Source organism: Diplocloster agilis, assembly GCF_019042275.1.
Taxonomy (GTDB): Bacteria; Bacillota; Clostridia; order Lachnospirales; family Lachnospiraceae; genus Diplocloster; species Diplocloster agilis.
Genome location: NZ_JAHQCW010000001.1, coordinates 1 through 230,686 on the forward strand (window position 1 = coordinate 1; position 230,686 = coordinate 230,686).

General features: G+C 49.7%; 183 protein-coding genes, 1 pseudogene and 1 other annotated feature (1 of these 185 cut by a window edge). Of the genes and pseudogenes, 43 read left to right on the forward strand and 141 right to left on the reverse strand.

Going from position 1 to position 230,686, the window contains the following annotated elements; all coding sequences use genetic code 11:
- Window positions 1–239 precede the first annotated feature (239 nt).
- The 12 genes from KTH89_RS00005 to KTH89_RS00060 form a co-directional block, all read right to left on the reverse strand.
- On the reverse strand, window positions 240–2,324 hold the full coding sequence (locus KTH89_RS00005) for an FtsX-like permease family protein (protein ID WP_238720160.1): 2,085 nt from the start codon (window positions 2,322–2,324) through the stop codon (window positions 240–242).
- A 4-nt stretch (window positions 2,325–2,328) separates the two neighbouring features.
- Window positions 2,329–3,072, reverse strand: coding sequence for an ABC transporter ATP-binding protein (locus tag KTH89_RS00010; protein WP_238720161.1), 744 nt, complete (start codon window positions 3,070–3,072; stop codon window positions 2,329–2,331).
- A 107-nt stretch (window positions 3,073–3,179) separates the two neighbouring features.
- The gene (locus KTH89_RS00015) at window positions 3,180–4,280 is read right to left on the reverse strand and encodes a sensor histidine kinase (RefSeq protein WP_238720162.1); all 1,101 of its coding nucleotides are present in this window, start codon (window positions 4,278–4,280) and stop codon (window positions 3,180–3,182) included.
- Window positions 4,265–4,942, reverse strand: coding sequence for a response regulator transcription factor (locus tag KTH89_RS00020; protein ID WP_238720163.1), 678 nt, complete (start codon window positions 4,940–4,942; stop codon window positions 4,265–4,267). Before KTH89_RS00020 ends, KTH89_RS00015 begins: the two co-directional genes overlap by 16 nt.
- A gap of 58 nt (window positions 4,943–5,000) precedes the next feature.
- Window positions 5,001–5,213: a hypothetical protein gene (locus KTH89_RS00025; protein WP_158344014.1), complete on the reverse strand. Its 213-nt coding sequence runs from the start codon at window positions 5,211–5,213 to the stop codon at window positions 5,001–5,003.
- 35 nt (window positions 5,214–5,248) lie between these two features.
- Window positions 5,249–5,479, reverse strand: coding sequence for a PF20097 family protein (locus tag KTH89_RS00030; protein ID WP_238720164.1), 231 nt, complete (start codon window positions 5,477–5,479; stop codon window positions 5,249–5,251).
- 27 nt (window positions 5,480–5,506) lie between these two features.
- Window positions 5,507–6,355 carry a KilA-N domain-containing protein gene (locus KTH89_RS00035; RefSeq protein ID WP_238720165.1) on the reverse strand — a complete coding sequence of 283 codons (849 nt, stop codon included), beginning with the start codon at window positions 6,353–6,355 and terminating at the stop codon, window positions 5,507–5,509.
- A 138-nt stretch (window positions 6,356–6,493) separates the two neighbouring features.
- A complete protein-coding gene (locus KTH89_RS00040) occupies window positions 6,494–8,080 on the reverse strand; it encodes an FGGY-family carbohydrate kinase (protein ID WP_238720166.1) in 1,587 nt (528 codons plus the stop codon).
- 79 nt (window positions 8,081–8,159) lie between these two features.
- Window positions 8,160–9,899 carry an FAD-binding oxidoreductase gene (locus KTH89_RS00045; RefSeq protein WP_238720167.1) on the reverse strand — a complete coding sequence of 580 codons (1,740 nt, stop codon included), beginning with the start codon at window positions 9,897–9,899 and terminating at the stop codon, window positions 8,160–8,162.
- Window positions 9,896–10,279, reverse strand: a complete 384-nt coding sequence (locus KTH89_RS00050) for a DUF1667 domain-containing protein (protein ID WP_238720168.1) — start codon at window positions 10,277–10,279, stop codon at window positions 9,896–9,898. Before KTH89_RS00050 ends, KTH89_RS00045 begins: the two co-directional genes overlap by 4 nt.
- Window positions 10,276–11,541, reverse strand: a complete 1,266-nt coding sequence (locus tag KTH89_RS00055; RefSeq protein WP_238720169.1) for an NAD(P)/FAD-dependent oxidoreductase — start codon at window positions 11,539–11,541, stop codon at window positions 10,276–10,278. Before KTH89_RS00055 ends, KTH89_RS00050 begins: the two co-directional genes overlap by 4 nt.
- Window positions 11,542–11,554: 13 nt before the next feature.
- Entirely contained in the window at window positions 11,555–13,258 is a 1,704-nt protein-coding gene (locus KTH89_RS00060; protein ID WP_238720170.1) for an NAD(P)/FAD-dependent oxidoreductase, read from the reverse strand.
- A 212-nt stretch (window positions 13,259–13,470) separates the two neighbouring features.
- Here KTH89_RS00060 and KTH89_RS00065 point away from each other — a divergent pair, with 212 nt between their 5' ends.
- Together KTH89_RS00065 and KTH89_RS00070 are read left to right on the forward strand one after the other, a co-directional pair.
- Window positions 13,471–13,950, forward strand: a complete 480-nt coding sequence (locus KTH89_RS00065) for an MGMT family protein (protein WP_238720171.1) — start codon at window positions 13,471–13,473, stop codon at window positions 13,948–13,950.
- Window positions 13,951–14,098: 148 nt separating this feature from the next.
- Complete coding sequence (locus tag KTH89_RS00070; protein ID WP_158344000.1) at window positions 14,099–14,701, forward strand: TetR/AcrR family transcriptional regulator; 603 nt, start codon at window positions 14,099–14,101, stop codon at window positions 14,699–14,701.
- A 440-nt stretch (window positions 14,702–15,141) separates the two neighbouring features.
- On the opposite strand, the gene KTH89_RS00075 is transcribed toward KTH89_RS00070, so the two are convergent.
- The 3 genes from KTH89_RS00075 to KTH89_RS00085 form a co-directional block, all read right to left on the reverse strand.
- Entirely contained in the window at window positions 15,142–18,891 is a 3,750-nt protein-coding gene (locus tag KTH89_RS00075) for a phosphoribosylformylglycinamidine synthase (protein ID WP_238720172.1), read from the reverse strand.
- Between the two features lie 368 nt (window positions 18,892–19,259).
- Window positions 19,260–20,357, reverse strand: coding sequence for a DNA alkylation repair protein (locus tag KTH89_RS00080; protein ID WP_238720173.1), 1,098 nt, complete (start codon window positions 20,355–20,357; stop codon window positions 19,260–19,262).
- A gap of 67 nt (window positions 20,358–20,424) precedes the next feature.
- Window positions 20,425–21,729 carry a cation:proton antiporter gene (locus KTH89_RS00085; protein ID WP_238720174.1) on the reverse strand — a complete coding sequence of 435 codons (1,305 nt, stop codon included), beginning with the start codon at window positions 21,727–21,729 and terminating at the stop codon, window positions 20,425–20,427.
- A 157-nt stretch (window positions 21,730–21,886) separates the two neighbouring features.
- Between KTH89_RS00085 and KTH89_RS00090 the strand changes: the two genes are divergently transcribed.
- Window positions 21,887–22,765 (forward strand): LysR family transcriptional regulator, encoded by an 879-nt coding sequence (locus KTH89_RS00090; protein ID WP_158343991.1) that lies wholly within the window; start codon window positions 21,887–21,889, stop codon window positions 22,763–22,765.
- On the opposite strand, the gene KTH89_RS00095 is transcribed toward KTH89_RS00090, so the two are convergent.
- The 6 genes from KTH89_RS00095 to KTH89_RS00120 form a co-directional block, all read right to left on the reverse strand.
- Window positions 22,750–25,116: an ATP-dependent DNA helicase gene (locus tag KTH89_RS00095; RefSeq protein ID WP_238720175.1), complete on the reverse strand. Its 2,367-nt coding sequence runs from the start codon at window positions 25,114–25,116 to the stop codon at window positions 22,750–22,752. The genes KTH89_RS00090 and KTH89_RS00095 overlap by 16 nt on opposite strands.
- A gap of 201 nt (window positions 25,117–25,317) precedes the next feature.
- On the reverse strand, window positions 25,318–25,545 hold the full coding sequence (locus KTH89_RS00100) for an HPr family phosphocarrier protein (RefSeq protein WP_158343987.1): 228 nt from the start codon (window positions 25,543–25,545) through the stop codon (window positions 25,318–25,320).
- A 323-nt stretch (window positions 25,546–25,868) separates the two neighbouring features.
- Window positions 25,869–26,645 (reverse strand): TIGR03915 family putative DNA repair protein, encoded by a 777-nt coding sequence (locus KTH89_RS00105; protein WP_238720176.1) that lies wholly within the window; start codon window positions 26,643–26,645, stop codon window positions 25,869–25,871.
- A gap of 113 nt (window positions 26,646–26,758) precedes the next feature.
- Window positions 26,759–28,102 carry a putative DNA modification/repair radical SAM protein gene (locus KTH89_RS00110; RefSeq protein WP_158343985.1) on the reverse strand — a complete coding sequence of 448 codons (1,344 nt, stop codon included), beginning with the start codon at window positions 28,100–28,102 and terminating at the stop codon, window positions 26,759–26,761.
- Window positions 28,103–28,935: 833 nt separating this feature from the next.
- Window positions 28,936–30,216 (reverse strand): uracil-xanthine permease family protein, encoded by a 1,281-nt coding sequence (locus KTH89_RS00115; RefSeq protein ID WP_158343983.1) that lies wholly within the window; start codon window positions 30,214–30,216, stop codon window positions 28,936–28,938.
- A gap of 106 nt (window positions 30,217–30,322) precedes the next feature.
- On the reverse strand, window positions 30,323–31,696 hold the full coding sequence (locus tag KTH89_RS00120) for an MATE family efflux transporter (protein ID WP_238720177.1): 1,374 nt from the start codon (window positions 31,694–31,696) through the stop codon (window positions 30,323–30,325).
- A 224-nt stretch (window positions 31,697–31,920) separates the two neighbouring features.
- On the opposite strand from KTH89_RS00120, the gene KTH89_RS00125 reads away from it, so the two are divergent.
- Both KTH89_RS00125 and KTH89_RS00130 read left to right on the forward strand, forming a co-directional pair.
- On the forward strand, window positions 31,921–33,657 hold the full coding sequence (locus tag KTH89_RS00125) for an Rqc2 family fibronectin-binding protein (protein WP_238720178.1): 1,737 nt from the start codon (window positions 31,921–31,923) through the stop codon (window positions 33,655–33,657).
- A 14-nt stretch (window positions 33,658–33,671) separates the two neighbouring features.
- Entirely contained in the window at window positions 33,672–34,280 is a 609-nt protein-coding gene (locus tag KTH89_RS00130) for a histidine phosphatase family protein (protein ID WP_238720179.1), read from the forward strand.
- Between the two features lie 104 nt (window positions 34,281–34,384).
- Here KTH89_RS00130 and KTH89_RS00135 read toward each other — a convergent pair whose 3' ends face one another.
- The 7 genes from KTH89_RS00135 to glyA form a co-directional block, all read right to left on the reverse strand.
- On the reverse strand, window positions 34,385–35,779 hold the full coding sequence (locus KTH89_RS00135) for an ABC transporter permease (RefSeq protein ID WP_238720180.1): 1,395 nt from the start codon (window positions 35,777–35,779) through the stop codon (window positions 34,385–34,387).
- Window positions 35,742–37,298 carry a COG1361 S-layer family protein gene (locus KTH89_RS24825; protein WP_275061729.1) on the reverse strand — a complete coding sequence of 519 codons (1,557 nt, stop codon included), beginning with the start codon at window positions 37,296–37,298 and terminating at the stop codon, window positions 35,742–35,744. The genes KTH89_RS00135 and KTH89_RS24825 overlap by 38 nt, the downstream gene beginning before the upstream one ends.
- Window positions 37,285–38,019: an ABC transporter ATP-binding protein gene (locus KTH89_RS00145; RefSeq protein WP_238720181.1), complete on the reverse strand. Its 735-nt coding sequence runs from the start codon at window positions 38,017–38,019 to the stop codon at window positions 37,285–37,287. The genes KTH89_RS24825 and KTH89_RS00145 overlap by 14 nt, the downstream gene beginning before the upstream one ends.
- Before the next feature lie 333 nt (window positions 38,020–38,352).
- Window positions 38,353–39,078, reverse strand: coding sequence for an SGNH/GDSL hydrolase family protein (locus KTH89_RS00150; RefSeq protein ID WP_238720182.1), 726 nt, complete (start codon window positions 39,076–39,078; stop codon window positions 38,353–38,355).
- Window positions 39,079–39,271: 193 nt separating this feature from the next.
- The gene (locus KTH89_RS00155; RefSeq protein ID WP_158343967.1) at window positions 39,272–39,562 is read right to left on the reverse strand and encodes a helix-turn-helix domain-containing protein; all 291 of its coding nucleotides are present in this window, start codon (window positions 39,560–39,562) and stop codon (window positions 39,272–39,274) included.
- On the reverse strand, window positions 39,549–39,917 hold the full coding sequence (locus KTH89_RS00160; RefSeq protein WP_238720183.1) for a type II toxin-antitoxin system RelE/ParE family toxin: 369 nt from the start codon (window positions 39,915–39,917) through the stop codon (window positions 39,549–39,551). The genes KTH89_RS00155 and KTH89_RS00160 overlap by 14 nt, the downstream gene beginning before the upstream one ends.
- Before the next feature lie 384 nt (window positions 39,918–40,301).
- Window positions 40,302–41,543: a serine hydroxymethyltransferase gene (glyA, locus tag KTH89_RS00165; RefSeq protein ID WP_158343963.1), complete on the reverse strand. Its 1,242-nt coding sequence runs from the start codon at window positions 41,541–41,543 to the stop codon at window positions 40,302–40,304.
- 167 nt (window positions 41,544–41,710) lie between these two features.
- Here glyA and KTH89_RS00170 point away from each other — a divergent pair, with 167 nt between their 5' ends.
- Window positions 41,711–42,013 carry a DUF1294 domain-containing protein gene (locus KTH89_RS00170; protein ID WP_238720184.1) on the forward strand — a complete coding sequence of 101 codons (303 nt, stop codon included), beginning with the start codon at window positions 41,711–41,713 and terminating at the stop codon, window positions 42,011–42,013.
- A 45-nt stretch (window positions 42,014–42,058) separates the two neighbouring features.
- On the opposite strand, the gene aspS is transcribed toward KTH89_RS00170, so the two are convergent.
- The 16 genes from aspS to KTH89_RS00250 form a co-directional block, all read right to left on the reverse strand.
- On the reverse strand, window positions 42,059–43,846 hold the full coding sequence (aspS, locus tag KTH89_RS00175; RefSeq protein ID WP_238720185.1) for an aspartate--tRNA ligase: 1,788 nt from the start codon (window positions 43,844–43,846) through the stop codon (window positions 42,059–42,061).
- Window positions 43,847–43,966: 120 nt separating this feature from the next.
- Window positions 43,967–45,211, reverse strand: coding sequence for a histidine--tRNA ligase (hisS, locus tag KTH89_RS00180; protein WP_158343956.1), 1,245 nt, complete (start codon window positions 45,209–45,211; stop codon window positions 43,967–43,969).
- Entirely contained in the window at window positions 45,208–45,825 is a 618-nt protein-coding gene (locus tag KTH89_RS00185; protein ID WP_238720186.1) for an HD-GYP domain-containing protein, read from the reverse strand. The genes hisS and KTH89_RS00185 overlap by 4 nt, the downstream gene beginning before the upstream one ends.
- A 2-nt stretch (window positions 45,826–45,827) precedes the next feature.
- Entirely contained in the window at window positions 45,828–47,276 is a 1,449-nt protein-coding gene (gene hemZ, locus KTH89_RS00190) for a coproporphyrinogen dehydrogenase HemZ (RefSeq protein WP_238720187.1), read from the reverse strand.
- Between the two features lie 619 nt (window positions 47,277–47,895).
- Entirely contained in the window at window positions 47,896–48,528 is a 633-nt protein-coding gene (locus tag KTH89_RS00195; RefSeq protein WP_158343952.1) for an MBL fold metallo-hydrolase, read from the reverse strand.
- A 35-nt stretch (window positions 48,529–48,563) separates the two neighbouring features.
- Window positions 48,564–50,867, reverse strand: a complete 2,304-nt coding sequence (locus tag KTH89_RS00200) for a RelA/SpoT family protein (RefSeq protein WP_158343950.1) — start codon at window positions 50,865–50,867, stop codon at window positions 48,564–48,566.
- A 71-nt stretch (window positions 50,868–50,938) separates the two neighbouring features.
- Complete coding sequence (locus tag KTH89_RS00205) at window positions 50,939–51,829, reverse strand: LiaF transmembrane domain-containing protein (RefSeq protein WP_238720188.1); 891 nt, start codon at window positions 51,827–51,829, stop codon at window positions 50,939–50,941.
- A gap of 14 nt (window positions 51,830–51,843) precedes the next feature.
- Complete coding sequence (locus KTH89_RS00210) at window positions 51,844–52,362, reverse strand: GNAT family N-acetyltransferase (protein ID WP_238720189.1); 519 nt, start codon at window positions 52,360–52,362, stop codon at window positions 51,844–51,846.
- A gap of 9 nt (window positions 52,363–52,371) precedes the next feature.
- Window positions 52,372–53,052, reverse strand: a complete 681-nt coding sequence (locus KTH89_RS00215) for an HAD family hydrolase (RefSeq protein WP_158343943.1) — start codon at window positions 53,050–53,052, stop codon at window positions 52,372–52,374.
- 507 nt (window positions 53,053–53,559) lie between these two features.
- On the reverse strand, window positions 53,560–55,218 hold the full coding sequence (gene ilvD / locus KTH89_RS00220) for a dihydroxy-acid dehydratase (protein WP_238720190.1): 1,659 nt from the start codon (window positions 55,216–55,218) through the stop codon (window positions 53,560–53,562).
- 656 nt (window positions 55,219–55,874) lie between these two features.
- Window positions 55,875–56,375 (reverse strand): acetolactate synthase small subunit, encoded by a 501-nt coding sequence (ilvN, locus tag KTH89_RS00225; RefSeq protein ID WP_158343939.1) that lies wholly within the window; start codon window positions 56,373–56,375, stop codon window positions 55,875–55,877.
- 12 nt (window positions 56,376–56,387) lie between these two features.
- Window positions 56,388–58,181 (reverse strand): biosynthetic-type acetolactate synthase large subunit, encoded by a 1,794-nt coding sequence (gene ilvB, locus KTH89_RS00230; RefSeq protein ID WP_238720349.1) that lies wholly within the window; start codon window positions 58,179–58,181, stop codon window positions 56,388–56,390.
- A 204-nt stretch (window positions 58,182–58,385) separates the two neighbouring features.
- Window positions 58,386–58,680 (reverse strand) — a binding site (T-box leader).
- Between the two features lie 106 nt (window positions 58,681–58,786).
- Window positions 58,787–59,251, reverse strand: a complete 465-nt coding sequence (locus KTH89_RS00235; protein WP_238720191.1) for a hypothetical protein — start codon at window positions 59,249–59,251, stop codon at window positions 58,787–58,789.
- Window positions 59,252–59,363: 112 nt separating this feature from the next.
- Window positions 59,364–59,717, reverse strand: coding sequence for a helix-turn-helix domain-containing protein (locus KTH89_RS00240; RefSeq protein ID WP_158343935.1), 354 nt, complete (start codon window positions 59,715–59,717; stop codon window positions 59,364–59,366).
- A gap of 208 nt (window positions 59,718–59,925) precedes the next feature.
- Window positions 59,926–60,612 (reverse strand): FadR/GntR family transcriptional regulator, encoded by a 687-nt coding sequence (locus tag KTH89_RS00245; RefSeq protein ID WP_158343933.1) that lies wholly within the window; start codon window positions 60,610–60,612, stop codon window positions 59,926–59,928.
- Window positions 60,613–60,662: 50 nt separating this feature from the next.
- On the reverse strand, window positions 60,663–61,640 hold the full coding sequence (locus tag KTH89_RS00250; RefSeq protein ID WP_238720192.1) for a LacI family DNA-binding transcriptional regulator: 978 nt from the start codon (window positions 61,638–61,640) through the stop codon (window positions 60,663–60,665).
- Window positions 61,641–61,770: 130 nt separating this feature from the next.
- Between KTH89_RS00250 and KTH89_RS00255 the strand changes: the two genes are divergently transcribed.
- Entirely contained in the window at window positions 61,771–62,292 is a 522-nt protein-coding gene (locus KTH89_RS00255) for a peptidylprolyl isomerase (RefSeq protein WP_158343929.1), read from the forward strand.
- Between the two features lie 87 nt (window positions 62,293–62,379).
- Here KTH89_RS00255 and KTH89_RS00260 read toward each other — a convergent pair whose 3' ends face one another.
- The 5 genes from KTH89_RS00260 to KTH89_RS00280 are packed head-to-tail and all read right to left on the reverse strand — an operon-like array spanning window position 62,380 to window position 69,053.
- Window positions 62,380–63,447: an ABC transporter permease gene (locus tag KTH89_RS00260; protein WP_238720193.1), complete on the reverse strand. Its 1,068-nt coding sequence runs from the start codon at window positions 63,445–63,447 to the stop codon at window positions 62,380–62,382.
- Complete coding sequence (locus KTH89_RS00265; protein WP_238720194.1) at window positions 63,444–65,066, reverse strand: HlyD family efflux transporter periplasmic adaptor subunit; 1,623 nt, start codon at window positions 65,064–65,066, stop codon at window positions 63,444–63,446. The genes KTH89_RS00260 and KTH89_RS00265 overlap by 4 nt, the downstream gene beginning before the upstream one ends.
- 15 nt (window positions 65,067–65,081) lie before the next feature.
- Window positions 65,082–65,921 (reverse strand): carbohydrate ABC transporter permease, encoded by an 840-nt coding sequence (locus tag KTH89_RS00270; RefSeq protein ID WP_238720195.1) that lies wholly within the window; start codon window positions 65,919–65,921, stop codon window positions 65,082–65,084.
- A complete protein-coding gene (locus KTH89_RS00275; RefSeq protein ID WP_238720196.1) occupies window positions 65,918–66,790 on the reverse strand; it encodes a carbohydrate ABC transporter permease in 873 nt (290 codons plus the stop codon). Before KTH89_RS00275 ends, KTH89_RS00270 begins: the two co-directional genes overlap by 4 nt.
- Complete coding sequence (locus tag KTH89_RS00280) at window positions 66,780–69,053, reverse strand: ABC transporter substrate-binding protein (protein ID WP_238720197.1); 2,274 nt, start codon at window positions 69,051–69,053, stop codon at window positions 66,780–66,782. Before KTH89_RS00280 ends, KTH89_RS00275 begins: the two co-directional genes overlap by 11 nt.
- Before the next feature lie 185 nt (window positions 69,054–69,238).
- Between KTH89_RS00280 and KTH89_RS00285 the strand changes: the two genes are divergently transcribed.
- Window positions 69,239–69,922 carry a response regulator transcription factor gene (locus KTH89_RS00285; RefSeq protein WP_158343916.1) on the forward strand — a complete coding sequence of 228 codons (684 nt, stop codon included), beginning with the start codon at window positions 69,239–69,241 and terminating at the stop codon, window positions 69,920–69,922.
- Entirely contained in the window at window positions 69,912–71,210 is a 1,299-nt protein-coding gene (locus KTH89_RS00290) for a sensor histidine kinase (protein WP_238720198.1), read from the forward strand. The genes KTH89_RS00285 and KTH89_RS00290 overlap by 11 nt, the downstream gene beginning before the upstream one ends.
- A 72-nt stretch (window positions 71,211–71,282) precedes the next feature.
- Here KTH89_RS00290 and KTH89_RS00295 read toward each other — a convergent pair whose 3' ends face one another.
- Both KTH89_RS00295 and KTH89_RS00300 read right to left on the reverse strand, forming a co-directional pair.
- Window positions 71,283–71,729 carry a hypothetical protein gene (locus KTH89_RS00295; protein WP_158343911.1) on the reverse strand — a complete coding sequence of 149 codons (447 nt, stop codon included), beginning with the start codon at window positions 71,727–71,729 and terminating at the stop codon, window positions 71,283–71,285.
- Window positions 71,726–71,938 carry a helix-turn-helix transcriptional regulator gene (locus KTH89_RS00300; protein ID WP_158343909.1) on the reverse strand — a complete coding sequence of 71 codons (213 nt, stop codon included), beginning with the start codon at window positions 71,936–71,938 and terminating at the stop codon, window positions 71,726–71,728. The genes KTH89_RS00295 and KTH89_RS00300 overlap by 4 nt, the downstream gene beginning before the upstream one ends.
- A 225-nt stretch (window positions 71,939–72,163) precedes the next feature.
- Between KTH89_RS00300 and KTH89_RS00305 the strand changes: the two genes are divergently transcribed.
- The 4 genes from KTH89_RS00305 to KTH89_RS00320 all read left to right on the forward strand — a co-directional run bounded on the left by KTH89_RS00305 (window position 72,164) and on the right by KTH89_RS00320 (window position 78,108).
- Window positions 72,164–72,835 carry a response regulator transcription factor gene (locus KTH89_RS00305; RefSeq protein ID WP_238720199.1) on the forward strand — a complete coding sequence of 224 codons (672 nt, stop codon included), beginning with the start codon at window positions 72,164–72,166 and terminating at the stop codon, window positions 72,833–72,835.
- Window positions 72,823–73,989, forward strand: coding sequence for a HAMP domain-containing sensor histidine kinase (locus tag KTH89_RS00310; RefSeq protein ID WP_238720200.1), 1,167 nt, complete (start codon window positions 72,823–72,825; stop codon window positions 73,987–73,989). The genes KTH89_RS00305 and KTH89_RS00310 overlap by 13 nt, the downstream gene beginning before the upstream one ends.
- 967 nt (window positions 73,990–74,956) lie before the next feature.
- A complete protein-coding gene (locus KTH89_RS00315; protein WP_238720201.1) occupies window positions 74,957–75,631 on the forward strand; it encodes an ABC transporter ATP-binding protein in 675 nt (224 codons plus the stop codon).
- A complete protein-coding gene (locus KTH89_RS00320; protein WP_238720202.1) occupies window positions 75,628–78,108 on the forward strand; it encodes an ABC transporter permease in 2,481 nt (826 codons plus the stop codon). The genes KTH89_RS00315 and KTH89_RS00320 overlap by 4 nt, the downstream gene beginning before the upstream one ends.
- A gap of 295 nt (window positions 78,109–78,403) precedes the next feature.
- Here the strand turns inward: KTH89_RS00320 and KTH89_RS00325 are convergent, their stop codons facing one another.
- Complete coding sequence (locus tag KTH89_RS00325) at window positions 78,404–79,549, reverse strand: Fic family protein (RefSeq protein WP_238720203.1); 1,146 nt, start codon at window positions 79,547–79,549, stop codon at window positions 78,404–78,406.
- A gap of 232 nt (window positions 79,550–79,781) precedes the next feature.
- Window positions 79,782–81,017: a hypothetical protein gene (locus KTH89_RS00330; protein ID WP_238720204.1), complete on the reverse strand. Its 1,236-nt coding sequence runs from the start codon at window positions 81,015–81,017 to the stop codon at window positions 79,782–79,784.
- Window positions 81,018–81,234: 217 nt separating this feature from the next.
- Between KTH89_RS00330 and KTH89_RS00335 the strand changes: the two genes are divergently transcribed.
- On the forward strand, window positions 81,235–81,609 hold the full coding sequence (locus KTH89_RS00335) for a DUF1622 domain-containing protein (RefSeq protein WP_158343899.1): 375 nt from the start codon (window positions 81,235–81,237) through the stop codon (window positions 81,607–81,609).
- 92 nt (window positions 81,610–81,701) lie between these two features.
- Here the strand turns inward: KTH89_RS00335 and KTH89_RS00340 are convergent, their stop codons facing one another.
- From KTH89_RS00340 to KTH89_RS00420, 17 genes are all read right to left on the reverse strand, one after another.
- Window positions 81,702–82,895 carry a Gfo/Idh/MocA family protein gene (locus KTH89_RS00340; RefSeq protein WP_238720205.1) on the reverse strand — a complete coding sequence of 398 codons (1,194 nt, stop codon included), beginning with the start codon at window positions 82,893–82,895 and terminating at the stop codon, window positions 81,702–81,704.
- Window positions 82,896–82,993: 98 nt separating this feature from the next.
- On the reverse strand, window positions 82,994–84,412 hold the full coding sequence (locus KTH89_RS00345) for an FAD-binding oxidoreductase (RefSeq protein WP_238720206.1): 1,419 nt from the start codon (window positions 84,410–84,412) through the stop codon (window positions 82,994–82,996).
- Window positions 84,409–85,605 (reverse strand): FAD-binding protein, encoded by a 1,197-nt coding sequence (locus KTH89_RS00350; protein WP_238720207.1) that lies wholly within the window; start codon window positions 85,603–85,605, stop codon window positions 84,409–84,411. The genes KTH89_RS00345 and KTH89_RS00350 overlap by 4 nt, the downstream gene beginning before the upstream one ends.
- A gap of 15 nt (window positions 85,606–85,620) precedes the next feature.
- The gene (locus tag KTH89_RS00355) at window positions 85,621–86,409 is read right to left on the reverse strand and encodes an electron transfer flavoprotein subunit beta/FixA family protein (protein ID WP_158344033.1); all 789 of its coding nucleotides are present in this window, start codon (window positions 86,407–86,409) and stop codon (window positions 85,621–85,623) included.
- A gap of 182 nt (window positions 86,410–86,591) precedes the next feature.
- A complete protein-coding gene (locus KTH89_RS00360; RefSeq protein ID WP_158343890.1) occupies window positions 86,592–87,446 on the reverse strand; it encodes a MurR/RpiR family transcriptional regulator in 855 nt (284 codons plus the stop codon).
- A gap of 41 nt (window positions 87,447–87,487) precedes the next feature.
- Window positions 87,488–88,372: an ROK family protein gene (locus KTH89_RS00365; protein ID WP_158343888.1), complete on the reverse strand. Its 885-nt coding sequence runs from the start codon at window positions 88,370–88,372 to the stop codon at window positions 87,488–87,490.
- Window positions 88,373–88,447: 75 nt separating this feature from the next.
- Window positions 88,448–89,134, reverse strand: coding sequence for an N-acetylmannosamine-6-phosphate 2-epimerase (locus KTH89_RS00370; RefSeq protein ID WP_158343886.1), 687 nt, complete (start codon window positions 89,132–89,134; stop codon window positions 88,448–88,450).
- Between the two features lie 55 nt (window positions 89,135–89,189).
- On the reverse strand, window positions 89,190–90,266 hold the full coding sequence (locus KTH89_RS00375; RefSeq protein ID WP_238720208.1) for an iron-containing alcohol dehydrogenase: 1,077 nt from the start codon (window positions 90,264–90,266) through the stop codon (window positions 89,190–89,192).
- Window positions 90,267–90,283: 17 nt separating this feature from the next.
- Window positions 90,284–91,123, reverse strand: a complete 840-nt coding sequence (locus tag KTH89_RS00380; protein ID WP_158343882.1) for a carbohydrate ABC transporter permease — start codon at window positions 91,121–91,123, stop codon at window positions 90,284–90,286.
- Window positions 91,120–91,995, reverse strand: coding sequence for a carbohydrate ABC transporter permease (locus KTH89_RS00385; protein WP_158343880.1), 876 nt, complete (start codon window positions 91,993–91,995; stop codon window positions 91,120–91,122). Before KTH89_RS00385 ends, KTH89_RS00380 begins: the two co-directional genes overlap by 4 nt.
- A gap of 104 nt (window positions 91,996–92,099) precedes the next feature.
- Window positions 92,100–93,473, reverse strand: a complete 1,374-nt coding sequence (locus KTH89_RS00390; protein WP_158343878.1) for an ABC transporter substrate-binding protein — start codon at window positions 93,471–93,473, stop codon at window positions 92,100–92,102.
- 125 nt (window positions 93,474–93,598) lie between these two features.
- Entirely contained in the window at window positions 93,599–94,537 is a 939-nt protein-coding gene (locus tag KTH89_RS00395; RefSeq protein WP_238720209.1) for a dihydrodipicolinate synthase family protein, read from the reverse strand.
- Window positions 94,538–94,986: 449 nt separating this feature from the next.
- Complete coding sequence (locus KTH89_RS00400; RefSeq protein WP_158343874.1) at window positions 94,987–95,679, reverse strand: N-acetylmannosamine-6-phosphate 2-epimerase; 693 nt, start codon at window positions 95,677–95,679, stop codon at window positions 94,987–94,989.
- Window positions 95,680–95,707: 28 nt separating this feature from the next.
- Window positions 95,708–96,667: an alpha/beta fold hydrolase gene (locus KTH89_RS00405; protein ID WP_238720210.1), complete on the reverse strand. Its 960-nt coding sequence runs from the start codon at window positions 96,665–96,667 to the stop codon at window positions 95,708–95,710.
- A gap of 10 nt (window positions 96,668–96,677) precedes the next feature.
- Window positions 96,678–97,508, reverse strand: a complete 831-nt coding sequence (locus KTH89_RS00410) for a carbohydrate ABC transporter permease (RefSeq protein ID WP_158343870.1) — start codon at window positions 97,506–97,508, stop codon at window positions 96,678–96,680.
- Between the two features lie 12 nt (window positions 97,509–97,520).
- Window positions 97,521–98,387, reverse strand: a complete 867-nt coding sequence (locus tag KTH89_RS00415) for a carbohydrate ABC transporter permease (RefSeq protein WP_238720211.1) — start codon at window positions 98,385–98,387, stop codon at window positions 97,521–97,523.
- Between the two features lie 92 nt (window positions 98,388–98,479).
- On the reverse strand, window positions 98,480–99,787 hold the full coding sequence (locus KTH89_RS00420) for an ABC transporter substrate-binding protein (RefSeq protein ID WP_238720212.1): 1,308 nt from the start codon (window positions 99,785–99,787) through the stop codon (window positions 98,480–98,482).
- Between the two features lie 857 nt (window positions 99,788–100,644).
- Here KTH89_RS00420 and adhE point away from each other — a divergent pair.
- Window positions 100,645–103,260: a bifunctional acetaldehyde-CoA/alcohol dehydrogenase gene (gene adhE / locus KTH89_RS00425; protein WP_238720213.1), complete on the forward strand. Its 2,616-nt coding sequence runs from the start codon at window positions 100,645–100,647 to the stop codon at window positions 103,258–103,260.
- A 117-nt stretch (window positions 103,261–103,377) separates the two neighbouring features.
- Window positions 103,378–104,130: a phosphotransferase family protein gene (locus KTH89_RS00430; RefSeq protein WP_158343863.1), complete on the forward strand. Its 753-nt coding sequence runs from the start codon at window positions 103,378–103,380 to the stop codon at window positions 104,128–104,130.
- A 196-nt stretch (window positions 104,131–104,326) separates the two neighbouring features.
- Here KTH89_RS00430 and KTH89_RS00435 read toward each other — a convergent pair whose 3' ends face one another.
- The 23 genes and pseudogenes from KTH89_RS00435 to KTH89_RS00550 form a co-directional block, all read right to left on the reverse strand.
- Window positions 104,327–105,838, reverse strand: coding sequence for a CoA-acylating methylmalonate-semialdehyde dehydrogenase (locus KTH89_RS00435; protein WP_238720214.1), 1,512 nt, complete (start codon window positions 105,836–105,838; stop codon window positions 104,327–104,329).
- A gap of 74 nt (window positions 105,839–105,912) precedes the next feature.
- Window positions 105,913–106,881 (reverse strand): transketolase family protein, encoded by a 969-nt coding sequence (locus KTH89_RS00440; RefSeq protein ID WP_238720215.1) that lies wholly within the window; start codon window positions 106,879–106,881, stop codon window positions 105,913–105,915.
- Window positions 106,874–107,734, reverse strand: coding sequence for a transketolase (locus KTH89_RS00445; RefSeq protein ID WP_238720216.1), 861 nt, complete (start codon window positions 107,732–107,734; stop codon window positions 106,874–106,876). The genes KTH89_RS00440 and KTH89_RS00445 overlap by 8 nt, the downstream gene beginning before the upstream one ends.
- Before the next feature lie 80 nt (window positions 107,735–107,814).
- A complete protein-coding gene (locus KTH89_RS00450; protein ID WP_238720217.1) occupies window positions 107,815–109,260 on the reverse strand; it encodes an aldehyde dehydrogenase family protein in 1,446 nt (481 codons plus the stop codon).
- 12 nt (window positions 109,261–109,272) lie between these two features.
- Window positions 109,273–111,570: a pyruvate formate lyase family protein gene (locus KTH89_RS00455; RefSeq protein ID WP_238720218.1), complete on the reverse strand. Its 2,298-nt coding sequence runs from the start codon at window positions 111,568–111,570 to the stop codon at window positions 109,273–109,275.
- Window positions 111,571–111,631: 61 nt separating this feature from the next.
- A complete protein-coding gene (locus KTH89_RS00460; protein WP_158343854.1) occupies window positions 111,632–112,603 on the reverse strand; it encodes a glycyl-radical enzyme activating protein in 972 nt (323 codons plus the stop codon).
- 1 nt (window position 112,604) lies between these two features.
- Window positions 112,605–113,791 (reverse strand): annotated as a pseudogene (locus KTH89_RS00470) (sugar ABC transporter permease).
- Window positions 113,772–115,289 carry a xylose ABC transporter ATP-binding protein gene (locus KTH89_RS00475; protein WP_238720221.1) on the reverse strand — a complete coding sequence of 506 codons (1,518 nt, stop codon included), beginning with the start codon at window positions 115,287–115,289 and terminating at the stop codon, window positions 113,772–113,774. Before KTH89_RS00475 ends, KTH89_RS00470 begins: the two are co-directional and overlap by 20 nt.
- 28 nt (window positions 115,290–115,317) lie before the next feature.
- Window positions 115,318–116,442 carry a sugar ABC transporter substrate-binding protein gene (locus tag KTH89_RS00480; protein WP_238720222.1) on the reverse strand — a complete coding sequence of 375 codons (1,125 nt, stop codon included), beginning with the start codon at window positions 116,440–116,442 and terminating at the stop codon, window positions 115,318–115,320.
- A gap of 67 nt (window positions 116,443–116,509) precedes the next feature.
- Complete coding sequence (locus KTH89_RS00485; RefSeq protein WP_238720223.1) at window positions 116,510–117,391, reverse strand: class II fructose-bisphosphate aldolase; 882 nt, start codon at window positions 117,389–117,391, stop codon at window positions 116,510–116,512.
- Window positions 117,391–118,353 carry a carbohydrate kinase family protein gene (locus KTH89_RS00490; protein WP_238720224.1) on the reverse strand — a complete coding sequence of 321 codons (963 nt, stop codon included), beginning with the start codon at window positions 118,351–118,353 and terminating at the stop codon, window positions 117,391–117,393. The genes KTH89_RS00485 and KTH89_RS00490 overlap by 1 nt, the downstream gene beginning before the upstream one ends.
- A gap of 299 nt (window positions 118,354–118,652) precedes the next feature.
- Window positions 118,653–119,408: a DeoR/GlpR family DNA-binding transcription regulator gene (locus KTH89_RS00495; RefSeq protein WP_238720225.1), complete on the reverse strand. Its 756-nt coding sequence runs from the start codon at window positions 119,406–119,408 to the stop codon at window positions 118,653–118,655.
- A 198-nt stretch (window positions 119,409–119,606) separates the two neighbouring features.
- Window positions 119,607–121,274: an ABC transporter substrate-binding protein gene (locus KTH89_RS00500; protein ID WP_238720226.1), complete on the reverse strand. Its 1,668-nt coding sequence runs from the start codon at window positions 121,272–121,274 to the stop codon at window positions 119,607–119,609.
- Window positions 121,271–122,866 carry a response regulator gene (locus tag KTH89_RS00505; RefSeq protein ID WP_238720227.1) on the reverse strand — a complete coding sequence of 532 codons (1,596 nt, stop codon included), beginning with the start codon at window positions 122,864–122,866 and terminating at the stop codon, window positions 121,271–121,273. Before KTH89_RS00505 ends, KTH89_RS00500 begins: the two co-directional genes overlap by 4 nt.
- Before the next feature lie 2 nt (window positions 122,867–122,868).
- A complete protein-coding gene (locus KTH89_RS00510; RefSeq protein WP_238720228.1) occupies window positions 122,869–124,740 on the reverse strand; it encodes a cache domain-containing sensor histidine kinase in 1,872 nt (623 codons plus the stop codon).
- Between the two features lie 28 nt (window positions 124,741–124,768).
- The gene (locus KTH89_RS00515) at window positions 124,769–125,680 is read right to left on the reverse strand and encodes a glycyl-radical enzyme activating protein (protein WP_238720229.1); all 912 of its coding nucleotides are present in this window, start codon (window positions 125,678–125,680) and stop codon (window positions 124,769–124,771) included.
- A gap of 757 nt (window positions 125,681–126,437) precedes the next feature.
- The gene (locus KTH89_RS00520) at window positions 126,438–128,873 is read right to left on the reverse strand and encodes a glycyl radical protein (RefSeq protein WP_158350109.1); all 2,436 of its coding nucleotides are present in this window, start codon (window positions 128,871–128,873) and stop codon (window positions 126,438–126,440) included.
- 32 nt (window positions 128,874–128,905) lie between these two features.
- Complete coding sequence (locus tag KTH89_RS00525; RefSeq protein ID WP_158343830.1) at window positions 128,906–129,133, reverse strand: hypothetical protein; 228 nt, start codon at window positions 129,131–129,133, stop codon at window positions 128,906–128,908.
- A 53-nt stretch (window positions 129,134–129,186) separates the two neighbouring features.
- Complete coding sequence (locus KTH89_RS00530) at window positions 129,187–129,339, reverse strand: hypothetical protein (RefSeq protein ID WP_238720230.1); 153 nt, start codon at window positions 129,337–129,339, stop codon at window positions 129,187–129,189.
- Window positions 129,340–129,359: 20 nt separating this feature from the next.
- Window positions 129,360–130,313: an ABC transporter permease gene (locus KTH89_RS00535; protein WP_238720231.1), complete on the reverse strand. Its 954-nt coding sequence runs from the start codon at window positions 130,311–130,313 to the stop codon at window positions 129,360–129,362.
- 25 nt (window positions 130,314–130,338) lie between these two features.
- The gene (locus KTH89_RS00540) at window positions 130,339–131,307 is read right to left on the reverse strand and encodes an ABC transporter permease (protein WP_238720232.1); all 969 of its coding nucleotides are present in this window, start codon (window positions 131,305–131,307) and stop codon (window positions 130,339–130,341) included.
- 78 nt (window positions 131,308–131,385) lie between these two features.
- A complete protein-coding gene (locus KTH89_RS00545; protein WP_238720233.1) occupies window positions 131,386–132,963 on the reverse strand; it encodes a sugar ABC transporter ATP-binding protein in 1,578 nt (525 codons plus the stop codon).
- 79 nt (window positions 132,964–133,042) lie between these two features.
- Window positions 133,043–134,395 (reverse strand): substrate-binding domain-containing protein, encoded by a 1,353-nt coding sequence (locus tag KTH89_RS00550; RefSeq protein WP_238720234.1) that lies wholly within the window; start codon window positions 134,393–134,395, stop codon window positions 133,043–133,045.
- Between the two features lie 679 nt (window positions 134,396–135,074).
- Here KTH89_RS00550 and KTH89_RS00555 point away from each other — a divergent pair.
- Entirely contained in the window at window positions 135,075–135,167 is a 93-nt protein-coding gene (locus KTH89_RS00555; protein ID WP_238720235.1) for a putative holin-like toxin, read from the forward strand.
- A gap of 135 nt (window positions 135,168–135,302) precedes the next feature.
- On the opposite strand, the gene KTH89_RS00560 is transcribed toward KTH89_RS00555, so the two are convergent.
- From KTH89_RS00560 to KTH89_RS00605, 10 genes are all read right to left on the reverse strand, one after another.
- A complete protein-coding gene (locus KTH89_RS00560; RefSeq protein ID WP_158343322.1) occupies window positions 135,303–136,499 on the reverse strand; it encodes an MFS transporter in 1,197 nt (398 codons plus the stop codon).
- Window positions 136,490–137,140 carry a beta-phosphoglucomutase gene (gene pgmB, locus KTH89_RS00565; RefSeq protein ID WP_238720236.1) on the reverse strand — a complete coding sequence of 217 codons (651 nt, stop codon included), beginning with the start codon at window positions 137,138–137,140 and terminating at the stop codon, window positions 136,490–136,492. The genes KTH89_RS00560 and pgmB overlap by 10 nt, the downstream gene beginning before the upstream one ends.
- 9 nt (window positions 137,141–137,149) lie before the next feature.
- Window positions 137,150–138,220 (reverse strand): glycoside hydrolase family 172 protein, encoded by a 1,071-nt coding sequence (locus KTH89_RS00570; RefSeq protein ID WP_238720237.1) that lies wholly within the window; start codon window positions 138,218–138,220, stop codon window positions 137,150–137,152.
- On the reverse strand, window positions 138,221–140,431 hold the full coding sequence (locus KTH89_RS00575; protein ID WP_238720238.1) for a glycosyl hydrolase family 65 protein: 2,211 nt from the start codon (window positions 140,429–140,431) through the stop codon (window positions 138,221–138,223).
- Window positions 140,428–143,106, reverse strand: a complete 2,679-nt coding sequence (locus KTH89_RS00580; RefSeq protein WP_238720239.1) for a glycosyl hydrolase 2 galactose-binding domain-containing protein — start codon at window positions 143,104–143,106, stop codon at window positions 140,428–140,430. Before KTH89_RS00580 ends, KTH89_RS00575 begins: the two co-directional genes overlap by 4 nt.
- 49 nt (window positions 143,107–143,155) lie before the next feature.
- Entirely contained in the window at window positions 143,156–143,980 is an 825-nt protein-coding gene (locus tag KTH89_RS00585; protein WP_158343332.1) for a carbohydrate ABC transporter permease, read from the reverse strand.
- Between the two features lie 11 nt (window positions 143,981–143,991).
- Entirely contained in the window at window positions 143,992–144,864 is an 873-nt protein-coding gene (locus KTH89_RS00590) for a carbohydrate ABC transporter permease (protein ID WP_158343334.1), read from the reverse strand.
- 71 nt (window positions 144,865–144,935) lie between these two features.
- Window positions 144,936–146,273: an ABC transporter substrate-binding protein gene (locus KTH89_RS00595; RefSeq protein WP_238720240.1), complete on the reverse strand. Its 1,338-nt coding sequence runs from the start codon at window positions 146,271–146,273 to the stop codon at window positions 144,936–144,938.
- Window positions 146,274–146,362: 89 nt separating this feature from the next.
- Complete coding sequence (locus tag KTH89_RS00600) at window positions 146,363–148,000, reverse strand: response regulator transcription factor (protein ID WP_238720241.1); 1,638 nt, start codon at window positions 147,998–148,000, stop codon at window positions 146,363–146,365.
- Window positions 147,997–149,712 carry a sensor histidine kinase gene (locus KTH89_RS00605; RefSeq protein WP_238720242.1) on the reverse strand — a complete coding sequence of 572 codons (1,716 nt, stop codon included), beginning with the start codon at window positions 149,710–149,712 and terminating at the stop codon, window positions 147,997–147,999. Before KTH89_RS00605 ends, KTH89_RS00600 begins: the two co-directional genes overlap by 4 nt.
- A gap of 215 nt (window positions 149,713–149,927) precedes the next feature.
- Between KTH89_RS00605 and KTH89_RS00610 the strand changes: the two genes are divergently transcribed.
- The gene (locus tag KTH89_RS00610; RefSeq protein WP_158343344.1) at window positions 149,928–151,295 is read left to right on the forward strand and encodes a DUF4474 domain-containing protein; all 1,368 of its coding nucleotides are present in this window, start codon (window positions 149,928–149,930) and stop codon (window positions 151,293–151,295) included.
- A gap of 153 nt (window positions 151,296–151,448) precedes the next feature.
- Here the strand turns inward: KTH89_RS00610 and KTH89_RS00615 are convergent, their stop codons facing one another.
- The 3 genes from KTH89_RS00615 to KTH89_RS00625 all read right to left on the reverse strand — a co-directional run bounded on the left by KTH89_RS00615 (window position 151,449) and on the right by KTH89_RS00625 (window position 156,692).
- Window positions 151,449–154,424 carry an alpha/beta hydrolase-fold protein gene (locus KTH89_RS00615; protein ID WP_238720243.1) on the reverse strand — a complete coding sequence of 992 codons (2,976 nt, stop codon included), beginning with the start codon at window positions 154,422–154,424 and terminating at the stop codon, window positions 151,449–151,451.
- Between the two features lie 539 nt (window positions 154,425–154,963).
- On the reverse strand, window positions 154,964–155,842 hold the full coding sequence (locus KTH89_RS00620; RefSeq protein ID WP_238720244.1) for a 3-isopropylmalate dehydrogenase: 879 nt from the start codon (window positions 155,840–155,842) through the stop codon (window positions 154,964–154,966).
- Window positions 155,843–156,263: 421 nt separating this feature from the next.
- Window positions 156,264–156,692: a hypothetical protein gene (locus tag KTH89_RS00625; protein WP_158343354.1), complete on the reverse strand. Its 429-nt coding sequence runs from the start codon at window positions 156,690–156,692 to the stop codon at window positions 156,264–156,266.
- A gap of 203 nt (window positions 156,693–156,895) precedes the next feature.
- Here KTH89_RS00625 and KTH89_RS00630 point away from each other — a divergent pair, with 203 nt between their 5' ends.
- Complete coding sequence (locus KTH89_RS00630) at window positions 156,896–157,714, forward strand: M15 family metallopeptidase (protein ID WP_158343356.1); 819 nt, start codon at window positions 156,896–156,898, stop codon at window positions 157,712–157,714.
- 24 nt (window positions 157,715–157,738) lie between these two features.
- Here KTH89_RS00630 and KTH89_RS00635 read toward each other — a convergent pair whose 3' ends face one another.
- The 28 genes from KTH89_RS00635 to KTH89_RS00770 all read right to left on the reverse strand — a co-directional run bounded on the left by KTH89_RS00635 (window position 157,739) and on the right by KTH89_RS00770 (window position 187,067).
- A complete protein-coding gene (locus KTH89_RS00635) occupies window positions 157,739–159,241 on the reverse strand; it encodes an FGGY-family carbohydrate kinase (protein WP_238720245.1) in 1,503 nt (500 codons plus the stop codon).
- Window positions 159,242–159,261: 20 nt separating this feature from the next.
- A complete protein-coding gene (locus tag KTH89_RS00640; RefSeq protein WP_238720246.1) occupies window positions 159,262–159,711 on the reverse strand; it encodes a PH domain-containing protein in 450 nt (149 codons plus the stop codon).
- A gap of 69 nt (window positions 159,712–159,780) precedes the next feature.
- Entirely contained in the window at window positions 159,781–161,634 is a 1,854-nt protein-coding gene (locus tag KTH89_RS00645) for an ABC transporter ATP-binding protein (RefSeq protein ID WP_158343365.1), read from the reverse strand.
- Between the two features lie 2 nt (window positions 161,635–161,636).
- Window positions 161,637–163,235, reverse strand: a complete 1,599-nt coding sequence (locus KTH89_RS00650) for an ABC transporter ATP-binding protein (protein WP_238720247.1) — start codon at window positions 163,233–163,235, stop codon at window positions 161,637–161,639.
- Window positions 163,236–163,249: 14 nt separating this feature from the next.
- A complete protein-coding gene (locus tag KTH89_RS00655; protein WP_238720248.1) occupies window positions 163,250–163,483 on the reverse strand; it encodes a hypothetical protein in 234 nt (77 codons plus the stop codon).
- A gap of 3 nt (window positions 163,484–163,486) precedes the next feature.
- Complete coding sequence (locus tag KTH89_RS00660) at window positions 163,487–164,401, reverse strand: MBL fold metallo-hydrolase (protein WP_158343367.1); 915 nt, start codon at window positions 164,399–164,401, stop codon at window positions 163,487–163,489.
- A gap of 73 nt (window positions 164,402–164,474) precedes the next feature.
- Window positions 164,475–165,665: an MFS transporter gene (locus KTH89_RS00665; protein WP_238720249.1), complete on the reverse strand. Its 1,191-nt coding sequence runs from the start codon at window positions 165,663–165,665 to the stop codon at window positions 164,475–164,477.
- Window positions 165,662–166,774, reverse strand: coding sequence for a hypothetical protein (locus tag KTH89_RS00670; protein WP_238720250.1), 1,113 nt, complete (start codon window positions 166,772–166,774; stop codon window positions 165,662–165,664). The genes KTH89_RS00665 and KTH89_RS00670 overlap by 4 nt, the downstream gene beginning before the upstream one ends.
- A gap of 66 nt (window positions 166,775–166,840) precedes the next feature.
- On the reverse strand, window positions 166,841–167,155 hold the full coding sequence (locus tag KTH89_RS00675) for a hypothetical protein (RefSeq protein WP_238720251.1): 315 nt from the start codon (window positions 167,153–167,155) through the stop codon (window positions 166,841–166,843).
- A 13-nt stretch (window positions 167,156–167,168) separates the two neighbouring features.
- Window positions 167,169–168,203 carry a PhzA/PhzB family protein gene (locus tag KTH89_RS00680; RefSeq protein ID WP_238720252.1) on the reverse strand — a complete coding sequence of 345 codons (1,035 nt, stop codon included), beginning with the start codon at window positions 168,201–168,203 and terminating at the stop codon, window positions 167,169–167,171.
- 143 nt (window positions 168,204–168,346) lie between these two features.
- A complete protein-coding gene (locus KTH89_RS00685; protein ID WP_238720253.1) occupies window positions 168,347–168,991 on the reverse strand; it encodes a hypothetical protein in 645 nt (214 codons plus the stop codon).
- Window positions 168,988–169,794, reverse strand: a complete 807-nt coding sequence (locus tag KTH89_RS00690; RefSeq protein ID WP_158343379.1) for a phosphoenolpyruvate-utilizing N-terminal domain-containing protein — start codon at window positions 169,792–169,794, stop codon at window positions 168,988–168,990. Before KTH89_RS00690 ends, KTH89_RS00685 begins: the two co-directional genes overlap by 4 nt.
- A gap of 24 nt (window positions 169,795–169,818) precedes the next feature.
- Window positions 169,819–170,787, reverse strand: a complete 969-nt coding sequence (locus KTH89_RS00695) for an ABC transporter ATP-binding protein (protein ID WP_238720254.1) — start codon at window positions 170,785–170,787, stop codon at window positions 169,819–169,821.
- A complete protein-coding gene (locus KTH89_RS00700) occupies window positions 170,774–171,769 on the reverse strand; it encodes an ABC transporter ATP-binding protein (protein WP_158343383.1) in 996 nt (331 codons plus the stop codon). Before KTH89_RS00700 ends, KTH89_RS00695 begins: the two co-directional genes overlap by 14 nt.
- Window positions 171,770–171,787: 18 nt before the next feature.
- Window positions 171,788–172,645, reverse strand: coding sequence for an ABC transporter permease (locus KTH89_RS00705; protein ID WP_238720255.1), 858 nt, complete (start codon window positions 172,643–172,645; stop codon window positions 171,788–171,790).
- Between the two features lie 5 nt (window positions 172,646–172,650).
- Complete coding sequence (locus KTH89_RS00710; RefSeq protein ID WP_238720256.1) at window positions 172,651–173,589, reverse strand: ABC transporter permease; 939 nt, start codon at window positions 173,587–173,589, stop codon at window positions 172,651–172,653.
- A gap of 12 nt (window positions 173,590–173,601) precedes the next feature.
- Window positions 173,602–175,272 carry an ABC transporter substrate-binding protein gene (locus KTH89_RS00715; protein ID WP_158343391.1) on the reverse strand — a complete coding sequence of 557 codons (1,671 nt, stop codon included), beginning with the start codon at window positions 175,270–175,272 and terminating at the stop codon, window positions 173,602–173,604.
- Between the two features lie 336 nt (window positions 175,273–175,608).
- Window positions 175,609–176,469 carry a LysR family transcriptional regulator gene (locus KTH89_RS00720; RefSeq protein ID WP_158343395.1) on the reverse strand — a complete coding sequence of 287 codons (861 nt, stop codon included), beginning with the start codon at window positions 176,467–176,469 and terminating at the stop codon, window positions 175,609–175,611.
- Window positions 176,470–176,597: 128 nt separating this feature from the next.
- Entirely contained in the window at window positions 176,598–177,188 is a 591-nt protein-coding gene (locus KTH89_RS00725; protein ID WP_238720257.1) for a cytidylate kinase-like family protein, read from the reverse strand.
- The gene (locus KTH89_RS00730; protein WP_158343399.1) at window positions 177,185–178,624 is read right to left on the reverse strand and encodes an MATE family efflux transporter; all 1,440 of its coding nucleotides are present in this window, start codon (window positions 178,622–178,624) and stop codon (window positions 177,185–177,187) included. Before KTH89_RS00730 ends, KTH89_RS00725 begins: the two co-directional genes overlap by 4 nt.
- Before the next feature lie 382 nt (window positions 178,625–179,006).
- Window positions 179,007–180,092, reverse strand: coding sequence for an iron-containing alcohol dehydrogenase (locus KTH89_RS00735; protein WP_238720258.1), 1,086 nt, complete (start codon window positions 180,090–180,092; stop codon window positions 179,007–179,009).
- Window positions 180,093–180,098: 6 nt separating this feature from the next.
- A complete protein-coding gene (locus KTH89_RS00740) occupies window positions 180,099–180,749 on the reverse strand; it encodes a bifunctional 4-hydroxy-2-oxoglutarate aldolase/2-dehydro-3-deoxy-phosphogluconate aldolase (protein ID WP_238720259.1) in 651 nt (216 codons plus the stop codon).
- On the reverse strand, window positions 180,746–181,720 hold the full coding sequence (locus KTH89_RS00745; protein ID WP_238720260.1) for a 2-dehydro-3-deoxygalactonokinase: 975 nt from the start codon (window positions 181,718–181,720) through the stop codon (window positions 180,746–180,748). The genes KTH89_RS00740 and KTH89_RS00745 overlap by 4 nt, the downstream gene beginning before the upstream one ends.
- A gap of 18 nt (window positions 181,721–181,738) precedes the next feature.
- Complete coding sequence (locus KTH89_RS00750; RefSeq protein ID WP_238720261.1) at window positions 181,739–182,674, reverse strand: dihydrodipicolinate synthase family protein; 936 nt, start codon at window positions 182,672–182,674, stop codon at window positions 181,739–181,741.
- A complete protein-coding gene (locus KTH89_RS00755) occupies window positions 182,674–183,837 on the reverse strand; it encodes a mandelate racemase/muconate lactonizing enzyme family protein (RefSeq protein WP_238720262.1) in 1,164 nt (387 codons plus the stop codon). Before KTH89_RS00755 ends, KTH89_RS00750 begins: the two co-directional genes overlap by 1 nt.
- A gap of 9 nt (window positions 183,838–183,846) precedes the next feature.
- Entirely contained in the window at window positions 183,847–184,689 is an 843-nt protein-coding gene (locus KTH89_RS00760; protein ID WP_238720263.1) for a carbohydrate ABC transporter permease, read from the reverse strand.
- Between the two features lies 1 nt (window position 184,690).
- Window positions 184,691–185,605: a carbohydrate ABC transporter permease gene (locus KTH89_RS00765; RefSeq protein ID WP_238720264.1), complete on the reverse strand. Its 915-nt coding sequence runs from the start codon at window positions 185,603–185,605 to the stop codon at window positions 184,691–184,693.
- A gap of 55 nt (window positions 185,606–185,660) precedes the next feature.
- Window positions 185,661–187,067 (reverse strand): ABC transporter substrate-binding protein, encoded by a 1,407-nt coding sequence (locus KTH89_RS00770; RefSeq protein WP_238720265.1) that lies wholly within the window; start codon window positions 187,065–187,067, stop codon window positions 185,661–185,663.
- 224 nt (window positions 187,068–187,291) lie between these two features.
- Between KTH89_RS00770 and KTH89_RS00775 the strand changes: the two genes are divergently transcribed.
- Window positions 187,292–188,119, forward strand: a complete 828-nt coding sequence (locus KTH89_RS00775; RefSeq protein WP_238720266.1) for an IclR family transcriptional regulator — start codon at window positions 187,292–187,294, stop codon at window positions 188,117–188,119.
- A gap of 252 nt (window positions 188,120–188,371) precedes the next feature.
- On the opposite strand, the gene KTH89_RS00780 is transcribed toward KTH89_RS00775, so the two are convergent.
- Window positions 188,372–189,088: an SWIM zinc finger family protein gene (locus KTH89_RS00780; RefSeq protein ID WP_238720267.1), complete on the reverse strand. Its 717-nt coding sequence runs from the start codon at window positions 189,086–189,088 to the stop codon at window positions 188,372–188,374.
- Window positions 189,085–191,802 carry a DEAD/DEAH box helicase gene (locus KTH89_RS00785; protein ID WP_238720268.1) on the reverse strand — a complete coding sequence of 906 codons (2,718 nt, stop codon included), beginning with the start codon at window positions 191,800–191,802 and terminating at the stop codon, window positions 189,085–189,087. Before KTH89_RS00785 ends, KTH89_RS00780 begins: the two co-directional genes overlap by 4 nt.
- Window positions 191,803–192,392: 590 nt before the next feature.
- Between KTH89_RS00785 and KTH89_RS00790 the strand changes: the two genes are divergently transcribed.
- The 10 genes from KTH89_RS00790 (at window position 192,393) to KTH89_RS00830 (ending at window position 200,172) form a co-directional block, all read left to right on the forward strand.
- Window positions 192,393–192,770 (forward strand): hypothetical protein, encoded by a 378-nt coding sequence (locus tag KTH89_RS00790; protein WP_238720269.1) that lies wholly within the window; start codon window positions 192,393–192,395, stop codon window positions 192,768–192,770.
- Window positions 192,771–192,839: 69 nt separating this feature from the next.
- Window positions 192,840–195,482, forward strand: coding sequence for an RNA dependent RNA polymerase (locus KTH89_RS00795; protein WP_238720270.1), 2,643 nt, complete (start codon window positions 192,840–192,842; stop codon window positions 195,480–195,482).
- Window positions 195,472–196,086 (forward strand): hypothetical protein, encoded by a 615-nt coding sequence (locus KTH89_RS00800; RefSeq protein WP_158343416.1) that lies wholly within the window; start codon window positions 195,472–195,474, stop codon window positions 196,084–196,086. Before KTH89_RS00795 ends, KTH89_RS00800 begins: the two co-directional genes overlap by 11 nt.
- A gap of 631 nt (window positions 196,087–196,717) precedes the next feature.
- Window positions 196,718–196,840: a hypothetical protein gene (locus KTH89_RS24835; RefSeq protein WP_267287695.1), complete on the forward strand. Its 123-nt coding sequence runs from the start codon at window positions 196,718–196,720 to the stop codon at window positions 196,838–196,840.
- 37 nt (window positions 196,841–196,877) lie between these two features.
- On the forward strand, window positions 196,878–197,126 hold the full coding sequence (locus KTH89_RS00805; RefSeq protein ID WP_238720271.1) for a phage holin: 249 nt from the start codon (window positions 196,878–196,880) through the stop codon (window positions 197,124–197,126).
- A 14-nt stretch (window positions 197,127–197,140) separates the two neighbouring features.
- On the forward strand, window positions 197,141–197,629 hold the full coding sequence (locus tag KTH89_RS00810; protein WP_238720272.1) for a hypothetical protein: 489 nt from the start codon (window positions 197,141–197,143) through the stop codon (window positions 197,627–197,629).
- A gap of 5 nt (window positions 197,630–197,634) precedes the next feature.
- Complete coding sequence (locus tag KTH89_RS00815) at window positions 197,635–198,405, forward strand: hypothetical protein (protein WP_238720273.1); 771 nt, start codon at window positions 197,635–197,637, stop codon at window positions 198,403–198,405.
- Between the two features lie 106 nt (window positions 198,406–198,511).
- Window positions 198,512–199,315 carry a hypothetical protein gene (locus KTH89_RS00820; protein WP_158343423.1) on the forward strand — a complete coding sequence of 268 codons (804 nt, stop codon included), beginning with the start codon at window positions 198,512–198,514 and terminating at the stop codon, window positions 199,313–199,315.
- 164 nt (window positions 199,316–199,479) lie between these two features.
- Window positions 199,480–199,746 carry a hypothetical protein gene (locus KTH89_RS00825; protein ID WP_238720274.1) on the forward strand — a complete coding sequence of 89 codons (267 nt, stop codon included), beginning with the start codon at window positions 199,480–199,482 and terminating at the stop codon, window positions 199,744–199,746.
- Window positions 199,747–199,983: 237 nt separating this feature from the next.
- Window positions 199,984–200,172, forward strand: a complete 189-nt coding sequence (locus KTH89_RS00830; RefSeq protein ID WP_238720275.1) for a hypothetical protein — start codon at window positions 199,984–199,986, stop codon at window positions 200,170–200,172.
- A gap of 701 nt (window positions 200,173–200,873) precedes the next feature.
- On the opposite strand, the gene KTH89_RS00835 is transcribed toward KTH89_RS00830, so the two are convergent.
- A complete protein-coding gene (locus tag KTH89_RS00835) occupies window positions 200,874–201,269 on the reverse strand; it encodes a hypothetical protein (protein WP_238720276.1) in 396 nt (131 codons plus the stop codon).
- Between the two features lie 318 nt (window positions 201,270–201,587).
- Window positions 201,588–202,019 carry a hypothetical protein gene (locus KTH89_RS00840; protein ID WP_238720277.1) on the reverse strand — a complete coding sequence of 144 codons (432 nt, stop codon included), beginning with the start codon at window positions 202,017–202,019 and terminating at the stop codon, window positions 201,588–201,590.
- 316 nt (window positions 202,020–202,335) lie between these two features.
- Between KTH89_RS00840 and KTH89_RS00845 the strand changes: the two genes are divergently transcribed.
- The 3 genes from KTH89_RS00845 to KTH89_RS00855 all read left to right on the forward strand — a co-directional run bounded on the left by KTH89_RS00845 (window position 202,336) and on the right by KTH89_RS00855 (window position 203,482).
- Window positions 202,336–202,479, forward strand: a complete 144-nt coding sequence (locus KTH89_RS00845; RefSeq protein ID WP_238720278.1) for a hypothetical protein — start codon at window positions 202,336–202,338, stop codon at window positions 202,477–202,479.
- Window positions 202,442–203,008: a hypothetical protein gene (locus KTH89_RS00850; protein ID WP_238720279.1), complete on the forward strand. Its 567-nt coding sequence runs from the start codon at window positions 202,442–202,444 to the stop codon at window positions 203,006–203,008. Before KTH89_RS00845 ends, KTH89_RS00850 begins: the two co-directional genes overlap by 38 nt.
- 99 nt (window positions 203,009–203,107) lie before the next feature.
- On the forward strand, window positions 203,108–203,482 hold the full coding sequence (locus tag KTH89_RS00855; protein ID WP_238720280.1) for a hypothetical protein: 375 nt from the start codon (window positions 203,108–203,110) through the stop codon (window positions 203,480–203,482).
- A gap of 447 nt (window positions 203,483–203,929) precedes the next feature.
- On the opposite strand, the gene KTH89_RS00860 is transcribed toward KTH89_RS00855, so the two are convergent.
- The gene (locus KTH89_RS00860) at window positions 203,930–204,358 is read right to left on the reverse strand and encodes a hypothetical protein (protein WP_158343450.1); all 429 of its coding nucleotides are present in this window, start codon (window positions 204,356–204,358) and stop codon (window positions 203,930–203,932) included.
- Window positions 204,359–204,415: 57 nt separating this feature from the next.
- Here KTH89_RS00860 and KTH89_RS00865 point away from each other — a divergent pair, with 57 nt between their 5' ends.
- The 10 genes from KTH89_RS00865 (at window position 204,416) to KTH89_RS00910 (ending at window position 217,703) form a co-directional block, all read left to right on the forward strand.
- Window positions 204,416–208,807 (forward strand): hypothetical protein, encoded by a 4,392-nt coding sequence (locus tag KTH89_RS00865; protein WP_238720281.1) that lies wholly within the window; start codon window positions 204,416–204,418, stop codon window positions 208,805–208,807.
- Between the two features lie 137 nt (window positions 208,808–208,944).
- Complete coding sequence (locus tag KTH89_RS00870; protein WP_238720282.1) at window positions 208,945–209,736, forward strand: phage tail domain-containing protein; 792 nt, start codon at window positions 208,945–208,947, stop codon at window positions 209,734–209,736.
- Window positions 209,736–212,837: a phage tail protein gene (locus KTH89_RS00875; protein WP_238720283.1), complete on the forward strand. Its 3,102-nt coding sequence runs from the start codon at window positions 209,736–209,738 to the stop codon at window positions 212,835–212,837. The genes KTH89_RS00870 and KTH89_RS00875 overlap by 1 nt, the downstream gene beginning before the upstream one ends.
- 1 nt (window position 212,838) lies before the next feature.
- Complete coding sequence (locus tag KTH89_RS00880) at window positions 212,839–214,638, forward strand: hypothetical protein (RefSeq protein WP_238720284.1); 1,800 nt, start codon at window positions 212,839–212,841, stop codon at window positions 214,636–214,638.
- Window positions 214,638–215,438 (forward strand): hypothetical protein, encoded by an 801-nt coding sequence (locus KTH89_RS00885; protein ID WP_238720285.1) that lies wholly within the window; start codon window positions 214,638–214,640, stop codon window positions 215,436–215,438. The genes KTH89_RS00880 and KTH89_RS00885 overlap by 1 nt, the downstream gene beginning before the upstream one ends.
- Window positions 215,439–215,497: 59 nt before the next feature.
- Entirely contained in the window at window positions 215,498–215,866 is a 369-nt protein-coding gene (locus KTH89_RS00890; RefSeq protein ID WP_158343471.1) for a hypothetical protein, read from the forward strand.
- Complete coding sequence (locus KTH89_RS00895) at window positions 215,863–216,117, forward strand: hypothetical protein (protein WP_238720286.1); 255 nt, start codon at window positions 215,863–215,865, stop codon at window positions 216,115–216,117. Before KTH89_RS00890 ends, KTH89_RS00895 begins: the two co-directional genes overlap by 4 nt.
- A 3-nt stretch (window positions 216,118–216,120) precedes the next feature.
- Window positions 216,121–216,261: a hypothetical protein gene (locus tag KTH89_RS00900; RefSeq protein WP_238720287.1), complete on the forward strand. Its 141-nt coding sequence runs from the start codon at window positions 216,121–216,123 to the stop codon at window positions 216,259–216,261.
- A gap of 40 nt (window positions 216,262–216,301) precedes the next feature.
- On the forward strand, window positions 216,302–216,676 hold the full coding sequence (locus tag KTH89_RS00905; RefSeq protein WP_238720288.1) for a hypothetical protein: 375 nt from the start codon (window positions 216,302–216,304) through the stop codon (window positions 216,674–216,676).
- Between the two features lie 25 nt (window positions 216,677–216,701).
- Complete coding sequence (locus KTH89_RS00910) at window positions 216,702–217,703, forward strand: glycoside hydrolase family 25 protein (protein ID WP_238720289.1); 1,002 nt, start codon at window positions 216,702–216,704, stop codon at window positions 217,701–217,703.
- Between the two features lie 147 nt (window positions 217,704–217,850).
- On the opposite strand, the gene KTH89_RS00915 is transcribed toward KTH89_RS00910, so the two are convergent.
- Both KTH89_RS00915 and KTH89_RS00920 read right to left on the reverse strand, forming a co-directional pair.
- On the reverse strand, window positions 217,851–228,416 hold the full coding sequence (locus KTH89_RS00915; protein WP_238720290.1) for a hypothetical protein: 10,566 nt from the start codon (window positions 228,414–228,416) through the stop codon (window positions 217,851–217,853).
- Window positions 228,413–230,686: the 3' portion of a hypothetical protein gene (locus tag KTH89_RS00920; protein ID WP_238720291.1), read on the reverse strand. The gene runs 1,104 nt beyond the window's last position; only the last 2,274 of its 3,378 coding nucleotides appear in the window; the start codon falls outside the window, past its right edge; its stop codon occupies window positions 228,413–228,415. The genes KTH89_RS00915 and KTH89_RS00920 overlap by 4 nt, the downstream gene beginning before the upstream one ends.

Sequence of the window (230,686 nt, forward strand, 5' to 3'; positions counted from 1 at the left end):
ACGGGCAAGAGCCTCTGAACCGGGAACACATCACGTGTTCCTGGTGAATAGGCTCGGTTCCTGAACCCGGCTTTTCGATTTCACTTAGCGGGTGCCAGCACAAGCCCTCCGCGCTCCCGAGGAGACACAAAAGAATCCGGCTGCCCGGAGCATTCCGGGACACCGACACACACCGGCCCTTAAGCAGCGGGCATACCCAAACCCGAGGAAGAACCCAGGCGCTCTCCCTGTTCGGTTTTTTATGTTACCATTTCTATCGTCCTTCGCACGGTCCGATATCTCAGCAGAAAGAATAAAACGATCTGCAAGAAACATACCCCCATCGAAAGCAAAACCGCAACCCACGTGACAGACCTGACCTGGCTGACCGCCGTTGCCCCCACGATCTGATGAACCAATAAGATCGCCGAGACGCAGCCGCAGACCGTTGGAAAGAAATAGACCAATGCAATCTGCCCGGTGATCAGCGCCGCCAGGTCCGGCCGTGAAAGTCCCAGGCGGACGGCCTTTTGGTAACTGGGCTGGTCCTGCCATATCGTATTAGACAGTTTGATACTGATAATCAGTGTGGCGGCCAGAAAAGTGACCAAGCTGGCAAATGAGACAAGCAGGATATAGACCGCCCCGGTTTCCAGTTTATTCGCGGATGCGTCCGCCTTGGAAAACGGATAGAGCGTATCCCATCGCGCGGCATACAGCTCATTCCCCTCATAGGGCAGAAAAATATCCTTCGGTGAAGGTCCGATTCCCAGCATATGCTTTTTGACCGCCACCGCGCTGTCCAGAATATTATCCCAGATCATTCCCCCCGAGGCATCTATGGTCAGCTCCCGCAGGTCCTGATAAAAGGCCTTCTCCTGCCCGCCGTTCTTCGCGTCGGTATCAAAAAAATATCCCTGTAACTTATATCTCCCGGTAATCTGCCGGCTAAGCTTCTGGTAAGTCCGGTCATGCAGGACAACCAGATCTGATACCGCCACCGTCTTATTGATATCATTTTCTCCTATGATTCCATCCATGGTCTTCAGGATCAGATCTCCAGGAAGATCCGGGTGATACAAAAAGGTATCTCCGGTAAATGTGCGAAACGCAGACTCCCTGCCGGCAAATCCTATATTTTCCTGAAAGGGCAGGCAGCCGTCTTCCGGTATCTGTGTTTTGATACCCGTCAAGGCCAGAAATGTGCTCTGGCTGGTAATCAGTTCAGGCGCCCACTCGTTCATGGACGGGTCCTCATACCGGTGTTCCCTGGCCATAATCAGGAACTCGCCGTCTACAAAGCGCAGAGCCTCAAGACCGTGTTCCTCCAGCAGCCCGTGGATCGCCTCCCCCGTAACCTGCTCCCTCTCCCGTTCATCCGCCAGCACCGCATATTCATAGGGCGACTTTTCAATAAAATAATCCATCTCGATAAATGCGGAGCTGTTAAACCCGATGCCGAAGATCGTCACCGCAATCAATACAGAGGAAACAAACAGGGCCAATGTGTATTGTTTCCCTTTTTGCCGGATCAGGTTATAGAACAAAAGCCGGCGGAAATAGGCTTTCTGTGAAACATGTCTTACCACATTTCCCACCGAAGTCATCTGAAAAGCGATCAGATAGATCCCCAGGATACTGACCAGCAGAAATAGAAATGGCAGCCGCCCCAGCAATCCGTCCTTGCCGCTGCTCCATCCAAACAGGAGCAGGCCGGCCGGTATCAGAAGAAGACCCAGTAGCCCCGGCCATACCGTATCGTTTTCCTTGAATTCCTGCTCCTCCTTTGTATGCATAATGCGGATAATCTCGGCCCGCATCAGTTTTCTCCGGCTGATCATCCACAGAACAGGACCTGCCGCGGCCGCAAAGACCGCCGCAAAAAGCACTCCCTTCCAACCGATCCGAAAGGAGGTTTCCGCCGTGTGCAAAAACAAGGTGCAGACACTCCAACAGATCCACGCCGCCGGGACGCTTAACAGAATCCCGCCCAGTGAGCTGCATCCATACAGCAGGACAAATTCTCTGCGGGCCATATCGCATACATTCCGGGGACTCAGCCCCAGCGCCAGCAGGATTCCCGTCTCACTCATCTTATTTTTCAGATATACCGTGTTGACATAGATAAGAAATACGGATATTCCAAGGACGGAAACTGCGTACATGGAAACCGCGATCAGATAGGTAGAGCCATCCGCGATCAGCACCTGGGTTACCGTTGGACTGAACAGAAGTATCCCATTCGCTCCTGACAAAGCGATGCTGACAATTACGGCGAAGCAAAAAACCAGATTCTGTCTCAGATTCTTCCGTGTCATTTTCCGGACAATCTCCTGTATCGTCATCTGATCACGCCTCCCCTAAGTAGTGCAGGATTTCCTCCATAAAGCTCCTGTCACTGCCGTTTTTCATCAATTCGCTTCGGATCTCCCCGTCTTTTAAAGTAATCACCCGCCCGGTTCTGGACGCCGCTTTGGCGTCATGGGTTACCATAAGGATCGTGGCGCCAAATTCTTCCTTTGCTTTTATAAAAGCGTCCATGACAGCTTCCCCGGATCTGGAATCCAGATTCCCTGTCGGCTCGTCCGCCAGAACTAACAGCGGATGATTGGACAATGCCCTGGCTACGGCCACCCGCTGCTTTTGTCCGCCTGATATCTGGCCCGGATACTTTAACGCAATATCGCGGATTCCGAATTGCCGGAACAAAAGCTCCGTATCGGTCATCATCTCCTTTTGATCCTTTCCCGCGATCACCTGCGGGAGATATACATTTTCCTGTGTGGTCAGACTGTCCAGCAGCATAAAATCCTGGAACACATAACCTAACTTTTTCTGTCTGATCTGCGTCAGTTCCTCCTGCTGCGCATGCAGGATATCCTGGCCGTCCAGCAGCACCTTTCCCCCATCCGCATTCAAAAAACCGGATAAAATGTTCAATAGCGTGGTCTTCCCGCTGCCGGAAGGCCCCATCACCGCCGCAAATTCTCCCTGTTTCACATCCAGATTCAAACCTTTGAGCACCGGACTGTCCAGTTGATTGGAATGATACGTTTTCTCCAGATTTTGAACGGATAATATGGTCTGTTCCATGCGATGTCCTCCTTATTGTTATAATCCCTCGGGATGTAAGGAGAGTTTACCGCATATTTTTCAATACTTTCTCTATTTTAGATACTTGATGATTTCAGTACCCGGTCTTATGAAATATACAAATCCGATTTTACAGAAAAAGTTAGCGCAACACCCGCTCCTCCCTGCTTCCGGTTATACATTTCCAGGTCTCCGCCATGATTCCGGCATAAAGTCCGGCAGATGGCTAACCCCATTCCGCATCCGGTGGAAGATTTTCCTTTTGCAAAGGGAACCGGCCCTTCTGCCAGCTGCTTTGGCATAAAACCGGGACCGTCGTCCTCGACAGTAAATCTCAGATATTCCCTGCTGCTTTCCGCCCTGAGGGTTACCTGGTGATATCCACAGCAAAAAGCATTCCGGAGTACATTTTCCACAGCCCGCAGTATAACTTCGTAATCATATACCGCCGCCGCTTTTTCAAAGCCGCCCTGGATGGAAAACTCCATGGGGTATTCAAGCGCCAGCTCTTTCATATATTCTTCCATATCCTTAAGCAGCGGCTTTAAAGGATTCTGCACCGGCTGTACCGGTGTATTTTCCAGGCGCTGTATCTCATTCATCATCGTTACATACTGATGCATATGCTCCACATGGACGGACATCTTCCGCACAGCATCCAGCACCTTCTCCGGATCATAGTCCCCCGTCGGCAGCAGGACCTCCAACAGATCCAGCTGTCCTTTCAGCACCGTCAGCGGCGTGCGCAGGTCATGCGCGAAGGCGGCGTTCACCTGCCTTCTCTCCTCCGCCATCTTCCAGGCGCTTATGCTGCTGTGTTCCAGAGCTTTCCGCATTTTTTCAAAACCGGCGATCAGGCTGCCGAATTCATCCCCCGCCGGGTACTCCAGGTGAAAATCCAGGTCATCCTCTTCGATCTTTTGCGTACCCAGTTGAAGCAGACGCAAAGGTTTGTTCATCTTAATCCGGAAGAATAAGGTAACGGCCGCAATAATCCCGCCCAGCATAAGGAGAAACAATACAATATACATGACATTGTCATAATAAAATTTCTGTTCCGCCGTCATCTTATAATCCCGATAGGGACGTATCGTAAGATGAACCGTAAAAAAGAAAAAGACGGAAACCAGCAGTCCCGCCACGATCGTAAGAATCATTAGCCGTTTTAACGGCTGGTCCAAAAGAAATCTTTTTATTTTACACACCATTGGTAACCCACCCCCCATACTGTGCGGATATATTCTTCCCCTGACACGGTCTTAAGTTTTCCGCGGATCCGGCGGATGTGCTCCGCGATTACGCTGCTGTCCCCGTCCGCATCAAAACCTCTGATTTTTTCATAAATCCTCTCCCGGTCATAGATCTGCCCGCTTTGCTCCGAAAGCAGTTCCACGATATCAAATTCCGTCTTCGTCAGGGAAACCGGCGTCTCTTCATACCGCACCGTCCTCCGGCTGTAGTCAACGGCAAGCTTCCCGAAAAATCTGACCGCGGAATCCGCCGTATTCCGCGCTTCCCTTCTAAGGTGCGCGGCTACCCTGGCTCCCAGCTCCCTGATTTGGAACGGCTTTAAGATATAGTCGTCACCGCCGGAGGCGAACCCCCGGATTCTGTCCTCCTCCTGGACACGGGCACTCAAAAACAGAATCGGGCAGCTGACATAGTCCCGGATCTGCCGGCATATCTGCATACCGTCCACATCAGGCAAATTGATATCCAGCAGGATCAGATCGGGATGATACTTCAACTTCTCAAGCGCTAAAGCTCCGCTCCCGGCGGTATACACCGTATATCCCAGATATTGGAAATATTCCTTCAATACCGACAGAATATCTTCCTCATCATCCACAATCAACAGTCTGCCGTCCATTTCGAACCACCTCCTGTTTTATGATATCAGATACTTCTCTATACTTTTCCTATTTTTTTCACCAAGCCTCTTTTTCTCTGCCAAGCTTATCCACCCGGAGCACCTGAGTCCTTACGATACTTCCACAGCCCGTGCACACCGTATGCTCCAGGGGGCTGCCGTTGCCAACCATCCTGCCAACGGGGAAAATACCGTTTCCCGCAGTGGTCGCTCCCTTTACAAATTCATTTCCCCCGCAGTAAGGGCAGGCGTCAATTTTTATTTCTTTCATATCCATTTCTCCTCTGCTTCTATAGTATGAATACGTTATTCCGACAATCGTAAATCATCCTGATCTATCAGGAATTTTCTGCATTGCTCACAATAGTACACCTTTACCCTCAAATCGTCCATCATAGAGGTCAGTTTAATCCCTTTCACCAAAGGCGTAAAATTTAATATCCCCTTATCCTTATCAGCCGGGACCCATTTGAGAGCATATCTGTCCTGGGAAATACTCCCGACAATCATTTCTTTATCACAATATGGACATTTCATAAGGATTCCCTCCCTTCGAATATCTGTTTACCGATCTGTTTTATCATCTATTTTTATATGTTCTGCTGCATTTAATATTCCAAGTTGATATTCAGCTATGTCTTTTAATATTTGAAATCTTTCTTTTTTCTTCTTGCCCTTACGTATCATATGGGCATTATGGGTTTCTAAATTCGATAACACCGTTAATTCATTTACGGTGGCATAATCCCTGACATTATTCTTACCTGCTAACTCAGGATTTGCTTCTCTCCATGCTTTTGCTGTAAAACCAAAGAGAGCCACATTTAAAACATCCGCCTCCTCTGCATAAGCCAGCCATTCCAGATTATCACTGTAAGTCTTTTGTGGAATCAAATAATTTTTCACAGCATCTGTCTGAATCAGATAATTGTTTTTAGATAAAAATCTTTTTGCATCCCATTCTATCTGCTTCTTATTATTTTCTTCCTCTTTTAATCTTTGAAACTCTTTCATTAGATATAATTTAAATGTGGGACTTATTGCGGAGGCAAATTCAAATGCAATATCCTTGTGAGCATAAGTTCCCCCATATTTGCCTCTTTTTACATATAATCCAATCGCCCCAGTCTGTTCTACCCATTCAGATATGCTGGGCGTGAAGGTAAGTAATCCAGCTTGCTTTTTAAAGTGTTCAGATTCGAACACTTTAAAATTAGGATTATATAATTGTTCCCATACTGAGAGATATTCTAACGTCGACCGGTTCCTTAACCAGTTTCTAATAATATCTGCCGCTCTGGATTGGTCTGATTTAGCTCCTGCAATATTAGTAATACATATATAATCATCCAATTCTTCCGCGGAAACAGCAATCGATACATTCTGAACTGTAATTACTCTGTTCTTTGCCATTGTATATATCCCCTTTTTCTCTTGTAATCTCCCCTTTTCTTCATTTGAGAGTTCATCTGTCCTGCGAAATACTCCTATGCTGTATTGTAACACATCCAAGGAAGCCGGTACAAGAAATGAAATACGCCATCCCGCCCCTCACCGCTTCCCATAGATTTCATGAAGCCTGGCATACAGCGGGGATAATCTGCCGTATATCTTTTTAAAAATTTCCTCATAAAGGATCCGGTAGATTTCGTGCTGTTCCATATCCGGGCAGAAGGTATCCCGGACGGAAACCATCTGTTCCACCGCCTCCTCATAATTCTTAAATTCTCCCATACCGACGAAGCATGCGATAGCGCTGCCGATTCCCGACACCTCATGGGACTGCACCCTCTTCACCGGCAGTCCGAACATATCAGCCGTAATCTGGCAGATCTCATCGCTCTGGGCGCCGCCGCCTCCCACGAAGATCTCCTGAAACGTATGGCCCGACTGTTTTTCCAGAAGACGCATCCCATCCAGCAGGGCGAAGTTGATCCCCTCAATAATGGCCCGGTAAATATGGATTCTGGTGTGCACGTCGGAAAAACCGATGATCGCCCCTTTCGCGGAAGGCATGGTGGTATTCGGCGTAAAATAGGGCTGTAAAATCAAGCCCTCGCATCCGGCCGGGATCTCTTTTAACCGGCGGTTCAGCAGTTCCTCCGCGGGGATTCCAAGCTCCTCGGCCGCCGCCATCTCCTTCTGGGCAAACTCTTTTTTAAACCAGGACACCAGCCAGTAGCCCCGGTAGATTTCTATCTCCGGATTATAATGCTGATTCAGAATCGCGGCATAGGGCGGGATAAACCGCTCCGGCTCCACGTACCGGTCGGTGGTAAAGGATACCGTGGCTGTTGTTCCAAAGCTTATGGCCGCCTTCTCCCGGGAAATACATCCAAGGCCGAGAATCTCGCACGCTTTATCCGACCCGGAGGCGATAACCGGAAGCCCTTCCCGCAGCCCGGTATCCGCCGCCGCGTCCGGCTGAACGCATCCCAGGCCGCTGCCCGGCTCCCGGATCTCGCACAGCTTCTCCGGAGGGATATCGAACACCGGCCGCGTCAGCGCCCCTTTTTTCTGCCAGTTCCTCTCCCTGTGGTCGAACGGCACATGACCGACCATGCTGGCCGCAGAGTCCGTCATATTCCCGGTCAGCCGAAAGATCAGGTATCCGCTGATCAGCAGGAACTTATATGTTTTCTCCCATATTTCCGGCTCATTCTCCATCACCCAGTTGCATCTGGATTTCCGGTACTGCATATCGGCCGTCTTATCCATTCCGATGCTTTTTAACATCACCCGGGCCATTTTGGAAAAGCGGGGCCGCCCCTTCGCGCTCCGGTTATCCAGCCATACAAAAGCATTTCTCAGCGGTTTTCCTTCCCGATCCACGCAAAGGGCCGTGTCCCGGATCGTGGTGACCGAGACTGCCTCGATCCTCTCCCATTCCTCCGGGCATACGCTTTTTAATGTTTGTGCCGCAAGACAGATTTTTTCATAGTAAAATTCCGCCTTTTGCTCCGCCCAGTCCGTTTCCGGCGATATATAGGGAGGATCATGTTTTTCCGTGGCCTTCGCCTTTATTTCCCCCCGGTTGTTCACCAGCAGTGCCCGGGAACTCTGCGTCCCCACGTCAAACACCAGTACGATCCGTTCCGTAAATTTTTCCCCCGAAACCTTGCTTTTACTCTCCTCCATACCCCTGCCTCCCATTCTTTTTCCTACTGCTGCCCGCTCGTTCTCCTTTCAAATACCCGCCCGATCAATCTCACGCTATCTATTGTATATCTTCCCGCAGGAACCGTTTATCCTTCTCCTCCAGATCAAGCCCCAGGGTTCCTCCTGGATTCATCATATAATCCGGATCAAAATAGTCTTTGAGCGCTTTGAACACGCCGTACTCCCTGCGGCCAAGCTGCCCTTCCAGCCAGGGAGCGAACATTTTCCCGATCCCATGGTGGTGGCTCATGGCCGCTCCGGAGCGCTGGATCGCGTCCAGAATCGTGGCGTGATAAGCCTTGAACTTCTCCGCGTCGCTCATCCTGGTAATAAATATAAAATACAGATTCGCGCCCTGCGGGTAGCAATGGGACATATGGGTGGTCACGATCGTGTTCGGCAGCCGGTGGCATACCTCTCTGACCTCCCTGTGCACCCGGGCCATATTCGACCAGTTCACCGTACATTCCAGCGTATCCGTCATGATGCCGAAATCCAGCATGGTATCCCGCAGGTACGGATCGTTGAACCGCCCCTTTTCCCAGCTTTTGGTCACGAAGGAGGTCAGGCTCATGCCGCCGTACTGGCGGGCAATCCGCTTTATATTTTTCGCCACATTTTTCGCGAAGCCTTTTTCCCCGTCACTGAATCCCAGGAACAGGCAGCGTTCCATATCTTTATAGCCTCTTATATCCAGAAGCTTTTGCAACGGAGTCTCATCCACGTTGTAAAGGCGCAGCATCAGATTCGTCTCCTCCGGGTCGGACAGACGGAAGACGGAAGAATATCCGGCTTCGCACTGCATCATCTCTCTGGCCGCCTCCATGGCCGTATTCCAGTCTTTAAATATATAGGAAAACCGTTTTCTGTTTTCCGGCATATAGCGGAATATCCGAAGCGTAACCTCCGTCAGCACGCCAAAAGTCCCCTCGCCGCCCATCATGATCTGGTTTAAATTAGGCCCGGTGGCCTCTCTGGGATAATGACTGGTCTTCACGACGCCGATGGGAGTGGCGTATTTCTGCCCTGCCACAATATCCGTAATGCAGCCATAATAGGTACTGTTCTGGCCCGCTCCCCGGGTAACCACCCAGCCGCCCACACTGCTGTATTCGAAGGATTGGGGGAAATGCCCGCAGGTATACCGTCTCTTCGCCCCGAACAGCTCCGGGGCCCGGTTCAGAGTATCCTCAAGCTGCGGTCCCGACATCCCGGCCTGCACCGTGATCGTCTGATCCTGCTCCTGAAAGGACAAGACCTTGTTAAACCGCAGCCTCATATCCAAAGAGACACCGCCCTTGACCGGCTCCACCCCTCTTGTCACACTGCTGCCGCCTCCGTAGACATACAGAGGGATCTTATGCGCGGTGCAATACGTCACAATCTGTTCCACCTGCTCCGAAGTATCCGGGTACACCACCACATCCGGCACACAGTCCACCCGTTTCTGACGCAGGCGCAGAGCGTCATAGCCGGTCTTGCCATAAGCCACCGAAAGCCGCTCATAATCCCCGGTCGATACAAAATCTTTTCCCGCGATCTCCTCTAACGCTCTTATATGTTCCTTTGCCAGACCGCAGGGAACCGACAGCTTCACCTCGTCCATGCCGATATCACCGTCGTAATGTTCGAAATCCTCATCGGTCATCTCAAATTTTTCCTTGATCATTTTATAGAGGCTTTCCTTCGGATATTTTACAAAATCCGGATCACCCCAGCGGAAAATGGAACGGTAGCTCTTCTTCGGCGCCGCCTCCCTGACCCAGGCCGGTTCAAATCCTTTATACGGTTTATTCATATTTTCTCCTCCTCTTTAAGATACCTTAAAAGGCTGCTGGTTGCAATGACATCCACTCCAAGCCCCAAAACATCCGCTATGACCACATCGCCTCTGCCCACCGGCTCCTTAATCACAACCCGGTTGATTTCTTCCATAACATCTTTGATTCTGTCTTTTGGTATTTCCGCCGAAACCCGCACCGGCAGCACCGGCGCAGCCGCAAATTCCGTGCGGACCGTAGTGCAGATGGTCCTCATCGGGTGGAATAGCTCCTCTTTCGCGAACTGCTCTCCTCTCTTACACTGGTTTCCGGTAACCCGGACGCTGTCCCCGTCGGCCAGAACCGTCAGGGAGCAGCCGTTTGGGCATACGATACAGGTAAGTTTTTTCATACTCATCCCATCACCTCTTTGATCTCAAACCGAAGCTCATCGCCCTTTTGAATCGGATATTTTCCAAAATCTATCTCCAGCCGTTCCATCTCCGGCGGCTTTAGCTGGCCGTATTTTCTGGTATAAGCCGTTTTCCCATTTATAGACATGGTAAATACCGCGTTTCTGCGTGCGTTCCTGCTTCGGAAATAAAGCACTCCCTTTTTGTCCCGGTCCTCCAAGCGAAGCTGCTGCGGCACCAGGTATAAGAAAGAATCATCCGTCTTAAAGGCAATGTGTTCTCCTGAATCCGTTCCATCCGCCGCATAGGCAGCGGCATATCTTCCCGCCATCTCTCCGCTCTCCGACACATAGTCCACCAGATCATTGACATGAAGCGCGTTGCCGCAGGAAAAGACACCGGGCACCTGGGTCATAAACCGGTTGTCGCAGACCGGCCCTTTGGCGGCGGCGTCCATGGGTACCCCCAGCTGCCCGGCCACCTCATTTTCAGGGATCAGCCCCACCGACAGGATCAGTCCGTCGCATTCGATGATATGTTCCGTTCCCGGAACCGGCTTTATCCGTTCATCCACCTGAGCCACTTCCACCGCCGTAAGCCGTTCCTCCCCAAACACCCGGGTGACGGTATGGGAAAGATACAACGGTATGTCAAAGTCCTCCAGGCACTGGACCAGATTCCTGGTAAGTCCGGAAGGCTCCGGTTTCGCCTCATATACTCCCAGCACGCTGGCCCCCTCCAGGGTCAGCCGTCTGGCCATAATCAGTCCGATATCGCCGCTGCCAAGAATCACGCACCGCCTGGTGGGGAGCTGCCCCAGCAGGTTCGTAAAATGCTGCGCCGTCCCCGCCGTAAAAATCCCCGCCGGTCTAGTTCCGTGAATCAGCACCTGCCTGGCAGTCCTCTCCCTGCATCCCGTAGCCAGGACTAACGCTCCCGCCTGATAATCCGTAACCCCATGGCGGTTCACCACACTGACCAGGAACCCGGCTCCGGTTTTTTTCAGTTCCGTGACAAAAGATGAGGTCAGAACATCGATTCCCAGTTCCAGAACTTCATCGATAAACCGCTCCGCATACTCCGGCCCGGACAGCTTCTCCCCGAAACGGACGAGTCCGAAACCGTCGTGGATACACTGCTTCAGGATACCGCCCAGGCGTTCCTCCCGCTCAATGACCAGCACCCGGCTGCCGGCCTTATGTGCGGCCAAGGCGGCGGCCAGACCCGCGGGCCCTCCGCCGATTACGATCACCTCATATGCTTCCATCCAATCCCTCCCCCTACTTTGTCCTGCCATAGGTGATGACCGATCCTTTTTGGGCCTTTCTCACCTCAGACAGGGATATATGCTCTTCCTCACTGATAATCTTCGCAACAAGCGGCATGCAGAATCCTCCCTGACACCGCCCCATTCCCGGCCGCAGCCTCTTTTTAATCCCATCCACCGTAGCTACCGGCACCAGGGAGTGCAGCGCGTCCAGAATTTCGCCTTTGCTGATTTCCTCACAGCGGCACACGATCACCCCGTAATCCGGGTTCTCCCGGATCAGCCGGTCTCTCACCTCCTTCGGCAGCTCCCGAAGCCTGGGGATTCCTTTACGAATGGGATTAAACCGGGGATTCTTCTCCACTTCCCTCTCCTGTCCCAGCTCTTCCACCACCAGCTGTTCCACATAAAGAGCCACCGCAGGGGCGGTGGTAAGCCCCGGAGACTGAATCCCGGCACAGTGTATCAGGTTCTTCGTACGTCTCCCTTTCTCAATAATAAAATCCTCCTCAAAGGTGGCCGCCCGGACCCCGGTAAAATAAGTAATAATATCTCTTTGCGACAGTTTCCCCACCGTCTGTATCTGCTTTTGAAAAACAGCGTCGATGGAAGCCTGCTCCGTGGAGAAATCCTCCTTCTCATAAGTTTCCACCGCGTTGGGACCCACCAGCAGGTTATCGTCCACCGTATGCAGAATTCCTCCCCCCTTGGTATGCCCTTGTTCTTTTTTCACCGTCTTAAAAGACACGATCGCCCCGGTCAGGTAAGCCGCCTGTTTATCCAGAATTGAATTCGTCCCCCTTCTGGGATGAATCGAGTAAAAACGGTCCTGCGCCATAGCGGCGATATCCTCTGCAAATGTTCCTGCGGCGTTCACCACGATTCTTGGCCATACCCTGCCCCGGTTCGTCAATACGCTCCGAATCCTTCCATCCTGAACCTCCATGGAAAGCACCGCCGTATTCAAAGAAATCTTTGCCCCGTTGGCTGCCGCGTTCTCCCCATAAGCGATCGTCAGGCCATAGGGGCAGACGCATCCTGCGCTCTCATTATAAAGGGCGAACTGAAAATCAGGATTCATCTGCGGTTCCTTCTCCCGCAGCCTTTTTCTCCCAATCACCTGTGTATCCTTCACACCGCAGACATATTTTTTATTCCAGGCATACAGCCGGACCAGCGGATAATTCCACCAGCCGCGAAAACCCACATACTGTCCGCACCGCTTAAACGGCACGTCCAGCTCCCGGCACACCCTGTCATACATCCGATTCCCCAGCAGCACATAGTGCTGTTTCAGACTCCCCTTCTTCAGATCCACCCCCGGGTGAACTTCCCCGTCATTCCGGCCCGAAGCCTGGACCGCCAGATCCGCTTCCTTCTCCACAAGCAGCACGGACAGCTTCCACTTCGTCAGTTCCCTGGCGATACTAGCGCCGGAAATCCCGCCTCCGATGATCAGCACATCCGGCCGCTCCCCCTCCAAAGCAGAGTCGCGTTCTGCCGGCAGACGCATCGGCTTCGGATCCCTTCCCTCAAGGACAATATCATTAACCACATGCTTATTCCCCTTTTTGCATACGCACATGCTGCATGCTTCCACGATATCCTCCCAGGAATCCAGCCGGCCGGACACCACGATCCGGTCCTCCTCTTCCCGGACCCTCACCCGGTCCCCGAACCGCTTTCTAAGCCTTTGATTCCCCTTTTTTACATTCATTTTACCACGTGCCTTTCCAAGTCGCCCGCTCGACCGACTTTCTTTAATTTCATCCTATCAAACTGAGGTGGAAATGTCAATTTGTTTTGGGGCTTAGGGTCTGGGTTTTCCGTAGCATGAATCGGACGGCGGCGGAACTGTCCGTTTTTTTCAAACAGCCTCATTGCAAAGAATAGATAAACCAATTATCATGAAAGCAGGAGGTGGAAAATTTGGCTAATGAAAACAAAAAAGATTTTAACGCCATGTTGCATGACAATAAGGACATGCCAAAGTTTCAGACGATAACAGACCAGAAAAGCATTGAAAAATACGGTGGAAATAACATGTACTTTGCCCCGCCAATCGATTACGACCAAATAATGAAAAAAATTCCTTTTGGCAAAGTGACGACCGTTGGAAAAATCCGGGAACATTTCGCAAAATTGAGTGGCGCTGATTTTACAGAACCTATTACAGCGGGCATATTTGTTTCTATTGCCGCCTGGGCAAGCGTTCAGCGTTCTACCGATGAAACGCCTTACTGGAGGACTTTAAAAGCAAACGGAGAGTTAAATGCAAAATATCCCGGCGGCATTGAGGCCCAGAAAGAAAAGCTTGAGGCAGAGGGGCACACCATCATTCAAAAGGGGCGTAAAAATGTAAGGTACTATGTAAAAGACTATGAGCATTTCCTTTTTGATTTGCAGTAAGCAAAAAATTAGTATAGGACTACTCGGCGCAAACCATAGAAGGACACCGATAGACTTTTTATATTCGAACGTCTATAATAAAGATATTAAATCTATGCGAATTATTTAATACGGAATATAAATCGGAAATATAGGCAGGAGGATATTCATGGCAGCGCCGAGAAAAGAAAATGTGAAAGAACTGATACTGGATTCTGCGGAATCATTGTTGGAGAATAAGAAAACAACGGATATATCGCTTGCGGAAATCGCGCGGACTGCGGGAGTCTCCAAGGGAACTCTATATTATCACTATAAGAACAAAAACGAAGTATTCCTGGATCTGACGAACCGGTATCTGGAGGAGCAGTGGAATAATCTGATCGCCTGGACGACGGATGAATCCAAAGACACCTCATTACACCGTCTGGTAAAATACGTTCTCGAGCGGGATATCTCTACGGTGAGAATGCGTCTGCACTTCTTTTACGACGCGATGATGGGAAACGAAGAAATACGCCAGAAACTTCTCTCCTGGTATTCCAGATTCGCCGGCCTGATCGGAGAAAAGATCGGCGAGCGGACCCAGATCATAGATCCCGAATACTTATCCTGGCTGATCCTGCTTCTCTCAGACGGCCTGTTCATTCATCAGACCCTGCAGAACTCCAACCTAGACACCGAAACCTTCATAACCCAGACATCAGAATATATGAAATTACTCAACAAACACCCAGCGCCTTCCCCCAAAGCCCCGCCGGAACCAAAGTAGGGCGTCCGGGCTGGATGGCGGTGGCCTGCGGGCTTCCTCTCCGGGCAGGACGTCCGGTTTCCAGGGGCCGGCAATGAGGGAGCGGGAGCACGGGAATCCATCCGTTCCGGCACCTAAGGCGCCCGGATGAAATCTTAATGAAATCCGCCCCGGCTGTTATGGGCGAAAGGCTGTTTTCCAAACAGACTTTCGGTGGCTTCTGAGCCGCGAATGCATCAAGCATTCGGGGCGAATAAGCCACGCACCCATAACAGCCGGGGCGGATTTCATTTAGATTTCACCCGGGGGTAGCCTTAAGTACCGGAACGGATGGATTCCCGCGCTCCCGCTCCCTCATTGCCGGCCCCTGGCAACCGGACCGTCCCGCCCGGAGAGGAAGCCCGCAGGCCACCGCCATCCGGCCCGGACGCCCGGCCCTTTCTCAGCCTCCCGGCACAGCCCTATTTAAAGTACGCCACGCCCGACTCAAAAATCTTTAAATCCTGTTCTCCGTAGATATTAACGGCGACGGATTCTCCACGCCGTTCCACGTGGGCCATCTTTCCAAGGCATCTTCCGTCGGGGCTTGTGATACCCTCGATCGACGCGTAGGAACCGTTTACGTTCCACTCTTCGTCCATCGTGGGGATTCCCTCCGGTGTAACATATTGAGTGGCTACCTGGCCGTTCTCAAAGAGTTTTTTGATCCACTCCTGGCTGGCTACGAACCTTCCCTCTCCGTGAGACGCCGGGCTTACATAAGTTTTGTTCAGCCCAGCCTGGGAGAGCCAGGGGGATTTGTTGGATACCACTTTGGTGTAGACCATCTTGGAAATATGACGTCCGATGGTGTTGTAGGTCAGGGTAGGAGAATCTGCGGTCTGGCCTGTGATATCGCCGTAGGGCACTAAGCCTAGCTTGATCAGGGCCTGGAAGCCGTTACAGATTCCAAGCGCCAGTCCGTCCCGCTCGTTCAAAAGCTTCATGACGGCTTCCTGGATCTTCGCGTTTCGGAAGGCGGTGGCGAAGAATTTGGCGGAACCGTCCGGCTCGTCTCCTGCGGAGAATCCGCCGGGGAACATGATCATCTGTGCCTGCCCGATTCCTCTCTCAAATTCTTCTACGGAGTCCCTGATCCCCTGGGCATCCAGGTTGCGGAACACCTTGGTGATTACTTTGGCGCCTGCCCGCTCGAAGGCTTTGGCGCTGTCGTACTCACAGTTGGTTCCGGGGAATACCGGTATGAATACGGTGGGTACGGCCAGCTTATGGCCGCACACATGGATCTCTTTTGCATCGTATACCGGTGTATCGAGTACCGCAGCGTCTTTCTTTGCTTTGGTCGGGAATACTTTTTCCAAGGTTTTCGTCCAGCTGTTCAGCGCTTCCTCGATCGGTATGTTCACGTCCTGATATTCCAGGCTGTCGCTGCCGGTTACCTGACCGATAACTGTATACGTTACGGACAGTTCGCCCAGCTTTCCATCGGGCACTTCCGCCACCAGGCTGCCGAATCCGGGCGCGAACAGATCCTCTGCGGATACGTTGTGCTCCAGGCGAACGCCGATTTTATTGCCGAATGCCATCTTGCTGACGGCGGTGATGATCCCATTTCCATCCACCGCGTAGGCGGAGATGATCCGGCCATTTTGGATATCTTCGTGGAATTTCTGGTACTGGTCCATGGCCTGCCCGTAGTCCGGCAAATCGTAGTCGTCACGGTTGATTTTCACCAGAATCAGCTTGCTGCCGGCTTTTTTAAGCTCCGGCGTGATGATGTCCCGCTCTTTTGCCACGTCTACCGCGAAGGAGACCAGGGTCGGAGGCACGTCAATATCGTTGAAGGTTCCCGACATGCTGTCCTTCCCGCCGATGGAGGGCAGTTCCAGTCTCAGCTGGGCCTCGTAGGCTCCTAACAGGGCGGCGAAGGGCTGGCTCCAGCGTTTAGGCTCATTCCACATCCTGCGGAAATATTCCTGGAACGTAAAGCGGATGTTCCGATAATCGCCGCCGGCAGCCACGATCTTGGCCACGGATTCCAGCACCGCGTAGGAGGAACCGTGGTAAGGGCTCCAGCTGGACAGGTACGGATCGAAACCGTAGCTCATCAGGGTAACCGTATCGCATTTTCCTTTCAATACCGGCAGCTTGGCGGCCATGGCCTGAACCTCGGTCAGCTGGTATTTTCCGCCGTGGGGCATGAACACGCTGGCCGCTCCGATGGAACCGTCGAACATTTCCACCAGACCCTTCTGGGAGCAGACGTTTAAGTCTGCCAGGGTCTGAAGCCATGCCTGTCTCACATCGCCCACAGGCTTCGTTTTGAAATAATTTTCCGTTTCCGGCATCTCCACGCACACATCCGTCTCCTGATGCGCGCCATTGGTGTCCAGAAACGCTCTGGATATATTTACAATCTCTTTTCCACGCCACAGCATAACCAGTCTGGGCTCTTTTGTGACGATGGCAGCCTCGGTGGACTCTAAGTTCTCTTCCGCCGCGTACGCCATAAACTCCGCCACGTCTTTGGGATCCACAACGACGGCCATCCGCTCCTGGGATTCGGAGATCGCGATCTCCGTTCCGTCAAGGCCCGCATATTTCTTCGGCACCTTGTCCAGGAAAATGTGAAGCCCGTCCGCCAATTCGCCGATAGCCACCGACACACCGCCCGCGCCGAAATCGTTGCATTTCTTGATGAGACGGCTCACCTCGGGCCTGCGGAATAATCTCTGTAACTTCCGCTCCGTGGGGGCGTTCCCTTTTTGTACCTCTGCGCCGCAGGTCTCGATGGAAGCTTCCGTGTGCACCTTAGAGGAGCCGGTAGCGCCGCCGCAGCCGTCTCTCCCGGTTCTTCCGCCCAGCAGGATAATGATATCGCCCGGATCTGAAGTCTCTCTCACCACATCTTTTCTCGGGGCCGCGCCCAGCACCGCTCCGATCTCCATTCGCTTCGCCACGTAGTTCGGATGATAGATTTCTTTCACAAGCCCAGTGGCCAGACCGATCTGGTTACCGTAGGAACTGTAACCGTTTGCCGCGCCCCGCACCAGCTTTTTCTGGGGAAGCTTCCCTTTGAGCGTCTGTTCCATCGATACCGTCGGGTCCGCCGCGCCGGTTACCCGCATAGCCTGATACACATAGGTACGGCCGGACAGGGGATCCCGGATCGCGCCTCCCAGGCAGGTTGCCGCGCCGCCGAAGGGCTCGATCTCCGTGGGATGGTTATGCGTCTCATTTTTAAAGTTGACCAGCCATTCCTCCGTAACCCCGTCGATCTCCACCGGAACCACGATGCTGCACGCGTTGATCTCATCGGATTCTTCCTGATCCGCAAGCTTGCCTTCCGCTTTTAGCTTTCTCATGGCCATCAGCGCCAGGTCCATCAGGCAGACGAATTTATCCTTCCGTCCTTTCAGCAGTTCTTCCCGGTCCGCCAGGTACTGCCGGTAGGTCTTTTCCATAGGAGTCCTGTAATACCCCTCCTCAAATTCCACATGTTTTAATTCCGTAGAGAAGGTGGTATGGCGGCAGTGATCCGACCAGTAGGTATCCAGCACCCGGATCTCTGTCATCGTCGGGTCCCTTCTCTCCTCGTTCAGAAAATAATTCTGGATATGCAAAAAATCCTGGAACGTCATCGCCAGATTCAAGGAATCATAAAGCCCCTTCAACGTCTCCTGATCCATTCGGATAAATCCGTCGAACACAGCGATATCAGCCGGCTCCTCAAACTCTGTGACCAGTGTTTCCGGTTTCACAAAATCCGTCTCTCTGGAATCCACCGGATTGATACAATAACTCTTAATCTGTTTGAGCTGCCCGTCGTCAAACTGTCCCCGGATTACATAGGTCGTAGCCGAGCGGATCACCGGTTCCTCATTTTCATTTAAAAAACGCACGCACTGAACGGCAGAATCCGCCCGCTGATCAAACTGCCCCGGCAGATACTCTACCGCAAAGGCCTTTTCATCGGCTCCTAACGGAAACTCCTCCTCATACAAGATGTCAACCGGAGGCTCTGAAAACACGGAAAGACAGGCTTTCTTATAACTCTCCTCCGTAATATTCTCCACATCGTACCGGATCAGGACCCGTACGCCCTGTACCCCGCTGATCCCCAGATAACTCCTGATATCCTCCAGTACCTCATTCGCCTTCACCGCATACGGCGGCTTCTTCTCGACATAAACTCTTCTTACGTTACTCATGATCGACCTCCTGATTCAGATTACACTCATGCATCTTGTTTTCTATTTTACCACAGTCTGTTCGATTAGTACAATTAATATACTTAATGTGTTTTATAAGTAATGCTAATCAATTGGTTTTCGGCTCGATTCTGTCTTATCTATCTTTCAGACGTTGTAATAAATGAAATACCGCTCCTACTGTTATGGGAAATAGTCGGACAGACTTCCGGCGGCTTCTGTTCCGCGGTTGCTTCCCATGCGGGACGAATCAGCCGCACATCCATAACAGGCGAAGCGGTTTTATTTAGATTTTACCCGGCACGGGTCGAAAGTGAACTCTGCCAGAGAATTGTGGGCTATTCCTTATAACATACCAATAAGACACACTACAATACTTCAAAATCCAGTTTACCTTGTTCCGTACCATTAACAATAAGTGCAAGGGAATGGGTTCCTGGGTAATGCTTTCTTGTACTTAAATCTGCAAAAGAATGCGTTTTTATATATATCTTTTCTTGATTTGCCATAAAGGAAGCTTCGGATATCTGAAATACTTTTCGATTCTGCCCGCCATTTGCTTTTACATAATAAACGCCATACTCCAACCGCACCTTAGTTGCTTTTTTTACCCTGATTTTAAAAGAAAAGATCATATCCTTCCCAATGGGAACGGACGCTGCTCCCAACGTGAAGTCATAAACATCCACGGAACCGGCATCTGCAATCCCAAAGATACCTAACACATCCCTGTTACCCTTTTTTAGCAGCGTCCTACATCCGTGTTTTACAATCCAATCCGTATATTCGTTTTTACCATACCAATCCATTGCCGTTTTCACAACAAGGTCAGGATGTGTTTTAGAAATATCGTTTAAATTATTGGCTACACTTTTACGGACATACAGAGACGGGTCTGCTTTCAGTTGCTCTAAAATACCAAGTATTGGTGATGGGTCTTTTTTAAACCTTGTCAGCGCTTGTCCCCACGGCAGCGCTGGACGGCAGCCCTCGCTGGCAAGCCGCCGGACATGCTCATTCTTATGCTTAGCCCATACGTACATCTGCGCCATCATACGCTCTTCCTGGTCTATAATAAATGACCTGACGGCAAACTCAGCGGTTGAGTATTGAGTATACCGCTCTAATGCAGCGATTGACAAATTCCAATGGCACTCATCCCGCCCGTAGACTTCCACAAAATCCGGGAAGTAAATTAAAGCATTGTCATGAAACCCTTCTGGATAACCCGCAACCACCTGATCTATAATGCCAAGTGCCGATTCGTAATCAGTTGGTAAATATCTTCCCAAATTAATAGCAATTTGCCGCATACGGCCCTTCAGTTCCAGCACATCCCATGTTTCATCCATAATGTCGTTTACAAAATCACTATCCTGAAATGAATGATATACAGCCTTAATGCGTAAAGCCAATTCATGAATGGAATGATAATTATAATATTTGTCTTTCATTAATTCAGGCATTTGCTTCCTCTTTAATATCAGCGTGCAGAAATGTTATCAACTCATTTGGTATCATAACCTTATATTTTTATCTCCGGGGACGTTCTTCCCCTTCCTGATACTGCCCGTTCCGCAGTTTGCTGAGCTCTTCGTAGTTACGCGACAAGCTCTCGGACTCCGGAATCAGCTCCATCTCCGGGCTCACGGTTACCGGTCCTCTGCGGAATACCGGTTTTAACAGAATCGGCGTAATAATCGTCGTAATCACCACCACAACTACCACCGGCCCCAGGAAGGCGGAACCCAGAAGCCCCAACTGGGCTCCCTTGCTGGCTACGATCAGGGCCACCTCACCACGGGAAATCATTCCGACTCCGATCCTCCAGCACTGATAGTTCTGATAGCCGCACACTTTGGCGCCCAGGCCGCAGCCGATAACCTTGGTCAGGATCGCCACCACCACTAGGATGACCGCGAACAGCACGATACTGGCCGTCATATTAGGAAGCTCCACTTTCAGTCCGATGCTGGCGAAAAAAACAGGGGACAGGAGCAGGTAGGATAAGGTATCAAATTTGGACGCCAGAAACTGGGTTTTCTGGGTTTTGGAAATAATCAGGCCCGCGATAAACGCGCCGGTAATATCGGCTACACCAAACCACACTTCCGCCACATAGGACATGATAAGGCAGAACACGAATGCAATGATCGCGTGCCGGTGAAGTCCTCTCGGCGCGGAACCGCTCCACTTTTCATAAATTTTATAAAACAGAAAGCCCGCAGCCAGCGCAAAGACGAAGAATCCGACGATTTTTAAAAGCACGATCCCGATATTGACAGAACTGTCCGCCATACTGGTGATCACGGTCAGCGCGATAATACCCAGGATATCGTCGATAATGGCGGCGCCCAGGATCGCATTTCCCGAACGGGTCTTCAATTTTCCCAGCTCTTTCAGGGTTTCCACCGTGATGCTGACAGACGTAGCGGTCAGGATCACACCGATAAACACATTTTGCAGAAATAAGGTGCAGGACGCGTCGGAGTCGATAACCCCTGGTTTGTTGAAGAAGTAAGCTACGGCAAATCCGCCTGCCAACGGTACCAGCACGCCGATCAGCGCGATCAGGAAAGATTTCTTCCCTGTTTTCTTCAATTCCTCCATATCCGTCTCCATGCCGGCGCAGAACATCAAAACGATGACCCCGATCTCCGACAGGTCATGGATCAATTCCGTCTCTTTTAATATGTTAAGCACTGCCGGTCCCAGGAGCAGCCCGGCCAGCAACGCTCCCACCACCTGGGGCATATGTATTTTCCGGGTAAAAAGGCCCAGCACTTTTGTACTCAGCAGTATCAATGCAAGATCGAACAAAAAATCATACGGATTCATCTCATATCTCTCCTTCTTCTCCCACAAACGCTATGATTGGGGACTCCATTTTTTACCATTTTTTTAATTCCGGTTCATCTTACTACTTCTATTTTTTCCTGTCAATCATTCAGATAATATGTTATAATATAACCATCATTTATAAGGAGTACTAATAATGGATATTAATTATGAGCTTTACAAAGTATTCTATTATGTAGCCGTGACGCTTAGTTTTTCCGAAGCATCCAAGCAGCTCTTTATCTCTCAGTCCGCCGTAAGCCAATCGATCAAGGTACTGGAAAAGAAGCTGAATCAGCAGCTCTTCGTGCGCAGCACAAAAAAGGTGTACTTAACCCCCGAAGGGGAAACCCTGCTCCGCTATGTGGAGCCCGCCATCAATCTGATCGAACGGGGGGAAAACCAGCTGCTGGAAGCGGATTCCCTGGGAGGCGGCCAGCTGCGCATCGGCGCCAGCGATACCATCTGCCGTTATTTTCTGGTCCCCTATCTGAAACGGTTCCACCGGGACTTTCCAAAGATCCACATTAAGGTTATGAACCAGACCTCGGTTAAGTGCGTCGATCTGCTGGAAAGCGGACAGGTTGATCTGATCGTATCGAACTTCCCGAATTCCCGGCTGAACAACACACACCAGATCACTACGATAAAATCTTTTCAGGACGTCTTCGTAGCCAGCAGGCAGTTTTTTGATCTGGCCGGCCATGAGGTTTCTCTTCAGGAACTGTTGGACTATCCGATCCTCATGCTGGACCGGAAAAGCACCACCAGCGAGTTCCTGCACAACCTGTTCCAGCAAAACCAGCTGGATCTGGTACCGGAAATCGAGCTTACCAGCAATGATCTGCTGCTGGATCTGGCCGGGATCGGACTGGGAATCGCTTTTGTGCCGGACTTCTGCCTGTTGAATAAGTCACCGGATCTCTATCCCCTGACCCTGCAGGAGAAGATGCCCCGCCGCCAGATCGTGATCGCCTATAATCAGCATCTGCCCATCTCACAGGCCGCCAGACAGTTTATTCAGTATTTCTCCTGACCGCGCCAGAAGTCTTCCAATTTCTGATCGATGGTATGCAGCGTGCAGTGTTCGTGCACTGCCCATTCAGGAGGAAAGAGCTGCTTATACTGGTACTGCGTAAACCGGTCGTCCAATAAAAGGATAACCCCCGTGTCCTGATCCGTGCGGATGACCCGGCCCGCGGCCTGCAGCACCTTATTCATGCCCGGATAGAGATACGCGTAGGAAAATCCTTCCCGCTGGGCCTGATGCTCATCATAGTACTGTTTCAGAATTTCCCGTTCATTGCAGACCTGGGGCAGCCCCGTCCCGACGATAATCGCGCCGATCAGCTGCTCCTGCTTCAGATCGATTCCTTCCGAAAAAATGCCGCCCATTACACAAAAACCGACCAGCGTCCGGTCAAGCCCGGTGGTAAACTGGGATAAAAATTCTTCTCTCTCCTGTTCCCGCATATTCGGCTGCTGCAGCAGACAGATACAGCCTGGGTCCGGATTCAGCGATTGAAAGCTCTCATAGACCGACTCCATCATGCGGTAGGAGGGGAAAAACACCAGGTAGTTTCCCTTTTTATGGAAGATGGTCTTCTGTATATAGGAAGCCATCCGCTGATATTCTGCCTGACCGCGCCGGGTATATTTGCTGCTGACGTCGCTCCCGACCAGCAGCAGCCTTTGTTCCGGCCGGAACGTACTGCTGGCGTATACCGCGTAGTCGTTCATGTCTCCGCTCAACAGATTAACGTAGTAGCGAAGCGGCAGTAAAGTCGCCGAAAAGAAGACCGCGCTGTTTCCTTTATCCAAAAATTCTTTCAGGTTTTTGGCCGTATGAATGCAGAAAAGTTTCAGCTGGAACTGACCGTTTTCCATATGCTCGGTGTAGATCTCATAATTTTCATCCACTCGGTCGTAAATGTTCAGAAAATCCCTGACCTGCATATAAAATTCAAACACCTGGTCGCGGATCTCATCCTGTTCCCATTCTTCCAGAAATTTCTCCAATTCCGCCGCAAGCCTCATAAGCGCTATAATAAAATCGCCGATATCCGGCAGCAGCCGGTAGGTATCGCATTCCCGCTTCATAGACAGAAGCCGTTTATTGCAGCTGTCCAATTCTTTGGCAACCTTTGGCCGCACAGCTTTGATTACCTTTTTTATCTCCAGGAAATCTTCTTTTATAAGCGCAGCGCTGTACATTTCCCTGGCCCGTTCCACCAAGTTATGGGCTTCATCGATCAAAAACAGATAATCCCCTTTGATCCCCTCCGCAAAAAAGCGCTTCAGATAAACCTTAGGATCGAACACGTAATTATAATCACAGATAATCCCGTCGCACCATGTGGAAACATCCAGACAGAATTCAAACGGGCAAACCTCATATTCCATCGCATGAGCGTTTAAAACTTCTCTGGTAAAGTTATCTTCTTTTGTGAGCAGCGCATAGACCGCGTCATTTACCCGGTCATAATGCCCTTTCGCATAAGGGCAGTGATCCGGATTGCATTCCATCTCCTCGCAGGCGCACATTTTCTCTTTCGCCGTGATGATCACCGTCTTATAACGAAGTCCCTGTTCCCGGAGCAGGGAAAATGCCTCGTTTGCCACCGTACGGGTGATGGTTTTGGCTGTAAGATAAAAGATTTTATCTCCCAGTTCCTCCCCTACCGCTTTCACCGCCGGGAAAACGGTGGATATCGTCTTGCCCACACCGGTAGGCGCCTGTATAAAAAGACGTTTTTTCTGATACATGGTGCGGTATACCTGGGAGGCCAGCTCCTTCTGCCCTTCCCGGTAGGGAAAGGGGAATTCTATGTTATGGATGGAATCCTTTCGGATTTTTCTCCATTCGAATTGAAAGTCAGCCCACTTTCTGTATTCCTCCATAAGCCCCCCGAACCACTTCTCCAGTTCCGGAAACTCATATTCCGACTCAAAATATTTTATAAACTCCGTATCCAGGTTTACATAGGTCATCCGAACCGCTATATGAGAAAGCCCCTGCTGCCGCCCGTAGATATAAGCATAGCATTTTGCCTGCGCCAGATGCACGCCCACCGGTCCGTCCAGGTGCTCCAGGTCCATATAGATTCCTTTAATTTCGTCGATTACGACAGTCCCATCCTGCTCCTCTATTCCGTCTGCCCTGCCTTCCACGCATATCTCATAGTCCTCTGCCGGCACGGTGATCTTCAGCGGAACCTCCGCCCGGTAACCGGCTCCCATCTGCCGCTGGATCTTCCGGTGGATTCTGCTTCCGGCCTGCATCGCTTCCGTATCTTTCCCGGCTTTCTTCCGGTTATCGATATCCCCTTCCCGCAGAATAAACTCCACCAGGCTGCGCACCGATATCTTAATCACTGTATCCGACATCTTTCCTATCTCCTTCAGGTATTCTGTTCCCTATTATCCCCTTCCCGCCGGGCTGCGTCAAGAAGGAAACCTGATTGCCGGTTTATCCCAAACCTCTGCGTACCGGCTTTATCCCTAATTGAAAATGCCCCCCATCCCATAAGGCTACAGGATAGAGGGCTCATTGTTCCGCATCAAAATCAGTGTATAGGCTGCATATCGTTATGCAATCGAATATTTATCCAAGATGTTCTCAAACCGGAGGTCATTTCCGCCGTAACGAACTGTCAATTCTTTGGTCAGGTCCATGCTCAATACGCCCAAAATAGACTTTGCATCAACCACGAAGCGATTATAAAAAATATCGACATCGAAATCACATTTCTCAGCTGCGGCTACGAACTCTCTTACATCTTCTGTTGCGGACAACTTGATTTTTCGTTTCTCCATAGCAAACACTTCCTTAGATAAAATAGAACTAAAACATGTGGTATCGATTTCGTCTAGAATTATCCCACTATTTAGTCTATTTGTCAATTCTGTCCAAAGTTCCCAAATTTAACCTGTTTTTAACTAAATTTGTACTTTTATAATATGACCCTCTTGGATTTTTCTTATTTTCGCACAAAAATGACAACTTCAAAAAGGAGGTTCCGTTTGCCAAAACCAAATTTTTATTCATTCTGCACCGAATGCGTCGACAAAATTGTGGCGAAATGTCGATAACATAACGCCTTTTATCCCCTCATAGAAGCGGGACGATCTTACTTAGCCTACGCTTCCTGCGTGAATTCCGGCATATAAGTCCGGAAACGCAGCGGCAGATTCTGACGCTGGAGCTGTCTGTTTTCCCTTGCCTGTATACTAATACTTTTTGTAAAAAGCTTCCAAAGCTGCCGGAACTGTTCTTCCTCCTGGCTGATCTGAGACAGAAACGATTCATTCAGCGTCCGGCCCCGCATCAGCCCCCAGCAGCCTCCTGCCTGATGCATCAAAAAAAGCTTTCGTCCCTCGTCATATATCACCCAGTTTTCCTGAGGCAGCCGGTCGGCAAAATGCGGCCCGATCAGAGTCAGCGCGTTATTTTTCGGCCGGATCCTGGAAAACAGGATTCCTCCTTTTAACTCCTGGAACCGGACAAATCCCGTCAAATGATGCGCCTCATAGCCTGCCTGACGGCTCAGCTCGAATACCCGGCAGACATTCGGATCCGCCAGGGCGTCCATAACTTTTCTGCCATCCGGCATGGACAGACCTTTCACAACCACCCGATACAGCGCATCCGCCTTCTCAGGAGCGAAAGAAGCCGCCGCCTGGCAGATCATCTCAAATACCTCGTCCCCGAATCTTCTCTTCAATGTACGGGCTACCTTTTCCGCTTTTTCCCCGTCGGCCCCAACCTCCACATATCTGGAAAACAATTCCATCGTCTCTTCTGAGTCTATGATCAATTTTACATTTTCATGCCCGTACCGGCTGTCCCAGGCATCATAGATGCCGGTGAATATTCCGTCCAGGCTGTCTTCACAGACAAAAATTATCTTTTCCACATCTGACTCCCTCCGTCTCTATCTGTCTGGCTCCATCGCCTTTCGTCTTATCCCTTCATCTTATTCCTTCGTTTTATCCCTTCATCTCCCACTTTTTATCCGGCAGTTTTCTCTCAGATCTGTCCGCCCACAGCCTGGAGCCGCTCTTCCCTGGTAGGCTCGCGGGACAGTCTCATATCGTCAAACAAAGACAGCTGCTGATAGCGGATCTCCTCCTTGTGCACCGGAAGTTTTTCATCCAGATTCAGCAGATTCCTGGTAATATAGTCTTCCTCAAGCTTCGTCGGATACATCATCTTCCCTTTGCAGGTGATAAAATACAGCGCCCTTTTCAGGACTACTCCCATCTTCTTAATATCTGCAAAATCCAGTACTCCAAGCTTTCTTGCTTTCACGATCCGCCGGGCGGACTTATTGCCGATCCCCGGCACACGCAGCAGCGTATAAAAATCCGCCCGGTTAATCTCAACCGGAAACTGATCCAGATGGCGCAGCGCCCAGTCACATTTGGGATCCAGCAGCACATTAAAATTCGGCTTATCTTCCGACAGCAGTTCCTCAGCCCGAAAACCGTAAAACCGCAGCAGCCAGTCCGCCTGATAAAGCCTGTGTTCCCGCAACAGCGGCGGTCCTCCGGGCAGCGCCGGCAGGCTCGAATCCTCCGTCACCTGGACAAAAGCGGAATAAAACACCCGCTTAAGCGAAAACTGATCATACAGGGACTGGGCAACCGAAACGATCTGATAATCCGTCTCCGGCGTCGCCCCGATAATCATCTGTGTGCTCTGTCCCGCCGGCACAAATTTCGGCGCGTGGCGATATACCATCAGCTCATTTTTATTTTCGGCCATCCGGGTCTGAATCTGCCGCATCGGCTTTAAAATAGTCTTTCTATGTTTATTCGGGGCCAGCATTCTTAAGCTGTCCGCTGTGGGCAGTTCCAGATTAATGCTCATCCGGTCCGCCAGAAATCCGGTCTGATCGATCAGGCGCTGAGACGCCCCAGGAATCGCCTTCACATGAATATATCCTTGAAAATGCCAAACCGTCCTCAATTTGTACAAAGTCTGATAAAGCAGCTCCATCGTGTAATCCGGACTATAAAGGACTCCCGAACTCAAAAACAGTCCCTCAATGTAATTCCTTCTGTAAAATCCCATCGTCAGCTCGCATATCTCATCCGGGCTGAACGAGGCCCTGGGTATGTCATTGGACGCTCTGTTCATACAATACTTACAGTCATAAATGCATTCATTGGTAAACAATATCTTCAGAAGCGATATGCATCTGCCATCTGCGGAAAAGCTATGGCAGATCCCCGCTGCCACGCAGTTCCCAATCCCCTTACCATCCCCGTTCCGGTCCACGCCGCTGGACGTACAGGCTACGTCATATTTCGCCGCATCGGATAGTATTTCCAATTTCTCCATCAAGCCCATCGATTGTCCTATTCTCATGAAACTGCCTCCCGTACGAACATATGTTTGGTTTATTCTAACATAGTTGCTGCAGAAAAGCAAGGGGGATTCGAATGTATGTTCTGTGGGAAAGGGACCGGCGGGAAATGGGGCGGGGGAGGGCCGGCATGTCTGTGGGGAAAAACTTCGGGACGAGCTAAGAGATATGGGATGGGGCGGGTAAGAATCCCTTATTACATTTTTCTACGCAAACTCGCTGCGCTCAAACATGCTCCGAAAAACGGGGATTCTTACCCGCCCCCTCCCATATCTCTAAGCTCCTCCCTCAATGTTTTTCCCCACAGACATGCCGGTCCTCCCCCGCCCCATTTCCCGCCTGCTTTGGTGCTGGCAGAATTGGATCGAATGTGCTTTGGGGATGAGGATGGTGTTTTGGATGATTTCTTTGGCTGTTGGTATGAATGGTTTCTATGGACGGTTTTCTTTGGACGTTGCTATGAATAGTTTCTATGGTCAACAACCATGAAAAAACCATCTATAGAAATTATTCAGAACAACAACTATGGAAAACTGGCTATAGAAACCATTTAGACCAACATCTAAAGAAAACCGTCCATAGAAGCCATTTACAACAACATCCAAAGAAAACTGTCTGAATTTAACTATTTGTATAATGGAAAAAGAACCTTTTCTGATTCTCCGTGCCAGCCGCTGTTGGGCGGGATGGGGCAGGCAGAACAGTAAAAGGTTCTTTTTGTTTAAAAGCTTTACACGTTTTTAGTTTTGATTGGTATCTGATGCTTGTATGTCGCTTGTTTGTTTCCTGGTATAATTAATTTGATATTATAGCCTTTGATGACTGGGCGTATTCCTTATTCCTCACGGGGGAGTACGGAATCGTGGCCTTCGGGCAGTACTGCGGCCAGGATCATTCCGACTACGGCGGCGAGGGCCAGGCCGGAGATGGTTACGGTGGAGGTTACGGGGATGCTGTCGCATCCGATGCCCAGGACGACGATGATGGAGGCGATCATCAGGTTCCGGCTGTTTCCGAAGTTCAGCCGGTTGTTGATCAGAATCCGGACGCCGACGGAGGCGATCATTCCGTATAGGACGATGCTGATGCCGCCGCTTACAGGGCCGGGGATGCTGGAGATCAGGCCTCCGAATTTGCCGAGGATACCCAGCAGCATGGCGAATACGGCCGCGACGCGGATAACGCTGGGGTCGTAGACTTTGGTTACGGCTAAGACACCGGTGTTTTCACCGTAAGTGGTGTTGGCCGGGCCTCCCAGGAAGCCTGCTAAAGCGGTGGCAAGTCCGTCGCCCAGGATCGTTCTGTGGATACCGGGTTCGATCATGAAGTTCTTGCCTACGACTGCGCTGTTGGTGGTGATATCGCCTACGTGCTCGATCAGCGTAACCAGAGCGATGGGGGCGATGGCCAGGATCGCGTCCGCCTTAAAGGTGGGCAGCGCCAGGATCTGGGCGATGATGTCTTTGTCCATAAATGAGAAGAAATGGGCCTGCTGTACCGGTGTGAAGTCCAGGAATCCCATGGGGATGCAGACCAGATAACCGGCTATGATGGCGAACAGGATCGGCATCAGGTTGTAGATCCCTCTCGCAAATACGGATATGGCGATGACGACCGCCAGAACGACTACGGTGACGAATACGGCTTTCAGACTGAACGCCCCGTTGTAGTAAAAAGCGGAATTGATGGCGGTGGAGCTGAGCCTTAAGCCTATGACGATGATAACCGGCCCGGTTACGATGGGGGGCAGGAGTTTATTGACTTTTTCATATCCGACCAGTTTGATCAGAATGGAGAACAGTACGTAGATCAGGCCTGCGACGATCAGGGCGCCTTTGACTGCGGACAGTTTGTCGATAAAGTCCGGGTCTCCTAAGCGGGAGTCCCCGATGACGGCAATGATTCCGCCCATGAATGCAAAACTGGACCCCAGGAAGACCGGTACTTTTCTCTTGGTTACCAGATGAAACAACAGGGTGCCAAGTCCGGCGCAAAACAGGGTGATTGATGTGCTTAAACCGGTCAGGGCCGGAACTAATACGGTAGCTCCGAACATGGCCAGCACGTGCTGAATGCCAAGAATCAGCTTCTTTTTGGCGGATAAATTCATATCCATGTGATCCCTCCTCATACTCTCATGTAAGTTAGTGTATTTGCCTTTGTATACTATACCTGCATTTTTTTTAGATATCAAGGATTTTAATCGAAATATGTAAATAAATTTAATCTCTTGTCACATTTTTTAACCATTTTTTGGAACGGAACCTCCAGGTGGAGAACGGAAGCTTCAGCACCTCATCGCTGACCAGTATCATGTAGACGATGGGAATCGGAAGATGGAATACAAAAGCCGCCAGGAAGCCTCCGAAAATGGAGCCGCACCACATCATCACCGCGTCCAGGAAAAGACCGTATTTGATATCCCCGCCGCCCCTAAATACCCCTACCACCAAGGTGGTATTATATGCCTGGGCCACAATAAAGTACGCCATGACGAACAGCATGACGCTCAGGTAGCGGAATGCCTCGTCGGTCAGGCTTAGGTAGTTCCACAGTACCGGCCGCAGCAGCTGGATGACGCTGGAACCTGCAATGCCGAACAGGATGCCCAGTTTCACACATTTGCGGGCGTAGGCCTCCGCGAAATCGTATTTCCCCTCCCCGATCGCTTTCCCGATCATGATCGCTGTGGCGGATGAAAGGCCGAAGGCCACGACCGTAGCCAGCTGGCGGCACACCTGGGCCACGGAGTTGGCCGCTACGACAGGGCTTCCCAGATGCCCGATAATGGCCGCTATCGCGGACATGCCCGCTCCCCAGAGCAGCTCATTGATCATAACCGGAATGGAATAGACGATAAAGTCCTTCAGCAGCAGCCGGTCAAACCGGAACATGTAACGGAAGCGGAAACGCACCTCGCGGTTTTTGAATTTCGCGTACCAGATCACAAGCAGCAGTTCCACGATTCTGGCGATCAGGGTTCCCAGCGCAGCGCCGGCGATTCCCATAGCCGGACAGCCCAGAAGTCCAAAAATAAATATGGCGTTCAGGCCAATGTTGTCGATCAGGGATATCAGGTACACGCAGGTCGATATCATTACCTTTTCCACGCTTCGCATAATATACAGATATACCATGGTAATCCCCGACAGGACATAGGACCATGCGACGATCCGCAGGTAAACCACGCCTTCTGCGATTACCGCCTCTTCCGAAGTAAATATCTTCATCAGCGCCGCCGGAACGCACAGCGTCACCGCCGTAAACACCACCGCAATCACCATGGTGATGCCCATAGCGATACCCAGGACTTTCTCAATCGCCGCTACGTCCCGTTTACCCCAATATTGGGCGGTCAGCACCATCGCGCCCGAAGTCATGCCGAAAAAAATCAGATTTAAAATGAAATAAATCTGATTTGCCAGTGATGAGGCGGATAACACCGTCTCTCCCACTCTTCCCAACATCACCACATCGGCGGTTGTCACACCTACATTTATTAAATTCTGCAATGCCAGAGGAAGTACCAGAGCAAACATCCGCCTGTAAAAGCTTCTGCTCTCTTCCTGTGATAATTTAAACTTTTGTTTTTCCATATTTCCCTCCATACGCGCGTTTACCGCACATACCTATAGGTGCGGATGAACTTTTTTCGTCCATCCTTCCCTAAACCTCACTCCTAACAAACTATCATAAAATTCCAGGCTTGTGAAGACTTTTTTTATTTGGAAGCAGCACATTTAATTAAAAGCCGTACTTGATAACTTGGCCAAAACTAGCTATAGTATAACAATGAGAAGAAAAAACAGGAGAATGTAAAATGGCCTTTGATGGAATCGTTATTGCTAATCTGGCAAAAGAATTAAATGATACGCTGACCGGCGGCCGTATTTATAAAATTGCACAGCCCGAAAAGGATGAATTGCTGCTTACTATAAAAAATCAGAAAAACCAGTACCGCCTGCTGTTATCCGCGGACGCCGGCCTTCCTCTGGTTTATCTCACGGAGACGAATAAGCAAAGTCCCATGACGGCCCCGAATTTTTGTATGCTGCTGCGCAAACATATCAGCAACGGAAGAATCCTTAAGGTAACTCAGCCGGGACTGGAGCGTATCTTGCGTTTTGAGATCGAACATCTGGATGAGCTGGGAGATCTGTGCCGTAAAACCCTGGTGGTGGAGATCATGGGAAAGCACAGCAACATTATTTTCTGCCGGGATGACGGCATGATTATTGACAGTATCAAACATGTGCCCGCACAGATGAGTTCGGTGAGGGAAGTCCTTCCGGGCAGGGAATACTTTATTCCCCAGACCCAGGATAAACAGGACCCGCTGCTGATCAACCGGGATCAATTTTTAAAAGTGGTGTTCGGTAAACCGATGAAGCTGTCCAAGGCTCTTTATACCTCCCTTACGGGGATCAGCCCGCTGATCGCTGAGGAATTATGTTACCGCGCGTCCCTGGAATCGGATCAGCCGGCAAATACGATGGGGGAAAGAGAACAACTGCATCTGTACCACATGTTTGAATTACTGATGGAAGATGTGCGGGAGGCCCGGTTTGTCCCCAATATCGTAAACAACGGCCGGATACCTGTTGAATTTTCCAGTATAACGCTGACTCAATACAGGGATCTCACCTGCCGGAACTATGACACGATCTCCATGACACTGGAGGCCTATTATGCGGCCAAAAATACCGTCACCAGAATCCGGCAGCGTTCTTCGGACTTAAGGCGCGTCGTGCAGACCATACTGGACAGGGACCGGAAAAAATATGAGCTTCAGTTAAAGCAGATGAAGGATACGGAAAAAAAAGACAAGTATAAAGTATATGGCGAGCTAATCAATACTTATGGGTATCACGTAGAGCCGGGTTCCAAGTCGATGGAGGCGCTGAACTATTATACAAATGAGATGATTACGATTCCGCTGGACCCCATGCTTACCCCATTGGAGAACGGACAGAAGTATTTTGATAAGTATAATAAGTTAAAACGGACCGCGGAAGCCCTTGAATCCTTGTTAAAGCAGACCCATGACCAGATTCTGCACCTGGAAAGCATCGGGGCCGCCCTGGATATCGCGCTATCGGAAGAAGATCTGGTACAGATTAAGGAAGAGATGGTGGAGTCCGGGTATATCAGGAGAAAAAATACCGGGAAGAAGGTTAAGATTACTTCGAAGCCGTTCCATTATATTTCCAGCGACGGTTATCATATGTATGTGGGGAAAAATAATTATCAGAATGAAGAGCTGACCTTTAAATTCGCTTCCGGGAATGACTGGTGGTTTCATGCCAAAGGGATTCCGGGTTCCCATGTCATTGTAAAATCGGAAGGAGCTGAACTTCCGGACCGGGTCTTCGAGGAGGCAGGCAGGCTCGCGGCTTATTATTCAAAGGGCCGTGAGGCCGGAAAAGTGGAGATTGATTATACGGAGAAGAAAAATGTGAAGAAACCAAACGGCAGCAAACCCGGGTTCGTCGTTTACTATACCAATTATTCTCTGACCATCGAGCCGGATCTGTCCGGGTTAACGCTGGTGGATTAAGGGAGGAGCACATTATGAAGGTTTATATTGTCAGGCATGGAATTACGGAGTGGAATAAATTGAGAAGAATCCAGGGGCATACGGATATTCCCCTGAGCACAGAGGGTATACAGCTGGCACAGAAAACGGCCCATGGAATGGCTGGTATCCCTTTTACCAAAGCCTTCTCAAGCCCGCTCTCCCGCGCGTTTCAAACCGCGGAGATCATACTGCAGGGACGGGGGATACCGGTCGAGACCGATGAACGGCTGGCAGAGATTAATTTCGGGCTGTATGAGGGAATGCGCTGTATCGAGCCCGGGCGGACCGTTCCGCCGGATTTTGATAATTTCTTTGGCGATTCCGCCCATTATACGCCGCCGGCGGGAGGCGAGACACTGGCTTCCGTGATCCGCCGGGGTACGGAATTTCTGAGGGAGATCTTTTTGCGGGAGGATCTGCAGGACGATACGATCCTCATTGCCGCTCATGGATGTATCATCCGCGGGATGCTCTATTATTTCCGCGAAGTCCCCCTCTCTGAGTTCTGGGGTACCGGAGTTCCTAAGAACTGTGCCGTTTCTATCGCGGAGTCTGCCGTTCCCCATCCGGTCCTTCTGGAAGAGGATGTCCTCTTTTATTGATGTACCCTGGATTTGTCAGCTAAACTTTTGCACTAAAAAAGCGTTGGAATGATATTCGTCTGCCCCGCAAAGGGGAAGCTGATATGTTCCAACGCCTTTTTTCTTTACTCTGTTCGGATCGCAGCCAAAGGACTGAGCTTCATTGCCCTGAGAGCCGGGAAGAATCCGGCCAGCATACCTACCAGAACCGCAAACACCAGCGATACCAGCATCAGCCACGGGGGAATATAGGAGGTGGTGCCTGCCATATCCGCGCCCTGCATCGCTACGACTACATAGTTTATTATTTTCGAGATCAGCAGACTCAGCAGATTCCCCAGGAATCCGCCGATGAGTCCGATGAAACCGGCCTCCATCAGGAACATGGTCCTGATATTGTTCATATTACAGCCCAGCACCTTGATAATACCGATCTCTTTGGTCCGCTCATAGATCGACATCATCATCGTATTGGCAATGCCAATCGCGGCTACGAACAAGGACACCGCGCCGATGCCGCCTAAGACCGCCTGAATAGAACGGTACTGCTTCTGCGCCTGCTCCAGCCACTCTACCTCGCTGTAGGCCTGCAGTCCCATGGCCTGAATCTGCTTCTGGATATCCATAACATTGTCCATCTCATCGATCTGGACATAAGCTGAATTATAGACCAGTTCTTTTCTCGGCTTCCCGGACGAAGTCGTGGGCTGCCCGGGTATTACCTTCCCTTTGAAGATCTTTTTCAGCTGGGTCTTCAGAACCTCGATGTCACAATAGGTGGAATAACTGTATTGTTTCCAGTCCTCCGGTCCCCCTTCCAGCAGCCCGATACCCTGGCCGATATATTTCTTCGGAGGGGCGATGCCGCTCTGCGGGTCCTGGGACTGATAGTAAGCGTCCGTATCAAAGATCAGGAACAAAGGCTGATTGATCAGATCCACGTCCGGAAGCTCTCCGGTCTGCCAATAACCGCCGCTGTTGGATTTCGGATTATAGAAATCCTGTATGACCATGTTGCCGAATACAAACTTCAGCTCACTGCTGCCCGGTTCAGGCATGGTCCCCTCCGCCAGCGGAAGATTCATTCTGTCCAGGACCTCCAGATCCATTCCCTGTATCTGAAGCCAGGATTCATAAGCTCCCTGCTTCGCCAGCACGGAGGTGCTCAGTACCGGCGAGCAGACCGTCACGTGAGGCAGCTGCTTTAACTGTTCTATCACTTCATCGGTCAGATATACCGGCTCGTTGCTGCCGGAGCCGGAGGCTGAGGCATCCATAGATACGGCCATCCCGCCTCCATAATACATTGTATCCCCGCCGCCGCTGGATACATTGATCGTTGTAAGTCCTCCGGATTCTTCCACACTGTCGATCATCGACTTGTTCAGGCCGATACCAAGGGAAATCATGACAACGATAGACGCAGTTCCGATAATAACTCCCAGAATCGTTAGGATGGTACGAAGCTTTCTTCTCCAGAGGTTACTGATGCTCATCTTGATCAAGTCCAGCAATTTCATCCTCGATACCTTCCCTTTCTAATCTCTCTTTTTTCTTTTTCCGAATAATCACAATCGCCACAATACCGCCGATCACGACCAACGCGATCACTGGTCCAAGAACAAACCAGATGTTGAAGCCTCCGCCCTGCTCATCCATACCGGGGTCCATCATGCCGGGATCCATCATGCCAGGGTCCATCGCCATAGGTTCCGTAACATATAGCGTGATATCCTTTTCCAGGGTTGCCACATTTCCGGCGTCATCTTCATAGGTGATAACAGCTTTTACAATACCCTCATCCATGGTTGGCTGGATACCGTTTACCATGGTATCCACATTTCCGGTAGCCCCCGGGCTGATATTCCCCAGATATGCCTCGCCGCCGTTGATGGAATCGGCCTGGAATTTTACGGATACATTATAGAGAATGGTTTTACCGGTATTATAAATGCTGAACATCACATTGGTCTGCTGTCCGACTTCCACGGACTCGGGCATAACCTCAGGCTCGCTGATATCTAACTTCGCTTCCTGTTTAACCGGAATCGACACGCTGGCGTCCGCTGTGTATTCTTTCGCGTTGGAATCCTCGTACTTCATATTGACGCTGATGGCATAGGGCTTCTGCATCAGATCCGCCCTGGGCGTCATATTGATCGTCACATCCTTCGTACTGTCCGCCGGGATCTTATCCACGAAGATGGTGCTGGAACCGGATGTGGGAAGGAACGCCGGGGCGCTGACCGTTGTGGTCGAACCCGAACCGCCGCTTGATGTGGTCTCCTCCGTGGTCTGAATATCGAATTCGCAGTTGGATACCGCCGTGCTCTTGGAGGTGTTGCGGATATGTAAGGTCAGGTCAAAGCTCTCACCGGCACGGACGTTTTCCGGGTTGGTGGTAAAGCCGGAGATGATCACCCTGGGCACGGAACCCGTTCCCTGAGCGGAGTTAGCGCCTGTACCGCCGGTTACTTTCACATAGGTGACAAGGCTTGCGCTGCCCGCGGACTCATCCGGATTCTTGAACTGTACCTGGAAGGTGACGGGCTGATAACCGTTGATGGCGTCTTTCCTGGTCTTCAGGGTCCAGGTGATCTCCTGACGCCGCTCGATCGGCCCCAGGCCGCATTCTTCACCGGGAAGGATCGGCAGGGTTTCCGTATAACTGGATTTTTCTATTTCAAAAGGCCATACGGCAGGATCGCCGCTGATAACCGGGGTTACGATTACATCCGTCACGGATAATTCCGCCATATTGACCAGCGGAAGAACTACATTTACCAGACCGCCGGCATTGGCGACCGGTGTCTGCCAGGTGCCGCCCACCATGACGTTGCCGTTGATGTTGGTGGACTGGGGCGGATTCGGCGTCTGCTCCGGTGTGGGATCCGGTGTGGGTGCCGGAGTCGGTGTTGCCCCGCCCGACGTAGGTGTGGGTGTCGGCGTCTGTGTCTCAGTGGCAAAAGCCGTCAGGCTCATCCCAAAGACCATAATACCGCATAATAATATGGTAATCAGTTTCTTACACTTGCTCATCTTCTACTTCCTCCCTGTGTTTACGATTGTCTTCGATTTTAAGTATTTTACCGTCGCTGATATGGAAAATCCGGTCCGCAAAACCGGCCAGATGCGTATCATGGGTTACCATAACCAGCGTCAGTTTTTCTCTTTCCACAATATCCCTCATCAGATTCATCACATCCGCGGATGTATGGGAATCCAGATTCCCTGTCGGCTCGTCGGCAAAGATGATCTCCGGCTCTACCACCAGGGCCCTTGCCACGCCGACCCTCTGCTGCTGTCCGCCGGACATCTGCGTCGGCTTATGGGTCCTGTGCTTGTTAAGTCCCACCAGATTTAACATCTTATCCGCCCGCTTCAGTCTTTCTTTTTTCGCCATTCCTCTGAATGTCAGAGGCAGCGCTACATTTTCCCTGGCGTTCATCGTTCCCAGCAGGTTAAAGGACTGGAATATAAATCCGACCCTCTCCCGTCTGAACTTCACCAGCTGATTCTCCGTCATCTTTTCGATGTGCTGCTTGCCTATGATAATCTCGCCTTTCGTAGGTTTTTCCAGGCCGGCCAGCATATTTAACAATGTGGATTTGCCGGAACCGGAGGTACCTACAATCGAACAGAATTCGCCTTTATAAATAGTAAAATCTACCCCATTGAGAGCGAACACCCGGTTCTCACCTACAGAATAGACTTTATACAGATTCTTTACCTGAATCACCGGCTCTTTTTCTTCTGCCATTCTCCCACCCCTTTCCTTTGTGCCTGCTGCCCAGTATACCATGCCTTTCGTATGGAATTCAATATCCAAATGGCCCGTCCAATAGCAAAATACACTTTTTCACCATTATATCATATCAGAATTGTTTGTATATTAAATCTCGACATATTTTTCTTAAGATTTTCTTACTTTTCTACAACACCTGCCAAGAATATTGCGAAGGCCCTGAACAGGCAGGGACAAGGCCAATTTTCCTCATCCACTGCCATCAGAACTCCTCTGGGGAAATATACAAAAACGGCGGGAATTTGCCGTTTATTCCTGCAAAATCCCGCCGTTTCGTTCGCCCCTGGATTATTCTCCATTCATCATTTCAAAGAGCCGAACCGCGAACAGCCAGTTCATTTTCCGGTCCGGATGGTTTATGTAGTTTGCCAGTCTTTCGGTTATGTCTACTCCGTTGCGCTCCATCGCTTTCCAGTCCTGATAGCAGTCGCATACCGGGATCTGATGGCTTTGGCATACTTCCCTTGCTTTTTCCAGATACCTGTCCAAAAGCCCGCCGTTCTGATTTTCCATAGTTGTGACGGCAATTTCCCGGACTCTCTCGTCCTCGATATGGCAGCTGACTTCCGTATTCATCATATTGGGGGTCATAAAAATGGTTTCGATATCTTCACTTTTCAGCCTTTCAAATATTTTTCCAAGGGAATCCGCATATACGTTGATATAATCCGGCCCTTGTCCACAGTCGTTGAGGCCGAAGCACACCACCACCAGATCCGGATGGAATTTCATCACGTCACGTTCGAGACGCGCATAACCTTGTTCCGCTGTGTTTCCTGAGATGCCGGCATTTATGATATTGACCGTGACATTGGGATAGAGGGTGGTCAGAATATTTTTCAGGTAGCTGTGGTACGCGCTGTTAACGTCATATACCGTTTCCACCTCTCCGTTATTTTTGAAAAACACCTCGAAACACCCCTGTGTGACGCTGTCGCCTAAAAAGGCAATGGTTACCGGCTGACATCCGTTCATATCCTTCGCTTTGTCGCGAAAAAGATTCATGACTTTCATGTTGTATCCCTCCACTTTATTAAATTATTTATTTAGTTTTAAATGAACCAACTTACAGTGTAAACTATATACACCGGATTTATAGGCATTGTATAGGTTTATATGCATTTGTAAAGAGTGATGTCAGAAAAGTTCAAACTACAGATACTTCCCCACAAAGTAACATATTGTGGGGATGTATCTGATATTATTATTATCTTGTCGTTTTTTTCGGAATAAATTTTAATTCTAACGTCATTCCCATTCCATCGGCTAAACGCTTCAGTAAATTTAAAGATGGATTGCGGCTACCATTTTCTAATTTACAAATATCTGCCTGATTAATTCCGGTTCTTTCTGCCAATTCTTTTTGTGTTAAATTCTGCGAGATTCTTGCGTCTGATATCGCACGAATAATATCAAATTCCGGTTGCAATTCTTCGTATTCTTTTTTAAATTCTTTATCATCAAGCATTTCACTTAGAGATTCTTTATAGGTTTTCATTTTGTCCCTCCATTCTGCTTATAAAATCTTTACGATATTTTTTTGCTAACGCTATTTCTGTTATTGGAGTTTTCTGTGTTTTTTTATTAAATCCATTTGTCAATATTATTCTCCGCCCTATATAGAAAAAATACAGCACCCTTGATATATCACTACCAAATTTTGCTCTGATTTCAAATATGCCATCTTCAATATGCTTACTATATGGTTCTCTTAATAAATTCCCTTTTTCTTCTAAAATCCCGATAATGCCATACATTCGTGCCATCATTTTTTTATCAAGTGATCGAATAAAATCTTCTGCCGGATGACTTCCATCACATTTTTCATAAAATTCCACTAGAAATTCTTCCATTATCCAACTCCCTTATTATCTTTAGTCTACTTTTAATATATGGCATATATGCCATATTGTCAAATAAATAATCACTAAAATATCGTTTGCTTTTTTGTCAGTAAACTGAACGAACTTGTGGTGTAAACTATATTTTCATACACTTGAAGTGTTAACATTCGTGCTGATAATTTTTACAGCACTTGCTTACATAGATAATCATCAGAATAGCAAATAGCTATCCTCCATGGCCATAGAAGATAGCTGGTAAGAAATTACTGTAGTAATCCGAAGTGTAATCATCAGAAACACCAAAGTCTTTTGATTAATCTAAATAAATTATAAACGGAGGTCCTGCTGAGTAGTGTCATCACCTCTTCAGCAGGACCTGTGTATTTTTAGAAATTACCCAATCAGCGGATACTGATCCGTCAGCTTCTTAACGATTGCCATCGCCTTCTCCTTGCCGGCATCCTTCTCATGCAGCATGATGGAAATCGCCTCCGCGATCTGTACCATATCCTCCTCGTTGAGCCCCCGGCTGGTGACGGCAGGCGTCCCCAGGCGGATACCGCTGGTAACAAACGGGGATTTGGGATCATTGGGAATTGTATTCTTATTACATGTGATATGCGCTTCATCCAGTAATTTTTCAGTTTCTTTTCCGGTCAGGTCCAGATTGGTCAGATCGACCAGCATCATATGATTATCCGTTCCTCCGGATACGATCTTAATACCGCGTTCCATCAGCGCTTTGCTAAGAGCCTGTGCGTTCTTGACGATCTGCTGCTGATATGCTTTGAACTCGTCCGACAGGGCTTCCTTGAAACATACGGCTTTGGCCGCTATCACATGCATCAGCGGGCCTCCCTGGATGCCAGGGAATATCGCCTTGTTGAAATTAAATTTCTTAGCCGCCTCTTCGTTAGCCAGGATCATACCGCCTCTGGGGCCTCTCAAAGTCTTATGGGTCGTCGTGGTAACCACATCTGCATACGGGATAGGGCTTGGATGAAGACCCGCTGCCACCAGGCCGGCGATGTGAGCCATATCTACCATCAGGTAAGCCCCAACCTCATCGCAGATCTCGCGGAATTTCTTAAAATCAATAGTCCTTGCGTAGGCGCTGGCTCCCGCCACGATTAACTTCGGTTTCGCTTCCAGCGCGATCCGGCGCACCTCGTCATAATCGATGAATCCTTCATCATTCACGCCATAAGGCACCACATGAAAATATTTTCCGGACATATTCACGGGGCTTCCATGGGTCAAATGACCGCCGTGGTCCAGGTTCATCCCCATGAAGGTATCACCAGGCTCCAGCATGGCAAAGAACACTGCCATATTCGCCTGGGCTCCCGAATGGGGCTGTACATTGGCATAATCGCAGCCGAACAGTTCTTTCGCGCGTTCGATGGCCAGATTCTCCACCACATCCACACATTCGCATCCGCCATAATACCGCTTCGCGGGATATCCTTCCGCATATTTATTCGTCATCGGACTTCCCATGGCCGCCATCACGGCTTTACTTACCCAGTTCTCGGATGCGATCAGCTCGATATGACTGTTCTGGCGTTCCATTTCGTCCGTAATAGCCTGCGCAACTTCCATATCCACTGCTTTGACTTCATCTAAAGAATACATTACTTTTCCTCCTGTATGCTTATTCACTCTAGTGAGATTATAACATACCGCGGATGAGAATGGAATATAGGTTTTCATTGAAAAGTTAGGGGGCTCATGATAAGCTGTGGTTATAAATAAAGAATGTTTATACATAAATTGCATGATTATTGTCAAAGGAGTATACTATGAATTTTTTACTTGATTACCGTTTCTGGATTCTCGCCTATCTATTATTGATCAATCTCGTGGGCTTTGCTCTGATGGGCATCGATAAATCCAAAGCCATCCGCCACAAATGGCGCATCCCGGAAAAAATGCTGTTTTTGTCTGCTATATTGGGAGGCAGCATCGGCGCCCGAATCGGCATGAGTGTCTTCCGGCATAAGACGAAGCATAAGTCCTTCACGATAGGGATTCCGGTTATCTTTCTTGTTGAACTGGCCACCGGGATCTTCCTTATCCTGAAGTTCTCTGGTTTGTCCAATTAACAAAAAGGGACATGTCCCAAACTGATTTGGACATGTCCCCTTTTGTTATTCTTCGGCTTGGATGGCAATGCTCAGCTCATCCAGCTGTTTTAAGTCTACTACGTTGGGCGCTTCCGTCATCAGGCAGGAAGCGTCTTTTACCTTCGGGAAGGCGATAACTTCCCGGATGCTGTCCTCCCCGGCCATCAGCATCAGCATACGGTCGAAACCATAGGCCAGGCCCGCGTGAGGCGGAACACCGTATTTGAAGGCGTTCAGAAGGAAGCCGAAACGCTCATAGGCATCCTCCATGGTGAAGCCCAGGATCTCGAACATCTTCTCCTGCACATGATTCTGGAAGATTCTGACGCTTCCGCCGCCCAGCTCGGTACCGTTGAGTACGATGTCGTAGGCTTTGGCGCGTACCTTTCCTGGATCGGTGTCCAGAAGCTCCAGGTCTTCTTCCATAGGCATGGTAAACGGATGATGCATGGCCACAAAACGGTTCTGCTCCTCGGACCACTCTAACAGAGGGAATTCCGTTACCCAGAGGAAATTGAACTGGTTTTTGTTTAACAATCCCAGGTTCTTCGCCAGCTCCAGCCGCAGGCTGCCCAATACGTCGTAAACGACTTTGTTCTGATCGGCAGCAAACAACAGCAGATCCCCGGGTTTTCCCTGCATAGCCTGCACCAGGGCGCTGAGCTCCTCTTCGGTCATAAATTTAGCAAAGGAGGACTTGTAGGTTCCGTCCTCGTTGACCGCCAGATAGGCCAGGCCTTTCGCGCCGTAATCTTTTGCCAGGTTGACCAGCGCATCGATTTTCTTTCTGGGCATCGCGCCCTGCCCTTCGGCATTTATGCCGCGGACACTGCCTCCGTTATCAAGCGCGCCTATGAAGACACCGAAGCCGCAGCCTTTGACCACTTCCGATACATCCACCAGCTCCATGCCGAAACGGGTATCGGGTTTGTCGGAACCGAAACGGTCCATAGCTTCCTGCCAGGTCATTCTCGGGATCGGAAGGGGCACCTCCACACCGATCGCTTCTTGGAATACACGGGCCAGCAGCCTTTCGTTGACATCGATCACATCGTCCACGTCCACAAAGGATAATTCCATATCGATCTGGGTAAATTCCGGCTGCCGGTCGGCCCGCAGGTCTTCGTCCCGGAAGCATTTGGCGATCTGGAAATACCGGTCATATCCGGAACACATCAGCAGCTGCTTAAACAGCTGGGGGGACTGGGGAAGTCCGTAGAACTTTCCGGGGTGGATCCGGCTTGGCACCAGGTAATCCCTGGCTCCCTCCGGCGTGCTTTTTCCCAGGATAGGAGTTTCTATCTCGAGAAAGCCCTCTTCCGCCAGAAAGTTTCTGACCAGAGTGGCCACTTTACTTCTTAAGATCAGGTTTCTCTGAAGATCCGGACGGCGCAGATCCAGATAGCGGTATTTTAAACGCAGCTCGTCTTTGGTCTGGGAATCCTCCTCGATGGGGAACGGAGGCGTCTCCGATTCGGATAAGATCCGAAGCTCCGTGGCCCGCAGCTCGATATCCCCGGTCGCCAGGTTCTCGTTCACAGCCCCGGCTCTCTTCTCGATACGGCCGACCGCGGCGATCACGAATTCATTTCTCAGCTTTTCCGCTTTGGCGAATCCTTCCTCTCCGATATCTTTTGTTTCAAATACTACCTGCAGTAAACCGGAACGGTCTCTTAAATCCACAAAGATCATGCTTCCCAGATTCCGCCGTTTCTGTACCCATCCCATGACGGTTACGGTTTCACCAATATTCTGATTGCTCACTTCTGTACATCTGTGGGTCCTGTGCAGCCCCTTCATTGCCTCTGCCATATCTTTCTTATTCTCCTGACTTTAACGAATTTTCTGACTTTAACGAATTTTCCGACTTTACCGAATCTTCCCATTTTACCGAATTTTCGGTCTAACCATTTTCTACAAATCCCTAATTTCTTACACAAACAGTCCCGGTATCTCATCCAAAGCCACCTCTGTCTGCTCCTTGGACTGCATATCCTTTACCACTGCTCTATTGTTAGCCAGCTCGTCGCTGCCGATGATTACGGTTTTCTTCGCGCCGATTTTGTTGGCATATTTCATCTGCGCTTTCACGCTGCGGTCCAGATAGTCGGTTTCCACGATGATGCCGTGAGATCTTATCTCATTGACCAGACGATATGCTTTGGCCCGCGCATCTTTACCAAGAATCCCTACGTATAACTCCGGCACATCCATGGGTGGCAGATCCACGCCCTCTTTGTCCAGAAAATATAGAATACGTTCGATTCCCATGCCAAATCCCACGGAAGGGATGTCCTGCTTCTCGTCGATCTCATGAATCAACCCGTCGTACCGGCCGCCTCCGCACAGCGTAAAGCCCTCGGAATTCACGAACTCAAATACCGTTTTTGTATAATAGTCCAGGCCCCGGACGATGCCCGTGTCGATCTCATAGGGAATATTGAGCTCCGTCAGCAGCGCCTGCAGTTCTTCAAAATGGTTCCGGCATTCCTCATCCAGATAATCAATAGTTCTGGGCGCATCTTTGACAATCTTCTTACAGCTGTCCACCTTACAGTCGATGACCCGCAGCGGGTTCGTCTTCATCCGTTCCCGGCAGGTCTCGCACAGCTCGCTTTCATGCTCGGACAGGTACTTAAGCAGCGCGTCGTTATAGGTCTTCCGGCAGTCCTTGCAGCCGATGCTGTTGATATGAAGCTTCGCATCTTTCAGCCCCAGTTTCTTAATAAGAGCCGCAACCAGGCTGATTACCTCTACCTCCGCCAACGGGCTTTTGGCGCCCACGAACTCCACGCCGAACTGATGGTGCTGGCGCAGCCGCCCGCTCTGGGGTTTTTCATACCGGAACGCCGGGGTTACATAATAAAACTTCACAGGCTGGGGATTGGCATACAGATTGTGCTCCAGATACGCACGCATAACCCCCGCGGTACCTTCCGGCTTCAGAGTAATGCTTCTTCCCCCTTTGTCCTCGAAGGTATACATCTCCTTTTGCACCACATCGGTGGTCTCGCCCACGCCCCGCTGAAATAACACCGTATGCTCGAAAACGGGGGTAATAATTTCCGTGATATTATAAGTTCTGGCCAGATCCCTGGCAATCTTCTCCACGACCGCACGCCGGTGCATATCCTCGCCGTACCAGTCCTGTACTCCTCTAGGTGCCTGTGTTATCATAATTTTCCCTCCTGTATTTCCACCTGCAGATCCTTTTGGTTTAACAGCCCGTTTATATCTTCCTCATGGACCATCCGCTGAAAAGCCAAAAATATCCGCATATCGAAATTCTTTATTTCCTCTATCATCAGTTCCATCGCCGTCTCCAGGTCAAATGCCCTGCGGTACGGCCGGTCCGCCGTAAGCGCCGCGAATACGTCGCAGACTCTCAAGATCCTGGCGCCGTAGGGAATCTCTTCCCCTTTTAAATGAAACGGATACCCGGAACCGTCGTAATTTTCATGGTGATGCAAAATCCATTGCTGGATATGTTCCGGATAGCCATGCTCCCTGGCGATCTCATACCCCAGTTCCGTGTGCTGATGGATGTATTTCATCTGCTCCACATCCAGCGCTTCCTCATCTCTGCCATACAGATAAGAAGACAGCTTGATCTTCCCGATATCATGTATCGTTCCGGCCACAGCCAGATCATAGCACACCGTCTGCTCTTCCTGAAGCATGGCGGCCAGTCTTCCCGCCAGACAGCTGACGCAGATCGCGTGGCTGATACCATCGGACACATCCTGTTGTAAGAAATACTTTTTTTCCAGATTCGTCTCCATACTACCCATTCCTATCCTCCATCGGCCAGAAGATTCCGCTTGCGCTCAAGCATCTCCTCAATTCTGCCGATATAAGTGGGCACATCCTTGACATTACCGCACCGCTCGATCCGGTTCTGTGAGGGAATCACCAGCTTGCTGACGCTTCCCGCTCCCAGAGCCATGATGGTCTGCATCTCTTCCATCATAAGTATATTGTAAATTCCGGCTTTGTCAACCTTTGCATAGCCAACATTTTCAAAATTTCCCGCCATATTCTTCTGCCGGTACAGGTAATAGGGCTCCATTCCCATCTCCTGAGCGGTCCGGGAAGCCAGATTCATAATCTCCTCCGTATTCTCGATCTTCAGATCCCGATACTCCTCCCGGAACATATTAAGCCTGGCCGCTCTCTTAATCGCCAGCGAGTGAACCGTAATATTATCTGGGTCCAATTCCTTAAGCACTTCCAACGTATGAGTGACTTCCGCCACTCCTTCCCCGGGCAGCCCCATAATAATATCCATATTAATATTATCAAACCCCAGCTCCCTGGCCATATAAAAAGCCTCCACGGTCTGCTCCACCGTATGCCGGCGTCCGATCACATCCAAGGTCTGCTGATTCATCGTCTGCGGATTAACAGAAATCCTGCTGATTCCATGTCTTCTCAGCACCTTAAGCTTCTCTCTGGTAATGCTGTCAGGCCTCCCCGCCTCCACCGTAAACTCAAGCAGATGCTCATAAGAAAACCTCTCCTCCAGTCTGGTAAGCAGCCGGTCCATCTGTTCCGGCGCAAGAGTTGTAGGCGTGCCTCCTCCCATATAAATAGAATTCAGCTTCTTATGCCCGCACATCTCAGAGACCCCGTCAATCTCCCGGAACAGCGCCCTCAAATACTCCTCAATCCGATCCTCCCACCCGGAAATCGGATAAGACGTAAAAGAACAGTAAAGACAGGTACTGGGACAAAACGGAATTCCCACGTACAAACTATACCCTTCCTCATAATCAATATCCTTCAAAATATGCAGTTCCCGGTTCGCGATCGCTATAGCCAACGCGGTCTTCTCCCTGCTGACCAAATACTCCTCCCGCATCCTCTGCGCAATCTCCACATTCCTACGCCCTTCCATCAGCATAGAAAGCGCGATCTTCGTCGGCCGTATCCCGGTCAGGCTCCCCCAGGGCAGCTCCCTTTGCGTATATTCCGAAAGCAGACGATACACCGCCCGCTTACATTCATTCTTCGTCTCCATCCGATCCCCGTCATTACGCGGAACCGTAACCTCTCTAAAACCCCCGTCATCCCCATTCACTTGAATCACAATAACCCCCGGCAGATACAAAAGCAAAATCCGCACCTCTGCCTCTTCCACCGGTTCATCCGTCACCACAACATCCTCACCCGGAAAAAACGACTTCACCAGCGGAAAAATCTCATTCAAAAACTCCCTATTACCAAATTGAATTGTAATCATCCCTATAACTCCACATACTCTAAATTTTCAAAACCCATCAAATTGAATAAACCCATTAACTGAATATACCCATCAACTGAATATACCTATCAAACTGAATAAATCCATTAAATTGGATAAACCCATCAAATTGAATAAACCCATTAAACCGAACAACCCCATTAACCGGATAAAAATCTCATCTAAACCTAATACCATTAAGAAACAACCCCATCTATACCCACCGCTACCGCCGCTAAACCTATTATAACAATCATCCTCCTCACTCCCAGCCTGCTAAAGAGTAGGGAGGAGAGGAAAGCGGCGGGGCCTTGCGGGGATGGGCTGCAAATCTCGTGGGGCCAAATCGCTTGAGACCGGACCTTAGAACGGATTACGCAGATGGAGGGAGAACCTCGCAGAGTCCGGGACACTGTCCGAGCCGCATTTTGGCGAGTTTGTCCCGGGCTATGCCAATAAGAGGTTCTCCCTCCATCGGAGTTATCCGTTCTTAGGTCCGGCCGAAGCGATTTGGCCCCACGAGATTTGCAGCCCATCCCCGCAAGGCCCCGCCGCTTTCCTCTCCTCCCGGCCCCTCTCAGGCCCCCCTTCAGGAAGACCTAATTAAGCCCGGACCCGTTCACCGAATCCAGGCATTATATTCTCTCTCCCGTCCGATCGTCGTCGGCTCTCCATGTCCCGGATAGACATCCGTCTCATCCGGAAGGGTCATCAGCTTATCCCCCACAGAACGAAGCAGCTCCGACATGCTTCCCCCCGGAAAATCCGTCCGTCCGATGCTGTCATAAAACAGCGTATCCCCCGACATCAGCGCATGCTCCTGCGGCAGATAATAACAACAGCCCCCGGCCGTATGCCCCGGTGTGAACAGAACCCGGATTTCAAAACCCGCTAATGTTAGCTCCTGTTGATCCTTCAGGCAGACATCCGCTTTTAACGATATGTCAGCGCCGAACATGACAGACAAATTCCTGTCCGCATACCGGAGCGTCTCGCTGTCCGCCTCGTGTATATAGACCGGAATCTGATAGGCATTCTTTAAATATTCCACACCCATGATATGATCCGCGTGGGCATGGGTCAGAAGGATGGCCTGCGGTTCCAACTGCTGCTCCTCGATCTTGACTTTCAGCCGCTCTGCGTCTGCTCCCGGATCTATGATTACCGTCTGCCTGGTATCCTTACGAATCAGAAAATAGCAGTTGGTAGAAAGCATACCCACCGGATATGTTTTAATTTCCAGTGCTCCCATTGCCTCAACACCTCATTCTTTCACATAGGACCACGTCAGCCGGTGGTCCGTTCGATATCCATGATTCCCTCTACCTGGCGCAGCTTGTCGGTCACCTGGATCAGCTGCTCCCGCCCGGTTATGTTAAACGTGACATTGATCGTTGCGGTTCCCTGCTTGCTGGTTCTTACATTGATCGAAGTCATGTCAATCTGCTGCTCTGTAAATATCTTGGATACATCCACCAGCAGTCCCATCCGGTTTCTGCCGTATATCTTAAGCTCCGCCAGATACAGGCCGTTGCCGCCCGCCTCATCCGGCTGCTGCCACTCTGCGTCGATCAGGCGCACCCGGTCGCTGTCCGGCAGATTAATCACATTGACGCAGTCCGTCCTGTGAATGGACACGCCCCGGCCTCTGGTGACGAAACCTACAATCTCGTCTCCCGGAACCGGACTGCAGCATTTGGAGAAACGCACCGCCACATCGTGGATGCCCTTGACCACAATACCGCTCTTGGATTTGGCGATACGGATCCGGTTATCCTTGACCTCGGAGACCGTCTCCAGGATCTTTTCATCGGTAATCTCTTTTTTCAGGGTCTTCTGCCGCTCTTCCTGCAGACGGTTGACTACCTGCCCTTCCTTTAAACCGCCGTGGCCGATGGCCGCCAGCACCGAATCCCAGTTTCGGAAGCCGTATTTGCGCTGAACCACTTCCTGGAATTCCGGTTTCATAATCTCGCTCTGGTTGATGCTCTTAACTTTACAGTACTGATTCACCATGTCCTTGCCGCGAGTGATATTTTCTTCCTTGAATTCGTTTTTAAACCACTGATTGATCTTATTTTTTGCCTGCGTGCTCTTGACAATAGCCAGCCAGTCCCGGCTGGGCCCTTTGGAATTCTGGGAGGTAAGGATCTCGATCCGGTCGCCGTTCTGGATCTCATAGTCGATATTGACCAGCTTGCCGTTTACCTTGGCGCCGATCATCTTATTCCCCACCGCGCTGTGAATGCTGTAAGCGAAATCGATGGGCGTGGAACCGGCGGGCAGATTCTGCACGTCTCCCGACGGAGTAAAGCAATACACGCTGTCGGAGAACAGATCCAGGTCGCTCTTTAACAGGCTCATGAACTCCCGGTTATCCGACATATCCCGCTGCCATTCCAGAATCTGACGCAGCCAGCTTAATTTTTCTTCTTCCTGGTCCGCCACGCTCTTCTTGCCATCGGAGGATTCTTTGTATTTCCAATGGGCGGCGATACCATATTCCGCCGTCCGGTGCATTTCATATGTCCGAATCTGTATCTCAAAAGGCTGACCGGTCGGTCCGATCAGGGTTGTATGAAGAGACTGGTACATATTCGGCTTCGGCATGGCGATATAATCCTTGAACCGGCCCGGGATCGGTTTGTACATTTCATGAATGACGCCTAGCGCCGCGTAGCAGTCCTTGACCGTATCCACGATAATGCGCACCGCGAACAGATCGTATATCTGATCCAGGGTCTTATCCTGATTCACCATTTTCTTATATATACTGAAGAAATGTTTGACCCGCCCGGACACGTCGGCCCGGATACCGGCCTTGATAATATGCGTCTGTACCTCATCCACGATACTCTGCACATACTCTTCCCTGGCGCTTTTGCGAAGCGCGATTTTCTCCACCAGATCATAGTACACATCCGGCTGCAGATATTTTAAGGCCAGATCATCCAGCTCCACCTTCACCTTGGAAATACCCAGCCGCTGCGCGATAGGAGCATAGATATCCATGGTCTCCCTTGCTTTTTCCTTCTGTTTCTCCGGCTTCATGTACTGGAGCGTACGCATATTGTGCAAGCGGTCCGCCAGTTTGATCAGTATAACACGGATGTCCTTTGCCATAGCCAGGAACATTTTTCTTAAATTCTCCGCCTGTACCTCGACCTTATCCGCCTTGTATGACAGCTGTCCCAACTTGGTGACCCCGTCCACTAAAAGAGCGACCTCATTGCCGAAACCGGCCGCTACCTCTTCCACCGTCATAATCGTATCTTCCACCGCGTCATGCAGAAGCCCCGCCACGATGGTCTCTTTGTCTAACTCCAGATCCGCCAGTATGATTGCAACACAAAGAGGGTGAGTAATATACGGCTCACCCGATTTTCTCGCCTGGTCCTTATGCGCTTCCCTGGCAGTTTTATATGCTTTTTCTATGATGGATATATCTGTGGACGGATGATATTTTTTCACACTGGCAATCAATTCGTCATACAGTACATCCGGACTGGTAAATTCAGCCGGCGCTTTTACACAGCTCTCGATCTCTTTGAGCTTATCCGCCGGTATCTGAAATTCAGATTTTTCTCCCATTTATGCCCACCACTTTTTTCGGTTATCTATTTATTATAATGAGATTCCTCAAAAAATGCAATCTTTTGTCCTTATTTTACATCCACACCGCCGAATACACACTGGGCGTCTATATAGACGACTGCTCTGGGCGTTCCGTAGGGAGGACTTTTTTTGTTGGAAACACCGCCGCAGAAGGACTGGTCTTTCACCATGATCAGCACGTCATCCGGAGCCAGAATATCGATGCCTCCGAATATAGAATTCACTTTGATCAGTACGTCCTGATCGATGATTGCATTCCGAATGTCCAGGTCCATGCCGCCGAACACGGTATGAAGCACAGCCCCCTGGAACACTTCATTATTATAGCTTATTTTTCTCCCGTTAAATACGGTTGAAAACTGAGGGACTCCCGCTTCCATATGAGGCTGATAGCTGCCGCTTTTTCCCGTATCCTCGGTATATGCGCTCTGACCGGTATACGCACTCTGACCGGAATAGCTGCCCTGTCCGGAATAACCGCCCTGTCCGGCCTGCTGCCCCTGCTGTGACCCGTCGAAGCCCTCTGCCTTGCCCGCGCTGCTCTTCGGACCGCCCCGGTAGCCTCCCTGATAAGTATCGTCCTGATAGGAATTCCCCTGATAAGTATTGCCACGATATTGATTTCGATTACTCCGAACCAGAAAATTAATTCCAATTACAACTAAAACCACCGGGAACATCATGCCCCACATCACCCGGCTGGAAAATACATTCTGCGCCGACAAAAGCAGCATGATACCGACGCACACTCCGAAAATATTTCCCGCATTGGGCCGGTTCTGAATCATACTGATCACACAGGGGACAATGATAAATAAAGTCCACCATCCGTCAAAAAACAGGCTGAAGCTCCACAGGCCCAGAACATTTCCCGCGAACCCGATGCCTGCGACGATGAACGCAACGCCCCATAAAATGCTTGATAAGCGATATCTCATAAGTATAGCCTCCTTTATTCCATATTATAAAGTGTATCACACAAATCCTTCACATACCATACGAATTGAAATCCGTCCTGCTCCCAACGGTCAAAATACCGGAAGCCCAGTTTCTCGGCCAGGGCGATGGAGGCCGTATTTTCTATCCTGATAAATGCGTTCAGTTCCCCGCAGTCCAGTTCTTCCCGCGCATACCGGATCGCCGCCTCGCAGGCCTCCGCCGCATATCCCTGTCTCCAGCACCCGGCATCGATCACATAGCCCAATTCCAATACACAGCAGTCCCCCATCTGCCGGGGCGTTAATCCCACCCGTCCAATCAGTCTTCCCGTGGAACGTTCGAGCACCACCCACAGCCCGAATCCATAAAAAGCATACGCGCTCTCTATATAGGCCTTCGTCAGCCTGCGTTCTTCCTCAGGGTCTTTCTGCAGCCCGGGAATATATCTGGTAACCCGCTCATCCCCGTAAATCCGGTAAAGCGCATCCACATCATCCGGCGTAATTTCCCGGATCAGCAGACGTTTCGTCACCGCGATCGTTCATGGTTCTCCGTGGGCTCTCTTCCACACTCTGACCATAAATTCCTCATCGATTTCCTCAAATCCTTCCACCAGGATATCCGCCGCGCTTAAATCCTGTTTCCCGGAATCCGGGTTGATATAACCGACGCAGGGAATCCCGGCCGCCTTCGCCGCCAGCACCCCGTTCTCAGAATCTTCTATAATAATACACTCATCCGGGGAGAGGCCCAGCTCCTGCGCCGCCAACAAAAATACGTCCGGTTCCGGCTTCGGCTTATCCAGCGTGTCCGCGCTGACCATCCGGTCAAAGTATTCCGTTACCCCGATCCCCCGGATCGATTCCTCAATCAAAGCTTCCACGGAAGAGGAGGCCACCGCCAGCTTCAATCCCGCATTGTGCAGTTTCCGGATTAATTCCACCGCGCCCGGTACCGGCGGATAACCTTCCGTCTTAAATATCTCACTCTGCTTTTTCAGCCCTCTGGCCTGGATCTCCTCCACGCTCAGCGTAAGCCCGAACCGGTTTATTATTTCTTCCACTACCCGGTACTGGGTGGAGCCCACCGTCTTCTGGTAAATCTCATAGGTATATTCTTCTTCACATCCCAGCTCTTCCAACACCTGCCGGTAAGCTTCATAATGAACCGGCTCGCTGTTGATGATCACGCCGTCCATATCAAAGATGACTCCTTTTAGCATATGTTTAAACTCCTAACAAATGAATTTACATAGAACATACCATTCCTTTAGACAAATAGCAACATTTTTTTGGTGGGGGTGCGGAGCAGGGCGGGAAGCAGGCAGGCTGAGGCAGCGGGTGTAAGATCAGGCGGCATATGGTTTGGATGCGGCAGTTTTCGTAAGGGGAGGCCGGCCGGGGCTTCGGTATCGTTGGGGGGTGCGTTCGAGGGGGCTTCGGATTTCTAATAGGCCAGGATTTTAGCCAGGACAGCCCGGGGCCGGACAAACTCGCATTCGCTCAGACACTGTCCGGCCCCGGGCTTGGCTAAAATTCTGCCCTATAAGAAATCCATAAGACCTCTCAATGCACTCCCAACGATACAGAAGCCCCGGCCGGTCTCCCCTTACGAAAACTACCGCATCCAAACCATATGCCGCCTGATCTTACATCCGCGCCTCAGCCTGCCTGCTTCCCGCCCTGCTCCGCCTGCAAAAAAATGACGGAGGGGGAGGGCGATGGTGGGATTATTGTAAGATTGCTCCGGTGTTGGCGGAGGTTACGCTTTTGGCGTAGCGGGTTAGGTAGCCGACTTTTGCTTTTGGGGTGGGTGGGGTCCAGCGGGTTTTTCGATCCTTTAGGATTTGATCGGGTACCGCTAGGTGGATGGTGTGGGTGGGGATGTCGATTTCGATTTGGTCGTTTTCTTCGATCAGGGCGATGGGACCTCCCAGGGCGGCTTCGGGGGATACGTGGCCTATGGCGGCGCCCCGGGTGGCGCCGGAGAACCGGCCGTCGGTGATTAGGGCTACGCTGCTGCCGAGTCCGCTTCCCATGATGGCGGAGGTGGGATTGAGCATTTCACGCATGCCAGGACCGCCTTTGGGGCCTTCGTACCGGATGACGATGATGTCGCCGGGGCGGATGAGGCCCTGGTAGATGGATTGGAGGGCTTCTTCTTCACTGTTGAATACCCGGGCTCTTCCCGTGTGTTTCATCATTTCCGGGGAGACGGCCGAACGCTTGACCACACAGCCGTCCGGGGCCAGATTGCCTTTTAGGACGGCGATCCCTCCGGTAGGGCTGTATGGGTTTTGGAACGGACGGATTACTTCCGGGTCCTTGATTTCACAGTCTTTTATATTTTCTGCTATGGTCCGGCCAGTGCAGGTCATCAGGTTCGTATGTAGCAGGCCCGGTTTGCTGATCTCGTGCATGACGGCGCGGATTCCTCCCGCCCGGTTCAGGTCTTCGACGTAGTGGGGACCGGCCGGGGCCAGATGGCAGAGGTTCGGCGTTTTCTCTGAGATCTCATTTGCGAGATCCAGATCCAGGGTAATATCACACTCATGAGCGATAGCCGGCAGATGGAGCATGCTGTTCGTGCTGCATCCCAGAGCCATATCGATGGTCAGAGCATTTAAAAAGGCTTCCCGGGTCATAATGTCCCTCGGTTTTATATCCTGTGCTACCAATTTCAGAATCTGCATGCCTGTGCGCTTTGCCAGCCTTAAGCGCTCCGAGTGGACGGCGGGTATCGTACCGTTTCCGGGCATCGCCATGCCCAGTACCTCGGTCAGGCAGTTCATACTGTTCGCCGTGAACATCCCGGAACAGGAACCGCAGGTGGGACAGGCGTTCCGCTCACAGTCTTTGACTTCCTTTTCTTTCACCTCTCCCGATATATACCGGCTTACCACCTCGGATACATCGGAGTAGCTGATCCTTTCCCCTCCGTTTCTTCCGGCCAGCATCGGGCCGCCGCTCACAAAGATTGAAGGTAGGTTCAGCCTGGCCGCGGCCATCAAAAGACCCGGTACATTTTTATCACAGTTTGGAATCATGACCAGGCCGTCAAAGGGATGCGCCATCGCCATCGCTTCCGTGCTGTCCGCGATCAGCTCCCTGGTTACCAGGGAATACTTCATCCCTTCATGTCCCATAGCGATACCGTCACAGACTGCAATGGCCGGAAACACCACCGGCACTCCTCCGGCCATGGCTACCCCCTGTTTTACCGCCTCCACAATCTTATCCAGGTTCATATGTCCCGGCACGATCTCATTCCAGGAACTCACAATGCCAATCAAAGGCCTCTCCATCTCCTCCTCCGTAAGTCCCAGCGCATACAGCAGCGCTCTCTGCGGCGCCGCCTCCATTCCTTTCTTGATCCGGTCGCTTCTCATTTCACTTTCCCCTTTCTTCCACACTGTTCTAATATACAATAGATATTATGTATGCTATCACATATGACATACCATGTCAACATAGTCATCATACATCCGTATTTTCAAAATCCCCACAACCTTTCAGAGTAGTAATATTAACCCAAACCATAGCCAAATCTAATCAAACCTCCTCCCCTCCCACCTTCCCCTTCTACCAAACCTGGCCATTGAGCAGAGGAAGGCATGGAGGCGGCGGGGGTGCGCTTCGGGGGGAGTATAGGGGGCGGCAGGCCCTACAGGCGGAACATCCGCTTTGGCCGGTCCGGGGCGGAGAAGTGGCCCTGATCCGGGGCATTGGGCGGCCGTGCTGCTGCTTAACAAAAAACCGAGGGGATGGGGGCAGGATGCGCGGCGGCGTTCCACGCCGACGTGCAAGGGTCTCTGAGCCGGGAACGCATCCGGCGTTCCTGGCGAATAGACCCGGTTCCTGCTCCCATCCCCCGGTTTTTTGTTTAGCAGCAGCCGGCGAACAGCCCACCGCCCCGGATCAGGGCCACTTCTCCGCCCCGGACCGGCCAAAGCGGATGTTCCGCCTGTAGGGCCTGCCGTCCCCTATACTCCCCCCGAAGCGCACCCCCGCCGCCTCCATGCCTTCCTCTTCCACAGCGACTCCGCTACCGCTCAGACATACTGACCGCCTCGATCGCCACGCTTCCTCCGCGGACCACCTCGATTCTGTTTCCAAAGCGATCCGCCAGCAGCCGCATCAAGTCACTGTTTCTATTTTCCGTCTGCAGGCACTCCAGAATGACGGTATTTTTTCCATAGTCTTTGATCCGAACCCGGAACACTTCCGCGATCCGGAATATTTCCTCACATTCCTCCACACTCAGGTTTCCAGCCTTTATGAACATCAGCTCTTTTTTGTGAATCGGGATGTCGGTATAATCCACGACCTTGATGACCTCCACACTGCGGTTCAGCTGTTTTTTGATTTGTTCAAAGGTCAAATCGTCGCTGGTCAGACTGATGGTCATTCTGGATACCGTGGGATCTTCGGTCTCCCCCACCGTCAGGCTGTTCAGATTGTATGCCTTTCCTGAGAACAGGCCGGATATTTTGGCCAGCACTCCGATATCATTTTCTACAAACAGGGATATCCATCTTTTTTTCATCCGTTTTTCCTCCTATGCTTCCATAATCATATCGCTCAATGCGTTGCCGCCCGGAACGATGGGCAGGACGTTGGTTTCTCTTTCAATGATAAATTCTATTAAAGTGGGACCGCTCTTATTTTCCCTGGCCGCTGTCAAAGCGGCTTCTATATCTTCCCCGGATTCTACCCGGATACCTTTGGCTTCATAGCTTTTTGCCAGCTTTACATAGTCCGGAAGATATTTGGGGCAGCATTTATCCGGATTCAGGCAGTCTCTCTTACAGCTTTTCCGGTAGCATAGGCAGGTGCTGGAATACCGGCGGTTGTAGAACATCTCCTGCCACTGGCGGACATTTCCCAGATACCCGTTGTTCATCACGCAGATGATAATCGGAAGTTCCAGAGCCATAGCCGTGGCCATCTCCTGAAGATTCATCTGCATACCGCCGTCTCCGCTGATGCAGATCACATCCGTGTCGGGATTGCCGATTTTTGCGCCGATGGCGGCCGGAAATCCGTAGCCCATAGTGCCAAGCCCTCCTGAAGTCAGTAATTGCCGGTTCTCATCCAGTTCCAGGTATTGAGTAGTCCAGAGCTGGTTCTGTCCTACGTCGGTCACAACGATAGATTTTGGAAACATGGTATTGATCGAACGAAGAATCCGTTCCGGCGTCAGAGTCTGCTTCCCGTTTGATCTGTGATTCTGGTTTTGATCCTGATTTTGGTCCTGCTGCCCCATCCGAATCGGGTATTTCTGCTTCCAATCACCGATCTTTTGTACCCACTCTTCCAACTGCAGCCGCTCCGCTTCCGAAAGCATCAGCTGAAGGGCCGCTTTTGCATCGCCTACGATAGGGACATCGACCTTTATGTTTCTGGAGATGGACGCCGGGTCTACATCCACATGTATAATCGAAGCGTGGGGCGCGAATTCGCTGATTTTTCCGGTAATCCGGTCATTGAACCTGGTTCCGATGGAAAACAGGACATCGCACTCGCTGACCGCCTGATTCGACGCGTAGTTTCCGTGCATCCCGATATTTCCCACATATAATGGATGGCTGCTGGGAATGCAGCCCTTTCCCATGATCGTCGTGATAACCGGGATACCGGTCTTTTCCGCGAACCGGGTCAGCAGGGCTCCGGCGCCTGAGATCTTCACTCCGCCGCCGCACAGCAGAACCGGCCGCTTCGCTTTGTTCAGTATTCCCATCGCTTTCTTTAGCTGTCCTGCATGGATTCCGGTGTTGGGCTTGTATCCGCGTATGTTTACTTCTTTTGGATATTCGCTGCTGCCGAATTCCTGCTGGATATCTTTCGGGATATCTACGACTACCGGTCCCGGTTTTCCCGATGCCGCAATGTAGAATGCCTCCTTGATGATCCTGCCCAGATCTTTCCGGTCACGCACGGTAACCGCATATTTACAGATGCTTCTCGTAATCCCGACGATGTCCACCTCCTGAAACGCATCGTTTCCGATGAGATTCGTGGGAACCTGGCCGGTGAAACAGACTAATGGCACGCTGTCATAGTTGGCGGTGGCGATACCGGTCACCAGATTGGTGGCTCCCGGGCCGCTGGTAACCAGACAGACTCCTGTCTTCCCCGTAGATCTGGCGTAGCCGTCCGCCTCGTGAACCAGCGCCTGCTCATGTCTTGGCAGCACCACATCCAGTTCGCTCTGTCCATACAGCGCGTCAAAAAGATCGATAGCCATACCGCCCGGATAGGCGAACAGAGTCTGTACTCCTTCCTCGATCAAGGCTTTCACAAACAACTCCGCGCCTTTTATTTCTCCTCCATTCCTCCCTGTGTCCTGCATACCGGCAGAATTCCCTTCTATGCCTATTTCTGTTTTTTCCATCTGACATCCCTCCTGTAACATATTTTTTGTGTATATTTTTTGTATCAGTGAAACCAAAATTATGAAGTCCGGAAAATACCGGCTGTGCGGTCTCCCGAAAGATTTTTGTTGCAACGGAACACTTCCCGGGGAACAAAAAAAGCCCTAAGCCAACTACCTTTGGCTTAGGGCGAATATTTCATCCGTGTTACCACCTAAATTCAGAGATTCCTCTCTGCACTCTGCCAGTACGGATAAATAACCTGAACTGACAAGACGATTCTATCAGTACGGATATTACTATCGATACCGCTTTCCCTATAACGGTGGAAAATTCCGTTGAAGTCTACTAAAGATCACTCTCGTTCGGTCCACTGCTCGGAGGCTACTTCCATACTCCCGAATTGAAGATTCGCACCAGCCATCTTCTCTCTGTAAATTCCGCAAAGTATTTACTCTTCCTCGTCCCTGCATTTTCTGTTTAATTGCTATGAGCACTTGCGGCTGCTATTTATCCGCTTACGTGCACTGCTATTTTTATCACTTTATCACAGGAAATTCATGATGTCAATTGAAATATATCTTTAACAAATGAATTCCTGCACTTTCAGCCAAAGGGCGTGCAGGAAAGGATATCCGAAAGGGGAGAGAACAAAGAGGAACGTTTCCACCGGATCCGTCTCCTGGTTATCGGACTTGTTTTCTGTGAAATCATAATCTATCGTTTCATAATACTGCTGATTATGTAAAAAATACTCGATGACGATAAAAGCGTTTGTCCCGCTGTTTGTAATATTGGAGCATACAATGCGGGTATCTGTGACGGCTGCCTTCTTATAGATAACCCGCGCCGATTTCAGGGATTCAAAGTCACCGTTTTCCTTTATTCTCCATATGGAATAGACACCGATATTGCCCGTCGGTGTTTCCCTGTATTGTTTAACGGTTGAGCCGTTCGCTATACAGGCGAAAAAAATAAGCATAAGAGTTACCGCAAACAGCAGGAACAGGCCGGCGAAGATAAGCTGCTTTTTCTTTAATCTGGTCATAATCACTCCGCTCTTTAGTAGATTCAAACAAATTCTTTTTTATCTTCCGTATACAGTTGCTTTGGAACTATTTATCAGGATATACCGGCTTTGGCTTGGGCCGAACCGGAATCTAATGCTTGATATATTTATGTAATTCGTATAATAAATTTTTCATGTGCTCCATGATAAATGCAATTTCATTTTCATCGCACCCTTTTACGATGTTCAGCAGCTGGTCCTGCACTTCTGATAATTCGTAATCCTCCTGTGTACTTTTGGCCGGGATAATCTGATCCACCGATATATCCAAAGCGTTTAGTATAGACAGCAGACAATTTAAACTCATTTTCTTATGCCCTGTTTCCAGGCGATAGATATAGTTTGGTGTAACGCCTACTAATTCCGCTAATTTTTCCTGGCTCAGACCCTTACTGACTCTTAAGTTTTTTATATTTTTAGCCATCTGTTTGTAAATTAATTCCAAAACTATTCCACCTTATCTTCCTACCCATTATTTTAGTCCTATGGTTTCTCAGCACAACTGACTGGAAGGAAATTATTTTTCCCGTCAGTCATAGTGGTTGGGGGGATCTCTAAGGCTGTCCGGCAATGGAATGAAAAAAGGCGATTATCCTTGGGTTTGGATAACCGCCTATTGCTGTCTTCTCTTCGGGAACTTTTCTTATCATACGCTATCCCTCTGCGTCAAGCCCCAGTTCCTTCATAGCATGCCGGATATGGATCTTCATCGCGCTTCTGGCTCCCTGGGCATCCCTGGCCTCCAGGAATTCCATGATAAGTCCGTGGTCGCTTAAGGTACTCTTCACCGCCGCCTCACTCTGCTCGGAAAGCGCCACCCCTTTGCCGATCGCCTCATACAGCACCGGCATCAGTTTATACATGAAGTCATTGTGAGTCGCTTTCGCAATCGCTTTGTGAAAAGCATGCTCCGCTTTGGTCCGGTCTTTTCCTTCCCGGATCAGTTCTTCCACCTGCCGTCCGTACCCTATGATCCGCTTCAGCTCTTGATCACTGGCCCTGACCGCGGCCAGCGCGGCCGCCTCCGGCTCAAAGATCAGACGCATCTCATACAGATCCCGGGCGCCCGCTTTCGTATCCGTCAGGCTTCCAAGCGCCATTCCCGCATAGGTTTCCTTTTCCTCCCGGACATAGGTTCCAAGCCCTCTGCGTATCTCCAGCACGCCGTTGGTGATCAGAATGCGGACGGCTTCCCGAAGGGTCGTCCGGCTGACATCCAGTTCCCGGGATAGCTCATTTTCGTTCGGGATCTTATCCCCGGGACAAAACCTTTTCTCAATCGTGATCATGGTCCGTATATCATCGGCTACACTTTCCGACAGCCTTCTCGTACTTGCCATATTGATTTTCCTCCCGTCTGCTTTGCGCAGGCTGACGCTACAGGGTATACTCAGACGGTTTCCCGGCAGATCACTTCAAATCCCATTTTCCGCACCCTTGCCGTCAGATTCTTTCCCTCCATCATCTCCAGCAGCATCTCGGCCGCTTCCACGCCGCTTTCCCGATAAAAATAACGGGCGGTGGTCAGTTTCGGCGAAATGATTTCCGCTAATTTAGTGTCTCCCAGACTGACCACGGATATATCCTCCGGTATCCGCCTGCCCAGATCCCGGACCGCATTCACCGCTCCCACCGCGATCTCATCCGCCGCCACGAAGACTGCGTCAATCTCCGGCTTCCTGCTTAGCAGCTGACGCATGGCCTGATATCCATCCGAAATGCCGTATCCGGTTTCTGTTATGATTATATGATCATCCGGAATGCCATGTTCTGATAAAACGGCCCGGAATCCATCCTGTTCCTGTTTAACGCCCCAGTTTGACCGTGACACCGCCAGCATAGCGTACTGTCTTCTGCCCCGCCTGACCAGCAGTTCCGTCATGTTTCTGGCTGCCTCATAGTCATCGAAGCAGACACAGCTGTGCCCTTTCATCTGCTGCCCGATGACGACGCAGGGCGTAGTAAGCTGATCCAGAAATTTCTGTTTTTCCTCCGAATAACCGGTTGGGATAAAAATAATTCCATCCACCCGGTTGTTCCTGAATATATTCAAATATTCCAATTCTCTGCTTGTACTGTTCTTCGCGTTGCCCAACAGTATATAATACCCTTTTTCCGCCAGCACGGAGGTCATGCCGTCCCCCATCTCACAGGCAAAATCAGACCGTATTTCCGGAAGCACGATGCCCACCTGCATGGTTTTATTTGTACGCAGCATCTTCGCCTGTACGGATGGCGTGTAGCCGGTCGCATCGATCACCGTTTTGATTGCCTGCCTTTTCTCCTGGCTTACATACCCATCATTTAAATATCTGGATACCGTCGCCCTTGAAACTCCCGCCAGCTTTGCAATCTCATTAATATTCATGATAAAAATCTCCTTTTATCATAGGTATAAATCTCAAGTGAAATGATATCAGAAAATTTATGTTTTGGAAAGCCCGATTTTGTGGTAAACTTGATAAGATAACGTAAGAAAGAAAGGATGTACAAAAATTATGGCACAAAATCCAATCGTAACATTTGAAATGGAAAATGGAGACCTCATCAAAGCGGAATTATATCCCGATATCGCCCCCAATACGGTCAATAACTTTATCAGCCTGGTAAAATCCGGTTTCTACAACGGCCTGATCTTCCACCGGGTAATCAACGGGTTCATGATCCAGGGCGGATGCCCGGACGGCACCGGAATGGGAGGCCCCGGCTACAGCATCAAAGGCGAATTCGCTCAGAACGGATTCGTCAACCAGTTCAAACACGCTCCCGGCGTGTTATCCATGGCCAGGGCCATGCATCCCAACTCCGCCGGAAGCCAGTTCTTTATCATGCACCAGACCTCTCCCCATCTGGACGGCTCGTACGCAGCCTTCGGCAAGGTAACGGAAGGGATGGACGTGGTAAATAAGATCGCGGAAACCGATACGGATTACAACGACCGTCCGCTAACTCCCCAGGTAATGAAAACAGTCACTGTGGAAACCTTTGGCGTAGATTATCCGGAACCCGAGAAAATGTAATATAACACATCATTTTGTAATCGAGACAGGCACACCGCCCAGAGCTCTTACCCATTTGGAGCTTTCTGCATGGTGTGCCTGTTCTTTTTAGGAGGCGCCCTGCGATTCCCCATTGGAACGATGGGCGCCATCGATAGACCGTAATATAAAACCAATCGGGATCGTCCACACCGTCCAGTGTAGTATCTGAAGCCAATGCGCCCGCATCCGCGTCTGCACCATGGCCGGCTCTGTGTTCATCAAATCGGACAGTTCCGTCTGCCAGCTTCGAAACAGCTTCCCCCAGGCACTCAGATCCGTCCACCCGGAAGGAAGCTGGGGGAGTGCCGGTTGGGTTCCCCACAGAATCAGGCAGGCCGTTCCGGTTACCATGAGCATCCTGCTCCACCGGCGGCTCTTTCTTAGAGGAACCGTCCCCTTCGGCCGATACCGCCGGAAGATTCCCGATACCAGCAGCACATACAGGATTGCCAGGGGAAGCGCAAGACTCAGCCGCTCTCCCACCCTATACCAATGGAGCCGGATCTCAGTAACGGCGTATGGAACCTGCGTTATAATCTGCTGCTTTGCTTTTTCCTGTGATATGCCCGGAGGCGCCTGATAGATCAGATACCGGTACGTATAACCGGGCGTCCCGGACCTGGCCAAAGGCCGAAAAAGGATCACGGCCAGATCCAGGGGCAGGACCTGGCGGATCTCATAATCCATGTCCTGGTATTGGACCGTGTGTCCCGCCACATCCGTGCTGCCGAACAGATCCATTGCCGTCTTCCGGCTGATCATACAGCCTTTTTGATCCTCCTCGGGGAACCAGGCCGCTTCCGGACAGATCACTCCGGCAGGCCCCTGAAACCAGATCACGTCTGCCTGCGCAGAACGCCATAGGCTGGGATTCGTAAGTGTCTGCCTCTTCTTTTCCCCAAACAATGCATAGGGTATCCCCTCTGCGTCCGCCGCGTCGGAATCCGATTCGTCCCCGCCGCCAACATCCTGATCCAGCTCCATAACCGGAGCCGGTACCGGCGCTTCTAACGCGAGCAGGCGGGTCCTTTCATCATACGCCGGCGAAGCCATGAGCATGACCGCCCTCCAGATACAGCAGACCGCCGCCGCAAGTCCTGCCGTAAAAACCAGCCGGCGGACGATCCGTTTCATGGCGACTGGAGGCGGACTTTCGCGCCCCCGCTCAGATACCGGTCCGCTGATACGATCACCTGATCCTCATCGCTCAGGCTGTTTTCTTCCAGAGCCGCAAACTTTTCATTTTTATCCAGAACCGTAACATCCCTTCGCACGGCTGTCAGTTCTTCTCCCAGAATTGTTTTCTGCGTCTCCAGCAGATAGACAAATTTTGTGTTTCCCTCCTCATACAGGGCGTTGACCGGGATACAGGTGTGGTAAGTACCGGTTCTTTGAACCGTCTCCATGCTCCCTGTGCTGCCGGGTGTCATCTCCCCGCCGCTCTTGGAAATGTCCGCGGATACCAGATAACCGCCCTTTTGTTCCGGGTTCTCCTGTATGGCGGTGATCTGGCCGCCGCTTTCCACACCGTTTATTTTTACAGTAACCTCCTGTCCCACCTCCAGATATTTCCTCTGTTCTTTGTCAACAAAAGCCTGAAACAGCAGGTTTCCCGATACATCCGCCAACAGCAGAATGGCTCCGTCCGGCGTGCGTTCCCCGCAGACGGCGGACAGTTTGGTGATGAATCCGTCCGACCGGCTGTTGATCCATCCGTCCTGTTCGAAAAGCTCCAGATATTGATCCAGAACATCCTGCTGCTGTTCCAGCTCCAGTTCGGCTGATGCCAGGGTGCTGTCCGCTCTCATCGGCGCAGAAGCGTCCTGTTTGTTCCGCTCTGCCGCTTTAACGCTGTCATCCCTGGATTTCCGGGCTTCCCGGCATTGCTTTTCCAGGTTCTCCACCTGTTCGCTCCTCTCTTGCCTTTGCTGTTCCCATTCCTGCTCCTTTTGCGCTGCCAGCGCTTCATACTGCCGGCTGTATTCTTCTTTGGCCGCCTTACATTCCTCTTCTTTTTGATTTATGAGCGACCCTATATCCGGCACCGGCTGCTGCAGATCAGACTGTCCGGCGGACCGGCCGGGCTGCCCCGCCTGCTGCTTGAGCTGTTCCAGCTCATTGTTGAGGCTCTCCACTTTGTCCCGCAGAGCCTGAAGCTGCTCATCCCCTTCCAGCGCTTCCGCCGTATAGTCTTCTTTTGAGGGCAGCCGGTCTAACGCCTCTTGCGCCTCAGCCAGCCGGTCGTCGGCCTCCTGAACCTGGTTTCCTCCCGACTGTCTCGCCTGCTCCAGGTCTTCTTCCGCCCGCTCTATGGCCCTTGACTTTTCCTGTTGGTCCAGTTTTTGATTTTTCTTAAGCGCTTCCATCTGGACTTTTATTTTCTCGATCGCAAGCTTTTGTTTCTCTATCCATTCTGTCAGATCCTCTGTATCCAACTGTAAAATAGGCGCTCCGGACGCAATCAGCTGCCCTTCCCGCACCAGAATACGCTCGATCCGGATACCGGCCGGCACATGCTCCGACCGGACGTCGGACGCTTCCACACTTCCGTCCGCTTTTACCCAGTGCTCAATCGGAGTCGTCCTTCGCGGCTGCGTTTCCACAACCGGCAGGGAAGACGCGTATACCATCCTGGACAGAAAGGTACATACCAGCAAAAGCGCGAGAAATTTTCCCAGGGCTTTTAATGCCTTTATCCGGAAACCGTCCTTTTCCTTAAAAGCCTGTAACCGCTGCTTTACATTTTTCCACATACCCGATCCTTTCCTCTATTCTTTCATCGCCGCCGCGATAATCCCCTGTTCCAGGTAATCCTGGCCGATCATAAATACAAGCGCCGCCGGAACCAGGGCGATTACCGCCGCCGCAAAAGCGTTTCCGATCTGCCCCGGCCGCACTTCCGGCAGATACAAAGACAGCGGCATCAGCGCCGGGTCTTTTAAAAATGCCATTGGCTGTTCAATCATGCTCCAATATTCCAGAAATCCCAGAACCATCGCCGAGAGCACGCCGGTGGACCCAAGCGGCAGCCCGATATGCAAAAAAATCCGAAGCTCCCCCGCCCCGTCGATTCTGGCCGCTTCCAGCATCCCCTGCGGGATTGTGCAAAAACTGCGGTAGATCAAAAACACGGGAAAGGTGGAAAACACAGCGGGCAGGATAACGGAAGCATGGGTATTTAATACCTGCAGCCCATCCAACACCAGATAGCTGGATAACATGGTCACCTGAAACGGCATCAGCATCAGCACGACATACAGACGGAACAGCCGTCGGCTCCCCTTGGACCGGTATCCCGCAAAGGCCCAGGCTGCCGGCACCCCAACCAGCAGCTGCCCCGCCAGAATACAGCAGACGATTTTCGCCGAATTCCAAAAGACCATCAGATATTCCGGAGAACACAGCAGCATATCCAGATAATGGGACAGGGTCGGATAGAGCGGCAGCAGCTGCCAGTGGGCCATATGGTTACCACCGGCCAGCACCGGAGACAGGTTCCGGTTCAGTTCATAGTCGCTCATAAACGCCCCCAGTACCGTCATGAGCACCGGCAGACAGATGACAAACGCCATGGCGAAAAATAAAAGGGACAGGATTTTTCTTCTCATGCTGCTTCCTCCTGTTCCCACAGCTTCTGCAAAAGTGTGACGGCCAGATACAAGATACCTGCGATCACGACGGCAGCGGCGGCCATTTTGTCGAATTCCATATTAGTAAACCAATTGTTAAACAGATGCTGCAGCAGATACATGCTGCCGTCAGGATAGCCCCCCGCCACCAGATACGCCTCCCGGAATACCTTGAAGGAATTTAAAAACGACAGCACCGTTATGGTGTACAGCATGGGCTTTAGATTCGGCAGCATGATTTTGGTAAAGCATTTCCACTCTCCGGCGCCGTCCGCCCTGGCCGCTTCTAAAAGCGTGTCCGGTATGCTCATGATGCCGGCCAGCCACAATATAATGGTGTATCCCGTGTTTTTCCACAGATAACTGACCACCAGCACCCAGAAGGCCATGCCCGTATTCATCCAGTCCACCGGCTGCATCCCAAGGCTTAAAAGGGCGCTGCTTAACAGGCCTGCTCTTGCGAACAGCATTTTCCAGACCAGCGCCACGGCAGCCGCCGGAACCGCCATCGGAAACAGAAAACAGCTTTTCAAAAGGCGCACGTATTTCTGCCGGGACAGCATAACCGCCAGCAGCAAAGAGCCGATAATCAGGAGCGGCAGGCATACCGCGGTAAACCGGAGGGTGTTACCGGCCGCCAGCCTGAAAGCCTCGTTTTGAAATACTAATTTATAATTAAAAAATCCCGAAAACTGCCCGGTGACCGCAGTCGTAAAGGATCTCTTCACCACATCCAGGAATGGAAGCAGCACAAAGATGATTTCCCCGGCCAGGCTGGGGACCAGAAACAGCCACCCGGCCCTTATCCCCCTCCTGTTAGGCTTTGTCACATTCTTTTTATTCCGCAAGATAGATCTGTACCTTCTTTAGAATCTCTGAGACCGTCTCCTGAACCGTTTTTTCCCCGTTTAACGCGGCAGGCGCCAGGTCCAGTACCGTATTTTGTATCGTATCATCGGTAATTCCGGGAGTGGTCAGGCTCCCTGCCGTCTCACGAAGCCAATCCAGCTGTTCCGGTAACGGCCATTTACATTCCAGCGTTTTCAGGCCATCCGGCGTATCCACCGCCATCGTTCCGAAGCTTACATCATTTTCATTGACCAGCATATCTTCAAAGGCATTTTTCTCCACCGGATATCCCTCGTCACTGTATATCTTCTGCGCCTCCTCCTCAAAAATGCTTTGGAAGAAATCCACAGCCAGTTCTTTTTCCTCTGATTTCGCCTGGATACCTACGATTCCGGACGGCAGGAAGACGGATTTGCTCTGGCCTTCCCACAGCTTAAAGGATGAACCCGGATTTTGATCGATGACGGAGGTCACGGTGGAAAAGTCCAGCATTATACTGTAGATCTGCCCGGCCGCCAAACGCTGGGATCCGGCAAACCAGCCTCCGGCCTGCTGGGCTGCCTGCCGATAGCCTTCTTCCCCTCCCATTCCGGTTAAAGCCGCTGCCTCCGAGATACCGGTTTTCTCCACATCCCAGATGCGCTTTGCGTCTGTCAAAAACTGAGTCAGCGAGGTTTCATTCAACGTGCCGTCCCCGTTCACCCAGGCCGGAGAGCTGACGGCCGCCAGCATGTTCAGAAGCTGGATTTCGCTGTCCGCCCCTAACAGTTTGCCGCTTGGATATTCTTCTCTCATGCGTTCTATGGTATCCGCCAGGGTATCAAGATCCGTTATCCGCCCGATGTCTTCTTCCCGGCCCGCGATGATTGGAATCGCGAAACGGCTGGGAACCGCATATATTTTACCGTCCTTTGCATAGGCGTTCACGATGTTCTCAAACCAGCGTCCCCCTTTTAGACCGTCTTCCAGATAAGGAGTCAAATCCTCCAGGACGCCTTTCTCTATATAGGATTTCATCGGCAGCCCGTCTAACAGAAGCAGATCCGGCCCGTTTCCGGCCATAATCTCAGTATTCAGATTTTTCACCGCGTCCTCGACGGTCATACCGTCCTGCCCGGACAGACCGGTTTCACATTTTACATAGACATCGGGATGGGACTTCTGATACAGGGAGGCCGCCTGACGAAGGGTGGTATTTTCTTCCAGGCTATATACTTTCAGTTCTTTTTCCGGTACAGCAGCGATTTCAGGGTCATAATAGTAACGGATCAGGCTTAAGTTGTCATACAGAACCAGAAACTCCGGATTCTCCTCTCCCGCCTGACTGCTCAGCATACCGGTGATTCTGACGGAGGGGTCCCCCATGGTGGCCAGCTCCCCGTTGATCATCTGCTGCATGACGGCTCCCTGCAGAACATGGTAGAACAGCCCGTCCTTACAGATCAGATACCAGGCGTCCTCCTTGCCGTCCGCCTGTCTGAGCTCTAACGGCTGTGCCCCGTCCATGAACCGGCCTGCCTCCGTCTCTATCACTTTACTTAAAAAATCTCCCAGTACCGGGTCCGGGTCCGCCATCTCCTTTTTTTCCACATCGTAAATTTGGTTTTGATATTTCTGACATACAGGGATCAGATAGCGGTCTCCGACTCCCATGTTATAAATATAGGATCCTGTTTCGAACAATTTGGAAGTCTTTCCATCCGATAAGCTGATCTCATAGACATTTCCCTTTATATCCCAGCCAACCAGCGTCTCGCCGGTCAGAAAACGGATTCCATAGAGCTCCAGATGCTGATCCGGTTCCAGCTTTTTTTCTTCTCCGTCCGGTGATATGAACCAGTAATCAAACGTAAGCTCCACATCCTCGTTGAACATATCTTCCTGATTCTCCGGCATCTGCATGATAGATACGATCCACGAACCGTCCGGATTCATCTGGCAGTCCCAAAGCTGCCCTTCCAGCCGGTCTTTCCAGGAATCCTGCTGTAATTCCCAGGTTTTTCCCTGATCGGCGGACCGGTAGATTCCCTGGCCGGCAGATACAAGCCAACAGCTCCCGTCCTCATGGGAAAACAGCCGGTATGCCCTGGATACTTCCTCCGGCAGTTTCATTTCTTCTTCCATATATCTTCCCTTTGCATTTCCCACCGCCTGTTCTGAGCGGACCACTCCATCCGACGGACCGCCTTTCCCGCAGCCCGTCAGGGATAAGATCAGGAGCAGCGCAAGGAAAAGCGCACCTGTTTTTTGCATATTTTTCATTTTCTATATACCTCCAATGCCATATTCAAAAGCGTGCACTACTTTTGATTCCACAGACAGATTATCACTCAAATCTTAAATGAATCTATAAGAAAATTAAAGAATCTTTTAAGGTACGCGGTTTATAATTTTACCTGACAGTGATATGATACATGGGATATGTCCGAGGAAAGGATGATGGTGGAATGAGAATTTTACTGGTAGAGGACGATGAACAGCTCTGTCATTTTCTGAAGCTGCAATTAATAAAAGAGGGATTCGAAGTGGATGATTGCAAAAATGGGGAAGACGCTCTGTATTTTATCTCCCAGCGCTCCCATGATCTGGTTCTGTTGGACCGGATGCTGCCCGGGATGGACGGTCTCGCGGTACTAAAAAATGTCCGGAACGCCGGAATCCATATTCCCGTGATCCTGATAACCGCCCTGGGGGAATTGGGCGACAAAATCACAGGGCTGGACTGCGGCGCGGATGATTATCTGGTCAAGCCCTTTGCCCACGAGGAGCTAATGGCCCGCATCCGCTGCATCATAAGACGGCCGAAACAGTTAGCCCTAAGCGATCTGTTGACCCGCGGCGACATCACCTACCGCCTGGAGGAAAAAATGCTGACAGGCCCTGGCGGCAGCTGCAGCCTTTCAAAGAAAGAGGGGAATCTGCTGGAAGCATTTTTAAGAAACCCAGGACAGATCCTGCCCCGGGCCACGCTGATGGTGAAAGGCTGGGGGACGGAAGCGGAGGTGGAGGACAGCAGCCTGGACACCTATGTACATTTTCTAAGGCAGCGCTTAAGAGCCGTGAAGAGCCGCCTGATTCTAAAAACCGTCCGTGGAATCGGTTATCGATTGGAGAACAAAGATGTTTCATAAAATTCATTTTCGTCTGACAATGCTGTTTACGGCCATCGCCGGTCTGATTCTGATCGTCATGTCCCTCATCTATCTGAAGGTGACCGAGCAGGGCCTCTATGACAGCAGTTTTCTGTCCTTTCGAAGCGACATGAATACCTTATTATCCTATCTAGAACAGCAGACGATCCTGTCGGACCAATGGCTGGTCCGGTTAGAAGACAGCGGAAAATATCTGATCTATCTGGAAGACAACGGCACGCTGCTCCCTTATCACAACACATACCGCGGAAAAAAGAGCGGCACACTATACACCCAGGCCGCCGCAGTCTATCAGAATCAATATCAGACGGCGGCATCCGCCGGATCTTATCTCATCCGCCACACGGAATTTCCCTTCACCTCGTCCGGACGGGCGGATTATTACGCCTGCTACGCCACTATAAGAAAAGAGAGCAAAGACCTGAACGTGCTGGTGCTCTATTCCATCGACGGCCTGCAGAACCGCTGTTCCAGACAGCGCACCATCCTTTTCTGGATCATCGCCGCCGCTTTGCTGCTGCTCTTTTTCTTTTCCAGATATTTTACCAGGCGGCTGATCCAGCCTATGGAAGAGAGCCGTCAAAGGCAGACGCGGTTCGTAGCCGCCGCTTCCCATGAGCTGCGCACGCCTCTGGCCGTGATCACCTCCGCCGTCTCTGCCTTTCCCGATGCTAACGCGGACGAGAAGCCGGGCATCCTCCATGCGATCCGCACGGAAAGTTTCCGCATGTCCGGCCTGGTGGACGATCTGCTGACACTGGCCGGCGCCGACAGTCATTCCTATCACATCCACCCCGGGCCGACGGACCTTCCCCCCCTGCTCATCGATGTCTATGAGGCTTTTGCGCCGATGGCAAAAGAAAAAAACATTCGCCTTGAAGCCGATATCCCGGAGACGCTGCTTCCGCCCGTAAACTGCGATCCCGACCGGCTCCGCCAGGTACTCTCAATCCTGGTGCATAATGCCGTCAGCTATGGCAAAACAGGCGGTCATGTACGCATGTCCCTTCAGTACGCCAAAAACTGTGTGCGGATACACGTCGCGGACGACGGTCCGGGTATCCCGGATCAGGAGAAAGAAAGGATATTCGAACGATTTTACCGGATCGAAAAAGCCCGCAGCGGCAAAGGCCACTACGGACTGGGGCTTAGTATCGCTATGGAGATCGTGAGGGCCCACCGCGGGGACCTTACGGTAAAAGACGCGGATGGCGGAGGCGCTGTCTTTACCGTCACTCTGCCTGTCAGGCCCATCGGATCACCTTAATGAATTCTTCCGCATGTTCGGTTATTGTCTCCCAAGCATGATACGGATAACCGGAGACAGCCGTATGAAATCTTAGTATTTTCTCAGATAGTATATCTTCAGTACCGCGGCGGCGGCCACATGAAACGCCAGCACCGCAACCATCGTAAACGCCGCGGTCCGGTTATAATAGGCCGACACTGTGATCCCCACCACCAGCGCTCCCGCCGTAATAAAAAAGCTCTTTCCAAGAGCGCTCCGGCGGATCATCTGCCTGCGCTCATCGTTCTCGGAGCGGTAGAGGGCATTCAGCCTGGTTTCACTTCTAAGCGCCAACCCCAGCCTGACCAGATAGAGGATCAATACGATACAAAACCCAAAGAAAAGGCCGCTGACAAAAGAAGACAGCCTCTCATCCGTACCGCCGCCCGCGGTTCTTCCTGCCGTCAGTATAACAGCCGCTACGACCACTACCGCGGCCAGCAGACCTGTGCCTAACATTAGCATTCTGTTTTTCACTGTTTTTCTGAATTCATTCATAAAGATTCCTCCTTCACCTCTGAAAAATCAAACACTTCTTCAATCGTCAATCCGAAATAGCGGGCAATCTTATAGGCCAGTACCAGGGATGCGGTGTACTTCCCCACCTCGATGGAGGTAATGGTCTGCCTCGTGGTTCCCACCGCTTCCGCTAACTCTTCCTGCGACAATTTTGCCGCTTTCCGCAGTTCCCGTATTCTTGTTTTCAAATTAATCACCTTCTATTATTGCTAAGTTAACTTTGCAATTTTAGTATAGTATACTTTGCATTTTTTGTCAAGTTAACTTTGCAATTTATTCAGAGAACATTTAAAATTATTTTATGTCCGGCATATTCGCAAATTATTTTACATGTATGAAAACACTTCTCAGTATAAAATTTGACAGAAATAAGCAGAAAGATTAGAATGAAAAAAATTAAGGAGGCGTCTGACATGAGCAAAATCCTCTTAGCCGACGATGAAAAAGGGCTCGTCACCATGATGAAACATTATTTTGAGCTGTCCGGATACCAGGTACTCACAGCCTGCTGCGGAGCGGAAGCCTTAAAACAGGCCGCCAGACAGCCGGATATTATCCTGCTGGACATCAATATGCCGGACATAGACGGGCTGACCGTCTGTCAGCGCATCCGGGAGCATATCTCCTGCCCGATCCTCTTCCTGACCGCCCGCGTCGAAACCAGCGACACCATCCGGGGATTCCAGGCCGGAGCGGACGACTACATCACAAAGCCCTTTGACCTGGACGAGCTGGGTGCAAGGGTAGCGGCCCATCTGCGCCGGGAAGACCGGAAACAGGGGCAGTCCGTCCTGCGTTTTTTTGGAGACATGGCCATCGACTACACCAAGCATAAGCTCACCATCGGCAATACACAGATCGCCTTATCGAAGATCGAGTTTGGCATCGTAGAACTCCTCTCCGTCAACCCGGGCCAGGTCTTCGACCGGGACCGGATATACGACATCGTGTGGGGTCTGGAGGGCGGCGGCAACAGTGACACGATCATGGAACACATCAGGAAAATAAGGGCCAAATTCTCGGCCTGCACGATGCATAATTACATTGAAACGGTATGGGGGGTGGGCTATAAATGGAATGGCTGAACAAAAAAAGTCTCCGGCAGTCCTTCTTTCTCATCACCGCTCTCTTTTTATGCCTGGGACTCCTGTTAGCAGGAATCTCATTTGCCGTGTGCATCAAATTCCGAAACAGTACCCCCGTTTCCCCTCAATTTGAAATATCCTTAGACGAAGAGGGAAAAATAACCTCCGGCACATCAGCCGTAACCGATCCGCAGACCTCAGAGCAAAACAGCGGCATCGGAAATTTGGTCACAATCCTCCAATTCACCCTTCCCGTCTTTTGGGTAATCCTGTCCCTCCTGCTGGCCGACATCGTTTTTTATAATCTAAAGTTAAAGCGTCCCCTAGCCGTATTGCAGGCAGGAGCCGCAAAGATCCAGCGCCACGACCTGGATTTTCAAATCAACCCCTGCGCGCAGGATGAACTGGGACAACTATGCCGGTCCTTTGAAATCATGCGCCGGGAACTTCAAAAAAACAACCGGGAGCTCTGGCGTCAAATGGAAGAACGCAAAAGGCTCAACGCCGCCTTCTCCCATGATCTGCGAAATCCCATAACCGTACTAAAAGGCTCCGCCAAAATGCTCCAAAAAGGACTGGACCAGGAATCATCCGCCTCTCCCCTCCTAAAAGAATCCGCAGCCCTGCTAACCGAATACACCGGTCGGATCGAAACCTACGTAGAGCTCATGACAAGCGCGCAAAAACTGGAAGAAATAGAATGCCGCCCGCTCCCCTGCGATCCTTCCACCCTGCAGGCAGAATTAGAACAGAGCCTGACCATTCTCTCCACCGGCTCCAAAAAGAACCTTAAAATATCAAATACCATCCACACCCACCAAGTACACATCGACAAACAGTTCTTCTACGACACCGCGGAAAACCTGCTAAACAACGCCCTGCGCTATGCCTCTGCCACCATTGCCATAGAAATCTCCTACCAAAAAGACCACCTAAGCTTCCGCATCACCGACGACGGCCCCGGATACCCCGCCGCGCTCCTGCAAAAAGGCCCCACCCCCTTCCTCCGGGAAGCCCCGTCCGCAAACGAACATTTCGGAATGGGACTCTATATCTGCAAACTCCTCTGTGAAAAACACAACGGAAGCCTCACCCTCGAAAATACCCCCCACGGAGCAAAAGCAACAGCTATCTTCAGCTACACCCCCCTCTAAATTCAGCTCCCCTACCTCCGCCCTCTCTGCCTTCACCAAAGCCGGAATGGGCCGGGGGCTGCCGCATTAACTTCGCACTCTTCCCGGGGGCTTCTGTATGCCCGCTGCTTACGGCTTGGAACCGCGGGCGGTATACGGGGGACGCTCCGGGCGGCCGGGTTCTTTTGTTTCTCCCCGGGGCGCATAGGGCGGCTGTGAATACGCTTAGTGAAATCGGAAAGCCGGATTCAGGAACCGAGCCTATTCACCGGGAGCTGCTGCACTCGCTTAGCGTCCTTCCCGGGGGCTTCGTAAGTACGCTGCTTTGGGCTTGGAACCGCGGGCGGTATCCGGGGACGCTCCGGGCGGCCGGGTGCTTTTGTATCTCCCTGGGGGCGCATAGGGCGGCTGAGTATCCGCTTGGGGGAATCGGAAAGCCGGGTTCAGGATGACCGGCGGACTTCACGTCCGACGGGCAAGAGCCTCTGAACCGGGAACACATCACGTGTTCCTGGTGAATAGGCTCGGTTCCTGAATCCGGCTTTTCGATTCCCCCTAGCGGATACCAGCGCTAGCCCTCCGCGCTCCCAGGGAGATACAAAAGCACCCGGCCGCCCGGAGCGTCCCCGGATACCGCCCGCGGTTCCAAGCCCAAAGCGGCGGGCATACGAAGCCCCCGGGAAGGACGCTAAGTGAGTGCAGCAGCTCCTGGTGAACAGGCTCGGTTCCTGAATCCGGCTTTCCGATTTCATGTAGCGTATTCCAGCGCAAGCCCTCCGCGCCCCGGGGAGATACAAAAGAACCCGGCCGCCCGGAGTGTCCCCGGATACCGCCCGCGGTTCCAAGCCCTAGACAGTGGGCATACAGAAGCCCCCGGTAAAAACACGAAGTTAATACGACAGACCCCGGCCCGTTCCGGCCCCCTTTGAGAAATTTTTGAGATTTATCCGTTACACTCTTCTTATCAAGCAGATAAGGAGAATTTTTTATGGATATTCAGGTGAATCAGATATCTAAAATCTACGGCAGCGGCGAAAACCGGGTGACCGCCTTAAATCAAGCTGCAATGACCATCCGCGCAGGCGACTTTCTCTCTATCATGGGGCCTTCCGGCAGCGGAAAAAGCACGCTGTTGCACATCATCAGCGGCCTGGACCGGCCGACCTCCGGGACGGTGACCTATGGGAGCACGGACATCCACCATGGGACGGACCGGGAACTTTCCGCCTTCCGCCGGCAAAAAATCGGTTTTATCTTTCAGCAGTTCAATCTTCTGCCCGTGCTCACCGCGCGTGAGAACATAATCATGCCGCTTCTGCTGGACAGACAGAAACCAGACGAAGCCCGCGTCCAACAGCTGGCAAAACTTCTGGGCCTCACAGACAGGCTGGATCATCTCCCCCATGAGTTATCCGGCGGGCAGCAGCAGCGGGTGGCGATCGCCCGCGCTCTCATCGCCAATCCGGACGTGATCTTTGCCGATGAACCAACCGGAAACCTGGACAGCAGAAGCGGCGGGGAAGTGATGGCCATGCTGTGCGGCATACAAAAAAAACTGGGCAAAACCCTTGTTGTCATTACCCATGACAGCCGGATCGCGGACATGGCCGGACGCCGTTTTTCGATCGTGGACGGAGAGCTCTCGGAGGTGACCGCGTCATGAAATCTTATCTCACATTGGCCCGGAAGGAATTAAAGGCTCAAAAAATAACCTCGCTGCTGATCTTACTGGCTGTTATCCTATCGTCCATTGCCACCACCGCCATCGGCCGGTCCATCGGGATCTTACAGTCCATGCGGGCGGATCAGGCATCCGGTCTGAACGGCGACCGTTACGCCACGTTTCATCAGCTGAGCGAAGAACAGGCGGACGCCTTGGCATCCGATCCCCGTTTATACGATGTGGGCAGCATCATCAATCTGGGCAATCTGGATCTGGGCGGCAGCGGCCTGACCCTGTTTCTAAGGGAATACTGCGGGAATGCCCTGGATGCCTATCCCTCTATCGGAAAAATAAAAGAAGGACGGCTTCCCGCTAAGGCGCATGAGATCGCCCTCCCAGAGGACGCGCTTCGGTATCTCGGTTTTGACGGGGGGCCCGGTGATCCGATCACACTGCCCTTAAAGATCAGTCTGAAAACCGACACGGAGCCTCCTTATGAGTATACGGCGGAATTTGTGCTGACCGGTATCCTGGAAAGCAGCTACATGGGTTACGCCACCGGAACCGTGGACGCCGTCGTCGGTGAAGGCACCGCAGCCTCCTTACTCCCGGCGCGGTATTATCTGTATTCCACCGACTTCAAGACGAAAAGCAGCGATTCCTTTCAATCCGTTGTGTATGATCTGGCCCATAAACTGAACCTACCGGAGGATCATATCCAATATAACTGGGTGCTGCTGGACGCCCTGGGTATCTCCTACGACGAAAAAGAAAAGGACGGTACCGCGGGCGGTTTCCCCTTCCTGATGGCAGCCTGCGTACTGGTAGGCGGCCTGATCCTGCTAGCCGCCGGCCTGGTTATATACAATATCTTAAAAGTCGCCGTCACGAAGCGGATACGGGAATACGGTGTCCTACGGGCCATCGGCGGCGAGCGCAGGCAGTTGTATCGGCTGGTGGCCGCTCAGCTTCTGATCCTTTGCGGCGTCGGAATTCCGGCCGGATTACTATGCGGCGTTCTTTGTGCGAAAGGAATCCTGACAGCGGCTGTCGGATTGTTGAATCCGAAGCTGTTCCTGGCTTCCAGCACCCAGGCCCTGAACGCTTCCATAGCAGAAAACAGTTCCTGTAACATATGGCCTCTGCTGGTAAGCGCCGCCGTCACTTTGCTGTTCGCGGTACTTGCATCCTTTCCCGCCGCCCGCTACGCCTCCCATGTGTCACCTGCGGTTGCTATGGACGGGCATGCGGTTCAGCTCAAAAGACACAGGAGAAAATATAAAAGAGTGCGAAACTTCGAAGCCTATTATGCCCGGCTGAACCTGAAGCGCAACCGCGGGCGCACCTGCATCACCATACTGTCCATGGTTATGAGCATCACCGTTTTTGTAGCCCTTCAAAGCTTCAGCAGCCTTCTGGATGCCAGCAGCGCCGTACAGGAAATGCACCTTGGGGATTACGCGGTCACCAACGAAACCATAGGATTTCCGCCGGAAGCGGTATCCGCATTAAAGGATCAGAGAATGGTCGGGAATCTCTCCACCACAAAACTGTCGGTCTATCAGCAGGATGAACAGGGAACGCTGCCGGTTGCCGTAGATATACCTTTGCAGTCCTGGGAGTCCTTTCAGATAGCCGGAATCGATTCGGCCCGCCTGTCCTCTTACGCGGCGGAGCTTTCCGAACAGGATCTTGAGGATCTGCGCAGCCAAAAAGCCTGCCTTATTAAAAACCCCATCGCATTCGTATATGATGGAAAACCCGTGGAGTCCACGAAACTGCAGGTAAATGACCGGATTACCGTGAACGGGCGGCAAATGCGGGTAGCCGGTATCGCGGACAGCCCGGTTACCATCAACAACGCGGGTTTTGTAAACGGCGTGCAGGTCATCGTATCGGATTCGGCTTATGATAGTTTGACCGGCAAGACGCAATATTCCGAGGTGTATCCCGAACTCCTGGAAGACGCTGATGCGGATTCCTTCGAAGCCTGGCTGGACGAATGGTGCCGGGAGAATCCCGGGAGCCACTGGCTCTCCTACCGCCAGTCCGACGCCCAGCTGGCCGAAAGCTTTGAACAGATCCGGCTTCTCTGCTGGGGACTGATCTTGTTCATCGGGCTGATCGGCGTACTGAATATCATCAACACGGTTTACACCAATATCCATACCCGGGTGAACGAAATCGGCATGCAGCGGGCGGTCGGCATGAGTACCCGCAGCCTGTACCGGACGTTCCTGTGGGAAGGCGCTTACTACGGCCTGATTGCTTCTATAGCGGGCGCTGTATGCGGATATCTTTGCACCATTTTCGTCGGGGCAGCCGCCACCGACACTTTACAATGGACGGCCGTTCCTGTGCTGCCCATTCTGGAAGCCGCGGCTGTGTCTGTAGCGGCCTGCCTGGCAGCCACCGCGCTTCCCCTGCGCGGAATCGCCAAAATGAATATTGTGGAATCTATTCTGACGATCGAATAACGCAAATTCGGCAATGATGAAGTGAAATTTTATTTGGAGGATTTCCAAATAGACAAGTACATTACAGATGAACGCACAGGGCGTACTTACGAATTAGTTAGCGATTATTACCTTGTTGCTGGAGGGAATGAGCCGGAGAAACGCCCATCGGTATATGGGGACAATGGAATTCACGGTACATCAAGCAACAAAAGCGAGTTACAGAAACGTTGAAAGCGGAAAAACAAATGTTGTGGGCTATGAGCGATAAAAAGTCCCTGCCATGTTCGCTTTGAAAACATGACAGGGACTTTTATCAAGTGTCTTTACGCAATATTTGCAGATATTCGTCATAAGCAAAGGTGCGGTTTTTTACCACTCCTGTTGCTTGAATCAGGATGCCGCAGTTTATCAGTTTCTCCACAGAGCCGGAAACAGCATTGTAAGACAGACCCAAGGAGAGAGCGGTTTTTTTTATATCAATGATTGGATTCGATTCGAGGTAAGCAAATACCTTGCCGGCAGTTTTGGCACTACGCCCCAGAGAATCGACTATGGCGATATTTTTGTCGTGAAGTGCGGTCAACAGGTCAATTGTTTGAATGGCATCCTGCGCTGATTCTGAAATGGCTTGCAGGAAGAATTTGACCCATTGTTCATAGTTGCTTTTAGCACGAACCTCGCTCATACGGTCATAGTATTCTATACGGTTACGCTTCAGGAAAAAGGAAATATAAAGCGCAGGAGTCGTCAGCAATTCCTTTTCCAGCAGGAACAGCGTGATGAGAAGCCGCCCAACACGGCCGTTGCCGTCTAAGAACGGATGGATTGTTTCAAACTGATAATGAATTAGGGCGGCACGAATCAAAACATCCAGATCATCATCGGCATTGATATATTTTTCAAGATCGGACATGGCTTCAAGCATATCCGCAGGAGCAGGCGGAATATACCGGGCAGTTTTCAAAGTGCTGCCCTGACCGCCAATCCAGTTTTGAGAGGTACGGAACTCACCGGGACTTTTTTCCTGACCTCTGACCCCCTCCATTAAAACCCCATGGACTTCTTTGATCAGGCGGCAGCATAAAGGCAGGGATTTTCGCCTTTCCAGTGCAAATTCCGTAGCTTTGATGTAGTTGACAACATCGGCTACATTACGGTTTGTGTTTTCCTCCAGCAGAGGGTCCAAAACATCATCAAGCGTTGCCTGCGTTCCCTCGATCTGCGAGGACAGCAAAGCCTCTTTGCGGACATACATGGAAACAAACAATGCAACGCTGGGAATGCGGGAAGCAATGCTCTCCAAGGTTGCAAGCTGCTTATTTGCCTGAACCAGCAGATTGACCGTTTCCTGATCCAGTTCAATCGGCGGAACCGGCGGCAGGGGTGCAGGCAGAAAAGATTTATAGCTCATTTCGCCAGTCAGGTTTGTTTTAAAAGAGCCGGCGCGTTCTATCTTCATAATCGATCACCCCAATCCATTGAATTTAACATGAAATATCACTGCCTATCATACCATTCACATTTCATTTTTACAATCGAAAATGAAATATGAGTCATAAAATCGATCGACATATTTCACTTTCAAACGACAAGGAGGAGAAAATTTGCAGCATGACATTACAATGCCCACCGGCACAAGCTTTCGGATGATTCCGGGGAGCAGGAAAATCCCCTCCTGGCTACCTATGCTATTAATCGATCTTACTTATCTCCTCTATAATTTCCTCCGCGGAATAGAACTCTTTCACCAGACTTTCCTTTTTCACCCTGGAAGTGTCATAGACCGCATTCAGCGCCTTTTCATAATCTTCCTGCGACATCAGTTTTCCTTCCCATTTATACTGATAAATGGGATCCCCGTTCTGATCCAACCGGACATTTGAGTTATCTTCCGCGCCGTAGTACCCGGCCGCGATCTGTTTCAGCTCACCATTTTCCATCTGATACACCACGTCATAGTAGCTGTCCATATTGCCGTCGCTGTTACACAGCAGGCCTCCGCGCTCGATATAGGAAAAATTCAATCGGCTCAGCTGCGTCTCATGGACTTTGCCGTCCCCAAAGCTGATGATTTTACTCCCGATCGCTTCGCTGCTTCCGAAAGCCGCGATCTCCGGGATGTCGTCATCATCTATATAAAGCAGACGGTACCCTTCCCACATACCCGGCTCCTGCGCCTGCACATAATCAACATACTGCTGCTGCCAGGAACTCTGTGCGTCCGCCGGAAGCGGCCGGTCCGCTCCCAGAAAGCCCAGTACGGACTTGACGGTAATGTCCGCCAATGCAGAGTTGGTATCATCACTCAGCCCCTTTTCATACGTAAAGGTTCCCTGTGCACCGCCCTGGTAAATTCTCGCTTCCCGGTATCCGCTGCCCGCTTCCGGCCCGGACGCCGGCGAATAACTGCAGATAATGATAATATCATTATAGCCGTCGCTGTTATAATCCGGAAAAGAAACCGCCTCCACCGCTTCAAATATCTCATTCGCCCGGATATTATCCGGAAACGGCCCATCCAGGATACTGCTCACCTTCCCGTCCTTTAAGACCGCGAACTCCGCATCCGCCAGCGGCTCCTTAGCCGTGTCCGGGGCATAGGAGGAAAAAGTCACTTCACCCAGAGGTTTCAATTCCACCTCAAAGGTCTGGTCCTTGATCAATCTCTCATCCGAAAGCGTCCCGCTTGTCTCGTCTTTTTTGTCCTTTTGATGCTCTTCCATTCCCGGGGCTTTCTTATCGTTTGAATCTGAGACAGAATTCTGTCCTTCGGTCCCGCTCACCTGCTTGTCCGGCTCCGCATCCGCCTTCTTCCCGCCGCACCCGGCTGTAAAGCCCGCTAACAGGATGCAAAGCATCCATACGGCTGATATCCTTATTGAATTTTTCATCATTTTCCCAACAGAGTTTCTTATCTTTTTTTTCATGTCTTCTTCCCCTTGCTGATTTCCATTTCTCGGTTTGCTCGCAGGGACTTACCCTGCAGTCACTATTATACTATCATCCCTTTATTCTGTCACTTACTTATAGGGGAAGATTCTTATTTATCGGGGAAGATTCCCCCTTGTTCCCTGCCAAATTCCGGGTTATAATATAGTCACTTCGGAGAATGGTTGAAAATTATGAGGAAAGGATTCGCCTGTTATGGAATTTGAACAAATTTTATACATTGTGGTTACCTGTTTCATCCATGTGCTGGAATGCATCGGTATCCTCATCATCATGGTGGGAGGGCTTCGCACCTTTCTCTCCTATGTGCGTTCCGGCTTCAACGCGGACAGGCATGACATTAAACTGGGTTTTGCCCGCTCTCTGGCTTTCTCCCTGGAGTTTAAGCTGGCCGGCGAGATTCTGCGGACGGTAATCACCAAGACGATCAGTGAGATGTACGTCCTGGGAGCGATTATCCTGCTGCGTGCCATCCTCACCGTCGTGATTCACTACGAGATCAAGTTCGAGACTGAAAATGAACGTTTGGAGCAGGAACAGGAACATCTGGAACAGAAACATACCGAGTAGGATCACTGATATGATAGAGGCCTCTTTACGCGCTTCCCCGTCCGGGGTTTTCGCGTAAGAGGCCTCTTGTTTGGCGTTTATGATGGTAAATATTACAACAGCGTTTTTTCCAGTCTCACCTGCGCCGCCAGCGCGTTCTGATATACCTCATCCTTTATGGGAAGACGGATTTCCTCCATAAACCAGCTGGACAGATACGCTGCGTTGGCCAGCTCCAGCGCGTTCAGGCCCTCCTCTCCCGGAACGGCAAGCGCTCTGCCATATCGGATATGGTCCGCAAAATTCTGTAACATCAGCCGGTACGTATTGTCCGTCGCTTCTAAGATAATATTTCTGCTTTGATGAGCGGGTTTTCCGTAGATCTCCTGATTGATCCGCGCAAATTCATCCGTGGCGGTCTCATTTTCATCGAAGGTAAGCGTCTCGTTATTTTCCACGGTCAGCCGTCCCTTTGTCCCCCATATCTCCAGCCGGTTCACCCCCGGGCTCTCTCCTGAGGATGCCAGATAGTTCCCTCTCAAATGCCCGGAATATTGAAATTTTAGCTCCACACTGTCATCCACGCAAAGTGAGTGGAATCTGCCGTAGCCCAAGTCCGCCCGGACGCTCTCCGGCATTCCGAACAGCCACTGCCACAGATCCAGATCATGCTGGCACTGGTTGATCAGCATTCCTCCGCCCTCTCCCGTCCAGCTGCTGCGCCACGGGGAACTCCGGTGATAGCAGGGGGACCGGTACCAGTCATTCCGTATCCACAGGGCGCTGGTCAGGCTTCCCAGACTGCCGCCGCGGATCATTTCGTGCGCCTTCCGCCAGACGGGCAGCATCCGCAGATTAAACATGACCGCGAAGGCCGGTTTTGCCGGATACCTGCTCCTTCCTCCCGCTTCCCTGCTCATGGGGCTATGGGTTTCAACCGCCTGCCGGTGCGCGCTTAGGAGCTGCTTTGCTTCCATAGTGCTGACTCCCACCGGCTTCTCCACCAGCACATGCAATCCTTGCCGAAATGCCCGGACGCCAAGCGCCACATGCGTCCGGTGCGGCGTGGCGATCAAAATCCCATCGAACTCGCGGGCATGGCCAAACATATGATCCGTGTCCTCGTAGATCCGCACGTTCGGGTACCGCTGCCTGATTTCCTGTTGTCCTTCCTGATTCCGGCAGCAGATGCCGTATAACGTAAGCCCTTCGATCCCGCCGTCCGTCATCATACCGGCATACTGCTTTCCCATCCCGCCATATCCCACTAAGACCATACGGATCTTTTTTTCCTCTTTGTCCGGCATATGGATACCCTCCCACTTCCTCCCCTGAATTCTCTCACTTACTCGCCCTGAACGGCGCGGCCGCTTTTATCTATCGTATGAGGGCGGCCGTTTTTTTTCTACCGTATGAGGGCGGCCGCTCCGCAGACTACCTTCCCGGGGTTTAATAACCCTTTCGGATCAAAGACCTGCTTGATTCCCTGCATCAGCCGGATCTGCGCTTCGCCTACCTGCTGCTCTAAGAACGCCTGCTTCGCGTACCCGATTCCATGCTCGCCGGATACCGCCCCGCCCAGTTCATTGGCCCGTTCATACATCTTCTCAAAGGCCAGGGTCAGTTTTTCCTGCCATACCTCCAGGGACAGATCATCCCTGCAGATATACACGTGCAGATTACCGTCTCCGGCATGACCGAAGCTGGGGATCCGGATATCGATCTCCCTGGCCAGCTGATGGGTATATTTGATAAATTCTGCCACATGGTTGCGGGGCACGACTACATCACACTCATCCATCTCGGTTGTGGACGCTTTGATCGCTTCCAGGAATGCGCTTCTGGCGGACCAGACGGAATCCTTGCGCTCATCCGTGTCAACCAGCAGGACATCTAACGCCCCCTGGCTCAAACACAGCTTCGCCGTCCGGTCATACTCCGCTTCCACCTGCGAAAGGGAGCTGCCGTCAAAGGTCAGCAGCAGGTACGCGTCGCTCTGGGTATCCGGAAATTTCTTGCCCAGATATTCTTCCGCGAACAGGATGGTTTCCCGCTCCATGAATTCAATGGCCGTCGGTGCGGATTTGGACCGGATAATCTCAGGAACCGCCTCGATCGCCATCTCCATGGACGGATACGGGATCAGCAGGCTGATACTCTTCTGCGGCAGCGGCACCAGCTTTAAAACCGCTTTCGTGATGATGCCAAGCGTCCCTTCCGAACCGATCATCAGGTCCTTTAAGCTGTATCCGGAACTGTTTTTGACGATCTTTCCGCCCAGCTCCACGATCTCCCCTGTGGGCAGAACCACCGTCAGCGCCCGGACATAATCCCGGGTCACGCCGTATTTCACCGCCCGCATACCGCCGGCGTTGGTGCTGATGTTCCCGCCGATGGTGGCGGATTTCTCCCCCGGGTCCGGCGGATACAAAAAATCGTGGTCCTGGGCGAACTGGGCCAGCTCCATCAGCAGCACGCCCGGCTCCACCGTAACCGTCAGATTCTCTTCATCCAATTCGAGAATTCGGTTCATCTGCGTGGTCTCCAGCATGATACCCCCGTACAGGGCCACCGCCGCGCCGACTAATCCGGTACCGGAGCCGCGGACCACGACCGGTATATTATGGTCGTAAGCATATTTCATTACCGCCGAGACTTCTTCTGTGGAGCCGGCCCTGATCAGAACGTCCGGATAGCTGGTGATACCGCCCAGCTCATCGTGGCTGTAGTCCTCGCCAATCTGCTCCCGGGTCAGCAGGTTCTTTTCCTCTGCGATCTGCTTTAACGCCAGAATGTCCTCCCGGCTGATTTTATGATAATTCATCGTCCTTGCCCTCCTTTCAGCTGTTCCGTCAGTTTCGGAATGATCTCATACAGATCCCCCACCAGTCCGTAGTGCGCCACGTCGAAAATAGACGCGTTCGGATCCTGGTTGACCGCGATGATGCAGTCCGATCCCTTCATTCCGGCCACAAACTGTACGGAACCGGAGATACCGAGGGTGATTATTAACTTCGGCTTCACAGTCCTGCCGCTCAGACCGATCTGATGCTTGGCGTCAAACCATCCCGCTTCGATCAGCGGCCTCGTACAGGCCATATGGGCCCCCAGCAGTTCGGAGAGTTCCTCTATCATTTCCATATCCTTCGGGCTTTTCACACCGCGCCCCACAGCTACGATCACTTCCGCCTCCGAAATATCGATTTCCTTGGGCTTTTCAATTACCCGCAGGACTTCGGTGTCCGTATCCACCGCGTAATCGGGAAGCTGCATCCTGGTCACTTTCCCTGCAGCCTGCTCCTGCCGGGCCGGCGCTGAGAAGATCTTATACCGGACGGTGCAGAACTGGGGTCTCGAGTTTGGCGTTACGATCTGGGCCATGATATTTCCGCCAAAGGCCGGCCGGATCTGTACCAGGTCCGTATTCCCTTTCATCTGCAGTACCGTACAGTCAGCGGTAAGCCCGGTCCGGAATCTGGCTGCCACCTTGGGCGCCAGCGACCGTCCCAGGTTCGTGGCCCCGACCAGCACAGCGCTTGGATGAACCTGTTTCACGAAATCTTCCAGCGCATTGGCATAAGGCCCGATCCTGAAATCCGCCAGTTCCGTCCGGTCATATACAAATACTTCGTCCACGCCGTAGTGCAGCAGCTCCTCCGCCGCCTCGTTAAGTTCGCTTCCCAGGATTACGGCGTACACCGGATGCTTGTTGACCGCGGCCAGTTCCTTCGCTTTCCCGATCAATTCAAATACGACCGGATGGATTCTTCCCTGTTCGTACTCCGCGAATACGGTAACCCCGTTCCAAAGGCTTTTGTCGATCCCCGGAGCTTTCTCCTCCTCCAGCGTGATCACGCCCTGAGGCCCTTTTTTCACACACAGCTTACACATTTTGCAGCCCGCGTTGATATCCAGTTTTCCATTTTCATAGCTGATCGCGCCGAACGGGCAGATTGCCGTCAGCTCTCCGGCTGTCTGCTTATTTACCAGTTCTTCGTGTATATGTAACGTTTGCACGGCTCTTAATCCTCCCTATATGAATTTCTTCTCGCCCAGAATCCGGACAAAAGTTGTGGTCAGCAGGTCAGGGTCCCCCTCGAAGATCTCCTTCGACGTGTTTTTCTGAGGCGGGAAGATACGCTCCACCTGCGTGGGAGATCCGGCCAGGCCGTAGTTTTTCTCATCCTGATCCGCAAAATCCCGGATGGAAAATATCTGCAGACAGCTCTCGTCTGCCGCCATCTTCCGGCGGTAGGAGGGAAGCCTGGGCGTGTTCGCGTCCTTTTCGATGGTCAGCAGGCAGGGAAGGGGAATCTTCACCTGCTGCAGATACCGGTCCATGTTCGCCTCCACCGTTACCGCGTGATCCTGAACGGACAGAATCCTCTGCACATTCGCCATGTGATCCATACCCAGAAACTCGGCTGTCTCAGGCCCTACCTGGGCGGTATCCCCATCCGTGGTCTGTTTGCCGCACAGGATCAGATCGTATTCTCCCATTTTCCGTATCCCCTGGGATAGGGTATAGCTGGTGGCCACTACGTCCGCCCCCGCGAACTTCCGGTCACTGATCAAGCCGCCGTTATCAGCCCCCATGTATACCGCTTCCAGCAGCACGCTTTTGGCCTGGGGCGGCCCCATGGTGATCACGTCCACCTTTCCCCCGTACTCTTCCCGCAGGCACAGCGCCTGTTCGATGGCGTACAGGTCGAACGGGTTCATCTTGGATTCCACGCCGTCCCTTTTTAAAACTCCCGTCTTTTCATCCACTTCCACATTGCTGGTTCCCGGTACCTGTTTGATACACACCAGAATCTTCATCTTTTCCTCCATTCATGCGTCTTTTGCGCATATTTTATGCCTGTTCGGCAAAAGTTCATACCTATTGAATACATATGAGTTTCGCCATTAAAATAAAAAGATACCTCAACCAGCGCAGCCCGGGATGGCTGCCGCAGTTTGAGGTATCCGTATACACAATTCTTATTACATACATCTTCTATTTAATACATCTTATCCACGATGGATTCCGCGGATTTTTTATTATTGATATAGCTCTCATTATATGTCTGCCGGTAATACTCCGTATACAGGACTTCCATAATATACAGCTGGCTCATAACCGCGGTGGTAGAACCTCCCTGCAGCGGCCCTTCCTTGGCCCCGCAGAGGATGGAGGTGTCGGAATAGGTCGTAAGCGGTGATTTGGCGAATCTGGTAATGCCAACCACGTAGGCTCCCGCTTCCTTCGCCAGTTTCGCGGTCAGGATCGAGTCCTTCGTGGAACCGGAATAGGAGATCACCACCGCCACATCCTGCTTCCCCAGCAGAGACGCCGCCATAGCCTGCATATGGGAATCCGTATAACAGAATACTTTGTCCGTGATCCGCAGGAATTTGTTGGTCGCCATCATGGCCACATGGCCGCTGGAACCGACGCCGAAGAACATGATCTTCCTGGCGGGCACCATCGCCCGAAGTACCTCGAGGAGCTTCTGGTGGTCCAACAGCGCATTCGTCTCCACGATTGCGTTGACATTGGAATTCAAAAGCTTCTGGGTCAGCACCACCAGATTGTCATCCTTATTGACATCCTCCAGCAGAGGCTGCTCTTCCTCTTCCCCTTTGATACTTAAGGATACTTTGATCTTGAATTCCTGGTATCCCTGCAGCTTCATCGTCTTGCAGAACCGGAATACGGTGGTTTCCCCTACCTTACATGCGTCCGCCAGATCCGTAATGGACATAAACAAAACGTCCTGCGCGTGCTGCAGCAGATAATCCGCCACTTTTCGTTCCGCCTTTGTAAACTGATTATAGTTGGAACGTACCTGCATCATAAAATCGCCTTGAGCCATAGCAACTCTCCTTCAAATGTTTTCTCCATGATTTGAGAATTTTACCGGCCCACCCGTTCTTTTGCCAGGTGAACTGCTCCCCAAAGACCCGCCCGGTTTCCCAGCCCGGCCCTTTTGAACACTACGTCCCGAAAGCTTGGCATAATTCGTTCCAGGGTCACTTCCTTCACCTTTTCCACTACATAGTCCTGAGCCATTACCCCGCCCCCCAGCAGTATGCACTGGGGATTGAAGATATGTATCAATGTAACCAGACCGTGGGCAATCTCCCAGATCCAGTCTTCCAACAGCGTCAGAAGCGCAGGGTCACAGGCGAGCCTTTCAAAGAGTTCTCTGCCATTATGAATGTCCGGATCGTAAGCGCTGACCGTTCGGATCAACGCGCTGGTTGAGGCGTAGTCTTCATAGCAGCCGCTGATTCTGCGTCCGTTTACCACCTGCCTGCCATGAATCACGATACTTCCCACTTCGCCTGCCGAGCCGGCCACCCCGCGGAACACCTGGTTCCCGATCACGATGGCTCCTCCCACGCCGGTCCCATAGGTAAGGCACAGATAGTCTTCGAATCCTCTGGCCGCTCCGTAATGCCCCTCTCCAAGCGCCGCGGCATTTACATCGTTCTCTACCGCGACAGGCACGTGAAATTCTGCCTCCAGCCGTTTTCGGATCTCCATACCGGTATAGCCCGGAATATTATCGTTGGCGTAACGGATCTTCCCTTCCTGTACGTCCACCTGGCCGGCGGTACTGATCCCGATGGCGTCACAGGGGCCGTATGTCTTCAGGATCTCAGCCGCACGCCGCATAACGAATTCACCGCCCAGACACGCGTCCGTATCCTGTTCCTTAAGTTCCGTTAACCTTCCATCGTTACAGACCGCGCTTTTTATGGAAGTCCCGCCGATATCCAGTGCCAGTATTCTCATAACTCACTCCTGCCTTACCACATTGACACATTACATCCTTACTATACAATCATGGTAATTATTTATATTATACACTTATTTGTGGATCGCCGCTACATATCTTTTCGTAATGTCCATAGGCCTGGTGATGGCCGTTCCCACCACAGCCGCCAGTACGCCTGTCTTCAAAGCTTCTTTTAACTGATCCGGACTCCAGATCCCGCCTTCTGCAATCACCGGCTTTCCCGTGTCCTCCACCAGCCGTCTCATAAGATCAAAATTCGGAAGTACAGCCTGCGCCGTGTAAGGCGTATATCCATGCATAGTTGTGGCTACGATATCAAATCCAAGTTCCGTGGCCTTCATTCCTTCCTCATAGGTCGAACAGTCCGCCATAAACAGCTGATCCGGATATTTTTTTCGTACCTCTCGAAAAAATGGCTCCAATTCAACATTTCCCGGACGGATTCTATTCGTACTGTCAAGCGCAATAATTTCCACGCCGGTCTGTATCAGCTCATCCACTTCCTTCATCGTGGGCGTGATATAAACATCGGAATCGGGATATACTTTCTTGATAATTCCGATCACCGGCAGGGGCACCTCTTTTTTGATTTCGATAATATCTGACACACTGTTGGCCCGGATTCCCACTGCACCGCCCTTCATCGCTGCAACCGCCATGCGCTGCATGATATAGGAGCTGTACAGCGGTTCGTTCTCCAGTGCCTGACAGGATACAATCAGTCCTCCTTTTATCTTCGCCAGTATGTTATTTTCCATCTGGTCTCAACCTCCTCTTCCCCCAAACAGCAGTTACCTGATCCTGGGTACGAAGTTATATAATCTCTTCAAAGGCCTGATCCAGTCGTGCGAGATCTTCCGGTTTTACAATATTATTTTTCATAATATTATACTCTTTTAATATCCGTATATTTTCCTGCGTCGGCTCTACGCCCAGGTCTTTTAATGTCAGGGGCATATTCATTTTCTTCATCATGCCCAATATCTTCTGATATTCAGCCTCAGATTCATGGTTGAACCGCATCTGCATCAGCACCCCTACCGCTACGATCTCTCCGTGCAGCGCATTCTTCGCCTCCACCGGGAAGAATTTGCGGACCGCATCGTACAGGCCGTGAGCCACTGCCAGCTGGTCGGAACCGCTGGAGAAGCCGCTGACCATAGAGGTGACGATCAGGTTGACCAAGGTCAGATCCTGAAGCAGTTTTTCATCCCCCATAGGATTCTCATATACCTGCACGCCAAATCTGGTCAGGAAATCATAGATAAATACGGAGTTGGAATACGCCATATATTTCTGCAGGGATACTTCCGGATAGGTCAGTTTGGCCGTGCCGTTGACGATCTCCGGGAGTTTTGCGATCGAATCCATGATACCGGACGCGAACAATTGCTTCGGCGACGCCCCGATGATATCCAGATCCACGATGACGGAGTCAATCTCTTTTTCCTTTGGAATCGAGCAGTCGTAGCTGCCGTTCTCTTTTGTATACATAATGCTCACTGCCGAACTTCCGGCGCAGGTAGCCACCGAGGTGGGCACCGTTATGATCGGCAGTCCCGCCATATCGGAGAATACTTTACAAAGATCCATGCATTTGCCGCCGCCAATGGCCACGACCAGCTCGCTTTCGGCCTCTTTCGCCGCCACTGTCAGGCGCTTCGCAAAGTCTACCGAATTCGGTTCATCCATGACACGATATACCGCTTCGATTCCTTTTTCCGCGATACCCGCCTCTGCTTTTTCCCGTACCAGGGGCAGGGTCGAAGGGCCGCCCACGATATACGCTTTTTTCCCGTAGCGCAGGATTTCATCCGGCAAAAGCGCTGCGGTTCCCTTTCCATATATAAATCTGCTGCAGCCTATTTTCAGAAAACTTACCTCTTCCATTTCGTTCATTTCTCCTTTTATTTGTCGCTGCCGGCTGTCAGTCCGCCGATCAGATATTTTTGTGCCATAAGGTAAATTAGAATCGGAGGTATAATGGCGATCACTGTGCCCGCCATGATCCAGTTCCAGGGGGTGACGATATCCACCATTCTCGATAATCCCACCGTCATGGACACCTTTCCGGGGGATGAAGTCAGGATCATCGGATACAGGTACGCATCCCAGCCGTTAAAGAAAGACAAGGCGAACGCCGTCGTAACCGCCGGAAGCGATACCGGGAGAATAACCCGCACCAGTGCTCCCACTCTGGTACAGCCGTCTACCACAGCCGCTTCCTCCAGGGTTACCGGAATGCTGTCGAAGAAGCCCTTTAACAGCAGGATCGGATTCGCGATCGCCGTAGCCACCATGGCGATGATGATCAGTATATAAGTGTCATATAACCCGGTGGAATAAGACAAACCGTATAACGGTGTCACGATGACGATCTGCGGTACCACCTGGATCGCCACGATGATCATCAGGAACGGTATCTTAAACTTAAATTTGAATCTGGAAAGTGCGTAGGCTGCCAGTATTGCGATCACCACTGTGAACAGGCTGGTCCCAAGCGCATAGATGATCGATGCTGCCAGATACTGCCACAGCGGCGTCTGTCTGGCCAGTTCTACATAGTTCTCCCAGCGGAAATACTTCGGCAGAATCATAGCCTCCCCAAGCTTCTCAAAAGGTGTAAAGGAAGTCATTACCGCCACATAGATCGGCAGCAGAGCAATGATCATCCATATGATTACGAAAAAATACCTCACGATATAATTTCCGGTTTTTTTCATGGTTTTTCTCTTTTTCGCATTCATTGGTTCTCCTCCTTTACGTTATGCTTCATCAGGAAGAAAGCAATGATGGATACCAGAGCCATCGTAAACAATGCGATCGCGGCAGCCCCTCCCAGATCCGAGTTAACGAATGCTTTCTTGTAGATCGTGATACTCAAAAGTTCAGTCGCGTTCAGCGGTCCGCCTCCTGTGATAACATAGACCAGGTCGAAGATCGTAATAGACCAGGCCATCAGTATGGTCCCGCTCATAACCATAACCGGTTTTAGCAGCGGTAACGTGATATGGGTAAAGTATTTGATTCCCAGCGCCCCATCCAGCTTTGCGGCATCTTCCACTTCTGTGGGTATGGTCTGCAGCGCGGACAGAAGGCTCATGACAAGAAATGGGACTCCCTTCCAGATCCGGATAAAGATAACCGTCACCAATGCCAGATCCACTCCCAGAAAACCGATCGGTTTGTCGATGATATGCAGATTCATCAGGATCGTATTGATGATACCGTTGGAAGAATTGAGCACCCAGCTCCACATGGTTCCTGCAAACACATGCGGAATTACCCATGGAATGATGACAACCGTCCGCATAAAGGTGCGCCCTGGAAGCGGTTTGTTCAGACACAAAGCCAGAATAGTGCCAACAATAAATATCCCCAGTAATCCGAACACCACCCAAATTCCGGTCCGGCCCAAGGTCGCCATGAATTCCGGCGTCGCTATGTAGGAAAAATTCTTAAAGCCGACCCACTTCTGAAACTTGCCGATCAGATTAACTTTCGCAAAGGAATACCAGATCAAATTCACAAGTGGTATAGCAAAGATGGCAATCATAACTATGATCGCAGGTGTCAGATAGATATAGGGAAGCCGCCCCTTCCTTCTTTTTAATTTCATAATAGTACCCTGCCTCTCATGAATTTCCGGGAAGACTGATGGGCAGGAATCCTGCCCATCTGTCCGTCCTTACCGGACGTGAACCGTCCGTAAGGATACGTTATCTACTCGCTATAATTCGATGCCACGGTCTGGATCATAAAGTCGATCGCATCATCCGGAGTCATCTTCTGAAGCGCAACCGCCTGCGCGCCATCCGCTATCGCCTGCTCTATCATGGCAACCTGTTTATCCTTCGGACGGGCCGATACGGTCTCAAGCTGTTTTACCAGCGGTCCCCAGTAAGGATCTGCAAACTCTTCCTTTTCTTTTTCCGATTCCAGTATCGGCATCAGGCCCCACATAGTCGCATGTCTGGTCTGGTTATCGGAGGACATCAGGCACTGTACTAATTTCCACGCATCATCCGGATTCTTGCATTCCGCAGGGATCGACCAACCGTCACAACCCATGATCGGATGGGAACCTGCAGGTCCGGCAGGGAATAAGGAGGTCATAAACTTACTGTCCTCGCCTTTATCCAATTCGTCCAGGAATTCTTTTACCGCCCATCCGCCGTCTAAATACATAGCGATCTGGCCGTCACGGAATAAGGGTCTTAATCCAAACGGGTTATATTCTTCGGGGCTTGGCTGGATAATGCCATAATCATTCACAATGGCTCTCACCTGCTCCAATGCATCGGCAAATAATTTCCTGTTATTTTCATCGTTTTCAAAGGTAAAGCATTTATTCGCGTCATCCCAGATATCCACACCGGTATAGCTGGCATAGAAGCTTTCAATGACATTCGCGTAATCTTCCATAGCCTTTACGCCAAATCCGAGTCCGGGAACGCCTGTCTTTTCCGTAATCGTTTTTGCGTAGCTGATCATCTCTTCCATCGTCTGCGGAGGCTTCTCGGGATCCAGTCCGGCCTGTTTGAAGAGATCCTTGTTATACCACAGGCTGAAAGCGCCGGTCGCAGCCGGTACCCAGTACATTTTCCCGTCGGCTGTTGTGGCTACGTCGATAACGGACTGCGGAATATCCTTGCTTAAAACAGGATCGTTCTTCACGCGGTCTGACAAATCGGCAAGATATCCTTCGGAAGCCAAATCCCAGCCATTGATAATATTGATAAAGGTTACATCCGGCAATTCTCCCTGCGCGCCCAATAATTTTAATTTCGTGGTCGCTTCGGTCCAGGCCATAGCGTCAAATTTCACCGTAATGTCCGGATTGTCTTTCTCAAACTGTTCTACGATTGGCGCGAAAATAGGTTCCGCCTTGGTCAGATCCCCCAGTCTTAACAGCTTAAGCTCTACTTTGCCGCTAGCCCCCGTATCTTTGGTATCGGTATTATCCGATGCCGCCGCGTTGTCTGCCGGAGCGCTGCCGCCCTTGTCATCAGCTGCCGGCGCTTCTTTCCCCCCGCCGCACGCTGTTAAGGATACCATCATAATTGCTGCCATTGCCAATGCTAATAGCCTTTTCATTCAACCTTCCCCTTTCGTTCCTACACCGTATTATAGACGGCATATTGGTGATACCCCTCCGGGTATTATTAAATTAAGCGGCCCGTCACCTGACCCCGGCACACGGGCCGCTATGGTTCATAAATTTATTTTAACCCAACCTCTTTTAGCATCTTCTCAATCTTGGCATCCAGTTCCGGGGTGATCTCCGGCAGCGGAATACGTCCGGGGCCGCAGTCGGAGCCAACTAAAGCTGCCGCTCTCTTTAAGATCGCCAGAACAACGGGTTCTCCGCCGGTTGCGGATTCTGCCGCCGCCAGATCCAGATAAGGGGTTAACCGGTCGCGGATCTTCTTCGCCGCCACATAATCCCCGGCGCTTCTGGCTTTCCACATTTCCACTGCGATTTCCGGTGCGAAGTTTGAGGTACTGGAGATGAAGCCTGCGGTTCCGGCCAGAGCTGCGAACGGCTCTAAGAATTCTCCATGGCCATTGATCACGGCGATCTTGCCGCCGATCTTCCGGGCTACTTTTTCCATTTTTGCAAAGTTCGGGGTACATTCCTTGATACCTACTACATTAGAGCTGTCTACCAGCTGTTCCATTACTTCCAGCGGAACATCCTTGTGGGTAACTTCCAGGTTATTATATAGAAGGATTCCGATATTCGCCGCTTTTGAAATCTCTTTGTAGAACCTCAAAACCGCGTCATCTGTAGGAACATAGTAATAAGGAGAAAGAACCATAACGCCCGCTGCTCCTGCGCCTTCCGCGTGAGCCATCAGATCCTTGACATCCTCGATATTGCTGTGATTGCAGCCTGCTATGATAGGAAGTTCATCCCCTGCTTCGTCCACTGCTGTTTCAATCAGTTTTTTACGTTCAGCAATCGTAAGAGCTCCGCATTCACCGGTACTTCCGCCTACAACCAGCGTACAGTTGTTGTCTTTGTTGATTCCTTTGCCGATCAGAAAACGGATGTGATTTCTGACGCCTTCATAATTCACCTGTCTGTCTTCGGTCATCGGAGTAACAGCGATCGCGCAAATACCTTTTAATGCTTTTTTGAGTTCTTCAGGTTTCATAATTTTCATATCCTCCTTTTCCCATTACGGGATTCCCCACACATGATTTGTTTGCCGGCAACTTAAAGTTCTGCAGTACGGACGGGGATTTTTCATTGATATGCCGTACGCTCGTTTAAGTTATTTTTATCATATCACAGAAAAAAAAGAATTCAACCATTTTTGGAAAAAATTTTCTTTTTTATGAAATATATAAAAAATATTTCCACTATTTTTGTGCACTATTTATGTCTTTTTTCACTCAAAACGCCATAATATGTATATTAATCCCCTGTTTTTGGTCCTGCCGGCTCCCCCTTCCAGGTCCGGGAACAGTCATATAACCGGCTGCGGCCCCATGGTAAATACATAGCTTTTCTAAGCAAAATTAAAAACACTGGTAAACAGCCGGTATCTCTTTTACTAAAGAATGTACCGTCTATTTCCAGTGTCCTCTAATCACCGGCGGTTCAGCCCCAGGTTGGCAGCGCCGCCACGAATCTTTTCGTTATTTCCATAGGTCTTGTTATGGCGGTTCCCACCACAGCCGCGAACGCTCCCGCATCCAACACGGCGGCTAACTGTTCCGGGCTCCAGATTCCACCTTCCCCGATCACAGGTTTTTTGCAGTTTTCGGCCAGCTTACGCACCAGATCTACATCGGGCAGTCTCGTCTGGCTGGTATACGGCGTATAACCGCACATGGTGGTGGCGACCAGGTCAAACCCCAATCCGGCCGCCTTCATTCCCTCCTGATAGGTCGAGCAGTCCGCCATCAATAAAAGCTTTGGATATCTCTCCCGGATTTCCCGGTATAATTCCTCCAGGCGGATACCGCCAGGCCTTTTTCGGTCCGTACAATCCAATGATATAATTTCCGCGCCGGTGTCCGCCAGAAGCTCCACTTCCCGAATTGTAGGCGTGATGTAAATCTCTGAATCCGGATAAACTTTCTTAATGATTCCGATCATGGGAAGATCTACTTTCTGCCGGATCGAGCGGATATCCTCCGGCCCGTTTGCCCGGATTCCCACCGCGCCGCCAAGCATAGCCGCCACCGCCATACGCTGCATGATACCGTCGCCATGAAGCGGCTCGTTCTCCAGCGCCTGGCAGGATACGATCAGCCCTCCTCTGATTTGCTCCAATACTTTATGTCCCATACGGCCTCCTCTCCGATCGACCGGAAACTTATAATCCCCTCATGAACTGAAAGGTCTTATCATTAAAATCAGGAATGTTCTCGTGTCTGAAATCAGGATAAAGTATGGATTCCTTTTCCCCCGTAAGCTTATTATAAAAAGCAAACTGTGTAGACGGCGGACAGTTCGTATCCATAAGCCCGGTTCCCATCAGCACCCTGCCTTTTATCCGTCCGGCAAAATTTTGTACGTCAATATAACCTAACGTTTCAAAGATCTCCCGCTCTCTTGCATGGGTCGGATCAAACCACCGAAAATAGTAACTAAGCTCCTCATAAGAATCTTTTGCCAGATCCAGTTCCCAGACACGCTGGTAATCCGAGAGGAACGGGAATAAAGGCGCCAGTCTTTTAATCCTCGGTTCCAGAGCCGCGCAGGCGATCGTAAGCCCGCCTCCCTGGGACTGTCCCAATACGCCAACCCGGTCCTTATCCACCTCCGGCATCCCCATCGCGATTCCAGCCAGTTCCGCGGTGTCCAGGAAAATCTTGCGGAACAATAGATGCTCCGGGCCGTCATCCAATCCTCTTATGATCTGCCCCCGATAGGTAGTTCCGCGCACGCCGCCCGGATCCTCGGACCATCCTCCCTGTCCGCGGCAGTCCATGGCGAAGACAGAAAAACCATTGGCCGCGTATCCCAGTTTTTCAATCCAGGCGCCTGCATTCCCCGTATAGCCATGGAACATAAGCACCGCCGGATGGGGTTCCTTTCCATTTCGGGGTTTTATGTATTTCGCATGAATTCTCGCACGATCCATACCGGTAAAAAACAAATCGTAGCAATCGGCAAAATCCGTCTGGAAACCGCTCTTTTTCAGTTCCACGCAAGGATCTATGGATTTCATTTCCTGCACGGACCGGTCCCAGAATTCATCAAAATCCCGGGGCTTCGGGTTCGTTCCCCGGTACGTATTCAGTTGTTCTACGGATAAATCAAATACTCCCATCGTATCCCTCCTATTTGTCGCTTCCGGCAGTCAGTCCGCCGATCAGATATTTCTGCGTCAGCAGATACACAAGAATCGGAGGAAGAATACCTATGACCGTGCCTGCCATCAGAATCTCCCAAGGGGTATAAAAATCGATCATACGCGAAAGCCCCAGAGTCAGCGGCACTTTCGAGGAAGAAGTGGTCAGGATCATCGGATACAGGTACAGATCCCATCCCACAAAGAAGGTCAGCGCGAATGCGGTCATCAGCGCCGGTTTTGACAGCGGCAGGATAATTCTGACGAAGGCTTTCAGTCTGGTACAGCCGTCCACAACCGCCGCCTCCTCCAAAGTGACCGGTATAGTATCAAAAAACCCTTTTAACAGCAAAATCGGATAAGGGATCGCGGACGCTACTAAAGCTACGATTACGGTCCCGAACTGGTCGTATATTCCAAGGCTGAGCGCCATCTTAAACAGCGGAATCGCAATGACGATCTGAGGAATAATCTGAACAGCCAATAGCGCCGTCATAAATACCGGCTTCCCGCGGAACCGGTATCTGGACAGGGCATAACTGGACAGACTGGCGATCACCACGGATAAAATACTGCATCCGAACGCATAGATCAGGGATGATTTTATATAACTGGCCATGGGGAGCACTTCGAACAGCTTTACATAATTCCGCCATTCAAAATATCGGGGAAGGATAAACGCGCTCCCCACTTTGTCGGCCGGGGTCAGTGAAGTAACAACCGTAACATACAGGGGTACTAAAGTCAGGAGCAGAGCAACCGCGATGATCAGGTATCGCAAAAGATAATCTTTTAATTTCTTTTTTGTTCTGTATTTCAACCTTTCTCCCCCCTATTCTACTTTGTTCTGGCTGCGCATCTGCAGATAACCCAGAACAATTATGAAGACCATGGCAAACAGGGATATCGCCGCAGACGCTCCCAGATCATTATCGATAAACGCTTTATTATATATGGAAATACTTAGGATCTCGGTCGCATGGGACGGTCCTCCCTTTGTAATGATATAGACAATATCGAATATGGTGATCGTCCAGGCGGTTAATATAATACCGCTGCTCACCAGTACCGGTTTTAATAAAGGTACCATTACTTTCCGGAAATATTGGATTTTCCCGGCTCCGTCTATCGTAGCTGCCTCCTCCACTTCTACCGGTATTGTCTGGAAAGCAGATAACAGGCTCATAATTAAAAACGGCGCGCCTTTCCAGATTCGGATAAAGATTACCGTTGCCATAGCCAGTTCTTCGCCAAGAAAACTGACAGGCTGCGAGACCAGGCCGGTTTTCATCAGTACCGCGTTCACCAGGCCGGTATTGGAATTTAACATCCAGGTCCATATCGTTCCCGCGAAGGCATGGGGAATCAGCCAGGGTATGATCACCAGAATCCGGAACAGATTCCTGCCCGGAATCGGCTTATTTAAGGCGAGCGCTACCGACATGCCATAAATAAAAATCCCGGCCACTCCAAAAATAACCCAGATCAGGGTCCGTAGCAGCGTTTTGCGAAATTCCGGATCTATAAGGAATGAAAAGTTTTTGAGACCGACCCACTCTTTAAAACCGCTCATGATGTCCACATCCGCAAAAGCATACCAGATCATATTGACCAGAGGAATGCCGAAGATAATGGTCAAAAAGATTACAGCCGGTAGTATATATCGATATGGGAGAGATTTTTTTCCTATATTTCTCATAAATACCACCTATCTCTTTCCTGTCAGACTGTCCCGCCGCATACTCCCGATGCGGGCGGGGCCGAATTTTCTAATGATAGTCCCCTGAGAGGTCAGTTTATTTTATCGTTTACCGTCTTGACAATATTGTCAAAGGTCTCCTCGGGCGTCTGTTTGCCCATCATGGCGTCGGATATCTGCTGGGCTATGGTTGTTTCAATAAATGTTGTCTCCGGATGGGCGATGATCCCGTGACTGGTCTCTGTCTGATTGATCAGGGGCTCCCAATAATATTCCTGGTACTGCGGTAATTCTTTCTGTGATTTCAGAATCGGGAGAAGTCCCCACTGATCTCCGTGGCTGGACTGGTTCTCTGTGTTCTGCAGGTATTTGATAAATTCCCACGCTTCATCCGGATGCTCACAACTGCTGGGAATGGCCCATCCGCCGATACCCATCAGGCTGCTGCAGCCCGCGTCCCCTGACGGGAAGGATGCGGTGCGAAGCGTCTCCGTGCCGTCTTCCAACTGGGAACGGAATTCCTTCAGCGCCCATACCCCATCCAGAATCATTCCTACCTGATGGTCTCTGAACAACGGTCTGCCGCCGTAAAAATCGATTTCAATCGGATTCGGCTGATGAATATCCCTTTCCACCATCTCTCTCATATAGGCGATAGACTTAATAGCCGCGTCTTTGTGATCCTCAAAGGTCAGCCGCTGTTCGGAGCTGTTCCAGAGTGACTCTCCGGCATTGCTTGCATATACGCTCATAAATACATGGGTAAGGTCGGATTCGGCTTTCGCCCCTACGGCCAGCCCCGGAATGCCGGTCTTTTGTTTGATCGTCTCCGCGTAATCCAAAAGCTCGTCCAACGTCTTAGGCGGTTTCTCCGGATCCAGTCCGGCCTGTTTGAAGATATCCGCATTGTACCAAAGGCTGAACGCGCCTACGGCGCAGGGTGACCAGTATATTTTGTCTTTGTATTTTACGCTTTCCAGAACCGAGGGAGTGAAGTTCTCCGCAAACTCTTTGTCTTTTTCAAAATAGGGAGTGAGATCCAGCAACAGCCCCTGTTCCGCAAATTCATAGCCGATCTGGCTCATAAAGCCCACATCCGGGAATTGTCCGCTTGAGAATAAGAGCTTGGACTTTGTCAGTGCTTCCGCCCATCCTATGACGGAGAAATCAATCTTGATGTTTGGATGCTCTTCTTCATATTGCTTAATAATCGGTTCAAAAATAGGCGTAGCCTGCTCAGGACTGCCCATTCTCATAAAGGTCAGCGTGATTTGCTCGTCTGAGGACGCATCCTTTTGGTCCGCCTCCTGGCTCGTGTCAGCCGTCTGTGCATCCTGCTTTGCAGGATTCGCGGGAGCTGCCGGCTCTTCCTTTTTTCCTGCTCCTCCACATGCCAGCATTGTAGTCATCATTGCCAAAATTACCAGAACTGCTAAGATTTTTTTAATACCCTTCTCCCTTTCTTTCCCTTTGTAAAAGAATTTTTACCTTGTTCTTACTTGTCTTTCTTTGAATTTTCTGATAAGCTGCCGCAAGATGCCGTCAAATCTTTTTCTTGCCTCCTTTACTTTTTCCTCCCTTGCCAAATACTGAATCAAAAAGCTATACAAATTTCCCCGGGTACGTATGACTAAATATTTAGGTATACTCATATTATAAGGTATATTCCTTCTTTTTCAATCGTTTTTGGAAAAAATTTTCTTTTTTATTAATATTACAAAAAATTTTTCCACTATTTTTGTGCATTTTTTCTACAATAATCATATTATCGATATGCAATTCGTTTAAATTGTGCATGTTTTCGGGATATAGATTTTTACTTTGCTATTTCCGGACGCAATATGCATTCCGTCTTTTTTTCGGTAAAGGGGGATGATCGGGGTGGCCTCTTATGAGTTATTCTTTCAGAGCAATAACTTAGGCGTATGATCTTAGCAATTTATTAATCAAAGAAAGAAGATTTCCTTACCGAATTTTATATTTTATTCGCAGTTTTAGTCGAATTAACTCATATCCCAACTCTTCGTCCGCTTTTTTATAAATAAATATCCAGTCTTTCCGTAAAATTTCCATCTTCTTACATCTGAAACCGTTACAATCCACAAATTCATCTTCAATTTTTCACAATCTCAGTCATAATGTGGAAAGTTAAAAAATTAACAAAGAATGATTGACATTTTTTTAACGATCCCATATAATAGGCATTGTCAAGAGATTGTTAAAAAATTATCAAATAGTTATCATAGGAGGATTCGTTATGGCAAAGAAAGAAACCCAAACCCCGGTACCCGCTATCATCGACAGTGTCGAAGCGCTCCAGGCGAAAATGAAAGCAATGAGAGAAGCGCAGAAAAAATTCTCCACCTATTCTCAGGAGCAGGTCGATAAAATCTTCTTCGCGGCGGCCATGGCAGCCAACAAGCAGAGAATTCCCCTTGCCAAAATGGCAGTGGCGGAAACAGGCATGGGCGTGGTAGAGGACAAAGTGATCAAAAACCATTACGCAGCCGAATATATTTACAATAAATACAAAACCATGAAGACCTGCGGCGTCCTGGAAGAGGATCCCGCCTTCGGTATCAAAAAAGTAGCGGATCCCATCGGCCTGGTGGCTGCGGTCATCCCCACTACCAACCCGACTTCCACCGCGATCTTCAAAACACTGATTTCCTTAAAGACCAGAAACGCTATCATTATCTCCCCCCATCCCCGGGCGAAGAACTGTACTATTGAGGCGGCGAGAATCGTACTGGACGCGGCCGTAGCGGCAGGCGCGCCGGAAGGTATCATCGGTTGGATCGATGTTCCCTCCCTGGAGCTGACCAACGAGGTTATGAAGGAAGCCGACATCATCCTGGCAACCGGCGGTCCCGGCATGGTAAAGAGCGCCTATTCCTCCGGAAAACCGGCTCTGGGCGTAGGCGCCGGCAATACCCCGGTCATCATCGATGACACGGCGGACATCCGGATGGCGGTCAACTCCATCATCCATTCCAAAACCTTTGATAACGGTATGATCTGTGCTTCCGAGCAGTCCGTTACGGTTCTTGATAAGGTATACAAACAGGTTAAGGATGAGTTCATCTATCGCGGATGTTATTTCCTGAAATCCGACGAGATCGAGAAGGTCAGGAAGACCATCATCATCAACGGCGCGTTAAATGCCAAGATCGTAGGACAGTCCGCATACACCATCGCGAAACTGGCCGGCGTGGATGTGCCGGAGAAAACCAAGATCCTGATCGGCGAAGTGGAATCCGTGGATATCTCCGAGGAATTCGCACACGAGAAGCTCTCCCCAGTACTGGCCATGTATAAAGCCAAAACCTTTGAAGAGGCTCTGGAAAAATCCGAACAGCTGATCGCCGACGGCGGATACGGGCATACGTCCTCCCTGTATATCAACACCAACGAAAAAGAAAAAATGGCAGAGCATGCGGCCAGAATGAAAACCTGCCGTATCCTGGTCAACACGCCTTCCTCCCACGGCGGAATCGGTGATCTTTACAACTTCAAATTAAATCCTTCCCTGACGCTTGGCTGCGGTACCTGGGGCGGCAACTCCGTATCGGAAAACGTCGGACCCAAGCACCTGCTCAATATAAAGACCGTTGCCGAAAGGAGAGAAAATATGCTGTGGTTTAGAACACCTGAAAAGGTTTATTTCAAGAAAGGCTGTATGCCGGTCGCTCTGGACGAACTGGGCACAGTGATGGGTAAGAAGAAAGCTTTTATTGTAACCGATACTTTCCTTTACAAGAACGGATATGTGAATCCCATCGAACAGAAACTGGACGAAATGGGCATCCAGCACACCTGCTTCTATGATGTGGCTCCCGACCCGACCCTGACCTGCGCCAAAGAAGGAACCCGCCAGATGCTAAACTTCGAGCCTGACTGTATCATCGCCCTGGGCGGCGGTTCCGCTATGGACGCGGCCAAGATCATGTGGGTTATGTATGAGCATCCGGAAGTAAACTTCCATGATATGGCTATGGACTTTATCGACATCCGCAAACGTATCTACACCTTCCCGAAAATGGGTGAGAAAGCTTATTTTGTAGCCATCCCCACCTCTTCCGGAACCGGTTCGGAGGTAACTCCTTTCGCCATCATCACGGACGAGGAGGCCGGAGTTAAATATCCGCTGGCCGATTATGAACTGCTGCCGAACATGGCTATCGTGGACGTGGATAATATGATGAGCCAGCCCAAGGGCCTGACCAGCGCGTCCGGTATCGACGTCATGACCCATGCCCTGGAAGCTTACGCTTCCGTTATGGCTACGGATTACACCGACGGTATGGCATTAAAAGCCATGAAAAATGTGCTGAATTACCTTCCCGTCGCTTATGAAGACGGCACCAACTTAGAGGCCCGCCAGAAGATGGCCGATGCTTCCTGTATGGCCGGTATGGCATTTGCCAACGCGTTCCTTGGAGTATGCCACTCCATGGCCCACAAGCTGGGCGCCTTCCATCACCTGCCTCACGGCGTGGCCAATGCCCTGCTGCTGACCCTGGTTATGAAATACAACGCGGAAGAGGTTCCGACCAAGATGGGTACCTTCTCCCAGTATGAGTATCCCCATACCCTGGCCCGTTACGTAGAGTGCGCGAACTTCTGCGGTATCGCAGGCAAGAACGATCAGGATACCCTGGATAAATTCATCGCGGCGATCGAAGACCTGAAAGAAAAGATCGGAATCAAGAAGACCATCGCCGAATACGGAATCAAGGAGGAGGACTTCCTCGCCACCCTTGATGAGATGGTGGAACAGGCCTTCGATGACCAGTGCACCGGAGCTAACCCCAGATATCCTTTGATGAGCGAAATCAAAGAGCTGTACCTGAAAGCTTACTACGGAAAATAAAGTGCTCTGCAAAACCATGTTCCTATGTTAAAATAAATATAAGCCAAAGAGCATGTATGAACGGAATGCTGTTAACTGTTAAGTATACTCTGTAAAACAGGGAAGGGAGAGAATTCAATGAAATTAGATCAGATTATCGCTACCCGCGACAAGAAAACCGTATATAAAACCGATGGTTTGGTAATCAAAGTGTTTAACGAAAATCATCCGAAGTCCGATGTATTCAACGAGGCATTGAATCACGCCAGAGTGGAGGAAACCGGTCTGAATATTCCGAGGGTGGCGGAAGTCACCCAGACAGACGGCAAATGGGCGATCGTCACGGAATATGTGGAAGGTAAGACATTGGCACAGATGATGGAGGAAGATCCGGATAACCTTCAGCAGTATATGAACCGTTTCGTGGATCTCCAACTGGAAATTCACAGTAAATCCTCACCGCTGCTGAATAAATTGAAAGATAAATTGAACCGCCAGATCAACAGCCTGGCCGGTGAGTTAGACGCTACAACCCGCTATGAGCTGCACACCCGTCTGGACAGCATGCCTAAGCACACAAAGGTCTGCCACGGCGACTTTAATCCCACCAATATCATCATCGACAAGGCCGGAACCGCGTACATTATCGACTGGGCCCATGCCACACAGGGAAACGCCTCCGCCGATGCCGCCAATACGTATCTCCAGTTTTCCCTGTACGATCAGCGGCTGGCTGAGATATATATGAATCTGTTCTGCGAAAAGAGCGATACTGCGAAACAGTATGTACAGCAGTGGCTGCCGATTGTGGCTGCGGCACAGATGACGAAGGGTAAGGAATCGGAGAAAGCATTCCTGATGAAATGGATCGATGTATTTGATTATCAATAGAAGGATCGCATGATTCCGGTGATGAGAGGGGACCGGCTCATTCCGGACGGCGACTAAGCGAATGATAGAGTAACGCGAGGAAGGTGCCTGTCCCCGGTTGTTGGTTTGCAGCTAAGACCAACTTCCGGGGACAGGCACCTTCCTCGCGTTACTTTATCTTCTGTTTTGTCGCCGTCCGGAATGAGCCAGTCCCCTCTCAGATGGTTCCGTCCCAAGTTGAAACTTCTGTCTGTTTCATCTCTTCCTCATTAAACCAGCGGGTCGTGACTACTTTTGTCTCCGTAAAAAAACGGTAACCGTCTTTTCCAAGACAGTGTAGATCTCCAATAAAGGATTTCTTATGACCGGAAAACGGGAATACGCCAACCGGTACCGGAATTCCTACATTTATTCCTACCATTCCGCCATCCGTATGCCGAGCAAATTCCCGGGCATAATAACCGTTTTGCGTAAAGATCACAGACCCGTTCGCATATGGATTCCTGTTCATTATAGTAAGCCCTTCCTCAAAACTCTCCACCCGTTTGATGCATAATACCGGACCAAAAATTTCCCGGGTGCCCACTTCCATCTCAGGCGTCACAAAATCTAATATTGTCGGACCGATATAAAATCCGTTCTCATAACCGGGTACCAGGATCCCCCGTCCATCCAGCACAAGCTTCGCCCCTTCGGCCAATCCCTTTTCGATCCATTGTATGATGGACTGCCGATGGGCCTGATTAACAACCGGACCTAATTTCGTTGCTTTATCATAGGCAGGTCCCACCTTTATCTTACGTGCCTGTTCTACAAGAGCATTCACCAGGCGGTCTGCGATTTTGTTCTGCACCACCACCACCGGAAGCGCCATACACCTCTCTCCAGCGCAGCCGAATGCTGAATTAATAATACCTGCGGCGGTTCTCTCCACCGGTGCATCGTTTAACACCAAAGCGTGATTCTTTGCTTCGCATAACGCCTGCACCCGTTTTCCCGCAGCAGCGGCCTGCGAATAAATATGCTCTCCCACCGAGGTAGAGCCCACAAAAGTAATCCCTTTAATATCCGGATGTTTAAGCAGAATCTCCGCTTCCTTTCTGGAACAAGTAACGATATTCAACACACCAGCCGGCAGACCTGCTTCCTGATATAATTCCGCAAAGCGCAGTGCGCTCTGGGGAGTAAATGTAGCCGCTTTGATTACGATTGTATTGCCGCAGGCAATGCACATCGGTACCATCCACCCCATCGGAATCATAGATGGAAAATTAAACGGGACAATTCCTGCAAATACTCCGAGCGGCTCCCGGTATAAAACCGTATCAAACCCTTTCGAGGCGTCCATCAGGCTCTCACCCATCAAAAGCGACGGCGCCGAGATCGCCTGTTCTGTCGCTTCTTTTGCTTTTTGCACATCGCCCTCCGCTTCAGACCAGGATTTTCCATTTTCTCTGGCAACCAGGTCGGTCAGCTCCTCCATATGCGCGACTATTAATTCCCGTAGCCGGTAAAGCACCTGCACCCGCTTCATAACCGGAGTACCGGACCACATCGGATACGCCTCCTTCGCAGCTGCGACTGCCAGATCAACTTCCTCGCCTGTACAGCACGGAACCCTGGCAATCACCTCGCCTGTACTGGGATCATAGGCATCGGTATATTTTTCCGTTCGGGATTCCTGGTAATGACCATTGATAAAAGGCTTCAAAATTTTGATATCCGCCATTTTTTCCCCTTCCTTTTCCACAATTCAATATCCTTACGATAAATTAGATTTTATTGTTTCAACGATATAAGACTTTATTTCCTCTTTCTCTTCATAGCAGCCTTTGCTTTTTTTACAATCTCTACCGCATGCAAACTAAAACGTTCTTTCAGATATTCTTCGCTGCCAACCTCTCCAAAACGGTCCTCCACGCATACTCTCTCGATCGGAACGGGATAGTTCTGTGCCGTAAATTCCGCTGCCGCGCTGTACAATCCGCCGATATAATTATGGTTCTGCGCTACTACCAGCGCTTTCGTAAGCTCTGCGGATTCCAGCAGGCATTGTTCATCCAGCGGTTTGATCGAATACATATCGACTACACGGGCAACGATTCCTTCTTTTCTAAGCATTCCGGCGGCTTTCAGCGCTTCAGGAACCATGATTCCACTGGCGATAATACCGACATCCGTTCCCTCACATAATACGGCTGATCCCCCAATCTGAAACGAACTGCCTGATTCGTATATGTCCGGAACCCGCTTTCTGGCGCTCCGGATATATACGTTTCCGTAATGTCCGGCAGCTTCGGCTACCAGCTGTTCCATCGCAACCGGGTCGGCAGGCTCCAGTATACTCATAAACGGAATATTTCTCATGATCCCCACATCCTCGAAAGGCATATGGGTTCCGCCGTTGCTTGCCGCTGTAATACCCGCGTCCCATCCAACCAGTTTCACATTTAGTCCCGCATAGCCGCATGATAAAAATATCTGATCATAAGCCCTTCTTGTCGCAAATACTCCGAACGTATTAAAAAAAGGAATCATGCCCTCCAAAGAAAGTCCAGCTGCAATACCAACGGCATTTGCCTCCTGTATCCCGCAGTTAATATATCGATGCGGGAATGCATCCGCAAATGGTTTTGTTCCCATAGAATGCATACAATCGACGTCCACTGTCATAATTTCAGTTTTCTCCTGGCCCAGCTTAAGCAAGGCACCGCAATAAGCGGCACGCATCTCCCGGCCGGACATCCTGCCATCCCAGATGCATTTATACATAGGCCTCCTCCTTTGCCACAATACCCTGCTTTAGGCGTCTAAGAATCTCTATCTCGGCCGCATCCGCCTCTTCTTTTGTAATTGTCATAAAGTGGTTAAAGGAAGCCTTCTCCGCAAAATCACATCCGATTCCCTTATAGGTATCTAATATAATTACGCCCGGTCTTCCCGCTGCTTCCTTTTCTGCAGCAATCGCCTGATCGATTTCTTCCACCATATAACCATTTACCTTCCTGCATGAACATCCGAAAGCTCTGAATTTTTCCTCCAAATCAAAAGGATTGCATATTTCTTCCAAGGTACCGTCTAACTGCCGTTTATTATTGTCTACGAAGATAATCAGATGATCCAGCCGTTGATGGGCTGCGAACTGTACCGCCTCCCACACTTGTCCTTCCTGTAATTCACCGTCTCCCATTATCACATAAACCCAGGATGCACAGTTCCGAGTCTGAAGTGCCTTCGCAATCCCACAGGCACAGGAAATCCCCTGTCCCAGGGAACCTGTCGTCATATCGATTCCTGGTGTTTTAAGGCGGTCACAGTGGCTCGGCAGGGATGTTCCTCCCCTATTTAGGGTATTTAAAAGCTCCTCCGAAAAAAAACCGCTTAGAGATAATGCCGCATATACAGCAGGGCCGCTATGTCCTTTGGATACCACAAGCCTGTCCCTGTCCGGCCACATAGGATCCGACGCCCGATAGCTCATGACCTTCCCATATAAAACCGCCAGGACATCCGCTATCGACATAGCGCCCCCAATATGACCACCGCCCGCACTTTCCATACAGCGAATGGTCCGGATTCGGATCTGCGCAGCAAGCTGCCGCAATTGTTCCATTTTCTGATCCATATCCCGCTCCCTTTCTCATTTTATACTACGTATTCCACTCTCATTTTTACAGAAAACCCCTATGCAGTAGCTACTATTTATTACGAATTTACATCATTAGATTTACAAAAATTTTTAAACACAATGGATTTCACCTTGAACATTTCATCTAATGTATTGTAGAATCCCTCATTCCCCATTCCGCTTAATTTGTGTCCCCCGAAAGGCATATCAAAAGTCCGGTACAACCCAGATCCATTTAAGATCACACCGCCGGTATCAAGCTTTCCTGCTATATAATAAGCCTTTTCCAGGTCCCCGCACATGATGCCGCCGGATAAGCCGTAATGGCTCTGGTTGGCAATCTCAATTGCTTCTTCAGCCGTATCAAAAGCAATGACCGGAAATACCGGACCGAATACCTCCTGGTTCCGCGCGATATCCATCTCCCTTGTCACCTGATCCAGAATGGTAGGTTCGAAGTAGTTCCGGTTAAAACGCTTTCCTCCCAAAACACAGACCGCTCCAGCAGCCACCGTTTCCCGTACCGCCCGTTCAACCTCAACTGCCGCAGTTTCATTAATCAGCGCTCCCATCTGTGTATCCGGATCAAAGGGATCTCCGATCTTGATACCGCTTAATATCGCCGATAATTCCCGGATGAAAGCATCCTTGATTCCCTTCTGTACCAGGAAGCGCTTGGCCGAGCAGCAGGCCTGACCCGCATTCAGGATACGTCCGTTTACTGCTTCTTTAGCCGCTTCTTTGGGATCTACATCATCGAAGATAATCATCGCATCGTTCCCGCCCAGCTCCAAATATACTCTGCTTAAATTCTTTGCGGAAGCTTCTCTGACGCTGATTCCCGCCTGTGTACTGCCGGTCAGGCTGACTGCGTTCACGAGTGGTGATTCCGCCAGATAATTCCCCACGACCGATCCTTTTCCCGTGACGACCTGAATTGCCGGCGCCGGTACTCCGGCACGAATCAGCAGATCGGTCAGATAAATATCCGCAAGCGGTGTATCGGAGGCGGGCTTGACGATCACCGCATTCCCCGCTGCCAGAGCAGGCGCCACCTTATGCGAATACAAATCAATTGGAAAATTATAGGGTACGATGCAGGCTACGACTCCTACCGGTTCTCTTTTTACCATAATAATGCTCTTTGCTTCGGCATCCGGGAGCACGGAATCATAGATATGCCGTACCTTCTGGGCATAGCCGGAAAACAGCGCGACCGCATTGTCGATCTCTTCCTCAGCCTGAGGATATATTTTTCCGGTTTCCCTCACCAGCAAAGTGGCCAGCTCTTTTTTTTCTTTTTCGATCAGTTCTGCGGCCCTGCACAGAATTTCGGTTCGCTTCTGAACCGGTGTATCTCCCCATATTTCCTTCCCCATCTGTGCCGCCTGCAATGCCCTGTCCAGATCCTCCGTGGAAGCGCAGGGTACCGTATCTATCACTGCATGGGCCGCCGGATCCCATACCTCCATCGTTTTCTGATCCGAAGAATCTACTTTTTCCCCGTTAATCGTCATTTTCATCTGTTTGTCCTCCTATAATCCATGCTTCACTTTCCGTATCATCAGATCCTGGTGTTCCTTCGGCAGAGCCACGAAATAAGCGGACAGCCCTCCCATCCTTACCCTAAGGCTCCGGTATTTCGCCGGATCCTTCTGCGCATTCAGCAGATCTTCCTCGCTGGTTCCTGTAATCGTTAGAATCACGCCCCCCAGTTCCAGAAAGGACTTAATAAGGGCGACCATCCGTTTCAGCCCCTCGTCTCCCTGAGCCTCGTTATAGTTAATCTGCATATCCAGCGGACAGCCGATAAAATAGGGAACCAGATCCGGTGTTGTTATGGATTTGATCGCAGCCGTAGGTCCTCCAAGATCCATTCCAATCGAGGGAGAATAGTTACTGCTGACAGGTTCCTGGCTTAAACGGCCGTCCGGTGATGCTCCGATATTATGACCGATCGACATATAGGTTTCAAAGGTAGCAATTCCAAGTCCCACATACAGATCATCGATATCCATAGACGCCGTAATATCTGATACTTCTTTTCTAATATCTTCCAGCAGCTTAGCGGCGATTCCGTCCACATAGGGCTCATCGTTACCGAATTTTGGAACTCTGTTTATGAACATCTGACGCAGATCCTCTTTTCCCTCAAAGTTCATTCTGACAGCTTCGGTTACTTCGGACATAGTACAGATCCGATCCTCATATACCAGCTTCTTAATAACCGCCAGGGAATCCACACAATTTGCCAGCTCGCACACCATCAAGGGATAGATGTTATACCTGGCTCCATGATCCGACAGATCTCTTCCCCTTTGAATACAATCGGAAACGATCGTGGACAAAAGCGGAGACGGGGCAATTTTATGCCGGACGTCCCGATATTTCAGTTTATTCTGCAGAATCTCAATAATTTTCTGATGAATACATTTCATAAATACGGTATAAAACTCTTCATAGGTCTTAAATTGTGCGGGGTCGCCATAGTCCGGAGCCTCCTGCCTTTTTCGGATCAGGCTTGCTCCGCGGTTCAGAACGTATTCCAGTGTCTGAAGCACCTTGATATACTCGAAACCAAAATTCGTCCGCCCCGGTATTAAAACTTCCCAGCAGCCGTCATTAGAATAGTCTCTCGCCTCTTCAAGCGGAATCCCCAGGTCTGTCAGTCCTTTGATAATAACCTCATCGTTATATAAGGCCGGTTCCCCAGAACCTCCTTTCCGCAGAATGTCCGCGCATAGTTCATACAGTTTCTGGGGACTTTTGGAATTCAACCTTACAGAGAGAACCGGCATAATAGCTTCCAGATAATTCCACTGTTCAATCAGCAGATACGTCAGGTCATTGACTGCATCCTCTCCCTGTGGAGTACATCCACCCAATATCATATTTAGCAGGAAATTATTTGCCGAAGTGCCGAAATTATAGTCCTGATCGTTTTCCATCGCAAAAGAAGCCGCAAAATGATCCGGATTCCCTCCGTCTCCTTTATCATAAGCGTTTGCATGAGAAGCATCGAAATATTCCGGCAGGATCTGCACCCGTTCGTTGAATTTGGCCAGCCAGCTGCCAACCAATTCCTCAGCCTCTTCCTCCGTAATGCGCCCGCTTTCTATATCTCTTTTATAATAAGGATAAAAATACTGATCGGTACGCGCGATTGGCACCATCTCTAACGAGCTGTGCAGCGCGCAGAAAAAGAGAAACATACTCTGCAGAGCCTCATGAAACGTCTGCGCCGGCTGTTCCGGCACTTTAGCGCAGATGCGGGAGATTTCCAACAGTTCTTTTCTTCTGGCCGGCTCCCTTTCTTTTGCTGCCTGCTTTAAAGCCAGCTGTGAATAACGTACGGCCAACTCTCGGACAGCGTTTAGACTGATTATCATAGCCCGGTAATAATCCAGCTTTTCCCGCTGAGGTTCCTTCTTTTTACATTCCAGTTCCATCTGTTCCAGAATTTCCTGACGCAGTCCCTGAAGTCCGGATTGCAGAAGCTTTTGGTAATCACCCGGATGATGGCCCCATACGGATTTATAGGTAAAAGCTCCTCTCATTCCCTCCTCTTTTTCTTCCGGAAGCGCATAGTCCGGGAATTCGAACCCCAGTCCTGCGGAAGCATAATTCGCCAGGCCGACAATCAATTCATCCGGCTTTATCTTCGCCGGCATATTTCTCATAACATACTCCACCGCCAACGCTTTGCGGACTACCAGCGGCTCCTTTTTGATCTCTTCACTGGTCAGAATGGTTTCATCCTGACCCCACCATTCCTTCGGGGATACCATCTCCACTTCAAAAATTCTTTTCTTTATCCGGTCTATCCGTTTCATTTCATCCCTCCAGTTCTTTTATCCGGAAACCTTCACTCGTACTTCGTTTACCGGAAATTTATCAATCGGCGGTTGAATCTAATGGCACTTCGCCTGCCAGCCATTTGTAGTCGCCGGATCCTCCGATATTTACAGGGATTCCAGACACCTTCAGTATTTCTTCAGCCTGAGTCAGGGCAAAATTCTCCGGTTCCTTCCAATCCCTGCATTCATATATCTCTCTCAGGCCATCCCATTTCGACATTCCAAATTGATGAAATGGAAGAATATGGATCTCCCTGGCGCCGTATTTTTCTGCCATATGACGGATCCAGACTGTATTTTCCAATCCGTCATTCACACCAGGTATGAAAGGATAGCGGATAATCAGTTTCTGATTAAGTCTGCCGATCCGCCCGAGATTTTCTAATATCCGTTCTTGACGAACACCTGTATACCTTGCATGTTCTGCCGAATCGGAATGTTTCAAATCAAACAGCAAGAAATCTGTATACGGTAATATTTTTTCAAACGCTTCCCATCCACAATAACCACAGGTTTCGACCGCCGTGTTAAATCCGCTTTTATGAGCACCGGAAAGCAATTCAGCCGCGAACTCCGGCTGCATGGTACATTCACCTCCGCTTAACGTAATCCCGCCACCAGAATTTTTATAAAACACCGAATCCTGACGGATTTCCCGCATCACTTCTTCCGAGGTGACAGTACGGCCCATTATCTTTAATGCGCCAGCATAGCAGTGATCCACGCACATTCCGCAGCAGACACATTTTGCATCATCAATTTGGACTCCGGACCCAGTCAGGCGTATCGCCTGTTTTGGACAGACGTTCTCACACTTGCCGCATCCGATACATTGGTTAACCGTGTACATCACATTTCTTTTGACAGAATTTGTTTCGGGATTCGAACACCACCTGCAGCGCAGCGGACATCCTTTAAAAAACACCACCGTTCGGATACCCGGTCCGTCGTGTACCGAATATTTCTGTATATCCGTAATTACGCCAAATTCTCCACTTCGTCTGTTCATACTATTTCCTCTTGCTACTGATGTCGATCGCCACTGCCCCCAGCAGTACCAAGCCCTTAATTAAGTATTGATAGGTCGTTCCCAGATTCAGCAGACTCATCCCATTATCCAGGCTCGCCATCATGATCGTTCCGATAATTGCACCGATGATCGTTCCGCTGCCGCCTAACGTACTGGTACCTCCTACGATGCAGCCAGTAATCGCACTGAATTCAAAGTTCGTACCGGTAGACGAGGTCGCCTGACCTACACGCCCCAGAAATACGATACTGGCACAGCCGATAATCAAACCCATTAACACATAGACAAAAAAACCGTTCTTTTAATATTGATTCCGGATAGCTTCGCCGCATCCCGATTCCCTCCGATCGCATATACACTGCGGCCGAATGGAGTATTTTCCGCAATAAAGCTGAATATGATTGCCAATATACCCAGCACCACCAGAGCAAACGGAATTCCTTTATAAGAGAGCAGCAAAAAAGCAATGATTAAGATCACGCTACAGACTGCAGCCGTCTTTGCAATCTCTACCGACAGCCGAGGCACTTCGAAGCCATATTTCTTTCTATTTTTCCGTTTCCGGATCGTCCTGAAAATAACCGCCAACACTACCGCCAGCACAAGGAACAGACTCAGATCGTTGAAATTACTCTCCTTGAACAAAATATTAGGCAGAAAAGATCTGCCGAAGGAGGCAAATTTGTCGCCTACCGGACCGATCGCTTCTCCTTTGCCGATCAGCAGCGTCATGCCCCGGAACACCAGCTGCCCCGCCAAGGTTGCTATAAACGGCGGCATATCCCGGTAGGCAATCCAAAATCCCTGCCAACATCCGATCAATGCCCCACATGCCAGCGTGATCAGTATAGTGACTGGTACCGGAAAATTCCAGTCACATTCCATCAGAGCGGCAAGTGAACACGAAAATCCCAGTACAGATCCTGCGGACAGATCGATTCCTCCGGTAACCATTACCAGAACCATACCGATCCCGATAATCGCATAGGTACAGCCTTGCATCAGCAGATTGGTAAAATTCATATAGCTGGTGAATATTCCATTGGTCAGTATCTGAAAGGTCAGAAATATAATAAGCAGCTCGATTACAAGCGCAAATTTTGAAATATTATTCCGGATCAGTAATTTCATCTTCGTACGGTCCATATCATTTTCCTCCAATCGCATGCCGCATTAAGGTTTCCTGATCCGCCTCATCACTGGAAATCTCCCCGCTCATCTTTCCTTCATGCATAACGAGAATCCGGTCGCTCATCCCCAGGATTTCCGGCATTTCAGAGGAGATCAGCACGACGCCTACTCCCTGTGCGGCCAGTCCCTCCATAATATTGTAGATTTCCAGCTTCGCGCCGACATCGATGCCCCTTGTCGGTTCATCCAGGATCAATACCTTTGGAAGCGTCAGCAGCCATTTACCCAGAATCACCTTCTGCTGGTTCCCGCCGCTTAGGTTTCCTACCTTCTGCATAATCGAAGGTGTCCGGATATTTAATTCCTCCACCTTTTCATTGGTCCGGCGGATCTCTTTATTTTCATCAATCGCTCCAAACCTGGCCAATTTTTTCAAACTGGCCAGAGACATATTTTCCTTGATGTCGGAGCTCATGACCAGCCCATACCGTTTCCGGTCCTCAGATACGTAGCTGATCCCGTTTCGTATTGCTTCCCATGGCGTTTTATTATGGATCTCTTGTCCGTCCAGCCAAATCCTGCCTCCCGCCTTCGGATGGTAGATACCAAACAGGCTCATGGCTAATTCTGTTCTCCCCGCCCCCATCAGCCCTGATATTCCCAGGATCTCCCCTCTTCTCACCGTAAAGCTAACCTGATCAATCATATTCCGCTGCGGATTGTCGGGATCGGAAACTGTCCAATCCCTGACTTCCATTACAACATCCTGAGGCTTATGACGTTTCGCCGGATAGAGCTTCGATAATTCCCGTCCAACCATCTGGGCAATCATCCCGCTTTCTGTCAGGTTGTTAATATCCGCCGTGTTGATCGTCTTCCCATCCCGAAGTATCGTAACGGTATCCGCAATTTCGAAAATTTCATTCAGTTTATGGGAGATATAAATGCAGGTGGTATTCTCTTGCTTCAGCTGTTTTAAAATCACAAACAAATTTTCCGTATCTTTTTCTGTCAGTGATGCTGTCGGCTCATCCAGGATCAGCAGCTTTGTCTGCTTTCCCAGAGCTTTGGCGATCTCCACCAGCTGCTGTTTCCCAACTCCCAGATCCTCAATCCTGGTGGTAGGCAGAATATCCAGATGTACTTTTTTAAGAAGCTGTCTGGTGATCTCCATTTCCTGATCCCATTGGATCATATGATTTTTCTTTTTCTCATTTCCAAGGAAAATATTTTCACAGACATTCATGGATTTAACCAGATTCAGTTCCTGGTAAATTATCGTGATTCCGGCTTTTTCACTGTCTTTGATTGATTTAAAATGCCGTTCCTCACCTTCATAGATCAGCTTTCCCTCATACTCTTTGTCCGGATAGATTCCACTTAGCACCTTCATCAACGTGGATTTTCCAGCTCCGTTTTCACCTACCAGCGCATGAATACTGCCGTGTTTCACTTCAAAATTCACACAGTCTAAAGCCTTGACTCCAGGAAATTCTTTGGTTATATTCTCCATTTTTAAAATCGTATCCGACATATCCATCACCTGTTTTATGTATATTACCTTATTCTCCAAATACTTCGCTGTCCGTATAGCGTCCGTCCGCGATAACAGATTCCTGCATATCTTCCTTATTCTTGATAAAGTCGATCTCCAATTTGTAAGCCGGAATATCCATCTTCCCGTTATTGTAAGAGGTATCGGAATCTCCCAGCGCTTCCCCTTTCATTAACTTCAACGCCAGATCTACACATTGCTCATGCTGGCTTTTGGAATCCTGCCAGATCGTACTGTACTGTTTCCCGTCCATTATGTATTTTAAAGCCGACAGGTTCGCATCTGCTCCGGTGATAATCACGTCGCCGGCAAGGCCTGCCTGCTCCAGCGCAGATATGGCGCCGGCCGCAATATCATCGTTGGCACAAATAATTGCATCGATCTTATTATTTGTCAAAGACAATGCATTCTCCGTATGCATCAAGCCCTGATCCGACGACCAGCTGGTACAGTACTGTTCCAGCACTACATTCACGTCGCCCGCATCGATCGCCTCCTGCAGTACGTCGTACCAGGCCGCCTTGAATTCCTCCACATCCGGCAAACTGGAAATATCCCCGTTTAATAATACATAATTTCCTTTTGGTGCTGCTTCAAAGGCTGCCGCTGCACTTTGATACCCTTTTTGATACTGGTCGAACAGTGAGATCGCATCGATCCAGCAGTCCTGAGCAATTCTCCGAAGGGATACCACGTAGATCCCCTGTTCGTGGCAGGCGTCCAGCGCCGGCCCGATCGCCGCAGTGTCTACCGGGCAGATAATCAGCGCATCAATTCCCTGGGTGATCAGATTCTCTACCTGCGAAAATTGAGTATCCGCGTCGTCATCCGCCACCTGCAGCAGAATCTCCACGTCGCTGTGTTCCTCTGCCACTTCGTTCATCATTTTCACATCATATTGCCAGAACTCATTCATGGATGTGGGAAAACACACACCGATCTTGTACTTATCACCGGCTGTCTCATCTTTGGAGCTTTCCTCAGGCTTTTGCGCATCCTGTACCGGAGCCGCCGTACTCTCCTCAGGCGCCGCCACCGGTTCCTGCCCTTTTTCCCCGCCGCAGGCCGCCAGCAGCAAGATCATTGTACCGGCCATACAAGCCGCTATTAAGGTTTTGAAGTTTCTTTTCATTTCGTTTCCTCCTTTTTGTAATTGTTTCTATACGGTTCAGCCTCTGATTGAGGTTTACCTTCGTTTTTTATTCCACCAATGAAATCTCTTTGCGGATCAGTCCGTGTTGATTGGACTGCCATGCCTTACCCGCTCCGCCGAACAGTTGTATGTATTCCATCAGCCTCTGCTTATAACCATTTTTCAAATGCTTCCACAGGCCGTATGCCCCGTTTCCGCTCATATCATGGGCGATAATTTCTTCATAAGCGGCCTGGAGCAGATCGTTATTGATATTCACTTTATTGATCCCAAGCCTGCAGGCCTCCGCCAGTTTATCTCTTCCTGTTCCCGAAGCGCCGTGGATGACTAGCGGAACCGCTACTCTTTCCTTGATTCTGCTCAGCCGCTCAAAGTCAATTCTGGGTTCTCCCTGGTAGGATCCGTGAGCGGTGCCGATTGATACAGCCAGGCAGTCCACCCCTGTCTGCTCTACGAATCTCTTTGCATCCTCCGGATCTGTCAGCTTCCCGCAGTCCTTTGATTGATAGCGCTCTCCTTTTCCTACATGTCCCAATTCCGCTTCCACACTCATATCTACAGAATGGGCGATTTCCACCAACTTTTTCACCTGCCGCACATTTTCTTCAAAATCCAGCATAGAGCGGTCTATCATCATAGAAGTGAAGCCGGCCCGAATCGCCGTTACTGCATGGGTCAGATTCTGCCCATGATCCAAGTTCAGAGCCACCGGGACTTTGGCCTGCTCCGCCAAGCGCAGCACATAACTTCCGGTGAAGATAATATCCATGGAATTCTTATAGGATATATCCAAGATGATCGGCGCATTCAAATCTTCTGCTGCCTCCAGGGCGGCTCTGGCATCCACTTCGCAAAAAAAATTCGGCGCCGCCACCCCATAGTTTTCAGTATTTGCATGGTCCAGTATTTCCTTCATCGTAACCAGCATTACCATACCTCCTTATTTTTCGCCCTCGTCAGTTCAACCGGACTGTCGTCCATAATCTGTGAACGGCTGTAGATTCCCGCAACAGCCCCTGTTCTGGCAATACATGCCGCTGCTGCCCGTGCTCCGATCCTACAGCATTCCTCCAGACTCCTTTGTTCCAGAAGTCCGATTTCAAATCCTGCCATAAAGCTGTCTCCCGCTCCAGTCGTATCTTGAACTGTTTCCGGACGGACTGCCGGATAATGAAACTCCTGCCCGTTCTGTATTACAAGGCATCCCTTTTCTCCCAATTTCACCAGAACCGTTCGAACACCCATCCCAGAAAATATCCTGGCTGCTTCTCTGGCGTCCTTTTGTCCGGAATAAAGCTTTGCTTCATCTTCGTTCAGAAAGAAATAATCCATATATCGGAAAGCCCCGGCATATTGGTCCAAATCCGTGATCTCCCATCTGGTATAAATATCCGCACATACAATGGCGCCAGCCTCATGCGCCGACTTCACTGCACAAAGTACATTTTCCGGATTTAAAAGCGGCGGACGCAGCAGGCTGTTTAGTGAAAGGATCCTGCAATTTTGTACCATTTCCGGCGAGATACTAAAGTCCGGATAATCCTGTCCTCCAAAGATAAAACTCCGTTCCCTGTTTTCCGGCACAAAAACGCTGACAATCTGAGTACGGCCGGTTCTAACAGGTTTCTTTAGAATGACGCCCGCCCGTTTCATTTGGCCGCAGATGATGTCTCCTGCCGAATCATCAGCCAATGTAGAAATAAACTCCACCCCGATTCCCATTCTGGCCAATATCAAGGATAAGTTTGCACCGTCTCCGCCGACCGCTATCGTAGTTTCTGATGATACCTTCCGCTCTTTTTCCTGAAGCGTGATTTCTTTGTATTTCCAGCCGATTAATACGTCGATACATGCCTGGCCAATACAAGTCACATCTACCTTCTTTTGCATAGCTGCCTCCGATATGGATACGAATCAAAATTAGTTATTTTGGTTATATTGGTTATTTTGATTATATTTGAATTATAGCATTACACATTTTTCGAATCAATTGGCATTTATTCCATAATTTAACTGTCATTTTATTGCAAAATAACTAATTTTATCGTTATATTAATAAATTTTATTTTGTTATCTCCTGTTTTTAGTAAAAAAATAAGAAATGAGTTCCAAATTATTCAGAACTCATTCCCTATTTTAATCAATTTGTATACTTACAGTTATATTCGACTTTGACATTAATATTAATTTTAGTTATATATAAGCTTCACATTATTTTGACTGCAGCGCTGAATTATATTGTCGTTCGGTTTTATATCCGTCACAAACGCATATAAATCACTGAAGTCACATAATTTTCTGAGTGCATTCTTCCCTATTTTTGTATGATCGGCCGTCAATATTATCTTGTCACTCTTCTGGATAATAACATGCTTCAAAGCTGTTTCGTAATAAGTCGTATTCGTTACTTCTCCTTTGTTCGTTATTCCGGTACACCCCAAAAACAATTTGGTAAAATTCATGTTTTCACTTTCCATCAATGTCTCATTTGAATAAAACGAATTCGTATTCTCATAATACATGCCGCCAAGACAGATGAGATTCACATTTTTCAGCTGAATCGCTTTCATGATTACCGGCACGCTGGTGGATACAATCGTCACATTCTTTTCCGGATTCAGGTAATCCAGCATCGCGGCTACCGTAGATCCCGTATCCATGAATAGAACATCTCCTTCTTCAATCATATCCGCCGCCCGTTTCGCTATCGCCGCCTTGGCTGTTATCTCCATGGATGCTCTGTGTGTTTCGGCTGATGACTCATTAATGTGAACAACCATGGCTCCTCCATATATTTTCCTGACCGCGCACATTTTTTCCAGTTCGGTCAGATATCTCCGAACCGTATTCGGAGATATGGAAAACTCATTACACAGCTCTTCAATCGTCACGGTTTCTTTTTTTTGAATATACTCCCTTATTCCATTCAGGCGTTCACTTTTCAACCTCTTATCCTCCCGTAAGTAACTTCCCAATAAACCCAATTGTTTTGATAACATTTAATCAATATAATCAAATTCATCAGGCATATCATTAAATTCATTAAAGCATATCACTTCGGATTAGTCAATATACTATAATCGCAGATATTCTTACGGTATGTAATTTAAAAGGTTGCTAATTTATTGTCCAGGAAATCCATTCTAATCCAGCACCTCATATATATCTCTCGGCGTGATCGTATCCAGATAGCTCTGCTGCATTTTGCTCACGCCCCTCTGCTTCACTATCTTCTCCCAATCCGCCGCGATCGCATCCACCGCCTCCTTCGGCGTCATCTTGCCTTCGATCGCCTGCCGCTTATAGATCTCGATCGCATCATACATCTGTACCGCTCCGGGAATCCGAAGATCCGGTACTCCGTACTGGTGCCCCAGAGCCAGCGCCGGCAGAAAGCTATCCGCTTCTTTGTAAATGTCCCGGATCGTCTCATCCTCCCACTCCCAGGTCTTGACCGGTTCATATTCCCAGTAAGCTTTCTGTACATTATGGATCAGCCGGTCTCCTGTAGTCATGAAGCGGATCAGGTCATAGGCCGCCTCCTGGTTCTTACAGGTATTGATAATGGAAAACTGCCAGCCATGGCCTAACATCGTAGCGCGATGTATCTCCTCTACTTTCTTCCAGGAATTGGTCTTGACCTGGAAGACCTCATAGCTGCCCGGTATCATAGAATATCCCGTGGACGCCGCCTTTTGGGGCAGCACGGAAATATCCCTCCTTGCTATGTCAAAAGTAGCCGGCCAGGTAAAAAGCAGCGCGATTTTTCCGGCCGCCCAGTTATTCTGCATATCGGTCCAGTTCAGGTTCTTCATCTCTTCCGTCGAATAATTTCCCCGGACACAGTAAACAATATCCTCCATTGCCCGGACCCCCGCCTCATTGTTAATTAACGGCTTCATGGTCACCGAATTAAAATAGGCGTCCCCATTATATAACCCATCCTTTTCCAGATAGGATACATAACGCACCAGAAAATGCCAGGCAGAGCCGCGGCTTCTGGCATTGATCTCCGCGGTACCGGAACCATCCTTCCCATTGAAGAATTCCGCAATATCGTAATATTGATCCCAGGTTTCCGGGAACAGCTGATCGCCGATTCTAAGCTCATAGCCGTACCTGCTCTCAAATTCAGACCCGTATTTTTCCCAAAGATCCTTGCGGTAAGCGGTGATAAATACATCTCCATCCACATTCAGCGCATAGATATTGTCTCCATACCAATTATAGATTTCCCTGTAGTGCGGAAAATAGGAATCCCATTCCAGGCCGCCCTCACTGTAAGATAAATTCACAGTTTCCAGATCGATAAATCGATTGAGCGAAACCAGTTTTCCGGTTTCCACCAGATCTCCCATCAGGTAGGACGGATATAATATAATATCATACTTATTTTCACCTTTGATAATATCATATGCGGTATTTTCGAAAATTTTAGAAAATGGAATTTCTTCTATTTTTAAATTCACTCCATTTTGTGCTGCCCAGGCGGTCCCGTCCTTTTTCAGGAAGTCCGCCATACGGTCCTGCGGGGCCGCCACCGTAAGGGTGATTCCCTCAAACTCCTTTACCTGCGGTGCCTTCTCCCTGTTCGTTAAAACGACGGTATCCGTATCATGAAAGCTGAAATCCGGCTCCTTAAAACCGCCAAGTTCACTTTCCAGTTCTTCTCCGATTTTCTGCGGCGGCGATTCTACCAGGTCTATATCCCCATATTCATCCCTGTGGATACCCGCTGCCAGCAGAAGTATAAGAATACCCGGCACAATCAGGAGAAATGGAATCCCAACTCCCTTGTTCTTCTTTTTCATCTGCCGTCCATCTCCTTTAACAGCATTTTCCGGTATTCCGACGGACTGTATCTGTAGATCTTTCGGAAGACCTTACTAAAATATTTGGTATCCTGATAGCCGGCCGCCACCGATATTTCATAAATTTTAAGCGCCGGATTTTTCATCAGGAAAACCACTTCATCCATACGCTTTTTCGTAATATAATCCATCACATTGATTCCCGTCCTGGCCTTAAATATGGACGACAGATAGCTGGCGGACATATGAATCTCCTCCGCTATATCCCGAAGGCTTATCTCCTCCCGGTAATGCTGGTCAATATAACTGCGGGCCTCCTCTATTGCCGTGTTGGAGGTCTGCTGCAGTTTCCTGCCCGTATCCACATACTGGGCCGTTATTTTCAGCAGTACCTCCTGCATCTGCCCGATGCTGAGCGGTTCATTCACCGCCCGGAAAAACCGTTCCAGCCGGATATCTAACATAGACGGGGTCATTCCGCTGTCATAGATTTCCTGAATGATAATGGTCAGCAGCCGGTAATATACCATCCGGACGGTTTCTATATCCGCCTCTTTTAAGCTGCTTATCCGTAAGAATACCTCTCCGATGCATTCCCTGGCCGCGGTTTCATCCAGCCTTGCCAGCGCATTGGCGAACACTGCCTCATCATATTTTTGGATTACCTCTTTTTGAACCGCATGGGGCATATCCATATATTGGTAGATTCCATCCTCGTTGCGCACCCCGCAGATTTCCAGAGCCTCTCCCGCTTCCTGAAAAGATTTTCCGACGCAGAGCAGATCCGGAACTTTTCTCCCGATTCCGGCCAGTACGGTCAGGTGAAAATGTATTTCCAGATACCGCCGGAGTCTTTCGCACTGTGAACGGATCTCATTTTCCCTTAATCCTTCCCCGCCCTCTTCCAACAATACATAGATTTTATTATCCCTGGCCGCGCAGCATACCGGACAGCCGCTGCGCTGCATCTGTTCTTTTACCGCCCTGCATGCCGCGGCGGTCACAGCCTCAGCCTCTGTGCTTTTCTCCTGCTTTAGAGCCAGTATAAGAGCTATACAGCCTTCTCCCTTCATCGGCAATTCCAGGTCGTTTACCATTTCCATGATCCGGTCGATCGCATATTGCTCCGAATCCACCAGCATGAAGATCAGTTTCTCCGCTTTATACCGCTTATTCTCTTCCATTGTGGTTAAAATGGTATTCCGCAGCCGCTCTTTTTTCTTAAGCCGGCCAGCCACCCGCACAAGAGCCGTCTTAAGCTCTTCCGCCTCCACCGGCTTGAGCAGATAATCCACAGCTTCGTATGTCACCGCGCTCTTCACATACTCGAATGAATTGTAACCGCTGAGAATCAGAAATTCCGTATCCGGGTAACAGTCCCTTGTCTGCTTCATCAGCTCGATACCGTCCATCCCTTTCATTTCCATATCTGTCACCACCAGTTCCGGCCGGTTATCCTGAATCAAATCCAAAGCGTCCCTGCCATTGGCCGCTTCCCCGATAATCGTAAAGCCCAGTTCCTCCCAATTCAAACAATTTTTCAGCCACAGCCGAACATAGCGCTCATCATCCACCGTCAGTACCCGATACATGCTTACCTCCATCCCTGATCGCAGGCCGGCGATACCGGCAGGAAAACAGATACCGTCGTTCCCACTCCCAGCCGGCTTTCCAGCCTGATCCCAAACTCCGCTCCGTATCTCTTTTTGATTCTCTCGTTTACATTACATATTCCGATCCCGCCTTTTCTCCGGCTGTTGATATTCGTTTCCTCCGCCGCCAGTCTCTGCTGTATTTCGCTTAGCCGCTGCGGGTCCATCCCCTGTCCGTCGTCGGTAAATTTAAGGATCAGTATATCCTGCTCCTGCACGGATAAGATCTCAATCGTATTATCCTCTGTGCTGTCCCGGAATCCATGGACGATCGCATTTTCTATGATCGGTTCAAAAGAAAATCGGACGATCGGAAGATCCAGGAATCTTTCATCCACCCGATTTTGCAGGATTACCTTTTCATCAAACCGAAGATTGTGGATCGTCAGATAATTACGGATATGGGTCAGCTCGTCCCGGATCTTCGCCGTATATTCCGTATTCAGGTTATACCGGAACATACCCGAGAGCGCGCCGATAGCGGTGATAATATTCTTCTGGGGATTCTCCGAATAGAGCAGCCCCTTAATCATTTCCAGTGTATTATACAGAAAATGCGGGTTAATCTGTGTCTGCAGCGCATATAGCTCAGCCTCTTTTTTCATGATCTCCAGGCTGTATTTTTCATTCTGAAGCTTCTGCTCCACCCGATGCTGCTCTTCCAGCTGAACGATCAGTCCCTGGATCTGCGTGATCATTTCCTTCAGATGCAGAGCCAGCTGCCCTGCCTCATCCCTGCCCTCGATATTCACCTCCGCATCCAGATCCCCCGCTGCGATCTCATCCATTACATTGCCAAGCGCCGTTATCCGCTGGGTGACGCTCTGTGCGAAAAAATAACTGAAAATAAGGCCCAGTACCCAGATCAGGCTGGATACCAGCAGAATAAAATTCCGGACCTGATTGGTCTTGTGGGCAAATTCACTGCTGGGCAGCGATCCGATCACATACCATTGCAAAGCGTTATCACAGCTGAAAACCAAAAATTCCTTTTTTCCGTTCAGTCTTGTTTTCAAAACTCCCTCTGTTAGTCCCGTCGCTTTTACCGCCTCCAGCTTCTCTCTGGAGTTCAGTTCCCGGTCCTTGCTCTCCTGATTCCGGTAGATCAGGCTGCCGTCGTCTTTAACGACAAACACCACCCCTTCCTTTCCCAAAGTAACCGTATCCAGCGCTTTAAATATTTTATTTTTATCCACATCCATCCTTAAGATGGCCAGCGGATTATTTTTCCTCACATTAAATACTGCCGTATAACAATACAGATCCGAATCATCCCTCACCAGATACCCCGTGTCATCATACCGGTCCGTCCAGTAGAAGTCCTCCGATTTTTTTCCCCGCAGCAGATTCCTTGCCCAATCCTCATTCATGATCTCACCGGCGCTGAACAGCGAATAATTATCCCAGGGAATATGATCGTCATATGAAAAAATACGGATATCCAGAATATCCTCATTTACCCTGCGAAACGTCTCTATCTGTTTTTTCACCGCCTCAAAATACACCAGCATATCCTCGTAGTCATAGTCCCCTTCCAGCAGCAGATCCTCAAACCGCTCCCCCGCATAAAAGGAATTAAAAGAAACCTCCAGATTATTAATCCGGTAGTCAATATTATTATTAATCTGTTTTAAAACCTGCAGTGTCGTTTCCCCATACTCACTGTTCAACACCGACTCCGACTTATCAAACACAGAAAAAGAGAGTATCAAAATGGTGACAAATATACAGACCGTCAGATAAAGAAAAATCTTCGTCCTGAGTCGGATATTATTTGCCATGCTCCGCACCATTTCAATACTTCTCTGTTTCAACTCACATCACACCCCATGCCGCCAGCTTCTATGAATGATTATAAATAGTTACCGTGATACCGTATCCCTCCAGAATCCGCCGGAACTCCTCTAATTCCTCATCCGAAACCGCTCCCAGCTCTTCCAGCGGATAAGCAATCCCCAGCGCTTCATACTTCTGAACCCCTAACTTATGATACGGTAACAGATGCGCTTGCGCAATAGACAACTCCTGACAAAATCTGCCAACCTTCTCTATATGTTCCCGATGCGCGTTAATTCCGGGAATCAGAGGCAGCCGGACAATCACCTGCTTCCCGGCCCTCACGAGCTTTTCCAGATTCTCAAGAATCCGTTCATTCGGCACCCCCGTAACCTTCCGATGCATCTTAGAATCCATCTGCTTCAGATCAAAAAGGACCAGATCCAGCCATCCAAGCAATTTCTCATAATCCTCCCACCGCGCATACCCGCAGGTCTCAATGGCCGTATGAATTCCATTCCTTTTACACTCCCTCAAAATATCAGCCGCGAACTCCGGCTGCATCAGCGGTTCCCCGCCGCTAAGGGTCACACCCCCGCCGGAATTTCCATAAAACTGCCAGTCCTTCAGTACCTCCTCCACAATCTCCGTCACACTCTTCTCTTCCCCCGCAGTCTCCAGCGCTCCCGCATAGCACTTTCTCACGCACTCCATACACAGATCGCACTTTTCCCTGTCAATCACCCGGCCCCCCTCAACACTCCGGATCGCACCCTTGGGACAATTTCCCACGCACCTATCACAACCCAGGCACTTCATCTTCCGAAACAAAACATCCGGCTTCACCCCTCTCGACTCCGGATTACAGCACCACAAACAAGTAAGCGGACACCCCTTCAAAAACACCAGCGTCCTGATCCCCGGCCCATCCTGCACCGAAAACCTCTGAATATTAAAAATCGTTCCCACTCGATCCATAACCAGCTCCTCCATTCTCATACTATTCAAGCTCTCTCTACAACTTCCCTCTTTACAACTTTCCACTTTACAACTTCGCTCTTTATAACATCCCTCTATCTCAACTCTAAACATAATCACCATAATCACATTTACAGCTTCATATCCAAATTCACAACAACCAAACTGCCCCAACCACATTTACACCAACACCACATTTACAGCCAAACTAAACGCACCGTCATAACTACAGGCCACATATATTAACACCCATAACTATATTTGCAACTAAAGTTAACTTATAACCTCAGCTCAGTCCTTCCCACCTCCCCCAGCAAAAAAGTCCGCCTTTTGCAGAGGGGCTGCCGTGCGAAGGGGAGAGGAGGCCGGGAATCCGGACGGGATATGGGCCTGATGGGTGTGGCGGGAATCCTTTCGGGGAAAGTGTCCGTGTTCCGGGGACATTGGGCGGCCGTGCTGCTGCTTAACATAAGCGGGGCAGCGGTTCCGGGATGCGGGGCGGCCTTCACGGCCGACCTGCAAGGTCCTCTGAGTACAGAACGCATCCGGCGTTCTGCACGAATAGGACCGGTTCCCGGAACCGCTGCCCCGCTTATGTTTAGCAGACAGCCGGCGCAAGCCCACATTCCCCGGAACACGGACACTTTCCCCGAAAGGGTTCCCGCCACACCCATCAGGCCCATATCCCGCCCGGATTCCCGGCCTCCTCTCCCCTTCGCACGGCAGCCCCTATTACCCCCGCAAAAGGCAACTACTTTTAGAAGTTTCCGATCTCCGCTCTGCGGATAATATTATCCTGCACCTCAGGAGCCAGACTTGTAAAATACGCACTGTATCCGGCTACCCGGACCAGCAGATCCTGATACTTCTCCGGATGCTCCTGCGCATCCCTGAGCGTCTTGCTGGACACCACATTAAACTGGATATGATATCCGCCCTTCTGCTGATACGTCTTGATCAGAGACGCCAGATTCCTGGTTCCCGCGTCTCCTTCCAGCGCCGATGGATGGAACCTCTGATTAAGCAGCGTTCCATTGGACGCCAGCCGCTGATCCACCTTTGAAGCGGAATTGATCACCGCAGACGGCCCTTTCTTATCGGAGCCCACCTGAGGGGAAAGTCCGCCGTCAGCCAGCGGGAAACCGGCCAGTCTGCCGGAGGGCAGCGCTCCGACCAGGGCGCCGAACGGCACGTTGGAGATCACCGTATAGATCCCCGGCGAATGTACGCCCTTCCGTCTCGGAATCGTGTATTTCGCCACTTCTTCACACCAGGCCCGGCCCACTTCCGACACGATAGCGTCCACATAGTCATCGTCATTTCCATATTTGGGCGCCCGGTTCAGCAGCATTTGGCGTTCGTTTTCCTTTCCTTCGAAATCATTCAGCAGCATATCGGTCATTTCACTCATGGTAAATACTTGTTCTTCGAATACCAGCTTTTTCAGCGCGGACAGCGCATCTCCCACATTGACGATTCCTACCGCCTGCGGGCACAGACAATTATACCGTCCTCCGCCTCTGGTAATATCCCTTCCGTTTTCCAGAGGATTTAACATCAGGGATGACAGATAGGGCTGCGGTACCATTTCTCCGTGAATCCAGTCCGCCATATTCATGATAATCGCCCCATGGTAGATAAAGTATTTCATCTGGGTGAGGAAAGCATTCCACACCTCCTCATAGGACTGAAAGGTTCTGGGATCCTGGGTTTTAACGCCGATTAATTTTCCCTTGTCCTTACCATAATAGCTGACCCCTCCGTTAAGCGCCAGCTCCAGCATCTTCGGAACCGTAACCCAGGCCGCTCCGCCATTTCCCCAGCTGTCCTCGCCTACCACCAGTTCCACACAGCCGATAATACACAGGTTTCTGGCGTCCTGCAAAGAGACTCCACGGTTCATCAGCGCATCCTTTGCGACCTCGATATTGAAGTTCTGGGGCATCCCGATCCCTGTCTTGATTACCTCTGCCGCACGCAGCCTTAATTTTTCCGGCGTTTTATCATGATAGCAGACCGACAGGTTCGGTTGAATCACCTTGATATGTTCCATCGCGTCCAGACAGATGTAGGACATCTCATTGGTCACGTCATTGCCCGCAGAATCCATTCCGCCCACATTCAGATCCTGTCCTGTGGGATCGCCGGCCCAATATTTCGCGCTGGCGGTATCCACGAACTGATTGATTTCGCTGAACTTCACATACAGGCATTCTACCAGTTCTACCGCTTCCTCCCGCGTCAGCTTTCCGGCCGCTACATCTTTTTCATAAAACGGATACATATATTGGTCGAATCTGCCGGGGCAATAGGAATACCCATCCTCTTCGATCCATTGCATCACATGGGCGAAAAAGAATAACTGGCAGGCGTCTTTAAAATCTCTGGCCGGATTCTCGGATACATAATAACATCTGGCGGATATCTCTTCCAATTCTTTTTTTCTGGCCGGATCCGTCTCCTGTCCGGCCAATTCCTCAGCATAGGCGCCATAGCGTTTGCAGTAATTCATTGCGCCTTCCATACAGATACCGGCCGCCTGATAAAAATTGAAGGCTTCGTACTGTTCCGGGTTATTTCCCATATCTACCGTCTCTAATTTCCGGTCGATGTCCTCTTTCATTTTCTTAAAACCGGTATTGAGCACCTTGCCATAAGATGCATTTGTGTGTCCAATCCCATAATTAAGCGGAAGCGCGGCATTGTAAATACCCGTATCATAGACTGCCTTTGTTTCCGCGGAAATCATCGATAGGAACCGGGTGGTTTTCCGGTATTGTTTCCAGTACGGCACACATTTGCGGATCTCCTCCTTGGTCTGCTCCGTACAGCGGTAGGGGTCCTGCGGACGTATTTCGAACATATCCAGATCGTTTTCGATCCAGTCTACATTATTCTCCGGATACAACACGCCGCCCTTGATATAGCGGCCGTTATTGCCGACGATTAATTCATCCGGCATAATCCGAAGCGTCATATGTTCCACGATATACCGGAACGCTTTCGCTCTGCGGATCTGTATCTCTTCCCCCTCCGTCTGCCTGTAGGCTTCCGTAACCAGGCGCATCCGTTCGCTGTCCACCTCCGGGACCGTATCTAGCAGCCGTTTCTTCAACCGTTCTGAACGGCACATATCCTCCGGTTTCATCTGCATAAAATCATTTACATATCCTGTTACCTGTTCCTTATGCATATTTTATTCCCCTTTCTATAGAAAATTTTCTTTTATTCTTCCAACCCTTTCAGCTCCCGATACCGCTTGATTCCCCGTCCCATTCTAATCATGGCGTTTATGGATTCCACCGCGTTTTTAACCGGACAGTCCCGGGTGCCCAGCAGACATTCCTCCAGCCCGATGTCACATCCTTCGCAGAGCGCTCTGCATTTTTCACCGGCCGCTTCCACCAAAGCGTTATCGAACTCTTTGATATTTCCGTCGATTACCAATTTCATCTGACTTACCTCACTTTCTTTTCCAAATAGCGGATTCGCAGCTATTCTTCCCTTTATTTCGACGTTGAATCTTCCCCGCATTTCAGTGTTGACAGGGAACGCATAGCCACCGCCACATAACAGGTTTCGGTATGAAGCCCGCAGTGTTGGCACAGTTTTTCCACAGCCTGTAACGCTTCCGTCACTTTTTCCTGGTCTACTTTCATCTTACTCGCCTCCTGTTTCTTTATTTTCTCTGAAGCATATACCGGAATGATAACGTCGCCAGGATGATCACTCCATTTACCAGATACAAAACCCATTGTGCAATTCCCATGATTAAAAATCCATTGGTGATCAGGGTCAGGAAAAATGCACCCAGAATCGTTCCCGGCATATTTCCCTTTCCTCCCGCCATGGTGGTGCCGCCAATTAACGTAACTGCAATCGCCGTCATCATATTTTCCGATAACATACCGGACACTGCATTGGATGATTGGGCGCATCCCAGGATTCCGGCCATAAACGAAAATACGGAGCACAGTACAAACGCTGCCACGATCGTATGGCGGATATGAATCCCTGCGAATTCTGCCGCTTCCCGGTTATCCCCGATAAACGCGATGTTTCTTCCGAACTTGGTTTTCTGCAGCAGGATATAACCCAGCAGCACAAATACCGCCATCCACAGAAACATCACCGGAAATCTTCCGATATTTCCAGCGAACAAATTCGTAAACGCCTTATTGGAAAATACCACCGCCCGCTGTTTTGTAAGTATATAGGATAAGCCGTTGGCGATCATGTTCGCGGCCAGCGTGATAATAATGCTGGGTAGTTTCGTTTTTACAATGATCAGCCCGCTAATGAACCCAAAGCCCGCACAGACTGCAAAGGAGATGACAAATGCAGCCGCCACCGGCATTCCTTTGTTCATCAGGACGCACAGGACCGAGGCCGCCAGCGCCGGAAGCGTCTGTATCGAAAGATCGATCTCGCCCAATGTCAGTACAAAGGTAATTCCTGCCGCTAAAACTGTCACAATGCTCATGGACCGCAGGATTGTAAAAAAATTCTTGGCGGTCAGAAAGCCGTTTGCAGTCACTGAGAACAGGAGGAACACCGCGGCGGTTACCAGCACGATAAACCCACCATGCGCGAAGAAACCCTGTCCCAGCCGCTTTATATTTGAATTTTCCATAATTTCCATTCCTTTCCCCGCGTTTTCATGTTCGTTTTAATTCCTGTTCCCGGTTGGACATCAGCGCGTTTCCGGTCAGTACGACGATGATGACAAGGCCCACGATGATATTGGTCAGATAAGGGGAAATGGCAAACATAAACAGGCCATTGGCAACGATGGTGATAAACAGCGCTCCCATAAACGTACCGACCATATTGGCGCGTCCCCCGGATACCGCAGTTCCCCCGATGACCGAGGCCACGATAGAATTAAGTACCAAAGCTTCCCCCACCCCTGCCGTCACATAGGTAGACCGGCAGCATTCCATGAAACCGGCGGTCGTTACAAACACCGCATCCAGTAAGAACGCCAGTATAACATGTCTGTTGATCCGGATGCCGTAGATCATGGCTGCTTCCCGGTTATCTCCGATACACAACAGATTCCGTCCAAACCGGGTTCTTCGGATGATGAAGTCCCCGATCAGCAGCATAGCCGCCATCCAGAGAACCGCGTTGGGAATTCCCGCGGTCTCACCGCCAAAAACCTTCAGCATACCCTGATGCTCCATCAGGATCGGTTTGTTATTGGCTATGATCCTGGTCAGTCCCATGGCTACTCCGCTCACTCCCAGTGTTCCGATGAAGCTTGGAAGCCCGGCTTTGACAATCACCAGCGCATTTAGTAATCCCAATGCCAGAGTGGCCAATATACCGAGGATCAGCGCCGGAAGAAATGGCACATCCCGCATATACAATGCCGCGAAGATCACCGGTGACAAAGACAGCATCGCGCCGTTGGATATATCCGTCTCCCCGATGGACAGAATAAAAGTTTCTCCAAAAGCCAGTACGCTCAGTGTCGCCATAGACTGAAGAATCGCCTTTAAATTCGTCCCGCTGAAGAAATTTTTTGTCGTGACGCTAAAGATGAGCACCAGGGCCAGGATCGCTATATATAGAATCAGATTGTTGTGTTTTGATTTTCTGCCAAATTTACGAACTTGCGTCATTCGCTTGTAAACCTCCGTTTCTTATACCCTTTTTGCATTCCTCAAGGGTATCTTTTCATTCCTGCTTCTTCATGCCTGTTATTTCGTGCTCTCTTCTATAATGCGTTCCCTGTTTTCTTCCGCCGCTTCGATAACCGCTTTGATCCGGCCTTCCTTAATAATCACCGCCCGGTTGCAGATGTCGATAATATCGTCGATCTCCGCCGTAATGATGATGACTCCTTTTCCCTGCTTCGCCGCCTCTAACAGCAGGGACTTTACCTCTTCCTTCGCGCCGATATCAATTCCCTGGGTAGGTTCTACGAACATTAAAACCTCCGGTTCGACCAGCATGCTTCTGGCGATCAGTACCTTTTGCATATTACCGCCGCTTAAACTGGTCAGCTTCTTGTTCAGAGAGCTGTGTCCCCGGACATGGAATTTTTTGACCGCATCCTCCGCAAGCCGCAATTCCGCTTTTTTATTCACAAAGCGGCTTCTGCTTTTCACGTTTGTAAACTGTACCGCCAGGTTTTCCACAATGGATTTCTCATAAAATACTGTTCTGGGCCCCCGTTCCGGCAACAGGGTAAGGCCATTTGCCACCGCCTGGCCCGGCGTCCGGATCTGTACTTTCCTGCCGTCGATTTCAATTAGCGCGCTGCCTCTTTTATATGCCCCGTATATCATATCCAGCATGAGATTCTGTCCCTGGTTCCGGAGGCCGTATACCCCAAGGATTTCACCTTTTTTAACATCGAAGCTGATATGGTCCAGCACCCCGTTATCAGAGTGCAGGTCTTTTACCGACAGAAGAACCTCTTCTCCCGGTTTCTGTTTCTTAAAATTGCTGTTTACAAATTCCTGCCCTACAATCATTTCCACGATTTTATTATGGTTCAGGTTTTCGATCGGCTGGGTGCCGACCAGTTCCCCGCCCCGCAAGGCGGTTACCGTATCACAGATTTCCAGCATTTCGGGTATCATATGGGAAATAAAAATAATACCCAGGCCTTTTTGTGCCAGTATTTTCATATGCCGGAACAAAATATCCCGCTCATGCCTTGCAAGCCCCGCCGTGGTCTCATCAAATACAATCACTTTAGCCCCGCCGTTAAGGCAGCGTACGACCTGCACCAGGCGCTGCATTACCGTATCGATGTCGCCCACCGGCATGGACGGGTCAATGTCAATATCAAAGTACTCTTTTAACAGCCGTTTTGATTCGGAATGAATGAAGCGTCTGTTCACCAGGCCTTTCTTTTTCACGAATTCCTTTCGTCCGATAAAAATGTTTTCCGCCACGGAAAGCTGACGAGCCAAATTCAATTCCTGGGGTACGATAAAAAATCCCGCCTGGCAGGCCTCCTTAGTCGATTGAAGTCTGACTTCCCTGCCTTCATAAAATATTTTTCCTTCCGTCGGCTTATGGATGCCCCCCATAATCTTGATCAGGACACTCTTGCCGGCCCCGTTATGTCCGGCCAGCCCCATTATCTCCCCACTGTGCAGACAGAGGGAGACACCGTGAAGGACCTCCGTCTCGCCAAATGTTTTTCTAATATTTTCCACACGGACCAATTCCATGTCCGCTTGGCGGTCTGTGCGGTCCGTAGCTTCTTCACTTTCTATACCGCCCATGCTCTCTCTGCCTTCTATGTTGTTTATACTGTCCATAGGATCTATGCCGTCCCTCCCTTCTGCCCGCAGGCCGCGCTGAAGGGTTTCTTATGTACAGCGGCCCGCGGGATTTTGATTATTTACTCCAGATATCCTCTACACCCAGATCCCATTGGTTCTCCAGCGCATCGATTTCTGCCGGAACCGGAATCTCCGTCACGCTTTCCGGAACACAGTAGGTGAAATTCGTCTTTAGATTTTCATATACCGTAACCGGAAGGGGCGAGCTGACCACGAACTTCGGATATGCTTCTCCTGTTTCCTCTGCCAGCAGATTCTTACAGTACATCTTCACCAGGTTCGCTCCGGCCGTATACCAGGTCTGTGCCACAAAGGCCCCGGTGTAGTTGTTATCCGGCCCGTCGGTCGCCATCGGTATCGTGATCGTATTATCGATGTCTATCGTCACCATGGAAATATCCTTCCACGCCTCATAGCCCAGTTCCTTGAAAGCGGTCTGCGCATTGTCAGCCGGCGGATTCGCCCAGTCGATCAGCAGCACCTTGATATCCGGATTCGAAGCCAGCAGCCCGGTGATTACGGATTTGGATTCTGCCGGATCATCATACCACTCATCGACTACTTCCACATCCGGATACTTGGCCAGCACATCATCCCAGCCTTTGTACCTCTGGTAACAGGTGTTGATTGTGCCGTTTTTGCCGTTTATGTAGCCAATGGTCCCGATCTTACCCTGCCCGTTTAAGATCTTCACCGCCGCTTCCGCCGAATAGATGCCTGCCTGATACGCATCGATATCGGTGATTCCGATAAAGTTCGGATCGTTCCAGTCCAGGTCAAAGGGTACGGCAAGCATACACCCAAGCTTCGTCTTCTTCATAATCTTTTTCAGGATTTCCGTCTCCATCGCCGCATCGGAAGGACACGTGAAAATAGCATCGTAGTCCTGGGCAATCGCTTCGATCCTCTGATAGTCCTCCATCTGTGATGCACCGTCCTGAGCGGTAGCTACCCAAATATCTGAGAGTTCGATATTCAGATCCTCACACTGATCCCGGAATGCCTGCTGGATCAGTTTCATCGAATCATCCAGATGATCCTGCTCCAGTGCGATTTTTAAATTCATGGAACGTATCTTGTCTTTTTCCTCTTCTGTCAGTTCCAAATCCGCTCCGGTGCCTGATTTTACCGCTTCAGACATGCTGTCATCCTTATATTCCGCTTTGACCACCGGATCGTAAATGTCCAAAATATCCTGCTGAGTAAGCTTGTGAAGCCCTTCTTCTGCAGAATCCTTCGTTTCATTCTGACCGGTGGGTTCCGCAGACGGATTCTGCTGTGTTTCTGCTGTTTGCGCAGCCGGCTGGTCTGCCGGCTGGCTTTGCGTGGAGCCGCAGCCCGCAGCCGAAGCGATCATCATCATGCAGCTTAATCCCAGGGCCAGTATCTTTTTTGTTCTTTTTAACATAACCTTCCTCCTAATTCATCCTATCGTCTGTTACACTTTCCTGATGCGGTACCTGCATCGTTTCCTTGTCTGCAATTGTATTTTATCCTAAGCCGTAAGGATTCGTAACCCGACCATTTATCTGTCTTTTCCCAAAAGGTGTAACATTTTTTGATTTTCTCGAAAAGGGTGCAAAAAGGTTGCAGAAAGGGGACTGGCTCATTCCGGACGGCGACCAAGCAGACGGAAGGGTAACGCGAGGAAGGTGCCTGTCCCCGGTAGTTGGTTTAAACTGCAAACCAACAACCGGGGACAGGCACCTTCCTCGCGTTACTCCATCACCTAACATAATCTCCTCCGCATAGCTGCCGGTATTCAGGCACGCCATCAGGAATATTCCGCCCACGGTATATTTCAAAGGTTAACATTACAGTAAAAAAAGCTGCTTATAACAAATCACCGTTATAAACAGCTCACTCACTCCGAACATTTAATTACAATCCATAAAAGGCAAAATACACAATGTAAATACACATGCATATTCAGCATATTTCCACAAATACAGGCACTTAAAAAACGCTCATTTTCTACTGGGTCTGGTGATTGTTCTTCTCACCCTGATATGGTACTATTTTAATACGGAGCAACCGCGTACAAGGAGGTTAGCCTTCCCTCATTCAACAGAGGGGAGGTGGTGTGCATGACTACATATGAAGCCATATCGTTAATGATCGCTTTTGGTGTACTGCTCATCACGCTGCTTACCTACATAGATAGGAAGCATAAGCGCTAACAAAAATACCTACCTTGTCACTTAGCCCGTACAGGTAGGTATTTTATCAACCGAGAAGGCTAACCACCACTGTGGGCGATTGCTCCTTTATATTTTCAATATAACACAAGAATTATTTTTTGTAAACGTCATTTTCTAATATATTTCCTCCGAAACTTCCGGAGAGAATCCAGGCCGTTTGGCCGACGGAAGGAATATCCATCCAATCACTATCGTAGTCAGCGCGAACCCCACATTCACCCGATAGATCATCGCATACCCTAAGGATTCCTGTATTGCTGAAAAGAGCGGCGGAAAGATAAAATTGGAAAAACCGAACATCAGCATGGAGACGATCCCATAGCAGCTCGAGACCAGCCTGTCCTCGGCCAGCAGATGCAGATATTGAAAAATGACGGTCAAAAACAGCGGAAACACAATACCGTGCAGCAGATCTCCCAGGATTACGACGGGTATGATCCCGGTAGAAATGCATAGGAATCTGAGTCCTGAGAACACGAATACCAGCAGAAATGACTTTTTCACATCATAATTCCTGAAAAACTTCCCGATGGCAATAAAACACAGGAATTCAGAAAAAATTTTGAGTCCTGTGCTGAGGCTGAACAATTGGTTGGACAACAGCAGATTCCCTGTGATCCCGGTCAGATAGGAGGAAAATGCGAAATCGCATCCCACATAGCTGCCTATTCCTAAAAAACTCATCAGGTACAGCACATTCACTCTTCGGTTCTTAAAAATATCCGCAAACCGGATCTTCTCCGCCCGCTCACTCTCTGTCACATCCTCGAATTTTTTCCAGATGATCAGAGCGCAGGCAGACAGCAGGAGGATTGCCAGCAAATGAAGCCCCCGGAAAGAAAACAAGCTGATGATCGTTCCCCCCGCCAAAGTCAGGCATCCCATCCCGACCGAACCCCATTTTCGAATCTTATCATAGGGGTATCCCTTTTGATCCGCTATTTTTTCTATATATATTTCATAAGTACCGATCAGCGGTACTCCGAAGCAGCCATAGGCCGCCGCGAACCAATAGATGAAGCCTGGCCGTATCACCAGAAACAGGACGCACAAGCCGAACAAAGACATAAGATAGGCGAACATAAACCTTTTTTTATTGCGCGCCCTGGAGAACAGGTAGCTAAGAAGCGGCTGCGCCGCCAGGGAGAAACCGGCTCCGAAGGCGGTCACCCGGCTCACCTGCGCCAAGGTAAGCCCTGCCGCTTGGGAGAGAAACGGATAGTAAAATGTAGAGACGATTCCCGCTATGCAAAAATATAAAAAGGTGGTCACATTATAGTAAAACAGCGGGCTTTTTTTATCTAAAACCATTGGTCCAACATCTCCGCATGAAACTTCTCAAAACCGGGTATGACATAATCCGCCTGGCATAAGATCCCCGGATCTCCAATCCCTACGCTTTTCATCCCGGCCCTTCTGGCCGCCTCGATCCCCGCGGCCGCATCCTCAAACACTACGCAGGCCGAAGGATCCGTCCCCAGTCTCTTCGCCCCTTTTAGAAACACCTCAGGGTCCGGCTTGGCTTGTGATACCTGACTACCGTCCACCACCGCGTCCAGATAGTCCTGCAATTTCAACCGCTCCAGAATCACACCGGCATTTTTACTCACGGAACCCAGCGCCGTTCTCAGTCCGTTTTCCCTGCACTCTTCCAGGAAATCCAGGACGCCGGGAAGCAGCTCGGATTGGTCCATTTTATTTATATATTCCACATACCAGCGGTTTTTCTTCTCCGCCATCTCTTCCTTTGCCTTCTGCGTACATTTCACATGACCGATCTCCAGGAGAATCTCCAGGGAATCCATCCGGCTGACACCCTTAAGCCTTTCGTTTTGTGCTTCCGTAAAAGAAAATCCCAGTTCTCCGGCCAGCCTTTTCCAGGCCAGATAGTGATATTTGGCCGTGTCGCACAGCACACCGTCCAGATCAAAGATACAAGCTTTTATTTCCATGTGCTCCTCCTAGTTTACTTCCAACCCGTTCCGGTCCGGAAGCGGGCGGTAAGCCTGATGTGGTTCCGTCTGATACCAGTAAGCTACTGTGGCGATATCATCCTGCAGCGGCAGGAACCGGTTCTCGCTCGTCCATCCCAGCGCCTGCATTGTCACACGAAGCTCTTCTTCAAAATAAATGGGATCCGGAATATGAAAACGGTACATGCCGAACCTGGTATTCGCCCGGTACAGGCCGTCGGGTTTTATGATCTGGGGCAGCCCCTGGTACAGGTTACTGAAGCTTCCATACTCTCCCGCCGGCTGTTCAAAGTTCCAGGCGCCCCCGAAATAATCCTCCGTGCCGGTCCCGCAGATCGTGGGGAATTCGGCATCGTGATCCAGATAAAATTTCACTTCCCCTTCGCCCCACCAGCGGTTGCTGTTCACCTGCCAGGCTGCATAAGTTCCCACATACTGCCCTTTTCCGCGTATCCCGTCGATAATCGTATAGGGTACCATATACTGAACCGGATTCTCCCGCCGGTAAGAGGCATGAAAATATGCCGCCTTATCGCTCACTGCCTCCAACAGATAATCGATCTGATAGAAAAATATCCGTTTTTCAGATCCTATGTTTTCTATGGTAATTCTGGCGCCCTGCCGAAACGGCATGGGAAAGTAACAGTTGTATCCTCCCGCAGGATTCACGCTGATCGGAGCGGAAGAGATATTCGCACGTTCACACCAGCCATTGCAGAAGAAATCACCCAGCGGCACTTCCACAGAGGGGACTTTCTCATCATCCCAGTATATCCTGAGGATCAGAGATCTTACGCTCTCCATATGTGCGGTCATCCACATATGGGTGATTTTACCGCTTTCGGATATGGACGCGATCTCGTATACTTCTCCTGCTTCTATCTCCACATAGGGCCTCACCTTCCAGCCCATTCCCAGTTCTCTGGCCGGATGGGTCATATCTCCTTCAGCGATCCGGGCCATGGCGCCCCTGCCTTTCTCTCCGGTGGGATTCTCCGCCGTGATGGAACGGGATTTGGCCCCGGATAGTTCGTATATGCGGTTCAATGGATCAAACATTTATCCTACCTCCTTCGTTACCGTAACCTGATCAGCCGTTACCTCTGCCTGATACCGTCCGCCGTTCAGGCGAAGACCGAATCGGATCGCCCGGATATGTTCCGGCAGAGCCGGATGGAACACAGGCTGTCCGTCCTTTCCAACCCCCGAAAAGCCCGCCAGGCCGCAGACCACAGCCTGCCAGAGGCCCCCCGCGTTGGCAATATGAATCCCTTCGGCCGCCCCGCGCTGCGCAAGATCAATCTCCATACTCTTCTGTAAAAACTCATAGCTGCGCTTCGCATCCTTCACACCGGCGTGAACCAGGGCGTGAATCACATAGGAAAGGGAGGAATCATGGGTCGTAATCTTCTCATAATATTCCAGGCAGTTCTTTTTCGTCTCCTGGTCGAATGCATTCGGAAACAAGCTGAATAAGCCCAGGGTATCCGCCTGTTTTAAAGCTTTGCTCCGGTAATTCTTCTCCTGGGAAATAAAATGGCCGAACGGTTTGCTGCGGTCCTTCCATACTTTGTCAAATTCCACATCCGCGAAATGGTCAAAATCCTGGCACTGCCAGATAAAATGCGCATCCTCATCATACGGAAATACCAGCAGGTCATGTACTTTTTGGAATTCCTCCATCTCCAGATCTGTCACGCCCAATTCGTTCTTGCGCTCACCACCGGCGATTTTAAGAGTTTCCAAGGTCTGTTTAAGCGCAAATTTTACCATATAGTTGGTATAGGCATTGTCATTGGTAAACGCCAGATATTCATCAGGGCCCATAACTCCCAGCAGATGGCAGGTATCTCCTGCCCAGTCGACCCTGCTGCACCAGTATCTGGCGGTTTCCACCATCATTTCCAATCCCTGGTTCAGAAGGAATTCGGTATCACCTGTCGCTTTGCAGTAATGCCACAGGCCATAAATCACATCTGCGGTTACATGCACTTCCATATCGCCGTACTGCCAGTTCGAACATTGTTCCAGGCCTGACTGGCAGCATTCCCACGGATATCTGGCGCCGGGGTAGCCATACCGGGCGGCGTTCTTTTTGGCTCCTTCCAGCATCCGGTAACGGAATTCGATCAGGGACCGGGCTTTTTGGGGTGTGGTGTACAGATAGAATGGCAGCAGATAAATTTCCGTGTCCCAGAAATAGTGCCCAAAATACGCTTCTCCCGCAAAACCTTTGGCGTCGATGGCCGCTTGGGATGACCAGGGGAAAGCGCGGAGCAGGTGATAGATACTGAATCTCAGACTATCCTGCAGCCGTTTATCTCCTACGATCTGTACATCCGATTCGCTCCAACGTTTTGCCCAGATCTCCTCATGGGCTTTAAGGGTCAACCGCTGCGCATCCAGTTCAAGGGTTACCATCCGCTCCCGCAGACGGAGCAGATCGCCAAAGGGGCCGGATAAGATCATCCCGTCCGCTTCATCCTTCCAGTCCAGACTGGTCGCGATAATCGTGTATTTGTAAAACACAAACGGTTCGCCTTTTTTCAAACGAAGCTTCCAAATCTCCCGCAGTCTCTGTTCCGTACGGGAGCTTTCTTCCTTATAATAATCTCCGTCCTCAAATTTGCAGAAACATTTCATACAGACCATCTGACCGCTGTCCAGCGTGATCTCCGCCCATAAGCCCTCCTGGTGAAAGAGCTTTGTATCCGTAAAATGACTGTATCCGTTGGTGGTTACCGCTGCATCCACGAAGCTTTCCACCCTGATTTCCATATCCTGTCCGGCTGTCAGCTCGGCTCTCTGGACAATATAATGCTGATTCTGAAGACTTGCGTATCTTGTATATTCAGCTTCCAGTGAACCGGCCGCCGTATTCCACACGAAATGTCTGGTCAATACTCCGTTTTTCAAATTCAGGGATTCCGCAAAATCAGAATAGTCTGACAGCCCCATGTCGAACCGTTCCTCGTCCTGATAGAGCTGTATTCCCATCGGATAAGGCAGATTTACAATTTCCTCTCCTAAAATCGGATGTTTTCCATAGATACCCGGGACATAAACGCCCCATTTGCTGACCGGATTCCTGGCTTCTTCCAGCGTCACATTCGCAGGCAGGCGCCAGTAATGCTCATCCTGGGAAGCCCCCGACAAATCCTCCTCAAAAGAAGCCCGCATCTGAATATAACCGTTTCCCTGTGCCCAGGCGCCCTCATAATATTTATTCTTTTCAGGGCTCCATTTTCCCTTTCTCTTTAATACCATCATTTTGATACCCTTTCCCGCAAATATTCCAGCATACAATGCAGAAGCCAAACTGCCAGCGGATTAGAAGCAAAGTCAGCCGGCTGGCTTCCCTGACCGCCGTCAAGCTGCAGCGTGGTAGCCAGGATACGCCGATTGTTTTTCTGATACTCCACCAGATAATCTTGAACTGTATAATTTCTGGCGTCATATCTTCGGATCAGGCTTTTATAAGCCCCCGCGTAACGTTCCATTTCCTTTTTGTCAAAAGCATGGTCTGTCGAGATTCCAAAGAATTGAAGGGCGGCATATCCCTTATGCTTCAGCCGGTCTGTAACCGGATGTGAAAATATGCGTTTCACCCCTTCCCGGTAAAACGGGACATATTGGACCGGTATGCTGCCTTCGCCTTTCACACAGACGATCATACGGACCCCGTCCGGGAGCCTTTCGGTCAGTTCCTCATCCTGCCGGGTGGTCAGCAGTATGTCCCCTGCGCTCAGTTTATGGATACTGTGCAGATCTTTGATTCTCTCCACTGTAAAAAAGGATTCTATGCCGTTAAAGCTGCCGGAATCATCCAGCAGATAAATGGCACGGTTACTTTGCACCCTGGGATAACTCCAGACTTCCCAGCTGTTTGAATAGCAAAAATCCTCCCCGGACACCTCCGCCTCCAGCGTATAGAGCATGGGACTTAAAAGATCCGGAAGACGGACCGATATTTGCGACAATTGCACCGTCTCGCCCCTATTGACACGGCAGCATTCTTCCTGTTCCTGTATCAGCTCATCCCCGTTTCTTAAGCGTACCCGGACAAATCCTTCCAGCTTTTGTCCGCTGCGGTTGGAGATCACCAGCCGCCCTTTTACACTGCTGCCTGCAAAGTAATTAAACGGATCCGTGTTTTTAAAACGGTCGCCTCCGTTTTTCCAGACTCTGCCCAGCTCTTTTTGGAGGGAGATTACCACGTCGCCGTTGATACGCTTCATCAGCCCGGCTTCGCATTTTGGATTTCCCTCATCGTCAAAGATACCGGAGGTGGTCAGCGGAACATCGCGGATTGTGGTGATGTTATACCCTTTGATTTCCGGAAAGCTCCTGGTCATCTCCAGCAGATATTTCCTGGTATCCAGCATCTGTCTTCTGCTCAGTTCCTCAAGCCCGCCGATTTCCTCCCATACGCCATAGGATTCCAGGATTTCCTTCTGGCGGTATACCGGCTGATCGGAGCCAAAGCCCTTATGTACTTTGCGCAGAAGGTTCTTCCGCTCGTCCGGATTCGTCCACCAGGCGTCTGCATACTTCGTTTTGGCTACCGGCCGGAAGGTGTCGGCATCGTTATATTCCCCGAAAAGCCATGGCTTCTTTTCCCGATATCCGGCCGTAAATTCATGCAGCAGCGCGTTGAACCCGGGCAGCTCCGGGTAAAAATGATAATCATAGATATCTGACTTTGCACCGCAGGCTCCGTCAAAGCATTCTGCGGAACCGCTGTTGTCGCAGAGGATCATCTGTGCTTCCCGTTCTTTGACCATCCGGTAGAGGTCGTTCAGGGCGGTATCCGGCACCGTCGCATCCAGTTCACAGCCAAGGCTTACGATGGTGACGGTGGGATACTGCATAAAATAATCCAGCATCTTAGGATATTGACGGTAAATACGGCCGGTGAGAAACTCATTTTCAAAAGGCAGCCATAGCGGCAGCTCCTGCCAGGTCACTATCCCCAGTTCATCGCAAAGCTCGTAGTAATAATCCGGAGGGAAATACAGACAGTGCTTCACCGTATTGAACCCCAGCTCCTTCAGGCTCAGCAGTTCTTTTTTCACTTCCTCATATGTGGGAACCGGCAGCATCCGGTCCGGATAGCATCCCCAGTGCAGGGCTCCCCTCATATAAAACGGGTTCCCATTGAGTAATATTTCCCCGTCTTCGATGCGGATGTTACGGAAGCCTCCCGTAAATACCCGTGTGTCGCACGCCGTACCGTTATAATATAAGGTCACCGTACACCGGTACACGTTTGGCTGTTCCGGCGACCAGGGTTTCACATCCGCGACCGGAATCGACAGTTTATTCCGGCAGGACAGCCGGACGGTACTCCTGCTGTGATCCGGATTTTCCACCACCGCTTCTACGGACCATTGATCGGCTCCGGCTGCGGCCCCCTCATACAGTCCTTTGCTAAAACTGGCCTCTAGTTCGATCGCACGGTTCTCCATGCGAAACATAGGCGTCAGCTTTTGGATCGCGCCATATTCCCGCACTTTAAGGGATACCCCTTTCCAGATTCCTCCGAAGGGCAGCATAATATCCGGGATAAATCCAAACAGAACAGACCGGAAAAAATACGGACTGTTTTTGTCAAAATCCGGCTTCATCACCCGGACTTCCAATCTGTTTTCCCCAGGCTGAACGGCCTGGTCCGCCTCTATGGTAAAAGAATCCCAGACTCCCTCGTGTTCCCCGATCTTCTGTCCGTTCAGGATCACTTCACAGTAATAGCTGACCCCTTCAAACACCAGGCTATATGTGTTTTTCCGGCTTATCTTATTCAGTGTAAAAATTTTGCAAAACAGAAAAGGACCGTAAAAATCCTTGTTTTCCATTATGGTTTCCACCGCGCACGGAATCTGAATTTCCTGAGCCTGACTGTCATACTCCACGCTCCATGCGCCGTTTAAATCTATCGTTTGCATACTTCTCCTCCTGTCTGTCCTTTTCTCGTCCTCCGGCCCGCCTTTCCGCCTATCCCTTGATACCGGCCGATACATTGCTGTTCAGTATCTGCTTCTGTCCCAGGAAGAACGCTATCATGGTGGGCAAGGTCATCAGAACGGTGATTGCCATGATGGACGTATAATCTGTGGTATATGCGCCCTTAAAGAGTGATAACCCGATGGGCAGCGTAAATTTTTCAGAATCTGAGATGTATACCAGAGGCCCGAGATAATCATTCCAGACCACGATCATATACATGATGGCGGACAATGCCAGCTGCGGCTTCATCAGAGGAAGAAAGATCCTGGTAAAGATCTGGCGGTAATTCGCTCCGTCTATGATCGCCGATTCTTCGAAGTCCCTGGGAATCCCCCGCAGGAATTGCCTCATCAGGAAAATATAGAACGCGCCCCCGAACCAGGCCGGCACGATCAACGGCTTCAGCGTATCCAGCCAATGGAAGGCATTGTATTCCATATAGAGCGGAATCACCAGAACATCCCACGGGATCATCATGGTTGACAGCATCAGTATAAAGAAGAATCCTTTTCCTTTAAAATCAAATCGCGCGAAACCATAGGCCACCAGCGCGCTGGAAAGCGTCATCCCGATCACCGCCAGCACGGTCACGATCAGAGAGTTTACAAGATACCTGGTAAATGGCTGGGCGTTCCAGGCCTCTTTAAAATTTTCCAGATGGAACTCCGATGGAATAAAACGAATGGGATACTGGCCCAGTTCCGCCGGATTTCGGACCGCCGTCAGCAAAGCCCAGATTAGCGGGAATAAAAATGCGACGGCCAGCAGAATCAATACCACATAGACACCTGTTTTTTTTATTTTTGTTTTCATATCCGCTCCCCCTATACTTCGTAGTACGTCCATTTTTTAGAAATGAACAGTACGGCCACGGTCAAAGCCAGCACAACCAGGAACATTACCCAGGCGTTGGACGCGGCGTATCCCAGCTGAAATTTTTTAAAAGCGTTCTCGTATACATAGAGGGAATATATGTAGGTGGATTTGCTGGGGCCGCCGGCCGTCAGGTTCATCACCACCGTCAGCTGCTGGAACGATGCGATGATGGCCATAATCAGGTTGTAGACAATCGTCGGACTGATGAGCGGCAGCGTAATTCTGGTAAACTTCTTCCATCCGCTGGCCCCGTCAATCATGGCCGCCTCCGTCACCGAAACCGGAATCTCCTTTAAACCGGTCAGAAATACCAGCATCATGGAGCCCTGGGCCCAGATGGTAGTCAGCACCACCGCCCACATGGCGGCATCCGGGCTTCGAAGCCAGGGCACGGACGGAAGCCCGACCGCATTTAGCAGCTGGTTCATAATTCCGTTATCTTTCAGAATCCAGGACCAGATGAGAGCCAGCGCCACCCCGGAGATAATCGTCGGAATGTAGAAGACCGTTTTAAAGAATCCGGCTCCCTTTTTGATCACATTGAGCAGGGCGGCCAGCAGGAGCGCTATGCCCACATTGATAGGTACCAGCATGGCCGCGTATTTGAACGTGACGCCCAGGGAATGATAAAAATTTGAATCTTGAAACATTTTCAGGTAATTGGCGATTCCGATGAACTCGCGGGTCCCGGTGATTTTCCAGTCAAACAGACTCATGAACAGGGAAAAGGCCAGCGGGAACAGGGTAAATACCAGGAATCCCACGATCCACGGAGATATAAACAGGTATGGTATTATTTTTTTCTTTCCTTTTAATTTCATAGTATAAATTTCCCCTTTATAAAAGGGCTGCCGTATCTGACTTAGATACGACAACCCTCTGTCAAGTTTCGTTATTGGATAATGGCTTCCACCTTGGTCTGTACTTCATCCAGAACCGCGGCTACATCCGCGTCTTCCTGAGCGAAGATCGCTTCCAGTCCGGCATCAATCTCGGAGTTAACTTCCGGCCATTGAGCGGATTTTACAAGGGAAGGTCTCTTGGCTTCAGAGCGCTCCAGCATCGTATAGAACGGCGCCATTTGAGGGTCATCCAGTAAACCGGTGTCTTTGGCGACAGATTCGCGGACCGGCATTTCGATTTCGCACAGAGTTTTTACTGATTCATAATTGGTGTAGTATTTGATGAATTCCCAGGCGGCGTCCTGGTTCTTGGAGCCGTTGGTCACGGACAGGAAGGATGCGTGAACCACGCTCATACTCTCTCCTCCCTCGAACTTGGGCATCGTGGTGATGCCTAAGTTGATTCCGGCCTCATTTATGGCTGAAACGAACCACTTACCCATCTCACCGAATGCGTAATTACCGGAACCCATCGCCTGTCCGAAATCATCATTTCTGTTTCCGGTATAGGCTATTTTATCTTTGTAAATCATATCGTGTAAGAACTGAAGCGCCTCCTTGTTGGCATCGCTGTTAATCACAGGCTCTCCGGAATCATTCAGCCACTCTCCGCCGTTGGACCAGAGTATGGATTCCAGCGCGTAGGGATCCGGATTATAGTAGAAGTATAAACCGGTGACTCCGTCTTTTGTCGTGGCCGCTGCCGCCGCTTTCAGATCTTCCATCGTCCAGTCTTCGTTTATGGTAACTCCCGCCGCATCGGTCAGGTCTTTGTTATAATGAATCGCTCTGGTGGAGAATCCGATGGGCATACCGTAGATATTTCCGTTCATATCCGCGTAGTTGAACAGGGTTGCATAGAAGTCGTCCTTATCCTCCAGGCTGTCGATCTTATCCTGCAGAGGAACCAGGCTTTCATAGTAAGCCGGGAAATTCCACATTTTCACAATGTCAGGCGCATTGTCGGAACCGATGGCCGCCGCCAGTTTCTGATCAAACGCCGTTCCGTAGGTCTCCAGCTTCACCTCTATCTGATCCTGGGATTCGTTAAATGCTTTCACGATCTGTTCCTGTACCGTAACGGCCGGACCGGAATCACCGGTGGCATACCGAAGCTGTATTTTCTCTCCTCCGGCTTTTGCGGTTTCCTGAACCGCGGTATCACCTGCTGCATCCGGCTGTTTCTCTTCCTTCGGGCTGCCGCAGCCTGTCAGCGCTCCGGCTAACAGCATAACTCCCATTCCCAGGGCAGTCAGCCTTTTCCACCTTCCTGCTGAGCTTTTACGGTATCCCTGATTGTCCGACAGACGATTCCAACTGTTTTTCATACTTGTATTCCTTCCCTTCATGTGTTCTTGATGATCTTATTATAAAAAAACGGAGCCTCTATGCAGACTCCATTTTTTTAATAAATACACTACTTTTTTAATATCTGCTCTTCATAGTCGGAAGGCGTACATCCGGTCTGCTGTTTGAATACCTTAAAAAAGTAGTTGTATTGATTGTATCCCACCATGGAATAGATCTCTTTAATTTTATATTCCTGAGCCGCGATGAGCTGTTTTGCTTTTTCGATCCGTATCCGGTTCAGGTACTCCGTAAAATTACAGCCGGTGTCTTCCCGGAAGATTTTACTCAGATATGCATAGTGTATCCCCAGCTCCCCGGCCACGTCCTGCTGGGATATGGGCTCCATATAGTGCTGATGGATATACCGGACAGCCTTTGCCGTATATTTGGAATAATTCTCATCCAGCTCCTGGCTCTGCCTCGCTGTCTGCATCACGATACCGTCATAGAAATCCATCAGGATTTCCCTGATCTCATCCACGGTCTCCGTCTTCTTAATCTTCTGGTACAGAACCGGAAAGCTCTTATCCGGCGCCGGTTCTCCCAGCTGCCTCTCTTTTATGACCGAATACCCCAGATTCAGCAGTTCCACGATCGACAGTTCTACGATCCGTATCGGCAGTTTTATTTCTTTATAATGTTCAAACAGAATGTTCAGATCTTCCCGGTAGCTTTCATCCGCTTCTGTCAGTTTTTTCACGAACTGCTCCCGATCGATTCCGACGGAACCGCCTGTGTTCCGTGATAATTTTCTGGCTGCGCCGGTATTCTGTTCATACCCGCTGTAGACCTGCCCTTTGCCCTCGAAAAATTTGTTTTCCAGCATTTTCAGGCACTTATGATAGGATCTGACCAGATCCTCCATGGAACTGCAGCTGTTGTCCATCCCGACGGAAACCTGGATATTCATCATTTTTCTTATATTTTCATTCAGTCGTTTTGCGTATTCCTGGGTTCGGGACAGGATGTAGAGCTGACTCTTCACATCCGTAAAAGACAGGATGATGGCATAACGGCCTTCCTGTATGGACAGGATCTCCTTTTCCGGCGCCTTCTGGATCACCTTGTCCATAATATCCCACAGGGCGTTCAAAAAAATCCGCTTGTCTTCTTCCCCAAAGCGTTCTGTCACCTTCTGGTAATCATCGATCTCGCAGACCAGGATGGAAGCGCTGCTTAAGTCAAAGGGAATCCCGTGCCTTCGGAATTTATCCGCAGCTTCCTTTGCCCCCATCTCCCCCCGCAGCAGCTGGGTAAAAATCTTACTTCTCAGCGCTCCCCGGCTTTCCTTAAGGATCTCCAGGGAATCCTGCCTGTTTTCCTCCGACTGCCTTTCCCGGATCTTTTCGCAGGCCTGCAGCAACGCATGGGTCAAAGTTTCCTCGGTAAGCATGTGTTTCAGGATATAGTCCAGGCTGCCCTCCTTGAAGCTTTCTTTTACGTAGTCAAAATCCTTGTAACTGCTGATGGCTACCACCTGTATCGCCGGATTTATCTCCCTGGCCTGACGGATCAGTTCAATCCCGTCTATCTTGGGCATCCGCATATCCGTCAGCAGGATATCCGTTCTGTGTTTCCGGATGTGGGAAAGGGCGTCTTCCGGCTGGGTATATTCACCGGAAACTTTCGTATTTTTCAGATTGATCAGGCTTTTTAATTTCGTCAGCGCCAGCACATCATCATCCACAATTACAATATTTATCACGCTTCCCACTCCTTATAGGGGATCCTCACCTTTACTACGGTGGATACTCCCACGGTGCTCTCCACCTCTATGCCGTACTCATCCCCGAAATGAATCTTAATGCGCTGATCCGTATTGGACAGGCCGATACCGTTAAATGTGGAAATCTTACTGGTATCAAACCCCTGCCCGTTATCCGTCACATCGATTTCAATGGTCTCATTGATGCGGACTGCCTTGATATAAATCAGCCCTTCTTCGCTGTCATCATTTTCTTCAATCCCGTGAATGATGGCATTTTCCACAATAGGCTGGATCATAAATTTTAGAATCCTGGCCTTCTCCAGGCCCGGTTCGACATCCATATAACAGGAAATGGGCAGTACCGATTTGTACTTATATATTTCCAGATAATCGTTGATATAGTCTAATTCAGTCTGGAGGGTTACATAGTCATTTCCGTTCTCCATACTCACGTGGAGCAGATCCATCAGCGCGTTCACCAGCCGCTCCACATTGGTTACCCGCTGTACATAGCACAGGTTCTTGATGGTATTTAACGTATTGAAGAGGAAATGCATGTTGATCTGTCCCTGGAGGGAGCGGATCTCCAGCGCCGTCTTTTCTTTTTCTTTGGTTTTGATGTCTTCCATCAGCTGCCGTATATCATCGGTCATCAGGTTGAACGCCTCGGCCACCTTCCCGAACTCATCCCGGCTGTTCAGTTCCACCTTCGTGTCCAGTGTACCTCCGCTGAAGTTTTGAAGGGCTCTGGTCAGGGAATCCACATTCCGGCTGATCCACTTGGAGAGAATACTGATGACGCAGAGCATGATTCCCATCATCAGCAGGGTAATAATGAAAATATTCTGAAATTTGCTCCGTATATCGGACAGCAGGTTATCCATTGGAATCGCTATCGTGATGGCGATTTCATTTCCAAACAGCTGCTGGCTTATGGCCAGCCACTCGCTGTTCTCTTTGTCTTTTATGATCCGGTGGCTCTCTTCCCTGCCATTTTCGATATCATCAAAGTGCGCGGTCATCTCCGGGCTATCCTCCACTGCCGCGTAGCCGGAGGATGTATACAGACAGGAATTCTCCCGGGTACGCACCCGGATCGCCGTGTTACCGGGGAATACATCGTCGAATATATCATTGATATCCGCCCGGTTCAAATTGACCAGGCAAAAGCCAATCCGTTTTCCATAGTAAAGGATATTCCGGTACAGCATGATGTCATCCGGGGAAAAATCGGAATCTCCGTGGGCAAATACCAGTACATCCTCTGAATCCGGCGGAAGTATTTCATCCAGCCTGTTTTCTTTTACGAATTCGTAGTCGAATCTATTCCCACGGTAGACCAGGTCGCCGTTAAAATTCCCGATGGCGATGGACTGGATCACCGTATTATTGACATAGATACTGTTTATGTTCTCATCCAGCTTAGTCCGGGCCTGATTATTCAGGTATTCATTTTCCCAGCGGTTGTGGATATAACGGTCTACGGTACTGTTATTATAGGTAAGGGTTCTGGTCTGGCTGCTGATATTTTTCAAAAGGCTCTCAAGCTCCCTCGCTCTTTCATCCAGCAGTACATTCATGGACTGGAACATGGTCTCCACCACCATAGATCTGGAATTCGTGTACCAGATGGCGGAGGTGATCGTTACGGCGAAGGCCAGGATCGCGCAGAGGATCAGCATTATTTTGTATTTGAATTTTATATACATTTTTAGTTTCCTCTGAAGGGGGGATTTTTATTCCGAATTGCTTTCCGAACAGTTATCGACATTATAACACAAAATCTTTCCATGCGTATAGAGTGGATTGATAACCGCGCTATAACCAAGGTGTATTCCTATGGAATAAAAAAGAATCTCATAACATTTAATCACAGGCCGCCACGATCCTAATACAATATAATAAAAAGTAAGTTAGGAGCTCTATGATAACTGTTATCCTTATAATTTCATGTATTTTGCTGGCGCTCATCCTCATCCTGGGGATCGTGTGGCTGATACGGACCAGGCACTTCCGTCCCAATCCCGACAAAGCCCAGCAGCAAAATGCGTTAAACAACGATCTGAAAGATTCTGGGTTTGCCTATCATCTCATGGACGACTACTTTTACTCCCGGATGGACTGCTGGCAGCGGGAAGTGGGATACTGCCGGTTGTATGATGAAGGCGCGCCCTTTTTTAATATGATTTTCGATGCAGAACCGATCACATTTTCTTACGGCGGAAAGCGATGGCTGATAGAGCTGTGGAAAGGCCAATATGGTATCACCACAGGCGCAGAAATCGGAATATACAATACCACTCTTGAGGACCTGGACACCGACCGTTTCCGGGGTACTTTTTATGAAAACATCCAGGACAGCGAATTTCTGCCTCTCTCCTTCGTCCTGCGCAGGAAAGGGCGGGTCCTGCTGCGAAGGGAGGCCACGCACTGGTGGCTGACAGCCTTTAAACTGGGAACATTTTCTAAGCTGCGGACGCTGACTATGGACGCTTCGATCAGTTTCCCCGATGCGAAAATGTGTGCCGCGTTTGTCGGCGGCCTCATCGAAACCGGCTATCGGAGAAGGGAATACAAGGTTAGGGGAAACCGGGTGGATATCCGGTTTACCAAGCCCCATTCGGATCAGCCCGCCTCCCGGAATAAACTCCAGGCCGGTATCGTACAAAAAGTGAATAAAAGCAATTGCAGATTGTACAAAAAAGCAACCGCTAGATACAGCGACACGCTGGATAAGCTGGAGTATCTGAAAAACGCCATGCCGGAAGTCTATGAGCTGTTTGTGAAATCGCTCTATGCCAAAGGAGTTTATGCGGCATTCGACTGGATCCGGGATATCATCTATCCTCATCATCCCGTGCCGCCGGTACCGCCTAAACCGCCGTACCCGCCGGTGCCTCCGTGTCCGCCTAAGCCTCCGTGTCCGCCGACGCCTCCGTGCCCGCCTAAGCCGCCGTGTCCGCCAATGCCGACATGTCCGCTTGAACCTACGTGTCCGCCGGTGTCCGCCTGCCTGCCTCTGCTTGGTTGTCCGCCCAAACCGTCGCGCCCGGCTATGCCTTCCTGTCCGGCTGTATCTTCCTTCCCGGACACGTCATCGTGTCCCACCAGGCCTGTGAATTCGTTGGAACAGGATTATTCCGCAGAATCCCGGTGCGGACGGAGTCATTCTGATCTTTGTCACTCCGGCGACCAAGCTTTCCATTATGCATCGGAATACGCTCATGAGGATCATGTCCGCGAAATCTTAATGACAGGTCCGCAGGACGCTGAAAAAACTGATATTGAATAGAAAGTATGACATAGGGGAGGTGTGATTTTTGTAAATCACACCTCCCCTATCTAATAATTCCTCATAATTTGTATAGAATACTCTCTACCGCATTACTGAATCTTCGCTGCGTTCTGCAATACCCCTGGGTTCTTAGTTTCTTTTATAACCGGTTTAAATTTCTTTTACAGAACGTCTTTTTATATAGATAACGGATACGGAGGCAGCCAGTATGGAGCTAATCATCAGGAACAACAGGGTTCCCGCCTCCGAGGTATCTCCCGTTGCCGCAGGTGTATTCTGACTGTCATTGCCGCTTCCACCGGCGCCGCCCGAATTATCGGAAGAATTATTGTCTGATCCTTTCCCCTGATCCGGTGTTGGTTCCGGCGTGGAAGGAGGCACCGGTGTCGGAGAAACCGTGGGTCCCGGTGTAACGTCTGGTTCCTGATCCGTAGTATCTGTAACTTTCAGATGGAAGCTAAAGGATTTACCACTGGCCAAATTGATCTTCAGATCCGTGTCCTCTGTCAATGTATTCAAATAGTTCATAAGCAGGACAATCCCGTCCGTATCGATTCTATAATCCGTCCCTTCCTCCAGTTTATCTATACTTATGATCACATTTCCATTCAGTTTAAGCGGAATGGTTATTTCTTTATGATCCGAGCCCTTTGAATTTTTGTCAAAGGTACCTGATGTATTTGATAACTCAGCGTCAAACAACCCATTTTTCAGGAAATGATCACTGTGCATTTTCATGGATGCAGGCATACCAGCCATGTAAAAGGCGCTGTTATGGCCGCCGTCCCGCAAATCGTACCCGTGTTCTTTTCCCACGCTGTCCAAATATTCATGGGTATTGACCGTCCCCCTGTAATCCACCATAGTATCCTGAAGTCCGCAGTCTACATAGAAATCATAAGCTTCCAGCTGGCTTTCACTCAAACTCTTCAGGCAGTTCAGGCTTTCCTGATTCAGAGCTCCCATATGGCTCGCCACGGAGGTATACAGCTCGGAATACAAAGTTCCGATGCACATTGCTCCAAAACCACCCATAGAAATCCCAGTCACACCGCTGAATTTGGCATCACCGAGCGCCCGGTAATTCTTCAAAATTTCCGACCGGATTTCCGAGGTTACATGTGTCCTCCAGGGACCGGTAGAGTCATGATTTGACGGATCATAATCCGAATCCCGGTAAAAACTATTTTTTCCTGAATCCGGCATAACTACGATCATCTCCGTCACCGCTCCGCTTGCAATCTGCTGATCCATAAACGCACCGATTTGGTCTACATTGATGAAAGAGCTGCTGCTGGAATTAATTCCGTGAAGAAGATAAACCACCGGATAGTTCCGACTATCATTTTCATAATAACCGGGGGGCAGATATATCCCATACTTCAGGGTCTGGTTAAAGAGAGCGGATTCATAGGAGACCGCATAACATCTGCTCCAGTTGCCGTATTCCAATATCTTGCCGCCCTCATCCGCATAACAGATTTCAACGGTGTCTGAAAAAATGACCGCCTGAGCGCCGCTGTTTCTGTCATTCCCTGTTATTGTTCGATTTGCGGAATACCAATACCGTCCCTGGTCATCTTTATAGGCTCCCGCATTCTCATCCTGTACGTTTATATTGTCGTAGGGCGACAGCATGTCCTGAATTTCTTTCAGCCTTTCTTCCTTTGTATGGCCATCATTTTTATAATCATCGGAAATAGTTGCCGCATACGCGTTCATATCGCCGGCATTCATGGCATTTATCTGGCTTTGCACGACGGCATCCAGTTCTGCCGATGTGACCGGATCGGCGGGAAGGCCTTTTACCGCACGCACTGCCAGCTCATTCCCGCAGATTGCATAGGGATTGCCGCTGTAGAATCCCCCGTTTCCATTATTGTTATATACGCGGATGCATATCTCATTTTTCCCGCCCAGATTCAGGCAGCTGGTCGGAATCTTATATTCCCTGTTAACTTCCCAGTAGGATTTTTCAAATTTTACCTGATCTTCTTTATTAGCGTTACTATAGTCAAAGCCGCCATTGGCAGGAAACTGATTTGTTTTATTACCATTGCCGTCTACAAATCCGCTGGAAGCTACCAGCTGTCCGTTAATATAGATTACATCCATATCGTCAATGATACCCATCAGCAGTGTAACCTCATGATCCGATGTGAAATCCGCCGGCAAATCGAAGTTTCTGCATACCCATGCTTCGGACCAGGATGGGAACATAGCCGTATCAGGCGCAGAAGCCGCCAGAGGAGCAGGGGCGGAGGCAGAAGCCGCTCTTCCTAATACCGCCTGTGACAGAGATGGTTCCGGCTCTGATTCCGGGACGTTCGTTTGTTCCGGTTCTGTTGTAGTTTCCGGGACTGCCGTCGGTTCCGGTTCTGTTGTAGTTTCCGGGACTGCCGTCGGTTCCGGTTCTGCTGTGGTTTCCGGGGTTGCCGAAGGTTCCGGTTCTGCTGTGGTTTCCGGGACTGCCGTCGGTTCCGGTTTTGCTGTGGTTTCCGGAGCTGCCGTCGGTTCCGGTTTTGCTGTGGTCTCCGGAGCTGCCGTCGGTTCCGGTTCTGCTGTGGTTTCCGGGACTGTCGAAGGTTCCGGTTCTGCTGTGGTTTCCGGGACTGCCGTCGGTTCAAGCTCTGGATTTACTGTGGTTTCCGGGGCTGCCGTCGGCTCAGAACTTAGCGTAGCTGCAGGCTCATTTGTTAACTCTGGCGCCGGATCAATTGGCTGTTCCCTGTTTGTCCCAAATGTCTGCATCGACTTATTCTGATCATCTTCTCCTGCCGGTTCAGTCTCATTCTCTTCCTCGGCCAAGACGCTTGGTTGGGCTGGCCGGTCAATAGGAAGCAGTCCTCCTGTCGATACATCCGCCCACGGCATATCCACCTTTTCCCAAGTATTCCATACAGACTCGTCCGGAAGCCCTGCGGAATCTGCGTCTTCCCAGGTCACATTAACCATGTTATACGGAAAATACTGGAACATCCTGTTATATGTACGATAAAGTTTAAAATTCCATTCTCCATCAAGTTCCACAAATTTTGACGCTTTACTCTCCGTCGCATTTGCCGGGATATTAACTGCAGGTACCATTAGAATGATTGCCAAAAGCAGTGTTAATATTTTCTTCATTTGTGTATGTCTTTTCTTCACCAATGCTCTTCTCCCTCCATTCTTCTTTCTGTTTCATTCTGCATTCTGCTCCATTAAACTATTGTCTTCCTTTTTCATACAGTGCCTTTCTTATATTAATTAAATTTTTTAATTAAATAATATTATAAGTTTTTATGCACTATTTGTCAATTTTATTCAAGAATATAACTCATTTTTGTAAAATTTATCTATATTTTTTAACGCTTTTAATCATTTCCATGTTAAAAATGTCCGAATCTCCGGACTATATAAAAACTTGACACTTAGATGTAAAATTTCTAATATTTTCGTAGAATTAAAAAAGATGCTGTTACAAATTGAATTCCAGTGTTCTGGCCATTATTTTGACTGGCCGGCGCTGCAATGCACTTTGTAACAACATCCATATTTTGTTGCTTCCTCTTATGACAATCCTGTGTAATATCCCAACCCTGGGAAGAAATTTGTTCTACGGGAGATTATCCGATATTCGGGTTGATCCTCCTGCAGGGAGACACCCTTTATTTTTCGTTTTCACATTACTCTATGCGATCAAGAAATTCTTCGATGCTGTCCGCTCTCGCCGCCAACTTTAACCAGGCAGATAAAATACTTACATCCTTCTGAGAAGTAACGCGTATGCGAAGCGGTTCCGGCACTTGCCCTAACTCTCCCAAAAGTTCCAAAACATCATCTGCTTTCCCTTGTTCTATCCCCAAATTTTCACGTTCTTTCAACTCATCCGCAAATAATTCCCGTAATGCTTCACACATTTTTCTGCCCTCCTGATATTTTTTCCAGTTCGCCCGTACGATCAGATCCATCGCAGCCGCGTATAACGGGTTCCTTTCCATTCCTTTATATGCCTTGGCCAACGGTTCAATATCCGCTTTCAGCTCCAGGTCATTTCTCAGACGTCCCAGCCAGACATTCTCTTCTTTTGACAACTCTCCGATTATAAGAATCTGTATCGGGAACAAAAAACCTGAAACATAATAGATCCCCGGATACGGCCTATCTACTTCTGCATGATAAATGTCTTGTAAATACAATAGCAGCTTTCTTGGATAATGGTATCCAGCCAGTGTTATGGTTAATTCCTCCGGTGGAATCTCCATCTCATGTTCTGTGTTGGCTTGATAAATACAGGTATATCCGTTTACTTTAAAAAAACTGTTGATACTAATATAGTCTTCCGGCCCTTTATATTCTACAATATTATACCGACGAAAGATCCTGCCGATACTTTTCTCAATCCGGAAACCGGGTTCCTTTTTTATAATCAACGTATCGATCTGAAGCGGTTTACTCGAGAGGTTATATTCCCGCTCAAATTGAAGGAAATCTTCTTCCTTAGATAATTCAATCTGCAGGGCCGCCTGGAATGCCGGATGCCATTGCAATATCCTTTTTCCCATATATACTTCTCCTATCTATTATAATAGAATTTATCCGGTTCTTCAATGGTCATTCCATAAGCATTCCTCCGCTTCTTCGATCTTTTTATTGTGTTATCGCGCTGAATCTTCGGCCGATTCGGCCATTAATGTGCTGTGCAGCACTTAAGAGTGTCACATATGTGACAAATAGAATCCTTCTGCGGTTTAGACCCGCAAAGATCTGTGACGATCTGAGTTTTATTATACATAATTTACATATATTCTGCAATATTCAGATATATTGAAAATGGTACTGAAAAGCGCAAAAAAAATGCTGTTACAAATTGAATTACAGTATCCAGGCCATTATTCTGACCGGCCGGCGCTGCAACGCACTTTGTAACAACATACATATTTTGTTTCTTCCTCTTACGGCAATCCTGTGTAATCATCCACAGGATTACAGAAATTTCTTCATCTCATCCACATTTGCCTGTTCCGTCTTAATATGCTTTTCCGCCAGTTTTTTAACGTCCTGGTCAGAGTCATCATAATCATGCAGGCTTTTTGTCATGTTCGTAATCCCCATGGTGCTGCCCTGGATCATAAGCTCCGCGATTTTGGAGGCCGAGTTATCCATCATCGTCTTCGCACTGGATGAGACGTAAGACATCATTTTCGCCATGGGATTCGCACTCGTGGGTTCCTGGTTTCTCTCGTGCAGCATTTTATCCGCCGTGTCGTAGGTTTTCTGATACTCCGACAGCTGCCTGGTCAGCACCTGGCTTAAATTGGAATCCTCCGTCTGCTTGAGTATATGCATGATACCATCCCGTCCCATTTCCGCATTTTCACAGATATCACGCAGCAAGTCTACATCATTGATCATTTTATCCCTCCAGCGGCACATTCATTATGCCATTCTTATACAGGAAAAGTGTTTACCTCTTTTCCCAATCTTTATCTTTCGGTTAGTTTTAGCAATATCCTGTGAAATTATGCGAATGCAGACAATAACTTATTATTACCTTCACTTTTTGTCCGCAGTTGGAATATAATAGATTACATCATAGTGCGCAAAGGATTTTGAATATGAAACCTTATATCAAATATTTATTTATCACCGTGCTGGCCGCCGGATGTTTCTATCTGGACCAGCAGGATTACCAGGCTAGCGATCAGGCTCCGGCTGCGGATCAGACTCATCAAACGCCGGCTGACAGTAAGACCGGGGACTCGGATGCGGCCGCGCCACAGGCTGCCGCCCCTTCTTTGGATTCGCGCTCCATACCGGCGGATAACAGCGGAGCCGTTTCGGATACGGACTGCATCACCTATGCCCCCGGCTTTACATATGAACCAATCCCCCAGTCTGTCATCCGGCGTATCACCGGCTGTTCTTACCCGGAAGACTGCCCGCTCCCCTATTCTGAACTGCGCTATCTGAATCTGATGTACGTAGACTATTCCGGCGAGGCACAGCAGGGGGAATTGATCTGTAACAAAGCCATCGCCCAGGATCTGATCGAAATCTTCTATGAACTGTACCAGGCGGGTTATCCTTTGGCTACAGTATCCCTCATTGATGACTATGGCGCGGACGATGAGGCTTCCATGCAGGCGAACAACACTTCCTGCTTTAATTACCGCAAAATCGCAGGTTCCGGCAAGCTGTCTAACCACAGCTACGGATTGGCGGTGGACATCAATCCACTCTATAATCCGTATGTCACGGCGGCAGCAGTCAGTCCATCCGGCAGCGGGCCCTATGCCGACCGTTCGTCGGAGTTTATCAGCAAAATCGATCATGAGGATCTCGCCTACCGCCTGTTTACGGAACATGGGTTTACCTGGGGCGGCGACTGGGTCAGCCGAAAAGATTACCAGCATTTTGAGAAATCTGATGATTAGTCAGCACCGGAAACCAGCCTACTATTACAGGCAAGGTCTGTGCATCAATCCGGAAACCGCCTGATACAGATCCAGATACATCTGATACCCGCGGTCATAGACTTCTTTAACTCCATCTGAAGGCTCAATCGTTCTGGAAGTTTTCACCCAGGCATTGATCTCGGAACGCTCCTGAAACACACCACAAGCCATACCCGCGATAAAGGCATCTCCCACCAGCGAACCATTATAGCTTTCCAGCGTGGTCTGCCGATAGCCTGTCACATCGCTGACCGTCTGCAGAAGTCCCGGAATGTTGATGCCTCCGCCCATAACTACTGCCTGCCTCCTGTCATGTCCGCCGGGTTTCATATCCAGTACATGCCGGATCGCATAGGCCGTGCCTTCAAGTGCCGCCTTATACAAATCCGCCTGTGTATGACTCATGCGCAGGCCGAACAGTAGCCCTTTGGCTTCCGGATCGTCAAACGGCGTCTTTTCCCCGTTAAAATATGGCAGCATCACAAGCCCGTTGGAGCCGGCCGGTACCGTTTGTGCGAAATGCGCAAGCAATTCCGAGTCCAGTCTTTTTCCCGGTTCCATTCCCGAGAGCATTGAAATCATCCAGTCGATATTGCCGCATCCGTTAGACATCGATCCGCCCGGTACGGTCTTTTGGTTGACATTCGGAACATAATCCGGGAACAGGATGGAAGCATGGTCGTTTCCATTGTCTACGCCGACGCAGGTACCATAACTGATCTGCGGAAGGCCCAGAAAATCCGTGCCGTAGCTCAATGTCTCTGCCAAAAAATCCCCGGTCCCCACTGCCACCGGAGTGCCCGGAGCCAGCCCGGTATGCCTGGCTGCCTCTTCTGTCACCGTGCCGGCCAGTTCTGTGGCAAAACGAAGCTTCGGCAATTGTTCCATTCTGACACCGCATGCTTCACACGCCCTATGGTCCCAGCCAAAAGCTTTCAGTGAAAATGGCAGCCCAGCCAGTTTATAGCAACCATAGTCCGCCACCACTTCACCGGTTAGCCGATGTACGAGAAAGGTAGGCGCACCCATATAGTATGCAGTGTTTGCAAACACCTCCGGCTCGTGGTTTCTGATCCAAAGGATCTTTGGACCGGTACTTTTCGGCGAGATGGGCCGTTTATTCTCCTGAAGCGAATACGTTTCTCCCAATGTCCGGTTTATGTCCCTGATCTCTTGTGCTGCGCGCGTATCCAAGCTGTAGAGCATCGCCGGCCGGAGCGGTTCGCCCTGCCGGTCTACCGGCAGCACTGCGGGAGTCAGCGAACTGATCCCAACCGATATGATGTCTTTGGCGGAGATGTTTTCATGATCCAGCAGCTTTCTGCATAAAAAGCAGAATTCCTTCCACCAGACCTCCACCGCATCATGTTCCGCCCAGCCTGGATGCGGATGGGATACCTGGTGCCTGCAGGATGCGGAAGCTGCGACCTCCCCGTCCAACGTAAACAGCGCTCCCTTTGAGTTTGTTGTTCCAATGTCTATTGCCAGCAATAATTCTCTATTCATTCCTAAGCTCCTTCTCTATTCTATGACTGTTGGCCTATTTGGCCAAGCAGTTCCAAAAACTGGTCGTACATGGCTTCCGATGCCTGGTCGGTATCCCCATTAACCACATATCTCATATCCGCTGTCTCTATTACCATACATTTTCTTGACGTCCGGTAAATGCAAAGAACATATCTGCCCCAACGGCTGTTTTCCCAGACTCCAAACTGATAATCTTTGGTCGTATCTCCTTTAATCAGGGTTCCTGTATCCGTCACTTCTTCCAACGTAACCTTCTCTATAGCGGAATAGGGGATCTGGATGTTCTCCTGCTGATAACGGATGGTGAATTTCACCTTATCAAAAGAAAGCCTCACATTGCTGCTATCCTGGGAATAGATCTGGTATAATGTAAGACCTATAAAAATAACTGCGACTATAACTGCATTCCGTTTCCGGCTATTTCTTATTTTTTCTTTATCCTGCTCCATCGTATCACCCTATTCGATCTTCCTTATTCTATAATCCGTCCATACCATTTCATCTGTCCGGCCGGAATCCTATGTGACGTTCCCCCGGAACTGGCTGTTGTAGAGCCTGTAGTATTCCCCACCCAGTTCCATCAGCTCTTCGTGGCTGCCTTGCTCGGCAATCCTTCCATTTCTGAGCACAACGATCAGATCCGCGTCCCGTATCGTGGAGATCCGGTGAGCGATCACCAGGGATGTCCGGCCCTTCATCAGGTTCACCATCGCCTGCTGTATCTGCATCTCAGTCCGTGTATCGACCGACGAAGTGGCCTCATCCAAAATCAGTATCCTGGGATCCGCCAGCACCGCCCGCGCGATAGACAGCAGCTGTCGCTGCCCCTCGGAGAGATTCGTCCCATCCTCTGCTAATATGGTATCATATCCTTCCGGTAAACGCTCGATAAATTGATCTGCCATGGCGGTAACCGCTGCCCGCTTCCGTTCTTCTTCCCGTACTTTATTTCTTCCGAACTCAATATTCATACGAATCGAGTCCTGAAACAGGACCGTATCCTGCAGTACGATCGCTATCGCGCTGCGCAGTTGCCTCTTGGGAATTTCCTTAATATCTGTACCGTCGATGAGAATGCGCCCGCCGGACGGTTCATAAAATCTGGTCAGCAGATTCACGATCGTCGTTTTTCCGGAGCCCGTAGCCCCGACGACAGCGATCTTCTGCCCCTCCTTTACCTGCAGGTCCAGATGTCTTAACACCGGTTCTCCTTCTGTGTATTCAAACTGCACATCCTGGAATTCAATCTCCCCTTTCACGTGTTCCGGCGGAAAATCCATTGTGCCTTCATCTGTCTCACAAGGACTGTCCATGATCTCAAAGATCCTCTCCGCTCCGGCCAGCGCGGTCAGAATATTATTATACTGATTCGCAATCATGTTTACCGGATGGCTCAGTTTTTTAGAATATTGAAGCATAGCCTGTATACCGCCTACCGTCATACCGCTGCTTCCACGGATCATGAGAAAACCGCCGGTGCCCGCCAGCAGGACATACTGGAAATTTCCGATAAAATTCGTGATTGGGCCCAGTATCGATCCCCAGACCCTGGCCCTGATACTGTTTACCCTCAGATCTTCAGACACTTCCGCAAAACGTGTGAGTGTTTCACTTTCCTTTCCATAGGCCGCTACCGTCCGGAATCCGGTGATCTTCTCTTCCGCCTGGCCGTTCATTTTCCCTAACAGAACTTGCTGCCGTTTGTAGTATTTTCTCATGAATTTCGTAAGCCGCGTGGAAGTCAACAGAATAATCAGTACCATGAGTACGGCCACCCCGGTCATCAACCGGCTGTAGTACAGCATCATGCACAGGGCTCCAGTCAGAGTCAGCACAGCGGAAAAAAGAGCGGTTATGGACTGGGCAATAGCGTTGGACACATTCTCCACATCATTCGTCATACGGCTCATCAGATCTCCCGATGGATGGGTGTCAATATAGCGGATCGGAAGGTATTCCATCTTTTGAAACAGATCTCTCCTCAGAATATAGATCGTCTGCTGAGATAACTTTGCCGCCAGTACCCCCTGCCCGTAGGTAAGCATACCGCTTAAAATAAACATAACAAGCAGAATCAGAAGATATGAGCTCATCCGTCCAAAGTCAACGGTAAGCCGTGCATTATCATAGGATATTGTGTCGATCGCTTTTTGCTGGAACATTGGTCCGGCGATCTCTGTACCTGTAACGATAAGCATACAGGCCAGCAACGCCAGCAGGACTCCTCTGGATTTTCCAAGATAGCGAAGCAGACGTACTAGGGTACCCCTGGTATTTTTCGGTTTTTCTGAACTCAGAAGGCCGCTGTAAGCACCCCGTCCATTGCCCACCCGCACCACCGGCGGTGCGCTATCCTTCGATTGGCTTGCCATACTCATCTGCCCTCCTTTTCCGTCATAACGCCTGCTCTCATCTGGGAATCGTAGATATTCCGGTAGGTCTCGCTCACCTTCAGTAACTCCTGGTGTTTTCCACAGTATCGGATAGTACCGTCATTTTCCAGCACGGCAATTCGATCTGCATCCATAATACTTGCGATCCGCTGCGCGATCAGAAGCACCGTAGTGTCTGAGAGGGATGCCTTTAACGCACTGCGGAAAGCATTTTCCGTCACAAGGTCAAGCGCCGATGTGGCATCATCCAGTATCAATATCTGTGGCGTGCGGACTAATGCCCGGGCAATGGAGATCCGCTGCTTTTGTCCCCCGGATAAGGAGGCGCCCTTTTCCGCGATATACGTATCATACTGATTCTGAAAGTCCAGGATAAAGTCTGCCTGCGCAATCCTTGCCGCATGCCGGATCTGTTCTGTATCCGCATCCTTTTTTCCCCATCTGATATTCTCTTCGATGGTGTCGGAGAACAGCTCCGCCTTTTGCATCACATACCCGATTTTTCCTCTCAGTTCCTCAAGCGGGTAATCTTTTACAGGTACTCCGTCTATGAGGACTTCTCCCTCGTCCGCATCATAGAATCTGGGAATCAGGGCTGCCAGCGACGATTTTCCTGAACCTGTGGCTCCGATAACCGCCAGCATCTCCCCTTTTCTTAATTCCAGGTTAATGTTATGCAGTACCGGCCTGCCTTTGGTTCCGGGATAACGGAAACTCACATTATTAAATAATATGGCTGTTTTCACACAGTTCTCCCGGCCTCCGCTGCTGTTATCCTCAGGCTTCCTGCTACCGCCTTTGATGACCGGCTCTGTCTTGAGGACTTCGCTGATTCTGGCCGCGGATGCATCCGCTCTGGAGATGGACTGAAACAGATTGGCAGCCATCATGACCGAATTCAGGGACTGAGTCATGTAGGTAATAGCCGCCATCAAAGCTCCGGTAGTCATCCCTGCCTGTTCAATGCGGATCTGTAATCCGCCCACGTATATAACAAGAATGACAGCGATGTTCAGCAGAATGCTCAAAACCGGGGAGATCACTGCCATCAGTTTCAAAACTCTGTAATTTTCCTGCTTCAGCTTCGAGTTGGCCTCCTCAAAACGGCCGCATTCATATTCCTCCCGTACGTATGCCTTAACGACACGCGCACCGTTTAAATTTTCCTGGACGATGGAATTCACCTTATCCAGGCGCTGCTGTACCATGCTGTAATGGGGGATCGCTCTGCGAAGCACCAGGAATATAATGACGGCCAGTACCGGAATAGTACTTAGCAGAATCAGCCCGAATTTCACATCCAGCAAAAAAAGCATGACGGCCCCTCCTATAATAAACATAGGAGGACGCACAAATCCCCTGAGCATTTGTTCCACAAACTCAATGACCATGGCGATGTCATTCGTAATCCGGTTAATCAGAGAACCTGTGGTAAAATGGTCTGTCTGCTGGACAGAAAGGTTCATGATCCTGCCAAAGGTGTCCAGACGCAGGTCATTTCCAAGACCTTGAGCCGCCCTGGCGGAGGTATAAGCCGTAGACACTCCGAAACAGCCGCCCAGAAGGGTCACTGCAAGCATCAGGAACCCAAAAGTTAGATGATATCCATTCGGCCATATCCGGTCTTGTGGAGCAATGTCATGACTCCCGCCGCAAAGCGGGACCCCTGATCCGGGCCGTCTATCTGCATTCCGATAATCCCATAATTAACGATAAAAGACATCAGGTAAGGGAGGGTGAGATCAGCGAGAACTTCCCCGATCATCAGAATAGGGGATAAAATGGCCAGCCCGAGATAGGATCGCAGATAACCGAATATGTTCTTCATAAATTATTCCATCCTGCCGTCATGGTTCTTCATAAACTCATGCATTTCCTCGAGCCGGTTTGGATGATAGGCCATGACGATCTGACTGACGGGATCTGTATATCTGCAGGTTCTGCCGAACACACTGCCGTGTTTTTCCTGGTCTTTTTTAGGATCCGCATATTTGGCCCAGTTATTGAACACCTCTTTCGTGTCCTGAATCAGCTCCTTCGGGGCCGGCACATCCCCGTGGGCGGGCCATATGGTATCGATCGATAGTTTCTGTATCCTGGACAGCGCTGCGTAGTAGAGATAAGGCGCTGCCGGAGCGTCTCCTGATTTTCCATACATAATCACATGATGATAAGTAAGCGCATCCCCTGCAAAAATGGCCCTGTGCTCTTTACAGTAAAGCCCGATGGAGCCTTTCGTATGACCCGGCAGCGGATAGACCTTCAAGGTTAGCCCGCCCAGGTCGAACACGTCGCCGTCACCTACGAAACGGTAGTCACAGTTCCGGATCGTCATATTCATATAGGCATCCCGGTCGATTACCTCCTCAATATACGGTGTCTTTTTGTACCTGGAACGGATCAGTCTGTCTTTGGACTCCGGATTGTCTCCTGCAAGACATAATTCATAATCCTCTCTGGCGATATAGACTGTATCAAACAGATGGTTACCAAGTACATGGTCATCATGTCCGTGGGAGCAGACCACCGTCAACGGAAGATCCGTAACCTCCCGGATCAGTGGACGGAAATCGAACAGCCCGTAACCGGTATCGAACAGCAACGCCCGCTCTTTTCCGACGATCAGATACATTCTCTCGGAGTTGATATCGTCCAGTATATACAGCCAATCCGTTACCTTGATCCGGATCACCAGATTATCCGGTGTCAGAACCCTGTGCTTTTCTTCATTAAATATACATTCCATATGATTTATTCTCCTTTACCCGTCCTTATGTTCCCATAGGTTCTATTTCCTTGCTCTCGATATGTTCTTTTTCTTATTCCTCCTGCTGCATGAGCTTGAAATTTTCCTCCATCCGGCTGATCCGCTTTCTGGAGAACAGGACGATCACCAGAGCAAACACTACCGGGAGAATCATCACCCGCCACATGACCTCATATCCCAGCAAATCCGCCACCGCACCGGCCAGAATCGGGCCAAGCAAACTACCAAGGTCCGTTCCGATAAAGTTGGTGCTGCTGCCCGCTCCCCTTCGTTCCTTCGGCACGCATTTCAGACTCAGGGCCTGTATGGCCGGCTGGCTGGCCCCATACCCGAACGCGGCGACAAAAGCGGCCAGCAGGAACATGGGCAGTGACCGGCTGTAGCTGATGATCAGGAAGGACGCGGCGAAACAGATCAGAGACGGGACAACGATTTTCACCAGTCCATACCGGTCGGTCAGTTTGCCGATCATTGGGCGTGTGATTAACATAGTTCCGGCGAATACCGTAAAATAATATCCGATATTAGCCACACCGATCTTACCTGCGTACACGATCAGGAAAGAATTGACCACGAAATAGGTCAGAGACATCAAAAAGATGATAAATGCGGGCATAATAGCTTCTTTTGCCACAATACTCTTCACTGATATTTTCAGTTTCTTCGCCTTTTGATAGGGAACCTTTACTCTGGTAGCCAGAAAAGCCGCAAACACCATGATCCCGCTGCCGATCATAAAAGTAGCCTGATATCCACAGACTCCGATAAGTCCTAGCGCGATGGTGGGTCCGATAGCCTGGCTGGCCGCCTGCGCCATGGAGAACACTCCGATTCCTGAGCCGAACTTTTCCTTCGGCAGTGTATCCGCCGCCAGGGCAAGACAACAGGTCGAAGTAAATGCCTGCCCGACTCCCTGTAGCAGGCGCAGACCAATGAGAGCCGGAACATTTCCGGCGATTCCATACCCAAAAAAGGAAACCGCCATAATCAGCATCGTGCCGGATAATATAAATCTGCGGTTATAGGTATCAATCACCGGGCCTGAAATAATCTTAAAGATCAGGGCCGTAACGGAGTATATGCTGGCCACGATCCCTACCACCGTCGCTGCCGCTCCCAGATAGTCCGCGTACTTGGATACCAGGGAGTTCATCATCTGCTGAGACAGATTCATGCAGGCGTTGGCGATAAAGATCGTCGTAAACAGCGGATTCCATATTTTCTGTCTTCCTTTTTCCATCATCGCTCACCCCAGCAGGCCACCGGGTCATAGATACTCTTCCCGGACACAGGATCCCGGCGGAAATGCTTCAGGTAATCCCACACCAGATTTGCCTGGCTGTTCCAAACCACATGGGGCAGCCCAATAGCTCTGACACAGCGCATTACCGGTGCCGCATCCTCCCCATAGAAATCTCCGCCCAACCAATCCACGCCCTGCACATGGAACGTGTAGTCTGTATCAAACTCCAAACCGAACTCCCGCTGTACGGGATCCTGGGACTTCGTCAGCAATTCTTCGATATGTTCCAGGGTAAGAGGGCGGTAGTTCTTGATCTGAGCCATATCCCGCATCCAGATGTCGAGATTTTGGGCTCTGTGCTCCTTGCGTTTATTTTCCAGAATCCAGGGAGCCGGATAGGACGCCACGTCCATAGTTCCGCCGATAAATATACCCGGTATCCGTAGTCCCAAGGTGGAGGCATAATACTCAGGGCCGGTATAGAATTTCAGATCTTTGAAGGGCTGCCCGCCCGGTAATACCGCCACCGCGGCTACCATCTTCGGACAGGTACACGCCGCACATACGGATGCCTCGCTTCCCGATGAGAATCCCGCACAGTATACCCGTTCCCAGTCAATGGGATATCCCTTTTTTCTTAGTTCTTCCATCACCCGGGGGAATTCCGTATCCACTTCGTTGTTGGAGCGTCCGCCGTTGTTTGGATAGACTACGATATATTTTTCAACGGCTGCCAGTGTATTGAACCCGTAGGTTTCCGCCAGTTCAATTGTGACGCCGCCGCCGTGGCTTACATAGATTACGGCATATTTCTTTTGCGGATCCATGGAGAGCGGGGTAAATACACTGTAGGCGTATTTGCCTTCGTCCCGTTCCTGATCAAACAGTTCTTTTTTCAACCCCCGCTCAGCCCAGTACCGTACCAACTCAGGATTCATAGGATCATCGCCGTATAACTGGAAAATCTTCTGATTCTTTGCAATCTCTCTGCCGATCTGTGTACAGGCAAACGCCTTCTCGTCGTAAGGCAGTTCATTTTCCTCCTCCGGATCGGGTATTCTCTTCTTGGTGACAGGGTCGTAACGCAGCAATGGTAGCCAGTTTTTCATGTTATCCTCCACTTCTGTGCATGTCTCGCAGCACTATATATAAATTAGGTCATTGATTGTTTTCTTTCATTCTTTTCCCGGTTCCGTGGAAAAGCCATATCTTAGATTCAGCGGTATTTGCTTTAAATGAAATTCCACATAGTAACACTGTTCTCTTCCCAGGGCGGAATCTTCAAATGCAAAGTTCAGATAAGAGACTTCTTGTTTCTCTTCCCAAGCCGTTTGAAAGACACAGTCATAATTCATCCGGCTTTCTTTCACGAACCGGTCATAGGACACTCTTTCCTCCCGTATCTCACCGACTCCCAGTGTTTTGAGCTGTTCGGTCATCTGTGGCGCTGCCTGGACCGGGCATTTTACAGTTGCATATATCTTGTTCATGACATCTCTCCTTTCACAGGTAATACGGGAAGCTGGGCAAGCTTACATTGACACTGGCATACTTATTTACAGGAGCGAGGATTTCCGCTCTGTGGATCATCCTGCCGGCATCGTCGAACTTTATAATGAGAAAATAGGGCTGGTGATAATGGCCGTGATCGCATCCGTTTCCATGCCATCTGGCCGGTCCATGGCTGTTCATCTCCACAAACCAGACGTGTTCATCATCGGTTGGGTAGAACCTGCTGCGGGTATCGCGGTACATCCATGGGCTGCTGGATTTTAACCAGGCATGAATCCGGATCTGCGCCTCCCGGGGCGGTTCTTTATTGTCCGTGATCATCACCGGCTCCGGAGAATCGGACCACGGGCGGTCATCTGGCACGAACCAGGCCGCGCCGGCAAACTCCGGATTCGCTGTGGTCAGTCTTCTGTACTCTTCCCTTAAAACACCACAGGCGCTCTCCTTTAAGTTATTCTCCCGTCTGATTTTCACGGACTCGGGATTTTGATCCACTACCAGCTCACTCTCGGAAGGATCTTTATAAACCTTTGCCTCCCGGTTCTTCCTGGCTTCGGGATGCAGGCAAAGGTACTCATCAACCGCCGGTTCCTCGATGCCTTTGTGAAAAACAGGTACTTTAAGGCCCGCAGCCTTTAACATCCGGATCGGCTCCACCATGCCCTTTATATAATGAATCTTTCCGTCCTTCAGCTCCAGGCGCATGATATATTTTGATTCATAAGTACCGTCCTGATCGCCCCAGAACACCTCTCCGCCGCAGGAGCCGATCGCCCAGAACTGCTCCGGATCAGGGGTGGAGTAGAATTCCTCAAGCTGTACACGCCAGTTTTTCACAGTACGGTTCAGCCACTCAAAACATCTCTCTGCTTCCCATATATCGAAATGATTGGGCATACCAGGCGGCGCCGCCGGGAAATCCATGGTAAACTCTTCCGTAAAATATCTCGGAAAATACTCCAGGCGCCAGAAGGGTACCGACGCGATCTTTTGCGCGAGCTCCCTGTTATATATCTTATCTGCCATTATTTTACCTCCGTCTTTTATATTCGCTGTATCATTGACAGCCCGTTTGCTTACATTTGTAATAGATCAGTTTCCAATAATTCTGTATGTTACCGGCCTATTCAAAAATTTAAATGATCTTCTCTTTGTTCATATTCATCCGGCTACATATAGGAATCATCCTCATGCACTTCCACAGCTTCTGACTGTTGTTGATATTTAATTCTCTTCTCTGTTACATAAACTGCCAGCATGCAGATCCCGCAGATGAGAATCTCAGCGGCACAGATCCGGATATCTTTCATGTTCCGGCCGCCCGGCACGGCATGGGCCGAAACCAGTATTCCCATCAAGGTGGCGCCGAAGCTTATCGCCGCCGCTAACGTTGTATGCAGCAGGGATCTGGAAGTATAGCGGTATTCTCCAACTGTCAGTGCCTTCCCGGCGGTGGCATAATAGATCATAGTCTTAAGCAGCCACAGCAGGACCAGCAGATTCAAAAACTCCGGCAGCACCACATACCACTTGGTGTTACTCATAACCGGAGCCGTTCCCGCCTTCAGAAACAGAACCACGGTCAGGAGGTAGAGCGCAAGGTAACCTGCTTTTATCCCCAAACTCAGCCGCTTCGTCAGATTGTTCCGGTAATAGTTCCCGATATAAGTCCGTATTATTTTCTTCGTCCCTCTGCTGTCGATCTGGACCCGCTCCACATAGTCCTCAAAATGCTTGTGGTAGGAATGGCTGTGGAAACCATGATCCATGATCGAATCCCGGGCCATACCGGATGTCCTTCTCTTACGAGTCATGATATATCCTTCTCCTTTTCTGTGCGGATCAACGATTCCTCCGGCCGGTCCAGATATTTTCTTCTCCCGTCCGGCCTGTTCAGATATTCTCTTACCTCATCCGGTGTCAGAGATGCGATCAGTATCCCCTGATCCCCGTCGATGATACCGTACCCTTTGTTCGGAATAGAACCGTTGCAGCCGCGCACACCGGCCACTACCGGTATCTCCCGGCTTTTGCCAATCGCAGCCACGTGGCCGGCCACTGTCTGCGTACAGACAGCGATCCCAACGATATTGCTTTTGTCCATGTGGATCAAATCTGCAGTAGTCACGTTCTGCATTACGAGAATCGCATCTTCTTCCGGATACACTCTCTCCTGATGAATTCCAAGAGCCAGACGCAGCAGCTGTAGTTTCAGTTCATTTGCTACGGCGGCACGTGTCGGGAACGGGCCATCTTCCCTTGATTTGAGCAGCCGGATAAATTCATCGAACTGCTGCTCGATCGCCTTTGCCGCGTTCCAGTGTTCTTTGCGTATCTGTTCCTCGATAGAATCCGTCAGGGAACACTCATCCTGCAAAATCGACAGCTGCGCGTCAAAGATATCCGCCGCCTGCTCTGCGTATCTTACCGCAGCTATATCATACAACGCCTCCAGCTGCTGTTTGGCGGCAGACAGAACCGATCTGAAATACGTGACTTCCGCTTCCACATATTTCGTTTTCAGAGTCAATATACGAATCGGAGCCTCGGGAAAAAGCAGGATCTCACCGGCATGCACTCCTCCGGCTACGCTTTTTCCTCTGAATATAACAGCCATGGCACTTCTCCTTTTCTATTCTGTCTAAAGTCCATTGATCTCTCTGCAGCGGCAGCACTTGACAAAATGGTCCGGCAAAATCTCTGTGAGCTGCTGGGGCTGCCGGCACTGTTCCGCCGCATAGGGACAGCGGGCTGCGAACCTGCATCCCGGTTTCGGATTGATAGGGCTTGTGATTTCCCCCTTCAACCGGATTCTCTGCATAGGTTTGTGAATATCCGTACTCGGGATCGCAGATAACAGCGCTTTTGTATAAGGATGCAGGGTTCTATGGAACAATTCCTCGGTAGGAGCTTTTTCCACCGCCTGCCCCAGATACATAACCAGGATGTCGTTGGCGATGTGCCGCACTACGGACAGATCATGCGTCACGAACATGTAGGCCATCCCCATCTGTTCCTGCAGATCCATCAGCAGGTTTAAGACCTGGGCCTGGATCGACACGTCAAGAGCCGATACCGGTTCATCACATACCACAAAGTCGGGATGCAACGCCAGAGCTCTGGCTATGCCGACGCGCTGCCGCCTGCCGCCGTCCAGTTCGTGGGGAAAGGACTGCCGAAGTCTCTCGTCGATTCCCACCAGCTCCATCAGCCGGTTGGCCTCTTCCCTCATCTTCTTTTTTGAAGAATACCGTCCTGAATATTTCAGAGGTTCCATGATGGTGGATTCGATCCGCAGCCTTGGATTCAGCGAAGAATACGGGTCCTGAAATACGATCTGCATCTTTTCCCGCGCCTGTTTCAGCTGATGTCCCTTTACATGAGTAATATCTTCCCCGTGCAGGTATACGTTACCGTCGGTAGCCTCCAACAAACGAATGATCGTTCTTCCCAAAGTCGACTTTCCGCAACCGGACTCTCCCACCACTCCCAGAGTCTGACCACGGCAAATCTCAAAGGATACCTCATCTACCGCATGATTCATTCCGGAGGGTACTTTAAAATATTTTTTTAAATTTTTCACTTCTATTAAAGGACTATGATCTGCCATGGGAATATACCTCCTGAAGTTCTTCTTTTTCCTTCACGCATTGGCAGAAATGAACCCCTCTTATTTTCCGGGTGGGAATCTTTCCTTTACACGCCTCTACGGCATGCGGACAACGCGGCCAGAATGCACATCCCTCCGGCAGGGCGGTGGGGTCCGGAGGGAGCCCGCTTATGGAATGAAGCCTCTTTTCCCCCACCGCCATCCCGGGCAGGGAACCGAACAGGCCGATCGTGTAGGGGTGGGCCGGATGATCGAAGATATCCTCCTTCTTTCCGAATTCAACGATCTTTCCGGCGTAGATTACCGCCACATCATCGCAGGTCTGAGCTACCACTCCCAGGTCATGGGTGATCAGGATCATGGATGTATTGTATTTCTCTTTCAATTCCCGGATCAGATCCAGTACCTGTGCCTGTATCGTCACGTCCAGCGCTGTGGTCGGCTCATCCGCCAGCAGAAGCTCCGGATCACAGGCCAGAGCCATGGCAATGACCACACGCTGTTTCATTCCGCCTGAGAATTGATGCGGATATTCCGCATACCGCTCTCTGGGTATACCCACCAGCTCCAGCATATCCCCGGCACGGTCCATTCCCGCCTTTTTATCGCAATCATCGTGGAGCCTTATGACCTCCAGAATCTGATCCCCGACCGTCATCAGCGGATTCAGCGCCGTCATCGGGTCCTGAAATATCATGGCCACTTTTTCCCCCCGGACATTCATCATCTCATCGGGCGGCAGCTTCAGGATATCCACTCCGTCCAGCCAAATCTCGCCGCCTGTTATCTTCGCCGCGATGTCAGGCAGGATTCTCATGATTGCCTTGGCGATCGTAGTTTTGCCCGCACCGGTCTCTCCAACCAATCCCAGTGTCCTGCCCCGCTCCAGCCGTATGGAAATACCGTTCACCGCTTGTACCGTTTTCCGGTTCTGCGTATAGACGACTCTTAAGTCCTTTACCTCGAGGAATTTCTCGCTCATAATTTATCTTCTCCTTCCTCAATCCCGCAGTTTTGGATCCAGGGCGTCCCTCAGTCCGTCCCCCAGCAGATTCAGCGCCAGAACCGTGAGGGCAATCGCAAGGCCCGGGAACGTAATCAAAAACGGATAATTCCGGATATACACACGTCCGTCCGCCAGCATGGCCCCCCATTCCGGCGTAGGCGGCTGTATGCCAAGACCGATGTAGGACAGGGACGCCGCCATCGTAATCATACTGCCGATGCTCATGGTAGTAATAATGATCATGGGCTGGACCACGTTTGGCAGCAGATGTCTGAACATGATCGCCATCTTGGAACCGTTGATAGACTCGGCTGCTTCGATATACTCCTTCTTTCTTTCTGCCAATACCTGCCCCCGGGTCATCCGCACCCCGCCGGGGATATTTCCCACGGTCAGGGCGATCACCGTTGCAAAAAAACCGGCTCCCATGAAGGCGGATATCATGATACACAGCAGCATGCCGGGCAGCGCGCTCCAGATATCCATAAAACGCATGATAAATGCTTCTATCTTCCCGCCGAAGTAGCCCGCCACTACCCCGAAGATGATGCCAAGGACCGCTGCCAGCAGTGCCGAGGATAACCCCAGCAGCAGCGAATACCTTCCGCCGTAGAGAAGCCTTGTGAGAATGTCACGGCCCATGGCGTCACACCCGAACCAGTGCGCCATACACGGTCCTGTATACATATTCTGCAGGTCGATATCATTGACCCCATAAGGTGAAAGGAAAGGACCAAACAGACATAACAAGATGATAAGGGCCAGTAAGATAAATCCAAGCCTCGAACTCCATCCCTTCAGCAGACGGCGCATAAAATCCAGGGAATAAGTTGTTTTTTCCGTTTTTTTCATCCCGCTCACCTTCCTTTTGCATACTGAGCCTTAATTCTGGGGTCAAGGAAAGCATAGCTCAGATCCATAATCAATATGACCAACGAGGTAAAGAGTGCGAAAAACACGACGCAGCCGCACACTACAGGCCGGTCCCTTAGATTCACACCGGAAAGCATATAAGCTCCGACTCCCGGAATGGAGAACACAGTCTCGATTACCGGGGAGCCTGCTACCAGTTGGCAAAGCCCGCCTGCCACACCGGTAATAATGGGCATCATAGCATTGGGCAGCATATGTTTCCGAACAATCACCCGGTCCTTCTGCCCTTTCGCCCGAGCCGTGGTAATATAATCCGCCCGCACTACCTCAAGCATAGAGCTTCGCGCCTGCCTGGCGTTCACGGCGATTCCAGGCAGGGCGCTGCAGATGATAGGCAGCAGATAACTTTGCAAATTCTCGATTCCGAACGCAGGAACCCAGTTAAGTTTCAGCGCAAACAGCAATATGAACATCAGGGCCACCCAGAAGTTAGGCGCCGATACGAATACCATGGCGATCACCATCGTGATGGAGTCCTGCCATTTTCCCTCATGGATCGCTGAGTAGATCCCCAGCACGGTGCCGATCAGAACATTCAGGATCATGGCCGGAATGCCGATCATCAGTGTTCTGGGAAGACGCACGATCAGCTCCTCCATTACCGATACCCCGTATTTCCAGGAATATCCGAAATCAAATCTTAAAAAAGCGTTGTAGAGGAATTTACCCAGCTGTACGATGTACGGTGTGTCAATGCCCAGTTCATGCCGTTTCGCCTGCAGGATTGCTTCCGGGATATCTACCCCCAGCTGTAACCTGGCCGGGTCCCCCGGTACAAAATACATAAGCGTGAATACCAGAATCGCCGCACAGACCAATATAACGATCATGGTCATCAGCCGTTTTAAAATGTATCTTCCCATAGAAAAGTCTCCTTACTGGCCCACATACCTGCTGGATCCTACGGTGACGTACCCCTCGCGATAGTAGATTTCTTCTATTTTCCGGTTATAAACAATAGACGAGGCCATACCGGAAATCGGATATACATCTCCGATGGAGAATGCATAGTCCATACATGCCTTTACATGTTCATCATCATGGGTCTCATCGGCCAGAGATGTCTCATAGAGTTCCTGAAGCTTTTGATCTGCCAGCCAGTTGGTAGTTTTTCCGTCGTGCACATCATTGTTAAACAGCGTATTCCAGCTGGCTACCAGAGTGCTGCCGCCCAATCTCGTCACCACGAAGTCCCATCCGGTCTGTTCCGCCAGTATCGTGTTCATCAGGCTTTCCTCATAGGTCTGGATGGAGGCTTTGATCCCCACCTGAGCCAGGAGGCTTTGCATCATGGTCATAGCGTTTTTGCATTCCTCATTCACCAATCCCACGATCACGATCTCTTCCCCGTTATAATCTGATTTGGAAAGATAATCCTTTGCCAGCTCCATATCGTATGTATTGACATAAGTTGCTTCTTCTTCCCACTCAGGATTAAAGTCATAAAAATAGGAAGTGCCCAGTGATTTAAGCGGCGCATACCCGCTTCCCATAGAGGTTGCGATCGCGTTGTTATCCAGTGCGTAATACATGGCAAGGCGCAGGTTTAAGTCATCACCGATTACGGAGGAGGCCATATTCGGCATCATATAATAATAGTCGCCCGACAGATTAGTATCCACTTTGTACTGGTCGCTATAAGAACCGCCCTCTTCAAATTCACCCAGCATGGAAAATGTCACATAGTCACAGAAGTCCACTGTTCCCATTTCCAGGGCAACAACTGCCTGAGATGCCTCGGAGATCACCTTGAACTCTACTGTCTGTACGGTAGCCTTGTGGAGTCCCAGACGCATACTGACATCTTCAGAGGTCTTGTCGGCCCAGTAATCATCGGCAGCCTCTAACACAAGCTCGGATCCGCTTACGAATTCCGATACGACGAAGGGGCCGGTGCCAACAGGTTCCGTGGCAAAATTATGATTTTCAAATGCCGTCTGGGAAAAGATAAAGGTCCGCACCAGAATAAATTCCAGCTGATTGGCCGAGGGTTTTTCTTTCCAGTGATAAGCCACCGTATAATCGTCTACCTTTTCCACATGATCCAGTACATCATATTTGATGTTATTGCCTGTTTCTATGAGCCAGTTAACCGAATAGACGACATCATCGGCGGTAATGTGGTTCCCTTCGGAATCATAAATCTCTTCAAAAAGTTTAATGTTCCAGACTGTATCCGATTCCTCCGTATAACCGCTGGCCAGACTGGGCACCAGATTGTTTTCATCGTCATAATCGAACAGTGCCTCATAAATGCTCCAGAAGAATTTCGGCTTCCCATTTCCGTTTGGTTTGCACGGAAGGAGATCCGCCGGGTCGGCGTTCACTGCCACCACCACTTTGTCAAAACGGCCGGCATCGTTAATGGAACCTTCCGTAGTGATGGCCGTCTCCCCGGCCGGGACATTGGTTCCATCCGGAACCGCTGAGGAAGCAGTCTTTGTATTATCCTCTGTACCAGTCCCGGCTCCCGAGGTTACGCTGCATCCTGTCAGCATACATAGCACCAGAAGCACAACTAAAGTTGTTCTCAAAGCTTTTTTCATTTCTTTTCTCCCTTTCTGTTTGTTTTGACTATTTTGCTGTATCAAACTATAAATATCTTAATATATTCCGTCAAAAACATCAATTTCTATTGTGCAATGGTATATTTCATTATTCAAAATATACAAATACTTTTTCTTCTCATTTTACTTTTTGGAATATGGACTCGTTCGTTCCGATTTTCTGAATAATTTTATTCTCTGTTCTTTTCTATAACAAAAAAGAAAATCCAAAAGCCATCACTGACTTAAAGATTTTCTTTATCTGCCGACTTTATTATCTTATTTAGTAAACACATAATAGCAGCGGGACATGTCCCGTCTACTTTCTATAACCGCTCACGGGTGCAGACCGCGGACGAATTCTACAAACCGGCGCGCCCCCTCTGAGAGCACGACATCCTTTCTCCAGCACAGAGAGATCTCACAGTCCACCCTTGGCTCCAGATCCACTAATATTACGTTCTCCAGCCGCTCCGCCTGGATCGTTTTTTTCAAAAGAATCGATATCCCCAGTCCATCGTTGACCAGCTTTGCAGCCTCGCTCCCGCTCAAAACCGTCATAACCACCTTCGGCGCAAATCCCGCCTTCTTACATAGGGTTATACCGTCATTTTCCTTGCCCTTCAGAGAGGAAAGCATAACAAAATTCTCTTTTTTCAGCTCCTCCAGTTTCAGCGACTTTCGGTCTGCATACGGATGTGACTTATACAGAACTGCGCAGAAGCTATCATTTACATAGGGCACTACATTGAATTTTCCCTCAGGGTCTTTCAGATTCCTGATAAAAGCCAGCTCGCATCCACTCTCATACAGGGTTTCTTCCACATTACGGCTGTCCATGGTGTAGAGCATATAATTCTTACAGGCGCCCCTGAATTTTCTAACGAGCTCAGTCAAACGATACTGGGTTCCGATCAGGATCGCCCTGCTGGCATCCAGCTTTTTCTCTTTCACATCGTTTTCAAAACACTCCGTAGCATCGATAATACGGCGGGCATAAGGAAGAAACATCTGCCCATACTCGCTGACTACAATCTTTTTTCCCGAACGCTCAAAGAGCGGAACGCTGAGTTCCGCTTCAAGGGCCTTGATATGGTTGAATAAGGATGACTGCGAAATGTACAGTTCATCCGCTGCTCTGCCGTAGTTGCACATTTTAGCCAGAACGAGAAATTCTTTCATATAAACAGTTTCCATAAAATCACCTTTGTAATTTATTATATCAAATAATTTCTGGCTTGGAAACCTTTAAATTGACTCCGTTTTTCCCACTCCGGTTTGTCCCTTCGGTATGGGGCGAAAGTGCAAAAGGGCTTGGGGCGGGATTAATCTGAAAACAAATCCGTTATGATACTGATACAGCGTTCGATTCCGACCGCCCCACTGTCCAGGGCCAAATGGTAGTTCTGGGCCTGGCCCCATTTCATATCAGTGTAGAACTGGTAAAAGGCAGCGCGGCGTTTATCTTTTTCCAGCAGACGTTTCTGTGGTAACTGGTCGGTCTCGCCGTATATTTTTACAATTCTCTCCGCACGTTTTTCGAGATCCGCGTGGATAAAAACCGTCAAGCAGTCACTACGGTCTTTTAAGATATAATCGGCGCATCGGCCCACGATTACACAGGATTCCTTGTCGGCCAGATCCAGGATAATCTGACGCTGGAGGGACCACAGATAATCCTGGTTCGACAACCCGTTAACGCTGCGGCCGGTGAATGCGTTGGAGAACCATCCCGGATGCTCGGAATATTCGCTTTCTTCTGCCACGTAATCCTGGGTAAAACCGCTTTGCTCGGCCAGTTTTCGGATCAATTCCTGATCGTAACAGGGGATTCTCAGCATCTCGGCGGTCTGTTTGCCGATGGTCCTACCTCCGCTGCCGAATTCTCTGCTGATTGTGATGATTCTGTTTTTCATATGCTCTCCTCCCCGGATTGTCCGGCTATTTTGATGTGATCCTTATCGCTCAACGACCGGTAGGTATAGATGATCGCTACCACTGATATGATAAAGGTCAGGATATCGGATACCGGCATGGAATATAATACGCCGTCCAATCCGAAAAAATGCGGAAGCAGCAGGGCAAAGCCTACGCCGAATACGACCTCCCGGATCATGGAAAGAGCCGTGGATAACAGGGCTTTTCCCAGGGACTGCAGATAAATAAAGGTGGCTTTATTGATGCACGCGAAGATAAGCATGCACAGATAGATCCGGAAAGCTTTCATAGCGAACTGGGTATAATAGATGCTCTCATTGGAAGCGCCGAAGATCCGGATCAGCTGCCCCGGCAGGATCTCCGCGATGATAAGAGCCACGGCTCCCACGCATCCCTCGGCGGTCAGGAGATAGGAAAAGAGCTTTTTCGCCCGATCCTTTCGTCCGGCGCCGATGTTATAGCCCACGATGGGGATACAGCCTGCTGCCATTCCGACCACCACAGATATGACGATCTGGAAAAACTTCATCACGATTCCCACGACCGCCATCGGGATCTGCGCGTACTGTTCCTGACCGAATATGGGATCTATGGCTCCGTATTTGCGGATCATATTGTTAATGGCCGCCATGGCCGCTACCAGGGAAATCTGCGAGAGAAAGCTGCAGATTCCCAGAGGGATGAATTTGGATATCACTTTTGCGTGGAATCGGAAACTGCTCTTATCCAATTTTACCGCCTTCAAGTGGCAAAGATACCAGACAGCCAGGATAGCCGTCAGAACCTGCCCGATAACCGTCGCCACCGCGGCCCCCATCATGCCCCATTTAAAGATAAATATAAAAATCGGATCCAGAATGATGTTGACAACTGCGCCCGCCAGTGTGGAGACCATAGCGAACCGGGGACTTCCATCGGAACGGATCACAGGATTCATGGCCTGCCCAAACATATAGAAAGGGATTCCAATTGTAATGTAGGTAAAATATTCTTTGGAATAGGTAAAGGTCTCCGCGTTCACTTTTCCTCCAAAGGCCGTCAGGATCTGGTCCTGGAATAGTAAGTAGAGTGCCGTAATTACCAAGCTGCTGATCAGGCAGAGCAGGACCGAGTTCCCAATGCTTCTGTGGGCATTCTCCTTATTCTTCGCCCCCAGGCTGATGCTCACGAAGGCACAACAGCCGTCTCCGATCATGACGGCCACCGCCAGCGCTACCACTGTCAGGGGAAATACGACCGTGTTGGCGGCGTTCCCGTAGGAGCCCAGGTAATCCGCGTTGGCTATAAAGATCTGGTCAACGATGTTGTACAGAGCTGCCACCAGCAGTGAGATGATACATGGAATCGCGTATTTGCGCATGAGTGTGCCAAGCTTTTCTTTTTCCAGAAATGCGTTGGCGTTTGATTCGTTCATTTTGATAAACCTCCTGTTTTACAGTTATTAAGAGTTTCGTATTCGAAAGGCTCTTTGCTGATTGGAACAAAAAAAACGCGTGCCGACGAGCTGGTTTTACGCCGTCTGGCTACACGCTTTTCTACTACAATATATTTATTAATATGTTGTGTGCTGCGGGCTGTTTTTAAGCTGCCTTTCCTTTGCCCCGGTCGGTTCCGCAGGGTCACACAGAAGAAAATAAAAACGTGTGGCGATTAACTGGATTTACGCAGTCATGCCACACGTTCTTGTTAAAAGATATCATTTTTTTACGGGATTTGCAAAGGTATTTTTGCACAAAATTTTCCAACAAAATTTCTGCGAAATCCTTTCAGGTTCTTAAATCTTATGGACTGCCCGGTTATTGCAATCGAAATAATGTTTTCAGGCCGCGGTGCACCTGGGGTGCCAACACTTCCCTGTTTGCTCCCATCCGCCCAGACAGATACTCTTCTATCTTTCTCATGGTATCCGTCTCTGCCGGAATACCCAGTTGATCCACACTCACCGCCAAGTGCAGTTCCCTAAGAAGGTTCTGATATTGTTCCAACTGTGTACTCTCATTGACCGCCATCTGAAGAACCGTTCCAACACCAACGATCTCTCCATGAAGATGATCCCGGGCTGCGGCCGGGTATTGGTCATGAACCGCGTCATTAAAGGAATGCGCCAGAGCCAGCTGACCGGCCCCGGATACAAGCCCGCTGCACAGGGCAGTCAGAGAGAGAATCGTATATACGACGTCCTCGAATTCCCGGCTCCATATCTGAGTACGGCAGCTCTCATAAGCCTCTATTGCTTTCTCATAGAGGATATGGTCGATAGCCAGCGCAATACAATAGGCCCCATATCTTCCTGCATCCGTCTGCGCGCACGCTAGAGAAGCAGAACCACACATAATTTCCTGATGCTTCGCCAGAGAATCAGCTATACCGGAAGCCAATGTACCGGGCGGAGCTTTGAGGAGAATATCCGTGTCTGCCAGACATACATCCACTCCCCTGTTAAGAGGCAAAGATCGATCCGTTCTTCCCGAGGGTTGATACATAATACTCAGCGGGGTACAGGCTGCACAAGTCGCCGCGATCGAGGGCACCGTAATAATGGGAAGTTCCATGATTTCTGCTGCCGCTTTCGCCAGATCCATACATTTTCCGCCCCCAAGCCCGATGATCAGATCACAGCCATTTTCTGCGCATACTTGTTCCAGCTTTCCTCTCTCTTGAAAGGAACATTCTGTTTGAAATACTACTGTTGTATAAGCCATATGCCGGGTCCGCAGACCTTTTAATACGCTCTCTTCGCATGCATTTAATCCGCCTGTATCCCCCAGCAGCAAAGCATGTTTTCCCCTGGCTGCGGCCTCGTCCCCGATCAGGGAAATCACACCTCGTCCCTGCCGGTAATGATTAGAACTCAGGATATGGTGTAATGCTTGATTTACCATAAATCATTATCTCCATTTTTTGTATTTCATTAACAATTGCAAATATTCCACTGCTATCTCTGTTATCCTGTCATATTCTCCAATCTCAAGCAAATCCACCGGGGTCAGGGAAGCACCCACTCCCAGTGCACAACAGCCTGCCTGCATAAATTCCGCTGCGTTGTGCAGTCCAATGCCCCCTACTGCCATAAACGGGATGAAAGGTAAAGGCCCCTTCATATTTTTTATATAATCCGCATCCAAACTGGAAGCCGGAAATAGTTTGACCATATCAGCACCTGCGCGCATACATCGAAGCGCCTCCGTCGGGGTCAGTGCTCCTGGGACCATCACCCTGGCGTATCCCTTCACTGTCCGTATAACATCCTCATTACAATCAGGAGCCAAGACGAACTGGGCGCCCGCCCGGATCGCTTCCACGGCGGTTCCCTCGTCCAATACTGTTCCTGCTCCTACAGATAAGTCATTTCCAAAGTGTTCCGATATCTGCCGGATAGTTTCGGTGGCATTCTTTGACGGGTACGTCACTTCTATGGCCCGGACACCTGCCTGGTACAAAGCCTCCGCCGTCTTAAGAGCCATCTGGGTATCCAGTCCCCGCAGGATGGCGACCAGCCCGGTATCCAGTATATTTGTAAGTGTCTGTCGTCGATTCATATTCCATACTCCTTTGCGATCAGGCCTGCCCCCACCGGGGAACAGAATTCCGCTATCTCCTCAGTCAAAAGCTCCGGCTGGTATTTCTGTCCCGGTACGCTATTTAGCAGTTCCATAAAAATCGAACTAAGCGGCGGCGAACCGACACAGAGAAACCGGTCTGTGTCCTTTATTTTTCCTGTGATCATCTTGATATCTTCTCTTAATACTGCTCCCGCAAAGAAATTTGCCCTCTCTTGAGCCTCCATCATACCAAACACATCCGCAAGCCTCACCCGAAAGCCCGCGTCACCCATCCCATATTCCCGGGCATACCGGTATCCTTTCCATAGGTATTCCGGCAATACCTTCTGAATCAGTGGATCAGGCAGTGATTCAGAGAGCACTGTATGCCGCGCGATGCTTTCCAGTATCTCTCCTCCCATGGCAGTATGCCCTTCTATGATCCGCTGTTGTTCATCCATCAGGATCAGTTTTGTATGCGAACCCGGAAGCAGTACGGCCACCGGACCTTGGATGTGGGTGAGCCCCAGAATACCGAATACTTCTGTCTCCTCCCCCCGCATCATATCCACCGCATGGAGATTTTCTCCGTTATGCGTATCCTCATTTTTAACCCCCGGTATAAACAGGAATGGTAGATCTGATATATCCTTAAGATTCCCGGACACACAATTCGAGGCAAGATCCTCCAGTGAGGCGGGAGCCGGTATATGGGGCACCGGATACAGCCCGGAGGAGGATGTGGCCATACCGCTGACCACAATACAGGAGATGCATCCCCCTGTTTTCCTGCTGCGCTCCCGTATCTTAATTATTTCCTGCCTGATGGACCGTTTATAAAACTCATTATTGCCGCGGATAGCGCAGTCCTTAAGTCCTACCTTGATTTTCACGGAATCCAGTACCCGGCCGTCTTCGACCAGATAGAATCTCGTATTTGTCGTCCCGGAGTTTACCGCGATTATCATGGTTCACGCTCCTCTCTTTTACACCCGGAACAGAGGCCGCATATCGTTCAGCACCTGCGTAAGTTCCCTGCGGTCATATGCATCCAGCGGAAAATTTCCGCATTTTCGCAGTACCGGAGTCCGGATCACACCTCTTTGGTACAGCACTTCTTTATATACCGCGGTTCCGAACATGCACTCCAGATTAAGAAGCGGCAGCATTTGATTAAAAATATCCCTGGCGCCTCTGATATCCTGGTTATCCAGGCATTCCCACAGCTGCACATGCGCGTCACAGACCTCACAGGCCGGCATAGTACCGGAAGCTCCTCTGGCGAATTCATCCATGATGTACTTGGAGGCCATTCCTCCGAAGATTCCCTTCAGCTTCCCGTTATGTAAGCCGAACATTTCTGTCATGTAGTGCCCGGCAGGCTGGCATTCTTCTTTTATATATGTAACATTCTTACAGGCATCGATCACCTGGTTCATAAGCCCAGGAGTCATCACTGTTCCAACTGGCGGCATATTATTCTGAATAAATACAGGCAGGCCTTCCGCACATTCATCGATTGCACGGTAATAATCAATGATTTCCTCCGGGGTACATTTTCTGATATATGGCGGCATAGCCATTAGTGCGTCCGCTCCGGACGCAACCGCTCTGCGGGTCAGGTACCGGGCATGCTCCTCACAGCTTCCCGCCACTCCGGCCACAACCGGAATTGCGCCGCCGCACGCCGTTACCGAGATCTCGATCACCTGCCCTCGCTCCTCGTCCGTCAGGCTCGTGAACTCACTGGCGTTTACCGGTGTCACGATCCCGTGGGCACCGGCATCCAGACAAAATTGAACGATGTTTTTCAGGCTCTCCTCATCCAGCTGTCCGTTTTCCAAAAACGGTGTGGGAAGAATTCCGAATACTCCCCGGAATTGTTGTTCTGTATTATCCTTCATCTCTTTATACTCCTTCATTATATGTTCCTTCCTATATCTTCCTTCGGCTTGTTTTCCCTTTTTTCCCATCCAGCCTCAAACAATTTCAGGAAGTTCCTCTCGCCGTATGGGTATTTCGCCAGTTCCTTCTCCCTTAATTCAATGCCCAAACCGGGTTTATCCGGTACCTCCAGATATCCGTCCCGCACCGGAATCCGTCCTTCCATCACCGAATCCGCCCATTCCACATTGGTATCATCGAAGCATTCCTGGATCAACAGATTATCCGCCGCCGCACCGATCTGCACATTTACCGCCGTGCAAAGCGGGCTTTGGGCATTGTGTGGGGCCAGAAAAGCCTCATGTCCCTGGGCGATCGCCGCCGTCTTCATCATTCTGCTAATTCCACCGATCTCCAACACTTCCGGCTGTACGATGCTGATCACGTTCCCCTCCACCAGTTGAGAAAATTGATTCAAAGACTGGAATCTCTCTCCGCTGGCAACAGGTACCGCGATCTTTCCTGCCACCTCGCGGGTCGCCTCTATATCTGTCGACATGACCGGCGTCTCGAACCACATGGGCCTAAATTCCTCCAGCGCCTTCCCCACAGTTACCGCCGTGCTGACGGAAAAACGGTCATGTCCCTCAATGATCAGATCTATATCTTCTCCCACCGCATCACGTACTGCCCGCACGATTGCAAGCGAGAGCTTTTCCTCTTTACGTTCCAGAAACCGGTAGGCATTCCCAAACGGATCGAACTTAAGCGCCGTATATCCCATCTCCACAATCCTGGCTGCTGCCTCTACGAAAAATGCGGGATCCCTTGGCCCCTTATACCAGCCGTTAGCGTAGGCCCTGATTTTTTTGCGCACTGCACCGCCTAGCAGCTGGTAGACCGGTACCTGCAGAGTTTTTCCAAGAATATCCCAACATGCCTGTTCGATACCGGACATAGCCACCGAATATCCCAGGAATAACGCCTTATATAAATCATCCCACAAAAGATTAATCTTCGTTGGATCCTTCCCGATGACAAGGGAGCTCAGCTCCTGCACCGCTGCCTCGATCGGTTTGGTCTGAAGACCCCCGGTAGCCTCACCGACTCCCGTGACTCCTTCATCTGTATACAACTTTATAAAAATCCAGTTTTTCCACGGGTTACCGACCACATACGTTTTGATCTGTGTTATTTTCATGTTCTCCTCCTATTCTTTGATGGAACCGGCTGCCAGACCGGCCACAAAATATTTTTGCAGTCCAATAAATATAATATAGATCGGCAGCGAAGCCAGGATAGCGGAAGCCATGACTCTGGACCAATCAGAAGGTCCCATCGTCACGGTAACAAAATTTGACACCACTCCTACCGGTATCGTCCGCAGAGAATCGTTATTGATAAATACCATGGCGAACAAATATTCATTCCAACAGAGCAGAAAAGTAAACATGGCGGCGGAGATCAACCCCGGAGAGGCAAGCGGCAATATGATTCTCCAAAACGCTCCAAAAACACCGGTCCCATCGATCAGGGCCGCATCTTCCATATTTGCCGGCAGCCCTGCAAAAAATCCCTTTAACATCCAAAGGCAGAACGGCAGTGCAAATGTCATATAAGAAAGAATCAATCCCAGATAGCTGTCCTGCATATGGAATTTGGTGATGAATTGAAACAGGGGGATCAGCAGCAGGATGGAAGGTACCAGATAGGTCACCAGCACCATTTGGCTCAATGCATTCCTTCCGCAAAAGCGCAGTCTCCCCAGGCTGTAGCCGCCCATCGTTGATACTACCAGGGTCAGCACTGTGGTAATCGTTGATATCACCAGGCTGTTCCAATAATAGATCCGGTAATTCCTGGTACTTAGGATATCCAGATAATGCTTAAACGTAATTTTTTTGGGGATCAGCCAGGACAGATCCACAGACAGAAACGACTCCGACGGCGAGATGGACGCGATAAAGATCCAGTAAATTGGAAAAATAATTAATATCAGAAGAAATACCAGTAATAATATTTTCAACCACTTCGTCACTCTTTTTCTGTTCATCTCACATTTCACCGTCCTTTGAGAGCGCCTTGAAATAAAACAGGGAGAATATCCCAAGTACAATAAATAGTATGACTCCCAGCGCGGAAGCCCTTCCCATCGAATAGGACTCAAATCCCTGCTGATAGATCATGATCGGTATGGTCATGGTGGAATCGAGCGGTCCTCCTCCGGTCAGCAGCTGGACAAAATCAAAGAACTTGAAGGTCCAGATAATTCTGAGCAGGATGGCAATTATGATTATACTTTTCATACTCGGGACCGTCACATTCCAAAATTCCTGCCACCTGCTGGCTCCATCCACTCTCGCCGCCTCCTGCAGTTGCTCCGGAACCATCTGCAGCCCGGACAGAAAAATCATAATCATCCATGGTAGGTCTTTCCAGATATGAGCGATGATGACGACGATCAACGCTGTTCCCGGCTGGTTCAGCCAGGGAATCCCCTCGCTCAGAATGTGCAGCTCTTTTAATATAATATTGACCATGCCATTTTCGGCATCCACCATCCAGCTCCAGGCAAAGGCAGCCACGAAGGTCGGAGTAGCCCAGGGAAGGATAAAGAGTCCCCTCACCATCGCGCGCAGCCGAAATTTCATATTCAACAAGAGTGCAATCACCATACCCAGTACGGTCTGGAACAATACGTTGCAAACCGTCAGGATCGTACTGTTGCATAGAGATTTCCAGAACACCGGCTGCCGGAACAGATACAGAAAATTTTTCAGCCCAATGAATTCGGCCTCACTGCGGGCCCCCAGCGATTTTTTCATAAAAGCCCATACAAAACTGGTGATCAGGGGATATAAAACGATAAACAGGATAATCAGTAAAGAGGGAAGCAACAGGATGATTCCCAGGCGTGCCCGCCTTCGTTCCAACGAAAACTTCTTCTCTTTTCCTTTTTTTCTATTCAAGCTCTCACCTCTATTTTCGAGTCCCCGTTTGTCAGCGGGGACTCTATTCGTAATCTTACTGATTATCGACATCATCGATAATTGCGTTCATTTTTTCTTCCGCCCATGAGCAGATCTTCTCGGGTGTATCTTTATTTAATATGAGCATATCCAGCATGTCGTTGTAAATATAGCTGGAAACAATGAAGCTGGAGTATTTGTTAGCTCCCCGTTCCATGCCCATTACGATGCCGTTTTTCCCTGCGTCCATAGCGACCTTGAAGATGTCGGCAAAAGGGGCGACCCGCTCCGAGCTCCAGTAGGTGTCTCCCTGTGTCGCAGTTTTATTTGCGGGGATATGTCCCAGCACAGAGCTTTTCGCGAATTCCATATAAACATCCGGTTCGTTCATATATTTTATCAGTTCTTTTGTGGCTGCCAGCCGGTCCGGATCCGTAGAGGACACGGCGAATCCATAGAAGCCGGTGATCGCCTGATAATCCCCTTTATTCTGCGGTATCGGGAATGCCCCGTACAGATCAAGTTTGTCCTCGTTCGCTATCGTCCCGGCAAATGAAACCGAATCGATATGATGAGCCACACCGCCCTGGATTGCGATCAGCCTCACATCCGCCTGGGATTTGCCGTAGGAGCCGTTGGGGATCAAATCATACATCTTCTGTAAATACTGGAGTGTCTCCACGGTGTTCGAAGAATTGACCACCACTTCCTGATTCTCGTTCAACAAAGCGGAATCGTTGACGGACATAAAGTTTACCATGGTATACGGTTCTCCCTTGCCGGCCAGCATATCGAAGCCGCTCACATCCGGTTCCTTATCCTGAATAGTTTTGGCATTCTGATACAGTTCGTCCCATGTCCCGGGAATCTCCAGATTATATTTCTCATATAAATCTTTTCTGTAAAAGACTACATGCGGAAAATAGGCGATAGGAACCAGGTAGGACTTATCACCGGTGCTGGTCCCCTTCAGGAAGGACTCTTCAAACTTATCCCGGCCTATGTCATCCAGAATATCATCTAACGGTGCCAAAGATCCCTGGCTGGCCCAAGATACGATAAATTTGTCAGAACCATACATAAAATCCGGAGCGCTGCCCGCAGCGACACTGGCCTGGAATTTGGTATCAATATCATTCCAGGGAACCATGACCCGTTCAATCTTTATATTGGGATGCCGCTCGGTGAAACCGTCAAATACAGCCTGTGTAGCTGCCTGCCATTCTTCTCTGGTATCGTTGTCCCAGAACTGCAGCGTGATCTCTTTATCTTCCCATCCTGTGCCATCCTGTTCCAGGTTCTGTCCCTCTTCCTGCTGCGTATCCTCCTGCTGTACCGGACTTTTTGTCTCCTCATTCATTCCGGCATCCTTGTCCTGTCCCGAAGAACATCCCGCCAATGAAGACGCGCAGAGAATAAGCGCCATGGAACTCCCCAATACTTTTTGAACCCATCGATTCATACCTTTTCCTCCTTCTGGTAATTAATGGAATTTGTTTTCCGATTTTGCATTCACATTTCTGAATTCTCGGAATTGTTATTCTGTATTTAAATTATAATTTTTATATTTATAATTGTCAATATCAAATTTAGATTATTTATTCTCAAATTTTGAGAATAATGTTGCATTAAATTAAATGTTATGATAAAATTACGATAATCGAAAGAGCTACGGAGGAATCAAGCATGAATACAACTGATCTCAAAAAAGATAATGTGAATTTGGATACCGCCCCAAAGACTTCCTATGCCCCCAAAACCATCGGAAAGGTTTTGGCCGTCCTGGAATGTTTCTCGCTGGAACAGCCGGAATTGACTGCCGAACAGATAAAAGAAAAACTGGGACTTAGCACCAGCACGCTGTACCGCTATCTTCTATCCATGGAAGAAGAAGGGTATCTGTTGAAAAACACGGTAACCGGCAGGTATACCCTTGGCCTGCACATTATCGAGCTGGCCGGTATCGCTCTTAGTCAGATGGATCTTAGGCGTCATGGCCAGATCGAGCTGGATCAACTCTCCTTAGAGATTGGCTTGAACACAAATCTGGGGGTACTTTATCAGGGTGATATCTTCCACATCGCCTTTTCGATCCCCCATGAAGTAGATAAAATGTATGCTGTACTGGGCCGGCGTACTGCCGCCCATGTCACTGCCATGGGAAAGGCGGTATATGCGAATATGCCGCAGGAAGTGGTCCGCGGCATCATTACCCAGTACGGCTGGCGTCCCTGCACAAAAAAATCGATTACAAATTTTCAGGACCTATTCGAAGAATTAAAAAAGACTAATCAGCGGGGATACAGTCTGGACTGTGAAGAAAACTCCGTCGGCAGCTGGTGTATCGGGGCGCCGGTGTTCAAATCGGGCGGCGAGGTGGTGGGAGCGCTTAGCGCAACCGGAACCACCGAATATATGAAACAGAATCTGGGCACAGTCTCCAGAGCGGTCATGGAGCAGGCGTCACATCTATCCTCAAAGCTTGGATATATTGGCAGTTATTTTCAGAAATAGGCCTGATACAACGTTTTCAAAATTCAAATAAGGCGTTACCGTTCTGGTTGCCGCAGAACTGTAACGCCGATAGCCTATGTATAAATTCCATAAAAAATGCCCCTCCCAAGCAACAAGTTCCATTGTTTCCCTTGACTGCCTGGAATGGGGCATATCCGCATTAATCTATACTTCTTATATTCTTATAATTAATTCATAACACTGCTCAATAACTACTATCTGGTTATTGGGCAGTGTTATTTTGTATATCCCCTATATCCCAAACACATCATGCATCTCCGCCTCAGACATCGCCCGCCCGCTTTTCTTCCCTGCATTTTTCAGCATCGCATTCATGCGGCTGGTCACGGAACGATGGATCAGATCCTGAATATCCACCCCGCGCAATACAAAGAACAGCAGCGGATCCGCATCCAGTCTTGCGCCCACGCCATAGAGGACGGCGGCCACATGCTTGCACATATAGGCATAATCCGGGCAGGAACAGGAAAAATGTATCTCCTTAGGGGAGGGAAACATTCCGTACTTTCTCTCCGTGAACAGGATCTCCAGCTCCTTGGGAAACTTCCCCTCCACAAGCTTTTCCACAGAATCAATGCGATGATTGCACAGCTTCACTACCTGTGACCAGCGTTTTTCGTCCAGCATGTCGATATCCACCGTAACCTGATAGGGCTTGGAGCGGCTGCCCTGAACCAGGGCCTCCACACATCCTTCACCCATACTAAGATCCAGCACCGCATGATTACGCACATAACTCTTTCCCCTGGAAATACGGTTGGCATAATCCGCGTAGCTTTCCAGATTCCGGTTCCATGCTTTGCCCCACCAGCTGCGGGCGATCGTATTTCCCTCGATCAGCACCGGCGCCAGATCCGGATTTTTCTTTTTCAGCTTCGCGATCTGCCGGTCTGCCTTGGCCCTCTTTTCTGCCACGGAGACATAAGGAGCGTATCCATAATAACTCATGCCCGCTCACCTCCCAGTCTGATCAGGTTCAGCAGCTCTTCATTGTCAAGCTCCGTAATCCACTGTTCTCCCGCCGATCCCAGGATATCGCCGGCCATCTTCTGTTTTTCCTCTATCATGGCGTCGATCTTCTCCTCTATGGTTCCCTGGGTCACGAATTTGTGGACGATCACATTCTTCTTCTGGCCGATCCTAAAAGCTCTGTCTGTGGCCTGGTTCTCTACCGCGGGATTCCACCAGCGGTCAAAATGCACCACATGGTTCGCGGCGGTCAGATTCAGCCCCACGCCGCCGGCTTTCAGGGAAAGTACCATAAAGGGGACGTACTCCTCCCCGTTAAACTGTTCGACCATCTCACTTCTCTTCTTTACCGGTGTCCCGCCGTGAAGGATCAGACCCTTTCTGTGAAAAATCGATTCCAGGAATTCCGCCAGCGGTTCCGTCATCTCCTTGAATTGGGTAAATACCAGCACCCGCTCCCGCTTTTCGTAAATAGTCTGACAGATCCGCTCCAGGCATTCGAATTTTCCGCTGTTTTCCTTCTTATACTCTTCCAGGCCCAGGTATTGATCCGGGTGGTTGCAGATCTGCTTAAATTTCATGATGCCGGCCAGCACCAGCCCTTTCCGTTCTATTCCCTCCGCATCAGCCAGCTTTTTCTCGATCTCTTTTACCAGCTTACCATAGAGACCGATCTGTTTTTTCGACAGTCCCGCATATTCCTTTACCTCCACCTTTTCGGGCAGATCGGAAATAATAGAGCGGTCTGTCTTGAGTCTGCGCAGGATAAAAGGGGTAACCATTTTTTTCAGAGGCATAAATCCCACCCCGTCTGATTCCATCTCCTTCACCAGGTTTTGAAACTCTTTTACGGACCCTAAAAGACCTTTGTTCAGGAAATCAAAGAGGGACCACAGATCGCCCAGATTATTTTCAATAGGAGTCCCGGTCATAGCGACGCGAAGTCTGGACGGAATAGCTTTTACCGCTTTCGTCTGCTTTGCAGCCGCGTTTTTCACCGCCTGCGCCTCATCCAGTATCACGATATCCCATTTTTTCACAAGAAGTCCTTCCAGCCTCGGCACCATACCATATGTAGTGATGTACAAAAAAGCGGACTTCTCCTGTTCAAGCCCTGCGCCCGCCTGACTGCCGTGCAGAATCATGTAAGGCATCTCCGGCGCAAAACGCTCGATTTCCTTCTGCCAGTTACCGATCAGGGAAGCCGGAATCACCAGAAGCGCTTGTCCTGCACAACGCAGCCGGTACTGTTCCAGCCAAGCGATCACCTGTACCGTCTTACCAAGTCCCATATCGTCCGCCAGACAGGCTCCCAGCTCCAGCTCCGACATCATATTGAGCCAGCGGTATCCCTCCTCCTGGTACGTCCTCAGATCTGCATGGAAGGTCGGGGCCAGCGGAACCGGATCGATGGACGCCGGCTGCACCAGCATTTCCCGGATCTTTTTCAGCCATTTTCCGTTTGTCACCGTAACGGGGATCTCGCCTTTTTCCATATTTTCCGGCGCAGCGTTTAATTCCAATCGCATCGCTTCCGCCAGGGAAAGGGTTCCGTCTTTTGCCAGTTCTTTGGCTTTCTGCAATGCCTCCAACGCGGCTTCCAGTTTCTTTTTGTTGATCTCCACCCATTTTCCCTTGTAAAGGACCAACCCCTCGGCCATGGCCAGAAATTCCCGCAGCTGTTTTTCCGTAAGCTTCTCCCCATCGATCATCAAAGATGGAGAAAAGTCCACCATGGCATCCAGACCCACCAACGACTGTTTTTTAGCCCCCACAGTGAGGGACAGGCCGATCGCATTCGTATGCCGTCTCCACCAGTCCGGAACACGGCACATGATTCCGGCTTCTTCATAGATGGGGATCTCCGACAAAAACGTATAGGCTTCCTGCGCCGTAAACCGAAGCGGGGAAAATAGCTCTCCGCTCTCCATCAGATCTCCGATCAAAGAGCTTGCGTCCGCAGCCTTCGCCACCGCGGACAGCAGCGACAAAAGCTTCTTCTGGTCATCTTTAAACTCAAGCAGCGCATTTTTTAACGGGGTATGAATCGCCTTCCTGCTTTTTGCCGGCTTAGTGGAGTAGGTCGCCATAAAGGCAAACGGGTAGTCCTCCTGATGGCTCTCCACCAGATGAAAAAACACCCTCCCCGCCACACTGATGCTGGAATTATGTTCAGCAAAATAGGCCGCCGCCGTACCGTCATACTCACGGATCTGTTCCCGATAGCATTGGAAAAGCTTCTGCCAGATATTCCGGATCCAGGCTTCATCCACGAACTCTGCACCGCTCACAAAAGGCAACGCCTCTAAAAGCGCAGCCGCCTCTTCCGGAGATAATTCCACCTCCAGTTCTTCACGCTCCACTTCTACCTCCGGGCTTGATGAAATCCGCCGGATCAAATATTCCGCTATATGATGAAGATACCATATAGAAGGTCTCATCCAGTCTTCCGCAAGCAGATAGCCCATCTGATAGAGTCCCGTCCACGGATCGTCCGTTAAGCTTTCGAACCAAACCTGCTGTTCGTCTCTTTTCTGTTCGCCCTGTAGTTGACCATGCCGATCTACACTGTTCACGATCTCCTGTTTTCTGCCTCTTTTACCCGGCACCTCGATCAACTCGATCTGAAAACCTGCCGGCGTATAGAAAGCTTCCAAGGCCATATTGACTTTTGCTCCGTCTGTTTTGTTCAATTTATGCCTCCTACACATATACTCCTTTTTCGCTAAGTATAAACCTGATTTCAGATATATACAATCGCTTTTATCGCTGTCGGTTTCCACTACATTTTACGGTGGCTTTTATTCCGCCGCTTACGCTTCCTGTCATCCATTAATTCTATGGAAATGTATAGCTGATTCCGGCTAATGTCCGGGTTTCCGGGAATCCCCGGGAGTGGTCATATCCCTTTGTATATACACTGTCGGAAGCTTTATCTGTTCATTCACTACGCTTTTTCGGCGAATCTATCCGACAGCAGCGAAATGTAACTCTCCCCCGACCAGACCGCCTGCATAAACTGTACTCCACCCCATCTTCCAACCGGATTCCCGGCCTCATCCCCTCGCATCCATCATTCACTAATTGTGTCATTTTATGCAAAATCCAACCACGAATCTGCGCAATAAAATTTAATCATTTCCCATATTGACACATAACGTGTTCTATAGTATTATAATCGTACATATGTTCGATTTTCATTTTTTACCACCAACCCTAATCAGAAAATCGAATACCGAAAAGGAGCCATCTATGAGAATCAGAAAAAAAGGAGATAAACACAATGAAAAATCACACGGAAAATATCCATACAAACACCCCCAACCGTTATACCGGATTTCCCCCGGCTAATCTGACCGACGAGTCCTGGCAGGCCATGTTCCGCGATCTCAAAAATCAGATCCACTCTTCTAAATATACCAAACTGTATGGCGGCAGTGCCCATTTCCGCATCAGCGGCCAGTTAAGCCTGCCGGAAACCGGCGACACCCAGTTCCAGCATTACAAGCTTTACATCAACGATGTGCTCCGGCAGATCCGGAAAGGCAATATCGAATACTGCTATTACATATACCAGATCTGCGATCTCTTAAAATTCGAGCACGACGCATTGAAAACCAGGTATGACCCGGCCGGCCGTTATTTTGAAGTCTGGCTCTAAGCCTCATATCCTGCGAAGCCCAAGGGCAAATCGTAATCATTATAAGAAATAAAGGAGGCCGACACATCCATGCATGCGCCAAAATCTTATTCTGTCAGAAAATTTCCACTCAAACTGTTGATCGACCATCAATACCATTTAGAACTCACCCCCAGGGAGGAACAACTCTATCTCGTTAAGCAGCAGGACAACCAACTCTTCCGGCTGATCCGCAGTATCACCGGAAACAGCGGGGAATTCCAGCCCTGTCTGGTCTTCGTAAACTGCAAAGGCGGCAAGTCCTACGAAAGCGAGCTGTTCACCCTCATCCGGGTCGGTCTCTGGCTGGGCGGGCGCCATTATGTGATCAGCGAGCGCTCCGCATCCATGACCCGCTCCGGCATCTTAAGCTTTATCGACGAGACCATCGGAGAGGAAGTCAACCGGAGGATCACCATGGAGATCCACATGGAACATACGGTGCTGTCCAAATACTACGCCTACCGTGGTCTGCTCCTAAGCTCCTGTCACTGTCTGGAGAACTGGTATCCGAAGATTGTCATAGTCCCGGACTATGAGCGGGTCATCCCGGCTCAAAAGATCCGTTTCGCGGTGGATCAAAAGATCTGCTTCACCGACAAAAACGGCGCCGAAAGGGACTGGGTGCAAAAAGAGATCGCACAGGACACCGTGGACGTACGGATCAATGTATTCGACGGCAGCGGTATCCATCATCCCGCGATCACCGCCAGGGTCCGGGAGCTGACCGGCAGCCGGACAGCTCCCACCACCATTCTCTGGCGCGCCCCCTACATCAAGGGAGTGACCCACGAGATGGATTACGAGACATTTTACCGGGAGCGGGGCGTTGACCGGATCACCGATGTCTGGGGGCGGGAGCACGACTTCTCCCAGCCCATGATTCTCATGACCGAATCCATGTACAAAGGGAAAAAATATTTCGAACAGCATAAGGACTATACCGACTGGGAGCGGTACTGGGAATGCTTCCGCAAATTTGGCCACTGCATCGGAGTAGCGAAATGGAACTACTCCGTGGAAGAGGAACCTCTCTACACCAGAGCCAATTATCAGATTCTGCAGGATCTGAATCTGTCCTATCAGGACTTCGCCTCCCTGGCCCGGTACTCCATCGGGTGGGCGGAACGCATCGTAAGCGGCGATCCCCTTACCGCCTGCTGCTTTCTCGGTCTGTTCGCGGATACCCCGGAAGAATCCTTAAACGACTATACCAGGGCCGTCCTGAAAAACAGTGAAATGTTAAAGGAAGACGGTGTGCGCAGCTACCTGATCTCCCTGCTCCGTAAATACCGGGACGACTTCAAATGCGGCAAGCTGTTCCTAAAATCCGCCTTCAAGTTCCTGACCGCGGACCCTATCCTGCTGATGGAACACATCGGCGGGCTGGAACCAACCGGGGCTCTTCAGGCCGATGAGTTCTATTCCTTTGATATCCACGGACCGTACCGTGGAAAGCGGCTGATCGAACGCAATCCGCATATCTGCCGCTCTGAACACGTGATCCTGAACGCGGTCACCAACGATCTGCTGGACCGGTATTGCAGCCACCTATCCAACACCTGCATCATCAACGGAAAAAGCATTACCCCCCAGCGCTTAAACGGCGCGGACTTCGACGGCGATCTGGTCCTGGTCGTCGATGAGCCTGTGATGCTAAAAGGCGTAGATCCCGACATCCCCATCGTCATGGACATGGAAGATAAGGCCACCGCCATGGAGGAACCCGACACCCCGGAGGGGCGGGCCCTGATGATCATGCGCACCATGAACAATATCATCGGCGAGACCAGCAACTGCGCAACCGTATATCACAACAAAATGCCCAGGACACCGGAACAGAAGGCCGTCTACGAGTCCTATATCGACCTGTTGAGCATCATCAACGGTAAGGCGATCGATTATGCCAAAACCGGCATGCTGTATCAGATTCCCAGGAATATCGCCAAATACGGCCATACGCTCCCCTACTTCATGAAGTACGCCGGCCCCTATTATAGTAGTCTGAAAGAATTCTCCCGTTCCCAAAGCAACCTGAACCGCCTGTGCTTGGAGTTGGAAAAATGGGACAAGACGCTCCGGTTCGCAAAACCCTGCGCGCAGTTCGATTACCGGATCATGCTGGATCCGGATATTACCGTTCCGGCCGGTACCTTTGAGGCCGTGGAACAGATTTATCTGGACTTCTGCCGGGAGATGGGCGAACTGGGCCGTGAGCAGTCCATGATCCGCAATTATGATAAATACAAAGATGAGCTGGACGGCCGGATAACCCGCAAGGACGCGCAGGCCTTCCTGATCAACTGGCAGTTCTATTATGATAAATACAGGAACGCCTGCAAAGAGGTCTGCCCGGATGCCAAGCTGCTGGCCAACATTGCCGTGCTCCTGTGTTATGAGAAATATCCGAAAAAGAATAAGAAATTCATCTGGCGGGTGGCCGCCGATGGCCTTCTTGAGAATATACGCGCCCGGGACGGACTGTTTCCGCTGCTGGATGAGCAGGGGCAGATTGATCCAAAAGGCCCATCCCCCATACCTGTCTGCGAGGAGAACGACGCGGATAGAGAAACTTACGAATACCTCGGGAAGCGCTACCGGTTGTCCCCCTATCTGGAGGCAAGCCAAAACCAAACTGACAATTCAAACCATTTAACAATCAATCAAGCGGAGGAAGTAATCTATGATCGATGAGAAACAAGAAGCATTGGACTATCTGGATGGAAAGCATATCATGGCGGATAACATGTACCGGACCTGCGTAATGCTGGCGCGCTATTATAAGGACGAGGGGTTCGGACACGCTAAGATCCGAAGCTCCATCTTTGATTGGGCAAACCGTTACCACCTGTACATCCGGCATGACCTGAACGCCATCATCACCTATGTGATGAGTTCGCCGATGCCGCTGGTGGCAAATACAGTCAAAATCAACCAAAGGGACCGGGAGTTCATAAGCCGCATCACGGACAACCCCAAGACACAGTTAATCGCGCTGGCCATGCTGTGCTATGCCAAGGTTTACGCAGATAAGCAGAAGGAATTCCATATTTCCTGCGTATCCCTGGGGGCCTGGATCGGCATACACCGCTCACAGATAAAGCGGCGGTATATCCGGGAGCTGATCGATTTCGGTTACCTGGAGGAGCTTGAAAAACCCCGGAACAATTATACCTGGGCCAATCCCCAGTCTACCCGGTACCGCATTCTCGCGCCGGTCCACAATAGCGGCGATTACAAGCTGGTGCGAAATGACATCTATAAACTGTACAGGGAAGTCTTCTCCGGCTGTTTATGAATACTAGAAATGAGGGCCTGAAAAATGTGAACCTCCGATGTGCAGACCCGATGTGCGAATCTATGCACAGGCCAATGTGCGAATCCGGCCATTCCAGTATCGAACACATCTCTTAGTATCGACACATCTCTTTCACAGGCAACTCAGGATAAACCATCTCTGTTAGCAGGACCGCAGCATCAGACCGCAACATCAGACGACGCCTTACCTGATCCCGGATGCCGTGGTCCTGCTGTCTATGTATCCGGAACGGCCTTTCCCGGCTGTTTATGAATACTAGAAATGAGGGTCGGAAAAATGTGAACCTCCGATGTGCGTCTCCCGGTGTGCGTTTCCGGCGCAGCGAGGTTCGAACATATGTTCCGTCCAATTTATCAGCTGTTCCCACCAAAAAACATAATTTTATCAACGGGATCTCTTTTATCCAACAAGTCAGATACGGCTTCCGGCAGCTCTTCGGAAAATATCCGCAACGTCTCTTCACCAACCGGATCAATTACAGCGGGATGGCGGAATCCGAAGAGTTGCCGGAAGCCGTATCAAATACAAACCAGAAAGTGAGTGAAGCCATATCATACCGATTACCCAAGCCGAATGCTTTTATCTTAGAAGCCGCGGCATCTTCTGTCCGATGTCAAACAAAACGCACAAGTACAAGAAATATTACATGATCGAGAACAAGAAGAACCGGAAACTGCTGGAAGAATACCGGCAGACCCATATGCTGATTCATCAGCAGGACTATTTTCACTAAATATCCGGCGCAATACAGAGCGCCGCTGGAGGTAATTATGAAAATCAACTGGAAAGTACGATTGAAAAACAAAACATTTGTTATCGCTTTTAGCACAGCCGTCGTGGCTTTTATCTATCAGCTTCTGGCGCTCCTGGGGATCACCCCGGCCGTGGCGCAGAATGATATCATAACTATTCTTTCGCTGCTCGTTAACATGCTGGCAGGCCTGGGCATTCTCATCGATCCCACCACGAAAGGGGTTCAGGATTCCGGCCGCGCCCTTACCTATGAAGAACCAAATTAAGGAGGCATACGCCAATGGCAATTTGTATGAATTTATCCGGTCTTAAAAGAGCCGTGGTCGACGAGATCCGGAATGACCCCACTGTGACAAAAGAGTTGGGGGATACTGCGACTTCCACCGACCTGTACGGGCAGTTTTTGTTTGATCACCAGAAGAATCCGTCCGCCTGGGATAAGCCGGCTACCTATCTGACGGTACAGCTGCACATTCCCAGAGCCAGCGAGGACAGGAAATGGCTGGTTCCGACTCTGGAACTGCAGATTATTTCCCATGAACAGCATTTAACGGACTCTTTGTCTGGTTCCGAACCGGATTTCCAAAACCGGAATGACTATCTGGCGGACCTGCTGACACAGAAGTTCCACGGCCGCAATGATCTGGGCAGCTTCAGCCCGCTGCTGCTGATATCCGACACGGAAGGCGTGTTGGAAAATAACTGTCTGTACCGCAAGCTGCAGTTTGAAACCAGCTGTCTGAACAGTTTTTGTGAGGACAGGGGGTAAGCGATTTGAAACCATCAGATTCTGTCCTCGGACGGACCGATGCCGCCGTGGATGAACTTTTGCTCTACCGGGGAGCCGACTATCTCCTCTCTGATCAGATTCTCATTCACCAGCCTACGCTGGACGAAATCTGTCTGTATGGGGAAAAAGAATACTATCAAATGGTCATCACTTTGACCAGCGCCCCCGCCGACCTGAAATGGCAGCTCTGGGACATGGGGATCGACTACACCAAAATCGATGAATTTCAGCTTTTTTACAGTTTTCTGTCCAAATACTACGGACGGGAACAGACCTCGATCTTGTTCGGGGACCTGGATCTGCAAAAATTCGAGCCTTATGTAAACAAAGAAAACCAGGAAGTCGTCATGTACGACAGCGCCGGCGAACTCATGATTGACGCACAGCTCTATCGGAAGATGACGCGATATCTCCGCCAGATGCACGGCCTGGTCAAGGATGAGAAGAAACCGGCCAATGAGACCACTAAGCAGATCCTGATCGAGGATGCCCGGGACGAGTATCTTCGCTATAAAGACAAAGAATACCACAGCCATCTGAGAAATATGATCTCCGCCATGGTTAACAGCGAAGGCTTCAAATACAACCTGGATCAAGTGTGGAATATGAAGATCTACGCCTTCATGGACAGCGTCCGGCGGATCGCGAAGATCAAGAATGCCGGTCTGCTGTTGGAAAGCGGCTACTCCGGTTTTGGGATCTCCCTGAAAGAAATCAATAAAAAGGAACTGGACTGGATGGGAGATCTGGATTAGATTATATGATCGACATAAGCCGTCTGCTGCCAGCGATTGGCACAGCCGGTTTATATATATCGGATGCCAAAAGGCCATCCAAATAAAAAACAAGGAGGAATTCAATATGGAATTCAATTTTAACCCCAATGAGTTAATTCTCGAAAGGATCAGAGCGGTAGAAGCCTACAATCCCGCCACAGATGAGTTAATCGGCAGACTGACCCAGATCGAAGAACCGGTTCTGGAGACATCCGCCACAGCCCTGGACGTCGTGGACGCCATGGGAACCCCGATTCATACGTTCTACAACGCGCAGCAGGGTAAATTCAGCGGAAGCAGTTCCCTGTTCTCCCTGGATCTGGCCGCCAGTCAGTTCGGCGCTGAGAAAGTAGTCGCCACATCTGATAAGAAAATCACGATGTATGCTTCCGAAACCATCACCATCGGTTCCGATGCAACCGTAGTCCTGAAACATGTACCCGTAGGGACCGCCGGAGCGGAAATCAAATATGTCAAAGTAATCAACGACAATAATACCTTCGGCGAAACCTTCGAAGTAGCCACTGCTGCCGGCGCCGGCAAGTTCACTCTGAACGCCGCCACAAAGACCATTACGTTACCGGAAGGAACTACCGGCCGCGTATTCGTAAACTACGCTTACGAGAGCGACAACGCCGTGTCCATCACCAAGACTACCGATGCAATTCCGGAAGTCCAGAAACTGCTGATTCATGCCATCTTCCACGATCCCTGTGACGCCAACCTGGTATACGCTGGTATTATCGTCTGCCCGAGAGCCCAGTTGGATCCTACGGCTATCAGCCTGTCCCTGAAGTCTGACGGAAAGCATCCGTTCTCTTACGCGCTGAAGAAACCTTACTGCGCAGATTCCGCCAAGCTGTTCGATATCCTGGTATCCAGAGATTAATCGGAAGTATTGGCAAATTTCACGAAGCGCCGGAATGTTCGAACGTGTGTATTTCGGCACTAAGGTAAATGAATTCCGGCCATTATAGCTGCCGGTAAAGAATGAATATAAAAGATAATTTACCCTTACCTGTATGCATGTAAATACATGCGCAAGGAGGATATATGGATTATATCAACGCGCACTGCGCGATCTGCGGAGCCGGATACCATGTCTGCCAGAGCTGCCTGGAAACCAGGCAGTTCAAACCCTGGCGGACAGTAACGGATACGGTCCGGCATTATAAAATCTATTCGATTCTGCACGACTATGAAATCCGCTCCACGGACCGCCAGGCGGCCCGGGACGCATTAGCGGACTGCGACCTTTCGGATCTAAACACCTACCTGCCGGAGATTCAGGCCGGAATCGAAGAGATTCTTCATTCATAATTTCGAATGCACACAGAGACGAACATTCGATTTTCATAAATGAGTTGTGGGTAACCGCTCTATATTGAATAGTGATTTTTCCTTTGTTTCGACGTGAACTGTACGGATCGCTATTCGCTTTTCGTACAGTTCATTTTTTACGAAAATATCGGCTTTTCGTCGGGATTTATCTGCGGATGCCTGACGGGTAATTATATTTTTGATAAGGAGTGAGCAGCCATAAAAGAATATTCGGAAATGTTCCGGCGGGACTATGAGATCGAGGACACGGTCCGGATCGTGAATACGAAGCAGGCGGGGATGTATATTAAGCATAATATTCCGCTTGTGGATCTGTTCTGGTCCAGGGATACGCTCGTATTTGTATTTAACCGTGAGGATACGAAAGAGGCTTATGAGCTTTGGTGCAGGCATGAGCTGTATTGATAGATAGTAAGGAAAGAGCCGGGAGAGTTTGATGCGGAGAAAATGTACCTTGCATTCTTTCTCCGCTTGGGAGACTGGTATTACACAGATGTTACCATTTGAGGTAAAATATGTCACTGGGAAGTTTTTTAGTGATGTGTACTCTGGGCTATGGGGCAGCACACGCTCCAGAAATATTATGAGCCCGTCTCTATCGGCGGGCTTGTGTGTCATTATGTTATGTCAGCATAAAATTGGTAGAATAACATTAATACATTTGTTAGAAATCACTGCCACAATTCCTGCAATGCCACTGTTTCCCTAGATTGTGAGATCCCAAGCCAAATAAATTAGCAGTAACCATTCTCTCACCAGTAGCACCAATCTTGCGCGTATTTTTGGAATGACAATAAATCGCAGAACAAAAAACCAAGTTTTAGACATTCTCAAATCAAATTATAAGGGAGGAATTTTTAATGAACGAAAGAAAATGAAGAACATTGTCAAAACTATGGATTATAATACCGTATACTGCTATCACCAGGATTATACGTGATTTGTCCCTCAGGAACTCGTGGAAAATAAGGACGGAGTGATGTGTACGAATTATTTTGAATAACAAGGACTTCCATAGTTAAATGACAGAATAAAGCATTGTGATAGATGCTCTCCCTTTCAAAATAACTTGCTATTCTTAGAATTTAATTTTAGGATATAACTTCTTAAAAATAAGTATTACAATTACGGCAATGCCATTTTTTACCGATCATCGGGGATCCCCCATCGAACAGTTGAAATGAAACCACTTTGTCTCCAAGACTGTTTTTTTCAATATAAGTCGATTGACATTTAGGACATTTAAGCGTTTTATTTGCTGCTCTTGCATATTCAGCGAGTTGGTCATGTAAATCAGGGTCAAAGTTTGGACTATTTTTTATAAGATTAATTACATTATACTTAATAGCCTCCTGTTCAATTAAAGGAAGCATATAATAATTTTTTGTTTTACAATTATATTCACTTAAATTACTATGACAACAAGGACAGATATCTTTCCCATTTTTATTCATTGAATACCAACCACACTTTGTACAATAATAGACCATGACATTGTTCATAGTATTCTCCTTATTTATTACTAAATAATATTCTATAACTAAATTTATTATAAACAATTTTTGAAAATAAGAATAGCCTGATATTAGAAAACTTGGATCCTACAAATAGTTTCTCTTCATAATAGCTACAGCGAAGCTGAATGTATAGTAAAAACTTTAAGAATTGTATTATACTGCCATTAAGCTTGTGCAATATTTGATCATATCATGTCTCATTTCTCAAATATATAGGATATCACTTATTTGTATATAAGAACTTTCAGCCTAATTATCAACATAGTGATTAATATTTATATCTCTTACTTAATATAATAATATTTAGTCTTCATTAACTTCAATGTGGCCATATTTATTATTAAATTCTTCTAAGTACTCTAGTAATTCATCTTCTGCTTTTACATTCCACTTACCTTTTTCAGGGTTTTCTACTGTACCTATATTATTATAAACATGTGTTCCTAAATCATCGTAGGCGATTTTATGAAACTTTGTGGCTACAATTATGATATAATTTTTTGTGATTATATCAGTATAGGCCGCTCCTGGCATACTAATTCTAGCATCATATAATATATTTTCCAATTGTTTAAAATTCTTTAACTCGTGATCGATACAAACTGGCGTATATATATTAATCTCTTCATAATCTGTAAATACATGATTATTGATATAATAGTTATATGAAATCCCCACAATTATTACTATAAATGCTATCAACGTAACTAAAACTATTTTTTGTTTTCTTTTCATAAATTCCCCCCCTTATTTCGTTAATTTATTATAACATATTTCTACCAAACTACAATATATCTTGAAACACAGCTCATCCCTCCATACCCCATTTAATTATATTCATTTTAGGCATAAGGGCTTAGAAGAAGGAAATTGAAATTTGTATTAAACTTTGAAAATAATGAAACTCATGACATCCACTTAGCTCTAGTTACAGTCAACCTTTTTATCTATTCAAAATAGACAACAATCTGGCATTTCGCTTCGGCGAAACCAGTTTATATAGATTGAATGTTTCAGACATTCTCAAACCAAATTACAAGGAGGAATTTTAATGAACAAAACAGAAATGAAGAACATTGTCAAAAATACGGATTACAATACCGTATACTGCTATCATCAGGATCATGCGGGATTTGTCCCGCAGGAACTCGTGGAAAATGCGGACTTTAGTGAACATTGTATTCCGGCCATTTGATTTTGCCACGCTGGCGGCAGTGTCGGAGAAGATTGCGGAAGTCGTCGTGCCGGAGGACGGCGGATATCATCCGGAGATCCGGGATCTGCTGGTGTTGTACTATGTGTTGAGTCTCTCTGCAAATGTGAAGCTTGGAGAGTTTGATGCGGAGGAAATGTACCGGTGCAGTCTTTCTCCGATTGGAAAACTGGTTCTTACACAGATGAATACCATTGGTTTCCTGCAGCGGCTGGAGGCTCTGTGCGATCAGAAGATCGAGTATAGGAAATCAATGGCGCTGAAGGGGAAAGATGGATTTGCACAGTTGATGGAGGCGCTGGTGGACCGGGCGAAGGCTGGGGATTTCAGCTGGATGCAGCAGGTTGGCGAAGCCGGACGGATTGGCAGCGGTAATGGGGCTGGAACTATCGTGGCTGACAACGCGGCCAAGGATGACAGAAAGGATTCTGAAAAGATGAGTCCTGATGTGGCTGTCGGATCGGATTCTAATGTGATGGATCGATTGGACGGGAAAGGTGTGGTGGCATAGAATGGGCTTGACTTTTATAGTCAGGCTCCATAACAGGTATTGTGAAGGTTATTCCGGTAGTTTGGAGGAGTGCCGGAATGACGAAAGGAGTGATTATATATGAGTGAAAATACAGATAACATGGTTACTGTTGGCCTGGATACTTCCAGGATCAGAGGTGACCTGAATGAAATACAGAATTATTTGAATCGGAATCCTGTAAAATTGAGTTATACATTGGATAAGAGTTCGCTGAAAAAAACGGTGGATCAGTTATCGGCACAGATTTCTAAGAATTTGAAAATTGAAAAGATTTCTGTGGATACGGGGAAGGTGAATAGTTCTGTTGGGGGAGCGCTAAAGAGTATTAAAGATATGACTTCAAGTTCCCTGAAATCAATGGTAGCAGGAATTGGCACCGGAGGTGTTACTTCACTTACCGATGCAATCACAAGCAGTGGTAGGGCCAAAATTTGCTGTTTTGCCCTTTCTTAATTAAATATGCCACTGGGAAGTTTAGCAGTGATGTGTACGAGCTGGTTGATTTATCATATTGTAAAACAGCAAGGACTTCCGTAGTTAAATGACAGAAATGGAACATGGTTGATCCCATGTTCTCCCATTCATAATTATGGGACGGGAATATCCGGCAAACCTTGGATACTAAATCATAATGGCAACCTTATGATGGCAATAGCGAAAGCTAACGGTATAGTAAAAATTCCATTGGTTTGGACAATCCGCAGCCGACAGTTCTTTATGAGAACTAGGTTCATCGAGTATCAGGGTCAGGTGGAATACTATTTTGTATTTCATCAAGGTGTACTCAGGGCTATGGGGCAGCACACGCTCTATAAAAATTATGAGCCCGTCTCTATCAGCGGGCTTGTGTGTCGTTATGTTATGACAGCATAAAATCGGTAGAATAACATTATACATTTGTTAGAAATCACTGCCACAATTCCTGCAATGCCACTGTTTCCCTAGATTCTGTGATCCCAAGCCAAATAAATTAGCAGTAACCATTCTCTCACCTGCACCGATCTTGCGCGTATTTTTGGAATGGCAATAAGGGCATTTTACTTCTACCTTATTTCTACACATTTTCCTTATGGACTCCTCATTATATCTTTTCTCTTCCTCTAATCTCCTATTACGTAATTTAAGATCAAAATCAGGACTATTTTCAATAATTTCTTGAACATATGAAAATAATCGCTTCTGTTCTTCTTTCGGAAGATCAAAAAATTCAATCGTTTGGCAATCATATTTTTTTAATATCGATTGGCAAAATGGACAAGTATCTCTACGTGGAACAGAAAACCATCCGCATTTTGTACAATAATAAATATAGTCGTTTAATTCTATCATATTTATCACTCTCCTTTTATTAATTATATCATTAATTATATTTTTTACAACAGCGATATGAATAGCCCGATATTTAGACAACAGCAGGATCCAATTACAAAAGAATCAATTTTACAAGGAGTTCAGGTTGATTCTCTTATTAAAACTTATAAAAATTTAACGAATTCTGGAGATGTCGTAAGTTTTTCCAAATGGAAAGAAGCACTTCCGTCAGACCAATTAAAAAATATTATTTCAGACGTTCAATTAGGTAAAAAAAATATACAAGAACTATCATCATACATTGATACCTACACCTCAGCAGCTAGTAATTTAGGAACCGCTATTGATTTTACCACAGTAAAAACCACTCTGCTTAACTCAGCATTAAATGCAGGAATATATGCTGCTGTTACTGTCGCAATAAATCTACTGGTCACCGCATGGGATCAATTTAATGTAACAGTTGCAGAGGTCCAGGCAAATATTGATAATCTAAATTCCAAGCTGGGTCAGTTAACCAATTCAAGAAATGCATTAATAGAAAAGCGTAATATTTCTGGTCTATCTGCATCAGAGAGCGCACATCTTAAAGCACTTGAATCTGAAATAAAATACAACAAAGAATTATTAGAATTAGAAGAGGCAAAATACTATAAAAATTTAGTAGGAACTAATATCTCCGACAACTTTGATAGTGGCAGCATAAAAAAAGCCATCTTCGATGAAGTAACACCATCTTTGAGAAATAGAGACAATTTCATTAGTCTTAGTACAAAAGCTAACCTCGATCTTTCATCTCTGCGATCATACGAAGAAGAGATTAATTACATTAAAACTAACATGGAACATCTATCTAAAGGTTCCTATGAGTATACACAACAACAGACTCGTTTAAATTATTTATATTCTGAACAAGCGAAAACCATGAAATCTCTATCCGGTGTATACGACCAACTTAATCAGAAAAAAAATCTCTTTGTTAATTATGCCGATCAAATAAATGAAGCTATCGTAAGCGGAAAACTATCTGGATCCAGCTTGAAAGAGGCTCAGGAAAGATTAGCGCAAGTAAATGGAATGATTAAAGTTGTGGACGATCTCATGAAATCATCTGTAGATTATGTCACTGAGTCAAATGCAAGTGCCTCTACATTAGCATCCAGATTTCTCAATATTTCCGAAAATGACTTTGAAAATAATTTTTCTATTCAGGAAAGAGAGATCCTGGCCACTATTGTCATTCCAAGCAATGCAACCGAAGAAGAAGTCAAAAAAGCAATTGCTGAAGCCCAAGAAATTGCTAATGGCAATAAAATTAAGCTTAGTTTTACCGAAGAAGAAAATGGGGCTATTGATAATTATCAATCCTCTATCTCAATATTGCAAAAGGCACTCGTCAAAGTAAAGTCCAGAGATCTGAAGCCTGACGAATACATTGACCTCATTCAGCAGTTTCCATCATTACAAGAAAATACCAAAGATCTTGACGCTGCTTTGGAGGAATTAATCGATTCTCAGTTAACAACATTAAGGGATATACTTGGTGAAAATATTTCACCCGAACTAAGCGATGCCTTATCTAACATGGCCACTGATGCTAAAATTGATACAGATAATATTACCGAAAGTCTTTCTTCTTTAAAAGATGCTTATTCATACTTATCTGAAAATCCCGGGGATTTATCCTCCGAAAGTATCTCTTCTCTTGAGGATACTTTCGGAAGTTTATCTGGCTACGAAGGTTTCCTATCCGTTATATCTGATGGAACTGCTACTATTGAAGAGGTTCAAAATGCCTTTAATAGCCTCACAAATGAATATTTAAACCAACAGGGTATCTTAAATGATTTAGATTTAGCAAATGCAGACTATCTTGCTGGTAAATTAACAGAACTTGGGATCGCAAATGCCTATGAAGTTGTCTTATCTTCCCTAGGCATTTCAGAGCAGGAATACGCACAGATAAAAGCAATATGTAACCAGCAGGGTATTGATTTCAGCAACATTACATATGACGAAATACAAGCACTGTTAACTGAGGCAAATGTCTCTGATACCGCACAGCAATCCTTGTACTACTACGCATTACAAAAAGCACTTTCCAGTGAAAATCCACTGAATACTGTAGAAGATATCAATAATATTATTCAGCTAATTACTGCCTTGGGCGGGGCAACCAGCGCACTTACAGGTTATAAGGAAGCTAAAGAATCCGGTAATATCTTTGCTGAAACAATGTATATATTACCAGCTATTGTTGAGGCAAATACTGCACTTGATAAAGCCAAGAAATCTTTACCCCAAGCCCCAACTGTTCCTATGAAACTAGATTTCGATGCCGAATCCTTCAAGAAGAGTGCCACTTCTGCTAACAATACTGCTCAAAGAATCGGTGATTCAGTTAAAAATACAACTGACACTGTAAAAGACGCTGTTGCCGAAGCCAAAAAAGCTCTCGATGAATTAATGCAAAAATTTGATGAGTTGGGTAAAGGCCACGATCTTCGTCTAAGTCTTTTCACTGACCGCGATGACAAAATTCAGGATTCCATTAAATTATTAGAGTCTCAAGGCAACCTAGTTGGAAAAGCCTTCTATGAGCAATTAATAAATTCCCAAAACAAACAGATTCAGATACTAACCCAAAAGCGATCCGATCTCGAAAACTACCTGAACGAGAGCGTTTCCTCCGGTAAGATTGAAGTCGGAACCGAACAATGGTTTAAAATGACTCAAGCCGTCGAAGACACCAAAGACGAAATTATGAAATGCACCACCAACGTCGAAGATTTTCAGAATAAGATCAATGAACTACACTGGAAACAATTCGACAAATTCATAGACCGTCTGGAAGGCTTAGACAGCGAGATCAGCAATATTACGGATATCCTCTCAAAAAAAGATCTGGTAGAGGAAGATACCGGAGAATGGACAAAAGAAGGGCTCACCTCCCTTGCCATGTATGGCGAAGCCTACGAGCTGGCGATCTTCCGCGCTCAGCAGTACAGCCAGGAGATCCAAAACCTGAGTGAAGCATACCAGAGAGGCGAGTATTCCACCTTAGAGTATCAGGAAAAACTTCAGGAACTGCAGGATAAGCAATGGGATTCTATCAAGGCCTCTCAGGCAGCCAAAGAAGGGATCATTGAATTAAATAAGACGAGAGTCGATGCCATCAAAAAGGGCATCGAAAAAGAAATCAGTGCTACCGAAGAACTGATCAATAAGAAAAAAGAAGCTCTGGATATAGAAAAAGATGCTCACGATTTTCAAAATACTGTTGCAGAAAAACAGGAGGAGATATACAAACTTCAAAAACAGTTAAATGGACTTTCTGCCGATGATTCCCAGGAAGCTGCTGCTAAGAAAAAGAAGATACAGTCACAATTAACAGATAAACAAAAAGAACTCGACGAGATATATTATGATGAATCTGTTGATCAGCAGAAAGCTGCACTTGATACTGAACTTGAAAATTACAAAGCGGATCAGGAAAATAAAATTACCCTTCTTGAAGAATCTCTGACCAATGAAGAAGAACTTATTAAAACCAGTCTCCAAACTGTTCAGGACAATCATACAGCGGTATATGACACCCTTACACAGCTAGGTAATGAGTATGGTATTAAACTATCCGCCGCTATAATTAATCCATGGACAGAAAGTTCAGGTGCTCTGGCAGATTTTACAACATTATTTGATGAAAAAAAGAGCCATTTTACTACAGAATTAGGAAATCTAGGAAAAGATTTCGAAGCACTCGGTAATAAAGCGGATGAAGCTGCTCAGAAAATTCTGAATATGTTTAATCAAATAGATCAAGAATACAAGCCGATAGATACGTCACCAAGTTCTTCAGGGTCTCAAGCTGATAAATCAGATAAATCAAATAACTCTACTGGCGGGGGATCTAAAAAGAAACCGAAATATAAAGTATTTACTATATTAGGGAATGAAGTCAATACTGGAGAAAACTTTCAGACATTGGCTGAAGCCGTAGCATGGGTGACATCTGCTACTGGTAAAGATTACTACAAACAAAATAATTATTATGTAAAAAAACTAGCCAAGGGCACCCGTCACGCCTCCGCCGGCCTGGCCCTAGTCAATGAGCAAGGCACCGAAGCCATCTTCTCCAAAACCCCAACCGGCTCTTTCCATCTCATGAACGAGGGCGATCAGGTATTCACCAAGCAGCAGACCGACAATCTCTACCGTCTCTCCACCGCTGCCCCTTCTCTTCTTCTGTCCGCCATTGCTTCTCCCGCTCTACCTGGAACCGGAGCATCTCTCCAGCAGCACGCCAACTCCCCGACCAACATTGACATCAAATGTCCCGTATACATCCAGGGCAGCGTAGACAACCAGAATATTAAGAAAATTCAAAAACAGATAGACCATTCAATCCTCAAAGCAGTAGGACAAATAAATCAATCTATGTACAAATCAGGCGTCAGAAAAGTATAAAATCTAAATCCGGGACATGTCCGTTTTAATATGGACATGTCCCAAACTGTTTTGGACATGTCCCAAATCAATCTGGACATGTCCCCAAATATCCCAATATCAAAACAGCAAACAAATAAAATTTAGGAGGTGTTGCTATGCCCGTCTATGGAACAAGCTTTATATATGACGGAATCAGCTCAGATCGCTACCAATTATTGCTCGCCGGTATCGGCGACGAAACCGACGATGAAGTGGATATGGGCCTGAATGTGGAACCGCTGGTATCCGAAAGTCCGCTTCCCTTCAAACTGGATTACGGCATCCAGTATTCGAATCCCCTGTCCTTCCGGATCACGGTAACCCACAAAGACGGCTCGTATTTCAGCTATTTTCAGATCCGGGAAATTTCCGCCTGGCTCACCGGCCGGCAGCATCCCTGCTGGCTACAGATTCTCCATCCCGAATATGATGATGTATATTATTGCTGTCGGGCCACCGAGATCTATAAAAGAAAACAATATGGAAAAGTTATCGGCCTGAGTATTCTTTTTACCTGCAATTCATCCTTCGGCTTTTCCGATGAAATCATCAAAAGCTTCCAAATCGATAAACCCGACTACACATTCATCCTGTATAACGACTCTGATGAAGAGACACCTGTCCGTCCTCTCATCACCGCCCGAATGGACCCCGCATTTCCCACATTAAAGATTGAAAACCTGACCACCAATGATACCTTTCAGCTGGATCATATCCTCTCCGGCGATACGATCACCATCAATAATCAGAATCAATTCATCCTGATCAATGATCGTTATAAAAATCTGGGCTCAGACTTCAATCTTGGATGGATTCACCTGAAACGCGGTATCAATGAGATCAGGGTCAATGGAAACAGCACTCTGGAATTCCGTTACCGCTATCTTCTGAAGGGCGGTGATCTGTAATGTCATATCCCTTCCATTTATATGATATGCCTGATCCCCCCACCCTCTATCTGTGTGAAGTCGATAAGGAAATTCTTGGCGCGCTTCCCGCCATTGACATCACTCTCACCAGAAAGTTCAATGATATAGACCAAATCACCTTCCAGGTTCCCAGAGAATATACCGATCTTTACGGCACTGTAATTTTGACGCCCTTGTATGAAAAAATAGAGGCGCTCCGCTTGATCTATATTGAAAATTTCGGTTATTTTGAAATCCAGGAACCCGCTATTGAGAAAGACGCCGTCACAGAATATAAGGAATGTACGGCTTACAGTCTGCAATATGAGCTGACGAAAAAACGGCTGAAATCTTTTTATATTAATCAGTACAATGGGGAAGATATCGAAGGTGTCGAGCTTTGGAACATCGATCACTCCAAGTCTCTGCTGCACCTTTGCCTGGAGAAATTCCCCCAGTGGAATATCGGCAACGTGGACGCCGGCATCCGAAAACATATGCGATCCTTTGAAATCGATGAACAGGATGTATACAGTTTTCTTACAAAAGATGTGGCGGATACCTTCGGCTGCGTTTTTGTATTTGACACCATCACGAACACCATTGAGGTCTATGCCGAAGATAATATAGGAGAAGATACCAGTATCTATATTTCCTATGAGAATCTGGCCAATACGGTCTCCGTGAATTACAACGCGGATGATATCGTGACCTCCCTAACCATTCTCGGAGACGATGGTCTGGACGTGCGGAACCTGAACATGGGCCAGGACAGTGTACTGGACCTCTCCTACTATCACACGCCCGAGTGGATGGGGCAGGAGCTTTGCGATGCATGGAATGCTTATCTGGATAAATTCGATTCCAGGAAAAAGGAATACAGCGATCTGGCTGATCAGGTAGACACCAAATATCTGGAGGTCTACGAACTGAAGAACCGCAAACCTGCGCCTGGTGCGGAAGAAGCGGATTGGACAAAATATGGCCGCGAAGCACTATTGCGAAAAATCAAAAGTCTGGAGACCACGAATCTTTTTAAATGTGATCTGGGCTGGTCTGTTACGGATAATCCAAATTACCAGCAATATAAAGAGGAATTCGACAAGTTAAATGCGGCAAAAGAAGAGCTTGGAAAACGTATAAATGAGATCGAAGCCGTCGAGCAGGCGATCAGACAACTTCTAAAACAAATGAATGAAATTGCTTCCGAGGTCCATTGGAAAAATAATCTGACCCAGGATCAGCAGAAGAAAATCACCCGTTTTATAAGAGAAGATACCTGGCAGGATTCGAACTTTGTCGTTACCGATCACGATTCCCCGGCTGACGAGCAGAAGACCAGAAACGAGCTGTTAGTATATGGCAAAAAATATCTTTCGAAAATATCCAGGCCCCAGCTGACATTTTCTATGGATATGAGCAATATTTTTGCCCTGAAAGAATTCAAACCTTTGGCCGGCCGTTTTGATGTAGGTAACTATATTCATGTAACACTGCGGGAAGACTATTCCTTCCTGGTGCGGCTTCTGCAATACACGATCTCCTTTGACAATCCCTCCGAATTCTCCTGTGAGTTCGGAAATGCTATGCGAAGCAAAAGTGAATTCGATAACCATTCAGACTTATTGGACCAGGCCGTGACATCCGGGAAAACCGTGGCCGACTGGAAATCCTACTGGCAAAAATCTGCCGATAAAATCACGGATATCGATAAAATGATTAAGGACGGTCTCGACACGGCTATTACATCAATTCATTCCACCACTAACCGAAACGACATCACGATCGATGAAAACGGAATCCATCTTCGCATGATTGAGGAAGATGGGAGCTACAGCAAATGCGAGGCGGTCCTGACAGGTAATAAATTAATATATTCCGACAATAACATGGAAACAGCAAAGACCGGGCTGGGAGAATTCGAAGTTGACGGCCAAAAATTCTACGGTTTGATGGCTGAAGCGGTTTTATCCGGTTATGTCGGCGCATCGCATTTAGTCGCTAACGAAATCAGTAATGGAGATAAATTTACAGTCAGTACAGACGGCGATGTCACCGCCAAAAGTATTAAAATCCTGGGCGGCGAAATTACATGGGATGAAGTAAACCTGCCGGATAACATGGCCACTAAGGATGAGATTCCCAAAGTCCCCAGTTATATTAAAAGTACAAAAATCACTGCAACAACAATTGAATCGCCTACTATTATCGGCGGACATTTGCTGATTAAAAACAGTTCCGGCACGGTTTCCTCCGAGATTACATCCGATGGAAAATTAACGGCAACCGGAGCTGCGATTTCAGGGAATCTCACCGCTACCGGCGGTACGATTGGGGGATGGAATATCAGCAGTGATAGTATCAGCAGCCATGATGTATTTATCAGTTCTAATACATCCAAACACGCTTTCGCCGCGGGCGGCCACAACCCGGACGGCAGCGATGCATTGACGCGAATCGGACATAATGGGCAGCTATATACCCAGGATGCCATCATAAACGGGAATACGGAAACTGCAGCGAAATGTATCATCTATAATTCAGACCGAACATATCGTACGGATATGTTTGGTGGTGGGTTTCATATTTATAAGTCTGACGATACAGAACAGGACATTGTGACCAAGGCGAATACCGACTCTATTGTGGTAAAAAATTTTAAGAAGTCATCTCAAATGCGTTCAGATTACCTATCCGTAACAGATGGTGATGATGGTACCGAAACAATAATTAGGGCAGATGGCCCCGAGATAAAATCCGTAAGTACTATTAAATATAATATCACACCAGAGCAAAATCTGTTAAAGGATGTATTAGATACAGATATTTATTCTTTCCAATTTAAATCTAATCTAGCTAGAAATAATGCATCTGCCCATTATGGATTCGTAATTGGCGAAAATTATAATACCTCACCTAAAATCTTAAACCGTGATAGTAATAAAATCAATATGTACTCCGCCCTCGGCGTCCTCTGGGGCGGCGTCAAAGAACTAGCCGCCAAAGTAACCGCTCTGGAAGAAAAGCTGAATCAAATTACCAACTCCCAAATTCAAACACAACCCAACGAAACCCCAACCACAAACCAGGAGGTGAACTAATTTGCAAGAATTAGTAAAAATCGATATCGGCCGGTTCGAAGACCGGATTTTTGCTGAATTCCAACAGGGAGAACGCGACAGCCGCGTTCTCCTGGTGGAACCCCGGCTTCACGGGGAACCCTACATCATCCCCGACGGTGTAAAAGCAAAGATCCAGTACGACAAACCGGACCGTAAAACCATAACCAAAAATGTAGAAATCACAGACAACAAAGTAGTCATCCCCTTCACCGAGCAGATGTGTACCACCGAAGGCATCTGTGTATGCAAGATTTCCTTCTATACCGACACCCAGTTCGATTCATCAGGAAACGTCACCCAGGAAATCACCATACTAAAATCCGCCCTTTTCAAAATCAAAATCGCTGGCGGCATGATCGATGAAGCTCACATCATAAGCTCCGATGAGTTCAGCGATCTACTGGTCGCTCTTGGCCGGGCAGACAAAGTCGTCAACGACTTCGCGATCCTCAACGAAGAATTCCGGCAGATCTCCGATGACTGCATTCAGGCCACAGAAGACTGCCGCCAGTTAAATGCTGATGTAACCGCCGCCGAAGAACAGCGAATCCATCAGGAAAATGCAAGGAAATCCGCGGAAACGGCAAGAGAGAATGCAGAAGCCGCCCGCGGTTCCAATGAAGAAATCCGGCAGAACGCAGAGAATGTCAGAATCCAGTCGGAAAATTCCAGAAAAACTGCAGAATCCTCCAGAGTAACCGCTGAAACATCCCGCGAAACCGAGGAATCTGCCAGAGTAACTGCCGAGAATAACCGGAAATCTGCGGAATACTCCAGAGTAACCGCCGAAACATCCCGCAACTCCTCAGAGTCTGACCGGGCCGCAGCAGAAACCGCCAGGGCTCAGGCCGAATCTGCCAGATCCAATCAGGAAACCGCCCGAAAAAATGCGGAAACCGCCAGAGTAAACGCAGAAAAAACCCGGGTATCCCAGGAAAACAACCGAAAATCCGCCGAAGAAAACAGAGCGGACACGGAAAACACCCGCGTAACAGCAGAGAAAGCCAGGGAAACCGCCGAGTCTGCAAGGGCAACCGCCGAATCCAACCGGAAAACCGCGGAGTCAGGCCGGGTTTCAGAGGAAAACAAACGCAAAACCGCGGAGACAAATCGTGCCTCAGCAGAATCGTCCAGAGCTCAGACAGAACAAGCCAGAGTCACCGCAGAAACCGCCAGAGCCTCCGCAGAATCTGCCAGAGTAAAGGCCGAGGACACCAGGAAATCTCAGGAAACCAGCCGGGCCACAGCTGAGCAAGGACGTGTAAGCGCCGAGTCCGCCCGCGTTTCAGCGGAAATCGCCAGGAAAACAGCGGAGACTGCCAGACAGACAGCGGAAACCAAGCGTCAGACAGACACGGCAGCAGCCATTACCCGTGCCAACGAAGCCGCAAAAGCCGCAGAAAATATCGTAACCGGCGCGGATATCGTCACGAACGCTCAGTTAAACACCGTAGATAATAAAATAGGGACTCTCCAATCCTTACAGACTACGGCAAAGACAAATATCGTATCCGCCGTCAATGAGATAAAGAATACTATCCGAACGATCTCTACCATCCAGATTCCCGTCAGTCTCTGGTCTTCCAATTCCTATACCATTACAAACTCTCTGATCAAGGCTGACAGCATCTGTGATATTTACTTTGCTAACGTCTCTTTGGCGGAAGCAGCCAAATCCAAAATCACCGGCGAGACCTTTGATGGCCGTCTGGTCCTCACCGCCGGGAGAACTCCAGCAGCCCAATTAACGATTGATGTGATAAAGGTGGTGAATCCATAATGCCAGTACGATTAAATCTTGAAGGAGGGATCGACCCCTCACAGGCCAACGCCACAGAAAGCCAGGTACTGTCCGGAAGTACCTTTTACGCCGGCGCTGATTCCGACATCCGAACCGGCGCCATGACCAACCGCGGCAGTGTCACCTCTTCCTTAAATTGCGGCAGCAGCTATACGATCCCCGCCGGTTATCACAATGGAAGCGGCAAGATCACAGCCAACAGCCTGGCCAGCCAGACTTCCGCCACTGCCGGCGCCGCTCACATACTGACTGGAAAAACCGCCTGGGTAGGCGGAAGTAAGATAACCGGAAACATGCCGAACCGTGGCAATGTATCCGGCACTTTGAACTGCGGCGGTGCCTATACTGTCCCGGCAGGCTACCACGCGGGCAGTGGCCGAATCACAGCCAACAGTCTGGCCAGCCAGACCTCCGCTACTGCTTCAGCAGGTAACATCCATTCCGGATATACTGCCTGGGTCAATGGTTCCAAGATCACCGGCACCGCGGCGGTAAAATACTATTGGTCCGGGACAGGCTATATTATCAATAATAACTATTTGCAGGTCAGACCCGGCTTCAACCCGACCCTTTTATTCGGCCGTGCGCACCTGGCAGATTGGTGGTACACTGTGTCTCTGGATCCTTATGACGTAACTGTATCATGGCTCACCAAGCAAAATGACCATTGCTGGTTAAATACCGGAGTTGCGCGATATTGGGACGGCCCGGATATCCCGGGCTTCGGAGGCGATGGCCACAGCGGATCGGGAAACTATTCCGTCACCTGCAGCGCCTGACAAAATTCGATCAGGTTCCCTTTCCCGAAAATTTTTCAACTGAGAGGAGCGAACAGAACTTGTATCCAAATCAGAATTACCTCCCGGACCGCGAAACATCGGTCCGGGATATTTCCATTCGTTTTCCCTCCTTCACCATACCGGTGCAGTCTTGGGAAAATAATATATTTATCATGTACAGCCAGGAATTCCTGAACGGAATCAGCAGCGTCAATGTCATGTTTGATTCCCGTTCCCTGCCGGATGTTCAAAGATCCGGCATTCAATGCCTGGTAGAGGATGGACAGTTACTTTTTATAGCCACGAACGGAACTCCTGCTAAAAATCTCTATGTAGCGTCTGTGGAAATATGTAACCACATCTGCAATGAAAGGCTTTACGACAAATATGATTACGAAGAATTCAATCAAGGGAGGAAATCAATATGACTCAAACAAATTGTATCGTTGTTATCTACGACAACACCGGTAAAATATGGTACCAGGGCTCGGGCCTTGGAACCCCCGACGGCCTGCAGTATATGGAACTGCAGCTGGAACCCGGGGATTATGTGGAGAGCATGGACGTCACTACCACTCCGCATACTCCTATCGTCCACAAGGGAATGGTAACCATGGAAGAACTCAAGACACAGATCGAGGATCTGACACTGGCTATGGCCGAATTACTGGGGGTGTAAACAATGTCTAAATGGAAATTAAATATCTTTGTAAATGCGGTCAAAGTCCGAATGGAACGCGAAGAGCGGACTCCGGAGGAAATTATTGTAGAATACACCAAACTGACCGCCTCTGAAAAAGAAGAAATCCTGGCCCAACTGTAAGGCCAGGTACCTGAATGATAGATTTTAATACCAGAAAAACTTGATTCGAAAGGAAGTGATTCCCATTGAAGCAATAATCAGCTACCTCACCTCCCATATCGTCGAATGGCTCTTCGGTGCGGCAGCCACTCTCGCGCTGTTCGGCTATCACCGGATCAGCCGCTCCATTAAAGAACAGAAAGAAAAAAATGACGCCATCGCGGAAGGCATGCAGGCACTTTTACGGGAAAATATTATCCAGTCCTATAATCACTACAAAGAGAAAGGCTACTGTCCCATATATGCCAAGGAAAGCATCCGCAGAATGTACCAGCCCTACCACAAGCTGGATGGAAATGACGTGGCCACCAAATTAAAAGATGAACTTCTGGCCATGCAGACCGAAAAAGAAGTCCCCTCTTACGATACCAATTAACAAGCAAATAAGAAGGAGTTACACTATGTATACTGGAATCGATTTAAGTTATCACAATGGAACCGTCAATTTCTCCGGCGTAAGAGACGCCGGTTACCGATACATAATCCTGCGTGCCGGATACGGCAAAAACAATATCGATCAGGCTTTTGAACGCTATGCAGCCGCCTGCGTGAATCTGGATATCCCCTTCGGCATCTATTGGTTCAGCTACGCCCTGGACAAGGAGATGGCCCGCCAGGAGGCGCGCTTCGCGATCGAGGCGGTCCGCAAATACAGATCCAGATGCCTCATCGCCTACGACCTGGAATACGACTCCGTACGGTACGCACGCACCAACGGTGTCCACATCGATCGCGAACTGGCCACTGAAATGGCACGTGTTTTCTGTGAAGAAGTAACATCCGCCGGCTATATCCCCGTCCTGTATTCCAATAAAGATTATCTGAAAAACTACTTTGACCTGGACCGGATCGACGCTTATCTGTGGTACGCCCGATACACCTCCGGGTTAAGCGATTCGGAGAAACTCTCCTGTGCTATCTGGCAGAAATCTTCATCCGGAAAAGTTCCAGGTATCGGCGGCAAGGTCGATGTCAACGAGTTCTATATGGATTTTGAAAAGGACGACCCGTCTCAGGAAAATACTCCCGCCGCTTCCCAGCCTCCCGCCTGCAATCTTCACGTACTTCAGTTCCAGAAAGCAGCCAACGCCGACGGTTACCGGGATATGAACGGACTTCCTCTGTCCGAAGACGGCCTGGACGGGCCGAAAACCCGGTATGTACGGAAAAAGATTGCCCTGAAAGCGAAGAAATCAGGCATGAAAATATCCGTCGGCTCCAGCGGTGAGCTTGTAAAATACTGGCAGCGCCGTACGAACGAAATCCTGGGCACATCCATCAAAGAAGACGGATTATTTGGAAAGGAAACTCGCTCTAATACCGGCGCTTTGCAGGTAAAATTGAATTTAACCAAAGATTACATCGCAGGTTACAACTCACTGAGCGCGGTCTTTTATAATTAAACGAACTATCTGCGGTCTCGTATAATAATCCCGCTAACCGATGTCTTTTATAATAACTTCACTCCCGTCAGCAAAATCCCCGCCTCGATCTCAATGCCGGTAAAGCATTGGCTTTGGCGGGGATGCTCTTATTTGTGTGTGGAGAGGTTAAAGCTCGGCCTCATCCAATATGAGATTCGGAAAATGCAGCAGCTGTCTGGGCTGGGGAGTATAACTTGTAAACAAAGTAATATCAAAATGCAGATTCGACCCTTTATGACGGATACTATCTCCTATATGAAGCTGATACCAGGACAGGATCTCCTTTTCCCAATCCACGGCCATCAATCCGGCCTCCCCGCAGCTGCACGGCAGTGGAAGCTGCAGACAGACGGGCAGCTCAATAGGCTCCAGGCCGCCGCCTAACACGCGGCTGTAGCGGGCCTCCATCTCTACCTTCATTTCACAGGTCTCGCACCCTGTCAGCAGTTCGTTAAAAAAGGCTGTCAGCCTGCCCGCTATACCTGGCTTTTGTCCAAAGGAAGCCAGATCTATCTCATCCTTTATTTCCCTGCTGGCAAAATACGGGCTGTCAAACCGTACTTCTCCCGTGTCATATATGAATTCCTCCGCTATCTCCCGGCCCGGTATCAGATCCCGGTTCCGGATCACCTCCGTTCCCGCCAGGGCATTCTGGTACTTGAGAATATTCAGCCCTTGTAAAGTAACGCTTCTTTTGGTCACAGACTGTCCTTCCGTCACTGTTACCCCTTTTCCTGTCTTCTTATCCCGGTAAGTATACAGACCGGCGCAGTCCGGGCCCCATATGGCGGGATCACGCCGAACCGTCTCATAGTCTTCCCCGGTGAGACCGACCTCCGGTACCGGCAGTCCGGGAATGTGAGCCGCAAAAACACCAATGGCGAACTCGTCGCCTTCTTCCCCGTCATAGCTTCCCTCGCGGAGCATAAACGAATACGAGCCGGCGGGGTCGTTCCCCACCGCTGTTTCGGCGTCCGCTAAACCGCTTCCCCGGAATCCCGGCATATTCTTCACGGCTGCCGGGCGTTTCAGGACAACAGCCGCCTCAGTCACCCCGCGGGACAACGTACAAAAAGAGTTTATGATCTTTTTAGCCGTTTCATAATCCGCGCCTTCACTAAGACGCGCTACATAAATATCCAGGTCATTTCTCATCTGCGGGTACACTGTTGCAAAGCGGGCAAGTGCGGTAAATAGCTCCTGGAGCTCATCCTTTCTACTTTTTACTTCTGTTTGATTAAAATACACCGTGCACCATATCTCATCCTGTGGATAATGGTAAGGCAAGCTATAGGTAAAAATGTAATTCCAGAGCAGAAGCTCCTGCAGACCATTTAACTCCTGCAGATCAGCTCCCTCCTGAAGACCATCTCCCCTCCCACGGCGCTTCATACCCGGCAAATCCCACAGGTCCTGCCGGTCTTCACCGGCCTGCTCCTGCATAACCATAACCGGCATATCCGGATAACTGCGCAGGAGCATAGGAATCCGAATTCTTCCCATGCTTCTGGCCTCATCCGGCCCCGTCACATTACCCAGCCACGAGGATCCATGATAATTCGCAATATTCGGAAGGCTGTGAATTTGATGTTCAAGCCATGACGGCTGCCAGATTAATTCCCCTTCTATCTCACTTATAATACCACCCTGATCATTCCGCAGCAGCTCCGGTGCCTGAACACAGAAGGCCATCCCGGCATTCTGCGCCGTCTCCAGCGCGAACCTGGCATCCGTTATGGAAATAGATGCCGTCTGGGACAATGTAACCGATCCATACAGCCGCGGGGGTATATTTTCATTTATCATCGCCTGTACCGCCAACTTGTATTCCAACACGGCGCGTATTCCATACAAGCTGGTAAGGCGGTTCAGCAACTGCTGCCGCAGGATCTCGCGCCCCATTGCGGAGCTGCCGCCCTGATCGGCAAAAACAGGCATAAGTAGGCCGGCCAGACTGTCCGCCAGGGATCTCTTCTGATTCAGCAATTCCTCATAAGCGTCCGGATCGGCCAGGAAAATCGCGCTTAACATCCCCGGTTCCAGAAGGTCGTCAAATGCCCGGACAAATAAACGCAGCCAATCATCCAGATCAATCTGCCGGAACTCCTTTCGCATATCCGGAGATGGGGACAGGCCCTGTCCCGGCACATAAGAATAGATACCGATATCGCCGCCGCTGTCCATCAGCCTGTTGGCCGGAGGACGTACCGCACAGATTACCGGTTCCTCCCGGAATCGGTAATCCGCCGCCCTATCCCCCTGGCGGAAAATCCACAGCTGGGCGCTTTCGCTTCGGGGCTGCTTTTCCTGACACAGGACGCGCATTCCCGGGAAGGCATGTTCCAGATTCCGGGCAAACACAGACATATCCCTGGTCCGCCCCGCTTCTTCTCCCACTCTGATTCCCGCGGCATTTAGTCCTGGAACCAGTTCCAGACAAGGAGGAATCTCCGTCGATACCGTCAGGATCGCGGGATCTTCCGTCAGCTCCTCCGGTACGATCTCTTTCGTCCGATGCATATGTAAACGGCAGTAAAGACCAAAGAGCTGCTGTTCGGCGGTCTGCCTGTCATGGAACGGGAAGGCGATCTCACAGGGTTGCGGAGCGGCAGCCTCTTTCCCCTGGGCCCGCAGCTTCAGATAGGCACAGACCGAATCCTCCTGGGCGAACAGCCAGTCATTCAGAGCCTCTCTCTCCTCTTCCCCGAACAGGAAGCGGTCCTCCTTCAGAAGGGAAGTCGCTAACTCCAGGCGCACCGGATTCGGATCCGTCAGTTGGTAATAGATCTCCCCATACCGGGCAAACGCCTGTTTTGCGCTGTCTGCCGCCTCCGCCTTATCATAACGCCGCCCGTCAAAACGAAGGGTAAATACTAACACCGGAGACGCGCCGAATGGATCCATCCCATGACTAAAACTGCCTTCCTCTGCGATCCTCCAGTCATAAGTAATCCCCGGCCAGGAGTCCGGTGGAATGAGCCGGTCAACATAACCCACGGTGATATCCCCGGCCGCTTCCTTAAGTCCTCTCACATTCCGGGAGACGATCCGGTTTCCATAGAGATCCTGCCACCATCCTTCCAGTCGCAAGGTTTCCCCGATACCCACATAAGGGCTTTCTCCGTCCTGATAACAGCTCCACAGATCCGCCTTTTTATATTTCAGGAACGGCCGGTAAGGGACGGCAGCCGTAAACTGCCATAAGTTCCCCGGGGCGGGGCCAATGGGCATACTGGAAGGACTGGCCATAAAGGAATCATTTTCCAGTATTCGGTAAGACAACAAACTGTAATTATTAAGCAGATATTGCATCGCGTCGGCCTTGCACGTAATCTCTTCCACATCCGCAGGGACCTCTCTGCCGGCGCCAGCTTTCAGAACGCCGGCCGTAACCGTCGGGTTCAGCATGACCCGTCCGTCGCATGCTTTGCCCAGCGGAACCGTCCCCTCCTCCAGGCAGCAGCCGGTGACAAACAGATTCATATAGTCAAAGACCCCGCAGCTCTCCTCCGTCTTTGCATCACACCCGTTTTTTGTCCTGTCATAAAGGACGAACAGGTTGACCGAAGCGTTGCCTTTATCATCGAAGATTTCATCCGGCAGGCCGCAGTCCTTTGCCTCATTCCGGTAATAGAGGCTGTAGCCTCCACTGTTCGTAATACATCCCTCCCAGAGACATCTGAAAAATGCAGACGTATCCTCCGGCGCGGCGCCGGGAATCCGGTTCCCCGCCGGATGAGTTTCCGTGGAAAGGTTCGACCGCTGCAGCCAAAAACTCACCGCGTTTCCTTCGCTTATCATGGCGCTGGATTCCAGATCTTTCTCAAAGTATCCCAGCAAAAGACCGGATACCGGAAGTCCGCCCTCCTCTACGCTTAGGATCCGTTCCAGCTTCGCCACGTCCTTTTGCCCCATTCCGGCCAGGTCATAAGTTCTGTTCAGCATCGGATAACCCTCCCGTCCGGGCGATTTCCTGATCCGGAAGGTAATCCTGGTTCCCCATCCGTAATTGACCCCTGGGCTTTCCGCCATCTCCCCTTCCGCCTCGTCATACCTGGCATAGGACATCCGGTACATAAGCGGTTTTCCGGCTGTGGCGCCCATGACCGCTTCCTCCGGCAGTTCATAGAGGTATAAAGTAGAAACAGGGCTGCCGGCATAAGGAAGTACGACAGGATCGGCCGCCGTAAGGGTATACGGGTTGGTAAAGGAGTAAGACGCGGCCTGCCTGTCCGCCAACCCCTGCGGCTGAAGCGCGGCTCCTTTTAATTCTCCCGGATACGCCGCCGCTTCCATCAGCCATTTTACCTGCCCGGCTTTGGGGCTGCCCGGTGAAAGGATGATCTCCAGGGGAGACCCGCACTCCATCCAGGGAACAGTACTGCAGTCGAATGTAATCTTAAATTCGTTTCGGATATCCGGTAAAAGCGCGATCTGTTGGCCGGTCAGCGCATACATACCCGCCTCCTCCGGAAGGCAAAGTTTCGTTCCCTGCCGTTTTACCCACATTCCTTCGGCAGCCGGACTTATCCCGTCCGCAGGAATCCGAAGACCATGCATATGATAGCGGGACGCCATACCGGACAAATGCTGTAAATACTGGCTCCTTTGGACCCCCATAAGCACCTCGGCCAGTCTGAGCTGTTCCAGATGCGGCAGGGAAAGTTCAGCCCCCTCGCCTTCTGCCGCCGCAAACAGTCCATGGATGGTATCATTTTCCGGCTGGGAAAGCATCTGCACAGAGATCTGCTGCTCCCGGATGATCGACTGAACCGTATCCCCTTCGGACACGGTATATGCCTCCCGTCCGGCCACCGCCAGGGATATCCCGCTGCCAAGCGGATGTTCCTGATTCGCCGTCAGCAGGTCATACAGCGTGTACTCCGGGCCTCCCCGCTCCCTGATCCAGCTTATGATATCCCGGGCGGACTCCTGTCCCGTCAGGGGATATTGGTAATTACGAAGCTGTTCTCTCATAGCCTGGGCCATCTGCCGCGCCAGCAGCAGAAAATAATCCGCGAAAACCCACTCGGACATGGATAGCGGGCTGCCCGTTACCTGCTCCGACAGAACCGGATCCCGCTCCTTTTGCACCTTCACCGCTAACTCATCGAACAATTCCCTGAGGGCATACACTTTATCCCAGGATACTTCATTATAAGCGCCGAACTCATAAGAGGTGACTCTCCCTTCCCCGTCGTCGGCCCTCATGGAAAGTTCCCCGGGCACAGGGAAATATACGCCGTTCCTTACCTGTCCGTCGTCTGAGGGTCCGCCGTCTGAGGGTCCGCCGTCTGACTGTCCTTCTTTCATATCACCCGCGTCTTCCCCTGCTCCGGTTCCGATCTGCAAAAGGAACTGCCCCTCGAGGAATTCTTTCACCGCATCCGGCGGCAGCGGCATCGGATTCTCCCTGGAGGAAGCCAGTCCATAATCAATAGCCCAGTCCAGCGCCTCCTTGGTAATAACCAGTCCGTCCGCCTCCCCGGGCGAATAATCCCCCTGATCCTGCAGGGCTGCGACCAGCCAGCGGCCGATCATCTTAGTCAATCGTTCAAACGCAGTATCGGGCTGAGATCCTAAGGCTTTTCGTACCGCGGAATCCCGGTCTTTGGAAGCGGGCAGTGTAGTATCCAGAAGAAGCAGAATCACCATGCACGGCGCCACGCTCCCGCTCCCCCACTCATCCGCCGCTGCAGTCAGGGAAGCGCTTATGTACCCCGTCAAACACTGCTTTTCGCCGGACGGGCGAAGCCTGTTCCATTGGAGGTTGTACTCCCTCCGGGGCAGCCTGGACAGCCGGGTTCCGGCCGGCCCCTGCAGCCTGCCCGCCGGCATCTGCAGCCCGCCGTAAGGCGTCCGGCCCAATTCCCAGGGACCTTTGCTGTCTGAGCCCAAAGAAAAACTCTCCTTTATCTTAAGAGAAAAGCTGAAATGAATCCTGATCTTGAATATGCCCAGATTGATGGATACGCTGAGTTCTACCTCGACCCCTACCGCCACGCTTAGCACCACCGCACGGTAGGCTTCAAAGGTAAACTGGACATAGAGCGATAATGACACATTCACCTCTGCTTTAATAATCGCAAAATCAACGCTGCCGAACAACTGCCCCGAAATTCCAGCGATACCGGTCAGCTTATAATAATAATCCGTATCCAGGGAAGCCTCGTCACCAAGCACTCCAAGCTCCGCCATCGGGTAAGGATTCCATTTAGCCAGAACCCCCTCGATGATGGCCATGATTGTCAGAGAAAATCCCGCGTTTAAAATCCCGTAGTGGACTGATTTTCCGAAGCCGGCCCGGATGCCGAAGCCAAAAGTGATCACCGGCTGAAATAACCCGTCCTCCGAATGGGGGATCAGGTCACCCGCAGTCTCGTCGGAAAGGCTCCCGAAGTAGATCCCTGCCGCCCCGGTTATAGGAATGAAGGGATAGATAATGCCCTCCACCGCCAGGGATCGCCCAAAGTCCTGGTTCCACGGAAAACCAATATCCACCTGATAATCCCCGTTCGTATAGACAGCGAGGCCGAAGACCGGCAAGGTCAGGCTGTAAGCGCCGACGGTGAGATACCGCATGGTGTCCGGCAGCGTAACTTCCATCTGGAAGACGCCAATGGTATCGGAGACCTTCCGGTAGAGCACCTGGATGTCCAGTCCCTTAAATACCTTGGCTGCGGCGCCATTTAGCCGCAGGCGCAGCGCATATAAAACCGGATCGCAGAATACGATCTGGGCATCCACCATATAATCCTTTTCCCCTTTACTCTTCAGAATTCCAAAATCCGCAGCGATCAGCCAGCCGCCCTCTGAGGAATAGGCGACCGGGGGCAGCTTTTCTCCTTTTGGAGGCTCCAGGGTATTGATAGCCAACATCGCTTTTTCTACCGTATCCGCCTGTGCCAGTCCCTCAATCCCGATATGCTGTCCGGCTGCCAGAGTGCGCAGGATAAAGGAAGAAGAACCGCTCCCGTCCGGCGCCGGCGCGCTGCCGGGCTTTGCGGCGTTCCAGTTGATGGAATCCCCCTGCATCCACGCAAACGATCCGTCGATGGTGATGAAAACCCCTTTCTCCTGCATCCCCCCGCCGCTATGGTATTCTACCCGTATCCCGCTGATCTTGGCGATCCCCAGATCGATCGGATCAATATCCATCTGAAGGGCAACCTGATTCGTTTTAAAATAATATAGGATGTGAAAATTCTTTGGAGAGATGGCATCCAGCACATTCCACGGCGCTTCCAGCCCGAAGCTTTTGTTGGTAGCCCAGGAAATCATCCTGCATAGAATACTGCCCAGTGTGACTCCTTCCTGGAAGCGGATATCCGCCTTCCACCCCTCTTCCTCCGAAGATTTTTCCAGCATCGCGGTTCCGATCCCCTCGCAGGTAAGACCGAACCCGTACGTCCCCTTGGGACCCGCGTACCGGTACCAGAGGGTCAGATCGATATTCGACCAGACCACATGTGCCCACATGTAGGCATAGAGAGCGCTTTCAGATCCCGGTGAGGCTGTCTGCAGGAACTCGCTGCCTGCCCCTTTAGCAGTTGCCTGTATGACGGCTCCGTGCAGGCCGGTATGTTCCTCCGGCGCAATTGTTCCCAGGGAAACTGAAGCTTCTACAGACAGGTTTTCTATAAAGGGCACCACCCACGGCTCCTGGGACGCGGCGCTGATTCTCCACCTGCTTGTATTGCTTTCAAACAGGATTTCTATCCTGCACAGCGGGAAGTCCGGTTCTCCTTCAGATATCCCCCCGCTCTTCCCGATATATTCGGAGAGAACGGCGGATAACTGTACCTGCTGACCGTTCGTCACCTCTCCCTTAAACTTCCATCCATTTTCCGAAGTATAGCCGGCAGTCACGGACACTGCGATGGGCATCGGACCGTCCGGAAGAAAATCCACGCTTCCCGCCAGCATCGCCGCATTATTGCTCCCCCCGTGCTGCAGGCTCAAGCCCAGCCCGGTAACCGTGAAAATATCCAGCACTTCCCAGTCCATATCGATATAGCATCCGAACTGCCAGTTCTTCCGCTGAAGGTCCAGCTCCATCTGGAGAACGGATACCTCGAAGGACTCCGGCAGCTTGATATCGGGCGATAGAATCTTAAGAAGATCCGAAAGTATCAGCTTTTCGCTTCCCAGGGAGAGGCCCGCCCGGAATTCGGGGAACCGCGCCCACACTTCGAGGACCGAGGTCCGCCCTTCATTTTCCAATGTAATCTGTCCGGTTATCTCAGCGGACATGCCCCGATGCTCGAAACTGCCCGGATCCGTAACTGTAATGCAGATTCCCGGCAGTATGGATAATTCCGGTTCCTCGCAGAAAGTCCAAGCCTCACCGGCCTCCAGACGGATCATAACGGACTGCAGCCGGTGTTCCCGCGTGTCATAGGACAGGGATATCTCTTTCGCCCCGATTCCCGCCAGGTCCCGCAGCGGAGCCGGCAGGATCTCCATAAAGTCCAGATTACCCGCCAGCCGGCAGAGCACCGTTAAGGCGCTAAACGGCTTGTCCCATACGGCGGACAGAACCCATACCTGATTGATAACCGGATATTGCAGTAAAAAGCGTATGTCCGTGTCCGCGTATGTATCTATATTTGTACCTATACCGGAATCTATAAATGTACCGGGACCTATAAATGCACCGGAATCCATATCTGAATCCGTGTAGGTAGCGGTAATCCCTCCCCAGACCGGCACTGCGTTTTCCGGTATCTGAAGGTCGAACCCTATATTCGAGAGCTTTATCCAGGGCAGGAATTCCCAGTCTTCCCGGGATCTGCAGGACAGAGCTGCCGTTACATCTCCCGTTTCAAAAAAATGTTCAAATACAAGCGTTATCACCATCGGTATCCCATACAGTTCCGTGCCGGCGTCCGAAACCACCACCCTGATCAGTTCCCCGTCGTCATCATATGCAGGCGTCACCTGTAAGCCTTCTCCGCCAAGGGGGAAAGCTTCCAGGTAGGTGCGCAGATAGGAAGTCAGGTTGCTGTCCGGAAGGCAGTCGTATAAGGAAAACGGCCGATGCATCGCCGCCTGCGTAAAGGACTTCAGGACTTCCTGCAACGTAAGGGGAGCGCTTGCACGGTATGTTGCCTGAACCGCCCCTTCCACCCGATCCTCCAAGTAGGCGAAGCAGGCCACCATTCCCATCATCAGCTTATCATTTTCCATCTCTCCCATGAGCTGCGCCAGGCGGTCAAAGAACTCCGTATATTGATTCCCCCGCTCATGACAATAGATAAAAAAGTGCAGAAGGTTATGGATACGTTCCAGGCCGGTGTAAAGTCTTCCCTGTGTCGGCTGACTGACCGGGATAGTGGGGTTCGTCGCAATCTCCTGCAGTTCCTCCGCAAATGCTATGTCCGCGTGGAACAGGTCATAATTATTCTGATCCCCATTATTAGAGCCGTTAAAATGCAGATACGGGCGTCCCCAGGAGATCATGAAGCTGGCCGTCCCCTGCCCTTCAAACACCGGAGGCATGTCCGCTTCTATAAACAGCCCGCGGAAGAGCGGTTCCACCACATCCCCCAGAAATAGAACATGGAGCGCAATATCCGTATCCGCAAATATATTCTGAAGAACCACCGGGGTAACCTGTTCCGCTATCTTGATCATGGACAGGTCCAGTCCCGCTGCCTGCACCTGTCGTAATAGCTCCCGCAGGGCATTCCCTTCCTTCCGCCTGCTGTCTGCATCGTAGAATAGGGAATTCATATTTCTGGTATATCCTGTGATAGCCTCCTCGTCCTGTTCCCGAAAGTCGTTCAACAAGCATGCGATTTCCGCCGCAGGCTTGGAAAATTTGCTCAGAATTACCATAAGCACCGGCTTTTGCTGGAGCGATGCATAGTATAGGGCCGCCAAGCCATAGTTCAGCAGCGCAACGGGAATAGTGCCGGTTTCCGCCAGCGTATGAAACCCATACACCGGCCACAGCAGCTGATTACCCCGCCGGCTGATCAGATCCAGCGCCATGGCCGATTGACTCTGTATATTGGGATTTGGAATGTTATGGGTGAACCAGGCTAATGCCGCGGGCTGCAGCATAAAGTCTTCCTGGTCGTAAGCATAAGCCATTTTCTGGAACAGGTCAAAACCTTCGTAATATACCCCGTAAACATTCTGTAATCGCCGGGAACAGTATTCTCCCGCATCATCCAGCCACTCAATCATGCTGGGCCGGTGCCAATTATAAGGTTCCAGGCGCAGAAAAACATCTACCGCCAGTATCTTGGGCATTTCACTAAACGGATTGTCATACCCACCCGTAAACCCAAAATCAGCTAACGGCAAAGATGCTTTGTCCGGATCAAATGGTGTAAACCAGACTTGCTGGCCCTCAAAATTAATGCTTTGAGTTCCTTTTTTTCTTTTATCGAACATTTCCACCAGGATCTCCAGCTTATCAATTAATGGTCTTTCCCCTTCGTGCCGGCGTATATCATAGAGAACGTTGACGGCGCCCCGGGGACGGAAGAGTCGCAGGAACCTGCGCAGTATATGGATCGTTGTGGCCTGATGTCCAAAATTTGGAGAGTTGTCCACGTATACGCGGATCTGAAGCTGAGGATTTCCAAAATAAAGCTGCAGCTGCAACATCACAGTTTCATAGATATCTCCGGCCTGTGGATCCGCCGACAGAACCAGCTGGATAAATTCATATATCTTCATATCATCCGATCCTCCTTTTTTTCTTCATCCCGCCGGTAGAGGGCGTACCATCCGCATTCCCGAATCACGGCTTCTTCCCCCGGTCCGAACAAATCGAACTGTACCGCCCCGGTGGGAGGGAACTTCAGAATATCGAATATTTTCAATGCCACATCCCGCATCAGCAGCATAAATGCCTCCTGTTCCCGGTCGTAACAAAGCTCTATGTTCCCAATAGACAGCTTCCAGACATTTTCAATCCCCAGAATACCTTCCCCACTGTTCACGCTGTCCCGGTTACCGCCGGTGCCGGCGCCTTTGCTGTCCGCATCCTGGCCTCCCCCCGGCAGCCGGATTCCTATAAACAGTTCCGGCTTCTCGTTTTTCGATGCCGGATTCCAGGCCAGCAGCAGCTGCGCTTCCCAGCCTTCTTTCCCAGCCAGTCCGCCGGCCGAACCCAGCGCCAATGTGAAACGCAGGCCGAACCAGGCAGAATTGGTCAGCCGGCTTAAGCGGGCGCCTGAGGCAACCGTGAGATAGCCAAGTTTTTCCGGCATCAGCGATGTGTCCCCCGCTTCCGGACCCTGGGGCGTCAGGGGCAGACAGGCACACAGGCTTCCTCTCCTTGGCCGGCTCTTCACCCTGTCCAGGCAGGCTTGATCCCACATCGGGGTAAATTCCTGCCGTCCGCCTGCCGTGGACAGATGCAGGACGGCGTTTGAGAATACCAGGCCCGCGGAATCTCCTGTTTTTTCCGTTCCATACGAGAGCAAATCCATCGGTTTTCCCTCTTCTTCCTCCAGAATCTCAAAGTCCAGAATTCCTCTGAGCGCAAACTCCGTATCCACACCGCTTCCGCCCATATTCACACCGGTCAGCACAACCCGGTTCAGGATGTTGCTGTCCATAAGGAATTCACTCTCGCCTATATTTTCCAGCACAAACATCTGAACCCCATCCCTGTCCTGAAGCCGGCCGGACAGGAGCGCGGCCTGATAGGGGTTACCTCCGTTCCCCATCTTATGGATCGGCGTACCGAACAGTTCCGTAAAGGAAATCTGCGCGTAACACTGCAAATCCGCAACCACGGAATCCCTGAACAGCACTTTCAGCATAAGAAGCCGGAAGTTGTCCCTGTCTGCCGCTTCCGGGGGAACCACTTCGACCTGCTGCCCCCTAAGAGCGGGATCCTTATAGTAAATCAGTCCGAACAGGTTTCCCTCCCGGTCCTGGCGCAATTCCCGCCCCTCCTGTTCCACCGTGCAAAAAGAAATTCCCAGATGATGCACGCACAGCAAAGAGGGATCCGACACCCCGTTCAGCAGGCCGGTCATTGATGCCGGCAGCGTGTCCGCATCCAATGGCATCCTGAGAAATAAGATCCCCTGCCAGTCAGGATCCGCGGCGATGTTGTTAAACTTTTGGAAGTAGCTCTTATCCTCCGACTCATAGGCCTGTTCGAAATAATCTACGAGCCATTGGGCCAGCAGTTGCTGCTGGGATGGTTCCCTTCTGCCGTCGATGACCGGAGAAGAGAATTCCGCCCGGTATGACCATGCGCCGGGATTCGCGATCAGGCTTTTCTTCTCGTCCCGTGACCGGTCCAGCGGGTCATATAACGCGCCCTTGCAGCCTTTTACGATCATGATCCCCCCATAGTGCCCGTAGCTTACCTTATAACCGATGGGCAGACGCATCAGCCAGTCCTGCAAATGAATCTCGTTATGGAAGGATCCCTCTATGTATTGCGGATCCACAGCTACCAGGAATAAGCTTCCCGATTGGAAAGCCTGTATGAGCATATCGTCCGGCTTTTCGAACCAGAGATGTTCCTCCCCGGCTCCGGAAGCCTTTCCACTGGCCAGATAGATCCCTTTCCATTGGTTCCCGTTAAGACCGGCCAGCAGCCCGCAGGGCGTCGTCACATAAGACATACTTTCCCCGTCGGGTATTCTGTGCAGATCAGCAGAGCTTTTTGTCCGCCCTATGGTCTGCCGTCCGATCCGCTCACACCTCTCCCGCGACAGGACGTTAGCTTCCAGAAGAATGACACGTTCTTTGTCCCCAGCGCATACACCTGCATAGGGAATCATAGGAAAAAAAAGATCCTTCTGTCCTTCCATGGAAAAGGAAGGGGTCTTATGAATCAAAAGCTGACTCTGACCCGGACCGTAGAAGGGATGCCCCTTCGGCTGGGCCACATACTCGGTCCCGACGTCCGGCAGACCCACCCAGGAGGTTCTGTGTTCAGATGACAAGCGGGGAGCATCCGGATCGTCCGCCTTGCCCAC

Coding starts and splice junctions, on each gene's coding strand:
- KTH89_RS00120 (WP_238720177.1), bottom strand. CDS start 31,696: ATGGAAAAACAAAAGTTTAAATTATCACAGGAAGAGAGCAGAAGCTTT.
- KTH89_RS00450 (WP_238720217.1), bottom strand. CDS start 109,260: ATGAAAATGACGATTAACGGGGAAAAAGTAGATTCTTCGGATCAGAAA.
- KTH89_RS00145 (WP_238720181.1), bottom strand. CDS start 38,019: ATGGCAGAAGAAAAAGAGCCGGTGATTCAGGTAAAGAATCTGTATAAA.
- hisS (WP_158343956.1), bottom strand. CDS start 45,211: ATGATAACACAGGCACCTAGAGGAGTACAGGACTGGTACGGCGAGGAT.
- KTH89_RS00310 (WP_238720200.1), top strand. CDS start 72,823: ATGGAATGGCTGAACAAAAAAAGTCTCCGGCAGTCCTTCTTTCTCATC.
- KTH89_RS00025 (WP_158344014.1), bottom strand. CDS start 5,213: ATGAAAGAAATAAAAATTGACGCCTGCCCTTACTGCGGGGGAAATGAA.
- KTH89_RS00200 (WP_158343950.1), bottom strand. CDS start 50,867: ATGGGAGAAAAATCTGAATTTCAGATACCGGCGGATAAGCTCAAAGAG.
- KTH89_RS00745 (WP_238720260.1), bottom strand. CDS start 181,720: ATGATAATCGCGGTAAACTCCGGGACGACAAATACGAGATTCTATCTG.
- KTH89_RS00685 (WP_238720253.1), bottom strand. CDS start 168,991: ATGACTCGTAAGAGAAGGACATCCGGTATGGCCCGGGATTCGATCATG.
- KTH89_RS00250 (WP_238720192.1), bottom strand. CDS start 61,640: ATGAATATTAATGAGATTGCAAAGCTGGCGGGAGTTTCAAGGGCGACG.
- KTH89_RS00355 (WP_158344033.1), bottom strand. CDS start 86,409: ATGAAGATTCTGGTGTGTATCAAACAGGTACCGGGAACCAGCAATGTG.
- KTH89_RS00430 (WP_158343863.1), top strand. CDS start 103,378: ATGAAATTAGATCAGATTATCGCTACCCGCGACAAGAAAACCGTATAT.
- KTH89_RS00115 (WP_158343983.1), bottom strand. CDS start 30,216: ATGGATATGAATTTATCCGCCAAAAAGAAGCTGATTCTTGGCATTCAG.
- KTH89_RS00650 (WP_238720247.1), bottom strand. CDS start 163,235: ATGCTTGCAGTGACCCTTCTGGGCGGCTGTTTCGGAGTGTCTACGGCT.
- KTH89_RS00605 (WP_238720242.1), bottom strand. CDS start 149,712: ATGTATATAAAATTCAAATACAAAATAATGCTGATCCTCTGCGCGATC.
- KTH89_RS00775 (WP_238720266.1), top strand. CDS start 187,292: ATGAATACAACTGATCTCAAAAAAGATAATGTGAATTTGGATACCGCC.
- KTH89_RS00660 (WP_158343367.1), bottom strand. CDS start 164,401: ATGGAATGTATATTTAATGAAGAAAAGCACAGGGTTCTGACACCGGAT.
- ilvB (WP_238720349.1), bottom strand. CDS start 58,181: ATGCAGGACACAGGGAGGAATGGAGGAGAAATAAAAGGCGCGGAGTTG.
- KTH89_RS00550 (WP_238720234.1), bottom strand. CDS start 134,395: ATGTTAAAAAGAACAAAAAAGATACTGGCCCTGGGATTAAGCTGCATG.
- KTH89_RS00415 (WP_238720211.1), bottom strand. CDS start 98,387: ATGAGAAATATAGGAAAAAAATCTCTCCCATATCGATATATACTACCG.
- KTH89_RS00460 (WP_158343854.1), bottom strand. CDS start 112,603: ATGAACAGACGAAGTGGAGAATTTGGCGTAATTACGGATATACAGAAA.
- KTH89_RS00215 (WP_158343943.1), bottom strand. CDS start 53,052: ATGCTAAAAGGAGTCATCTTTGATATGGACGGCGTGATCATCAACAGC.
- KTH89_RS00015 (WP_238720162.1), bottom strand. CDS start 4,280: ATGGTGTGTAAAATAAAAAGATTTCTTTTGGACCAGCCGTTAAAACGG.
- glyA (WP_158343963.1), bottom strand. CDS start 41,543: ATGTATTCTTTAGATGAAGTCAAAGCAGTGGATATGGAAGTTGCGCAG.
- KTH89_RS00865 (WP_238720281.1), top strand. CDS start 204,416: ATGAATAGCCCGATATTTAGACAACAGCAGGATCCAATTACAAAAGAA.
- KTH89_RS00875 (WP_238720283.1), top strand. CDS start 209,736: ATGTCATATCCCTTCCATTTATATGATATGCCTGATCCCCCCACCCTC.
- KTH89_RS00680 (WP_238720252.1), bottom strand. CDS start 168,203: ATGGCAGATAAGATATATAACAGGGAGCTCGCGCAAAAGATCGCGTCG.
- KTH89_RS00160 (WP_238720183.1), bottom strand. CDS start 39,917: ATGGAAGAATTTCTAGTGGAATTTTATGAAAAATGTGATGGAAGTCAT.
- KTH89_RS00330 (WP_238720204.1), bottom strand. CDS start 81,017: ATGAAAAAAAAGATAAGAAACTCTGTTGGGAAAATGATGAAAAATTCA.
- KTH89_RS00695 (WP_238720254.1), bottom strand. CDS start 170,787: ATGGCAGATCATAGTCCTTTAATAGAAGTGAAAAATTTAAAAAAATAT.
- KTH89_RS00370 (WP_158343886.1), bottom strand. CDS start 89,134: ATGGAAAATAACATACTGGCGAAGATAAAAGGAGGACTGATTGTATCC.
- KTH89_RS00095 (WP_238720175.1), bottom strand. CDS start 25,116: ATGTCGGATACAGTGATTAAGATATCGGTGCGCAGCCTGGTGGAGTTT.
- KTH89_RS00750 (WP_238720261.1), bottom strand. CDS start 182,674: ATGAAGGAGTATAAAGAGATGAAGGATAATACAGAACAACAATTCCGG.
- KTH89_RS00825 (WP_238720274.1), top strand. CDS start 199,480: ATGGATTATATCAACGCGCACTGCGCGATCTGCGGAGCCGGATACCAT.
- KTH89_RS24825 (WP_275061729.1), bottom strand. CDS start 37,298: ATGAGCAAGTGTAAGAAACTGATTACCATATTATTATGCGGTATTATG.
- KTH89_RS00645 (WP_158343365.1), bottom strand. CDS start 161,634: ATGGCAAGCCAATCGAAGGATAGCGCACCGCCGGTGGTGCGGGTGGGC.
- KTH89_RS00895 (WP_238720286.1), top strand. CDS start 215,863: ATGACTCAAACAAATTGTATCGTTGTTATCTACGACAACACCGGTAAA.
- KTH89_RS00075 (WP_238720172.1), bottom strand. CDS start 18,891: ATGAGTAACGTAAGAAGAGTTTATGTCGAGAAGAAGCCGCCGTATGCG.
- KTH89_RS00325 (WP_238720203.1), bottom strand. CDS start 79,549: ATGAAGATAGAACGCGCCGGCTCTTTTAAAACAAACCTGACTGGCGAA.
- KTH89_RS00715 (WP_158343391.1), bottom strand. CDS start 175,272: ATGAAAAAAGCTTTGAGAACAACTTTAGTTGTGCTTCTGGTGCTATGT.
- KTH89_RS00500 (WP_238720226.1), bottom strand. CDS start 121,274: ATGAAAAAGAAGAACAAGGGAGTTGGGATTCCATTTCTCCTGATTGTG.
- KTH89_RS00490 (WP_238720224.1), bottom strand. CDS start 118,353: ATGCAAAAGAAGGTAGATGTGACTTGTATTGGCCAGGCATGTATCGAC.
- KTH89_RS00435 (WP_238720214.1), bottom strand. CDS start 105,838: ATGGCGGATATCAAAATTTTGAAGCCTTTTATCAATGGTCATTACCAG.
- KTH89_RS00010 (WP_238720161.1), bottom strand. CDS start 3,072: ATGGAACAGACCATATTATCCGTTCAAAATCTGGAGAAAACGTATCAT.
- KTH89_RS00285 (WP_158343916.1), top strand. CDS start 69,239: ATGAGAATTTTACTGGTAGAGGACGATGAACAGCTCTGTCATTTTCTG.
- KTH89_RS00155 (WP_158343967.1), bottom strand. CDS start 39,562: ATGAAAACCTATAAAGAATCTCTAAGTGAAATGCTTGATGATAAAGAA.
- KTH89_RS00195 (WP_158343952.1), bottom strand. CDS start 48,528: ATGGGAGCACTGGAAATTAAAACATATCCGGTGGGTATGCTTTCTACC.
- KTH89_RS00610 (WP_158343344.1), top strand. CDS start 149,928: ATGATAACTGTTATCCTTATAATTTCATGTATTTTGCTGGCGCTCATC.
- ilvN (WP_158343939.1), bottom strand. CDS start 56,375: ATGAAAAAAAGATGGATATCCCTGTTTGTAGAAAATGATATCGGAGTG.
- KTH89_RS00235 (WP_238720191.1), bottom strand. CDS start 59,251: ATGACCAGATTAAAGAAAAAGCAGCTTATCTTCGCCGGCCTGTTCCTG.
- KTH89_RS00270 (WP_238720195.1), bottom strand. CDS start 65,921: ATGAGAAGAAAAATCCTGTCCCTTTTATTTTTCGCCATGGCGTTTGTC.
- KTH89_RS00405 (WP_238720210.1), bottom strand. CDS start 96,667: ATGGGAGTATTTGATTTATCCGTAGAACAACTGAATACGTACCGGGGA.
- KTH89_RS00150 (WP_238720182.1), bottom strand. CDS start 39,078: ATGAAAGTCATGAATCTTTTTCGCGACAAAGCGAAGGATATGAACGGA.
- KTH89_RS00655 (WP_238720248.1), bottom strand. CDS start 163,483: ATGAAGAACATATTCGGTTATCTGCGATCCTATCTCGGGCTGGCCATT.
- KTH89_RS00455 (WP_238720218.1), bottom strand. CDS start 111,570: ATGAAACGGATAGACCGGATAAAGAAAAGAATTTTTGAAGTGGAGATG.
- KTH89_RS00555 (WP_238720235.1), top strand. CDS start 135,075: ATGACTACATATGAAGCCATATCGTTAATGATCGCTTTTGGTGTACTG.
- KTH89_RS00280 (WP_238720197.1), bottom strand. CDS start 69,053: ATGAAAAATATGCAAAAAACAGGTGCGCTTTTCCTTGCGCTGCTCCTG.
- KTH89_RS00580 (WP_238720239.1), bottom strand. CDS start 143,106: ATGCAAACGATAGATTTAAACGGCGCATGGAGCGTGGAGTATGACAGT.
- KTH89_RS00850 (WP_238720279.1), top strand. CDS start 202,442: ATGCGGACTTTAGTGAACATTGTATTCCGGCCATTTGATTTTGCCACG.
- KTH89_RS00315 (WP_238720201.1), top strand. CDS start 74,957: ATGGATATTCAGGTGAATCAGATATCTAAAATCTACGGCAGCGGCGAA.
- KTH89_RS00665 (WP_238720249.1), bottom strand. CDS start 165,665: ATGATGGAAAAAGGAAGACAGAAAATATGGAATCCGCTGTTTACGACG.
- KTH89_RS00710 (WP_238720256.1), bottom strand. CDS start 173,589: ATGGGAAGATACATTTTAAAACGGCTGATGACCATGATCGTTATATTG.
- hemZ (WP_238720187.1), bottom strand. CDS start 47,276: ATGATTACAATTCAATTTGGTAATAGGGAGTTTTTGAATGAGATTTTT.
- KTH89_RS00530 (WP_238720230.1), bottom strand. CDS start 129,339: ATGAAAGTAGACCAGGAAAAAGTGACGGAAGCGTTACAGGCTGTGGAA.
- KTH89_RS00390 (WP_158343878.1), bottom strand. CDS start 93,473: ATGAAAAGGCTATTAGCATTGGCAATGGCAGCAATTATGATGGTATCC.
- KTH89_RS00085 (WP_238720174.1), bottom strand. CDS start 21,729: ATGAATCCGTATGATTTTTTGTTCGATCTTGCATTGATACTGCTGAGT.
- KTH89_RS00360 (WP_158343890.1), bottom strand. CDS start 87,446: ATGGCTCAAGGCGATTTTATGATGCAGGTACGTTCCAACTATAATCAG.
- KTH89_RS00205 (WP_238720188.1), bottom strand. CDS start 51,829: ATGAGATATCGCTTATCAAGCATTTTATGGGGCGTTGCGTTCATCGTC.
- KTH89_RS00380 (WP_158343882.1), bottom strand. CDS start 91,123: ATGAATGCGAAAAAGAGAAAAACCATGAAAAAAACCGGAAATTATATC.
- KTH89_RS00080 (WP_238720173.1), bottom strand. CDS start 20,357: ATGCCTGAATTAATGAAAGACAAATATTATAATTATCATTCCATTCAT.
- KTH89_RS00725 (WP_238720257.1), bottom strand. CDS start 177,188: ATGAAAAACAGAATCATCACAATCAGCAGAGAATTCGGCAGCGGAGGT.
- KTH89_RS00385 (WP_158343880.1), bottom strand. CDS start 91,995: ATGAAATTAAAAAGAAGGAAGGGGCGGCTTCCCTATATCTATCTGACA.
- KTH89_RS00100 (WP_158343987.1), bottom strand. CDS start 25,545: ATGGAGAAACGAAAAATCAAGTTGTCCGCAACAGAAGATGTAAGAGAG.
- KTH89_RS00770 (WP_238720265.1), bottom strand. CDS start 187,067: ATGAATCGATGGGTTCAAAAAGTATTGGGGAGTTCCATGGCGCTTATT.
- KTH89_RS00535 (WP_238720231.1), bottom strand. CDS start 130,313: ATGGAAAATTCAAATATAAAGCGGCTGGGACAGGGTTTCTTCGCGCAT.
- KTH89_RS00375 (WP_238720208.1), bottom strand. CDS start 90,266: ATGGAAGAGGTAAGTTTTCTGAAAATAGGCTGCAGCAGATTTATATAT.
- KTH89_RS00245 (WP_158343933.1), bottom strand. CDS start 60,612: ATGGCAAGTACGAGAAGGCTGTCGGAAAGTGTAGCCGATGATATACGG.
- KTH89_RS00675 (WP_238720251.1), bottom strand. CDS start 167,155: ATGAACAAGATATATGCAACTGTAAAATGCCCGGTCCAGGCAGCGCCA.
- KTH89_RS00800 (WP_158343416.1), top strand. CDS start 195,472: ATGATCGATGAGAAACAAGAAGCATTGGACTATCTGGATGGAAAGCAT.
- KTH89_RS00805 (WP_238720271.1), top strand. CDS start 196,878: ATGAAAATCAACTGGAAAGTACGATTGAAAAACAAAACATTTGTTATC.
- KTH89_RS00365 (WP_158343888.1), bottom strand. CDS start 88,372: ATGAGAATACTGGCACTGGATATCGGCGGGACTTCCATAAAAAGCGCG.
- KTH89_RS00640 (WP_238720246.1), bottom strand. CDS start 159,711: ATGGAGCAGGATAAAGAAAAAATAAGAAATAGCCGGAAACGGAATGCA.
- KTH89_RS00590 (WP_158343334.1), bottom strand. CDS start 144,864: ATGAAATTAAAAGGAAAGAAAAAAATAATACCATACCTGTTTATATCT.
- KTH89_RS00345 (WP_238720206.1), bottom strand. CDS start 84,412: ATGAATTATCATAAAATCAGCCGGGAGGACATTCTGGCGTTAAAGCAG.
- KTH89_RS00005 (WP_238720160.1), bottom strand. CDS start 2,324: ATGACGATACAGGAGATTGTCCGGAAAATGACACGGAAGAATCTGAGA.
- KTH89_RS00185 (WP_238720186.1), bottom strand. CDS start 45,825: ATGGGTAGTATGGAGACGAATCTGGAAAAAAAGTATTTCTTACAACAG.
- KTH89_RS00620 (WP_238720244.1), bottom strand. CDS start 155,842: ATGGGAAAAAGGATATTGCAATGGCATCCGGCATTCCAGGCGGCCCTG.
- KTH89_RS00790 (WP_238720269.1), top strand. CDS start 192,393: ATGAAAAATCACACGGAAAATATCCATACAAACACCCCCAACCGTTAT.
- KTH89_RS00070 (WP_158344000.1), top strand. CDS start 14,099: ATGGCAGCGCCGAGAAAAGAAAATGTGAAAGAACTGATACTGGATTCT.
- KTH89_RS00830 (WP_238720275.1), top strand. CDS start 199,984: ATGTTCCGGCGGGACTATGAGATCGAGGACACGGTCCGGATCGTGAAT.
- KTH89_RS00840 (WP_238720277.1), bottom strand. CDS start 202,019: ATGAAAAGAAAACAAAAAATAGTTTTAGTTACGTTGATAGCATTTATA.
- KTH89_RS00520 (WP_158350109.1), bottom strand. CDS start 128,873: ATGCATAAGGAACAGGTAACAGGATATGTAAATGATTTTATGCAGATG.
- KTH89_RS00040 (WP_238720166.1), bottom strand. CDS start 8,080: ATGGAGGAGAGTAAAAGCAAGGTTTCGGGGGAAAAATTTACGGAACGG.
- KTH89_RS00265 (WP_238720194.1), bottom strand. CDS start 65,066: ATGTGGAAAAATGTAAAGCAGCGGTTACAGGCTTTTAAGGAAAAGGAC.
- KTH89_RS00570 (WP_238720237.1), bottom strand. CDS start 138,220: ATGTTTGATCCATTGAACCGCATATACGAACTATCCGGGGCCAAATCC.
- KTH89_RS00305 (WP_238720199.1), top strand. CDS start 72,164: ATGAGCAAAATCCTCTTAGCCGACGATGAAAAAGGGCTCGTCACCATG.
- KTH89_RS00050 (WP_238720168.1), bottom strand. CDS start 10,279: ATGAGTATGAAAAAACTTACCTGTATCGTATGCCCAAACGGCTGCTCC.
- KTH89_RS00740 (WP_238720259.1), bottom strand. CDS start 180,749: ATGAATCGACGACAGACACTTACAAATATACTGGATACCGGGCTGGTC.
- KTH89_RS00170 (WP_238720184.1), top strand. CDS start 41,711: ATGAATTTTTTACTTGATTACCGTTTCTGGATTCTCGCCTATCTATTA.
- KTH89_RS00055 (WP_238720169.1), bottom strand. CDS start 11,541: ATGGAAGCATATGAGGTGATCGTAATCGGCGGAGGGCCCGCGGGTCTG.
- KTH89_RS00515 (WP_238720229.1), bottom strand. CDS start 125,680: ATGGATCGAGTGGGAACGATTTTTAATATTCAGAGGTTTTCGGTGCAG.
- KTH89_RS00870 (WP_238720282.1), top strand. CDS start 208,945: ATGCCCGTCTATGGAACAAGCTTTATATATGACGGAATCAGCTCAGAT.
- KTH89_RS00795 (WP_238720270.1), top strand. CDS start 192,840: ATGCATGCGCCAAAATCTTATTCTGTCAGAAAATTTCCACTCAAACTG.
- KTH89_RS00820 (WP_158343423.1), top strand. CDS start 198,512: ATGGAATTCAATTTTAACCCCAATGAGTTAATTCTCGAAAGGATCAGA.
- KTH89_RS00335 (WP_158343899.1), top strand. CDS start 81,235: ATGGAATTTGAACAAATTTTATACATTGTGGTTACCTGTTTCATCCAT.
- KTH89_RS00635 (WP_238720245.1), bottom strand. CDS start 159,241: ATGAATAGAGAATTATTGCTGGCAATAGACATTGGAACAACAAACTCA.
- KTH89_RS00255 (WP_158343929.1), top strand. CDS start 61,771: ATGGCACAAAATCCAATCGTAACATTTGAAATGGAAAATGGAGACCTC.
- KTH89_RS00700 (WP_158343383.1), bottom strand. CDS start 171,769: ATGAGCGAGAAATTCCTCGAGGTAAAGGACTTAAGAGTCGTCTATACG.
- KTH89_RS00480 (WP_238720222.1), bottom strand. CDS start 116,442: ATGAAAAGAAACTTCAAAACCTTAATAGCGGCTTGTATGGCCGGTACA.
- KTH89_RS00440 (WP_238720215.1), bottom strand. CDS start 106,881: ATGTATAAATGCATCTGGGATGGCAGGATGTCCGGCCGGGAGATGCGT.
- KTH89_RS00485 (WP_238720223.1), bottom strand. CDS start 117,391: ATGCTGGTTACGATGAAGGAAATACTGGACCATGCAAATACTGAAAAC.
- KTH89_RS00130 (WP_238720179.1), top strand. CDS start 33,672: ATGAAGGTTTATATTGTCAGGCATGGAATTACGGAGTGGAATAAATTG.
- KTH89_RS00545 (WP_238720233.1), bottom strand. CDS start 132,963: ATGGACAGTATAAACAACATAGAAGGCAGAGAGAGCATGGGCGGTATA.
- KTH89_RS00705 (WP_238720255.1), bottom strand. CDS start 172,645: ATGAAAAAAACGGAAAAAACAACTTATTCCCTGGATTTTATGCGCCGT.
- KTH89_RS00730 (WP_158343399.1), bottom strand. CDS start 178,624: ATGAACGAATCAAACGCCAACGCATTTCTGGAAAAAGAAAAGCTTGGC.
- KTH89_RS00475 (WP_238720221.1), bottom strand. CDS start 115,289: ATGTCGGATACGATTTTAAAAATGGAGAATATAACCAAAGAATTTCCT.
- KTH89_RS00445 (WP_238720216.1), bottom strand. CDS start 107,734: ATGGATCAGAAAATGGAACAATTGCGGCAGCTTGCTGCGCAGATCCGA.
- KTH89_RS24835 (WP_267287695.1), top strand. CDS start 196,718: ATGTCAAACAAAACGCACAAGTACAAGAAATATTACATGATCGAGAAC.
- KTH89_RS00110 (WP_158343985.1), bottom strand. CDS start 28,102: ATGAGAATAGGACAATCGATGGGCTTGATGGAGAAATTGGAAATACTA.
- KTH89_RS00625 (WP_158343354.1), bottom strand. CDS start 156,692: ATGATCAATGATGTAGACTTGCTGCGTGATATCTGTGAAAATGCGGAA.
- KTH89_RS00045 (WP_238720167.1), bottom strand. CDS start 9,899: ATGAATAAACCGTATAAAGGATTTGAACCGGCCTGGGTCAGGGAGGCG.
- KTH89_RS00810 (WP_238720272.1), top strand. CDS start 197,141: ATGGCAATTTGTATGAATTTATCCGGTCTTAAAAGAGCCGTGGTCGAC.
- KTH89_RS00260 (WP_238720193.1), bottom strand. CDS start 63,447: ATGAAACGGATCGTCCGCCGGCTGGTTTTTACGGCAGGACTTGCGGCG.
- KTH89_RS00135 (WP_238720180.1), bottom strand. CDS start 35,779: ATGAAATTGCTGGACTTGATCAAGATGAGCATCAGTAACCTCTGGAGA.
- aspS (WP_238720185.1), bottom strand. CDS start 43,846: ATGGCAGAGGCAATGAAGGGGCTGCACAGGACCCACAGATGTACAGAA.
- KTH89_RS00780 (WP_238720267.1), bottom strand. CDS start 189,088: ATGAGTTATTATGGATACGCTCCTTATGTCTCCGTGGCAGAAAAGAGG.
- KTH89_RS00900 (WP_238720287.1), top strand. CDS start 216,121: ATGTCTAAATGGAAATTAAATATCTTTGTAAATGCGGTCAAAGTCCGA.
- KTH89_RS00670 (WP_238720250.1), bottom strand. CDS start 166,774: ATGAAAAACTGGCTACCATTGCTGCGTTACGACCCTGTCACCAAGAAG.
- ilvD (WP_238720190.1), bottom strand. CDS start 55,218: ATGAGAAGCGACCGGATCAAGAAAGGAATGGAGGCGGCGCCGCAGAGA.
- KTH89_RS00295 (WP_158343911.1), bottom strand. CDS start 71,729: ATGAATGAATTCAGAAAAACAGTGAAAAACAGAATGCTAATGTTAGGC.
- adhE (WP_238720213.1), top strand. CDS start 100,645: ATGGCAAAGAAAGAAACCCAAACCCCGGTACCCGCTATCATCGACAGT.
- KTH89_RS00835 (WP_238720276.1), bottom strand. CDS start 201,269: ATGAACAATGTCATGGTCTATTATTGTACAAAGTGTGGTTGGTATTCA.
- pgmB (WP_238720236.1), bottom strand. CDS start 137,140: ATGGAAATAAAAGCTTGTATCTTTGATCTGGACGGTGTGCTGTGCGAC.
- KTH89_RS00060 (WP_238720170.1), bottom strand. CDS start 13,258: ATGAATGTAAAAAAGGGGAATCAAAGGCTTAGAAAGCGGTTCGGGGAC.
- KTH89_RS00020 (WP_238720163.1), bottom strand. CDS start 4,942: ATGGACGGCAGACTGTTGATTGTGGATGATGAGGAAGATATTCTGTCG.
- KTH89_RS00630 (WP_158343356.1), top strand. CDS start 156,896: ATGAAACCTTATATCAAATATTTATTTATCACCGTGCTGGCCGCCGGA.
- KTH89_RS00690 (WP_158343379.1), bottom strand. CDS start 169,794: ATGGCTGTTATATTCAGAGGAAAAAGCGTAGCCGGAGGAGTGCATGCC.
- KTH89_RS00615 (WP_238720243.1), bottom strand. CDS start 154,424: ATGAAGAAAATATTAACACTGCTTTTGGCAATCATTCTAATGGTACCT.
- KTH89_RS00525 (WP_158343830.1), bottom strand. CDS start 129,133: ATGAAATTGGTAATCGACGGAAATATCAAAGAGTTCGATAACGCTTTG.
- KTH89_RS00760 (WP_238720263.1), bottom strand. CDS start 184,689: ATGAACAGAAAAAGAGTGACGAAGTGGTTGAAAATATTATTACTGGTA.
- KTH89_RS00595 (WP_238720240.1), bottom strand. CDS start 146,273: ATGAAAAACAGTTGGAATCGTCTGTCGGACAATCAGGGATACCGTAAA.
- KTH89_RS00755 (WP_238720262.1), bottom strand. CDS start 183,837: ATGAAAATAACACAGATCAAAACGTATGTGGTCGGTAACCCGTGGAAA.
- KTH89_RS00125 (WP_238720178.1), top strand. CDS start 31,921: ATGGCCTTTGATGGAATCGTTATTGCTAATCTGGCAAAAGAATTAAAT.
- KTH89_RS00090 (WP_158343991.1), top strand. CDS start 21,887: ATGGATATTAATTATGAGCTTTACAAAGTATTCTATTATGTAGCCGTG.
- KTH89_RS00910 (WP_238720289.1), top strand. CDS start 216,702: ATGTATACTGGAATCGATTTAAGTTATCACAATGGAACCGTCAATTTC.
- KTH89_RS00720 (WP_158343395.1), bottom strand. CDS start 176,469: ATGGAAACTGTTTATATGAAAGAATTTCTCGTTCTGGCTAAAATGTGC.
- KTH89_RS00420 (WP_238720212.1), bottom strand. CDS start 99,787: ATGCTGGCATGTGGAGGAGCAGGAAAAAAGGAAGAGCCGGCAGCTCCC.
- KTH89_RS00035 (WP_238720165.1), bottom strand. CDS start 6,355: ATGGCAAAGAACAGAGTAATTACAGTTCAGAATGTATCGATTGCTGTT.
- KTH89_RS00505 (WP_238720227.1), bottom strand. CDS start 122,866: ATGTATCGGGTACTGACGGTGGATGATGAGCGCTATGTTCGGCTGTGG.
- KTH89_RS00395 (WP_238720209.1), bottom strand. CDS start 94,537: ATGAAACCTGAAGAACTCAAAAAAGCATTAAAAGGTATTTGCGCGATC.
- KTH89_RS00340 (WP_238720205.1), bottom strand. CDS start 82,895: ATGCCGGACAAAGAGGAAAAAAAGATCCGTATGGTCTTAGTGGGATAT.
- KTH89_RS00575 (WP_238720238.1), bottom strand. CDS start 140,431: ATGATGGTATTAAAGAGAAAGGGAAAATGGAGCCCTGAAAAGAATAAA.
- KTH89_RS00735 (WP_238720258.1), bottom strand. CDS start 180,092: ATGGTAAATCAAGCATTACACCATATCCTGAGTTCTAATCATTACCGG.
- KTH89_RS00030 (WP_238720164.1), bottom strand. CDS start 5,479: ATGAAATGTCCATATTGTGATAAAGAAATGATTGTCGGGAGTATTTCC.
- KTH89_RS00845 (WP_238720278.1), top strand. CDS start 202,336: ATGAACAAAACAGAAATGAAGAACATTGTCAAAAATACGGATTACAAT.
- KTH89_RS00585 (WP_158343332.1), bottom strand. CDS start 143,980: ATGAAAACAAAAATAAAAAAAACAGGTGTCTATGTGGTATTGATTCTG.
- KTH89_RS00885 (WP_238720285.1), top strand. CDS start 214,638: ATGCCAGTACGATTAAATCTTGAAGGAGGGATCGACCCCTCACAGGCC.
- KTH89_RS00860 (WP_158343450.1), bottom strand. CDS start 204,358: ATGATAGAATTAAACGACTATATTTATTATTGTACAAAATGCGGATGG.
- KTH89_RS00400 (WP_158343874.1), bottom strand. CDS start 95,679: ATGGGACATAAAGTATTGGAGCAAATCAGAGGAGGGCTGATCGTATCC.
- KTH89_RS00290 (WP_238720198.1), top strand. CDS start 69,912: ATGTTTCATAAAATTCATTTTCGTCTGACAATGCTGTTTACGGCCATC.
- KTH89_RS00560 (WP_158343322.1), bottom strand. CDS start 136,499: ATGGTTTTAGATAAAAAAAGCCCGCTGTTTTACTATAATGTGACCACC.
- KTH89_RS00915 (WP_238720290.1), bottom strand. CDS start 228,416: ATGAAGATATATGAATTTATCCAGCTGGTTCTGTCGGCGGATCCACAG.
- KTH89_RS00320 (WP_238720202.1), top strand. CDS start 75,628: ATGAAATCTTATCTCACATTGGCCCGGAAGGAATTAAAGGCTCAAAAA.
- KTH89_RS00855 (WP_238720280.1), top strand. CDS start 203,108: ATGAGTGAAAATACAGATAACATGGTTACTGTTGGCCTGGATACTTCC.
- KTH89_RS00540 (WP_238720232.1), bottom strand. CDS start 131,307: ATGACGCAAGTTCGTAAATTTGGCAGAAAATCAAAACACAACAATCTG.